We start from the raw sequence: 226,210 nt of genomic DNA, 5'->3' as shown, positions 1-226,210 counted from the left end.
GACCGTGCGAGCGACCCGGTCGCGCAAGGCGAAGATTGCCGCGTTGGCCGGGCTCTTCGGTGCCGCGGGGGCGGACGAGATCGGCATCGTGGTGGCGTGGTTGTCCGGGGAGCTGGTGCAGGGCCGGATCGGGGCAGGGTGGCGCACGGTGGCGGGGCTCGACACCCCGCCGAGCGGCGAAGCGCGGCTCACGGTCGCCACGGTGGACGACGTCTTCACGCAGCTCACCGGACTGAGCGGCAAGGGATCGACCACCGGGCGTCGCGAACTGCTGACCGCGCTGTTCACCGCCGCGACCGCGGCAGAACAGTCCTTCCTGGTCCGCCTGCTCACCGGCGAACTCCGTCAGGGTGCGCTCACCGCGATCGTCGTCGAGGCCCTCGCCCAGTCCACCGGCATCCCCGTCGACGTGGTGCGCCGGGCCCATATGCTCTCGGGCCAACTGCCCGTCACCGCGATCGCCGCGCTCGCCGGGGGCGAAGCGGCACTGTCGGCATTTCGCCTCGAAGTAGGACGTCCGGTGGCGCCGATGCTCGCCTCACCCGGCGGCTCGTTGGACGAGGCACTGGCCGAACTGGGCTCCGACATCAGCGTCGAACACAAACTCGACGGTGCCCGCATCCAAGTTCACCGCGACGGCGACCAGGTGTGGGTCTTCACCAGAACCCTGCGTGACATCACCGCCGGCGTCCCCGAGCTCGTCGACCTCGTCAGATCCCTCGATTGCACCACCGTTGTCCTGGACGGCGAAACCCTCGCACTCACCGACGCGGGCCGCCCACGCCCGTTCCAGGAGACGATGAGTCGCTTCGCCACTATCGGCGACCCGCGCCAACTGCACCCGTACTTCTTCGACTGCCTGCATCTGGACGGCACCGACCTCATCGACGAACCACTGCGGGTCCGCCGCACGGCACTGGAACAGGTCGCGGGTGAACACAGCATCCCCGCGCTCATCGCGCCTACTCCCGAGGCCGCCGCCGACTGCTACGACGACGCGCTGGCCGTCGGCAACGAGGGCGTGATGGTCAAGGCGCTCGACGCCACGTACGCCGCGGGCAGACGTGGAAAAGCCTGGCAGAAGATCAAACCCGCCCACACCCTCGATCTCCTGGTGATCGGCGCCGAATGGGGTTATGGCCGCCGCACCGGTTTCCTGTCGAATCTGCATCTGGCGGCCCGTGATCCGGAGACCGGCGAGCCGGTGATGGTCGGCAAGACCTTCAAAGGCCTCACCGACGAACTGCTCCGTTGGCAGACCGAGGAATTCCCGCGCCACGAAACCGGTCGCGACGGCCAGGCCGTGTACCTGCGCCCGGAACTGGTCGTCGAGATCGCGCTCGACGGCGTGCAGACCAGCACCCGATATCCCGGTGGCGTGGCGTTGCGGTTCGCCAGAGTGGTCCGCTATCGGCCGGACAAGGAACCCGCGCAGGCCGACACGATCGACGCGGTGCGCGCACTCGGCGGAGGTCACTCCGGGTAATCACGACTTACCCGCAACAGTTCGGCAATCGGCCGACGGCATGCGACACACTGTTCGGGTGAGCGCCGAACTACTGGTCCTGTTGATCGTCATCGTCACAGCTCTCGCATTCGACTTCACCAACGGATTCCACGACACGGCCAATGCCATGGCGACCTCGATCGCCACCGGTGCGCTGAAGCCGAAGACAGCGGTGGCGCTCTCGGGTGTGCTGAATCTGATCGGCGCGTTTCTGTCGGTGTCGGTGGCGGCGACGGTGGCCAAGGGCATCGTGCGGTTGAACGAGGTGAGCGGGCAGGACCTGCTCGTCATCGTCTTCGCCGGTTTGGTCGGCGGCATCCTGTGGAACCTGTTCACCTGGCTGCTCGGCCTGCCGTCGAGTTCCTCGCACGCGCTGTTCGGCGGGTTGATCGGCTCGACGATCGCCGCGCTCGGCTGGAACGGCGTGATCTGGGCATCGGGTTCGGACGGCGTGCTGATCAAGATCGTGCTGCCCGCCTTGCTCGCGCCGGTGATCGCGGCCCTCGTGGCGGCCCTCGGCACGTTCCTGGTGTACCGGATCACCCACGGCGTCGACCAGGCGAAGACCGAGGAGGGTTTCCGCTGGGGTCAGATCGGCTCGGCCTCGCTGGTGTCGCTGGCGCACGGCACCAACGACGCGCAGAAGACGATGGGCGTCATCTTCCTCGCGCTGGTCGCCTACGGTTCGCTGGACACCGACGACCACATGCCGCTGTGGGTGATGGCTTCCTGTGCGGTCGCGATCGCCCTCGGTACCTATCTCGGTGGCTGGCGGATCATCCGGACCCTCGGCAAGGGTCTGGTCGAGATCGAGTCGCCGCAGGGTCTGGCCGCCGAATCGACCTCGGCCGCAATCATTCTCACCTCGGCGCACTTCGGGCTGCCGCTCTCGACCACGCAGACCGCGACCGGCTCGATCCTCGGTACCGGCATCGGCAAGGGCGCGGAGGTGCGCTGGCGGGTGATGGGGCGGATGGCCGTCGCCTGGCTGCTGACGCTGCCGATGGCAGGCATCGTCGGCGCGATCTGCTGGGCGCTGGCACATCTCATCGGTGGGCTCGCGGGTGTTCTCGTGGTGTTCGGCGTGCTGATCGCCGGTGCGCTCGGGATCTATCTCCGATCGCGCCGGGACCCGGTCGGCACCCACAATGTGAACGAATGGCCCGACGGCCGGGCGCCCACCTCGGCACAGTCGCCGATCGACCAGAACCACGCCGGGTAGAGGGGAGCGAACAGTGCACACCGTGATCACCAATCTGAGTTCACTGTGGGAAGTGGTGCTCGCCGCGCTGATCTTCGGCGCCGGCGTCCCGGCGGTCTTCGCCTTCGCCGTGCGGTGGTGGGCCGATGCCGAGACCGTCGACGAGCAGGGCCGCGTCCATCGCAACTATTCCGCGCTGGCGGGGGCACTGATCTGCGTGTCCCTCATCGTCGTGGTGGTGATCACCGGAATCCTGTTCACCGCCAAGGCTTTCATCGCCCACCAGTTCGGCATCCACCTGTTCGGCCAATCGTGAATGAGGACGCCATGACCGATCCGAACCCCAGCCCCTCGGTCCGCGGCAACCTGCTCTCGCGGGTGCTCGGCTGGTTGCGCGCCGGGTATCCGCAGGGCATTCCGCAGTCGGACTACGTCGCCTTGTTCGCGGTGCTGCACCGCCACCTCACCGATTACGAAGTGGTCGTGATCGGGGAGCGGCTGGTGGAGGCCAGCCGTCAGGGCGAAACGATCAGCGAGGCCGATATCGCCGCTGCTATCGCCGATTTCGCGAAGCAGCAGCCCGCCCCCGACGATGTCTCGCGCGTCGCTTCGCATCTGGCGGCCGGTGGCTGGCCGTTGGCCGCACCGCTCGACGACGAACCACCTTCCGAACAGTATTGATCGCGCCCGCTTCGACAATTCCGTTGCGCCAGCGCAATTCACCGCGACAATGACGAATCGCCGGGCTGGCAGGCGATCGCGCGCTAGCATGCATCCGTGGTTCGGCGTGCGGATGTAACCGATAGTGGTCGTAGTTACGGTGGATTGTCGCGCCAGCAGCGAGTAGCGCTACGCCGCAACCGGTTGACCGACGCGGCGCTGGAACTATTCGGCACCCAGGGATATTCGTCGACCTCGATCGAGCGACTGTGTTCGACGGCGAATGTGTCGACCCGCAGTTTTTACGAAGACATCGGCAGCCGCGAGGCCTTGTTGATCGCCCTGGTCGACCGGTTGAACGCGGCCGCGTTGCGTCGCCTCGACGAGGCATTGGAACTCACCAGCGAACAGCCGCTGGTGGTGCGCGTCGTCGAGAGTTTCCGCGCGTTTCTCGCGGTGACCTGCCGGGATCGTCGGTCCGCGCGGGTGTTCTATGTCGAGGTCGTCGGGGTGAGCCCGGTGGTGGAGGAATGGCGGCGCGCGCAGCGGCGGTCGATTTCGGCGCTGCTCACCCGGGAAGCGCAACGGGCCGCCGAACGCGGCGAGGCGGAATCGCGGAGCCTGCACCTGTTCGGCCTCGCGGTGATCGGCGCGGTGAATTCGCTGGCCCAGGAGATGGTGCACGCCACCGTTCCCGGTGACGCGATCTCGGTCGACGAGATCTGCGACGAAATCGCCTATTTCATCCGCTCCGGGCTCACGGTGCGCACCGCGATCGCCCCCAGCTAGCTGCCCGCAACGAGAAAAACGGGAGGCATCCGAATCCGGACGCCTCCCGTTTTCAGTGGGAGATCAGATACCCATGCCATCGGCGAGCAGCGGCCACGAGTCGTGCAGCGCCTGCTCCCAGTACGGCCAGTAGTGGGTGCCCATCGGGGTGAACTGGTAGGTCGCCGGGATACCGAGCGAGTCCAGCTTGGTCTTCAGGTTCTGGCTGCAAGCGTTGGTCGCCGCTTCGATGCCGATCCCGAGACCGAGGTTGACCACGCCCATCGGGCCGGGCGAGCCGTTGAGGTAGTACGCCACGTCGGCGTTGGTCGGCATGCCGCTACCGCTGGAGATGTAGAGGTTGGTGCCGCGCAGCTTCTCGGCGTTGACGACCGGATCGTTCTCGACCCAGGCCGGATCGTTGTCCGGGCCGTACATGTTGACGGTCTTGCCGCCCGCCCAGGTCTCCGTCGAGAACTTGACGGCCTGCTTGCCCATCGGGTCGGCGATCTGCGCGCAACCGCTGTAGGCGGCGACGGACTTGAACAGACCCGGCTTGGCCTCGGCCAGCTGCAGCACCGAGGTGCCGGAGGTGGACAGCCCGGCCAGCGCGTTGCGGCCGGTCGAGTTGAGGGCCCCGTCGAGCAGCGGCGGGAGCTCCTGGGTGAAGAAGGTGGTCCACTTGTTCAGACCCAGCTTGGGGTCTTCTTGCTTCCAGTCGGTGTAGTAGCTGCCACGGCCACCGACCGGCTGGATCACATTGACCTGCTTGTCGGCGAGGAAGGCCAGCGACTGGGTCTGTGCGGCCCAGCTCGCGGTGCCCTCACCGCCGTCGAGGCCGTTGAGCATGAAGAAGTTGGGGGCGGGCTTTGACTCGTCGACGGGACGCTGCACGTCGATCGTGATGTCCTTCTTCATCGCGGCCGAGTACACCTTCAGATGCCACACGCGTCCGTCTTTGACGATCGAGGACACGGCCGAGGGCTTCTCGGGTGCGGCGGAGGCGGCGCCACCGGCGACAACGGCCACCGACAATGCGGCGGTCAGAGCCACGGCGGTGGTGCGCAGCGCGGCCACGGTACGTAGTGCAGAGAGCTTCATCGAACAGTCGGTTCCAGTCCACATGCCCTGTCGGGCACGTCATCGCAGTGCTTCCCCTGGTCGGTCGAGAGCTTAGGCGCTCGAGCGTCTCGGGGCTGTCAGATCCTCCGACACTCTATGTCCTCTCACATCGCCGAATCGTTACCGGTTCACATTTATCGTGACCTCGCCCACGATTAACGGGGCCGCAATCTGGGCCCCGATTCGGAAATGCCGCCGCAACCAGCCGCTCTTATGGTGACGAGCATGGGTAAGGAAATCCCCGGTAGCGCGACCACCGGGATCGAGATCAGTGCGTTGAGCAAGACCTTCACGGTGGGCCGTAACACCGTCAACGCGCTGGACTCGGTCGATTTGCAGACGTCGCACGGCGCATTCCTGTCACTGCTCGGGCCGTCGGGCTGCGGCAAATCGACGGTGTTGCGGATTCTGGCAGGCCTGGACGAACCGAGTGCGGGCACCGCGCGGATCAACGGCCTGTCCCCGGAACAATTGCGCGGCGGTCATCAGCTCGGCATCGCGTTCCAGGATTCGGCGTTGCTGCCGTGGCGCAGCGTGGAGTCCAACATCCGGCTGCCGTTGCAGGTGGCCGGGCTGCCCGCCGAACCGGACCGGATCGCCGAGCTGATCGCGCTCGTCGGCCTCGACGGGTTCGAGAAGGCCAAGCCCGCGCAGCTGTCCGGCGGTATGCGCCAACGGGTTTCGATTGCCCGAGCACTGGTCGTGCAGCCGTCGGTACTGTTGCTCGACGAGCCGTTCGGCGCACTCGACGATATGACCCGGCAGCGGTTGAATCTGGAACTGCTGCGCATCTGGACCGAGAAGCCCGCGACCACGTTGATGGTCACCCACGGCATCGGCGAGGCCGTGTTCCTCTCCGATGTGGTGGCGGTGATGAGTCCGCGACCGGGGCGGGTGCTGGAATTGGTCGACATCGATCTGCCGCGTCCGCGCACACCCGAGATGATGCGCACGCCCGAATTCCACAAGCTCTGCGACTACCTGTCGGAGTTGCTGTTCGGGCGGGGTGGGGTGGCGTGAGCGTGCAGCGGGTCGGGGTGGGCCGGATCGCCGGCGCGCTCGGGGTGGTCGGGCTGATCGCGCTGTGGTGGGCGCTGGCCGCCGCGGGCACCGCGGGCGGGACTATTCCCAGCCCTTGGCGGGTGCTGTCGACCATGTGGGCGGACGGGTGGGGGCTCTACGGCCCGAACTTCCAGGTCACCGCGATCGGGGCCCTACAGGGATTCCTGTGGGGGAACGTGCTGGCGATCGGGATCGCGGCGCTGATCATGTTGGTGCCGCGGATCGAACCTCTCGCCACCCAGCTGGCCATCCTGAGCTACTGCACGCCCCTGGTGGCTTTGGGTCCGATCATCCTGGTGGTGTTCGGCGGACGCACGCCCACGGTGTTCCTGGCCGCGATGTACTGCTTCTTCACCACCATGGTCGGTGCGGTGAGCGGCTTGCGTTCGGCCGATCCGGCCAGCCTGGATCTGGTGCGCGCCTACGGCGGTGGCCGATGGCAGCAGCTGTACCGGGTGCAAGCTATCGCCGCGCTACCGAATACGTTCGCCGCCTTGAAGATCGCCGCACCGTCGGCCGTGCTCGGCGCGATCATCGGTGAGTATCTCGGCGGCGTCGACAGCGGCATCGGAGTCGCGCTCACCGCGGCGCAGACCGCCTACAACGTGCCACGGACCTGGGGCATGGCGGTCGCCGCGGCGGCACTGGCCGGGCTGGGTTACCTACTGGTGGCGGGGGCCGCCCGAGTGATCACACCGTGGACGACTGCGGAGGAGGGCCGATGACCAGCACCGTCGTACGCCGGATCGGTCGCTTCCTGCTGCCGCTGGCGACCTCGCTGATCCTGCTGCTCGTCATCTGGACGCTGTTCCTTCGCCTGTTCCCGCAGATCGGGCCGCGCGTTGGCAAGACGCCCGCGGATGTCTGGGCCTACCTGGTGACTTCGGCGGGTGCGCCGACCGCGCGGCAGGCGATCTTCGACGACCTCGCGATCACCCTCGGCGACGCGGCATCGGGCTTCCTCGTGGGGATGTTCGGCGCGCTCGGCGTCGCCGCGCTGTTCGTGCTGTATTCCGCTGTGCGGCAGACATTCATGCCCGTGGCGATGCTGTTGCGTTCGGTGCCGCTGGTGGCACTGAGTCCGATCGTCGTGCTGATCTTCGGCCGCGGCACAGCGGGGGTGACGGTGCTGACGGCGATCGTGGTGTTCTTCCCAGCTTTGGTGATGATCATGACCGGCCTACGTGAAGCACCAAGGCAGGCAATGGAATTGGTCACCGCCTACGGTGGCTCACGCTGGACACGGCTGCGGATGGTCGCGGTGCCCGCCGCACTGCCGTCGGTGTTCGCCGCGGCTAGGGTTTCGGTGCCCGGTGCGTTGATCGGCGCACTGCTGGGTGAATGGCTGGGCAGCGGAACAGGATTGGGTGCCAGCCTCGTGCGGGCCATCCCGATGTTCCAGTACAACCGGCTGTGGGCCTCCATCGTGGTCGTCACGGTGGTGTCGGTGCTGCTGTACGCGATTGTCGGCGTCATCGAAAACCTGGTGCTCGCGCGCTTCGGCCCGAACGCGGGATCGTAGTACGCCAGCCGCCAAATAACCCATCCGCAAAGAGAACGAAACGCATCGAATCTACATTTTGCGTATGAACAGTATCGACCGTCGTTCCTTTCTCCGCTATTCCGCACTGACCGGTGCCGCGCTGGGCGGTGCCGGTCTGCTCGCCGCCTGTGGTGGTAGTTCGGCCACTTCCTCGAACGGTTCGACCGACGACGGCTCGAAATACGGCAAGGTCGCTATCCAGTTGTCGTGGATCAAGAACATCGAATTCGCGGGTGAGTATTTCGCCGATTCGAAGGGCTATTTCAAAGATGCGGGATTCGGTGCGGTAGATCTCGTCGCGGGTGGTGCGGCGTCGACGTCGGTGGAAGCCGGTCTCGATACCGGCAAGGTCTGGCTCGGCCTCTCCGCGCCACAGACCACCGCGCCCGCCGTGCTGGAAGGGCTACCCGCCAAGATCGTCGGCGCCACTTTCCAGAAGAACCCGTTCGCGATCGTCAGTTCGGCGGGCAAGCCGATCAAGTCGCCCGCGGATATGAAGGGCCGCAAGATCGGTGTGCAGGACACCAACCAGCTCATCTTCAGCGCCCTGCTGGCCGCCAACGGCATCAGCCCCGGCGATGTCACCGTGGTGCCCGCGCAGTTCGATCCGACCCCGCTGGCCAACGGTGAGGTCGACGGCTGGGTGAGCTACGTGACCAACGAGCCGATCACCCTGGCGGCCAAGGGCTTCGCCAACGACCACTTCCTGTTCGCCGACTTCGGGCTGCCGCTGGTCGCCGAGACGATGACCGTCAGCCAGCACACCATCGACAACGAGCGCGACAAGCTCAAGGCCTTCCTGACCGCCCAGATCAAGGGCTGGAAAGACGCCGTCGCCAGCCCGGCCGAGTCCGCGCGCCTGGCCGTCGAGGTCTACGGCAAGGACCTCAAGCTGGACCTGGCCGAGCAGACACTGGAAGCCACCGCGCAGAACGACCTGGTCGTGTCCGACTCGACCAGGACCGATGGCCTGTTGACGATGTCGGATGCGCTGATCGCGCAGAACATCGCCGCGCTGAAGACGGCCAAGATCGACATCAGAGCAGACCAGCTCTTCGACATGTCGGTGATGCGTGAGATCTACGCCGAGAACCCGGGCTTGAAGTAGAGCGTGCGCTAGATCGCCATGCCGACGGCGGCTGTGGAGCGGTAGTCGCGCTGCGCGGCCAGGCGCAGGCCCGCGCGGGAAGCGAGGAAGTCGGCGGTGATGAAGACGGCGGTCTCGGCGGGGGTACGCGGGCCCGATTCCAGGCCCGCGGGCACGTGCACGCGGGCCAGGGTCGGCTCGTCGAAGCCGCCCGCGCGCAGGTCGTCGAGGCGACGGGCCTGGTCGGCGGGGGTGCCGAGGGCGGCAAGGTATCCGAGTTGGGGTAGTCGTAACGCGACGGTGAGCAGCGGGATCTCGAAGCGCGGCTCGTTGGCCAGCACCACGATCGCGGTCGTGCTGTCCACCTCGCCGGCGGCGGCGAGGGTGTTGAGGTAGCGATGCGGCCAGTCGACGACCACTTCGGCGCCGGGGAACGAGGCCGGGTCGGCGAACTCGGGGCGCGAGTCGCAGATGCTCACCCGGTAGCCGATCATCCGCGCCTGCGCGACGAGGGTGGCCGCATAGGCGTTGGCGCCGAAGATGATCAGGCGCGGCGGCGGGCTGTACGAGGCGACGAACAGATCCGATTCGGGCAGCGCGACGAGTTCGGTCGCGTGCTTGCGGTCGGTGACCAGATGCTGGCCGATCACATCGGGATCCTGATTCCAGACCACGGTGAACACGGTGACCCGGCGATGGGCTTGGATATCGGCGGCGATGGTGGGGAATTCCGGAAAGTCGCGGCAGGAGAACGGTTCTACGAAAATATCGACGAGCGTGCCGTCGTCGGCGCTCGATTCCAAACCGGTGAGCATGCTGTAGCGGCGCAGTTGCCGAACGCCGGTGCGGCCCGCTTCCAGTGCCGCCTCGTAAACGGTCTCTTCCAGTCGACCGGAGGCGATGGATCCGAAAACGCCACCGTTGGGGGTGACGAGCATCGAGGAGCCGATCGGCAGAGAATTGGAGCCGATGGTACGGACCACGGTGGCGAGGCCGCCCGTACGGCCCGAATGCCACACTCGCAGAAGGTCATCGACGATATCGCGCATATCTCAACTCTCCGATCACCGTGCGGCGACTTCCGGGAAATCGCGATCGGTCCCTGTCGCCAAGTCGTCGCACGTGACGCACACCATATCCTGTCGACCTGCCAAATAGGAACCGGCACCGTTATCGCCTGCGACTACCCCGAAAATGGCTTCCCAGTGCTTGTTCTCGATCACAACTGGGTGTCCAGGTGTGTTGTAAAACACAGCGCGGGCAAGTCCGCTCTGGCTCGCACCTGCCGCGGCGAGCACTCTGGCGACGACATCGGCCCCGATATCGGGGGTGTCGACGGGCAGAAACGCCACATAGCGAGTGCCGGTTTCGTCGGCCGCGCGCAAGCCCGCGCGCACCGTCGCGGAGAGTCCGGTCGCCCAGTCGGCAACCCACCGCCATTCGGTGTGCGCGGGCAGTGCGAGGTCGGTCGGATCGGGTCCGGTCGCGCCGAGCGCGACGATCACCGGATCGCACCCACCGTCGCGCAGCGCGGTGATCGCCGCGCGCAACCAGGCACCGTTTTCGGCGAGTGCCTTGGGTTTGCCGTATCGCGTGCCCGCACCCGCCGCGAGGACGATGCCCGTGCACGAAATGTGCGCGGGCAAGTCGACTGGGGGCATGTTCGCGAAGGTAATGACGCAATGTTGCCGCTCGATTACGGCAGGGGAGCGCAGCGGCGACGACACGCCGACGTGATGGATTGCACATCGGTGGCGACAGGCCGGGGATCGCGCGATGCTGGATCGATGACGAGCGAAGGGTTGAGCCTCGCGGGTTTCAACGATCTACCTGCGGTGACGGCCGAAGAGGCACTGCTGACCTGCTGCTCGGCGCCACGCTGGGCACGGGCGATCACGGCCGCGCGGCCCTATGCCACCACAGACTCGCTGCTGGCGGCGGCCGACGCGGGCTCGGCGGCGCTGGACGACGCCGAAATCGACGAGGCACTGGCCGGTCACCCGCGCATCGGCGACCGCCCGACCTCGGCTGCCTCGGCGCGTGAGCAGTCCGGGGTAGCGGGCGATGCGGTGCGCTCCGCCCTGGCCGAGGGCAACCGCGCCTATGAGGCGAAGTTCGGCCATATCTACCTGGTCTGCGCGGCAGGTCGTAGCGGCGAGGAATTGCTCGCGATCCTGCGGGCCCGGTTGGACAACGATCCGGCTACCGAAAGGCAGGTCATGCGAACAGAATTGGCGAAGATCAACCGGTTGCGCCTGGCAGCGCTGGTGGCGCCATGACGAGCTTGAGTACCCATGTCCTCGATGCCGTGCGCGGGGTACCCGCCTCGGGTGTCGCCGTGTGGCTCGTGCGCGGTGAGCAGCGGCTCACCGAGGCGCTCACCGATGCCGACGGCCGGGTGAAAGAGCTCGCGGCCGGGCTGAATCCGGGTGACTACCGACTGTTCTTCGATACCGGCAGTTACTTCGCGGCACAGGGCACCGAGACCTTCTATCCGGAAGTCTGCGTCGCATTCACGGTGAGTGAGCAGCCGCATCTGCATGTGCCGCTGCTGCTGTCGCCGTTCGCCTATTCCACCTACCGAGGGAGCTGAGATGGCACTGAGTGGTCCGATCGTGCTGACCGATAACCGATATGGCAAATCCGAGAATCGGGTGGTGCGTTTCTACAAGGAGAACGCGCGCCACGAGATTCGCGATGTGAACGTCTCGACCGCCCTGCGCGGCGATTTCGAGGCGGCCTACACCGATGGTGACCAGCGTCACGTCTTGCCCACCGACACCCAGAAGCACATGGCCTTCGTGTATTCGAAGAAGCCGGGCCTCGACACCATCGAGGACTACGCGCTGGCGCTGGCGAAGCACTTCGTCGACGCGGTCGAGCCGGTGTCGAGTGCGCGGATCGACGTCGACTCCTATGGCTGGCAGCGAGTTGCGATCAATGGCGCCGAACACGAGCACACCTGGGTGCGGCAGGGGCCCGAAGTGCGCACGGCCGCCGTGACCGTGACGGGCAAGGGCGCCGAGCAGCAGCGGTGGGTGATCGGCGGGATCAAGGACCTGGTGCTGCTCAAGTCGACCGGCTCGGAGTTCGCCGACTTCCTCACCGACGAGTACACGACCCTCGCGCCGACCCACGACCGGGTGCTTGCCAGTTCGCTGGTGGTGCAGTGGCGGTTCGCCGAGACCAGCGGATTCGACTGGGACGAGGTGTACGCCAGGGTTCGCGCCACGCTGCTCGAGCTGTTCGCGACCACGTACTCCAAGGCATTGCAGCAGACGCTGTACGCGATGGGAACGGCTGCGCTGGAACGCTTTCCGATGCTCGCCGAGATCCGGTTGTCGGCGCCGAACAAACATCACTTCGACTACGACCTGGCGCAGTTCGAGATCGAGAACAAGGGTGAGGTGTTCTTGGCGGCCGACCGACCGTACGGCTCGATCCACGCCACCCTGGCGCGTGCGGATGCTCCTGATGCGGGCATTGCGTGGCAGCCGTGACCGATCTACTGATCTACGGATGCGCGGTGGTGACCGTCGATGCGGCGGGCACCGAGTATCGCGATGGCTGGGTCACTGTGCGTGGCAACAAGATCGATGCCGTCGGTGCGGGTGCGCCGCCGGAGTTCGGTCCCGAGGTGGCGCGGATCGACGGGCGTGGTTGCGTGCTAACCCCCGGTCTGGTCAACACCCACCACCACCTGTACCAGTGGATCACCCGGGGGCTGGCCGCCGACAACACGTTGTTCGAGTGGCTGACCATGCTGTATCCGGTGTGGGCGCGGATCGACGAGAAGTCGGTGCGGACGGCGGCCACCGGTGCGCTGGTTTCGCTGGCCCGCAGCGGGTGCACGACGTCGTCAGATCACCATTACGTGTTCCCGCGTGGTGGCGGCGATCTGCTCGCCGCGGAGATCGGCGCGGCGGCCGAGGTGGGGCTGCGGTTCCATCCGGCGCGTGGGTCGATGGATCTCGGACAGAGCAGCGGCGGGCTGCCGCCGGACTCTGTTGTCGAGTCGATCGACGACATCCTCGCCGCGAGCGCCGCGGCCATCGAGGACTGGCACGACCCGTCCTTCGACGCGATGGTGCGGATCGCGCTCGCCCCCTGCTCGCCGTTCTCGGTGACCGCCGACCTCATGCGCGAGTCCGCGGCACTGGCCCGCTCCGCCGGTGTCCGGCTGCACACCCACCTCGCCGAAACCCTCGATGAGCAGCAGTTCTGTCAGGACAAGTTCGGTTGCACGCCCGCCGAGTACATGGAACAGCTCGGTTGGCTCGGTGACGATGTCTGGTACGCCCACGCCGTGCACCTCGACGATCCGGCGATCGCCGCGATGGCTCGCACCGGGACCGGGATCGCCCACTGCCCGACCTCCAACGGCCGGTTGGGTGCCGGGATCGCGCGGACCGCCGACCTGATCGCCGCCGGTGTGCCCGTCGGTCTCGGGGTCGACGGTGCGGCCAGCAATGAGTCGAGCTCGATGATCGAGGAGCCGCGCAACGCGCTGCTGTACGCGCGGGCGGTCGGTGGGCCGCGGGCGATGACAGTGCGCACGGCGCTGGAGCTGGCGACCATGGGTGGCGCGCGGGTGCTCGGGCGAGCCGAGGAGATCGGGTCGATCGAGCCGGGAAAGCTGGCGGATCTGGCGCTGTGGCGGCTGGATACGGCCGCGCACGCCGGCATCGAGGACCCTGTGGTCGCGTTGGTGCTCGGGTCGGCGCCGCCGTTGGCGGCCTTGTTGGTGAACGGACGCGAGGTTGTTCGCGACGATGTGGTGCTGACGGTGGACGAGGCGTCGGTCGGTGCCGATGTCGCGCAGGCGCAGGCGACGCTGCTCGACGGTGCGTGAGTGCGGGCTCGTCGGCTACGACGGCGTGCTGAACTGCGGTTTTGTCCGGATCGGCGCACACTGGATGGCGTACACCGGGTTAACCGCGGCGCAATCTGGCGCGGGTTTCGTGCAACATCGTGGCAACTCCCGGCCCCTACTGTGGCCGGTGAGGTAAGCGAGGTGAACGTGGATCTGGATACTGTTCGAGAGGTTGTTCTCGCACGTGAGCGCGCCGATCTGGCGCAACTGGGCGCGGGGTGCGGGGTGCTGGCAGGAGGCAGCTTCCTGTTCTCCGAACCGCATGATCACCTCGACCGGCTCATCGACATCACCACCCTCGACTGGGCGCCGCTGACAGCGTCCGCGCAGGGGCTCGAGATCGCCGCGACATGCACCCTGGCGGAGTTCGCCGGTGCCCGTCCCGGCCGCGAACTCGGTACGCCGCTGCTGCGTCCGGAGTGGCCGGGTACGGCGCTGTTCGCCCAGGCCTGCCGTGCGTTGTTGGCCTCGCACAAGATCTGGCGCACCGCGACGGTCGGCGGGAATGTGTGTCTGTCGCTGCCCGCGGGCGCGGTACTCGGCGCGCTCGTCGCCCTGGACGCGACAGCGGTGATCTGGCCGCGTGGTGGCGGCGAACGGCGAATTGCCCTGCGCGACTTCGTCACCGGGCCGGGTGAGAACCTGCTGGCCTCTGGCGCTGTCGTGCGCTCGCTCCTCGTCCCCACCACGAGCCTGCTGGCGCACACCAGCTTTCGCAAGATCGCCTTGGCCCCGCTCGGTCGTTCCGGGTCGGTGGTGATGGGCAGACGCGATGCCGACGATCGATGCGCGATCACCATCACCGCGGCGACCGTGCGCCCAATCGTCCTCGACTTCGGCTACGTCCCTTCGCAATCCGATCTGACAGATGCCCTGGCGGACCTGGACAACGACGTGTGGTTCGACGATCCCCACGGTGCACCCGACTGGCGCGAGCACGTCACCGGACTGCTGGCCGCCGAGGTGGCCGCCGAGCTGTCGGCATTCACCACCACGGAACAAGGAGGTGGTGCATGAGGCTCGATATCGACGGTCGCGCGGTGGAAGTCACCGCGCGACCAGGCCAGTGCCTGCGCACGCTGCTGCGTGAACAGGGTGCGCTGGCGGTCAAGAAGGGCTGCGATTCCGGCGACTGCGGAGCCTGCTCGGTGCTGCTCGACGGCGAACCCGTCCACTCCTGCTTGATTCCGGCCCACCGCGCCGCGGACCGCGCGGTGACGACGGCCGCGGGCCTCGGCGATGCGGACGGCCCGAACCCCCTACAGCGCAGTTTCGTCGAGAACGCCGGGTTCCAATGCGGTTTCTGCACCGCCGGAATGGTGGTCACGGCATCAGGTCTGGCCGCCGCGCGTTCCGACACAGCTGTGGACAACTTGCCCGCTCATGCTGTCACCGACGCCGAACGCGCCGAATTGCTGAAGGGGAACCTGTGCCGCTGCACGGGTTATCGTGCCATCGCCGACGCTTTGTCCACACCCTGTGCTGCACTGTGCACAACTACCGAGGCCGACTCGGAGCGGCGCCGTTCGGACGATTCCAGTGGCGGTGTGGAATTCGCGACCGGGGTGGCCGCCGGTGAGGTCACCACGGTGTCTGCTGAGGAGGGGCCGAGCGTCGGGATGCCCGCGGTGTTGGCGGCGCAGGCGCGGGTCGGTGGGGTGATGCGGCGAAAGTATCGGGCCGGGCAGGTCGGCGACGGCGTGCGTGCGCCTGCGGGGGAGCGGATCGTGCGGGGTGGGGAGCCTTTCACGATGGATGTGGTGCCGGGGGCGGGGGAGCAGATGCCGCCGGTTGCACCGTGGCATCTGGCCGTACTGGCCAGTCCGCACGCGCACGCTCGGATCGTTTCCATCGATGTGTCGGCGGCGCGCGCTGTTCCGGGTGTGCACGCGGTGTTGACGCATGTGGATGATCCGCAGACCGCGTTCTCCACGGCCCGCCACGAACTGCGCGAGGACGATCCCGACGACACCTTCGTGCTCGATCGAACGGTCCGGTTCGTGGGGCAGCGCGTCGCCGCCGTGGTGGGGGAGACCCTCGACGCCGCACGTGCGGGAGTGCGGGCCGTTCGAGTCGAATACGAAGTGCTGGCGGCGGTATTCGAGCCCGAGGCCGCTCTGGCCGATGATGCGCCGAAGCTGCACGCCGACAAGCCGGACTCCGCGCGGATCGCCGATGCGCAGCGCAATCTGATCGCCGAGATCCACGGCGGCGTCGGCGATTTCGACGCGGGTATCGCACAGGCCGCGAAAGTCGTGCGCGGCGTATGGAATTCCCCCCGCGTGCAACATGTGCACTTGGAGACCCACGGCGGGATCGGCTGGCTCGATGACGCGGGCAGACTCGTCGTCCGATCGAGCACCCAGGTGCCGTTCCTGGTGCGTGACGAACTCTGCCACGTATTCGGGCTCGATCGAGATCGAGTGCGGGTGTTCGCGACTCGCGTCGGCGGTGGGTTCGGCGCCAAGCAGGAGATGCTGGCCGAAGACCTGATCGCACTCGCCGTGCTGCGCACCCGGCACCCCGTGCAGTACGAGTTCAGCCGCACGGACGAATTCACCTCGGCCACTTGCCGTCACCCGATGCGCGTCGCGGTCACCGTGGCGGCCGACGCGGCGGGCACCCTGACCGCCCTCACGGTGGACGTCCTCGCCGACGCGGGCGCCCACGGCAACCACAGCGCCGGCGTGATGTTCCATTCCGTCGGCGAATCGGTGGCCGTCTACCGCTGCCCGAACAAGCGAGTCGACGCACAAGCGGTGTACACCAACAACATTCCCTCCGGTGCGTTCCGAGGCTACGGACTCGGTCAGGTGATCTTCGGCGTCGAATCGGCCATCGACGAACTGGCTCGCGAACTCGGCATCGACCCCTTCGAGTTCCGCCGCCGCAATGTGGTGACCCCCGGCGACCAGTTCACCGGCGCCGAAATCGACGAGTCCGACCTGACCTTCGGCAGCTACGGCCTCGACCAGTGCCTCGACACCGCCCAGCGGGCGCTCCGACGCGGCAACGGTGTCGACGCCCCCGGCCAGGACTGGCAGGTGGGCGAGGGAATGGCTGTGGCGATGATCGCGACCGTGCCCCCGCGTGGCCACCACGCCGACGCCACGGCGAGGTTGCTCCCCGACGGATGCTACGAGATCGGCGTCGGCACAGCGGAATTCGGCAACGGCACCACGACGGTCCACGCCCAGCTCGCGGCAACGGCGCTGGCCACTGCCGCCGAACGGATCGTCATCCGTCAATCCGACACCGACGTCGTCGGCCACGACACCGGCGCCTTCGGTTCCACCGGCACCATGGTCGCGGGCAAAGCCTCCTACGCGGCGGCGCTCGAACTGCACGCGATGCTGCTGGCCAGGGCGGCGAAGGTGAGCGGTCACCCCGAACGCGACTGCCTGCTCGAAGCGGGCGGCGTGCGCTGCGGCGCCGAACTGATCACCGCGGCCCAGCTGCTCGCCGACGGCGAGCTCATTGCCCACGGCACCCACGCGGGCACCCCGCGCTCGGTGAGTTTCAATGTCCACGCGTTCCGGGTGGCGGTCCAGCCGTCGACCGGCACGGTGCGGATCCTGCAATCGATCCAGGTCGCCGACGCGGGCACCGTGCTCAACCCGGTGCAGCTGCGTGGTCAGGTGGAGGGCGGGGTCGGGCAAGCGATCGGGACCGCGCTCTACGAGGACATGCGGTCCGACAATGGTGTGGTGACCACCCGGACGCTGCGCCACTATCACGTCCCGCAGTTCGCCGATCTGCCCCGCACCGAGGTCTATTTCGCCGAAACCAGTGACGAACTGGGCCCGCTGGGTGCCAAATCGATGAGTGAGTCCCCGTACAACCCGGTGGCGCCTGCCCTGGCGAACGCGATCCGCGACGCCATCGGTGCCCGCCCGAACCGATTACCGATGACCGCCGATCGTGTGTGGCGTGCCATCCAGGAAGGAACCGCCGGGTGAGTACCCGTATCCCCGAACACATTCGGGCCCGTATCGACGCTGTTCTCGACTCCGTCGACGCCGACTTGCGCGTGCGCTACCCCGGAGCGGGCGACCGGGTGCAACCCGTGCACACCGCCTACGTCCCGGCCGACCGCGCGTCCGCACAGACCCCCGCCGAGTGGGGCGCCGCCGCCTTGGAACTGCTGCATCGGCACGCCGACTTCCTCGTCGGCCTGGACAGCACCGGCGCACTGCCCGCCGTGCGGCGCCGACTCGCCGAACACCCCGTGCAGGACATGCGCATCGACTTCGAAGACGGTTACGGGTTCCGTTCCGACGAGGAAGAGGACGCTGCGGCGAAGACGGCAGGCGAGGCGCTGGCGGCGTGGTCGGGAAAGCCCGGCGCGCCATCCTTGTTCGGAGTTCGTACCAAGGGTCTGGCCGCGAACGAACGCCGCCGCGCCTTACGAACCCTCGAACTCGTGCTCGACGGGGCGGGTGGCGCGCTGCCCGGCTTCGTGTTCACGGTGCCGAAGATCCGCGCTGCCGAACAGGTCTCGGCGATCGTCGACCTGTGCACCGGCCTCGAGCGCGGCCACGGGCTACCCGAACGGTCGCTGCGTTTCGAACTGCAGATCGAAAGCCCGCAGGCGATCATCGCCCCCGACGGCACCGCCCCCATCGCCGAGATGATCCACCTGGCCGACGGCCGTTGCAGCGCACTGCATTTCGGTACCTACGACTACACCGCCGCCTGCGGCATCGCGGCCACCGATCAGGCCCTCGACCACCCCGCGGCCGACTACGCCAAGTCGGTGATGCAGGTCGCCGCCGCGCAGACCGGGGTGTGGATCTGTGACGGCTCGACCCAGATCGTCCCCGATGTCGATCCCGAAGGCGCCATGGCCAACCACCATCGCCTGGTCGACCGGGCGCTGCGGCGCGGCTACTACCAGGGCTGGGACATGCACCCCGGCCACCTGATCACCCGGTGGCTCGCCACCTACGACTTCTTCCGCAGCGCGTCCGAGGTGGCGGTGCCGCGGCTGGTCGCCTATCTGGACCGGCGCGGCGGGGGTGTGATGGACGAGCCTGCGACGGCCGAAGCGTTGGCGAGCACCGTGCTGCGCGGTCTGCGTGCCGGCGCGTTCACCGAGGCCGACCTGCTTGCCGACGCGCCTGGGTTGACCAGCGATGTTCTGCTCGACCTGGTCGCTCGGCGCTCGCGCACGACGTGACATATAGCGGTATACCGGTAATATCGGTGCCCCGCGCGGCTGCGGCCGTCGGCACCCGACTCAGGAGGCACCCGTGAGCCGATCCAACGGCACCGACGATTTCACCCTGCTCCCGGACCTGGCCGTCCGCTCCCTGGGTGGTTCGGTGATCTGGGCGAACGACGAATTCTTCGCGGAGAAGGAGAACCTGGTCAATCCGGGTCCGTCGGAGTACCAGCCGGCGACGTTCGGGCACAAGGGTCAGGTCTACGACGGGTGGGAGACCCGTCGTCACCGCGGCAAGCCCGGTGACGACTCGGCCGTCGTGCGGCTCGGCGTGCCCGGTGTGATCCGTGGTGTCGTGGTGGACACCGCCTGGTTCAAGGGCAACTTTCCGCCCGAGGTCTCGCTGTCGGCGCTGGCCGTCGATGGCTATCCGCCCGCCGAACAGATCGCCGCCCGCACCGACTGGGTGACCCTGCTCGACCGCGTGAAGGTCGGCGGCGACAGTCGCAATCCCTTCGCCATCGACGACGAAAACCGGTGGACCCATGTGAAACTCACCATGCATCCCGATGGTGGCGTCGCTCGCTTGCGCGTGCACGGCGAAGGTCGACCCGACACCGCGCTGCTGGGCCTCGGCCCGCTCGACCTCGCCGCGCTGGAGAACGGTGCCGTCGTGCTCGACTGCTCCAACCGGTTCTACAGCTCACCGAATCAGCTGCTCTATCCCGGTCTGGCCAGGGAAATGGGCGACGGCTGGGAGACCGCGCGCCGCCGCGACGACGGAAACGATTGGGTGCGTATCAAACTCGCCGGACCCGGCGCTGTCCGGCTCGCCGAGATCGACACCTCCTGCTTCCTCGGCAACAGCCCCGGCGCGGCCGCGCTCACCGGATTCACCAGTGACGGAACGGAAGTCGAGATCCTGCCGCGCACCGACCTGCTGCCCGACACCCGCCATCGCTTCCCGCTGACCCCCGTGGCCGCCTCGGTGGAAGAGGTCCGGCTCGATATCTACCCCGACGGCGGCCTCGCCCGCCTGCGGCTCTACGGCGAGCTCTCCGCGTGACCGGGGCACGCGACTTCGTCGGCTACGGGCCGACCCCGCCCGATCCGCAATGGCCCGACGGCGCGCGGATCGCGGTGCAGTTCGTGCTGAATTACGAAGAGGGCGGGGAGAACAACGTCCTCGACGGTTCGCCGCATTCGGAGACCTTCCTCTCCGAGATGACGCCCGCCGAGGCCTTCCCGAACCGGCACATGAGCATGGAATCGCTCTATGAATACGGTTCCCGCGCCGGGTTGTGGCGAGTGCTGCGCGCCTTCGAACGGCGCGGTCTGCCGCTCACCATCTTCGCGGTCGCTCGCGCTATGCAGCGCAATCCCGAAGCGGTGGCGGCTTTTTCGGAACTCGGCTACGAAATCGCCAGCCACGGACTGCAATGGAAGTCCTACCAGTTGGTCGACGAGGACACCGAACGCGCCGACATGGCCGAAGCGGTGCGCATCCTCACCGATCTCACCGGTGCGGCGCCATTGGGCTGGTACACGGGCCGCGACTCACCCCGAACCCGCGAATTGGTCGTAGAACACGGCGGTTTCGTGTACGACTCCGACTCCTACGCCGACGACCTGCCCTACTGGACCGAGGTGCAAGGCCACAACCACCTCGTCGTCCCCTACACCCTCGACACCAACGACATGCGCTACGCCTCCCCAGCAGGCTTCGCCAACGGCGACGAGTTCTACGCCCACCTCCGCGACGCCTTCGACATCCTCTACCGAGAAGGCTCCGAAGGCGCCCCCAAAATGCTCTCCATCGGCCTGCACTGCCGCATAGCAGGCCGCCCCGCTCGCGCCGCCGCCCTGGAACGCTTCCTCGACCACGTCCAATCCCACGACCACGTGTGGACAACCCGCCGCATCGACATCGCCGAACACTGGCGCAAAGTCCACCCGGCCCCACGCTACTTGGAGTAGTGCGGGGCCGTTCTTGGCTTAGGGTCAGGTGAACAGAGTCTTGACGAAGGGCACCGAGTCGACCAGGGAGGCGTTGACGGTTCCGCTGTGGTCGGTGGGGTAGGTGTGGAGGGAGGTGGGTTGGTTGTTGGCTTCGAGGACAGCGAAGTAGCGGAGGGTTTCGGGGGTGACCACGTCGGTGTCGATGAGGCCCTGGGCCAGGAAGAGGGGGCGGTCGTAGCCGGATTCGGGCAGGCCCATGTAGCGGGTGAGGAGGCCGTGGATATCGGGGATGGTGGACAGGGGGCGGGTGAAGAAGCTGCCGATGGCGGGTTTCGCCGCGGACAGTTCGTCGCCGAGGGGGCCGATGCAGGCGGTTTGGGCGCGGGCCAGCCAGGTGCGGCCGGAGTCGGTGAGGAAACTGTCGATGTTCAGGTCGGGGTAGGTGGTGCGCAGGCCGCTGAGGATGTAGAGGACGTAGGCGGTGAGGTTGGAGCTCACGGCGATGGGTGGCATGCCGGGGCCTGCCAGTTGGATGACGTCCTCGATGTAGGCAGGCACACCGGTGCCAACCGCGCCGCGGTAATCGAGTGCGGGGCCGCCGAATTCGGTGGCGTAGCGGGCGGTGAACACCGCGGCGCCCGCGCCCTGGGACTGGCCGACCACGGCCCACTTGTTCGACAGCGACGAGTACTGCTCGGTGGCGGCCTTGACCGCGTCGACCACATTGTGCGCTTCGGCGACGCCGTTCAGGTAGGGGTGTTCGCCGGGTCCGCCGAGGCCCGCGTAGTCGGCGGCGACGATCGCGTAGCCCTGGTTCAGCCAGGCGCCGAGGTAGGCCCAGTCGCGCTCCACAGCGGCGGGTCCGGCCACGCTGTAGGCGCAGTCGTCACCGAGTCCGACGGTGCCGTGCGCCCATGCCATCACCGGCCAACCACCTTCGGGTGCCTCGCCCGCGGGGAAGTACACGGCCGCGCTGGTGGTGGTCGGCCGGTCGCCCGCGGTGGTCGATCGGTAGAGCAGGCGCTCGGCGCGGGCCGCACCGGGCAGGGTCGCCGCGGCGGACAGTGGCTCGACGCCGATGGCGGTGCCCGCCGCCTCGGTCGGTTGCGCGCTCGCCACCGGTGTCAGGCTCAGTGCCGCCGCCAACACGGTCAGCGATGCCGCCGCGATCCTCGAAATCCTCATGGACCCACTCTTTCGTCTGCGTGGACGAACGTCCAGGACGTGAATGTGGGTGCGCCCACTTCCGAGCATCCTGCCGTCTCGGTGAACGAGTGTCCCGCACACCATCCGGTGCACCCACTTTTGGGGGCGATGGGAGCGCTACCCGCGTCGTGACCGAATCGAGTGGCGACACGCACATCATTCGTGTCCGGCGTGGTGTGTGAAACGACTCACAGACTGCAAGGCTCGGCAGTGTCGGGTCGCGTCCACCCGATGATCGCTAACAGTACGAGCGTTATGCTAAAACTCCTGGTCAGCACTACCCGCCGGTAGATCTGGTGCTTGCAATCCACCCGCTAATTTCGCAAAGTTAGCAAACGCACCGGCAAAACTAGCTGAGATTTACACAACCAACAGGTAGACGGCCATTTCTGGGTGTGCCATTGTTTGGAAGTACACCCCCTGGGCCCTAGTAAGTCCTAGCAAGCCTGCAAATTGCGCCAGCAGTACGAGATGTGCAACCGAAAGCGTTCAGCCGCCGGTTGATTCGCACGCCGACTGCGTGGAGCACCGACCACACGAGGAAGTGGAGTCAAGAGATGTCTCTCCCCGGCACCCCGAAGACCGCAGCGGAAATCCAGCAGGATTGGGACACCAACCCGCGTTGGAAGGGCCTGACCCGCAGCTACACCGCTGAGCAGGTTTCCAAGCTGCAGGGCAACGTCGTCGAGGAGCACACCCTCGCCCGTCGTGGTTCGGAGATCCTGTGGGACCTCGTGAACAACGAGGACTACATCAACTCGCTCGGTGCACTCACCGGCAACCAGGCCGTGCAGCAGGTTCGCGCCGGCCTGAAGGCCATCTACCTGTCCGGTTGGCAGGTCGCCGGCGACGCCAACCTGTCCGGCCACACCTACCCGGACCAGTCGCTGTACCCGGCGAACTCGGTCCCGACCGTGGTCCGTCGCATCAACAACGCGCTGCTGCGCGCCGACGAGATCTCCCGCGTCGAGGGTGACGAGTCCGTCAAGAACTGGCTCGCCCCGATCGTCGCCGACGCCGAGGCCGGCTTCGGTGGCGCCCTGAACGCCTACGAGCTGCAGAAGGCCATGATCGCGGCCGGCGCCGCGGGCGTGCACTGGGAAGACCAGCTCGCCTCGGAGAAGAAGTGCGGCCACCTCGGTGGCAAGGTGCTGATTCCCACCCAGCAGCACATCCGCACCCTGACCTCGGCGCGTCTGGCGTCCGACGTCGCCCAGGTGCCTTCGGTGATCATCGCGCGTACCGACGCCGAGGCCGCCACCCTGCTCACCACCGATGTGGACGAGCGCGACCGTGAGTTCCTTGACGGCACCCGTACCGCCGAGGGCTTCTTCGGTGTGAAGAACGGCATCGAGCCCTGCATCGCGCGTGCCAAGGCCTACGCCCCCTACGCCGACCTCATCTGGATGGAGACCGGCGTGCCGGACCTCGAGGTCGCGCGCAAGTTCGCCGAGTCGGTTCGCAGCGAGTTCCCGGACCAGCTGCTGGCCTACAACTGCTCGCCTTCGTTCAACTGGAAGGCGCACCTGGACGACGCGACCATCGCGAAGTTCCAGCGTGAGCTCGGCGCGATGGGCTTCAAGTTCCAGTTCATCACCCTGGCGGGCTTCCACTCGCTCAACTACGGCATGTTCGACCTGGCGCACGGCTACGCTCGCGAGGGCATGACCGCGTTCGTCGACCTGCAGGAGCGCGAGTTCAAGGCCGCTGCCGAGCGTGGCTTCACCGCCATCAAGCACCAGCGTGAGGTCGGTGCCGGCTACTTCGACACCATCGCCACCACCGTGGACCCGAACACCTCGACCGCGGCTCTGAAGGGCTCGACCGAAGAGGGTCAGTTCCACTGATCTCGACCGGAGTTGCTTTGACCAGCAACGCCTTTCCTCTACTCCGGTAGGGGTGTACGCCCTCCCTCGCCGATCAGCCCTCGGCGAGGGAGGGCATCCCTATACTTTGGTCGCTATGACCTCCCCAGCCACCCCACAGCCAGACACACAGCAGGAGCGGGACGTGAGCAGCAGCGAGAAGATTCAGCGCGTTGGCATCATCGGCGCCGGACAGATGGGCGCGGGCATCGCGGAGGTGTGCGCACGCGCGCATGTCGACGTACTCGTCTACGAGACCACCCGTGAACTCGCCGCCGCAGGCCGCGCACGCATCCTGCGTTCGCTGGATCGTGGCGTGAGCAGCGGCAAGATCACCGAGCGGGAGCGTGAGCAGGCGGCCTGGCGGCTGCGGTTCACCTCCGACCTCAGCGACTTCGCCGACCGTCAGCTGGTGGTCGAGGCCGTTGTCGAGAACGAAGACGTCAAGACGGCGATCTTCAGCGAGCTGGACAAGGTCGTCACCGACCCCGACGCCGTGCTCGCCTCCAACACCTCCTCGATCCCGATCATGAAGATCGCCGTCGCCACCGCGAACCCCGAGCGCGTGGTCGGTCTGCACTTCTTCAACCCGGTGCCGGTGCTGCCGCTGGTCGAGCTGGTCACCACCTTGAAGACGAGCGAGCCGGTCGCCAAGCGCGCCGAGCAGTTCGCCGCCGAGATCCTGGGCAAGCAGATCGTGCGCTCGGCGGACCGCTCCGGTTTCGTCGTCAACGCGCTGCTGGTGCCGTACCTGCTCTCGGCCATCCGGATGGTGGAGTCGGGCTTCGCCACCAAGGACGACGTCGACAAGGCGATGGTGCTCGGCTGTGCCCACCCGATGGGCCCGCTGGCGCTGACCGACCTCGTCGGCCTCGACACGGTGAAGTCGATCGCGGACTCGATGTACTCCGAGTTCAAGGAGCCGCTGTACTCGGCCCCGCCGCTGCTGATGCGCATGGTCGAGGCCGGGTTGCTCGGTAAGAAGACCGGCGCCGGTTTTTACCAGTACGGCAAATAGAAGTTTGCTCACCGGAGGCCACCGACATCAGCTGCGACGCGATGTCGGTGGCCTCCGGCCATTTTCGGGGTGTTTGCAGGGGGAACGGCGAAGGGTCGCCCTTGCGGCCTAAGCTGCTGTAGCCGGACGCGCTCGCGCACCCGGTGTTATGTCGAGCGCAGCGTGTGATCGAAAGGGAGTATCGGCGGTCATGGTCAACGTCACCGATGGATTCGGGTCGAGCGTTCTCGGATACCCGAGGATCGGTCCGCACCGGGAGCTCAAGCGTGCGCTCGAGTCGTACTGGCGCGGATCGATGGAGCGCGAGGAACTGCGCGCGGTAGGTCGCGATATCCAGGAGCGTCAGTTCAACGAGCTGGCCGCGACCGGACTCACGCAGGTGCCGGGCAACACGTTCTCCTTCTACGATCACATCCTCGACAACGCGCTGCTGTTCGGTGCGGTGCCCTCGCGTTTCAAGGAGTTCTCCGACGGGCTCGACCCGCTCGACTTCTACTTCCTGATGGCGCGCGGCAACCCGGACACCCCGCCGCTCGAGCTGGTGCGCTTCTTCGGCACCAACTACCACTACCGTCAGCCCGAACTCGACGCCGACACCACGTTCTCGCTGCATCCCGAGGCCCTGCTCGACGAGTGGGACCGGGCGGCCGCACGCGGGATCGAGCTGCGTCCGGTGGTGCTCGGCCCGGTGTCGTTGCTGCTGCTGTCGAAGGCCGGGCATGTGCCGGGCGAGACCGAGTTCGACACGTTGAGCCTGCTCGATCAGCTGCTGCCCTTCTACGAGGAGCTGTTCGAGATCCTCGCCAAGCGCGGGTCGACCTGTGTGCAGCTCGACGAGCCGTGCTTCACCGGTGAGCGCACGCCTGCCGAGCTGGCCGCGTTCGAGAAGGCCTACACCCAGCTGGCGAAGGCGCCGCTGCGGCCGCGCATCCTGGTCACCGGCCAGTACGGCGATTTCGGTGAGGCGCTGCGGATTCTGGCCGCGAGCAATGTCGAGGCGATCGGGCTCGATCTGGCCTCCTACCGGATGCAGCCGGAAGAGCTGGCGGCGATCCCGGGGATCAAGCGCAAGCGGATCTACGCGGGTGTCATCAGCGGCCAGAATGTGTGGCGGGCCGACCGGGTCGTCACGCTCAACTACCTGAACGCGATCGCCGAGGTGTGCCCGGATCTGGTGGTGTCGACCGGCACCACCCTGCTGCACGTGCCCTATGACGTGCTCGCCGAGTACGACATCGAAGGCAATGTCGCCGACCGGCTCGCCTTCGCGAAACAGAAGGTGGGCGAGGTCGTCTCACTCGCCAAGGCGCTCACCGACGGCCCGTCGGAGAACTGGCGTAAGCGGCCGACCGAGGTGCATTTCAAGCAGAAGCACGCGGTGCGCCAGCGGGTGTACGCGGTGACGCCCGAAATGCGCGAACGCGCGCCCTACGACGTGCGCGCGGCGGCGCAGCAGGAGCGGTTGAACCTGCCGCTGGTGCCCGCCACTACTTTGGGCTCGTTCCCGCAGAGCGGCAAGCTCCGGCAGGCTCGGCACGAGGTGGCTTCCGGGCGACTGTCCGACGACGACTACCGCAAGCTGGTCGAGGCCGAGATCGAAGCCACGATCCGGCTCCAGGAAGACATCGGCCTCGACGTGTTCGTGCACGGTGAGCACGAGCGCAACGACATGATCCAGTTCTTCGCCGAGCAGCTCGACGGTTTCGCCACCACCCGTTTCGGCTGGGTGCAGGTGTACGGATCCCGTTGTGTGCGACCGCCGATCGTGTACGGCGATGTGGCACGGCCCGCGCCGATGTCGGTGGAATGGACCGCCTACGCGCAGTCGCTGACCGACAAGCCGGTGAAGGGCATGGTCACCGGGCCGGTCACCATGCTCGCGCGTTCGTTCGTCCGCCAGGATCAGCCGCTCTACGAGACGGCCGACCAAGTGGCACTTGCCATTCGGGACGAAGTGGTGGACCTGGAGAAGGCCGGGATCGCGATCATCCAGGTCGACGAACCCGCCATCCGCGAGCTGCTCCCCGCCCGCCCGCACGGCCGCGAGGAGTACCTGCGCTGGGCGGTCGGCGCGTTCAAGCTGGCCACCTCCGGTGTTCGCTCCGACACCCAGATCCACACCCACATCGGCTATTCCGGTCGCACCGAGGTGGTCGACGCGATCGACCAGCTCGACGCCGACGTCACCGCGATCGTGGCGACCCGCTCGATCGAATGGGTCATCGAAGCCCTCACCGAGGACCTCTCCTCCGGCCACGGCCTCACCCACGGAGTCGGCCCCGGCGTCTACGAGAGCCGCTCGGCCCGTATTCCCGACATCGACGAGTTCGACGAGCTGCTCACCCAGGCCGCGAATGCGGTGACACCGCAACGGTTGTGGGCCAATCCCGACGGCGGCCTCAAGACGCGCCACTACTGGCAGTTGGAGCCTTCCCTGCGGAACATGGTCGCTGCGGCTCGACGGGTGCGCCGGCGGGCATTGGCCGCGGAAGCAGCGGCCGCTACAGCCTCGGAATGATCTGAATGTCGAACGGGCGCACCGAAATCGGTGCGCCCGTTTCGTATATCGCCAGCGAGACGACACGGCCGAGATCGCAGTATTCGGCCCGGTCGGGCCCTACCGTGGGTGAATGGAACAGCGAATCAGCCTGATCACCCTTGGTGTCGCCGATCTGGCCCGAGCCTGCGCCTTCTACGAAGCGCTCGGCTGGTGTGGCCAGGAGATCGAGGAGACGGTCTTCTTTCAGGCGGGCGGGCTGGGCCTGGTGTTGTGGGGACGGGACAAACTCGCCGCGGACTCCGGTCTGCCCGATGACGGCACCGGCTTCGGCGGGATCACCCTGGCGCACAACGTGCGCTCCGACGCCGAGGTCGAGGAACTGCTGGCGGTGGCACAGACAGCCGGCGCCACGATCACCAAACCCGCGGCCACCAACCCCCTCGGCTTCCACTCGGGCGTCTTCCTCGATCCGGACGGCTATCCCTGGGAGGTCGCGCACAACCCGGGTTTCCCCCTGGCCGCGGACGGTTCGATCACCATTCCCGACTTCAGCGCCTGAGCCCAGTGGACACAGCGCTGTCCGGCCGCAGCGGGCTCGTCCCTGCGCGCGCAGGTCGGGCCTTTCTCGTCGGTCTGCCTTTACCCAAGATTGCACGCGATAAACATGAGATTGCCTGAACCTCAGCGGATCTCGGCAGCAGCGACTACAGTTCGCGACGGTACCGTCAGGTCAGGAGGGGGCGCGGTGCTCGATTCGCATCACCATCAGGGGAAGTTCGGGCACGATTACATTCGGGTGCTCGCCTCCGCGGCCGGGCTTGTCTGGTCGACCGATGACCTCGATGTCGACGGGGTCGACCTGACCATCAAGCAACCGGGGCGGACCAAGTACGGGCACTCCCCGCAGATCGAAGTGCAGATCAAGACCGTGTCGCGTCCGAAGTACCGGCAGGGACAGCTGATCTTCGGCGGGCTCAGCCATACCCAGTTCAATCAGCTCGCCGGCATCGACTTCGCCGTTCCACGTTATCTTTTCGCCGTTCACGTGCCTGCCGTCGCTGACCTGTTCACCGACTCGGTCACCGGCGGCCTGATGCTTCGGCACACGGGATACTTTCTCTCACTGCGTGACCGGGCTCGATTCGCTGTCGACAATCCCAAACGCAAGGTCTCGGTATCGATTCCGGTCAGCAATGTGCTCGACGTCGAGGCTCTCGCCACACTCGTCGCCGGATCGCCGCGGTAGCGCCCGATGGTCGCGACGCCCCGGCTAGATGAGGTCATCGAGTATCTGCAGGCACAGGGGTGGACGCCCCAGACGAGGTGGCGCAATGGCCGGGTCTGGTCACACGGGGAGTTCGACGTGCTGGTGCCCGACGGCGAGGTCGTCGACTTCACCGCACGAATGCGGGCGCTGGTGCGGTGTGTCGCGGATTCCGAGCAACGATCCACGGAAATCGTTGTGCGTGACATTGTCTCCGGCGGCGTCGACATCGTCGGATATCGTGCGGGCGACGCCACCACCGAGGTTTCGGTCGAGGCGGGCACAGCTGCGTTGACGGCACTACGGTCCTTGCTCGTCATTTGCGCGGACCAGGTGGCGGGCAGTGAGATCAGGATCGCGACCATGCGTGAGCACGCCGTTTCCGAACTGCTCAACAGCACGGCATTGCTGCCGCGTCGGGATGTCTTCGGGTTCGATCTCGTTCTCGCCGGGCCAGGTTCGAGACTCAGTCGACGTGCGGCGGTCCGGTTGCTCGACGTCGCCGCGACAATGCGGGAGGCCACGGACGGTCTTGGGTTCGGCATGGGCGCCGAGATGTGGTCCGACACCGTCGAGATGTTCAGCGCGCTCGGTTCGGCAGAGCGCGACCCGATGCGGTTCGAGTTGAGTTTCCACTGGTCACGCCAGGTTCCACGGCCAGGTGTCATCATCGAATTCTCCAGCGCCGAGATCGCTCGACTGCCGCGGTTGCTCGACGTGGGCACCATCGCGTCATCGCCACTACCCACCGAATCGCTTCCCGGCGCCGAACAGCCCGCGGTGATCGAAGGGGTGGTGGTCGGGGTGGACAACGACGGCGAACCGAAGGCGACTGTGCGTGGCGTGCTCTTCGTCGACGCGACCAGTACGGGGCGGCAACGACGTGTGACGGTGCTCCTTCGAACGCCCGAGGAGTACGTGAAAGCGCTGGTGGCGCACAGGTCGCGAAGCAGGGTGCGGGCCACCGGAATCTTCGACGGCAGACGTGACCTACAGATTTCCGAAAACGGATTCACCGTCATCGACGGCGACGGATCGTGAGAGAACGGATCGAACATTGTCGGATCAGATGAGTCCACGAGAACTTGCTGTGCTGCTGACGCTGTTGGCAGAGGCACGCGAACTCACCAACGCGGAGTTGTTCGCGGTGGCCGGGGTGACGCTCGATGGCAAACCGCGACTTCGGCTCAACAAGCTGGGCCTGGTCGACAGCGCGAAGGTTGGTCGCGCACTCGTGCACGAGCTCACCGAGCAGGGGGCCGAGTGGTGCACCGAGGAGCTCGCGCGCCCGCGCCCGGAGAAATCCGGGTCCTATGGCGGGGCGCTGTACGCGGTGATGGCCGGGCTGCACCGGCATCTCGAGACCTCAGGACAAATACTCACCGATATCTTCGAGCCCGATGTGGCGGGCCAGATCATCCGGAAGTACGCCGAGCTCACCAAGGGCAAACCAAATCAGGTCCGACTCTCCGACCTGCGTAACAGGTTGGCGCACATCCCGCCCGCCGACTTCTCGGACGCGATGACGCGGCTCGCCGATCGCGACGGCGTGCACGTACGGGCGGAAGCCGACCGCAAGACATTGACCGATGCCGATCACGCGGCGGCGATCGTGCTGGGCGGTACCCCTCGTCATCTGCTGACCGTCGAGGCGGTGCGGTGAACGAGTTGGAATATCGCGCGCTCGCGCGGGTGCAGTTCAGCACCGCACTCGGCCCGGATTCGATTTGGCGGCCGCAGAGCTACCACGTCGAGGAGCTGCATCGCGCGGCGTCGGCGGAGATCGCCAGGGCGATCGGTCTCGCGAAGGATCGGCCCGAGATGTCGCCGACCGGGTTCATTCTCAACGGCGATCCCGGCGTCGGGAAGACCCATTTGCTCGGCTGGATCAGGCAGCACGTCCAGGACCCGGCGGTGGGCGGCTTCTTCTTCATGCCGAAGCTGATCGATGGAAAATCGTTTTGGGACGGGGCCGTCCACGGGGTGATGAACCGGTTGATCGACGCCGACGGTGGGCAGCTGCGCAGATTGTTGGTTTTCCTCGCCGGACGGGCTGGATACGACAGCGAACGCACCGCGCGAATCGCCGGGCCGATGCGGCCGAAGCCGACAGACATCGATCAGTTTCTGACCGACCTGGCTGGTCCGGAACCACAGCTGGCTTATCAATGCCAAGACACGCTGCGGGCACTGGTGCTGTTCCGCGCCGGCGGACCCTTGCGCGACGTGGGCGACAGCTATCTCATTCTGCGCGACCCCCTGGACTCCGAGGTCGCCAAGGAGTGGGGCTTTCGCAATGGAAACCACAATGCGCAGTTGATCTTTCAGGATCTGATCCGATTGTTCGGCGCGGCGGGTCCGGTGGTGATCGCGCTCGACCAGATCGACGCCGTGATGGCGGATTCGGCGAACCGGGGCGGGGCGAAGGCGGCGAACCTTGCGGACAGCTTGATGAAGCTGCGCGAAGAGACGGTGCGCACGATAATCATCGCCGCGTGTATCCCCACCACCTGGGACTACCTGAAGACGCAGGGGCTGGCCTCATCCACGGACCGATTCACCGAGCGATTCTTGGCCACTGCGCTACCCGGCGCCCCGGTGGCGGCAGCCGTTGTCGCGGGTCATCTGGCGGTCCAGTACGACGAGGTCGACTTCACGCCGCCGTACCCGACCTGGCCGATCGCTGCTCGCGCCTTCGAGGCCGCCGAGGTGACCAGCTACACCCCGCGCAGATTGCTGCAACTCGTCGCCGAGCACGTGCGCAACTGCCTGGATCGAGGAGAGATCCGCGAACTCGGCGACTTCGCCGATATCGGCAGTGGTGCTGAGGCGCATGTGCCGGTGCCGCAAGTGGATCTGCGTGGGTTCGACAGCCGATTCGCGACATTGCGCGAGGCGGCGGATTCCACGATGCCGCTGGACCCGGCCAACGAGGACGAGGTCATGGCCGCCCTGCTCAAGGCCGCCCTCCAGTGCTTCGTACTCGAGCAACGTGATCGCGACGACCTGAGCATCGACCCGGCGACCGCCACGGGGCGGGCACTGCACGCACGCCTGCTTCGCACGGTCGACCCGATCGTCGAAGAGCAAGAACACTGGAGTTTCCGGGCGATCGGGCACACCCATCATCTGGCTGTGCAGTCCCGGATGCGTTCTGCGGTTATCGAATCCGGCATCGAAGAGTCCGAGGGCAACCGCCACCTGACCATCCTGCGCAATATCCCGTTCTCGAAGGGTCCTAAAACCGCTGCGATGCTGACTGATCTGGCGACGGCGGAGGGCAGCACGTTGCCCATCTCGCAGGATGATCTCCGAACCTTCACCGCGTTGCAGCAGATGCTGGCCGAGGCGACGCCGGGTTTCGACGGTTGGCTGGTGGAGCGCGCACCTGCTGGAAAGACTCAATTATTTCGCCGGGTGTTCAGTGATCTTCCCGAATCGGTCCCTGCGCACCCAGCTTCGGACGAGACCGACAGCGGCAGTCACTCCGAGATCGGACCAGCAACTCTCGCTGTGGTCGAAGCCGCTGGACCGACGGTCACACTCGGTCGTGGGCTTGCCGACCAGAGCGAATTCGTAATTCCGCTGGAATTGCTGCGGAAGCATCTCGTCTTGTTTGCCAGCAGCGGCTCCGGCAAGACCGTGCTGCTCCGGCGACTGGTGGAAGAAGTTGCGCTGCACGGAGTTTCGGTGATCGTCCTCGATGTCAACAATGATTTGTCCAGGCTCGGCGATGCGTGGCAGGAGGTTCCGTCGGCGTGGCAGCCGGGCGATGCCGAGAAGGCCGAGCGGTACCTGGCCGAGACCGATGTGGTGGTGTGGACCCCACGCCGCCAAGTCGGCCGACCCCTCATCCTGAATCCGCTTCCGGATTTCGGCGCGGTGCTCGACGACCCGGATGAACTGCGGACCGCTGTGGAAGTGGCCGCGAGTGATCTGCTCGCGCGTTCCGGTATCGCACGGACGAAGGCCGCGCAGGCGCGCGCGGTCCTGTTGGAGGCGCTCACTCATTTCGCTCGGTCGGGGGAGACTAAATTGCCAGGGCTGATCGCCCTGCTCGCCGACCTGCCCGACGGCGTGAGTCGCGTGCGTAACGCAGCCCGGATCGCGGCCGAGATGTCGGACGGGCTCACAGTTTCCATGATCAACGACCCGCTGTTCGGTGGCGATGGTGAACCCCTGGATCCCGGCGCATTGCTGACGCCCGCGCCCGGTAAGAAGGCGCGAGTTTCGGTGGTCAGTTGCGTCGGGCTGCCTGATCCTGACCAGCGTGCCACCTTCGTCAGTCAGCTACAGGTGGCCTTGTTCACCTACTTCAAGACAAATCCTGCGGGCGACCAGCCGCTGGGTGCGCTACTCGTGCTCGACGAGGCCCAAATGCTCGCGCCGTCGGGCAAGAGCACTCCGGCTACGGAAAGCACGCTGATGCTCGCGGCGCAGGCACGAAAGTACGGACTGGGAATCGCCTATGCCACGCAGGCGCCGAAAGGGTTGGACAACAGGGTGGTCGGCAACACGGCGATCCAGTTCTTCGGCAAGCTGGGGACGGCGGTCCAGATCCAGGCAGCCAAGAGCATCGCCGCCACGTGGGGTGGAAATGTCGACGACATCGGCCGTTTGAAGACCGGCCAGTTCTACGGCGCTACCGAAGGGCGGGCGTTCCGCAAACTCGCCACCCCGCTGTGCTTGAGCCACCATCCGGCCAGTCCGCCCACAGAGGCCGAAGTACTCGAACGTGCGCGGCGCGGGCAGGATTAATATATTACGGTACGTACTGTACTGTTATGGAATGAACGTGAAGACTTGGCCGGATTCCCTCCGTGTAGCGCAGGTTCGGATCGCGCGGCCGACGGATCGGCTCGACGAGGTGGTGCGCTTCTACGTCGACGGGCTCGGGCTGCGGGAGCTGTACCGGTTCGAGGACCACGCCGGATACGACGGGGTGATGGTCGGGCTGCCCGGCGCGGATTATCACCTCGAATTCACCAGCCATGTCGACGGGAGTCCGGGTGCGGCGCCCAGTGCTGAGAACCTGCTGGTGCTCTATTTCGACGGTGCTGCGCCGATGTTCGACGTGGTGGAGCGGCTCGGTGAGTTCGGTGTGGAACCGGTGGCCGTGGAGAATCCGTACTGGGCGGCCAACGGCGGCATGGCATTTCCCGATCCGGATGGGTGGCTCGTCATGCTCGTGCCGCGGCCGGTGTTCTGATGCCGGGACGTGCGCGCGAGGACCGGATCGACGTCGCGGTGCTGGCCGCGACCCGGCAGGTGCTCGACGACAACGGCTACGCCGAACTGTCGATCGGTGCGGTGGCGACCAAGTCGGGCATCCATCGCCCGGCGATCTACCGGCGCTGGCCGTCCAAACGGCACCTGGTCGTCGCGGTGGTCGCCGATCTGCTCGGTGTTCGGCCGACGGCCGACACCGGCGATCTGCGCGCGGATCTCACCGCGGCGCTGTGCGACCTCGTCGCCGCGCTGCGCGACACCCCACTCGATCGGGTGCTGCCCGCGCTGGTGGCAGACCTGGCGAACGACCCCGAGCTGCGCGCACACTTCCTGTCCACGGTCTTCGAGCCACGTAGGGAAACCACCGCGAACGCCCTGCGTGCGGCGATGACACGCGGCGAAGTGGATCCGGGGATAGATCTCGACTTCGTCCTGGACACGGTGGCCGCGCCGATCTACTTCCGCGCACTCTTCGGCCATCTGCCATTGGACGACGCACTCGTCGATGCCTCGGTCAACGCTGTCCTGGGGCTGGTGCGCCCGGCTCGGTAGCCGAAGGCGGTCGGGAGTTGGCTGCCGACCGGGGCGGTTGGTTGCCGCTACGGTCGCCGGATCATGGCTTGGGCGCCTGCGGTGAGTTCGGCGGCGGTGGGGGCGTTGGCTGGGTCGATCAGCCATTGCAGGAGTAGGCCGCCGATCATCGTTTGCAGGATGGCGCCGACATTGGTGTCGCCGTCGCCGAAGGCGTCGGTCAGGCCGCGGCGGGCTCGTCCCTGCGCGTCGGCGAGCTCGGTGCGCAATTCGGGGGAGTGCAGTGCCTGGTTGAGGCATTCGGCATTGGCGTGCCACAGCGGTGCGTTGTCGACGAACGAGGTGATCAGGCTGTGCCAGAACGCTTCGAGGCGAGCGGTGGGGTCGGCCGGATCGTCGGCGGGTAGGGCGTCGAGGATCTGGGTCACCGCGGACGCGCTGGATTCGAGCATCGCCTGTTGCAGCAGCTTGTCGCGGGTGCCGAAGTGGTAGTTGATGGCCGCGAGGTTGGTGCCGGAGGCGGCGACGATATCGCGCACGGTGGTGCGGGCGTAGCCGCGTTCGGCCAGGCACTGCTTGGCGGCTTCCAGGAGATCTTCGCGCGTTCCCACCTGTGCACGATAGCAATACATCCGTTTGTGACAGCCGTTTCAAACAAACGTCAGTGACATATGTATGAAACGGATGTATGTTTCGAGCATGACCTCTCGGCGACGCATCTCCCCTTTCGAATCCAGCTTCTTCGGCATCGGCACGACCATCGGCAGCGTGCCGACCGGCGGGATGCCCCTGTTCCTCGGCACCACCGTGCACGGCGCGCTCGACCCCGCGATCCTGCGGACGGTGCTCGACGAACTCGCCGCCGCGCATCCGCTGCTGCGCAGTCGAGTGGTGACCGAAGACGGCGTGGGATATTTCGTCCGCGACGACGAGTTCCGGCCTCGGCTCGACATCATCGAAGGTGGGGAAGCCGAATATCTGGCGCTGGTCAACGGGCCACGGGACTGGAGTGACGGGCTGTTTCGCGCGTACCTGCTGCATGCGGGATTGCGGCAGCAGGTCGTGCTGGTCGTCCATCACGGAATCTCCGATGGCAGATCGGGATTCGCGTTGCTGGGCCAGATGTGGCGCCATTACACCGCGCACGCGACGGGTGTCGCTGTGCCGGAGCCGGATTCGGACCAGAGTTTGCCTGCGGCGATGGATACTCTGCTGGCCGAAGTGGTTTCGGCCGCGGAGGCCCAGGCATGGCTGGCCGAGGTCAGGGCGGGCGCGGCGACGATGCGCCCCGAGGACGCGCCACGAACACTGCCCCGCGACGGTGTCGACACCGATCCGCTCGGCCGATTCGCGATGCAGCGCATCGAACTGACCGCCGAGGAGACCGCCGAACTCGTGACAGTGGCGCGCTCCCATGGTCTTTCGGTGAACAGCGTGGTCACCGGTACGGCGCTGGCCGCCCTGCGCACCCGGTTTCCGGAGTCGGGCGTCGTGCCGATGTTCTGTGGGTACGCGGTCGACGTCCGCGGCGAATTCGATCCGCCGGTGCCCGCCGACACGCTCGCCAACTTCGCCTCAGGCGCGGGCACACTGGTCAACGCGACCGGCGAAACCAGCCAGCTCGAGCTTGCCCAGCTGGTCGAAACCGGCCTGCGCACCGCCATGAACCGCCGCGAAGCCGTGATCTTCCCTCTCGCCGCCCAACTGGCGACCGACGAATTCACCGCCGCCCTCCTCGGCGCACCCCCCGCCATCGCCATCTCCAATATCGGCCGCTTACAACCCCATCCGACCCCCGACCACATCGCCTTCGTCCGCGACGACATCTACGCCATGGGCCCCGCGATGCCCCCGAAGATCACCGCCTTCACCCGCGCGGGCCGCCTCACCCTCCAACTCGAATACGACACAGCCCTCTACCGCCGACCCCAGATGGAAAAACTCCGCCTCACCCTTGTCGAACTGCTGCAAACGCTCGAATGACTGTTCTGCGTCGGTGTGCTAGTTGGGGGTTCCCCTGGCCAGTACTACGTCGATGGTTCGGGTGGCGCCGTTCGGGGAAGTGATGTCGAGTCGGATGGGGTCGGCGGGTTCGCGGGTGTTGATCGCTGCGCTCAGTGCTTTGGCGGTGGTGATCGAGACGCCGTCGATCGCGGTGATCACATCCCCGATGGTGATGCCTGCCTCGCGGGCGGGTTGGCCGTAGAAGGCCCAGCTCACCTGGGCGCCTGCCGGTCTGGCATCGATGACCTGCACGCCGAGGGTGGCGGTCGGGCCGATGTGGACGGTGTCGGTCGGCGTCCCCGAACGGATCTGGGCCACGATCCGCATGGCGGTGTCGATCGGCACCGCGTACCCGTTGGGTGCTCTGCCCTCGGCGCGGGAGTTCTCGCCCGATGCCGCCGTGATCACCCCGACGACCGCCCCCGACGCGTCGGCCAGCGCACCACCGGACTGCCCGCCCATCACCGGCGCGGCGATCTCCACCATGCCGTTCAGTGCCTTGCGGGTGAGGTCGGCGGAGTTCATGGCGACGATCGTCGCGTCCAGATCGGTGATCGGACCGGCGACCGAGGTCGGCTCGCCGCCGTCGCCGCCCGCATCGCCGATGGCCAGCACATCCTGGCTGATCCGCAGGTCAGCGGACGTGCCAAGGCGTGCGGTCGGCAGTCCTGTCGCGCCGTCCAGCGACAACAGCGCGATGTCGGCGCCGGAGTCGTAGCCGAGCACGGTGGCGTCGTAGACGAGCCCGTTGGCGATATCGGTGACCCGCAGCGTCTCGGCCCCCTTGATCACATGATGACTGGTCAGAATCTGCCCGTCGGACGTGAGCACGATCCCCGACCCGGCCGCCCCGATGCCGAAACCGGCGGCGTCGACATCGATATTGACCAGCACCGATTCCAGCTGCCCGGCGACCAGCGCCGGATCGAGCGGCACCAGGACGGGTGCCTGTGCTTGCGCCACGAATTCCGGCTCGACCAGCGCGAACTCCCCGCGATACCCGAGCAGGGCGCACACCCCGAGCAACGCCACCACCATCGTCACCAGCACTCGTCCGACACGCTTCACAGCACATGTCCTCTCTCGCGAGCCGACCAATCCATTGTCACCCGTTTTCCGCGTCCGCCGGTCTCGAAATGGACGCGGTCCCCCAGGACCCAGGCTCGACCTGTCCGATCCGGTCCACGACCGGGCGTCGATGCGCGTAGTTGGCAAAAGCACGCATGCGGCTGTAGGCATGTAGCCATGAGCACCGCTGCCGCCTACGCCAAGCCATCCCCCGACGGCGCCTTCGAGAAGGTCACCATCGAACGTCGCGAGGTCGGTCCCGACGATGTGCTGATCGACATCAAATACGCCGGTATCTGCCATTCCGACATCCACACCGCGCGCGACGAGTGGGGTGGCGCGAAGTACCCGTGCGTGCCCGGTCACGAGATCGCTGGCATCGTCGCCGCGGTCGGCTCGTCGGTGCGCAAGTACCAGGTGGGCGACCGGGTCGGCGTCGGCTGTCTGGTGAACTCCTGCGGTAAGTGCGTGCCGTGTTTGGCGGGCGAGGAGCAGTACTGCACCGGCGGCGCCACCTGGACCTACAACTCCCCGGTGCCCGAAACCGCGCAGCCCGGCGGGTACACGATGGGCGGCTACTCCACCCAGATCGTGGTCGACGAGAGTTTCGTGGTCTCGATTCCCGAAGGGATCGGCCTCGATGTCGCCGCGCCGCTGCTGTGCGCGGGCATCACGCTGTATTCACCGCTGAAGCACTGGAACGCGGGACCGGGCAAGAAGGTCGCGATCATCGGGATGGGCGGGCTCGGGCACGTCGGTGTGAAGATCGCGGCGGCGCTTGGCGCGGAGGTCACGGTGCTCAGCCAGTCGCTACGCAAGCGCGACGACGGCCTGCGGATGGGTGCCCATCACTACTACGCGACCAGCGACAAGGAGACTTTCCGTCAGCTGCGCGGCCAGTTCGACCTGATCATCAACACCGTCTCGGCCGACCTGCCCATCGACAACTACCTGCGCCTGCTCGCCCTCGACGGCACGCTCGTCATCCTGGGTCTGCCGGAGCACCCGATGAGCGTCACCGGCCGCCATCTCGCCGGTTTCCGCCGGTCACTGGCCGGTTCGATGATCGGTGGCCTCGCCCAGACCCAGGAGATGCTGAACTTCTGCGCCTCGCACGGGATCGGCGCGGAGATCGAACTGATCTCCGCCGACGAGATCGACTCCGCCTACGACCGGGTGGTCGCCAGCGATGTCCAGTACCGATTCGTGATCGACACCGCCACGGTGTAACCGTCGCGGCGGCGGGCTGCGGGTGCGCGTCCTGGGTACCGTGATATTTGTGGTTGCCGAGGACGAATCCGCTGAACCCGCCGCACAGTCCGCCGATCTGCCTGTCTTCTGGTCGGTGCGAACGCCGCCGCGCTGGCTGCCGCGCGCACTGCTGTACGTGGTGGTCGCGGTAGCCGGCTTGATCGCGGCGTTCTGGGTGCTCGGCAAGATGCAGGGCCTGTTGACCGTGCTGTTGGTGTCGATCTTCCTGGCGTTCGCGATCGAGCCCGCGGTGAATTGGCTTGCGGCGCGCGGTGTTCGACGCGGTGCGGGCACCGGCGCGGTGTTCCTGCTGGTGCTGGTGCTGATCGTCGCGTTCGTGTGGACGCTGGGCGCGTTGCTGGTCAACCAGGTGACCATGCTGGTGAAGAACGCTCCCGACTATGTCCAGGACCTGGTCAACTGGGTCAATTCGACGTTCCACCAGGATATTTCGGGCGACGATCTGACCAAGTACGCCTCGGAGTGGAGTTCCACGATCGAGAAGTATCTGGTCGGTCTGGCCGGAAACGTCTGGGGCATCGGCACTGTCGCGATCGGCGCGCTGTTCCAGCTGCTCGGGGTGCTGTTGTTCACCTTCTACTTCGCCGCCGACGGACCGCGTTTCCGCACCTGGGTGTGTTCGCTGCTGCCGCCCAGAAAGCAGAAACATGTGCTGCGGGCCTGGGACATCGCGGTCGAGAAGACCGGCGGCTACATCTATTCGCGGGCCCTGCTCGCCCTGTGCTCGGCGATCGCGCACTATGTCGCGCTGCGGGTATTCGATGTGCCGTCGGCGTTCGCTCTGGCGTTGTGGGTCGGCGTTGTCTCGCAGTTCATTCCGACTGTCGGTACCTATATGGCCGGTGCGCTCCCCGTGTTGGTGGCGCTGGTGCACGATCCGATCACGGCGCTGTGGATTCTGCTGTTCATCGTCGCCTATCAGCAGTTCGAGAACTATGTCCTGCAACCGCGCATCACCGCGACCACCCTGGATATGCACCCGGCGGTGGCCTTCGGGGCGGTGATCGCGGGCGCCGCGTTACTCGGGCCGACCGGCGCCCTGCTCGCGATCCCGGTCACCGCCACGCTGCAGGGGTTCGCGGGCGCCTATGTGCGTCGCTACGAAGTCACCGAAGAAGCCGACGCGCCACCGCCGAGGAAAAGTAGGCGGAAGAAGACCGAAGCCGCATCCACCGACTCAGCAACATGAGACGCTGCCTGACCGATCACGGCGAGCGGCGGCGGTAGCGTTCGCCGGATGGACACCATGAACTCGGTGATCGTCGACGTCAATGATGCTTTCTGGAACTGGCTGCTGATTCCGCTGGTGCTCGTGGCCGGGCTGTACTTCACCGTGCGCAGTGGCGTGGTGCAGGTGCGGATGTTGCCGGAGATGTTCCGGGTTGTCACGGAGAAGGGGCCGACGGCGTCCGACGGGAAGAAGTCGGTATCGGCGTTCGGGGCGTTCAGTATTTCCGCGGCGGCGCGGGTGGGGACCGGCAATATCGCGGGGGTCGCGACCGCGATCAGTGTCGGCGGGCCGGGGGCAGTGTTCTGGATGTGGGCGATGGCCACCATCGGTGCCGCGTCGGCCTTCGTGGAATCCACGCTCGCTCAGCTCTACAAGCGGCGCGAGAGCGAGCCGGGGACCTTTCGTGGCGGCCCCGCCTACTACATGGAGCACGGGCTGCGGCGTCGTTGGCAGGGGTTGGCGTTCGCGGTGATCATCACGGTGACCTTCGGGTTCGTGTTCAACGCCGTGCAGGCCAACACCATCGTGGCCACCAGCCGGGTCTCGCTGTCGGAGCTCGACGGTGACTGGTACGCCCCGCTGGTCGGGCTCGGTCTGGTCGTCCTGCTCGGGCTGGTGATCTTCGGTGGGGTGCGCCGGATCAGCCGGATCACCGAGGTGCTCGTCCCGGTGATGGCCCTGGTGTACCTGTTGCTCGGTATCGCGGTGGTCGTGTTGAACATCGACGATCTGCCGCGGGTGTTCGCCGATATCGTCGGCGGGGCGTTCGGGCTGCGCGAGGTGGTCGGCGGTGGCATCGGCGTCGCCATCACGCAGGGGATCCGGCGTGGCATGTTCTCCAACGAGGCCGGACTCGGCTCGGCTCCGAACGCCGCTGCGGCCGCGGATGTCTCGCATCCGGTGAAGCAGGGGCTCGTGCAGTCGCTCGGCGTCTACTTCGACACCCTGCTGATCTGCTCGATCACCGCGTTCATCATCCTGACCAGCGACCCCGACCTGTCCGAGCGCCGCACCGCCGACCTCACCCAGAACGCACTGCAGACATCACTTGGCACCTGGTCGGGCCACGTGCTCACAGCGGTGGTGTTCATGCTCGCGTTCAGCTCGATGATCGGCAATTTCTACTACGGCCGCTCCAACATCGAATTCATCACCACTCGTCCCCAGGCGCTCACGGTCTTTCGAATGCTGGTGGTGGTGGCCGTCTTCGGTGGCGCGCTCGGCTCGGTGAGCCTGATCTGGAACCTGGCCGATGTGTTCATGGGCGTGATGGCCCTGGTCAACCTGGCCGCGATCATCCCGCTCGGCGCCATCGCCTTCCGCCTGCTCGCCGACTACCGTGCCCAGCAGAGCGCGGGCAAGGACCCGGTGTACGTGCACAGCGCCGACATCGCCGACCCGGCGGGCGTGCAGTGCTGGCAGGCAACGATTGCGTCGAGCTTGCCCGGTAAACCCACCCACTAGTGGTAGGCATGGGAAATGGCGAAACAATGGACCGAACCGGCTGATATCGCGCTGCGCGCCGACGGTCTGCGCGTCGCTGATCTCGACCCATCGAGCACGCCGGGCTTCGCCGGCGACAAGCGTCTCGGTAAGCAACTGCTCGCCGAACGGGCGACGGTGCTGTCGGTTCTGCAGGAGAAGCTGTTCGCGCACGGTCGCACCGGTGGGCAGCGCAGTGTGCTGCTGATCCTGCAGGGCATGGACACCGCGGGTAAGGGCGGGATCGTGCGTCACGTCATCGGTTCGGTCGACCCGCAGGGTGTCGACCACGCGTCCTTCGGGGTGCCGACCGAGCTGGAGAAACAGCACGATTTCCTGTGGCGCATCCGCAACAAACTGCCCGCGCACGGCCAGCTCGGCGTGTTCGACCGCTCCCAGTACGAGGACGTGCTGGTCGTGCGGGTGCACGATCTCGTGCCGCAGGCGGAGTGGGAGCAGCGCTACGACCAGATCAATGCCTTCGAGAAGGAGATCGCCGACGCGGGCACCATCATCGTGAAGGTGGCCATGTTCGTCTCCCTCGACGAACAGAAACGCAGGCTGCGCGAACGCCTGGAACGTCCGGACAAATACTGGAAGTTCAACCCCTCCGACATCACCGAACGCGCCTACTGGCCCGAATATCAGAAGGCCTACCAGGCCGTTCTCGATCGGACCGATACCGATTACGCGCCCTGGTACGTGCTGCCGTCGGACCACAAGTGGTACGCGCGCCTCGCGGTCACCGAGTTGCTGATCACCGCACTGGCCCAGCTGGAACTCGACTGGCCGCCCGCCGACTTCGATATCGCCGAGCAGTTGCGTCGACTCGACGAGTCCTGACGACGAGCTTTGCGGAAACTCTCAGGTTCGGCCCGCATGATGTCCCAGGTGGGGAGCAAACGAGCGAAAGGCGTGTGACGACGGTGAGCACGGGCAAGAGGCCCTCGGGCAGGAATCCGCTGGCAGCGGCCGAGGCGGCCGACAAGAAGCGCAAGATCGCGATCCAGGTCGGCGTCGCGGCGGTGCTGGTCGCGCTGGTCGCGGCCATCGGCATCGGCATCGCGGTGAACCAGTCCGATTCCGACACCGAGTCGGGGACCAGCTCGGCGGCGCAGTTGCCCGCGACGGGCGGGGCGGTCACCGAGACCGGCACGGTCGTGATCGGCAACCCCGATGCCAAGGTCAAGGTGCGCGTGGTCGCCGACCTGCAGTGCCCGGCCTGCAAGCAGTTCGAGGCCGCCAACGGGGAAGTGCTGGCCAAGGCCGCCGCCGACGGCACCGCCTCGGTCGAGTACCAGATCATCTCGTTCCTCGACAAGGCCTCCACCAACCAGTACTCCTCGCGCGCGGCCAACGCATCGTTCTGCGTGGCGAAGTCGGATACGACCAAGTACCAGTCCTGGTTGCAGACGATGTTCGACAAGCAGCCCGCCGAGGGCGGCGCCGGTCTGAGCAACGACGAGCTCATCGAGATCGCCACCGAAGTCGGGTACACCGATCCCGCCGTGGCGACCTGCATCAACGACAAGCCGTACAACGACTACATCCAGCAGGTCACCCAGACCACGCTGCGCAGTGGCGTGGAGTCGACGCCGTCGGTGTTCATCAACGGCCAGCTGAACAAGTCCGACGCGATCTTCACCGAGAACGGCCTGGCCGCCGTGATCGCTGACGCGGCCAAGTGATCACCGCCCCCGCCCGCTCGGCCTGGCTGCTGCTGATCGCCGGGCTGGCGGGCTGGCTGGCGTCGTGCACGCTCACCGTCGAACGGTTCAAGCTGTTCGTCGACCCGGACTACGTCACCTCGTGCAGCATCAACTCGGTGCTGTCGTGCGGGTCGATCATGAAGACCGACCAGGCCGCGGTCTTCGGTTTCCCCAACCCGCTGATCGGCGTCGTCGGGTTCTCGGTGGTGGTGACCCTCGCCGTGCTGTCGGTGGTCGGTGTCGGGTTCCCGCGCTGGATCTGGGGTGGGCTGTGGATCGGCACCGTGCTCGGCATCGCCGGGCTGTGCTGGCTGATCTTCCAGAGCCTGTACCGGATCAACGCGCTGTGCCCGTACTGCATGGTGGTGTGGGTGGCGGTGCCGGTGCTGTTCGCGGTCACCACCCAGGAACTGTGGGGCCGCTCGCGGGGCGTGCTGGGGATCCTCGCCGAATGGCGTTGGACCCTGGTCGTGGTGTTCTACGCGGTGGTGCTGCTGCTGGTGTTCCTGAAGTTCCAGGACTACTGGCTCAGCTTGGTTTAGTGGCGTCCACGTATTGCATGAAACGGTGGACGCGCTGGTCGATTTCGGTCAGGCCCGCCCTGGCGAACAGCTTCGGGAACGTGTCGCGGTCGAACAGGCGCAGCCCGCTCAGGCTCGCGGCCAGGCTGCTCGCCGAGCCGAAGAGGTTGTCCTCGGCATAGCTGGTGCTGATCGCGATGCGGCCACCAGGGGCGAGGACGCGGATCATCTCGCGGGTGGCGACCAGCGGGTCGGGGATCAGATAGAGCGCGCCGAAACAGCAGACGGCGTCGAAGGTGCCGTCGGCGAAGGGCAGGATGCGGGCGTCGCCTCGGACGTAGCCGACGCGGGGGCTGGCGTTGTCGGTGGCGGCCTTGGCCAGCATCGGCGCCGAGTAGTCCAGGCCGGTGACGAAGCCGCCCTTGGTCAGGTACTCGCTGAGGTAACGGGTGAAATTGCCTGGGCCGCAGGCCAGATCGAGGACCTTCATGGGGCCGCTCAGGCGCAGCTTGTCGACCGCGTCGCGGCGGTCGGTGCCGGTGGTGCGGCCGCTGGCGAGGTAGAACAGCGTGGGTCGCCACGCGTGCTCGTACACCGCCGCCAGCGCTGGGGCGTTCATCGTCCTGCGGGCGAGATTCACCGGCGTGCTACCTCGATGGTCATGCCGGTCTCGCGCAGCCGCTCGGTGAGCGCCTCACCCATCGCGGAAGCGGGCGTGAGCACGCCCGCGCGCTCGGGCAGGGTGTCGAAGGCCAGGCTCAGCCCGCTCTGGCCGAGCAGCACGGCGGTGGCCTGGTAGCCGGGATCGCCGGTGCCGGAGAAGGTGGCCTGGTATTTGGCGCCGGAACTGGTGCGCGCGAAGGTCTTCATGGTGAACCACCCACTGCGGCGGGCCTTCTCGTCGGGGCCGGTGCCGGGCTTGGGCAGGATCCGGTCGAGCAGCTTGCGGCCGAGCGACACCCTCGAAAGGACCGCTCCCGAGGCCATGCCTGCCACGATGCCGCCCGCGATACCCGCGGCGACCAGCGGCGCGGCGGCCGAGGCTCCCGCGTTCATCACCTCGCGGTAGCGGAACTGCTTGCCGTAGGCCCAGCCGAGCAGGCCGTTGGTGCGGCGCACGACCTTGGTGTTGTGCGAGGCCATCACGAACGTGGTGACCCAGCCGCTCAGGCTCGCGTCGATGCTGTCGGCGCGGGCCAGCGCCTGATCGGACTGGCGGCCCACGTCGGGTTCCATGCTGCGGTCCGGGCTCAGCGAATACGGGTGGGCCAGGATCTTGCCGCGCGCGGAATCGGCGGCGACGTCCTCCATCATGGCGCGTCCGGAATCGATGGTGCCGCCGCTCATGCCGCCCTTGAGATAGGCGACCAGGGTGGTGTCCTCGAGTTCGCCGGTGTCGTCGGCGAGGGTGGCGCGGTAGATCTCGTACACGCTCAGATCCGACGGAATCGAGTCGTAGCCACAGGAATTCACGATCTTGGCGCCCGAGTCGACCGCGGTCTGCTCGTAGCGCTCGATGGCGTCGTGGATGAACAGCGGCTCGCCGGTGAGGTCGGCGTAGTGGGTGCCCGCCGCGGCGCACGCGCCCAGCAGCGGCAGGCCGTAGCGCAGGTACGGGCCGACGGTGGTGACCACGACCTTGGTGCGCTCGGCCATCGCCGCCAGCGATGCGGGATCGCTGGAATCGGCGACGACGAGTTCCCACTGCGCGGCGGCCGGGCCCAATTCGTCGCGGGTGGCGGCGAGCTTGCTCGCAGAGCGACCGGCCAGGGCGATCTTGGCATCGGCCGGGGCCGCGGTGAGCAGGTATTCGGCGGTGAGTTTGCCGACGAAACCCGTTGCGCCGAACAGGATCAGGTCGAACTCACGGTGCTGCGGCATGACGCGCCTTTCGCGAAGATGATCAGGGCTTGGTGGCCGGTGTGCTCGCCTTGCGGGCGCGAGTCTTCTTCGCCGGCTTCGGCGGGTGGGAGCTGAGCCAATCACGGTGGGCCAGACCGAGTTCGGTGACCGGCGGATCGCCGTAGAGCCATTCGCGGGCGATCAGATGCCAGTTGTTGGTGCTGTCGAGCTGGCCGAGCATGCCGAAGGTGAGGAAATCGGCGCGGCGCGAGAACAGGTGTTCCGGCGGCAGATTCTGCTGCTTCATGCCGGTGAACTCGCTGGCCCTCGGGTCGACGGCGAGCAGGAACGCGCCGCTGGCCAGTTCGGGGGTGATGGTGAGTTCCTCGTCGACCAGGCACCATTCCGAGGCGGCGAGCACGTATTCGAGGCATTCCTCGGCGCCGATCTCCTCGGGCGAATCGATCACGCCGCGATCGATCATCAACTGCCGCAAATCTTCCGCGCGGTCCTCGGCGGCCGCGCGCAGGCACTGGATTTCGAATCCGACCAGCTTGGGGTCCATCCGGTTGAACAGCCCGAAGTCGAGGAAGGCGACCCGGCCGTCGCGCGCGAGCAGCACATTGCCCGGATGCGGGTCGCCACAGAACTCGTTGAAGCTGAACAGCGAGCCGACATAGAAGCGGTAGATGATCTCGCCGACCCGATCACGCACGGCAGCAGGCATTTTCCGGATCTCGTCGAAGCCGTGGCCGTCGATGAACTCGCTGACCAGCACACGGGTGGTCGACAGCTCGGGAACCGACGACGGCACCACGATGAACGGGTGTTCGCGGTACAGATGCGCGATCTCGGCCTGGGTGGCGGCTTCGGCCTGGTAGTCGAGCTCGCTCTCCATGTTGAGTTTCAGCTCGTCGAGCACCGCGGGGGTGATCCATGGCATCGCCGAGGCCAGCACCCGGCGGAACATGGTGAGGTTCTTCAGGTCCGCGCGCACGGCGGCGTCGACCCCGGGGTACTGGACCTTCACCGCGACGGCGCGACCGTCGGGCAGCGTGGCCCGATACACCTGGCCGATCGAGGCGGCCGCGATCGGCTCGGGATCGAATTCGGCGAAGATCTCCGCCAGCGGGGCACCGAAATCCTGCTCGATCACCGCCCGCATGGACTCGAACGACACCGTCGGCGCCGCATTGCGCAAGACGGCGAGGCGCTGCTGGAACCGCTCGCGATGGTCCTCCGGCACCAGATCCAGATCCAGCACCGACATCATCTGGCCCAGCTTCATCGCCACGCCCTTCATGGTGCCGAGCACCATGACCACCTGTTCGGTGGTGCGGATCATCGACTCCTCGGCCATCCGCGCGCGCACTGCCTCCGAGCGGCCGCGCATCGATAGCCTGGTCTTCTTCGAGCGGATGACCGACCCCGCCGCCACCGCCCCCAGCTTCGTCCCGCGGGCAAGCCGGGAAGTCGGCACGTTCTTCGCCATCGAGGTACCTCCGTTGGTGCCGACGCGCACGGCGGTGACACAAACCACAGCGTCCCGCCCGGGTTCAGCGTAGCCAACCGAGCTGGGTTGTCGAGCCCGGCTCCCGTTAACGGACGAAAGTGCCGGTCAGGACAGCTCCGGGGGGACTTCGGGGAAGAGGTGCGGCTGCGCGGTGAAGTACGACGGTGAGCCACCGGCGCGGACGATGCCCTCGAGCGCGCTCCACGCCATCATCGTCAGGTAGTCGATGACGTCCTGGCGGGGCATGGCCTTGTCGGTGGTCGTCCACCAGTGCGTGGCCAGTTGGATGCCACCCACCAGCACGTAGGACCACAGCATCGCGCCGTCGGTGCGCACGCCCTTGTCGCCCGCCCGCTCGACCAGCACCGTGGTGACCACCTCGGCGAACAGCCGCTCGAACTCCGCGAGCGAGGACTTGTCGCCCGCGGAATTGCTCATGATGAACCGGTAGACCTCTGGGTCGTCGTCGACGGTGCCGACGTACTCGGTCATCGCGGCGCGCACGAGTTGGTATTCGTCGGCGTCGAGGCTGATCGCGCCGTAGACCCGGGGCAGCAGGGTGGTCTCGATGAAGCGCTGCATGGTGGCGTGGACCAGGTCGTTCTTGTCCGCGAAATAGCGGTAGAGGACGGTCTTGGACACGCCGATCTCGGTGGCGATCTCGTCCATGCCCGCCTGGCTGCCGCGCACCCTGATGGCATTGAGGGTGCCGTCGACCAGTTCCTCGCGGCGGTCGATCTTGTGCTGTCGCCACCGACGTTTGCGGCCGTCGGCCGGGCTGCCGCCGCGCACTGCTGCTCGGCTCGACTGCTCGCCGATCTCGACAAGGTCTTCGGTGGACAGGACAGCCCCCTTGTGGTCGATGTTGGCGTCTCTGTCCAACAGCTTAGGCGCGCCGGTGTGGGGTGGCGCTCCTTTGGTGCACGTTGGGGCATTTACCACACTTCGTTGTTTACCCGCGCGTACGACAAACCAGGCGGTTCGCCGTGTCGTCGGCAGCGCCACGCGGGGTTGGCGGCGGCACACTCGCCGCGCGCACAGCAGAATGGGGGCTATGGAGAAATCTCCCGGCAACACGGCGGTTCTCACGCCGCGCACCGAGCCCGCCACGCAGCCCGCCGGCTTCGACGTGCTGACCGACGAGGCGGGCAAGAAACGCGACCTGTTCAAGATGAAGGCGCTGGCGACCAGTTTCCTGCTGGTGGCCAGTGTGATCTATCTGCTGTGCCGGTGGCTCGAATCGCGTGGCGGCGGTGGCGAGTGGGTCGGCTATGTGCGCGCGGCCTCGGAGGCGGGCATGGTCGGCGCACTGGCCGACTGGTTCGCGGTCACCGCGCTGTTCAAGCACCCGCTGGGTCTGCCGATCCCGCACACCGCGATCATCCGCAAGAAGAAGGACCAGCTCGGCGAGAGCCTCGGTGCCTTCGTCGGAACCAACTTCCTCGCCCCCGACGTGGTCTCGACCCGCCTGGAGGCCGCCCAGATCTCGCTGCGAGTCGGCCGGTGGATGGCTGATCCCGGGCACGCGGCCCGGGTGGCGCAGGAGAGCGCGACGATTTTGACCGCGGTCGTGAACACCCTGCGCGACGAGGACGTCGAGGAGATCATCGACAACACCATCGTCAAGCGGATCGCCGAACCGCTGTGGGGGCCGCCGCTGGGCCGGGTGCTCTCGGAGATGATCGCCGACAATCGGCAACGGCCGCTGATCGATCTGCTGGCCGAGCGCGCGCATCAGTGGGCACTGGGTTCGCAGGACACGATCGACCGGATCGTGGTGCGCGACGCGCCGCAGTGGGCGCCGAAATTCGTCAATACGCTGCTTTCCGAGCGAATTTATCGGGAACTCGTCGAGTTCACCTGGAAGGTGCGCTCCGATCCCGATCATGAATTGCGCCGGGCCGCCGATCGCTTTCTGCAGGATTTCGCCGATGACCTGCAGAACGACGACGCGATGATCGCCAAGGCGGAGAAGGTCAAGGCCGAGATCATGGGCCGCGAGCAGATCACCGGAATGGCAGAGGCCACCTGGCGGGCGGCGAAGCGGTTGATCTTGGAATCGGCCGACGATCCGGATTCCACCCTGCGGCGCAAGGTGGCCGAGAATGTGCAGCAGCTCGGTGAGCGTTTCCGCGACGACGCGGCGATGCGTGGCAAAGTGGACGGGTGGATCGATCGCGGTGCTCGCTATCTGGTCGGTAATTACTCCGCGGAGATCACGACGTTGGTGACCGATACGGTCGCGCGCTGGGACGCCGACGAGGCGAGCAGGAAGATCGAATTGCAAGTGGGCCGGGATCTGCAGTTCATCAGGATCAACGGCACGGTCGTTGGCTCGCTCGCGGGCCTGGCCATCTATACGATCTCGCAACTTTTGTTCCACTGAGCCGCTGGTCAGAGGGTCTTTGTGGTGGTTAGCACACCGGGTGCTAACTGGAGTGCTTGCAATAGCTAGCACCCTGTTCTAGTATTGGCCTTACAACGCCAGAAGGTGAGCGATGACAGACCAACCCGAGAGTCGTGTAGCGCACGCGGCTCAAGATATCGGAGGTTTCATCAGGGCACAGCGCGAAGGCGCGCAGGTGTCACTGCGTCAGCTCGCCGCTCTGGCGGGGGTAAGTAATCCGTACCTGAGTCAGATCGAACGCGGATTACGTAATCCCTCCGCCGAAGTACTCGCGCAGATCGCCAAGGCACTGCGGGTTTCCTCGGAGGTGTTGTATGTGCGGGCCGGATTTCTGGAACAGCGTCCGCACAGCCCGGTCCGCGACGCCCTGCTCGCCGATACTTCGGTATCCGAGCGGCAGAAACAGGTGTTGCTGGAAATCTATGAGTCGTTTCGCCGGGAAAACGGGGAAGAAGCCGGCTCAGGGGGGAACGAACGAGACAGTGACGTTTCGTTCACGACAACTGACACTCCGCCACACCAGGAGAATGAAGACTGATGACCGAAAAGACCGCCACTGTGTCCAAGCCGCTGTTCGCCACCGTCGGCGCCGGTGATGCCATCTACGCCGTCGTGAACGACGTTGTCGCCGACGTCCGTGGCCGCGTTGTCGCCACCGATGCCAAGGCCCGCGTCGAAGGGGCCCGCGAGCGCTTCGCGAACGTGCCCGCCGACGTGCAGGCCCAGCTCGACACCCTGCGCGAACGCATCTCCGGCCTGCCGTCGGAACTGCCGGAGGATCTCGCCGAGCTGCGCGAGAAGTTCACCCCGGAAGAGCTGCGCAGGCTGGCCGAGCACTACTACCGCCAGGCGCTCGACATCTACGCCGATCTCGCCGTTCGCGGTGAGGAGACCGTCGACCGGCTGCGCACCAACCAGTCCGTCGACGAGCGGATCGGCCGCGTCGAGACCCTGTACAAGGATGCCTCCGCTCGCGCCGAGGATGCCCTGGTCAAGGTCAACGACCTGCTGGGCCGTGGCAAGGCCGAGGCCGAGGCTGTGGCCGACAAGGTCGAGGCTGTTGTCGAGGCCGAGGTCGTCGCCGTGACCGACGAGACCGTTCCGGCCAAGGCGCCTGCCGCCAGGAAGGCCCCGGCCAAGAAGGCCGCGCCCGCCAAGAAGCCGGCCGCGCCGAAGACCATCTGAGAGCCTTCGCGTATCTCCGCTGACAGCGGCCCCGTACACCCTGTGTGTGCGGGGCCGCTGTTCGTATGATGGGGGCGTGAACATTGTGAATGGGATGACCTCGCTGATTCTGCTGGTCCTGTGGGTCTGTGCCCTCGGTGCGACGGTGTTCGCACTCATTCACGCGGTCCGGCAGCGTTCGGACGCCTTCACCGCGGTCGACAAGATGAGTAAGCCGATCTGGCTGGCCATTCTCGGCGGCGCGCTGGTGTTCCTGCTGCTCGGAGCGGGCGGGCTGGGGTTCATCGCGATCATCGGAATCGTCGCGACCGGTGTCTACCTGGTCGATGTGCGTCCGAAGGTCGACGAGGTGCAGCGCGGCCCGCGCTGGTAAAAGCTCGCGGCAGGGCTCGCGGGTGCGTGGTACGCAGTGTTACTGTATCTAGCAGTAACACGAAGGAGTGTGCCGATGCGTGCAACGTTGCCGACGGCTCTGGTGAACCTGGTCGATCAGGCGTCCACCGTGGTCAAGACCGTGCTGGCGGCCCACCGGGCCGACCTGCGAACCCGTTCGCACGGGATCGCGGCCTTCGATCCGCCGCGAATGCCCTATGACGTGATCCCGGTGGTCACCGCCGATGGGGCCCGCCTTCGGGTGCATGCCTACGGCCCGGTCGATGCGCCCGTCATCGTATTCGCGCACGGCTGGACCTGCTCGCTCGAATACTGGAACGCCCAGATCAACGCCTTCGCCGGCGAGTACCGCGTGGTCGCCTACGACCAGCGCGGCCACGGCGAGAGCACCAACGGGTACGCCCGCCCGAGCACGAACCTGCTCGCCGACGATCTGTGCGACGTACTCGACGCGGTTCTGCTGCCGGGTCAACGCGCGGTGCTCGCCGGACACAGCATGGGCGGGATGACGCTCATCGCCTGGGCGGGCCGCTACCCCGAGCGGGTCGCCGAGCAGGCCGCCGCGGTGATCCTCACCAATACCGGCGCGCACTCGCTGGTCGAGGTGTCGACCATGGTTCCCGGACTCAATGTGCCGCTGCGGATTCTGCGCGGTCGTGCGTTGCCGTCGCCGGATTGGCTCGGCAAGCTCATCCTCGGCACCCCGGTGCTCATGCCGCCGATCAAGCCGGTGCGCTGGATCTTCGCCCGCCAGGTGATGACCCTCGACACCTCGCGCGAGAAGCTGAACTACGCGCTCTCGGTGGTGCGTGGCTGCCCGATGATGACGCGCTCGCGGTACGGGTTCCTGCTCACGGGGCTGCACCTGGGCGATGACGCGAAGAACTTCTCGGTCCCCACCACCGTGCTCGCGGGCGATCGCGACGACATGACCCCGGCGATCCACGCCGAGCGCCTGGCCGCGCTGCTGCAGGAAGCGGGCACCCTGGCCGGCTTCAAGGTGCTGCCGACCGGGCATCTGGGCAACGTCGAACGCTTCGACCTGTTCAACGCCGAGGTGGCCGAGGTGCTCGCCGCCGTTCGCGAGCCCGTGCGCGCCCTGGCCTGATCGCCTGCGAGAATCGGCGGATGAGTTCTACCGCTGTGACCTCGGACGACCATCGGTTCGTGCTGACCCTCGGGTGCCCGGACCGGCCGGGCATCATCGCCAGGATCTCCTCGTTCATCGCTGAGTTCGGCGGCTCGATCTCCGAGGCCGGGTACCACTCCGACGGTGATATCGGCTGGTTCTTCACCCGGCAGGCCGTCAAGGCCTCGACGGTGCCGTTCGCCATCGACGAGCTGCGCGCGCGCTTCGCCGAGGTGGCCGCCGAGTTCGGTCCCGAGACCGACTGGCAGCTCCACGATTCCGGCCTGCCGCGCCGGGTGGTGCTGCTGGTCAGCAAGGACGGGCACTGCCTGCACGACCTGCTCGGCCGCGCGCAGGCCGGTGAACTGCCCGCCACCATCGAGGCGGTGATCGGCAACCATCCCGACCTCGCGGGCATGACCGAGGCGCACGGGGTGAAGTTCCATCACGTGCCGTTCCCGAAGGACCCGGCCGAGCGTGGTCCGGCCTTCGAGCAGGTGCGCGAACTCGTCGACTCCCACGATCCGCACGCGGTGGTGCTCGCCCGTTTCATGCAGGTGCTCCCGGCGCGGCTGTGCGAACACTGGGCAGGGCGCGCGATCAATATCCACCACAGCTTCCTGCCCTCGTTCGTCGGCGCGCGGCCCTATCACCAGGCGTACGCGCGCGGGGTGAAGCTGATCGGGGCGACCTGCCACTATGTCACCGCCGAATTGGACGCGGGACCCATCATCGAGCAGGACGTGATCCGGGTCGATCACGCCGATGACGTGCGCGACATGGTGCGACAGGGACGCGACATCGAGCGGGTCGTGCTCGCGCGCGGGCTGCGCTGGCACCTGGAGGGCCGGGTGCTCGTGCACGGTCGGCGCACGGTCGTCTTCGAGTGATCTATAGGTTGTAAAACGGTGCGGGATAACGGAATTCACCGGTCACGGCGGAGTCGTACGCGGTGAGCGGGCGGACCTGGAAGTACGGTGCCCAGTCGGCCTCGTCGGGCACGATGCCCAGGCGCGGACCGGGGACGAAGCCGAACCGGACGTAGTAGTCGGGGTCGCCGACCAGGCCGACGACCGACTCGTCGAGGGCATCGGCGGCGCCGAGGGCGGCATGGACCAGCGCCGAGCCGACACCGGACTTCTGCCGCTCCGGGTTGACACCGAGCGGGCCGAGCGCCAGCACCGGGAACGGGCCGATACCGGCTCTGGTGAGGCAGATGTGGCCGACGACGGTGTCGTATTCGAGCGCGACCAACGACAACGTCGGCATCCACGCCTCGTCGGTGCGTAGCGTGTCGACGAGAGCGGGTTCGGGTGGTTCGGTGACGGCCGGATCGCCCGCGTAATGCGGGGCGAAGGCGGCGCGGTGGATCGCGGCGATCGCCACGGCGTCCGCTGGGGTCTCGCGACGGATCAGCACAGGCATAAGTGTCCAGGATTCGGGTAGGTGAGCGCAATGATGTGCGGTGCCCGATCTGCCTGAAACGTCGACGCCCGCTGTCCCGGACGCGGCCGTGGGTATGCCATGCTCGGCAAATGACTTCCGCGCCGCTGACCCGGGCCGCCGTGGCCGACATGATCGACCACACCCTGCTCGCCCCGGAAGCGACTCCGGCAGAGGTCGACTCGCTGATCGCCGAGGCGCGCAAGCTCGGGGTGTACGCGATCTGTCTGTCGCCCTCGATGTTGCCGGTGCGCGCGCCCGGTCTGGTGGTGGCGACTGTCGCGGGTTTCCCGTCCGGCAAACATCATTCGCTGGTGAAGGGTGCCGAGGCGCGGCTGGCCGTGGACCAGGGCGCCGCCGAGGTCGACATGGTGATCGACGTTGGTGCCGCGCTGGCCGGTGATTTCAATGCCGTGCTCGCCGACATCATCACCGTGCGCGAGGCGACCGCGGATCGGGCCGTGCTCAAGGTGATCATCGAATCGGCCGCGCTCACCGATGCGGCGATCGTCGGCGCGTGCCGGGCGGCCGAGCGGGCCGGTGCCGATTTCGTGAAGACCTCCACCGGTTTTCATCCCAGCGGCGGTGCGAGTGTGCACGCGGTGCGGTTGATGGCCGAGACCGTCGGCGGGCGGCTCGGGGTGAAGGCCAGTGGTGGGATCCGCACCGCAGAGGACGCCGCCGCGATGATCGAGGCCGGTGCCACGCGGCTCGGGTTGTCGAAATCGGCCGCGGTGCTCGACGGTTTCGCCGAATGAACTGATCAGCAGGTGAACTCGGCCTGCTGACGGGATGGGTCGCGCGCGGCGTCGAGGGTGGTCTTGCCGCCCGAAAGATGCACTGTCACACCGTCATCGGTGACCTTCAGCTCCTGTGCGCGCAGGCCGAGCGGGTAGCTCTGCAAGCTCTGGGTGAAGGTCTCGACGATGCCCTGCACGAGGTCGGTGGGCAGGCCGATGCCGAGCAGCTGCGCCGACTTCGTGTCCACGGTGATATTGCCGTCGCGGATCAGCGGCTGCACTTCCAACTGGGCGAGGCCGCCGAGCACGTCGAGAGTCAGCACGCCGGTGCTCGCCGAGGAGCGCACGCCGCTCACCACGGTGCCGAGCGTCTCGCGGATGCCGTCGTTGTTCCAGGTCACGTCGGCGGTCGAGGAGTCGATGGTGCCGCCGCCGCGTCCGCGGTCGACGAGTTCGATGTCGTTGAATTTCGCGTGCACGACCATGCCGACCGCCGGGCCGAACTTGTTGTCCTCGCTGTCGACGGTGAGCGAGCCGACCTTGCCGTCCACATACGACAGCAACACCGGTCGCAGGCCGAACCCTACGTCGATGCTCGAGCCCATCTGTTGCTCGAACGCACCGCTGATGCATTGTGAGATCTTGTGTCGGGCATAGGCCTCGGTTCCGCCGATGGCCGCGACGAGCAGGATGGCGACCACCGCCAACGCGATCACCAGCGGGCGCCGACCGATTCTGGAGCGTGGGGAGTTCTGCGGGGTGGTCATGACATCGGATTCTTCCCGATCTTTCTGTGTCCGCTCTGAGGAGGGAGTGAAAGCCTGCACAGCAAAATGTGACCTGCCGCACTCGAGCGGGCGTAACCTGGGCGGCATGGCTGGCGAGGGCGCGCGCCGGGTGGCGGGGACACCGGATCATCGGTGGCGAGTGCTGCGCCGGCTCGCCGGACGGCACGCGGGCTTCTTCACCACGCGTCAGGTGTTGCGCACCGGGTGCGAATCGCAGGTCAGGGCGGCATTGGGCGACGGGTCGGTGACCAGGGCCGGGGTCGGGATGATGCGGCTGGGGCAATGGCGGGTGGGACCGCTGGATGAATACGCGATGTGGGCAGCTTGGTTCGACGGGGCGGCGGCGGTGTCGTATCAGAGTGCGGCGGAACTGCACGGGATCGGCAGGTTGGGGCCGCGGTTCCTGCATCTGTCGGTGTCGGCGGGGCGCCCGCCGGTGACACCGCGACTGGTGCTGACCCGACGCAAGCTCGCCGAGGTGGATGTGGAGTCCGCAGGGCCGTTTCTGGTGACCACACCGGTGCGGACCCTGCTGGATCTGGCCGAGACCGAGATCTCGCAGTCGGCGTTGGACGAGGTGGTGGCCGACGCGGTGGCGATCCACCGGTGCGATACCGACGAGATCTGGTGGGGTGGGCAGCAATTGGCGCCGCGGGCGTCGACGCGGGTGCGCCGGGCGTTAAGCCGGGTGTGACGGGGCGACCACGTCCCAGGGGACCGACAGCACACAGTCGCGCATGCGTCGCCGATAACGCTGCAGCGGGAACCCGTTGGCACGCAACATCTCCGCTGCTTCGCGCCAGCGAATGCGCGGGCCGTACGGCGCCATGGCCGCCGATCGCTCCCAGGCTTGGTCGGCGGCGGTGAGGAGGGCGTGGACGCGTTCGCCGGGAATGTTGCGGTGGATCAAGGCTTTCGGCAGACGCTCGGCGATATCGGAGGGTCGGTCCACGGTGAAGGGATCCCAGGCCAGGGTGAGGGAGAGGGGGCGGTGGCGGTCGAGCAGCACCCAGGCGCAGCGGCGGCCGAGTTCGTCACAGGTGCCGTCGACGAGGAGGCCGTCGGGGGCCAGGTTGGACTGGATTCGGGACCAGGCGTCGGGGACCGCGTCCTCGGGGTACTGGCGCAGGACGTTGAACGCGCGGACCAGGGTGGGTCGCAGGCCCGCCAGTTCGAAGCCACCGCGGGCGAAGCGGACGCCGTCGCGGGGGGCGACGACGCGGGCGGGGTCGATTTCGAGGCCGACCACTTCGAGATCGGGGCGGACCGTGCGCAGGCGAGCGGCCAGTTCGACGGTGGTCCACGGGGCGGCGCCGTAGCCGAGGTCGACAACCAGGGGGGAGGTGGATTCGCGCAGTGTCGCGCTGACGAGTTCGTCGTTGACGAGCCAGCGATCGCTGCGGCGTAGGCGGTTGACGCCGGTGGTGCCGCGGGTGATGGTGCCGACCGGGGGGATGGCCTTGCGGCTCGGGGCCACGGGTTGGGGTTGCCGAGGTGCGTCAGACCGACTTGTCGGCGGTCTGACGGTCGAGGTAGCGCAGGGTTTCCTCCTGCTCGGCGCGGAACAGGTCGACCAGGTTCACCAGCATCAACTGCTCCAGGCGCGGGCCGACCATGGGGATGAAGACCTTGGCGACGGGGGAGAAGCGCATGGTGGCGCCGGTTTCGGTGGGGAAAAGGCGGATGGAGCCGGTGAGGCTGCCGGGGCCCGCGGGGATCGAGGCGGAGAACTTGCCCTCGGTCTCGTCGTGAGCGAAGGGGCCCCAGCTCTCCTTGCGGGTGATGACCATGTCTTTGCGCATGACGGTCTGGGCGATCTCGGGCAGCATCTCACGCGGCAGCGTGTGGTGCAGGACCACCTCGATGCCGTCGTCGGTGACGTCGAGGCTCACCACCTCGTTGTTGGGCGCGTACTTGCGCATCTCGGCGACGCGGGCTTCCCAGTAGTCCCTGCTCTGGAGGGCTGTGTACAGCTCTTCGGTGGTGTGCAGCGGGTAGCGGGCGGAGTAGTCCAGTCTGCGTGCCATGGCAGGACACGTTACGGGGTTGAGGTGCGAACGGAGGGAAGAGGTGGGTTGTCTGTGGTCGGTCCTAGAAATCGAGGCCGACGGTTACCGGTTCCGGTTCCAGAGTCACGCCGAAGCGCTCCCACACGCCCGCGCGGACGGTGCGGGCCAGGGCCACGATGTCGGCGGCGGTCGCGGTGCCGCGATTGGTCAGGGCGAGGGTGTGTTTGGTCGAGAGGCGGGCGGCGGCGGTGTCGCCGGGGAAGCCCTTGGCGAACCCGGCGCGTTCGATGAGCCAACCCGCCGAGAGTTTGGTGCCGTCGGGGGCGGGATAGGTGGGCACCTTGACGTCGTCGCCGACGTGCGTGGCGATCGCGGCCAGTACCTGGGGCAGCTGCTCCTCGGTGACGACCGGGTTGGTGAAGAACGAACCGGCACTCCAGGTGTCGTGATCGGCGGGGTCGAGGACCATGCCCTTGCCTGCTCGCAGGCGGAGCACTTCCGCGCGCACCTGTGCGACGGGGCGGGTCTCGCCGTCGGCGGCGCCGAGCACCTTCGCCAGTTCGCCGTAGCGCAGCGGCGCGCTCATCCCGCTCGGATCCAAAGCGAAGTCGACGGCCAGGACCACGGCGTCGTCGCTGTGCTTGAGCACGCTGGTCCGGTAGCCGAAGCCGAGCTCGGCGGGCTCGGCCCAGCGCACGTCGCCGGTCGCTCGATCGAGCAGACGCACCCGGCGCAGCAGCGACGCGACCTCGACCCCGTAGGCGCCGACGTTCTGCACCGGGGTCGCACCGGCCGAACCCGGAATCCCGGACAGGCACTCCAGCCCGCCTAGCCCGGCCGCGACGGTCGCCGCGACGACCTCGTCCCAGTTCGCGCCCGCCTCCGCCACGACACCGTCGGTACCGAGCTCGACGCCGGTGGTGCGGACGCGGACGACCACGCCGTCGAAGCCCGCGTCGTCGATGAGCAGGTTCGACCCACCCGCCACCAGCAGGACCGCGATACCGGCCCCGTCCAGTGCCCGCACCGTGGCAACCAGGGCCTCGGTGGTCGGACACTCGGCGAGCAGCGCGGGCCCACCCACCCGCAAGGTCGTCAATTCGGACAAACGCACCGAATCCCGGACCGTCGCGCCGGTATCGGCAAGCAGGTCACGCAGCTGTTCGGAGGACACCACCCGTGTTGTACGCACGTCCGCAGACGGTACCGTGTCGAGCATGGCTACACCTCTGGCGTTCACTGCCGGCTACACGCATTCCGTTGATGCGGTGCGCGCCGCGTACTCCGACGAGCAGTACTGGAAGGCCCGGATCGCCGAGGTCGGCGGCCCCGGAGCCCGGCTCGACGCCTTCGCCGTCGACGGTGACCAGGTCCGCGTCCAGATGGTGCAAGCCATCCCCGCCGATCAGCTCCCGCCCGCCATCACCGCAGTGCGCCCCGGTGACCTGGTCATTCCGCGCACCGAGACCTACACCGGCACCGGCGGCATCTTCGAAGCCCACGTCGACGGCGCCCCCGCGGTGGTCCGCGGCACCGTCACCATGGCCCCCGACAGCGGCACCGGCTCCACCACCGCCATCAACGGCACCATCGAGGTGAAGATCCCGCTCTTCGGCGGCAAGATCGAGGCGGCCATCTCGGAACGCCTGATCGAACTCCTCGGCAACGAGGCCACCTTCACCGAGGAGTGGTTGAACCGCGGGTAGTCGCGCCTGCGCGAACCCTGACGGCGGGTTTCGGCATCGTCGGTGAGACAGCTGTCACGAGGTAGAGGTCGATAGCTCGGCGTACATTCGATGCGTGAGCAAACATTCGGTAACCGGTATGTTGCGCGCGCGGAGTGCTGCGCGGCGGGGTTCGTCGGCGCAGCGGCGTGCGCTGCACAGTCGGGGCGGACGGTCCGTGGTTGCGGTGATCGTGCTGGCGGTGCTTGTGGTGCTGACCGGGTGTACGGCCGACGGGCCGGGTGAGGCCGCCGAGGCGGCGGCACCGGTCGCACAGGTCACCATCGCGCCCACGCCCGGCGCCGTCGATGTCGATCCGGTCGCGCCCGTTTCGGTGACGGTCGCCCAGGGCACGATCGACCAGATCGCCCTCACCAATGCCGGTGGCAAGCAGATCACCGGCCAGCTCAGCCCGGACCGCACGACCTACAAGGTCTCCGAGCCGCTCGGCTACGGCGCGTCCTACACCTGGTCCGGCACGGCCATCGGCGCCGACGCGAAACCGGTCCCGATCGAGGGCACCTTCACCACGATCAGCCCGCAGTCGACCATTCCGGCCACGATCAATATCGGTGACGGCCAGGAGGTCGGCATCGCGGCGCCGATCATCCTGAAGTTCGCCGGGCCCGTCACGAACAAGGCGGCGGTGGAGAAGGCACTCACCGTCACCACCGACCACGACACCGAAGGGTCGTGGGCCTGGCTGCCCGACGACGGCGGCTCGCGCGTGCACTGGCGTCCGAAGAACTACTGGACGCCGGGCACCACGGTGCACGTCGCCGCGAATCTCTACGGCGTCGACCTCGGCGGCGGCGCCTACGGCGACTCCGATGTCACCTCCGACTTCACCATCGGCCGCAGCCAGATCGTCATCGCGAACGCCCCGAGCCACCGCATGCAGGTGGTCCGTGACGGCGCAACGATCTTCGACTTCGCTGTCTCCTACGGCGAAGGCAACGAGCCGCGCAATGTCACCCGCTCGGGCGTGCACGTGGTCACCGAGAAGTACGAGGACTTCATGATGTCGAACCCGCCGTACTACACCAACGTGCGCGAACGCTGGGCCGTCCGCATCTCCAACAACGGCGAGTTCATCCACGCCAACCCCGAATCCCTTTCCGCCCAGGGCTCTTCGAACGTCACCAACGGCTGCATCAACCTCTCGCCCGGCGACGCCCAGGCCTACTTCCCGACCGCCCGCTACGGCGACCCGGTCGAGGTGACCGGCACTTCCATCGAGCTGTCCCAGGCCGACGGCGACATCTACGACTGGGCCATCGATTGGTCGACTTGGCAGTCGATGTCGGCACTGCCCGCAGGCTCGGGAGTCGCCGCGCCTCGCTAGCCGATCCGTATCCACTCAGGCGTAGGCCAAGGTCTTGGTCGGCCAGCGCGGGTGGTTGGCGTCGATGACGTAGTTGTGGGTGTGCTGGTACCGGTTGGGGCCGATCTCGATGGCGTCGACCAGGATCGCCGGGTCGACCGAGCCGAGTTCGTGGACGTGGGTGATCTCGGTGGGGTCGTGGTGGGGCCAGAAGCGGACCGCGGCGGCCGTGCCGATGGCGGCGATGGCGGCGAGGGTGGCCCAGGTGGTGGTGAAGCCCGCGGTGGTGGCCAGCCAGCCGGTGATCGGGTAGGTGATCAGCCAGGCCAGGTGGGAGAGCGAGAACTGGGCGGCGAAGAGGGCGGGGCGGTCCTGTGCGCGGGCGGAGCGGCGCAGGACGCGGCCGGTGGGGGTGAGGATCAGGGCGGTGCCCGCGCCGATGGTGGCCCAGGTGGTGAGGGCGGCGGGCCAGTGCCAGTCGCCGGTCGGCAGGGTCGAGAGGGTGAGGGCGGCGGTGAGCCCGGTGAGCAGCACCGCCGCTCCGGTGAGCATGACCGGTCGCTCGCCGCGGCGGTCCAGGATCCTGGGCAGGGTGAGGGCGATGAACATCGTGCCGAGGCCGTTCGCCGCGAGCAACAGCGCGACGCCGGACTGGTTGCCGCCCAGCACATCTCGGGCGTAGTTCACGGTGTTGACCATCACCACCGAGCCCGCCGCGGCGACCACCAGGTTCAAGCCGAGCAGCCCACGCAGCCGCGGCGTCGCGGCGAACAGTCGCAGCCCGGCCGCGAGCCGCTCGGTGATCGCGCCGTCGCCGACGACCGCGTTCGGAATGCGCGCGGCCATCACCAGGGCGACCGAGACCGCGAAGCCGAGGCCGGTACCGACGAACAGCCAGTGGAAGCTGATCAGGCTCAGCGCCAGCGCCGCCAGCATCGGGCTGAGCAGTGTTTCCATGGTGGCGGCGAGCTGGGCGGCCGACAGCGCCTTCGTGTAGTCGCGTTCGTCGGGCAGGATGTCGGGCAGAATCGCCTGGTAGGTGGGGGTGTAGGCGGCCGAGGCGATCTGTAGCAACGTGATGAGCACGTAGATCTGCCAGATCTGGTCGACGAAGGGCAGCGCCAGCACGATCGCGCCGCGAACACCGTTGAGCGCCATCAGGAATTGCCTGCGCGGCAGCCTGCCCGCGTAGGCACCCGCGATCGGCGCGATGGTCACGTAGGCGACCATCTTCAGCGTCAGCGCGGTGCTGAGCACGATGGCCGCGTTGCCGCCTGCCAGCTCGTAGGCGAGCAGACCGAGGGCGACGGTGGTGAGTCCGGTGCCGAACAGGGCCGCGACCTGGGCGGTGAACAGCAGTCGGTAGTCGCGGTGGGCGAACAGTGAGGTTCTCATGTGCCGACCCTTTCAAGTCTGCTTATCTGCGTATGAATGCAATAAGCATCATATAGCGGGAAATATTCCCGAACCATCACGAACTCTTCGACTTGACCTCGAGGAAAGTTGAGGTAGGACGGTAGAGCGCAGCGGCGGCCGAAGGGTCGTCACCGACGAACAGGAACGTCATGAGCGCCACGGTTGACCACGTCCGAACCGCCACCGCCCCACTGCGGCTCACGGTCGTCATCGGCAGCACCAGACAGGGGCGCTTCGGCCCGACGATCGCGAGCTGGTTCGTCCGGCAGGCCGCACTGCGCGACACCATCACCGTCGATGTCGTCGACACCGCAGGCATCGAACTGCCGCACGCGTTCGGCGCCGCCACCGACCATCACTCCGTGGCGGAAGCCACCGAAAAGCTGTCGCGCGCCGACGCGTTCGTGGTGGTGACACCCGAGTACAACCACAGCTACCCGGGCTCACTGAAGAATCTGATCGACATCCACCACGCCGAATGGCAGGCCAAGCCGGTCGGTTTCGTCTCCTACGGTGGCATCTCCGGCGGCCTGCGCGCGGTGGAGCACCTACGTCCGGTCTTCGCCGAACTGCACGCGGTCACCGTGCGCGACTCGGTCGCCTTCCCGAATCCGTGGGGTCGATTCGACGCGGCGGGCGAGCTGACCGCCGCCGACGGTGCCGACGATGCCGCCGCGGTCATGCTGGATCAGCTGAGCTGGTGGGGCGAAGCCCTGCGCGCCGCGCGCACTGCTCACCCGTACGGGAAGTGACGGCCATGACAACCATCACGGACTCGGTCACCACCCGCAATCCGATGCGCATCGCCCTGGTGTTGGTGCTCGGCATGATCATGGCGACGCTCGATCAAACCATCGTGAACGTGGCCATCAACAAGCTGTCGATGGAGTTCGATGCGGGTCTGAGCACGATCCAATGGGTCGCCACCGGGTACTCGCTCGCCCTCGGCGCGGTGGTGCCGACATCGGCGTGGCTCGTCGGCCGGTTCGGTGCCAAGCGGCTGTATCTGATTGCGATCACCGCGTTCGTGATCGGCTCGGTGCTGGCCGGGCTGTCGTGGAACATCGAGTCACTCATCGCTTTTCGGCTGATTCAAGGCGCCGGTGGCGGGCTGCTGATGCCCGTCGGCATGACGATCCTGCTGCGCGCGGCCGGACCGGATCGGCTGGGGCAGTTGATGAGCACGCTCGGGTTGGCGATTCTGGTCGGGCCGCTGCTGGGTCCGGTGATCGGCGGTTATCTCATCGACGAGGTGTCGTGGCGGTGGATGTTCTTCATCAATCTGCCACTGGGTGCGCTGGTGCTGGTGCTGGCGGCCAGGGTGGTGCCCGACGACGCGCCGGAACCGCCGCGCGCGCTCGATGTGCGGGGACTACTGCTGATGTCGCCGGGGCTGGCACTGGTGATCTACGGCGTGACCGCGGCGGGCGAGAGCGCCGGGTTCGCCACGCCCGCGGTGCTCGTGCCACTGCTGGTGGGAGCCGGGCTGATCGCCGCGTTCGTGCGGCATTCGCTGACCACACCGGTCCCGCTGCTGGATCTGCGCGTGCTCGGCAACCGGACGACCGGAACCGCCGCGGTGCTACTCGGAGTGTTCGCCGGTGGCTACTTCGGTTCGATGCTGTTGCTGCCGTTGTACTTCCAGGTGGTGCGCGGCGAATCAGCATTGATGGCGGGAGCTTTGGGCATCCCGTTCGCGTTGGCATCGGGTGCGACGATGCAGGTGGCGGGCAGGTTGATCGATCGGATTCCGCCCGGCCGGTACCTGCCCGCGTCGATCACCGTGGCGCTCACCGGTTTCGTGCTGTTCGTGGTCCAGCTCGACGCGGACGCGCCGTACTGGGCGCTCTGCCTCACGATGGTGCTGATGGGGGCCGGCGGTGGCGCAACGATGATGCCGGTGATGACCACGGCGACCAGATCGTTGAGCCGCGCGCAGCAGCCTGTCGGGTCGACGGTGCTGAACATGATCAGCACCACGTCGATGGCGATCGGCACCGCGGTGGCATCGGTGACGCTGGGTGCGCTACTTCCGGTGACGGGTGGGCTCCAGGCGCTGCACGCCATGACATCGGCTCAGCGGGCTGAACTCGCGCCCGCCTTGGCCGAGGCGTTCGCGCACACCTATCTGATCGCGCCCACGATGATCGCGCTGTCTCTGATTCCAGCGTTCTTGCTGCCGCGGCGACGGTGAAACCGGGCCGGGCTACGCCTCGACGGAGGCGCTCGCGCGCTCCTTGCTCAGCTCGACGGTCTGGTCGGTGGTGAGCCCCTGCTGCTTGGCCAGCAGGTCGCGGATCTCGATGAGCAGCTCGGTCTCGGTGGGCTCGGCGTCCTTGGTGGTGCCGAACTTGTTCTTCAGCGACTTCATCGGCAGCAGCAGCACGAAGTACAGGACGATGGCGACCATGAAGAAGTCGATGAACGCGGTGATGATCGGGCCGAGCGCGATGAACGTCGCCGGCTTGCCCGCGACCAACTGGACACCCAGACCCAGTTCATTGGTCGAGCCGAACACCGCGAGCAGCGGATTGATCAGCCCCTTGCTGAACGAGGTGACCACCGCGGTGAACGCGGTACCCATGACGACAGCGACCGCGAGGTCGATGACGTTCCCGCGCATCAGGAAATCTTTGAATCCAGTGAAAACGGACTTGATACCGAGCATCGGTCTTCTACTCCTAGGACTGGCTGACGGCAAGCGGCCATGCTAACGGCGGGCTTCGAGGTATGGCGAATTCTCAGCAACCAGGGTGGCGAGCTTCACGTTTAGCGCCAGCAGTGTCCCAGCGCTGGGGGAAGTGCTCAGGTGCGGCGGGCGAAGGAGCCGGGGCCTGCCTGGTCACGGGGTTTGACGACGATGGTGTCGAGGTTGACGTGGGGAGGGCGGCTGGCGACGAAGCCTACGATCTCGGCGATGTCCTGGGCGTAGAGGGGGTCGATGCCCTCGTAGACCTTGGCGGCGCGGTCGGCGTCGCCGTCGAAGCGGACCAGGGAGAACTCGGTTTCCACGGCGCCGGGGGCGATCTCGGTGAGGCGGACCGGCTGGCCGAGGAGTTCGCCGCGCAGGGTGCGGTGGGCAACAGCCTGCGCGTGCTTGGCGGAGGTATAGCCGGAGCCGTTGTCGTAGGTGTGCATGGCGGCGACGGAGGTGATGGTGACGATCAGGCCGTCGCCGGAGGCGATCAGTTTGGGCAGGAGTGCCTTGGTGACGCGCAGGGTGCCGAGCACGTTGGTCTCCCACATCCAGCGCCAGTCGTCGAGGTCGGCGTCGATGACCGGGGCCAGGCCTTTCGCGCCGCCCGCGTTGTTGATCAGCACGTCGACGTGGTCGATCGCGTCGGTGAACGCGCGCACCGATTCCTCGGAGGTGACGTCGAGTTCGATCGCGGTGCCGCCGATCTCTTCGGCGAGGCGCTGCACTCGATCGAAACGGCGGGCACCCACATAGACGTGATAACCCTGCTTGGCCAGTTCCCGGGCGGTGGCTTCACCGATCCCCGAGCTGGCTCCGGTGACGACAGCGGTGCGGATGCTCATGTTCGCGGATCTTATTCGCCCTGGATCCACGGCCGCCATGGCTCCGATCACGGTGAGTTGGTGAGGTTAGCCTGTCGGTATGGCTATCCGTGATGCAGTCAGTGCCGATGGAACGACGATCGTCTACCGGGTGAGTGGTGCCGGTAGGCCGTTGGTGCTGTTGCACGGGTGGGCGGGGAATCTGCGCTGCTGGGGTGCGGCCGCCGATGAGCTGGCGGAGCGGTATCGGGTGATCGCGGTCGATCTGCGCGGCCACGGCTACTCCGACGATCCGGGCGCCGGTTATGACGATCCCAAGGCGTGGGCGGGCGATGTGGCCGCGGTGCTGGCCGCCGAGGGCATCGATGCCGGGGCGGTGCTGCTCGGCTGGTCCTATGGCGGGATCGTCGCCACCGACTACCTCGCCACCTACGGCACCTCGGCGGTCGCCGGTGTCGTCTACTGCGGTGCGCCCGCCCATATCGGCCGTGATGTGCCCGGTGCGGCTCCCGGACCGTCGATGGCGAAGGCGATTCCGGGCGTGTTCGACGAGGCCGCCGGACGGGCGGTCCGGGCGTTCGCGGTGTTCGGCAATGCCAATACCGGGCCGGGCGAGGACAAGGGCGTCGATGCGCAGCGGCTGTTCGGCGGCAGTCTCGCGACCCCGCCGTCGGTGCGCAAGGCGCTGTTCTACCGCACGATCGACAACACCGAAACCCTGCGCGCCCTTGATGTTCCGGTCCTGGTGCTGCACGGCACCGATGATCCGGTGGTCCCGCCGGCCAACGGTCAGTACATCCTCGACAACGCCCCTGACGCCCGTGGTTCCTTCTGGGAGGGGGCTCAACACGGGCTGTTCATCGAAGATCGCCCGCGCTTCGTTGCCGAGGTCAGCGCGTTTGTCGACGCGCTGGCGTGAGGTCGGCAAGTCCGGTGACCTCGCCGTTTCGGGTCAGGCGAATATTTTCGCAAGTTCGTTGCGTCACTTTTTCGCAATTCATGGCATCGCCTAGGGTGGTCCAGTAGGTCCACAGCTGCCCATTAGGGCGGGTATGGTCGGAGTATCCGTGCAGGTACAGTCATCGGTGTGATCAGTGCGCTGTGCTGACGTGATCAGTCTGTGATTGTCTCCGCGCACCAGATTCAGCCAGGGAAACAGTATTCCGGATAATCTTCTGGGAATCGTCACAGACTTCCGGCGAATTCGTCTGTAGCGTTCAGGAATGTCGTTGAATCGTAGATTCCAGAGGATTCGGCGTCGAGAACGGAGTTCGATGATGTTCGGTCGGGCAGTGGGCGCACGGGTCGCGTTGGCCGTGTTGGGTGTGGTGGCCGGAGTAGTCGTCGGGGTGCCCGCGGGGGCCGATCCCGGCCAGGCGCGGATCGAGGATCAGCGGGTCGAGCCGGATCGCACCATCGATGTGGGCGTGTACTCGCCGGCGATGGATATCGTCACGCGGGTGCGGGTGTTGCGGGCCGCGGATCCAAAAGCGCCCGCGCCGACGCTGTATCTGCTCAACGGGGTCGGCGGCGGCAGCGACGGCAACTGGCTCGACCGCACCGACGTCGTCGAGTTCTTCAAGGACAAACAAGTCAATGTGGTGATCCCGTTCGGCGGGGCAGGCAGCTATTTCGCCGACTGGCGCACCGACGATCCGGTGCTCGGCAAGCAGCGGTGGACCACGTTCCTCACCAAAGAACTACCGCCCGTGATCGACGCGGAGTTCGACGGCACCGGCGCCAATGCCATTGCGGGACTGTCGATGGCGGGCACCTCGGTGTTCCAGCTCGCGCTCGCCGACCCGGGACTGTACCGGGCGATCGGGTCATACAGCGGATGCGTGCGCACGAGTGATCCACGTGGACAAGCGATCGTGCGGACCGTGGTGGGCAGCAGGCTCGGCAACGCGGCCAATATGTGGGGCCCACCCACCGACCCCGAGTGGTCGGCCAACGACCCCTACCTGCACGCGGAATCGTTGCGCGGCACCGACGTCTACATCTCCTCCGGCACCGGCGTTCCCGGCCCGTACGACAACATCTTCGCCCAGGGCGACCCGGTGCAGATGAGCATGCAGTTGCTGTTCGGCGCCGGGCTCGAAGCCGTCACGAATCTGTGCACCCAGCAGCTGCGCGATCGACTGCAAACGCTCGGCATCCCCGCGACGGTGGACATGCGCCCCAACGGCACCCACTCGTGGGGCTACTGGGAGCAGGACATGCACAAATCGTGGCCGGTGTTCGAGGCGGCGCTGCACCGAGCGTGACGGCCGAAATCCGCTCGCGCTCCGCCGTCGAATCGGGCAGGCTCGACCGCGACGAGTACGTGAACTCACACGCGTTCGCGCTGTGACAGCCGTCACCGAACCCGGTAGGGGCAACGGTGGCGGCGTCGCGGCGTGCACACTGGAGGGTGTGAGTCAGCGTCGTCCCGATCTTTTGCCCCATCGCATCGCGGTGCTCTCGGTGCACACCTCGCCGCTGGCGCAGCCCGGCACCGGGGACGCGGGCGGGATGAACGTCTACGTGCTGCAAACCGCGCTCGAGCTGGCCAAACGGGGCACCGAGGTGGAGATCTTCACCCGGGCGACCTCCTCGGAACTGCCGCCGGTCGCCGAAGCCGGACCCGGCGTGATCGTGCGCCACGTGGTCGCGGGCCCGTTCGAGGGACTCGACAAGCACGAGTTGCCCACCCAGCTGTGTCCGTTCACCGCCGAGGTACTGCGCCAGGAGGCACGGCACCTGCCCGGCCACTACGACCTCGTGCACTCGCACTACTGGCTCTCCGGCCAGGTCGGCTGGCTCGCGCGCGACCGCTGGCGGGTGCCGCTGGTGCACACCGCGCACACTCTCGCCGCGGTGAAGAACGCCGCGCTGGCCGAGGGCGATACCCCCGAACCCGAGACCAGGGTGATCGGCGAGAAGCAGGTGATCGCCGAGGCCGACCGGCTCGTGGCCAATACCGATGACGAGGCCCACCAGCTCGTCGACCTCTACGGCGCCTCGCCCGACCGCATCGACGTGGTGCCGCCCGGTGCCGACCTGACCCGCTACCGGCCCGGTGACAAGCTCGCCGCGCGTGCCGAACTCGGGCTGCGCGCCGACGAGCAGATCGTCGCGTTCATCGGTCGGATCCAGCCGCTCAAGGCTCCCGATGTGCTGGTACGCGCCGCGGCCGAGCTGATCGGTCGCGACCCGAACCGCAAGCTGCGCGTGCTGATCGTCGGCGGACCGTCCGGTACCGGACTGGCCAGGCCCGACGCGCTGATCGAACTGGCCGCCGACCTCGGCATCGCCGAGCGGGTCACCTTCCTGCCGCCGCAACCGGCCGACAAGCTCGTCCAGGTGTATCGCGCGGCCGACGTGGTCGCGGTGCCCAGCTACAACGAATCCTTCGGTCTGGTCGCCATCGAGGCACAGGCCAGCGGTACGCCCGTGCTCGCCGCCGACGTCGGCGGTCTCGGCACCGCGGTCCGCAACGGCGAGTCCGGCCTGCTCGTGCCGGGGCACCGCACCCCCGACTGGGCCGACGCGCTGGCCGCCCTGCTCGACGACCCCGACCAGCTGACCCGGATGGGCGCCACCGCGGTGGCGCACGCGAGCATGTTCTCCTGGGCGCACACCGCCGACGGTCTGCTCGACAGCTACGCTGCCGCGATGGCCGGATTCCGCACCGAACGCGGTCCGATCGCCCTGCACGCGGGCGAGACCAGGCAGGTCAGATCGCGGGCGCTGCTGCGGCGCCGGACAGGAGTGCGCAGGTGAGTGCCGTTTCGCAGGTTATCGACGACACGCTGCGTGATCGCGAGATCGAATACACCCGCCACGGGGACGACACGTTCATCGTCGTGCTGCCGGGTGAGCGCAAGCTGAAGACCACGGTGATGCTGACCGTCGGCAAGCACGGTGTCCGCATCGAATCGTTCGTCTGCCGCAAGCCCGACGAGAACTTCGAAGGCGTCTACAAATACCTGTTGCGGCGCAATCGCCGCCTCTACTGTGTGGCCTACACCCTCGACAACGTCGGCGACATCTACCTCGTCGGCCGGATGTCGGCCGAATCGGTCACCGCCGACGAACTCGACCGCATCTTCGGGCAGACCCTCGAAGCCGTCGACAACGATTTCAACATCCTGCTCGAGCTCGGCTTCGCCGAATCCATTCGCAAGGAATGGAAGTGGCGCGTCTCGCGCGGGGAGTCACTGAAGAACCTGCGCGCCTTCGAGCACATCATCGATGAGGCCGACAAGGTCTGAGAAACAAGCGATGCCGGACAGGAGAGTTCCTGTCCGGCATCGTTGTTCTCAGCTCAGCAGTTGGTCGGGACCGGTTCGTTGCGGAAGCGGGACTCGACGTAGTTCCACGCGTCCGGGAAGCCCGCCGCGGCAGCGGTCAGGTGCTCGGAGATCTCGACGGTGGTGAACTGCACCTGCGCACCCGCACCACACCAGTGGGCGACGGACTCGGCGACCGGACCGTACGGGGTCAGGGTGTCGTACTTGCCCTGCCAGATGTAGGTGGGTGCGGTCGGGGTGCCCTGGAAGTGCACGAGGCTGTTCTCGCGCAGCACGCCACGAGCGACCTGGCTGCCGAGCAGTTCCTTGGACGCGGCCATCTGATCGGCGTTGCGCATGGCGCCGTGGAACAGCAGGAAGCGTCGGCACGCGTCCTTGGTGAAATCACGGAACCACAGGCCGTTTTCGTTGAGCTGGTCCGACACCGGCACCTGCTCGGGGTATTCGCGCTCGATGCCCATCGCGGCGGCGAAGGCCAGGCCGAAGCCGGGGTGCGGCGCGAAACCGAGTGCGTCGGCCATCATTTCGAGGTCGGCGGGGATGCCGCCGGACACCACGGCCGAGAGCTTCAGCTCCGGCGCGTAGGTGGGCTGCAGCGCACCGGCCCATGCGGTGGCCATGCCGCCACCGGAGTAGCCGGCGATCGCGACCGGCGAGTTGCCGACGCCGAGTTCGGCGACCTTCTGCACGGCCCGCACGCTGTCGAGGGTGACCATGCCGCTGAGCTTGGCCGCACCGTAGGCCACCGTCGGGCCGAGGTAATCGGGCACCGAGATCGCCCAGCCGCGCGCCAACGGCAGCATGGCGCCGGGCGCGTCCTGCAGCTCGCCGTTGAACAGCGACTGCGACGGGTTGCAGCGGGTACCGATGGAGTTGATCAGCGCCTGGTATGACACCAGCGGCGGGTTCTTCACGCCGACCGGCATGAGCACGGTGGTGATGCCCATGATCGCGTTGCCCGCCGAATTGGTGGAGCGGAACGCGACCTGATGGCCTTCGGTGCCCGGGTACATCCAGGTGTCGATGTGGCGGGTCCGCACGACGTCACCGGGTGCCAGCGCGGCGATGTCGGCCGGTGCGGTGAAGAACGGATCCGGATCTGGCGTCGGATACAGCGGGTTAGCACCCGCGGGTGCGGCGAACAACCCCACAGAGAGCAGACTCAATACCAATACAGCGATTCTCGACACAGCTTTCCTTCATCAACAGTAGTGCTGCCCAACTAGAACGACCCGACCCGTGTCGAAGTATCTAACGAAAACCCGTGATTTGTACCGACCAGTAGTCAAAGTGTCGTGTGCCACATGTTGTGATCGGTCACACCGGGGCCGAACGGGCACGCTCGAGTGCTGGTAGGCGGGGTAGGCAGGAGTGGTGATGGCGGTGCTCGCGCTCGATATCGGGGCGACGAAATTGGCTGCGGGACTTGTGGATCGGCACTACGGGCTGCACGGGGTGCGTCGAGTGGCCGCTGCCGTCGACGATCCGTGGGCGGCCTGCCGTGAATTGCTGCTCGTTGTGGCAGGCGACAACCAGGTGAGCGCGGTCGGGATCGGGTCGGCGGGGCCGGTCGACGTGCCCGCCGGGGTGATCAAGCCGTTGAATCTGGTGGCGTGGCGCGACGGGTTCGCGATCGTCGACCAGGTGCGGGCACTGTTTCCGGATGCGGTGGTGCGGCTGGCCATCGACGGTGCGTGTCTGGTGCTGGCCGAACATCGGGTGGGTGGGTTGCGCGGAGTGGACAACGGGCTGGCGTTGACGGTGTCGTCGGGGGTCGGTGGGGGAATCATCGCCGACGGGCGAGTCGTGGTGGGGCGCACGGGGAATGCCGGTCATCTCGGGCACCTGGTGGTGCCCGGCGATGACACCGCCTGTTCCTGTGGGGGATTCGGCTGTGTGGAGGCGGTGGCGAGCGGGCTGTCGTCGGTGCGATGGGCGCGGGCGCGTGGCTGGGCGGGGGACAGTGGTGTGGAGCTCGCCTCGGCCGCGAACGGGGGTGACCCGATCGCGTTGGCGGCGATGGAACGTGCGGGAACCGCTTTGGGGCAGGGGATCGCGTCGGCCGCCGCGCTGTTGGATGTGGATCGGGTGGTGATCGGCGGGGGATTCGCGCATTCGGGGGAGCCGCTGTGGGGGCCGTTGCGTGCCGCGGTTGCCAGGCATTCGCGGCTCGATTTCATTCGGGAATTGTCGGTGGAGCTGTCGACCCTGAGTGAGGGTGCGACGCTGGTCGGAGCTGGGGTGCTCGCGGTAGAAGCTGGGTGAATCGGCGGTCGGCGCCGTGGGTTGCGGAAAGACTCCCCATGGTGTTCGGCGCGTTCGGGCGGGCGCGGCGTTGCCCGGCGTAGCCTCGACGAGGTGGCTGCCGACTACGTGCCGGGCGATGTCGTCCATATTCCGGAGGGTCCGTTCCAAGGGGTGTGCGCCGTAGTGCGCGAAGTCGACTCGGTGGCGTCGCGATTACAGGTCGACGCACTGGTCAAAGGTGGGCCCTACGAGATCGTCATCGGCTTCGACGAGGTGGAGTGGGCCTGATCCCGGCGCAATGCCAGAATGGCCCCTATGACCTACACCCTCGTGCTGCTGCGCCACGGCGAGAGCGAATGGAATGCCCTCAACCTGTTCACCGGTTGGGTGGACGTCCAACTCACCGACAAGGGCATCGCCGAGGGTAAGCGGGCCGGTGAGCTGCTCAGAGAAGCAGGCATCCTGCCCGACATCGTCTACACCTCGCTGCTGCGCCGCGCGATCAGCACCGCCGACAACGCGCTCGGCACCGCCGACCGGCTGTGGATCCCGGTCGTGCGCGACTGGCGGCTCAACGAGCGGCACTACGGCGACCTGCAGGGCAAGAACAAGGAGCAGGTCCGCGAGCAGTACGGCCAGGAGCAGTTCATGCTGTGGCGTCGCAGCTACGACACCCCGCCGCCGCCGATCCAGCCCGACAACGCCTACAGCCAGGCCGACGACCCGCGCTACGCCGGCATCGAGGTCCCCGAGACCGAGTGCCTGCTCGATGTCGTCAAGCGGATGGTCCCGTACTGGGAGGACACCATCTCCAAGGACCTGCTGACCGGCAAGACCGTGCTGGTCGCCGCGCACGGCAACTCGCTGCGCGCGCTGGTCAAGCACCTCGACGGCATCTCGGATGAGGACATCTCCGGCCTGAACATCCCCACCGGTATCCCGCTGGTCTACGAACTCGACGAGAACATGCGTCCGGTGAAGGCCGCCGAGTACCTCGACCCGGCGGCTGCCGCGGCCGGCGCTGCCGCTGTCGCCAATCAGGGCGGCAAGTAACTCCGCACGCTTCGGCCCCGCACCGTTCACCGGTGTGGGGCCGTTGTGCTGTCCGGGCGCTGTGACACTCGCGGGGGCTGTCTGACGGAGTCAGCAACGTCACAGCGAACTTGTCGTTGGCGCGGGTGGGATCGGTCAGCAGACGCCGACATCGACGGTGCGGCGGATGGCATGGATGAGGCTGGTACGCAGGCACCGGAATGCGGAATCGCCCCCACGAGTCGACGGCGAACTCACCGAAGTGGCTGGGATCTGCTCGTTCCCATTGATGCGCGCCGCGCATGGGTGGCCCGTAACCGCTCCGCGGTGACCACCGACACACCTCGACTGACACGCCCGGCGGAGGCCTGGGTGCCCGCCGGGTGAACGGCAAGAGAACGCCATGCCAAGTGCCTGTGACCTGCGCGAAACTTCGTCGACCCGGCGACGTTATGTCGGTCCGCACTCGTACGATCAATCTTGTGAGTGTTCCGCAGGCGGTGCTGTTGGCAGTCCTCGCGGCTGTCGTCGGACTGGCAGTCGGGGGCCTGCTGATTCCGTTCGTCAATGCCAGGCAAGCCGCCCGCACCCAGGAAGACACCGGGCTGACGATGTCGCAGGTGCTCGACCTGATCGTGCTCGCGTCCGAGTCCGGCATCGCCGTTGTCGACGAATACCGCGATGTGGTGCTGGTGAATCCGCGCGCCGAGGAACTCGGGCTGGTCCGCAACCGGTTGCTCGACGAGCGCGCCTGGGCCGCCGTGGAGAAGGTCCTCGCGACCGGCGAATCCGCGGAGTACGACCTCACCGCCAAGAACCCGCTACCCGGGCGCGGCCGGATCGCCGTGCGTGGGGTGGCCCGCAAACTCTCCCGCGAGGAAACCAGCTTCGTCGTGCTGTTCGCCGACGACGATTCCGAGCAGGCCCGCATGGAAGCGACGCGGCGCGACTTCGTGGCCAACGTCAGCCATGAACTCAAGACCCCCGTCGGCGCGATGAGCCTGCTGGCCGAGGCCATGCTGGAATCGGCCGACGATCCCGAGGCCGTGCGCCACTTCGGCTCCCGGGTACTCGGCGAATCGCGGCGTCTTGGCAAGATGGTGACCGAGCTGATCGCGCTGTCGCGCTTGCAGGGCGCCGAGAAATTGCCCGACCTGGCCGTGGTCGACGTCGACACGGTGGTGCAGCAGGCGGTCGACCGCTCGCGCACCGCCGCCGAGGCCGCGGGCATCACCGTCAGCACCGACCGGCCCAGCGGGCTGGAAGTGCTCGGCGACGAGACGTTGCTGGTTACCGCACTGTCGAATCTGGTGGAGAATGCGATCGCGTATTCACCACAGAGTTCGCACGTGTCGGTGAGCCGGTCGCTGCGCGGCGATCATGTCGCGATGGCGGTCACCGATCGTGGGATCGGGATCGCCAAGGAAGACCAGGAGCGGGTGTTCGAGCGGTTCTTCCGCTCCGACAAGGCCCGTTCCCGCTCGACCGGCGGCACCGGGCTCGGCCTGGCCATCGTGAAACACGTGGCGGCCAACCACAACGGCGAGATCACCCTGTGGAGCAAACTGGGCACCGGCTCGACGTTCACGCTGCGCATCCCCGCCCATCTGGAAACCGATGGGGACGAGGATGCGGAACCGACGCCGGAACTCACCACAAGAGAAACCACCGTCCCGCGCACTATCGCGGGACGAACGAACGGTGTGGAGGCACGCAGATGACGAGTGTGTTGATCGTCGAAGACGAGGATTCGCTGGCCGAGCCGCTGGCGTTCCTGCTTCGCAAGGAAGGCTTCGACGTCACCGTCGTCGGCGACGGCCCGTCCGCGCTGGCCGAATTCGACCGCTCCGGCGCCGATATCGTGCTGCTGGACCTGATGCTGCCCGGCATGAGCGGCACCGACGTGTGCAAGCAGTTGCGTACGCGCAGCGGCGTGCCGGTGATCATGGTGACGGCGCGCGACAGCGAGATCGACAAAGTCGTCGGGCTGGAACTGGGCGCCGACGACTACGTCACCAAGCCGTACTCGGCGCGCGAGCTGATCGCGCGAATCCGGGCCGTGCTGCGCCGTGGCGCCGGTGACGAGCTGGATTCCGGCAGCGAGAACGGTGTGCTCGAGGCCGGGCCGGTGCGGATGGATGTGGATCGCCACACCGTGCACGTCAACGGTGGCCAGGTCACGTTGCCGCTCAAGGAGTTCGACCTGCTCGAATACCTGCTGCGCAACTCCGGCCGCGTACTCACCCGCGGCCAGCTGATCGACCGGGTCTGGGGCGCTGACTACGTGGGCGACACCAAGACCCTCGACGTCCACGTCAAGCGCCTGCGCTCGAAGATCGAGGCAGACCCGGCCAAGCCGGAACACCTGGTCACCGTACGAGGCCTCGGCTACAAACTCGAAGCCTGACCCCACCCCGATAACGAAAGGATCCCGTCGGCGCACCGACGGGATCCTTTTCGTTCATAGACGAAATGCCTGAGGCAGGCGGGCCTGCTTACAGCACGCTCCAGGCGGTGCCGAGGGGGGTTTCGATCTTCTTCAGGGAGACAACTTCCACGCCGTCGAACTGCTTGCAGTCGTAGATCGGCACGTCGGTGCCGTTGCCGCGGCAGCCGATGGGGGAGGAGGTGCCCACCGTGGAGATGATGATGTACTTGCCGTTCTTGGCGGCGTCGATCGCGGCCGGGTCGTTGTAGTTCACGAAGTCGGCCGTGAAGTCCGCGTACGCGGCCGGATCGCCGTTCGGTTCGGCATTGGCCAGGCCGGTCATGGTGAGGGTCGCGCCGATCGCGAGGGTCGCTGCGTAGATCGCTTTCTTGGACATGAACAGCTATCCAACCCGAGTTCGGTGACGGATGCACGACCTACAGGTGAACCGCATGGTCACGAGGCTTTCACTCCGAGTGATCCGATCTGTGAGATTCGGGGTTCATCCGCTCGGCCTCGACCGTGGCCGGATGCACCGCGACCAGGCTCAGACCCTCGCGACGACGGCAATGCCGGGCGAGTTCGTCGTAGGCGGGCGCACCGAGCAGCTCACGCAGTTCCGGGCCGTAGGACTGCCAGACCGGCTTCGCGCCGACGTGGGCATCGGGGGAGCCGGTGCAATACCAATCCAGATCCAGACCGCCGGGCCCCCAGCCGCGCCGGTCGTATTCGGTGACCACGGTGCGCAGGATCTGCACGCCATCGGGGCGCTCCACCCAGTCCTGGGTCCGCCGGATCGGCAGCTGCCAGCACACGTCCGGCTTCACCTCGAGCGGTTCGATGCCCTTGCGGACCGCCATGATGTGCAGCGCGCAGCCGGGGCCCGCCGCGAAACCGGGGCGGTTGAGGAAGATGCAGGCACCGTCGAAGCGGCGGGTGCGCAGGGCAGGTTCGTCCTCGAGTTCGTCGAGTTCGAGGTAACCCTTCTTGACGACTTTTCCGTTCTCGGTGGCTTCGCCGATGTTCTGCCAGTCACCGGGTGTGAGCATCTTCACAGCACCGTTGAGGCGCTTGCGGTCGTCCTTGTCCGCGAGGAAAGCGCCGTGTGAACAGCAGCCGTCATCGGGGCGTTCGGCGATGATGCCTTGGCAGGCAGGGGTGCCGAACACGCACGTCCAGCGCGACAGCAGCCACGTCAGATCGGCGACGATCTGGTGCTCGTCGTTTGCTGGGTCGGTGAACTCGATCCACTCCCGCGGGAAATCGAGCTCAACTTCCGGGGCCGGATCGATCTTATTACCAGGTCGGAGCCCGGTCTCCGCGGTGCCAACTGCGCCTTCGGTCACAACTCGTGACGCTAACAGTTCAGTCGCCTGGCTTGCGGTACCGGATCACCAAGTACCGTATTCGTGTGCGGCTTGGTGTTCTCGATGTCGGAAGCAATACCGTCCACCTGCTCGTGGTGGACGCGCATCGTGGTGGACACCCGATGCCGATGAGCTCGTCGAAGTCGGCCTTGCGGTTGTCGGAGAGCATGGATTCGATGGGCCGGATCACCGAGGAGGGTGAGGCGCGGCTGATCGCGACGATCCTCGAATTCGCTGATCTGGCACGTAATTCCAAGTGCGTCGAGCTGATGCCGTTCGCCACGTCGGCGCTGCGTGAGGCGACCAATTCCGAGGAAGTGCTCGCGCGAGTGCGGGCCCTGACCGGAGTCGAGCTGCAGGTGCTCTCCGGTGACGACGAGGCCAGGCTCACGTTCCTCGCGGTGCGCCGCTGGTTCGGCTGGAGCGCGGGCCGGATCATCAATCTCGACATCGGCGGCGGCTCGCTCGAGCTGTCCAACGGCGGTGACGAGGAACCCGATGTGGCGCTGTCGCTGCAGCTCGGCGCGGGCAGGCTCACCAGGCAGTGGCTGCGCGACGATCCGCCGGGCAAGCGCAAGATCGCGGTTCTGCGCGACTGGCTCGACGCCGAACTGGTCGTCCCGTCAAGGACGATGATCGATGCGGGTAGGCCCGATCTGGCCGTCGGCACCTCGAAGACATTCCGTTCGCTGGCCCGGCTGACCGGCGCCGCGCCCTCGGCCGCGGGCCCACGAGTGCGCCGTACACTGACCAGCTCCGGTCTGCGCCAGCTGATCGCGTTCATCTCTCGGATGACCGCCTCGGATCGCGCGGAACTGGAAGGCGTGAGTTCGGACCGGTCCCAGCAATTGGTGGCAGGCGCACTGGTCGCGGAGGCGACTATGCGGGCGTTATCGCTCGACAGCATCGAAATCTGCCCATGGGCGCTGCGCGAAGGCCTCATCTTGCGCAAACTGGACGCTGAGCCCAATGGCGGCGGACCGGTCGGTGTGCCGCCGGTGACACCGGTCGCGGAAGTGGAGACAGCATGAGCAGCGGCGGTCAGCGCCCGGAGACGGTAGCTTGCTTGACGGTGTCGAAGGCGGTGGCTCGCGTCAGTTCGCGGGGCAGTAGAGCGTGCCGGAGGGACGCAGTATGAGTGGCGAGGATTCCAAGCAGCTATCGGTGGCCGAGCTGCTGGCGCGTAATGCCGCGCAAGGGGCCGCACCCGCTGCCTCCCGTAGCGGCGGTGGACGACGGCGGCGCAGTGGACGTGGTGTCTCGGTCAACGATCTGACCGGTGAGAACGCCGCGGTGAAGCCGAACTCGCATGCCGCGCCCGCGCCGCCCGCGCCGGAGCCCCCGCCCGCCTACGTCCCCGCGCCGACCTACGCGCCGGAGCCCACGCCGACGTACGAACCACCTGCGAGCTACCAGCCCGCGCCCTACCCGCCGCCCGGTCCGGCTGAGCCCGCGTTCTCGCCGATGTCGGGTCCGATCACCCGATTCGACCCCGACGCGGGGTATTCCGCGCCCGATCCGCTCGGTCTCGCCGAGCCGCGACCGTCGTCCGATCCGTTCGGGCCGTTCCGGGCCGAGGCACGCGACACCGCTTCCCGTGGTGCGCCGGGCCGACTCGGCGTTCCCGGTGGTCCCGCGCAGCCGGTCGATCCCGGTATCGCCGAGATGTTCGGTTCCGGTGCGCTGCCCGCTGTCGGTGGGGGCAGGCGGCATCGGCCGGACGAGCCCGAGGTCGCGCCGTATGCCGAGGCGCCGTCGCCGCCGCCGGTGACCGGTGGGCGGGCCGCGCGCAGGCGGGCCGCCGAAGCCGCGGAAGAAGCCGTGGCGCCCAGCCCGGCGCCGAGCCTTCCGGCGTTCGACGCCCCGCTGTACGCGGCGGGCATCGACGCGCCGCAAGCGTTCATGGGTCGTCCGGGGCAGTCGCGTGGATTGGACGATCTTCCCGAGATCGGTCCCGGTTTCGGCAATCAGCCGGGATCGGGCTTCGGCGAACGGTCCTTCGACACTCGGCCCGCGCCGGGCTTCAACGGGCGACCGGGCGAGTCTTTCGACGGCAGGCCCGCACCAGGCTTCAACGGGCGGCCCGGCGACTCTTTCGACGGGCAGCCCGCCGACGGACGACAGGGCCCCGAGTCCGCGCGAGGGTTCAACGGAGCGGGTCGCAATGGCGCGCCAGGGTTCCCCCCGCCGGGTCGTGGCGATGCCGCGCCAGGGTTCCCCCCGCCGGGTCGTGGCGATGCCGCGCCAGGGTTCCCCGCGCCGGGTCGTGGCGATGCCGCGCCAGGGTTCCCCCCGCCGGGTCGTGGCGATGCCGCGCCAGGGTTCCCCGCGCCGGGTCGTGGGGACGCGGCGGCGGGGTTCAACGGCTATCCGCCGAATCCCGATGCCACGCAGGCCTACAATCTCGCGCCCGGCGTGGATGCCCCACCGGCACGCGGTGCGGATCAGCGTCCGTCGCTGGATCGCAGGCGGGGCGAGCCGAAGTCCGGTGGGCTGCCGTCGTGGTCGGCGCGCAGGCACCGTCCTGACAAGGCCGCGCCCGCGCCGGAGAGCGGTGGTTTCCCGACGGCCGCGTGGTCGCCCGTCAGCCAGGAGCAGCCGCTGGTATCCGGGCAATCGGTGGCAGGCGATCTGCTGCGGCAGCGGGCCGATCGCCGGCCCGACGCCGACGCGCTCACCGAGGTGCACCCGCTCGGCGTCAACCGGACCGATGACGACGAGCCGGACACCGACGACTACGCCGAGTCCGACTACGTCGACCGCGACTACGTCGACAACGACTACTCCGAATCCGAGTACGACGACGCGGGTTTCGACGACGACTACGACGACGATTACGAACCGAAGCCGACCAGGGCCGGCAGGCGCGCGGCGACGAAAGCCGCCGCGTCGAAGCTGACCAGTCGGGCCAGGTCGAAGGTGTCACGCCTGGCCGAGCCGAAGACCGCGAGCCCCGCCGAGGCGCGGGCCGCGAGCCGACTGTCGGGCAATCGGGCGGGTGGGTCGGTGGCGAGCCGGGCCGCACGGGTGTCGAGCATGGCGCGCGGCGGCGACGACAACGATATCCGTCGCCAGTGGATGATCCTGGGCGCGCAGAGCTTGGGTGCGGCGGTCGCCGGAATGTTGCTGTTCAAGGGTTTCGAGACATTGTGGGAGTCGATGGCGTTGGTGGCGCTGGCGCTGGCGACGGTCGTGATCCTCGGTCTGGTGGCGCTGGTTCGCATCCTGCGCCGCACCGACGACATCTTCAGCACGGTGATCGCCGTCGTCGTGGGCGTCTTCGTGACGCTGGGACCGCTAGCCTTTCTCCTCAGTACCAGCTGAATACAGGGAGTGGGCTGTGGGGAACGCACGGGCGAACATCGCGATCGGGCTGTCGACGGCCTCGGTGTATCCGGAGAACACGCAGGCGGCGTTCCGCTATGCCGCCGAATTGGGTTACGACGGTGTGGAATTGATGGTCTGGGCCGAACCGGCCAGCCAGAACATCGCGACCGTGCAGTCCTACGCGAAGCGCTACGGCGTGCCCGTGCTGGCCGTGCACGCGCCGTGTCTGCTGATCTCCCAACGTGTTTGGGGTGCCGACCCGGTAGCCAAGCTGGAACGCAGCGTGCGCACCGCGGAGGCGCTCGGCGCCGACACCGTGGTGGTGCACCCGCCGTTTCGCTGGCAACGCCGCTATGCCAGGGGTTTCGCCGAGCAGGTCGGTGAGCTCGAGGCGCATCATCCGGTGAAAGTGGCCGTGGAGAACATGTTCCCGATGCGCGCGGACACCCTGTTCCGCGACGGTGCGGTGCGCAGGTTGGAACGTCGCGCTGGTCCCGGTCGTGCGGTGAGCGCGTTCAGCCCCTCCTACGATCCGACCGACACCGGCTTCGACCACTACACCCTCGACCTCTCGCACACCGCGACCGCGGGCACCGACGCGCTCGAGCTGGCCCGCCGGATGGGCGAGGGTCTGGTCCACCTGCACCTGGCCGACGGTCGCGGCGCCGCGCACGACGAGCACCTCGTACCCGGCGACGGCACCCAGCCCTGCGCGCAACTGTGTGAACACCTGATACACACCGGTTTTCGCGGTCACGCGGTCGCCGAGATCAACACCCAGAACGCGCGAACCACCGCCGAGCGCTCCGCGCAACTGGCACGCACTCTCGAATTCGCCCGCCGTCACCTCACCGGCGCGACGCCGGATCCCCAGCCCCGCCACGCCGACCTGCCGTGATCGCGCGGCGTGGCACTGTCATCGCACATGGCCGTGACCCGCGGACCAGCGCGGAATAGTTCCGGCCCCCGCGTGCTTGTACGCTGTACGAATTGCTGTGCCCCTCGACCAGGAGTGACGATGACGCGAGAACTCGCGACCGACGCGCCGTTCAGCCAGGTTCTCGACCTGACCGAGCTCACCACCACCGATGCCGAGACCGGCCGCTACGCCGGCGTCATCGACCCCACCTGGACCATCGGGCCCAAGGTGCACGGCGGCACCATGGTCGCGGCCACCGCCGCCGCGGCGACCCGCTGGCTCACCGAGGCCGACGACTCGCTGACCGAGATGGCGCCCATCGCGGCCAGCACCGACTTCCTCGGCGCCCCCGACCCCGGCGAGGTCGAATACGCGGTGCACATCCGCAAGAAGGGCCGCCAGATCTGCCTGGCCGACGTCGACCTGATCCAGCACGGCCGCACCCTCGTCCGCACCGCGTTCACCTTCGGCTACCTCGATTCCGCGCAAACCCGCTGGACCGGCCCCGACACCGACATGCAGGCGGAGCCGAGCGACCAGGCCTTCCAGTACACCCCCGATTCGCCGATGGGCAAGATCGTGCACGTCAGCCAGGGTGCCCACATGGTGATCGACCCCACCTGGGGCGAATTCCTGCGCGGCGAGACCGGCCCGCCCCGGCTGCGCCTGTGGATCCGCCCGTTCGACGGCGACGAAGCCGATCCGCGGGCGCGCGCCGCCTTCGCGATGATGGCCGCCGACATCAGCCCGCCGGTGCCGATGAACCTCGGCCACTTCGGCTGGTCGCCGACGGTCCAGATGACCACCTACCTGCGCCGCGTCCCCGCGCCGGGCTGGCTGCGCGTCATCGCGACCGCCCGCGAGGTCGGTGAGCGGATGTTCGATGAGGACCACCTGGTCATCGATGCCACCGGCGCAGTGGTGGCACAGAGTCGCCAACTGGCCTTGATCCCGGCGGCGCGCTGAGCGGGCCCACCCCACTAACCTTGTGCGCATGACGAGAATTGTGGTGGTCGGTGGCGGTCGGATCGGTGAGGCGCTGGTGGCCGGATTGCTGGAATCCGGCCGGGCGAACAAGGATCTGGTCATCGTCGAGCCCCACGCCCCGCGTGCCGCGCAGCTGGCCGAGCGGTTCAAGGTGAGGGTGAGCGGATCTGTCAGCGAAGCGGTGGTCGGTGCCGACATCGTGGTCATCGCGGTCAAGCCCGGTGTGGTCGACTCGGTGCTCACCGACCTGTCCAAGGCCGACCTCGGCACCGATAGCGATCAAGTGCTGGTCTCGCTGGCCGCCGGGGTTTCCACCGCACGGCTCGAGTCGAAACTACCCGCGGGTTTCCCCGTCGTCCGCGTCATGCCGAACACGCCGATGCTGGTCGGGCAGGGTATGTGCGTGCAGGCGCCCGGCCGCTACGCCAAGCCCGAACAGCTGGAACAGGTCGGCGAGATGCTCGAGGCCGTCGGCAAGGTGGTGACGGTGCCCGAATCGCAGATGGACGCGGTCACCGCGGTGTCGGGTTCGGGGCCCGCGTATTTCTTCCTCGTCGTCGAGGCGATGGTCGACGCCGGTGTCGGACTCGGTCTCACCCGGGAGGTGGCAGGCGAACTGGTCGTGCAGACCATGATCGGATCGGCGGCCATGCTCGACGAAACCGGGCAGAGCCCGGCTGATCTGCGGGCCGCGGTCACCTCACCCGGCGGCACCACCGCCGCGGCACTGCGCGAACTCGAACGTGGTGCGCTGCGCTCGACATTCACCGAAGCGCTACACGCGGCGAAGCGGCGGTCCGCCGAACAGGGCGCAACGAACGAGTGACGATCGGGTACCCGGTTTGAAAACCGATTTCTCACACCCGTCGCAGTAATCCCACTGGTCCCGCTAAGCTCGTAGAAGCACGTGCGTGTCTGTTCCGCTGGTGGGGAAGCCGGCGGCGCGGGCGTGCCGGAGGTCAATGGTGCCATGATGTCTGCGAACAGAATGTCAAGTAATCCATCGGCGTCGGGCGGTGGTTCGGGTTCGCCCGGGCCGCGGGTCGGCGCCACCCCGCAAACGGTGATCGGCGGTGGCACGCAGTTTCTCACCGTCGCCGAAGTCGCCGATCTCATGCGGGTGTCGAAAATGACGGTGTACCGGCTCGTGCACTCGGGTGAACTGCCCGCGGTGCGTGTCGGACGCTCGTTCCGAGTGCACGCGAAGGCGGTGCACGACTACCTGGAGACGTCGTACTTCGACGCCGGATGACATAGTCCGGCCAGGTACAAGGGCGGTTTCGTCACTGCTCGGGTGTCCCGGTAGCATGGACAATCGGTTCGTGTCCGCCTGCCGGTGGCACCGTTCGTGGTGTCCGGTTGCCCCGGCGGCGCGGACGCCAGACGACGCACGTGACCAACGCGTGTGTATGCCGAGTAGAGAGAACGCGAGGAAACCCTATGGGTTCTGTGATCAAGAAGCGCCGCAAGCGTATGTCGAAGAAGAAGCACCGCAAGCTGCTTCGCCGCACGCGTGTTCAGCGTCGCAAACTCGGCAAGTAAGCCTGCGTGCCTGCGATGGGCCCGTCACCTTTCGAAGGTGGCGGGCTCTCGCTGTGAAATACCCCGGTTTGTGAATCTCACTATCCACGATCGGGTCGCCAGTGTTAAAAGCTTGTAGATCGTGACGGCGAGTGGCATGAATGCGGCTACTCTGGTACGCGAAACACGATGAGCAGGGGGCTTTGAGTGGGATCAGGTCCGAGTTCCGACACACGGGAACGACACGCGCCGAGAGTTGTGCTGGTCACTGGTGCCAGCCGCTTCTTCGGTGGCAATGTCGCGGCACGTCTGGCTGCCGAACCCGGCGTCGAACGTGTCATCGCGGTCGATACTGTGACCCCGAGCCGTGAGCTCCGCCGAAAAATGGGTAGTGCCGAGTTCGTGCGCGCAGATATCAGAAATCCGCTGATCCGGAAGGTCGTCGAGGGCAACGACGTCGACACCGTCGTGCACGCGGCTGTCCTCACCCAGCCGCCTGCCGGTGGCGGACGCGCGGTGATGAAGGATCTCAATGTCCTCGGCACGATGCAATTGCTCGCCGTGTGTCAGAAAGCGCCGTCCGTGCGGCGTGTGGTCGTGCGGTCCTCGTCGGCGGTATACGGCTCCAGTGCCAAGGATCCGGCGAAATTCACCGAGGAAATGGGCGCGCGCACGCCGCCTTCGGGCTGGTTCGCGCGCGACATGATCGATATCGAGGCGCTGGTGCGTGGAATGGCGCGGCGCAGGCCCGATATTTCCGCGTCGATTCTGCGTTTCGCGCCGATCGTCGGTCCGCGTCTGGCTGATCGGGGCGTGCAATATCTGCGTTCGCCGATCACGCCGACCGTGCTCGGTCGCGAAGCCAGACTGCAATTGCTGCACGAGGAGGACGCGGTCGCGGTGCTCGTGCACGCGGCGCAGCGTGCACACGGTGGCACGGTCAATATCGCCGGTGACGGCGCACTGGCCATGTCACAGGCGATCCGCCGGGCCGGGCGCATCGTTGCCCCGGTTCCTTTTTTCGTCTTTCGCACGGTCGGTCGCTCGCTGATGGGCCCGATCATGCGTGGCTTCAGTGGCGAACAACCCGACTACTTCTACTTCGGCTGCGGGCTCGACACCACCCGTATGCGTACCGAACTCGGTTTCACCCCACGCTGGACCACGGTCCAGGCGTTCGATGACTTCATCGCGGGCGCAGCGTTGCGGCCAGTCTTCGATCCGGCTTGGATCGACGCCGCGGAACACAAACTGCTCGGCCTCATCGGGGCCGGTACAGGAGCGCGTACATGAACGAGGGAGCGAAAGTCATTCGTCTCGACGTGAATGTCGAGACCCGACAGCGACCGCAGACCCGCCGATGGCCGGATCAGCCGACGCAGGCGATGCCGGTCACCGCCCTCAGCGAGCGCAGGCCGGGAATGCCCGCGCTGCCGCCGAAGTCACTCACCGACATCGTGCGCGATGCCGTCGGCGAGCAGATCGAACGGACCGCGGAATTCGCGCGTCGCCGGCTCACCGGGGACTACCAGATCGACGAGTTCGGCTACGACCGGCATCTGCTCGAATCGGTGATCCTGCCCGCGCTGCGGCCGCTGTCGGACTACTGGTTCCGCGTCGAGGTCGCCGGCATCGAGAACATTCCCGCCGTCGGTGGCGCGCTGCTGGTCGCCAATCACGCGGGCACCGTGCCGATCGACGGGCTGATGCTGCAGCTGGCCGTGCACGACAAGCATCCACAGCAGCGGGCGCTGCGACTGCTCGCCGCCGATCTCATCTTCGAGATGCCACTGCTGGGCGCGCTGGCCCGCAAGGCCGGGCACACGATGGCCTGCCATCCCGATGCCGAGCGACTGCTGCGCTCCGGGCACATCGCGGGGGTGTTCCCGGAAGGATTCAAGGGCGTCGGCAAGAACTACGCCGATCGGTACAAGCTGCAGCGATTCGGGCGCGGTGGTTTCGTGTCGGCGGCGGTGCGAGCCGGGGTGCCGATCATTCCGGTGTCGATCGTCGGTTCCGAGGAGATCTACCCGAAGCTCGCCGATATCAAGCCCCTAGCCCGCCTGCTCGGGCTGCCGTACTTCCCGGTGACGCCGCTGTTCCCGCATCTGGGGCTGTTGGGTGCGGTGCCGATGCCGTCGAAGTGGTACATCGAGTTCGGTGAGCCGATCGCGACCACGCCGTTCGAGCCGGAAGAGGCCGATGACCCGATGACCATGTTCGAGGTCACCGACCAGGTCCGCGAGACCATCCAGCAGACCCTGTACAAGCTGCTGGCCAAGCGCCGCAACGTCGTACTCGGCTAGTTCTCGCGGTGGCGGGCCACGACCGCTGCCACCGCACCGCCCGCCGCGCCCAGTGCCAGCGCGGTGGGCACACCGATCTTGGCCGCCTTGCGGCCGGTACGGAAGTCGCGGATTTCCCAGCCTCGGTTCTTCGCGACTTCGCGCAGGTCGGAGTCCGGGTTGATGGCCACGGCCGTGCCGACCAGCGACAGCATGGGAACGTCGTTGTGGCTGTCGGAGTAGGCGGTGCAGCGCTTGAGGTTGAGTCCTTCGCGGATGGCGAGGGTGCGCACCGCGTGCGCTTTGCCGAGGCCGTGCAGGATGTCGCCGACCAGGCGGCCGGTGAATTTGCCGTCGACACTCTCGGCGACGGTGCCGAGTGCGCCGGTCAGGCCGAGACGTTTGGCGATCACATTGGCCAGTTCGACCGGGGTGGCCGTGACCAGCCAGACCTGCTGGCCGGCGTCCAGGTGCATCTGGGCGAGTGCGCGGGTGCCCGGCCAGATCTTGTCGGCGATGATCTCGTCGTAGATCTCCTCGCCGAGCGCGGCGAGTTCGGCGGTGGGGCGGCCCGCGATGAAGCTGAGCGCCTTCTCCCGGCCCGAGACCATGTCGGAGGAGTTCTCCTTGCCGGTGACCCGGAACTTCACCTGCTTCCAGGCGACATCGAAAAGGTCGGAGGTCTTGAAGTACTTGCGCGCGGCCAATCCCCGGGCGAAGTGCACGATCGAGGCACCCTGCACCAGGGTGTTGTCGACGTCGAAGAACGCCGCGGCGGTGAGGTCGCGCGGGACCTCGGGCCCGCCCCCGGTGCCTTGTTCGGCGAGCTCGGCATCGTGCAGCTCGAGCGCGGCGTCGGCGCTGGCCTCACCGGCCAGGTTGGCGCGCAGCTCTTCTTCGCTCGGCCCGAACGGGCTGCGCGGCAGCCGTGCGAACTGTTCCTGTAGCTCCTGACCGAGGCGGCTGGGCTGCCACCGCGCAGGGAACTCCCCGAATCGTCCTGCGACGAATCCGGCCCTAGTCACCTTCGAACGTTCCGGCACCAGTACCCTCCGCTAGTCGCGCGAACCATGTCCACAGTAACCGGCGGCACCGACAACCCGCTGAGGGCTCGGGGATTAAATAGGGCTCATGACTAATCCCACACCGACAGTGACCCTGTTGACGCGCGCTGGTTGCGGTATGTGCGGCGTGGCGCTGACGCAATTGCGGACGATCTGTGGTGATTTCGGTCTCCCGGTCGCCACCGTGGACGTCGACGAAGCCGCGGTCAGTGAGCCGGAACTGCGCGCGGAATACGGTGATCGCCTGCCGGTGGTCCTGTTGAACGGCCGTGAACACAGCTATTTCGACGTCGACGAGCCCCGTTTGCGGGCCGACCTGAGCCGGATCGCTGGTCGCGAAGGAAAATGAGGCCGAATTCACCGACTTTGTGAACGCCTGCACAAGCGGTTACGGTGGTGACACGCAATCCGCACCGCCGCTTCACGCGGCGGCGGTAACCGGGTTTGTACCGCCCCTATGGCACCGGTCGCGCTCTCGTAATTGCAGCGACCCACACCGGTGAACGAAACAGAGGATCCGGACCGCGATCAGGCCCGGAACGAGGAGCCGACGACGTGACAGAGCAGCACGAGACGCCGAGTGGCGCCTCCGGCAAGGCTCTTGTGCGGGACATTCCGCAGGCCACGGTGACTCGTCTCGCTACCTATCTTCGGGTTCTCGCCGGGTTGGCCGACGAGGGTGTAGTCATCGTATCGAGTGAGGAACTCGCTGTCGCGGCGGGTGTCAATTCGGCGAAGCTGCGCAAGGATCTTTCCTTCCTCGGACCCAACGGTGTGCGGGGTGTCGGCTATGACGTAGCCAAGTTGCGCACCAGGATCGAAGATGTGCTCGGACTGTCGCAGGGACATCGGGTAGTGCTGATCGGCGCGGGCAATCTGGGTCGCGCGCTGGTCGGGTACGGCGGATTCGGGGTACGAGGCTTCACCGTGGTCGCGATCTTCGACAACGACCCGTCGGTGATCGGCCAGTCGTACGCCGGTCTCGTCGTGCGCGATGTCGAGCAGCTCACCGCCCAGATTCCGGCGTTGACACCGACGATCGCCGTGGTGGCAGTGCCCGACGAGGCCGCCCAGGACGTGTGTGACCGCCTCGTAGAGGCCGGACTGCCGTCGATTCTGAGCTTCGCGCCGCTGGAGCTTCGCGCGCCCGCCCATGTCCAGGTTCGCCGCGTCGACCTGGCGATGGAGCTGCAGATGCTGTCTTTCGACGCCGCCCGCAACGATGCGCCCGCGCTGCCCGAGATCGCCGAGGTCGGCTCCGGCCGGATCGCGCGGCGGGTACCGCCCCCGAACCATCTCACCCATGCCGCACCGGTCGAACCGGCCCGCGGCAGGTCGACGCGTCGCACCGCGCCGCATTCGGCCACGCCCCACTCGGCAACGGAGCCAAGCACCAAGGGATCGGTGATCACGCCATGAGCGAGCGTCTGCGAGCGAAACAGCGACACGGCGTGCGGACGCGCATGACGCGACCGAGCATCTGCGAGGTGCGGTCATGAGTGTTCTGCTGGTCGGGATTTCGCATCGGAGCGCCCCGGTATCGGTGCTGGAGAAGGTCGCCATCAGTGAGGCCGATCGGCCGAAGCTGGTGGATCGGCTGCTCTCCTCGAGTCATGTGTCCGAGGCGATGATCGTCTCCACCTGTAACCGGGTCGAGGTCTACGCGGTCGTCGACGCCTTCCACGGTGGCCTCGGTGAGGTGAGCGAGCTGCTCACCAAGCACTCCGGACTGCCGCTGGGCGATCTCACCAAGCACGCCTACGTGCGCTACAGCGAGGCCGCGGCCGAGCATCTGTTCGCCGTCGCCAGTGGCCTGGACTCGATGGTCGTCGGCGAGCAGCAGGTGCTCAGCCAGATTCGCAGTGCCTACGCCAGCGCCGACGGTCAGCAGGCGGTCGGACGCACGCTGCACGAGTTGGCCCAGCACGGGTTGCGGGTCGGCAAGCGGGTGCACTCGGAGACCGGGATCGACCGGGCTGGTGCCTCGGTGGTGTCGGTGGCGCTGGACCGGGCGCGCGGTGTCGTCGGCGATCTCGCCGGGCGGACCGCGGTGGTGGTCGGTGCGGGCGCGATGGGCGGGCTGGCCGTCGCGCATCTGTCGCGGGCCGGGATCGGGCGCATCATCGTCGTCAACCGGACCCTCGAACGCGCACAGCGTCTGGCCGAAACCGGGCGCACCATGCACGGTGTCGATGCTCAGGCGGTCGAGATGTCGCGGCTCACCGAGGCCATGGCGGGCACCGATGTCGTGATCACCTGTACGGGCGCGGTCGGGTCCGTGGTGACCCTGGCCGACACCCATCGCGCGCTCGCGGACCGGGCCCGCACCGACGCCGCCGAGCGGCCGCTGGTCTTCTGCGATCTCGGTTTGCCCCGCGATGTGGAGCACGCCGTGGCGGGCCTGCCCGGCGTCGCCGTCATCGACATCGAATCGCTGCAGCGCGATCCGGCCGCGGGCGCCGCGGCCGACGACACCGCCGCCGCGCGCGTCATCGTCGCCGACGAACTCGCCAAATACCTTGCCGGGCAACGCATGGCGGAGGTCACCCCCACGGTGGCCGCCCTGCGTCAGCGTGCCGCCGATGTGGTGGAGGCCGAACTGCTCCGCCTCGATTCGCGGCTGCCCGACCTGGCCGACCCGGCCCGCGACGAGGTGGCGCGCACCGTGCGCCGCGTCGTCGACAAGCTGCTGCACGCGCCGACTGTGCGCGTGAAACAGCTGGCATCCACGCCGGGCGGCGACAGCTACGCCGAGGCGTTGCGTGAGCTGTTCGAACTGAAACCCGGTGCGGTGCAAGCGGTTGCCGCTCCGATGGAGGTCGCCGCGGGCGAGTCCGCGCTGGCCGACGACTTCACCGCAGGCCACCTCGGCGATGGGCCGTCCCGCTTGACCGAGTCAAGACCCGACACAGGCAGCATGCGAAACCACGCAGCGCCGCTCGGGCATGCGCAGGAGGAAACCGCATGACCACGACAGTGCAGGAAGAGGACACCGTGACCGCAGGCAGCGCCAGTGCGCCGTGGCGGATCGGCACGCGCGGCAGCCTGCTCGCGCTGACACAGGCGGGCACCATCCGTGATGCGCTGATCTCGGTGGGGCAGCCCGCCGAACTGGTGGTCATCAAGACGCCGGGCGACCTGTCGTCGGAGCCGGTCCAGCAGATCGGTGTCGGCGTGTTCACCTCCGCGCTGCGCGACGAGCTCGCCGCGGGCGGCATCGACATCGCGGTGCACTCCTATAAAGACCTCCCCACCGCGCAGGACCCGCGCTTCACCATCGCCGCGATCCCGCTTCGCGAGGACCCGCGCGACGCGCTGGTGGCTCGCGACGGCATGGTCCTCGGCGAACTACCCGCCGGTGCCCGCGTCGGTACCTCCGCGCCGCGCCGCGCCGCGCAGTTGCGCGCACTCGGGCTCGGCCTCGACATCCTTCCGCTGCGCGGCAATATCGACTCCCGCCTGCGCAAGGTGAGCGAGGGCGAACTCGATGCCATCGTCATCGCCCGCGCGGGCCTGTGCCGGATCGGGCGCACCGACGCGATCACCGAATCGCTCGAACCGGTGCAGATGCTACCCGCCCCCTCACAGGGTGCGCTCGCGGTCGAATGCCGCAGCGACGACCCGCAATTGATCGAGGTACTCGCCGGTCTGGACGATGCCGCGACCAGAGCCGCGGTGCTCGCCGAGCGTTCGCTGCTCGGTGAGCTCGAGGCAGGCTGCACCGCGCCGATCGGAGCGCTCGCCGAAATCGTCGAGTCGATCGACGAGGACGGCCGGATCTTCGACGAACTCTCGCTGCGTGCCTGTGCCGCCGCGATCGACGGCTCCGACGTCTTGCGCGCCTCGATCGTCGGCGCGCCGAAAGACGCGGCCGAACTCGGTCGCACGCTGGCGCGCGAACTGCTGGACCTGGGTGCTCGCGCATTGCTGAGCGTCACAGACGAACCGGCGCCCACCGACTTCACTAATTCCAGCCCGATGGAGAACAACCGATGAGCAGCAGCCGAGCTACCAAGAAGCAACCAGGGCGGATCCTTTTCGTCGGATCCGGCCCCGGCGACCCGGCCCTGCTGACCGTGCGTGCCCGTGAGGTGCTCGAGCGGGCGAAGCTCGCGTTCACCGACCCCGATGTCGACAAGGGCGTGCTCGCCCTGATCGGCATCGCTCACGAGCTGGGCGATGACGGTGTGCGCCCGGTCGACGTGCGGCCGGCGCTCGGCGAACCCGCCGAGGTGGCCAAGACGCTGATCGCCGAGGCCCGCAACGGTCACGACGTGGTCCGCATCGTCACCGGCGACCCGTTGACCACCGATTCGGTGATCAACGAGGTCAACGCCGTGACCCGTTCGCACATGGTGTTCGAGGTGCTGCCCGGCCTGCCCAACGGCTCGGCCGTGCCCAGTTACGCGGGCATCGCGCTCGGCTCCGGGCACACCGAGGCCGATGTGCGCGGCGAGGTCGACTGGTCGGCGCTGGCCGCCGCGCCCGGTCCGCTGGTGCTGCACGCCACCTCCGGGCACCTGGCCGAGACCGCGAGCGCGCTGGTGGAACACGGCATGGCGCCGCAGACCCCGGTCGCGGTGACCGTGCGTGGCACCACCCGTCAGCAGCGCACCATCGAGGCCACGCTGGCCTCGCTGAACAACGCCGCTTCCGAGCTGGTCGGCCCGCTGGTCGTGACGGTCGGCAAGGAAGTCGACAAGCGCGCCAAGATGTCGTGGTGGGAATCGCGTGCCCTCTACGGCTGGACCGTGCTCGTGCCGCGCACCAAGGATCAAGCAGGCGAGATGAGCGAACGGCTCGTCACCCACGGTGCGATCCCGATCGAGGTGCCGACCATCGCGGTGGAGCCGCCGCGCAGCCCCGCCCAGATGGAACGGGCCGTGAAGGGTCTGGTCGACGGCCGCTACCAGTGGGTGGTGTTCACCTCCACCAACGCCGTGCGCGCGGTGTGGGAGAAGTTCGCCGAGTTCGGTCTGGATGCTCGCGCGTTCTCGGGTGTGAAGATCGCCTGTGTCGGTGAGGCGACCGCGGAGAGGGTGCGTTCCTTCGGCATCAACCCCGAGTTGGTGCCGAGTGGCGACCAGTCCTCCGAGGGTCTGCTCGCCGACTTCCCGCCCTACGACGACGTGTTCGACCCGGTGAACCGGGTGCTGTTGCCGCGTGCCGACATCGCCACCGAGACTCTCGCCGAGGGCCTGCGTGAGCGCGGCTGGGAGATCGACGACGTCACCGCCTACCGCACGGTGCGCGCTTCGCCGCCGCCCGCGGAGACCCGCGAGATGATCAAGACCGGCGGTTTCGACGCGGTCCTGTTCACCTCGTCCTCCACGGTCCGCAACCTGGTTGGTATCGCGGGCAAGCCGCACGCGCGCACCATCGTGGCCTGCATCGGCCCGAAGACCGCCGAGACCGCGATCGAGTTCGGTCTGCGCGTGGACGTGCAGCCCGAGTCGGCGCAGGTGGGTCCGCTGGTGGAGGCACTGGCCGAGCACGCGTCGCGTCTGCGCGCCGAGGGCCTGCTGCCGCCGCCGCGCAAGAAGAGCCGCCGCAGCAGCAGCCGCTAGATTCAGCAGATACCCCGAAAGCCCGCCCGCAACGGCGGGCTTTCGGCGTATCAGGGTCATCGGCTATAGCGCAGCAGCGTGCGCACCAGCCGGCAGGTGGCATCCGAGGGCGGGCGGATGTCGATCTTCTCGGCGGTGCGCCGGATCGTGTCGTTGGTGGCCTGATTGGGTAGGTACACACCGGAATCCAGCAGCGCGATGGTCAACCGCATGGCCTTGAGCCGACGATTGTGCGCCACGTACCAGCGACGCGGCCTGCCCGCGGGCAGGCGCTTCTTCTCCAGCGGTACATACGGCGCGGTGATGACAGTGGTCTTGGCGGCGATGGCATTCATTCGGCGTCCTCCCGTCGTGTGTGGGTTCCGCCCCCGATCGTCGGAACCCTCGAACACGCTTTCGATTATAGCGACGGGTACCGACATTTTTGGGGGCATTCGAGGGCGCACGCACGCGGGTGAACTCCAGTACAGTTCGAGCTGACGAACCGATTCTGGGTGGGGGTCACGAGCTGTGAGCGGGTTCGAGGTCGAGATCAATCAACTGCGAAATACGGCCAAGGCGGCGGGATCTGCCGCGAGCCAGGCCAGGGCGGTGAGCCCGGGTACCGGCTTGGACGCCATCGCGACAGCGCTGCCGGGTGGGGATGCGGCGAAGAACGCGCCCACACTGGCGTCGACGTTCAATGAGCGCGCGAAGGGGTGGGCGGGCGAGATCGGCCAGTGGAGCGAGACGGTCGCGTCGGCCGCGACGGTGTACTCCGAAAATGAGAAGGCCGCGAAAGAGGCCTTCCTGCCATGACTGTCGGCTACGACGACGTCCGCAAATGGGACGCTGATGCGGTGGACAGGGTGGCCACCAACCTGTACGGGCGGCGGGACAAGCTCCTCGGGCTGCAGGACGAGCTCGACGACGCCAGGAAATTGCCCACCTGGTACGGCCCCGCCAGCGAGAAAGCACGCAGTTCGCTGGGGGATACACGGGACAAGGCCGAGATCCTGATCGCGCAGTTGTCCGCCGTCGAATCCGCCTTGAAGAACGCGTCGGACGAGGCGGCCGCACTGAAGACCAGGGTCGCCAACAACGACGCCCTCGCCGACACCTACCAGTTCCGGATCGCCGCCGACGGCGCGATCGTGGACATCAGGCCCGCCGACCCCGCGCCGAGGTCGCGCGTCGAGGCCGAAGAACGCGCCGAGATCCGACGCCACCGCGAAACCATCAGGAAGCAGCTGGTGCTGGAAACCAGGGCGATCCTCACCGCGGCGACCAACATCGACGTCGCCCTCGCTCGAGTGATGCAACTCGCGCAGGACGGCAAGATCAGCGATCACGGAGCGACCACTCTGGCAGGCGCGAGCAAGGGCGGGGAGATCGACGCCAAAGTGGTCGAGATGGAGCAGTCGCTGCGCGACGCCGGGTTGCTCACCGGACCGCCCGTGTCCGGCTACTACCGGCAGTGGCTCGAGAACGCCGTGCGCCGTGGCGTGCCGATCGACACGATCGTGAAGATCGCGTCCGAACACGACATCACGCCGGAGGACTTCAAGGTCCTCGACGGACTGGAAGAGATCCGCGAGGACGAAGACGGCGACGGGACCTTCAAGTCGTACTTCCTGCTGCCGACCGGCATCAGCGGGGACGACGCCGCCAAGGCGGTACGGATGACCTACATCATGAACGCGGGCACCGATTACGGCACCGAGGGCGAAAAGACCGACTTCGCACCCACCCCGTACGGATCCGAGGAACTGCGGCGAATCACCGACCGGCAAAAGGAGAACTCCTGGAGCTACGACGACGATGTGGGTTTCGTGCACAGCAACGGTGGCCGGTTGGTGACCACCCCGAACGGCATGATGATGGGCTTGGGCGGGAACGTCGTCCAGGACCAGTTCAGCCTGAACGGCGGGACGGCCTGGGGCGATACGTTCATGCTGAACATCGACGACCCGAAAGATCCGGCGCAACAGCTCCGAGAGGTGGCGAGGTCAGGCCACGCTTGGTACGAGGGCGATGACGGCCCGTACCGATCCGGTCTCGACCTGGACCGACTGCTGCACCACGAGGAGCGCCACTCCCAACAATGGGCGAGCGAAGGCTACGCGGGCTTCGTCACCTCCTACCTGTGGGAACAGGCCACCGGCGGCAACGAGACCGAGGAAGACGCGGGACTTTCCGATGGCGGATATAACTAGACGGCGCGTTGCCTGTGCTGCCCTACTGGTGGTGGCGGTGATCGCGGCGTGTGACTCCACAGCGCAGTTCGCGCCCTCGCTGCCACCGGCGGCCGGGTTCCGCGTCGATGACGGTGTTCTGAAACTGTGGACGGGCACCCCGTGTGACGGCGTCACCGGCATGACGTTGATCTTCGACTCCGGCACCTCCGAGAGCACCGAGCAGGTGTGGACCGCGCCGCTGCCGGGGGTGCTGGTGGAGCGCATGGATCTGCTGAGGACCGCCGGGGGATCCGCCACGAACACCGGTGGCCCTCTCCAACTCCAGCAACCGCTGCCCGCGGACTACGACTGGACCAAGGCAGACTCGCTCGTCTTCTCCGTCGACGGCCCGAAGGCCAACGGCGCCAGGCTCGATGTCGGCCAGGTGCTACGCGAGTCGGCCCAGCACCCGTCCGAAAGCTACCTGTTCGGCCAGCGCGGCTGGATGAACGCGGCGGACGTCCAACGCGAGAACCAGAAGTCGTTTCTGACCGTCTGCACGCCCGACCCGGAGTGATAGCGACGCACTCGAACCCCGCCATGTTCGCCGATAACTGTCGGACCGCTGTGATCTAGTAGCGCGCAACGCAACCCGAGGAGATGCGATGACGGTGGACGAGATCGACAAACGGCTGAGCACCCACGTCACGGCGGACGAACTACTCGGTCTGGCCTGGCTCGTCGCGACCGGTGACGACGTATCCACCGGCGCCATCGGCCATCTCGACGCCGCACGTCACACATCGGTGCGCACCGACACGATCTTCCGGATCTCCTCGATGACCAAACCGCTTGTCGCGGCAGCGGCCTCGATCCTGATCGATGACGGCGTGCTCGACCCGGCCGAACCGGTCGATCGGTTGCTGCCCGAACTCGCCGGGCTGCGGGTGCTGGCGAACCCCGCCGCCGAAGTCGCCGACACGGTCGCGGCGAAACGCCCGATCACCGTTGACGATCTGCTGACCTTCCGCCTCGGCTGGGGCATGGACTTCACCGACTTCTCACCCAAACCGCTGGACGCCGTATGGAGCGACCTCGGCCTCGGCTGGGGCCCGCCGACGCCCGCGCAGATGTCGCCCCCGGACATCTGGCTGCGACGACTCGGCAGTCTGCCGCTGCAATTTCAGCCCGGCCAACGCTGGCTCTATCACGTCGGCGCACCGATCCTCGGCTTCCTGGTCGCCAGGGCAGCGGGCACGCAGCTCTCGGAATTCCTGGCCGAACGCGTCCTGCTCCCACTCGACATGACAGACACCGGTTTCTCCGTCCCCCCGGACAAGCTGGCCCGATTCGGCCCGCATTACGCGGACACAGACGGTGTCCGCTCGGTCTTCGATCCGGTTGACGGCCAATGGAGCTCTCCACCTGCCTTCGAAGGTGGCGGCGACGGCTTGGTCTCCACCCTCGCCGACTACCACCGTTTCGCCCGCATGTTGCGCGACCGCGGCGTCCTCGACGGCACCCGTGTCCTGTCCGAGCGAGCCGTCACCGCCATGACCACCAACCACCTCACCCGGGAGCAACTTCTCCGCGGCGGCCCGAGCCCCGACGGCAGCGCGGGTTGGGGATACGGCGTCGGCGTCCAGCTCCGCGACGCCCCCGCCGGCCCCCGCGCTGGTGCGTACGGCTGGAGCGGCGGCCTCGGCTCGACCTGGTCCAACGACGGCGCGGTGACAGCGATTCTGCTCACCAACCAGGCTTGGAGTTCGGCCGGTCCGCCCCCGGTCTTCGCTACCTTCGAGCAGATTCTGGGCGAATCGGCTCGTGGATCCGACCCGTTGTAGGCGCTGCGGCGACCAACTGGCGGCAGGCGTATTCTGCGGGCTATGACCGCTTTCGACCGCCCACGGCGGTTGCGTAGGACACCCGCGTTGCGCCGACTCGTCGCCGAAACAACGTTGCAGCCGCGTCAGCTGGTGCTGCCGATGTTCGTGGCCGACGGCCTCGACGAGCCGCGCGAGATCAGCTCGATGCCGGGTGTGTATCAGCACTCCCTGGATTCGCTGCGTAAGGCCGCCGTGGAGTCGGTGGCCGCGGGCGTGGGCGGGCTGATGTTGTTCGGGGTGCCGCTGCCCGAGGACAAGGATCCGACCGGTTCGCAGGCCAGTGATCCGAACGGGATCCTGAACCGTGGTCTGCGTGCGCTGGCCGAAGAAGTCGGGGACGCGACGGTCATCATGGCCGACACCTGCCTCGACGAATTCACCGATCACGGCCACTGCGGGGTGATCGGCACCGACGGCGCGGTCGACAACGACGCCACCCTGCATCGCTATGTGGAGATGGCGCTGTCGCAGGCCGATGCGGGCGCTGACCTGCTCGGGACCAGCGGGATGATGGACGGCCAGGTCGGCGCGATCCGGCGCGGACTCGACGCGGTCGGCCGCACCGACACCGCCATCCTCGCCTACGCGGCCAAGTACGCCTCGGCTTTCTACGGCCCGTTCCGCGAGGCCGTCGGTTCGTCGCTGGACGGCGATCGCCGCACCTACCAGCAGGATCCGGCCAACCGCCGGGAATCGCTGCGCGAACTCGACCTCGATCTCGCCGAGGGCGCCGACATCGTGATGGTGAAGCCCGCGATGTCCTACCTCGACATCCTGCGCGATGTCGCCGACCGCTCGACGGTCCCCGTCGCGGCCTATCAGATCTCCGGCGAGTACGCGATGATCACCGCCGCCGCCGAGCGTGGCTGGATCGACCGCAGGGCCTCCATCCTGGAGTCGCTGATCGGCATCCGGCGGGCGGGCGCGGACATCGTGCTCACCTACTGGGCGACCGAGGCAGCACACTGGCTGTCGTGATCGCTGCGCCGAACAAACCCGAAACCCTTCCCATGCCGGAAGACGTCGGCACCGCCCGTCAATTGTGGTGGGGAATCGCCGGCCTCGGCGTCATCTACGCCTTCGCCAGCGTCGCCACCATGACCGGGGAGCGCGACAAGCTCAGCAAGCAGTTCCTCGACGAGATGCACAAGACCGATCCGGCCTTTCCCGCGTCGACCGTCGACCTGATGGTGCTGGTGGCTTTCGCGCTGACCGCGCTGGTCGGCGTGCTGCTGGCCGGGGTCACCGTGGCCGTCGCGCATCAGCTCGGCCGGGGCAAGTCCTGGGCGCGCACGGTGCTGACGGTGGTCGCGATCTGGCTCGGGCTCGGTGCCTTCGCCACCATGTTCACCTTCGCCGCTGTCGCGAATCCCGCGACGATCGTGGCGGGCGGCACGGCGATCGTGCAGGGCGTGCTGGCTGCCGGTGCTGCGTTCCTCAGCTACCGGCCGGAGTCGACGAAGTACTTTCAGTCCCACCGGAAGTGACCCTGCACAGTGTATGGTGAGGATTATCACACCGTTTGATCGGAGGCAATGATGCGCGTGGTGATCGAGCAACCGCACAGCCTGCGACGCGACCTGTTGGTCATCGGGTTGATGGTCGTTCTCACCCTCGCTGTCATCGCGCTGATTCTGCTCCCGAGCCTCATCGGCTGATTCGATCCCGCTCCTGGCAGGATCGCAGGAATGAAACGCTGGATCGCGCTGTTCGAACTCGGCTTCGCCGCGCTCTTCCTGGCCTGCGCGGTCGTCAGCTGGCGGGCTGCACGGCGCACGGCCGAATTCGCGGGCACCGAAGAACACCCGGGTTTCGTGGCGGTGCGCTACGTGCCGCCGTTGCTGGTGCTCGCCTGCGCGCTGGTGACGGTGGGCGGGTTGCTGGTGATAGATGCCGCCGCCAGGATCTATGCCGGATCTGTAGCGCGGCGCGGTGTCGAACCGATGATCTAGCGAAAGCCGAATTCCGATGTGTGCGTGGGGGTTCGGGACGCGAGCTCGCACCGCGGGCTCCCTCGAGGAGGAATCGATGACCAGACTGACCGCCGGAATCTGTACCGTCGCCGCCGCTGTGGCGACGATCGCCCTGGCCGCGGCACCCGCCCAGGCAGCTCCCGGCCTGCCGCTCACCCCGATGATCGCCGAGCAGGCCGCCGGTGGCGGTTTCGCCCCGGAGACCGGCTCGAGCGCGATCTACAACGGCCTCATGTGCCAGCTGCACACGATCTCCGCTGAAGTTCCTTGCATGTACACCTAAGAAACCCACTGCTGGTAGACGTCGACGACGCGGCCGCCGCGTGTGCCCGGCGCGTTCAGGAAAACGGAGACGGTGCCGTCGGGATGAGCCGCCGCCTCCGTCACCACCTGACGCAGGGTGGCGCGGATGCCGCCGTCGGCGTCGCGGTACAGCGCGGTGTCGGTGTGCAGACCCGCGCCGATCCGCTGAGCGGGCACGAACATCGCGGTGATCGCCGGGATCGGCCCCGACCCGAGCGCCACGGTTTCCTCGTGGCTGAGCTGAGCGCCGATCCGATCGGGTTGGGCCTGTGGTGCGAACGCGGTGGCCGAACCCGCGCCGAACAGCAGTCCCGCCGCGACGAACCCCGTGCCAAGGGCAGTGCTGGTGACGCCGAAACGCATGAAATACCCTCTCGCTGATAGCTGATTTCTCTGCGGCTCAGGTGCTGAGCCGCCCGGAGCGTAGTCGCAGGCCAATGGGCCTAGATTGAATTCTTTCGCCGATCTGGGCGGCGTGTCGGGCGTGTCGTCGGTGGGTCGCTGCGGTCTGGGTCACTGTGCTGCACCCTGTCGTCCGGCGTGCCGAGGCGAACTGAGACACTGGAATCCGTGAGTCTTACGCAGGTACCGGTTTCGGCCCAGCTCTTCGAGCGGGCGGCCGCCGTGATCCCGGGTGGCGTCAATTCCCCGGTTCGTGCGTTCAACTCGGTCGGCGGTACGCCGCGGTTCATCACCTCCGCGAGCGGCTACACCCTCATCGACGCCGACGGCAACGACTATGTGGATCTGGTGTGTTCGTGGGGCCCGATGATCCTCGGTCACGCGCACCCCGCCGTCGTCGAAGCCGTGCAGCGGGCCGCGACGAGCGGACTGTCGTTCGGTGCGCCGACCGAGGCCGAGATCGAGCTCGCCGAGGCCATCGCCGCCCGCGTCGATCCCGTCGAACGGGTCCGCCTGGTGAACTCTGGTACCGAGGCCACCATGAGCGCGGTGCGCCTGGCGCGCGGTTTCACCGGCCGCGCCAAGATCATCAAATTCTCCGGTTGCTACCACGGTCACGTCGACGCGCTGCTGGCCGACGCGGGCTCCGGCGTGGCGACCCTCGGCCTGCCGACCTCGCCCGGTGTCACCGGTGCGCAGGCCGCCGACACCATCGTGGTGCCCTACAACGACCTCGTTGCCGTCGCCGCCGCCTTCGAGGCGCACTCCGGTCAGATCGCGTGCGTCATCACCGAGGCCGCGGCGGGCAACATGGGCGCGGTCGCGCCGCTGCCCGGCTTCAACGAAGGCCTGCGCACTCTCGCCACCGACAACGGCGCACTGCTGATCATGGACGAGGTGATGACCGGATTCCGGGTCAGCGCGTCGGGTTGGTACGGCCGCGAAGGCGTCGCCGGTGACCTCTACACCTTCGGCAAGGTGATGAGCGGTGGCCTGCCCGCCGCCGCGTTCGGCGGTCGCGCCGAGATCATGAACAACCTCGCCCCGCTCGGCCCGGTCTATCAGGCGGGCACGCTGTCCGGTAACCCCGTCGCCGTCGCGGCGGGCCTTGCGACGCTGCGCGCGGCCGACGCGCAGGTGTACGCCGCGCTGGACCGCAACGCCGATCGCCTCGGCTCGCTGTTCGCGAAAGCCCTGACAGAGGCCGGTGTCGAGCATCAAGTCCAGTTCGCAGGCAATATGGTGAGCGTGTTCTTCGCCGAGCGCCCGGTGACCGACTACGCCGGCGCCAAAGCGAGCCAGACCTGGCGTTACCCCGCCTTCTTCCACGCCCTGCTCGACGCGGGCGTGTACGCGCCGCCCAGCGCGTTCGAGGCATGGTTCGTCTCCGCGGCACTCGACGAGGACGCGTTCGACCGTATCGCCGCCGCTCTGCCCGCCGCCGCCCTCGCGGCCGCGGCCGCAACCCCCGAAGGATCCCCAGCGTGAGCTCCGACCAGCCCGACGCACAATTCGCCCCAGTCCCGGCGGATAGCGACGAGGCGCCCCATCCTGTCCCCGTCGCCGTGCCGCCCGTCCTCGACGACGACCCGTCGACCGTCGAAACCATCGTGCATGTGCTGCGCCACGGCGAGGTGCACAACCCGAACGGCATCCTCTACGGCCGACTGCCCGGCTTCGGTCTCTCGGTGGCCGGACAGTCGCAGGCCGGTGCGGTCGCGCGCTCGCTGGCCGATCACGACATCGCGATGGTGATCGCCTCCCCGCTGCAGCGCGCGCAGGAGACCGCGGCGCCGATCGCGGCCGCGCACGACCTCGTCGTGCGCACCGACGAGAACCTGATCGAAGCGGGCAACACCTTCGAGGGCCTGCGCGTCTCCGTCGGTGACGGTGCCCTGCGCAAGCCCCGGCACTGGTGGAAGCTGCGCGACCCGTTCACCCCGTCCTGGGGCGAGCCGTACCTGCAGATCGCCCACCGCATGCTCGCCGCCGTGAACAAGGCCCGCGTCGAGGCCGCCGGTCACGAGGTGGTGCTGGTCTCGCACCAGCTGCCCGTGTGGACGTTGCGCCGATTCCTGCAGGGCCAGCGGTTGTGGCACGACCCGCGCAACCGGCAGTGCTCGCTCGCGTCGCTGACCTCGCTGGTCTACCACGGCGACACGCTCGTCGACATCGTCTATTCCGAGCCCGCAGGCGCATCGGATCCGTCGGTACACGGCGCATGACACGCTTGTCTTCATCGGGATCCGCCCGTGGCCGTCGGTCGCGGGCGTTGACCGCCGTCCTGTCCGCGCTGGCGATTGTCGCCGTCGCGGGATGTTCGACGGGTACCGATGCGGTCGCCACCGGTGGCGGGACCTTCGAATTCGTCTCACCCGGTGGTAAAACGGAGATCTACTACGATCCGCCCGCCACCCGCGGGACGATCGGCACGCTCTCGGGGCCCGATCTGATGAACGAGGGAAAGACCGTTTCGGTCGATGATTTCCCGAACCAGATCGTGGTCGTGAACCTGTGGGGACAGTGGTGTGGCCCGTGCCGCGCCGAGTCGCCCGCGCTCGAAAAAGTCTTCGCGGCGACCAGAGATCAGGGCGTCGCGTTCCTGGGGATCAATGTCCGTGACCATCAGCGCGACAAAGCCCAGGACTTCGTAGTGGACAACAAGATCGAATACCCGTCCATCTACGACCCGTCGATGCGAACCTTGCTCGCCCTCGGCGGAAACTTTCCCACCAGTGTTATCCCGACCACGTTGATCCTGGATCGTCAGCACCGGGTCGCCGCGGTCTTCCTTCGCTCGCTACTGGCCGAAGACCTTCAGCCAGAGATCGAGCGCATCGCCGCCGAGGAGAAGCAGTGAACAGCCGTCGTCGTCCAGGAAATCTGACCGCGTGTCGTCCCCGTCAGGGCGCGCGCCGAATGGGTGCGGGCTGGACGGTCGATGACCGTTGGGCCGGCATCGCGACCGTGCCGCGCAGTGTCGCCGGTGCCGGTCTGTTCGATTTCGGCCCCGCTGAACCGGCCGAGACCGAGCGCACTCTGTCGTTGCCGCGCGACGAGCAGCAGGACGCGGACACCACCGAGTGATGGTGCTCGCCGCAGTCGGGGATTCCTTCCAGCAGACGGCGGCATCGGGTCCGCTTCTGTTGGCGCTGGGTGCCTGCCTGCTCGCGGGCCTGGTGTCGTTCGCTTCACCGTGTGTCGTGCCGCTCGTCCCGGGCTATCTGTCGTATCTGGCCGGGCTGGTCGGTGCCGAGGCGCCGCCTGCCACCAGCACGCAAGCCACGCTCACCGCGCAACGCCGTAGCGCGAAGATGCGGGTGGCGGGTGCCGCCGGACTGTTCGTCGCCGGGTTCACGGTGGTTTTCGTGCTGGCCACGGCCACTGTTTTCGGCGTGATCCAAACCCTCAACGTGAATCGGGAACTGCTGCAGCGCATCGGCGGTGTGGTGACGATCCTGATGGGTCTGGTGTTCATCGGCCTGGTTCCCGCCCTGCAGCGCGACACGCGGATGGAGCCGCGCAGGCTCACCAGCATCCTCGGCGCGCCACTGCTCGGTGGCGTGTTCGCGCTCGGCTGGACGCCGTGCCTCGGGCCGACGCTGTCGGGTGTGATGGCGGTGTCCGCGGGCACCGAGGGCACCACCGCCGCGCGCGGGGTGACGTTGATCGTCGCCTACTGTCTCGGTCTCGGGCTGCCGTTCATTGTGCTGGCCTTCGGGTCGGCCGGTGCGTTGCGCGGGGTCGGCTGGCTGCGGCGCAATTCGCGCACCATTCAGGTAATCGGGGGTGTTCTGCTCGTCGCCGTCGGCGTCGCGCTGGTCACGGGGGCATGGGACCAGTTCGTCGGCTGGGTGCGTGACGGGTTCGTCTCCGAGGTGACCCTTCCGATCTGATGACTGACACACTGACCACTCCGACCACCCCCACCCCGCCCGTCCGGCAATCGCCGCTCGGCCGAGCCTGGGCCCTGGTCCGTAATGCTTGGCGCGGCCTGACCAGCATGCGCACCGCACTGGTGCTGCTGTTCCTGCTCGCACTCGCCGCGATTCCCGGCGCGCTGCTGCCGCAACGCAGCCTGAACGCGCAGAAGGTCGACCAGTACATCGCCGACCGTCCGACGCTCGGCCCGTGGATGGACCGCTTCGAACTGTTCGACGTGTTCGGCAGCTTCTGGTTCACCGCCATCTACGTGCTGCTGTTCATCTCGCTGGTCGGCTGCATCCTGCCGCGCTGCTGGGATCACTACCGGGCGCTGCGCACCCCGCCGGTGCCCGCGCCCCGCAACCTCGGCCGGTTGCCGCACCACTCCAGCGAGACCGACGACCGCACGCCCGACGAGGTGATCGAGGCCGCGAAGGCTTCCTTGCGTGGGTGGCGGACCGAGGTCCGCCCCGGTCAGCGCGACGGTGAGGTGACGCTGTCCGCGGAAAAGGGTTACCTGCGCGAGTTCGGCAACCTGGTGTTCCACCTGTCGCTGGTGGGGCTGCTGGTCGCGATCGCACTCGGCAAGCTGCTCGGCTACGAGGGCAATGTCATCGTGATCGCCAATAACGGTCCCGGCTTCTGCACCACCTCGCCCGCGGTCTTCGACTCGTTCCGCGCGGGCAACACCAACGACGGCACCGGCATGACGCCGCTGTGCGTCAAGGTGAAGGACTTCAAGGCCGACTACCTGCCCACCGGCCAAGCCGAGATGTTCCACTCGAACATCGAATATCAGGCGGGCGCGGACCTCAGCACCGACACCTGGCGCAGCACCGAGCTGCGGGTGAATCATCCGCTTCGCGTCGCCGGCGACCGCGTCTACCTGCAGGGACACGGCTTCGCGCCGACGTTCACCGTCACCTTCCCCAACGGGCAGACCCGCACCGAGACCATCCAGTGGCGGCCCGACGACGCCCAGACCTTCCTGTCCAGCGGTGTGCTACGCATCGACCCGCCCGGTGGCATGTACGCCACCGACGAGGAACGGCGACAGAACCAGATCGCGATCGAAGGGCTGTTCGCGCCGACGGCGTTGTTCCACGGCAGCTTGCTCACCTCGTCGTTCCCGCGGATGGACGACCCGGCGGTCGCGGTCGACATCTATCGCGGCAACACCGGCCTCGATACCGGCCGCTCGCAGTCGCTGTTCTCGCTCGATTCGGAGATGATCAAGCAGGGTCGGCTGTCGAAGGAAGCGCGGGTCAACCTGCGTCCCGGCGAGTCGACCACGCTGCCCAGCGGGGCGAAGGTCACCTTCGACGGTGCTCAGGAGTTCGTGAACCTGCAGGTCTCGCACGACCCCGCCCAGCAGTGGGTGCTGGTGAGCGCGCTGACGATGATGGCCGGTCTGCTGGTGTCGCTGTTGCTGAAACGGCGCCGGATCTGGATCCGGGCGTACCCAGTCGAAGCCGCGGCGGGTACCGTGGGTCAACGACGCGCCGTAGTAGAAATGGGCGGCCTGGCCAGGAGCGATCAAGCTGGTTGGGGTGCCGAATTCGATCGACTGCGGACACGGTTGCTGGGAGCGGAGAAGTAATGCCCTCGCGCGCACTCGACACGGAGACGGAATCCTGATGCAGATCGACGAAACGCTGGCACGGTACAGCGACTTCGCGTTCATGTCGGCCATTGCGGTCTACGCGCTGGCGACTGTCCTGCTGATCGTGCAGTACGCCTCGGCCCGCACCAAGCAGGTCGCGGCGCGTGAACTCGTCGCCGCGGGCGACCCCGGGTTGCCCGGCCGGATCGAGACCCCGGCCGCCAGGCCACTCGGCGAGCGCCTGGGCAACATGGCGTTCTCGGTACTGCTGGTCGGCGTGGCCCTGCACATCGGCTCGATCGTGCTGCGCGGTTTCGCGACCCACCGCTTCCCACTGGGCAACATGTACGAGTTCACCACCATGGCCACCGCGGCCGCCGTGGTGATCGGCCTGATCTTCCTGCGCGACCAGCGCTACCGCGCCATGTGGGCGTTCCTGCTCGTCCCCGTGCTGATCCTGATGTTCCTGGCAGGCACGGTCCTCTACGCCGACGCCGCTCCCGTGGTCCCCGCGCTGCGCTCGTTCTGGTTGCCGATCCACGTCACGATCGTCAGCATCGGCAGCGGCGTCTTCCTGGTCTCCGGCGTAGCCAGCCTGCTGTACCTGTTCCGCATGCGTCAGCCCGCGGGCGAAGAGTCCTCGAACATCTTCGGCACCATCGCCCGCCGCCTCCCCGACGCCCGCACCCTCGACCAACTAGCCTACAAAACCACCATCATCGGCTTCCCCCTTTTCGGCGCAGGCGTCATCCTCGGCGCCATCTGGGCCGAAGCCGCCTGGGGCCGCTTCTGGGGCTGGGACCCCAAGGAAACCTGCTCCTTCATCGCCTGGGTCCTCTACGCCGCCTACCTCCACGCCCGAGCCACCTCCGGCTGGCGAGACACCAAGGCAGCCTGGATCAACATCGCCGGCTTCGTAGCCATGCTGTTCAACCTCTTCATCATCAACATGGTGATCTCGGGTCTGCACAGCTACGCGGGACTGAACTAAACGTCTTCTACCTGCGCGTTCAGGTCGTCTTCGTCGTCGGCAGGGTCCAGCTGATCGGCCTCGGTACGCAGTGAGTACGCAGTGGAACCGGGCCAATCTCTGATCGCGGCCCCGACAGCGGTACGAGTTGTCTCGTCAGCATCAGGCCACAGGTGCGCGTAATACCGCAGAGTCGTGATCGCGCTGCCGTGACGGAGACGTGCCTGGACCGCCTTGATATCGGCACCTCGGCGGATCAGCAGCGAGGCGTAGTAGTGCCGGAAGTCCTGGAAGCTGAATTCTTCGGGTAGGCCGGGAACCTTCGCCTTCGCCGCCCGCAGGTTCCACGCGATCACCCATGGCGACACCGGCTTGCCGAGTTCATCGCAGACCAAACGCTCACCGCGGAACGTCTTCGCCGACACCTCGAGCATCGCGACGAGCTCTGGCGGCACCGGCACCGGCTTAGTACTGGAATCGGTCTTCAGCTCTCGCGCGGGCCACTGCTGGCGAGGGGTCACGACGCCGTTCGCGAAATCGACATCGGTTGTCCGAAGTCCGGCAGCCTCCGAGATCCGCAGACCCACGAACGAGCCAAGCAGCACGGCGACCCGCAAGTGCGGAGGCATCGCGTCATGCAGTGCCCAGATCTGTTCCGAGGTCGCCACGTAGACCTTCTGCTGTCCAGTCTTCGGCGAGGTCCGGCGCGAACACGGGTTGCGAGCCAGCAGGCCGTCATGCATTGCATCACCGAGGATCTGCGCCAATCGAGAGTGCAGGCTGTAGACGTAGCTGTCGGCTAGGCCCTCATCCTTGAGCGCCACCATCCACTTCTTCACCGTGGACGGCCGAACCGCCGAGAGTTGCAGCGATCCCAGCCCGGCATTGATCTTCTTGACGTGCCAGGCCGCCAGCTCGACAGTCGTGTCTCGGTGGTTGGCGTAGCCCTTCAGCCATTCGGTTGTCCACTCTTCTACCGTCTGCTGAGCATTTCGCGGCGCGACGTGGGTGCCCTGCACCAGAGTCGCAACCTGAGTGTTGAGCCACTGTTGCCCGTCCGTCTTTCTGGTGAACCGCTTCGTGTGCTCGTTGCCGGTGTCATCGACGTAGCGAGCGCGCCAGCGCTTGCCCTTGCCGTCGAGCTTGGACGGAACGCGCCGCACCGTGCCGTCTGGCTGGCGTTCGTCCTTGGTCCAGAGGTCTTCGACTCCGGCGCGGCGGTTCCGTCGTGCGGTCATGGTCAGGCGGCCCCGCCGGTCGCGGTGGCCTGCTCCTGCTCGGCGATCCAGGCCAGGATGGCGCTCTCACGCCAGACGCGGCGGCGGCCGAGTTTGAAGCTGCCAGGGCCTGAGCCGATGTGCGCCCAGTAGCGCCAGGTCGCAGCAGGGATTCCGGTCAGGGCTTCGCAGTCCTTGGCCTGAAGGTAGCGATCGTGGGGCTTGGTCTCGGGGGTAGACATGGTGATTTCCTCGTTTCGGTGGGCTCGTGGGGCCGATACGGCCAGTGGCGAATTGGTGGTGGGTGTCCAGTCGGTGATCGGCGTTCCGGCGGGGTCGTCCAGTCCGGCCGGTGCGGCGTCTACTCGCTGTCCAGCGGTGTTGAGCTGCCGTCTACTTGTGTCCAGTTGGCTGGACGCTGGTGTCCAGTCGCGTCTAGTCACAGCGATGCCGCCTTGCCGTGCTCGGCGGTAGCTGCGCCACCGGGGATGACGGTCAAGTCGGGCCGCTGCAAGGCCGGGGAGACCCGACGCGCCAGCACTTCGTCCAGGTCGGCCAACCGCATACGCGGCCCGCCGGTCAGGTCGAGCCCCGCGGCTGCCTCACGAACCGCGCGCTTCACCGCGTCGCCGCGGCAGTAGAAGATCAGGCCATCGCATCCGACAGCCTTGGCGGACAGAAACGCCCGGTACATGGCCGATTTCGTCACTGCCGGGGCCCGGCGGAACTGGTCGACCTGCACAGCCCATAGCTCGCCGGAGGCGTTCGTGTAGCGGCCGTGGTGGACGTGGGGCCGCTTCTGGCCGGGCTTGGTGGGACCGAGCTCGGAATACAGGACGCGTTCCGAGATCCACCGATCGACGTCCAGGCCGGTCAACGCGGTCCGGAGCGCGAACAAAGCGGCGACGTGCGCAGCCCGTCCCGGGGTCGGTGACCAGTGCTGCACCTCGACGCCGAGCAGCGACTCCGCGGCGGTGCGGGTGGGGAACACCCATGCTGGACCGGGGACCGGTCGGACGTTGAGGCCGCTGATCATGTCGGTATCGCGCCAGCGCTGCGCCATCCGGTATGCCGAGCGCATGCTGAGCCCGTGCATAGACGCGACCAGGTCCAGCGGTGCGCCGTACATCTCGGCCAGAATCGTCAAGCTGGTCATGTCGCGGGCGCCGAGAATATGACGTGTCATCGTGGGTTCTCCTCTCGCCGTGAAGCGGTGACGGCGGTCCCACTGTGGTCTGGGTAGACGGCCGGGTGGACGCGCGGAGTCGCGGTGTCCAGCAGTAGACGCCGGGTGTCCAGCCACGAAATGCGGCTGTCTAGGTGGTGTCCGGCGGTCACCCGCCGAGGGGTAGAAGGCATGGGTGTGCTCCCTGAACAGACAGACCGAAACGGCCTGTCGGGTAATGGGGCTGAGCGCCGCGAGGTTCGGCGGCGGGGTTTTGCCGGCATAACCGGCGGGCGGTCGGAGGCTCGTGCCGCGCGGGCATCGGTGGCCGATGCGGCACGAGACTCGTAGTCGGCTGACTACCGGTCGTAGTCGGCTTCGCGGGTGCCCTGCTGGCGGGCCACAGCGTCGGCGAGCGCGTTGCCGGAGCCGCGGTAGTCGGCCAAGGCGGACCGAGGAGCGGGGGCCCAGCTCATGAGTTCACGCATCCGCTCGCGCGGCTCCATGAAGTCGATGGCCCGATACACCCGGCCGTCCGGCGGGGAGCCGCCGATCACTTCGCCCTGTATTTCGGGTCGAACCAGCGAGCGGTTCGCTGCACGATCCGCGGTGAGGTACCGGCTCTGCTGGAAGGTGTCGGGCCAGAGTTCGCGCTCCGGAACGCCGAGCGCGACGGCGATCGAGTGCTGATGCACCGGGTACGGGATCCGGCCTTGGCCGATCCACCGCTGCACGGTCTTCGGGTTGACCTGGACCACTTCGGCCAGCTGATCCGGCGTCAGCCGCGCATCGAACACCGCGTCGCGCAGACGTTCGTTCGCCGTGCTCTGCTGGCGGCCCTTCGGCAGCGCGGCGGTCACCGGTCGTACCCATCTCGCTCGGCCTCGAGGGCAGCGAAGGCGTTGACCGAACGGGCGTGGCGGGCGAGCGCGTTGCCCGAGCCGACGTAGTCAGCCAGGGCACTGGGCTGAGGCTGTGCAGTCGGCATCGTCAACAGGTCGGATTCGGCGAGACCGGCGTGGTAGCCGAACCGGACACGGCCGTTTTCCTGCACGGTGCCGTTCTTGGCGATGTCTTCCAGTTCGGCGCGCTGGGCGGGTTCGATGTCGATGCCATCGGTGGCCATGTACTGACCGTTTTCCAGGAAGTATTCGACCTCCGGCGCCGCGGGGCGATCCTGGCTACGCGCGGCGGAACGCTCGGCGTATGCGGCGGTGCCACGCCCGAACTGCTCTTTCAGCTGCCGGTTCGTCATGGTCCGACGCTCGTGCTCGGTGGTGCGGGCGTCACCACCGAGGCCGGTGCCAAAGTAGCGGGGGTAGCTCCGGCTTGCGCTGGTGGACTGAGCAGATGGATTTACACTGGACATGCTTCGGGCTCCGATCCCAGAAGTGAACTGCTGAAGCAGCGGGAACTGCTTCGGTGACTGGCTCCCCGGCGACTGTGAATCGCTGGGGAGCCTTTATTTGCCAGGGCCACCACCCGGTTGGTTTATGCCCATAAACCAACGTCGCCAACTTTGTCAGTGCTGGTTTATGGGTATAAACCTGATGGTAGGCCGCTATGCCGCGTGGGTCAATACCCCCTAAACTGGCTGTATGTCCGAGTTCGAGGAGTTCGAAGCGGTGCGCCGCGACCCCGACCCGCTGCGGCGCGGTCGGCGGGCGACGGAACTCATCACGCTGTACCAGCAACGCGGAACCGAGCTGGCGCGTCTCCGTCGTGCGGCGATCGAGGATGCCCGTGACACCCTGGGGATGAACTACAGCGACATCGCCGCAGAACTTGGCCTAACGAAGGGCCGCATTGCGCAGATCCGCACCAGTGCGCCCGAGCCGGAGCGAGCGTTCTTCGGCGTCGGGCCGGTGGCGGTTGGAATCCCGAGGCGGATCGGAGTGGAAGACGGTCGGGAGCGCCCCTATTTCGATGCCGTGGACATGGCCACGCGGGGGGACAGCGAAGAGCTACTGAGCCGACTGGCTCTGACCAGTACGCGGTTTGACGTTGATCCCGACCGGGCTGATCTCCCGCCCGGTGACACCCTGCTGATCTGTGGTCCGAAGTCGGCGCCGGTCGCCCGCGAACTGCTCCATGCCGACCCGTACTTGCGTTTCGTCAACGAAGACGGTCAGTGGTGGATTGATGATTCGAGCACTGGCGTCCGGTTCGACTCGCCGTATCGCAGGACCCCGCCGACCTCAGGCGATGTCGGCTACTTCGCTCGACACCTGGTTGATGGGCGGGTTGTGGTTCATGTCGCAGGTATCACGAGCATCGGGTCGCGAGGTGTCGTGGACTGGCTGAATGCCAACCTTGCAAGCCTGTTCCGCCGGGCGGAGGATTCGTCGTGCAGCGGAGTTGTCGCATGCGAGTTCGACGCTGACCTGAGGATCACGGGAAGCACTCTGGTGAGCGGCCCTCACCAGTGGTAACCATCGAGTCGGTGGCGTCGGCTCAGTTGGCCGGCCGAACTCTGAATGACGACCGGCTGATCGCCACGAGGTCGGGGATAGCTGTCCTGGATGGCGCTTCGTCGCATGTCGAGGATGAGCAAATTTCGGGTGGCGAGTACGCCGAATTTCTCGGTGCTGCGATCGGCCGGCGGCTTGACGAGCAGCTGCCGATAGCGGTGCTCCTTGAGGAGTCCATTGCCGAGGCGGCCGAGGTCCTCGAGCTGGGTTCAATCTCGGCGCCGCCATCGAGCACGGTGGTGATTGTCCGCGCCGATCCACGGGGCGAAGCCGCGGTCGAACTGCTGGCGCTCGGCGACAGCGTGATCGTGGTTGGGTACGCAGACGGACTGCAACGCGTCATTTGCGACGAGCGCCTTGGAGCGTTGGGGCTCCCCGAGTCGGATAGGTACCGGTCGCGGCTACGGGCAGGGACCGGGTTCGACCGGACCCACAAGGGGCTCCTTGCGGATCTGCAACTCGGTGAGCGGCGCGCCAGGAATCGGGATGGCGGGTACTGGATCGCGTCAGAAGATCCGGCTGCTGCCCGTCATGCGCTGACCGCGCGGGTCCCGCTCGCTGACGTCGAGTGGGTGCTACTCGCAAGCGATGGCGTGGCCGAACCAGTGGGGGAGCTAGGTCCAGCGTGGAACGACATCGCGCAACTCGACTCATCCGGGCTAGCCGCACTGCTCGAACGGCTCAATGCCTGGGAAGCCGAAGTCGACCCCGATGGACGTCTCATGCCTCGATCGAAGCGGCACGACGATAAGACGATTGCCGTCGTGCGGTTCTGCGTCGACGGCACCGCATAGATCGGCACGCACACCACCAGGAGCCCTGGCCCGTGATCGTGTCGGGGCTTCGTCGTGTTCCAGCCTGCCCGGCTTGGGAGGTACTGCCGCACGAGCTTCGCTCGCTTGCCTCCAAGGATCTGCCTACCGCAGTTCGGTCGGTCGGCAGTCTTGGGACTGCTACGGCCTGCTGCTTGCCCAACCGTTCTTCTGGCCCTTCCTCCGAAGGCAAAATTAGCTCGGATGCTGGGCCGGTCAAGGGTGGCCGTAGGCCATCGCCGGAGGCGACGCGTAGCGCCCTTGAGGGGACCGGGAGCCGGGCGCACCCTAGATGCCGAGGAAGGGCCTCCCTCGTGGTTTCGGCTGGGCGGCAGCCGGTTTGGCGGTGGCACGAACTAGCGAAAAGTGCGCGAAAAGCCCGCACCAACTTGTGACGCCGCCGCGACACGGAATCACGGCCTGGATATGTGGTGTGAGCTGGGCTTTAAGGCGGGATTTCTGCTCACTCCCTCCCCTCCCCAGTTCCACATCTCATCTCCCACTACGTGAACAGAAGATGAGATGTGGAACTGGGGAGGGGAGGGAGCAATCAGAAATCAAAGATCAAATAAGAGATGGGTGGGGTGGTGGTTGAGAGAAAGAGAAGTGGTGCAGTGAGGTGGTATCGGTGGGTTTGCGAGGTGGTTGTGTTGTGAGTCAGTGGCGGTGGTGTAGTCAGGTGTGTGGCTGCGGTCTAGTGCCGCGGCTGTTGTGGTTGGTATGGGTGCGGTGGCGCGTGTGTCGAGTGCGTGGTGGCGCGGTTCGCGACCAGGAGCGGGTGCAGTGACGCGGTCGTTTGCTAGCGGAGCACGCGTTCGCGGGTTCAAGCGTCAGTTGTGTACTGGCAGTTGGAGATCGTCTATTAAGGTCACCGTATGCGGGTGGGTGTCTACATCGACGGGTTCAATCTCTACTACGGTGCACGTGGCCAGTGCGGGCGCAGCACGGCTGGCTGGCGATGGCTGGATCTACGCCAACTCGCGGAGAATGTCGTAGCTGCACAATCCGGATGGTCCGGACCAGTCATTGAGCAGGTTGTCTACTGCACCGCGCCGATCAGCGGAAAAGACAATCCTGCAGGTCAGCTTGAGCAGGACACCTACCTACGTGCCCTTCAGCATGCGAAATCGATCGATTTTCTGTCAAAGGGTAACTACGTGTATCGCGTGGCCACGGCACCGCTCGCTATCGAAGGCAAGAACCATGCACCCGTGCTGAGCAATCCAGCATGGCCGGTGATGGTGAAGGACGGCAGCGGGAAAGAGGACTCCCAGGCGACGTTCTTCGTGAAGGTCGCCCGCCGTGAGGAGAAGGGGTCCGACGTCAACGTCGCTTCGCATCTGCTGATTGATGTGTTGGAGAAGAAGGTAGACGCGGCCGTGGTCGTCAGCAACGACAGTGACCTGGCCTATCCAGTGTCAGAGGCACGGTTGCGCGTACCCGTCGGAACAATCAACCCCGGGAAGGGCTGGCCAGCGAAGAAGCTGGCAGGAGCTCCTTCCGACGGTGTGGGTGGACATTGGTGGTACCAATTCACTGCTGCCGACTACAAGGCTGCCCAACTTCCGGATCCAGTCGGTCACCTCACGAAGCCGTTGCCGTGGTGAGCGAACATGGCTGCTAGCACATCGAGCATGTTGCACATGGTTGGTTTGTTGCACATGGTTGGTTTGTATTGCACTGTTGCTGTCTTCATGGCATCATTGGTGCATACCACGCGCTCCCTCTGGGGGCGGGTTTAATCTCACTAGGAGAGGCTCCGTCATTGGCGGGGCCTCTTCTAGCGTTTGAGGACCTTGTAGCCAAGAGTCATGGCGTGATGGGCTGGTATCGCGAGCTGCGCTCGCGCCTGCGTTCCGCTGAGACTGGCCTGGTGGTTTCCCTCTCCGACCGGCCTGGTCTGAGGGCTATCACCTCGCCCGCCCTCCATCAAAACGCCTTCGGCGCCGCGACGCGGTGGCTGCGCCATTCTGCCTCCGGTCGACCGAGGTGATCGAGACGCCCTCAGGCCGATCGGAGAGGGAAACCACCAGGCCAGCCCCGGGCTCCACTCCTGAAGAGCTTCGCGGCCGGAGCCCGCGCGCGGGGGCTCTGCCCACCGGACCCCCCGCTCTCGGCGAGGCCAGGCGTCCCAGAGAGGAAAGGTGCAACGGTGGCGGCTTCGTCGGTCTACCGGAGCCTCCAGATATCGAGTTGGCGCGTGCCGGGCGAAAGCCCGCCACGCAGAATGATCAAACATGCAGTTCAAGGGCCATTTTTGGGTGAACTGCGCTCGAACTGTCGTGACATGGCCGCAGAGTCTTCAAAAGTACCGATTTAGTGTCGTCTTGAGGGGCGCGCCGAACCGGGGATTGACATACTTGTAGGGCATCCACTAGGCTCGCATTTTTCCATGACTACGAGGCGCGAGCCTAGTGGATGCGGGTGCAGCCGCCGGTATCCTTCCTGCTCAGGCCCTATTCTGTCGACGCGATTCGACATCGTCTTTCGTCGCGCTTGACCGTGCCCGGCGCGCAGCTGGCGTTCGGACAGACGGGGAGTTGGTACGCAGTCAGTACGCAGCGTCATTCGTTGGAGCAAACGCCGCCAACGCCACACTCGGCTAAATCCCTGGTAGATCGAGTCACCAACGCTGGCTATCAATAGCAAACACCGAGAAAGGTGTTCATCATCAACATGGTGATCAGCGGTCTGCACAGCTACGCAGGCCTGAACTAGTCGTTCTGTCGCACCTGATACCGGACATACGTAAGGCCCAGCGGCTCGGAAGAGCTTCTGGGCCTTTGGTGTTCGTATCCGCGGATCAGCAGTAGTAGCAGATCTTGTTGGCCGGGAGCTCCACGTGGCAGTTGAGGCAGACCGGTTTGCGGACCGGTTCGGGCTTGGGGATGGCGACGGTGGTGCGGGGGGCTCTGGGGCGTTTGACGGCTGCCTCGGCTGCTTCGGCGGTGGCCAGGTCCTTGGAGGTGGACTGGCGGATGGCGGCGACCTTCGGGGGGAGGGTGGGCAGGCCGCCGTCGGCGGGGAGGTCGGTGGCGAAATGCTGGTAGCACTGCCAGCGGGCCGCGGCGGCGTGCATTTCGAGATCGTCGGGGATGGGCAGACCCGCGAGTTCGAGGATGTAGCGATAGCCGGTGCCGACCGTCTGGTTCTTGCGTACGCAGAGGGCGCTCAGCGGTGGCTCGTTGTTCTGGTGACAGTGCTCGGCGACCTTGTCCAGGACAACGGGTAGCCAGTGCTGCCACTTCACCGCGGTGTGGATGCCGGATTCTTCCTGCACCAGCTCGGCCAGCTCGGTGTTGACGATGAAGTTGTTGAAGCGGGTGGCGGTGTCGGCCAGCACTTCATGTGCCGCACGAGTCCACTCCGACCGTGCCTCGGTGAACGTCACGGCGCTGCCGTCGGCCGCGCGCCAGGTGGTCGGGACAGAACCCTGCTGCACATCGATCATCGGAATACGTTATCTACCCAGCTCTTTCGCCGCACAACGGGGGTATGTGCGTCAGCTCACGGCGACACACTTCGCGAGGCTACTCGGTGGGGCCGGAGTCGTCGCGGGGTTGTTTGCCGAGGCGCCACAGGAATTCCGGGTCGTCGTCAGGGCCGAGAATCGGTCTGCGCGGGGGCGGGCCGGAATTCGGTCGGGGCAATTCGGGGCCGAACGCCTTCCAGCACAGCACCGCGATGGCCACGATCGCGATGAGTGCCAACAGGTACGTCACGTCGCTCACCTCCTGCTATCGAGGGTAGCCGTGTCCGCGCCGTGTGCACATCCGCAACGGGAGGGAAATATTCGGCGAACGCGAGCCCGTGGGGGCTCGCGTCTGCCGGCGAGTCAGCGGGGTGCTGCCTCGGTGGTGAGCGATCTGAGCAACTGCAAAACCTCGGACTCGCGGAAACGGCGATGTCCGCCCGGTGTGCGCAGGGAGCCGAGCCTGCCGGCATGAGCCCACCTGGTGACGGTCTTGGGGTCTACGTGGAACATGGCGGCCACTTGGCCTGGTGTCAGCAGAGTGTCCTGAAGGCCGACGGTGATCGCAGTCATAGCTAACCTCTCCGTTTCGACAGTTCCCTCATCAGTGGCGTCATCGTCGCACTGCGACCCCTACGTAGTCGAACCACCTACAGTTGGTAAAGGGGAAGTAATAGACAAAAGCCACGAACGAGGCCGCCGGCCGTGCGCAGCTGGTGAACGCTGACGCGTCGGCGCCTATTAGGCTGTAGTCGTGAGTGAAGCAACAGGTCAGCAGGGTTCCGGCGCCGGGAAGCGACTGGTACGCAATCTCGCGCTCTACACACTGGCCAGGCTCGGGCTGGTCGTCGTGATCGCCGCGCTGATCGTCGGCGTCGCCAAACTGATCGGTGTCGAGGTGCCGGTGATCGTCGCGGCGCTGTTCGCGTTGATCGTCGCGATGCCGCTCTCGCTGACATTGTTCAAGAAGCTACGGGTGAAGGTGAACGAGGACATCGCCGTCGTCGACGCGCGCCGCCGCCAGGACAAGGCGCAGCTGCGGGCCCGCTTGCGGGGTGACGACGACAGCACGTCGGCATGAAATACCTCGACCGCAGCGCCCCGCGTGACTGGGTCGACAATGCCGTCCGGCTGATCGACGCCGACACCCAGCGGTCCGCCGACACCCACCTGCTGCGGTACCCGCTGCCCGCCGACTGGCCGGTGCAGCTCTACCTCAAGGACGAATCGACTCATATCACCGGCAGCCTCAAGCACCGGCTGGCGCGGTCGCTGTTCCTGTACTCGATCTGCAACGGCTGGGTGGGCGAGGGTACGACCGTGGTCGAGGCGTCGTCGGGTTCGACGGCGGTGAGCGAGGCCTACTTCGCCAAGCTGCTCGGCCTGGATTTCGTCGCGGTGATGCCGGCGAGCACCTCGCCGCAGAAGGTCGCTCTCATCGAAGCACAGGGCGGCCGTTGTCATTTCGTCGATCGACCGCCGGACATGTACACCGAGGCCAAGCGCCTCGCCGCGGAATCCGGCGGGCATTTCATGGATCAGTTCACCCACGCAGAGCGGGCCACCGACTGGCGTGGCAACAACAACATCGCCGAATCCATCTTCGAGCAGCTGGCGCTGGAGAACCATCCGGTGCCGGAGTGGATCGTGGTCGGCGCCGGCACCGGCGGTACCAGTGCGACGATCGGGCGCTACATCCGTTATCGCAGGCACGCGACGCGCTTGGCCGTGGTCGACCCGGAACACTCGGCGTTCTACGGCGGCTACGAGACCGGCGACCCGGGCTACGAAACCGGAATGCCTTCGCGCATCGAGGGAATCGGCCGCCCGCGCGTGGAACCGTCGTTCGTCGGTCAGGTGGTCGACCGCATGATCGTGGTGCCCGACGCGGCGTCGATCGCCACCGCCCGCCACGCGAGTACCGCGCTCGGTCGCCGCGTGGGCGGCTCGACCGGCACGAACCTGTGGGGTGCCTTCCATCTCGTCGCCGAGCTCGTCGCGGCGGGTCGTAGCGGGAGTGTGGTCACGCTGCTGTGCGACGGCGGCGACCGGTACGCGGGCACCTACTTCAACGACGACTGGGTGGCCGCCCAGAACATGGATCTGACCGGCCCGACCGAGATCCTCACCGAATTCGCCACCACCGGCCGCTGGAACGGCTGACAACTTCTCCGCCCCTTCCGTCCGGGGCGTTCGCGCTCAGCGATGTCAATTTTTGTTGACAAACCACGCAGGCGTCAATCAAAATTGACGTCATGACCGATGCAACAACTCTCGCCTCAGCGGCAGGCAGTCCTGACCCCGCGGTCGGGCTACGCGCTGTGCTCGCACTGCGCAGATTGGCCGACCGCCTCGAAACGATCCAGGTGGCCAACGCCAGAGCCAATGGATGGTCGTGGCAGGCCATCGCCGAGGCGCTCGAGGTGAGCAAGCAAGCGGTCCATCAGAAACACAATCGGAAAGGTGGAACCCGCTGATGTTCGAGAAATTCAGTCGCGAGGCCAAGCTGGCAGTGGTGAGCGCGCAAGCCGATGCCAAGGAACTGGGCGCGCGGCAGATCGGACCGGAGCATGTGCTGCTCGGCGCCGTGTCCAACGCCGATCCCGACCTCCGGGCAGTGCTCGCCGCTCGCGGCATCACCACCGACGGCATCCGCGCTGGTCTCACCGCCCGCGGTGACGAGCCGCCGCTGGGCGCCGATGACGCGCAGGCCCTGCGCTCGATCGGCATCGACCTGGACGCGGTGCAGGCCAGCATCGCCGAGAACTTCGGACCACATGCCTGGGAGCAGGCGGAACCGGAGGCCAAACGCGGCATGGTCGCCCGACTGCTCGGCGCCGGGCACATCCCGTTCACCGGCACGGCCAAGAAGACGCTCGAACTCGCCCTTCGTGAGGCGATCCACCGCAAGGATCGCGAGATCACCTCGGCCTACCTGCTACTCGGAATCCTGCGCGGAGCCGACCCGGCCACCACCGACCTGCTCGGCGGTGGGGACGCGGTGTCGGGTCTGCGCACCGATCTCTACGCGATGCTCGACCGCGCCGCATGAATTCGACTGCGTCAGAGCCCCGCAATGTCCATTTCCGGGCCTAGCATTGCCTGTATGCAACTAGCAATCCGGTTGGTCATCAACGCCATAGCCATCTGGGCCGCGGCCGCGTGGATCGACAAGATCGATGTCATCGTGCCGGCCGAGTGGCAATCGGAGTGGGGCAACTGGGGCAAAGCCCTGGTCCTGCTCATCGTCGCGCTCGTGTTCACGGCGGTCAACGCCGTGATCAAGCCGATCGTGCAACTCCTGTCGCTGCCGTTCGTGATCCTCACGCTCGGCCTGTTCCTCTTCGTGGTCAACGCGGGGATGCTGTGGCTCACCGCCAAGATCACCGAGATCACCGACTACGGCCTTCGCGTCGACGGCTTCTGGGCGGCGTTGTGGGGTGGCTTGATCATCACGCTGGTCAACTGGGTGCTCGGCATTCTGGTCCCCGACGGCGACTAGCCGACGAGCCCGACGGCCAGCGCGCTCAGCGCTGACCACGCCAGCAACGCCAGCCCGGAATCGCGTAGGGCGGGAATCAGTTCCAGCCCGCCCTTGCCGGTGCGCACGGGGGCGTTGGCCCGGATCGCCAGCGGCAACGCGAGCAACCCGGCCAGCGCCCACGGCGTACTCGCGATCAGCGCGAGGCTGATCACGAACGGCGCCGCGAGCAGCACCACGTGCAGGGTGCGGGTGCGCGCGTCGCCGAGTTTCACCGCGAGAGTGACCTTGCCCGACTCGGTGTCGGTCGGGATATCACGCAGATTGTTGGCCACCAGCACCGCGCTGGAGAACGCGCCGACACCGATCGCGAGCAGCAGGCCGACCCAGTCGACCCGCAGCGCCTGCACATACTGGGTGCCGAGTACCGCGATCAACCCGAAGAACACGAACACCGCGATCTCGCCGAAACCGCTGTAGCCGTAGGGCTTGCTACCTCCGGTGTAGAACCAGGCACCCGCCAGGCACACCGCGCCGATCAGCACCAGCCACCACGCCGTGGTCACGGCAAGCACCAGGCCCGCGACCGCGCCGATCGCCAGGCTGAGCACCGCGGCGGTGCGAACAGCCTTGGGGGAGGCCAGCTTCGAGCCGACCAGCCGCAGCGGACCAACCCGCTCGTCGTCGGTGCCGCGAATACCGTCGGAGTAGTCGTTGGCGTAGTTCACCCCGACGATCAGTGCCAGCGAAACCAGCAGTGCCAGTGCCGCTTTCCACCACACGGCCCCGTCGAGCGATGCGGCCGCGCCGGTGCCCGCGAGTACCGGCGCGATCGCGTTGGGCAGCGTCCGCGGCCGGGCGCCCTCGATCCATTCCGCTGCTGTAGCCATGGTTGGAAGCCTAATCCGACCCGGGGACCGCGCGCGCCTCAGTCCCTCGCCGCCGACCGCTGCGAAGGGACGGCTGAACCGGACACGGTGGCTGGGACCAGGTGCTGCGGCGTCAGGCCGGGGCGGATTCGGCGATCGTCTTGAGTTTGGCCAGGCCCTTGTCGAAGTCCTTGCCGATGAGGTTGTCGATCGGGAACACCTTGCCGAGCACGCCCATCAGACCGGAATGAGTGCCCGTCATCTTCCAGGTCACCTCGGTGCCACCGGCGACCGGGTCGAGGGTGAACGTGACGGAATTGGTGGCTTTGAACGGCTTCTCGAAGTCGAGTTCGACACCGATCTCACGTGCGGCGTCGGCTTTGATCTCCATCACGCCCGCACCGGCTTTGCGGTTGCCACGCCAGGCATAACGGGCGCCGACGCCGGATTCCGGGCCGGTGTAGGTGCGCGCGAGTTGCGGGTCGGCGTCTTCCCATGGCGACCACAGTCGCCACTGGTGGAAGTCGGCGATCAGTGCGTGGATTCGTGCCGGTTCGGCGGCGATGGTGGTGCGCCGCGACACCTCGAAGTTGCCCATGTGGGTGAGCCTAAAGCGAGGTGGGGACAAATTCGCGGGACACATCGACCGTGGTGTCACAGTGTGCGCGGACCGGGAACCCGGCACAGTGCTCGCCTACGATGACATCCGGCATGTCTGTACAGCACCGCGGCCCCGAGGGGTCGCCCTCCGAGGCACTTTCCCGCGTTGTCGTGGGGGTACTCGGCGTGATCGCGATCCGCCGCGACGACGCCATGATCGCGTTACCCGGCGCCCGCGCCAGATTGCTGCTCGCTGCCCTCGCGGTGCACCCCGGCCGGGCGCGCAGCGCACCATCGCTGATCGATGAGGTCTGGGGCGATCGACCGCCTCGCGCACCGATGAACGCCCTGCACACCCAGGTCTCGCGACTGCGCGCGCTGCTGCCAGAGGGCGCGCTGGAGATCGGACCCGCGGGCTACCGGCTGACCTTGCCCGCCGACAGCGTCGACCTCACCGCGCTCGCCGCGCTCACCCGCCGAGCCGACGAGTACCTGGCCGCGGGAAACACCGCGGACAGCCTCGCCACGATCGCACTGGCGCGCACCCTGTGGCGCGGCGAACCGGGTGCCGACCTCCCCGATTCCGCCCCCGCCGACGACCTACGCGCGGCCGCCGACGACCTGCGCCGCCACCTCGATCACGTCGAACTCACCGCGCACACCACCGAGCGCGACTTCACCGCCGCCATCCCGCTGGCCCGTGCCGCCACCGCGGCCGACCCGGTGGACGAAGCCGCCCACACCACCCTGATCCGCCTCCTCGCCACCGCGGGCCGAACCAACGAAGCACTCGAAGTCTTCGCCACCTACCGCCTGCGACTGATCGAAGAACTCGGCGCAGACCCGGGTCCGGCTCTGCTCGCCCTCAACACCGCCGTCCTGCGTGGCGAGCCGATCGAAGCTGAGCTCGGGCGCACGAGCAATGGCGATTCGCCTGCCAGGTTGGCGTCGAGCCACACCCCGACACCGCGTACAGCGGCCGGCCTGCGCGCAGCGCCGAATGAATTGCTCGGTCGCACAGCGGATCTCGATGCCATCGCCGACCTGACACAGCGCTCCAGGGTGACGACCGTCCTGGGGCCGGGCGGCACCGGCAAGACCAGGGTCGCCAACGCGGTGGGTGAACGGCTGTCCCGTTCGGTGCCGGTGGTGCTCGTCGAATTGGCCTCGGTGCAGGCCGAATCGGAGGCAGGCGCCGAATCGCGCACCGGCATCGAGGTCGCGATCGGGCAGGTGATGGGCCTGGGTGAGGTGCGCGAGTCGGGCGCTATCCGGGCGGGCAGGCACATCGACCCCAGCACCCGCCTGCGTGCGGCGCTCGCGGCGCGGCCGATGGTGTTGATTCTGGACAATTGCGAGCACGTGATCGAGGCCGCGGCCGAGGTGGTCGCCGATCTCGTGGGCAGTTGTGCCCAGCTGACCGTGCTCACCACCAGCCGCTCACCGCTGGCGATCACCGCCGAATCCGTCTATCCCCTCGCCCCTCTGCGAATCGACGCGGCTGGTTCACCTGCCACGGAACTGTTCTCGGCCCGGGCGCGGGCGGTACGCCCGGACGTGCGTCTGGACCCCGACACGGTGGCCCGGCTGTGCCGGACCCTCGACGGCCTCCCCCTGGCGATAGAACTGGCCGCCGCGCGGGTTCGCACGATGAGCGTCGCCGAGATCGAGACCAGGCTCGAGCATCGTTTCGCCCTGTTGCGCAGCGGTGATCGGTCCGCGCCACACCGGCATCGCACGTTGCACGCGGTGATCGCCTGGAGCTGGAACCTCCTCGACCCCGAGCAGCAGGTGACGCTGCGCAGACTGAGCCGTTTCCCGGCCGGGTTCTCCCTGTCCGCGGCCGAGATCGTCGCCGCGGGACCGGATGTGGCCGCCGCGGTCGACGGGCTGGTGGGTCAATCCCTGCTCACGGTCCTCGACGACCCCGACGGCGCGGGCATCCGCTACCGCATGCTCGAAACGGTCCGCGAGTTCGGCGCCGAACAGGTCACCGCCGCCGACGCGGTGACCGACGGCGCGGAATCAGCGCTCGTTGTCGACAGAATGTTCTGCTGGGCAAGCGAATTCGCGCTGTCATCGTTTCGCGGTTACCGCGGTGGCGATCAGGTGACGTCGGTTCTCGCGATAACCGCCGACCTGGACAACCTGGTCGCCGTGCTGCGCACCGCTGTCGATCACGCCGATTCACACACCGCCTACTCGGTCTTTCCGGTCGTGGCCATGGTCTGGGTGATGCGCGGCGCACATCTGGAATTCACCGGGTGGGCACTGCGATTGGTTGCCCTCGTGCCGCCGCCACCGTCCTCGGGTGAGGCCGCCGACCTGCAGATGATCGCGCATCTGCTGACCTGCCTGCACATGCTGTTCCTCAAGGACGGTGGCGTCCGCGCGACGGCGATCGTGCGCATCCGCGCGCGTCGGCTGCTGACGAACCCCGATCTTGATCCGGGCCTGGCCTTCCTCGGTGCGGTGATCACCGTGCGGCTCGCGGCCTTCCGCTTGGGCAGGCTGTTCGCGCGCCGTACGCGCTCACCTCATCAGCAGGTCCGGGTCGCCGCGCTGGTGGCGCGCGCCAACTTCTGGGAGAACGCGGGCAACGGCGCAGGCTCGACGCGCGACTCCTTACGCGCACTCCACGACATGGACCCGGCCGAGGTGTGGGGCATGGCGACGGTGTGTCAGCACCTGGCCCAGCTGTCCGGCCAGTCCGCGCACTATGGCGACGCCGTCCACTACTACCGGCGCGCGCTCGAGCTGATGGGCAAACTCCGGGTGCACGACGAGATCATGGAGAGTCGCTGCTACCTGGCCGCTTCGCTGGTCGGCAGCGGCCAACTCGAGCAGGCACGCGCCGAACTCGATTTCATTGTGCGATTGGATGATTCCGGCGTCAGCCCGGTCGACGACCCCACCGTCCGCCGCAACCACCGGCTGGCCAACGCTGCCACCGCCCTCGCCGAACTCGAGCTCGCCGAGGGCGATATCGACGCAGGGCTCCGCCACTACCGCCGCGGTCTGGAGCTGATCGGGTGGCCCGAGTTCGAACCGACGCCAGGCCCCGGTTCGCTGGTGACAGCGGCGGCCACCGTGAGCGCCCATGTGCTGCACGGCCGGGCGGCCGTTGTCGCCGGCCTGGTGACCGAGATGATCGAGACCGCCGATCAACGGTTGGCACAGTACGTAGACCTGCCACAGATAGGTGTGGTCGCGTGCGCATACGGTTCCTACCTGCTCGCCACCGAGCCCGGGAACCCCGACGGACTCGAACTGCTCACGCTGGCAAGGACATCGATGGCCAGGCAGGACGGCCCATCGACGGCACTGGCCGCGCACTTCGCCCTGCATCGCAGTGCGGTGGGCGATGCCGCGATGGATGCCGCGCTGCATCGCGCGGCGAGTACCCGCCGGCTCGACGCCGCCATGCGGATCATGGAGATCATCGCCCGACCGCGCTGACCCGACAACGGCACCCGACCCAGTGGATCGGATGCCGTTGTGGGAGTTCAGGCCCGGCGCATGTAGGCACGCACCGCCAGTGGCGCGAACACCGCGATCACCACGAGCGAACCGACCAGTGACCAGACGAGATCGGTGCCGTAACTGTTGGAGTTCATCAGTTCCCGGCAGGTGTTGACCATGTAGTACACCGGGTTGGCGTGGTTGAGCGCCTGCATCCAGCCGGGCATGGTGCTCACCGGGGCGAAGGCGCCGGACATGAATGTCAGCGGGAACATCACCATCATCGAGATGCCCTGCACCGACGCGGCGCTCTTGCCGGTGACACCGACCAGCGCCCAGATCCAGCTCACCGCGAACGAGCACACCACCACCATCAGGCAGGCCGCGACCACACCGACCGGCCCCCCGCCGGGCCGGTAGCCGAGGGCCAGCCCGACCAGCACGGTCAGCGTCGAGGCGATGGCGTAGCGCACCATATCGGCCAGCAGAGCGCCGGCCAGCGCCGAAACCCGGGCGATGGGCAGGGATTTGAAGCGGTCGAACACGCCCTTGTCCATGTCCTCGCGCAGTTGCGTACCGGTGACCACGGAGGTCAGCACCACGGTTTGCACGAGGATGCCAGGGATGAGCACCGGCAGGTAACCGGACACGCTGCCCGAGATCGCGCCGCCGAAGATGTAGGTGAACAGCGCGGTGAACAGGATCGGCTGCACCGTCACGTCGAAGAGCTGTTCCGGATTGTGTTTGATCTTGAGCAGGCCGCGATAGGCCATGGTGAACGAGGTGGAGACCGTGTCGCGCAGGCCGATTCGGTCGCTGGCCTCGGGCAGATCGTCGGTCTGTGCGGGAGCGGTGAGAACAGCGGTCATGCCGCGCTCCGTTCGGTGTCGTCGGATTCGTCGGCCGGGTGGCCGGTGATGGTGAGAAAGACTTCGTCGAGCGTCGGCTTGCTGACAGCGATCTCGGCGACCCCGATCTCCAAGTCGCGCAACCGGATCAGCAGGTCGGCGGTGAGATTCGGGTCGGGCAGCGGCGCGGTGAGCCTGCCCGCTTCGGGGCTGATCTGCGCGCTCACACCGAGGAAGTCGCCGACGATGCGGCGGGCTTCGTCGAGCTGTTCGGGATCGACCAGCGTCAGGTGCACAGACGAGCCGCCGACGGAGGCTTTCAGTTCGTCGGCGGTGCCGTCGGCGATCACCTTGCCGCGGTCGATCACCGCGATCCGGTCGGCCAACTGGTCGGCTTCGTCGAGGTACTGGGTGGTGAGCAGGACCGTCGCGCCCTCGCGGACCAACCTGCGGATGGTCTCCCACATCTGCGCGCGGGTGCGCGGATCGAGGCCGGTCGTCGGTTCGTCGAGGAACAGCAGTGGCGGGGTGGAAATGAGACTGGCGGCGAGGTCGAGGCGCCTGCGCATGCCGCCGGAGAAGTTCTGCAGCGGTTTGTTCGCGGCCTCGGTGAGGTCGAACTCCGCGAGCAGTTCGACAGCCTTGCGACGGGCATCGGGCCTGCTCAGTCCTAGCAGCCGACCGAAGATGATGAGGTTCTCGGTGGCGCTGAGCATCTCGTCGACCGAGGCGTACTGGCCGGTGACACCGATCAGTGAGCGCACCGCGTTCGGCTGGGCCACCACGTCGCGGCCGAAGATCCGGGCGCTACCGCCGTCGGGCCGGAGCAGGGTCGCCAGCATCTTGATGGTCGTGGTCTTGCCCGCGCCGTTCGGCCCGAGCACGCCATAAACAGCACCGCGCGGCACCGTCAGGCTCACTCCGTCGACCGCTCGCTGCTCGCCGAACACCTTGACCAGCCCGTCCGCCTCGACGGCGGGGGATGAAGTGGGTGTGTAAGTCATGAGCACACCGTGCCCACCCCGACTTGCACGCCCCTTGCACGGCACTGACAGCGTCTTGCACCAGGAGGTCTTCACCCTCCGGGCCGAGAACACGCGCGCGTCGGCGCGCCGACTACTTCTCCAAAAGAAGCTTGCGCAGTGCTGTGCGGTCTGGTTTGCCGGGGCCGCGCAGCGGGATCTCGGACAGGACCGCGAGCTCACGCGGTGCGGCGATCGAGTCGAGTTCGGCCACCACATGCGCACGCACTTCGTCCAGCGTGGGCGCGGCACCCGGCGCGGGCACGATCGCGACCGCGACCCGCTGACCGAGCCGTTCGTCGGGCAGACCGAGCACGATGCATTCGCGGATACCGGGATGGTTGGCCAGCACCGCCTCCACCACCTGCGGAATCACCAGCAGCCCGCCGGTCATGATCGCCTCGTCGAGCCGCCCCGAGATCGACAGCACACCGTCATCGAACGAACCCGCGTCCTCTGTCCGGAACCAGCCGGGCTCGGCGAAGGCCGGATGATCGGGCAGATTGCGGTAGCCGCGCGCGATCATCGCACCGCCGAGGATGACGCGACCGTCCTCGATCCGTATCTCGGTGCCATCGAGCGGCACGCCGTCGTAGACGCACCCACCGCAGGTCTCACTCATCCCGTACGTGCGCACCACGGTGATACCCGCGTCCTGCGCCCGCTCCAGGACCGGCGCGGGCGTGGCGGCACCGCCGACGAGTACCCCGTCGAGTTCGGCCAGTGCCTTCGACGCCACCGGCGAATCCAGGGACTTGATCAGCTGGGTCGGCACCAGCGCGGTATAGCGACGCGGTCCACGCATCGCGCCGACCGCCCCGGCCAGCGCCTCGGGCAGGAACCCGCCCGACACGTCGAGCACGGTCGGTTCGGTCCCGGCGAGAATGCTGCGCAGCAACACCTGGATACCGGCGATGTGATGGGTCGGCAGGGCCAGCAGCCAGCTGCCAGGGCCGCCGAGGCGCTCGTGGGTGGCATTGCCGCTGGCACGCAGGGCCTCGGCGCCCAGCAGCGCACCCTTGGGGATACCGGTGGTACCCGAGGTCGTCACGACCAGTGCGACATCGTCATCGATCGGATCGCCCGGTCTGAGCGCGTCGGAGAGCCTGCGCGCCTCACGACGGTCGGTGGTCGGGATCGGCAACCAGGCCGGACCGCTGGCGTCGAGGGCTTGCCGCAGGTGGGGCATCACTTCGCTCACCCCGGAACCGGTGGGCATCTGCAGCGTCCGCAGGGTTCTACTCACCCCACACCTCCGGATACAGCTTGCCGCGCGCCCTCACGGCTTCGATCGTGTCATGCGACCGACAAGACCCAGCCAACGGGTCGGTTTGTCGGGAAAAGGGTCGGGAAAGCCAGACATAGCCACTGCGATTCAGTAGATGGACACCACTCGCACTGCGGTCCGGACGACGTCGGTCGGGCGCTTGCTCGCAGTCATCGTGCGCGGCCGAGCCCCCATCGGCAACTCGGCTCGGCCGCGGACACCGGCCTCTCACTCCGCCGACCAGCGCGCATCCCGCCGGATCGGATGCTCGGCGGGAACCTGTACCAGCACGATCGCGACCCCGTCCGGGTCGCGCACCCACATCTCCCACAGACCCCACGGTTCGAGCACGGGCGCGCGCTCGATCGGAATCCCGTTCAGCGCCAACTCCGCCGCCGCGTCGTCGACATCACGCACCTGCAACCAGATCGCGCCGTTGAAGCTGCCCGGCTGCTCGCTGCCACCGTGTGCGGCCACCTCGATCAGCGACTGCCCGGCGTAGAACACCGTGCCGCCCGGGTATTCCCGGGCGATCGCCAACCCGAGGCTGTCGCGGTAGAAAGCCAGCGTGCGCCCATAATCGCTGGGCCGCACGATGATCCGGCTGTTGAGAATCTCCATGGGGTGTCCGTTCTCAGAAGTACCAGGGGTAGGGCGTCCAATCGGGCTTGCGCTTCTCCAGGAACGAGTCCCGGCCCTCGACCGCTTCGTCGGTCATGTACGCCAGGCGAGTCGCCTCACCCGCGAACAGTTGCTGACCGACCAGACCATCGTCGAGCAGGTTGAACGCGTACTTCAGCATGCGCTGGGCCTGCGGCGATTTGCCGTTGATGTCGGCGGTCCACTCGAGCGCGACGTTCTCCAGCTCGGCATGGTCGACGACCTTGTTCACCGCGCCCATCTGGTGCATTTCCTCGGCGGTGTAGGGCCTGCCGAGGAAGAAGATCTCGCGGGCGAACTTCTGGCCGACCATCTTCGCCAGGTACGCGCTGCCGTAACCACCGTCGAACGAGCCCACATCGGCGTCGGTCTGCTTGAACCGCGCGTGCTCACGCGAGGCCAGCGTCAGGTCGCAGACCACGTGCAGGCTGTGCCCACCACCGGCGGCCCAGCCGTTGACCAGCGCGATCACCACCTTGGGCATGAAGCGGATCAGCCGCTGCACCTCCAGGATATGTAGTCGGCCTGCGCGCGCCGCGTCGACCGTGTCGGCGGTCTCACCGTCGGCGTACTGGTAGCCGTTGCGACCGCGAATGCGCTGGTCGCCGCCGGAGCAGAACGCCCAGCCGCCGTCCTTCTCGCTCGGACCGTTGCCGGTGAGCAGCACCGCGCCCACGTCGGGGCTCATCCGCGCGTGATCGAGCGCTCGGTACAGCTCGTCGACGGTGTGCGGGCGGAACGCGTTGCGCACCTCCGGTCGGTCGAACGCCACCCGCACCGTGCCCTGCTCGAGGTGCCGGTGATAGGTGATGTCGGTCAGGTCCTCGAACCCCGGGACGGTCTGCCACAGCTTCGGATCGAAAGTCACGGACACGATTATCGCCCCATGGTCCGACAGCGCGGTACGAGGTCGTAACACCGCAGCTAGAGCGGTCGCCGCATACTGTGTTCACCTGATGCGTATAGTTGCGCCTGCTCGTACATCGAACCGATCCGGAGGAACCTGAAAGTGGTTGCAGCACTGTCTGAATCCCTGCTCGACGACGCCAAGCGTCCGGCTTTCCTTGCTGACGCCGTCGAGGTGCTCGACGCCGAGGTCTCGGACAAAGGTGGTGCGTCCGGCCTGGCCGTGAAGGGTGGCTACGCGGCGGTCAAGAAGATCAGCCCGACCATCGTTCCCGACGGCCTCGCGTCGCTGGCGCCGAAACTGCTCGATCAGCTCCAGCCGTACTGGGCCGAATTCACCACCACCGGCACCGGCACCTTCGCCGATCTGCTGGCGGCGAAGTCCGATCAGGTCGCCGAGTCGCTGCTGGCCGTCACCGACGCCCGCGCCGAGTCGTCCACCCGGCCTGCGCTGAAGAAGGTGTACTCGTCGATGCGTGGTTCGGCCAAGAAGCACGTCATCGAGGCGCTGCCGCGCGTGGGCGATCTGGTCCAGAAGCACGCGGGCTGAGCATGGCGGGGTAGCCCCCGCAGCGATCGTGGTATCGAGGCCGGTGCGAGTTCGGGTCAACCGAACTCGCACCGGCCTTTCGCGTCCGTGGGGTGAGCACCCTCACGTCACCGGGGTGTGTAGTGGCCGCGAACACACTGATTCCCGGTCGGCGGTAAATTCCGAGATGGCCTGTGTGACAAATATTACCGCTCCGGTGAACGGCAGGATAATTGCGGGTTGCCGCGAATTCGGCAAACGCGCACCGGGGAAATGCGCGATTGACAACCACCCTGCCTTATCGGTTACGTTGCCAATCAAGCAATTCGGAACGTGAATTGCTTCGAATGCATTGCACAGGTCGAAAGGAAGTTTGCTCACATGATCTCTCGCAAGACCCTCGCCGCCACCGGTGCTGCCGCTGCCGCCACTGTCATGTTCTTCGGTCCCGCCGTCGCGAGCGCCGATACGGGTTCCGCCGAGGCCTCCTCGGGCTCGGCTGACGTGCTGACCGGCTCGTCCGCTGGTTCGGGCGTGCTCGAGTCGGGCAGCGCCGCGGTCGACAGCGCGACCTCCGCCGTCCTCAACATCATCGAATCCATCACGGGCATCACCGATCTCACCGCCCCTGCCGAGTAGCTGAGTATTTGTTCGACCAGCCGTTCATGGGTTGGTAGAAATCCGGCGGCGGGCCAGTGGCTCGTCGCCGGATTTATTTCTCCAGATCTTCTCTTTTCGATTCGGTAAATATCTATCGCGCGGTTGAATAGTTTATTTTTCGTCGCCGCGCTCGGGCTCTTCGGTACATAGTTATTTCGTGTGCTGTCCGACTCGGTGACGCAGGCAACGCGGGCCAGGGGCAGACGGGTGCGCGCTGGTCTGACAGGCTGTGATTGTGAATCCGTCTACTGCGCAGGCACGAGTGGTCGTCGACGAGCTCGTCCGCGGCGGCGTCCGCGAGGTGGTGCTGTGCCCCGGATCGCGCAACGCCCCACTGGCCTTCGCACTGCAGGCGGCGGACGTGGCCGGGCAGCTGCGGCTGCACATGCGCGTCGACGAACGCACCGCGGGATTCCTCGCGATCGGCCTGGCGGTGTCTTCGGGGCGGCCGGTTCCGGTCGTGATGACCTCGGGCACCGCGGTGGCGAACCTGGGTCCGGCCGTGCTGGAGGCCAACTACGCGCGGGTGCCGGTGATCGTCATCAGCGCGAATCGGCCCTACGAGATGCTGGGCACCGGCGCCAACCAGACGGTGGAACAGCTCGGGCTGTTCGGCTCGCAGGTGCGTGCCACGATCAGCCTCGGGCTGGCCGAATCCGAAGTGGGGGAGTCGGCCTACCCGCGACAGAACAGTGTGTGGCGCTCGACGGTGTGCCGGGTGCTCGCCGCCGCGCGCGGAACCCGTTCCGGCAACGCGGGACCCGTGCAGTTCGACATCCCGCTGCGTGAACCGCTGGTCCCCGAGCTCTCCGACGATCCGCTGCCCGTCGGTCGCGAGGGGGAACGGCCGTGGACCGCAACCCAATACGCCACTCTCGACGTGCCGCTCGACATCGACCTGACCCCCGACACCGTCGTCATCTCCGGCCACGGCGCACGGCTGCTGCCCGAACTCGCCGCGCTGCCGACGGTGGCTGAGCCGACCGCGCCGATGCACGGGCCCGCCCTGCATCCGCTCGCGCTGTCGCTGCTGAAGCCGACCCAGGCGATCATCACCGGCCGCCCGACCCTGCACCGGCAGGTCTCGCGGGTACTCGCCGACCCGAACGTCACCGTGTTCGCGCTCACCACCGGTCCGCGCTGGCCCGACGTCTCCGGCAATGTCGTCGGCACCGGCACCCGCGCGGTGACCACCGGCGCACCGAGCCCTGCCTGGCTTGCGCGCTGCTCCGAACTGAACCGGCAGGCCGAATCGGTGGTCCGCGCCGAACTGGCCGCGCATCCGAAGGCGACCGGCCTGCATGTGGCGGCCGTGGTGATGGACGCGTTGCGCGAAGGTGACCAGCTGTTGCTCGGCGCGTCGAACCCCGTGCGCGATGCCGCGCTGGTCTCCCATCCCCGGCCGGGCATCCGGGTGCTGTCCAACCGCGGTGTGGCCGGGATCGACGGCACGGTCTCCGGTGCCGTCGGTGCCGCCCTCGCGCACCCGGGCCGCACCGTGGCACTGATGGGCGACCTGACCTTTCTGCACGATGCGGCAGGCCTGCTGATCGGGCGCGGCGAACCACGGCCGGACAACCTCACGATCGTCGTCGCCAATGACGACGGCGGTGGCATCTTCGAGCTGCTCGAACAGGGCGATCCGCAGTACGCGGGGGTGTTCGAGCGGGTTTTCGGCACCCCGCACGGCATGGATCTGGCCGCACTGTGCGCCGCCTACCGCATCCCGCACCGCCAGGTCGATCCGGCCGAACTAGCCGTAGAACTGGCCACCGGCGTGCCCGGGCTGCGGGTGCTCGAGGTCGCGACCGAGCGGTCCAGCCTGCGTGAACTGCACGCGGGCCTGCGGGCGAAGATCGCCGGTTAGGCGTACCTCCGCCTCCGCCTCCGCCTTCGCTCCGGCCGTCCTACCTTCTACCTCAGGGTTCCTCGGCGACGGTGAATCCCTCGCCGCCGCCGTCATCCAGGGGGACGGGGATGGTTTGTTCGATCACGTCCGCTGGATTCGCGGTGTCGGCGTCGCGGGCGATGTTGGCCGCCATCTCATCGGTGTAGTCGGCGTCTACGTAGGTCGGATCGTCGGGGTCGTCGTCACGGAAGGCGGACTGTTCCTGTTCGATGCGATCTGCCTCGGGGACCTCGTCGAGTGCGGGTTCGTAGTCGATCATCGGGTCTCCTCTTCGTCGTCGTTGCCTCGGACGTTGATTGCCTCGGACGTGATGTGTCGCTGATCGGGCCCTGCGCTGTCCAGGGTGCGCCGATCCGGAGCGCACGGCAACCCCGCACCGATTATTTTCGGGGCGCGGGGTCGTCATCATGAGTGCAGCCGTCTGTCCGTCGACGAGGAGTCGCTCATGGAACCGCAATTCGATTTCGAACCCGCCGCTCGGTCGCTTGTCGCGGTGGTCGACGGCATCTCCGACGACCAGCTCACCGACCCCACACCTTCCGGTGAGTCCACCGTGCGCGATCTGCTCGCCCACGTCGTGGGGCTGACCGAGGCTTTCCGGCAGGCCGCGACGAAGGAAGCGGTGGGAAACTCGGCGCCCCCACCCGACGGCGCCGACCTGACGTTGCCCGCCGAGTGGCGCACAGTCATCGCCGCGCAGGTCGAAAAGTTGACGGCCGCATGGCGGGTGGCGCAGGCCTGGGACGGCGATACCGAAGCCGGTGGCGTGGAGATGCCCGCCGCTGTCATGGCGATCGTCGCGCTCGACGAGATCGTCATCCACGGTTGGGATCTCGCCGTCGCCACCGGTCAGCAGCTGACGGTGGATCCCACCGACCTGGCGATCCTGCACGAATTCCTGCGCGACACCGATCCCGCGGGCACACCCGGCCTGTTCGGTCCGATCGTCGAGGTCCCGGCCGATGCACCGGCTTTCGACCGGTTGCTCGGCCTCACCGGTCGCAACCCCGCCTGGCGTTCAGCGGCTGTCGCCTGATACCCACGAGGCGCGCGGCTACCACCTGTCTCTCGCCTCTCCTCAGCCGCCGTCGGCAGCTATGACGAAGATCCCTGCGGCGGCTGCGAGGGTGGCGGCTTCGGCTGATCGGTCGGCGATGCCCTGATCGATCGGGTCGCCGCTGGCCAGTAATCGGTAGTAGAGCGGCGCGGAGACGGCAGAGAGAACGGCGCGCGGGTCTGTGCCGATGGGCGCCTCCCCCCGGATAACGGCCTGCTCGACGCACGGCGCCCATTCGTTGAGTCGAATGTCGTAGAAGGTGTGCAGTGCGGCGGCGGTGGCGTCGTCGCAGGTGGCGGCGGCGATGACGGCGCGGAAAAGATTGCTCTGGCGACCGTCGGCGAGCGTCTTCGCGACCAAGCGCGCGTTGGCTGTCAGGTCGTCGAGCAGCGAGCCGGTGTCGGCACGGGGCAGCGACTGTTCGGCCATGTCGACGAGCAGGTCGGCGACCAGGCCCGCGGGGGTCCGCCAACGGCGGTAGACGGTGGTTTTGCCGACACCGGCCCCGGTGGCGACCTCGGCCAGGTCGAGGTGCGCGAATCCGCGGTCCGCGAGGAGATCACCGGCCACTTCCAGGACGGACTCGCGTACCCGCGCGGTGCGTCCGCCAGGGCGAACGGACCCCGGCCAGGCGATATCGTGATCCATAACGGAACTCCTGTTTCATTTAGCGCGGATCGGGTGTACCGTCGGTCGTGTTAACGAAACTATAGACCCTTTTAGGAGCTCTCATGGAATATCGGCGGCTCGGCGCATCTGGTCTTCTCGTTCCGGCACTCGGCTTCGGCGCGGGCACCTTCGGTGGCCGCGGTGCGCTGTTCAGCGCATGGGGCGATACCGATGCCGCGCAGGCAAGGCGCTTGATCGACATCAGCCTTGAGGCTGGTGTCACCCTGTTCGACACGGCCGACGTCTATTCCGACGGCGCGTCGGAGGAGGTGCTCGGCGCGGCCATCAAGGGCAGGCGCGACCAGGTACTGCTGTCGACCAAATCGGCACTGCCCACCGGCCCCGGCCCGCAGGAAGCGGGATCGGGCCGCGCCAGGCTGATCCGTGCCGTCGACGCGTCACTGCGCCGTCTCGGCACCGACTACCTCGACCTGTTCCAGCTGCACGCCTTCGATGCGGGCACCCCACTGGCGGAAACCTTGACGGCCCTCGACGATCTCGTGCGGGCGGGCAAGATCCGCTACCTCGGCGTCTCCAACTTCGCCGGCTGGGAGTTGATGAAAACGCTCGCCACCGCCGAGGCTCTCGGCCTGGAAAAGCCGGTGGCGCATCAGGTCTACTACTCGTTGGTGGGTCGCGACTACGAATGGGAACTGATGCCGCTCGGCGCCGATCAGGGCGTCGGCTCCATCATCTGGAGCCCGCTCGGCTGGGGCAGGCTCACCGGCAAGATCCGTCGCGGACAACCCCTTCCAGCAGGCAGCCGCCTGCACGAAACGGCCCAGGCAGGCCCACCGGTCGACGATGAACGCCTCTACGACATCGTCGACGTGCTGGATCGGATCGCCGCCGAAACCGGCCGCAGCGTCCCACAGATCTCCTTGAACTGGTTGCTCACCCGGCCCACCGTCGCCACGGTGTTGATCGGCGCCCGCAACGAGGAGCAGTTACGTCAGAACCTCGGTGCCGTCAGCTGGCAGCTCGACCCCGAGCATCTGGCCGCCCTCGACGCCGCGAGCGCGACCACGCCCCCGTACCCCTACTACCCGTACCACCGGCTGGCCGACTTCGCCCGGCTCAACCCGCCGGCAGTCCGCGCGGCGTGATCCGACAGTTCAGTACACGTCGCGCACATACCGCTTTTCGGCAACGAGTTGCTTCTTGAAGGCCAGTGCGCCCGCCTCGTCCAGTTTTCCGTGGATCTGGGCGATCCGCAGCAGGGTGTCGTCGACATCCTTGGCCATGCGGGCGGCGTCACCGCAGACGTAGAAGTGGCCGCCGTCGCGCAGCCACGACCACAGCTCGGCGCCGTGCTCGATCATCCGGTGCTGGACATAGACCCGCTCGCGTTGATCGCGGGAGAAGGCCAGGTCGAGTCGGGTGAGGAAGCCGGAGCGGAACATGTCCTCCAGCTCGGTGCGGTAGTAGAAGTTCTGGGCGGCGTGCTGGTCGCCGAAGAACAACCAGTTGCGACCGGTCGCGCCGATGGCCCGCCGCTCGTGCAGGAAACCGCGGAAAGGAGCGATACCGGTGCCCGGCCCCACCATGATCATCGGGGCATTCGGGTCGAGCGGCGGACGGAAATGCGGTGCCCGCTGCAGAAAGATCGGCACCTCGGTCGTGCCCCGGTCGGCCAGGAATGTCGAACACACCCCGCCGCGACGGGCGGAAGTGCCCACCGGGTCGCCGTAGCGGACGACACCGACCGTCAGCTGTACCTCGTCGGGTGTGGTCAGCGGGCTGGAGGAGATCGAATACTGGCGGGGCTGCAGCTTTTTCAGTGCACCCAGCCAGTCGACGAGATCGGTGCGCACCGGGAAGTCGCGCAGCACATCGACGGCCTGGCGATCCCACAGGTAGGAGGCGAGCTCATTGCGGTTGTCGCGCCGCAGCAGCTTGGCCAGCTGCGGGTGCGGGTTGCGTTCGCCGATGAAGCCGAGCAGATCCTGGCTCACCTTGGTGATGTCGTAGTGCGTGCGCAGGGCATCGGCGAGTGTGAGTTCATGGTCGTCGACTTCGATCATGCGCCGCCCGTCCAGGCCGGTGCAGACAAGCCATTCGTCGACCAGGTCGGGACAGTTGGCGGGGAGCACGCCCAGCGAATCGCCCACCTCGTAGCCGGCATCGAGATCGTGGAGGTCGAAACCGAAGCGCCGCACCTCTTTCGGCGAACCCGGCGCGCTCAGGATCTCGTTGCGCATCAGCGTGGCGCGGACCGGGGATTGGCGGGTGAACGGTGCGGCGGTGGCGCGCTGTGTGAGGGAGGGCGTCGGCGCGAGTCGGCGGTCGAGCACGGTGGCACCACCGCGGCCGACGGGCGACGGCATCGGGCGAGCCGAATGCGTGTGCGGGGCAACACCATCAGGACCACCAGGGAGGGAGCTGTTCGAGATGCCGACCAGTGAAGCACCCGTCGGCGCCCTGTCTCGACCGCGTCGAGCACCGTCCGGTGAAGCGGTGCGGCCCAGCGGGGCGCCACCCGCCGAGCCATTGCGACCCTGTGCGCCGATTGGGGAGGTGCCGTCATCGGGTGATCCGCTGGTGATCGCGATCAGGACGTCATCGAGCCACTGGTCGGCGCCGTCGGCGAAGTCGGGTTCGCTGTCCACCCGCGGCAGCAGTCGCTTCGCCCCACGCTCGGCGAACAGGGTGTCGAGCTTGCGGCCGTGACCACAGAAATCGTCGTAGGAGGAGTCACCGAGCGCGAACACCGCGTAGCGAACACCGTTGAGGCGGATGATGCTGTCTTCGAGCCTGGTCCAGAAGTCGGCGCCGTTGTCCGGCGGGCCGCCGTCACCAAAGGTGCTCGTCACGATGAGGACGTCACCAGTGATCGAGGTCAGCTCGCACGAATCCATATCGAGCAGTGTGGGCGTGAGGCCCGCTTCCGCGAGCCGGGCGGCGACGGTGGCGGCCAGTTCCTCCGCGTTACCCGTCTGGGAGGCCCACAGGACGGTGATCGGCTGCGGGGCGGGGCTGTCGGTGGCTTCGGCGTCGGCATTGCGGGAATACATGCCGGCCAGCAGACCGTCGACCCACAGTCGTGACTGTGACGACAACGGTGCGCTCACCGGCAGCACCGGCTGTCCGGTCACCGGCAGTGATTGCAGTGCGGCGAGATAGCCGCCGAGGTAGATGCGTTCGGTCTCGCTGAGCGTGGGTGAGGTACCGGCGTCCAGGCCGAGGATCCCGGCCAGTGGATGCGCGGCGGGTTGCGCGGGCAGCTGTGCGGGTTTCGGAGGCGCCTGTTCGGTGGTGGGGGCCGGGCCGACCCGGCGCAGCGCCACCGCGCACGCCTTGAACTCCGGCTGTAGCGAGGCAGGATCCACCGCGTCATTGGTGACCGCGTTGATCGTCAGATATTCGCCCTGTTCGTCATTCCAGTGGAAAGGAGCAAAACAATCACCAGGTCGCACCCGGTCGCTGATCAGCACCGGCAGCACAGCACGGCCCCGGCGCGACGCGATCTCGAGCTGGTCGCCCGGCCGCAGGCCGAGTCGTTCGGCGTCGGTGGGATGCACCTCGACGAACGGCGCACCGTTCAGTTTGGTCAGCTTGGCGACCTTGCCCGTCTTGGTCATCGTGTGCCACTGATGTTGCAGCCGACCGGTATTGAGCAGGAACGGGTAGTCGTCGTCGGGCAGTTCGGCGGCTGGCAGATGTGGTCGGGGGAAGAACATCGCCCGCCTGCTCGGGGTGGCGAACGCGAGCCGCGGGGTGGTGCCGTCGGCCGCCACGTGCAGCGGCTGATGGGTGCCGTCGTTGAGGTAGCGGATCGGGTTGCGCGGTGTGCCGGGGTCGTTGCACGGCCACTGCATCGGGCCTTGCGCCAGCCGCTCGTAGCTCATACCGCTCAGGTCGTAGCCGGTGGCCGGATTGGTGAACTGCTGCAATTCGGCGAAAACCTCAGCGCTGGACGCGAAATCGAAGCCGGAGAAGCCCATGGCCGTGGCGACCTGGGCGATCAGCAGCCAGTCCGGCCGCGCGTCGCCGAGCGGGTCGACCGACTGCCGCAGCAGGGTGACGTTGCGCTCCGAATTCACCATCACCGCATCGGCTTCGGCCCACAACGCGGCGGGCAGCAGCAGATCGGCGTAGGCATTGGTCGCGGTCTCGGCGTAGGCGTCCTGCACGACGACGAACTCGGCCGCCTCGAGGCCCGCGATCACGGTCTTGCGATTGGCAACGGTGGCAACGGGATTGGTGCAGATGATCCACGCGGCCTTGATCTCGCCGTCGGCCAGCCCGCGGAACATGTCGATGGTGCCGGGGCCCGCCTCGGTGCGCAGGGTGCCGTCGGGCAGGTCCCAGGCGGTTTCGACGAAGGTGCGGTCGGCGGGGGAGAGCAGGCTGCGCTGGCCGGGCAGACCGGGGCCCATGTAGCCCATCTCGCGTCCACCCATGGCGTTGGGCTGGCCGGTGAGCGAGAAGGGCCCACTGCCGGGCCTGCAGATCGTGCCGGTCGCCAGGTGCAGGTTCACCAGGGCATTGGTGTTCCAGGTGCCGTGCGTGGATTGGTTGAGCCCCATCGTCCACAGCGACATCCACTCGCCCGCCTCGGCGATCATCGTGGCCGCGGTGCGAATGTCTGCCTCGGCCAGGCCGGTCAACTCGGCAACCCGGGCCGGGGGATAGTCGGCGAGGAACTCCGGCATCGCGTCCCAGCCCTCGGTGTGCTCGGCGATGAACGCGGTGTCGATCGCACCACCGGCGACCAGCAGGTGCAGCAGCCCGTTGAGCAGGGCGAGGTCGGTACCCGGCGCGATCTGCAGGAACAGGTCGGCGCGGGCCGCGGTATCGGTGCGGCGTGGGTCGACCACGATCAGCTTGGCGCCTGCCTTGAGCCGCTCGGCCATGCGCAGGTACAGGATCGGGTGACAGTCCGCCATGTTCGCGCCGCTGACGAGGAACAGGTCGGCGTGCTCGAAATCGTCGTAGGAGCCGGGCGGCCCGTCGGCGCCGAGCGATTGTTTGTAGCCGGTGCCCGCACTGGCCATGCACAGGCGCGAGTTGGCTTCGATGTGCTTGGTTCGCAGGTAGCCCTTGGCCAGTTTGGTGGCCAGGTACTGGGCTTCCAGCGACATCTGGCCGGAGACGTAGAGGGCGATGGTGTCGGGGCCGTGTTCGTCGAGGATCGCGCGCAGGCGGGTGGCGGTTTCGTGCACGGCCTCGTCGACCGGCAGCGGGACCGGGACCTGGCCGCGTTCGGGGCGCCGGTAGGCGGTGTCCATCCGGCCCGGTGCGGCCATCATCTCCGCGTGGGTGGCGCCCTTGGTGCACAGCCTGCCCGCGTTCGCCGGATGCAGCTTGTCGCCGCTGACCTTCGCGATCAACCGCGCACCAGACTGATCAGTCTTTGTCTGGGCGCTTATGCCGCAGCCGACGCCACAGTACGAGCACTGTGTACGCACAGTGTCCGTGCCGCGGCCGTCCGCTTCCCCTGTCATGACTCGATCATCCGCATTGGTCGTTGCGCCGGATTTACCGAACGTTATGTCCAGGTGACAATCGACCTCACAAGTCAAAATCTCGACGGTGAGGATTCCGCCCGAATATCACCCCTGATCAGGGCGCATTCCGGGCCGTCGGCACGCAAACACGCGCGAGCCGGGGTGACCGGACTCACGCCGGCCACCGACAGTGTTTCAGCCCAATTTGTAGCCACGGTGCAGTGCCACCACGCCACCGGTGAGATCACGCCACTGCACCGAGTCCCAGCCGGCGTCCGCGATCCGGCGGGCCAGCCTGCGCTGGTTGGGCCACGCACGGATCGACTCGGCCAGGTACACGTACGCGTCCGGGTTCGAGCTCACCGCCTGCGCTACCCGCGGCAGCGCCTTCATCAGGTACTCCATGTACACGGTGCGGAACGGCCCGAACACCGGTGTGGAGAACTCGCACACCACCACCCGTCCGCCCGGCTTGGTCACCCGCAGCATCTCGCGCAGCGCCACATCGATATCGGCGACATTGCGCAGCCCGAACGAGATGGTCACCGCGTCGAACGAATCGTCGGCGAACGGCAACGCCATCGCATCGCCCGCCACCATCGGCACCTGTCGGAATCGGCCCGCCGCCAGCATCCCCTGGGAGAAGTCGGCCGCCACACACCAGGCGCCGGACTTGCCGAGTTCGACGGTCGAGACGCCGGTACCCGCGGCCAGGTCGAGGACCCGTTCGCCGGGACGCAGCCCGAGAGCGCGTCGCGTCGCCCACCGCCAATACCGATCCTGGCCACCGGAGATGACCGTATTGGTGAGGTCGTAGCGCTTTGCCACACCGTCGAACATCGACGCGACCTCGTGGGGTTGCTTGTCCAGCGAAGCCCGAATCGGTTCTCGCTGCTCTGTTGTCGCCACGAACCGAGCTTAGAGTTTTATCGCCGCGATAGCGCGAGTGGGTTTCACCACTCAGGCGGTGCGCGGCAATCGCTCGCGCGTCCCGGTGACGTCGGCGTAGTGGCCCATCAGCTCGGTGCAGACCGCGGGCCAGGTGCGGTGCAGGACCGACTTGCGCGCGGCCGCCGCGAACAGGCCGCGCTGACCCGCGTCACGCAGGGCCGACACCGCGCTCGGCAGCAACTCCGCGAACCGGTCGACCGGCAGCAGGTACCCGTTGCGGCAGGGGGAGATCAGGTCCCGTGGCCCGCCTGCGTCGGGCCCGATCACCGGTACCCCCGAGGACAGTGCCTCCTGCACGCCCTGGCAGAACGTCTCGTGCTCGCCGGGATGCACCATCACGTCCAGGCTGGCGTAATGCGTGGCCAGCTCGCTGCCACCCAGTTCGCCGGTGAACACCGCGTCCGGCATCAACTTGCGCAGCCGGGCCCGCTCCGGTCCGTCGCCAACCACGACGAGCTGGATCGACGGGTCACCGGCCAGCGCGGCCAGCCGCTCCACGTGCTTTTCCGGCGCGAGCCTGCCCACGAACCCCACGACGAGCCGATCATTCGATCCCAGCCAGCTCGCCCGCAATTCGTCACTGCGCGCCGCCGGGTTGAACCGGGCGATATCCACGCCCCTGCCCCAGCGATGCACCCGGGGAATCCCGTGCTCGGCGAGGTCGTGCGCGGCCGCCGACGACGGCGCCAGCGTGCGGGTGGCGCCCTCGTGAATTCGGCGCGTCCACGCCCACGCGGCCCGTGCGGCCAACCCGAGCCCATAGCTCTTCGCGAACCCCGCCACATCGGTCTGATACACCGCGACGGTAGGCAGATCCAGCCGCGTCGCCGCCGCGAGCCCGCCGGCGCCGAGCAGGAACGGCGAGGCCAGATGCACCACATCGGGATCGAAAGCGGCGATGGCGGCGGTGATTCCCGGTTGCGGCAGTCCCACCGGCAGCGAACTCACCTTCGGCACCATCATCGCGGGCACGCGGTGCACCGGGAAGCGGCCGTGAAAGCGAGGTGCCGGTGGGACGCCGCGCAGGGTATCGGGCGCCACGATCATCGCCTCGTGGCCGTGCTGGTCCAGGTGCTCCAACACCCGCAGCACGGAGTTGACGACGCCGTTCATGTTCGGCAGGAAAGACTCCGAGACGATGGCTACGCGCACACTTTCAGGGTGACCGCTACACCGCGCGATACCCCCACACCGACATGAAGCCGGGACGAACAGCAAACGAAGTTACGCCTCGCGCTGCTTGCGTCGCACTATCCACAGCACCGGCATGGCCAGCGCCCAGGCCACGAAGATCACCGAGGCCGCCGGAACGATCGCCACCCGCGCATCGCGTCCCGCCACCCGGACCAGGTCGGGATCACGCGTGCTGTACTCCACATTGATCCGCTGACCAGCGGTCAGATTCGTCGGATACAGGATGCCGACCTTGGGATTGTGGGTCACGCTGTCGGGCGTCACGTAGATCACCGCCGAGCGCAACCGGCCCGCGGACAGCACCTCACCGGAGGTCACGCCACGATGGCGCTCGATCTCGAAATCGTTGCGCCAGGCCGCGAGTACCAGCAACACCATCAGCACGCTGACCACGGTCGCCGCCCCGACCACCCACATCCGAACCCGCCGCAGGCGCTTGGTCCGCCGTTCCGACAGGCTGGTCTCCGACACCCGCCACACCCTACCGGCTGTATCTTCGGCGGCTGGTGCCTGCCGGAGCCGGGGTTGACGAATCCGCTTACCATTCCCGTCATGTCCCGCAAATTCAGCTTCACCGTGCCCTATGCAGTCCCGGTCGAAGAGCTTCACCGGGCACTTGTCGACGATGCCGTCTGGCAGGCGCGATTCGCCGCCGCCGAGACCGCGACCATCGAACTCTCCCATCCCGACGGCCCCAGCTCGATAACCATCCATATGACCGAAACCCCAGGTAAAGACAAGGTGCCCGCCCTGGTGCGCAAGGTGCTCAAGAGCGATCTCGTCCTGGTTCGCACCGACAACTGGCAGCCGCTGGACGGCGAGATCGCCAAGGGCAGCTTCACCGGCAACACCAGCGGCATCACCATCGAGATGTCGGGCACCTACGAACTGCGCCCCACCGCCGAGGGCAGTGAAATCGAGGTCGTCGGCACCGTCAAGGTGAAGGTTCCGCTGGTCGGCGGTGCCATCGAGCCATTGGCAGAACAGCTGCTCCAGCGCGTCCTCAACAGCGAACGCAAATTCATCGAGAGCTGGTTCGCCAAGCTCTGAGCCGTCGGCGACGGGTGCCGCTTCACCGAGCGGCACCCTCGCGCACCGGGCGACGCGATGCCTCGCTCACGACTGCTCCGCTCGCCCGCGCTCGGTCATCAGCTGAAGGGCGGGAGTTCGTCGGCGCGCAGAGATGCTCGCCCGGCCGCACGCCATGCGCGCGCGGTGAGGTCGAGGTCCTCATCGGTCACCAGGTTGCCCATCACACGAACCGCCGTGCGCTGCAGGTACTTCGAGCGCATCACCGGCGGCCCACCGAGGGGGACCATCCTCGGCTGGGTGGCCAGGCCGGCGAGTCTGCGCGCCACCGAGAAGGTGCGGCCGTAGCGGTCGCGCAGTAGTTGCGGCCACACCGCGGTCAGGTCGGGCTCGTCGAGCAGACCCGCGAGCAGGTGTCCGCCTTCCAGGCCGTAGTCGATGCCTTCGCCGTTCAGTGGGTTCACGCAGCCCGCGGCGTCACCGACCAGCACCCAGTTCCGGCCCGCCACATTCGAGACCGCGCCGCCCATCGGCAGCAGTGCCGAGGCCACCGCGCGCAGTTCGCCCTGGAGTTCCCATTCCTCACGGCGCAGCCGGGTGTAGTGCTCGAGCAGCGGCTTGAGCGCGACATGGGAGGGCCGCGCCTCGGTGGCCAGCGAGCCGACGCCGATGTTCACCTCACCGTTGCCGAGCGGGAAGATCCAGCCGTAGCCGGGGACCAGTTCGTCGGCGGCGTTGCGCAGTTCCAGATGCGAGGAGATCCACTGGTCGTCACTGCGGCCGGACTTGATGTAAGCGCGGGCGGCCGTGCCGTAGGCGTAGCGGCGATGCCAGGTGCGGCCCAACTGTTTTCCGATGGGGGAGCGCACGCCGTCGGCCACCACAAGTACCCGGCAGCGCACCGTGTGGGTGTTCTCGCCGATGCGCACCGTCACCCCGGTGACCCGCTCGCCCTCGCGCAGCACCTCGGTGACCTTCGCGCCGTCGACCATCCGCGCACCGGACTTGATCGCGGTCTCGCGCAGCTTGTCGTCGAGTTCGGTTCGGGGGACGGCACTTCCGTACGTCGGGAACGACCCGCCCGGCCACGGCAGCAGCGCCTCCTTGCCGAAGCCTGCCATCCGCAGGCCGTGGTTCACCGTGTGCGCGCGCAACCATTCGCCGAGACCCAGGTGTTCCAGTTCGGCGGTGGCGCGCGGTGTCAGCCCGTCTCCGCAGGTCTTGTCGCGCGGGAAAACCGCCGAATCGAGCAGCAGTACATCGCGTCCGGCGCGCGCGGCCCACGCCGCCGACGCGGAACCGGCTGGCCCTGCTCCGACCACCAGTACCTCGACGGCGGCAGGCAGTGGAGCACGGTCGGCAGGGGTGAGATCCGGTGAACCCATGGCTCAATACTGGCACTGTCGGCCGCTGTGCGAGAGTGTCGGGTACACCGGGAATAGTCACTGTGTGACGGGGTTCATCGGCCATAGTGCCGGAACACGCTAGGTTGCTACCCGTCGGGGTCGGACACATCGCTGGGAGAAGATAATGAGCACATCGGCTGTGAGCGACGAAAGCACCGTGGTCGCCGGGGTGGATCTCGTCGATCCCGAACTCGCCGTCATCGTGCGCGACGGACTGGCAGCGGTCGAGAAGCTGCTCGTCGACGAACTCTCCGACGGCGCGGACTTCCTCCAGGAGGCTGCCCTGCACCTGGCCAGGGCGGGCGGTAAGCGGTTCCGGCCGCTGTTCACCGTGCTCACCGGCCAGCTCGGCCCCAATCCCACCGACCCGGCGCTGGTCACCGCGGGCACGGTCGTGGAACTGGTGCACCTGGCGACGCTCTATCACGACGATGTCATGGACGAGGCGACCCAGCGTCGCGGTGCGGAGAGCGTCAACTCGCGCTGGGGCAACAACATCGCGATCCTGGCGGGCGACTACCTGTTCGCCCACGCCTCGCGCCTGACCTCCACCCTCGGCCCCGATGCGGTCCGCATCATCGCCGAGACCTTCGCCGAGCTGGTCACCGGCCAGATGCGGGAAACCATGGGCGCCAAGCAGACTCAGGATCCCGTCGAGCACTACCTGCGCGTGGTGTGGGAGAAGACCGGCTCGCTCATCGCCGCCGCGGGCCGCTTCGGTGGCACCTTCTCCGGCGCGGGCCTCGAGCATGTCGAACGCCTGGCCCGTCTCGGTGACGCGGTCGGCACCGCCTTCCAGATCTCCGACGACATCATCGACATCTCGTCCTCGGCCGAGCAGTCCGGCAAGACGCCGGGCACCGACCTGCGCGAAGGCGTGCACACCCTGCCGGTGCTCTACGCCCTGCGCGAGTCCGGCGCCGACGGCGACCGCCTGCGCACCCTGCTGGCCCGCCCGCTGGAGACCGACGCCGAGGTCGACGAGGCGCTGGAGCTGCTGCGCCGCTCACCCGGCATGGCGCTGGCCAAGGAAAAGCTGGCCGAATACGCCGACCTCGCCGACACCGAACTCGCGGCCCTGCCCGCGGGCCCGGCCAACGACGCCCTCACCCGCCTCGTCCGCTACACCATCGAGCGGGTCGGCTGACGAGGAACTTTCGGGGCGGGATTCGCGTTTCTCCTTCATGCCCAATGGGATCAAGACCTTCGGCTTGATGGTTGGGATGTCGGCGCTGATCGTCGCCATCGGGGCGATGTTTCGCAGCCCGACGATCCTGATCATCTCGATCGTGCTGGCTGTCGGCATGAACGCCTACGCCTACTTCAACAGCGACAAGCTGGCGTTGAAGGCGATGCACGCGCAACCGGTGAGCGAACTGGAAGCGCCGGTCATGTATCGGATCGTGCGCGAGCTCGCGACCACGGCGCGCCAGCCGATGCCGCGGCTCTACATCAGTCCGACCAGCGCCCCGAACGCGTTCGCGACCGGCCGCAATCCGCGCCACGCCGCGGTCTGCTGTACCAGTGGCATCCTGCAACTGCTCGATGAACGCGAACTGCGCGCGGTGCTCGGCCACGAGCTGTCCCACGTCTACAACCGCGACATCCTGATCTCGTCGGTGGCGGGCGCGATGGCCTCGATCATCACCGGCCTGGCGAACATGGCGTTCTTCGCGAGCTCGTTCGGCAACAGAGACGGCAACGGCCCGAACATCGTCGGTGTGCTGCTGGTCTCACTGCTCGGCCCGATCGCCGCGGGCCTGATCAGGATGGCGGTCTCGCGATCGCGGGAGTTCCAGGCCGATCAGTCCGGCGCCGAACTCACCGGCGACCCCCTCTCCCTGGCCTCGGCCCTGCGCAAGATCGAACGCGGCGTCCAGGTGGCACCGCTTCCGCCGGATCCCAAGATCACCAGCGAATCGCACCTGATGATCGCCAACCCGTTCCGCACGGGCGACCGCGTGGCCCGCTGGTATTCCACCCACCCCCCGATGGACGAACGAATCAAGCGCTTGGAAGAGATGGCGGGCGGTAGTCACCCGTACTGACCACCACGGGTTTCGGCCGCCTCGAATCCGAGGCACAAGGGGCCGAAAACCCCGCGGCGCCAGCCGCCGAATTACCTGTAGTTGACGAACTGCAGGGCGATGCCGAAATCCTCGCCCTTGAGCAGCGAGATCACTTCCTGCAGGTCATCCCGCTTCTTGCTGCTGACCCGCAGCTCCTCGCCCTGGATCTGAGCCTTCACGCCCTTGGGGCCCTCGTCGCGGATCTTCTTGGAGATCTTCTTCGCCTTCTCGGTGTCGATGCCCTGCACCAGCGTGCCGGTGATCTTGAACACCTTCCCCGACGGCTGCGCCTCGCCGGCGTCGAACGCCTTGAGCGAGATATCGCGACGGATCAGCTTCTCCTTGAAGACGTCGAGCGCCGCCTGCACCCGCTCCTCGGCATTGGCGGTCAGCACGATGGCTTCCTCGCCCGACCACGCGATCGACGCATCGGTGCCCTTGAAGTCATAGCGCGAGTTCAGCTCTTTCTCCGCCTGATGCAGAGCGTTGTCGACCTCCTGACGATCGACCTTGCTCACGACGTCGAATGACGAATCAGCCACACTGCGCTCCTGTCCTGTGAAGGTCCGGCGAATTCCGGCCGGGGTTCTACCGGCCACCGAGACAGTTGTACCCGCATCGGGGGCCGACGTGTGCTCGCAGGGGGTCTGTGCAGGCGTTTTGATAGTCCGGGTGGGTACGTTGTAAGCTGCTCAGCGCACCGGAAACGGCGCACACGGCAGATTGCCCGAGCGGCCAATGGGAGCGGACTGTAAATCCGTCGGCTTATGCCTACGTAGGTTCGAATCCTACATCTGCCACATCGAACCCCGTCGATCATGAGATCGGCGGGGTTCCTTGGTTTCTGAGGTACGGTCGGTAGGTAGCTATGCCGAATCGGGCCCGTTCCCGGGGCCGCGGACGGGCAAAAACATGTCCTGACCACGCGATTTGGTGGTGCATGGTGTAGGTGTGTAATCTCGTTCAAGACGCCGGAGCACGGGGTCACGCTGATCGGCTTGCCGATACGGACTCTGTGCCACGTTGTCATGCCCCCTTAGCTCAGTCGGTAGAGCGTTTCCATGGTAAGGAAAAGGTCAACGGTTCGATTCCGTTAGGGGGCTCGCCGGATTGCCGGTGGTGAGCGGCTTACCGCGGCATCATCGGGATATTAGTCCGCCGTGGCGGTGTAGCTCAGTTGGTAGAGCAAACGACTCATAATCGTTGTGTCGCCGGTTCAAGTCCGGCCATCGCTACCAATTTCAACTCAGCCCAGACCGGAAAGAAGGCAAATCGTGGCCGCGAAGTCCACCGATGTCCGGCCAAAGATCACCTTGGCCTGCGACGAGTGCAAGCACCGCAATTACATCACCAAGAAGAACCGGCGTAACGACCCGGATCGCCTCGAGCTGAAGAAGTTCTGCCCGAACTGCGGAACTCACCGGGCGCACCGCGAGTCGCGCTAGTTTTCAAGAACATCTGCCAAAGGCCGGACGAGAGTCCGGCCTTTGTGCTTTTCGCGGTAAGTTCACGCGAAGTTCGGGGCTGATACAGCACAGGGACGAGTCACGTTCAACACCGGTCGACTTCGGTGCTGTCCAACAAGTGAGTAAGGTCCACGTTGTGACAGTGAACACCGGAACTCACGAAGCGGTCTCTTCCGCAGCCGCCGAATCCTTCGATCCCGCCGCTCACGCGGCGTCGATGGTCGGCCACCACTACCGCGTCGACGACTACTACGAGGTCGGCCGCGAGAAGGTGCGCGAATACGCCCGTGCCGTGCAGGACTACCACCCGGTGCACTGGGAAGAGGACATCGCCCGTGAGTACGGCCATCAGGGTCTGCTCGCCCCGCTCACCTTCATTTCCCTGGTCGGCATCCTCGCCCAGCGCAAGCTGTTCGAACAGATCGTGACCGGGTACGACCTGAGTCAGATCATGCAGACCGATCAGATCCTGGAATTCCACCGCCCGATCCGGGTCGGCGACCAGTTGACCTGCGATGTGTATCTGCATTCTTTCCGGCAGGCCTTCGGTGGCGACATCATCGTGACCAAGAACATCGTCACCGCCCAGGACGACGAATTGGTGCTCACCACCTACACCACCCTGATCGGCCGCAGTGGTGGCGACATCGATCCACGGATGTCGGTCGCGGTGCGCAATGTACTCATGCACGGACTCGGCGAGGAAGAGCCCGCCCATCACGCGCCGTCCGAGCTTTCCGTCGGGATCGTCCCCGATCCGATCACCAAGCAGCCCGTACCGACGGTCAGCGTGCACGCCCTGTCCTTCGACAGCGTGGCGGCAGGTGACGAGCTGCCCCCGCGCTCGGTGCGACTCACCCGCGGCGACCTGGTCAACTACGCGGGTGTGTCCGGCGACGCGAACCCGATCCACTGGAGCGACGAGGTCGTGAAGCTGGTCGGCCTGGACGACGTGGTCGCGCACGGCATGCTCACGATGGGTCTCGGCGGCGGTTTCGTCACCTCGTGGCTGGGCGATCCAGGCGCGGTGAAGGAATACAACGTCCGTTTCACCAGCCCGGTCTATGTCGGTTCCGAGGTCCCGGCCGAGGTCGAATACACCGGCAAGGTGAAGTCGGTCGATCCGCGGACACGGACCGCCGTGGTCGCCATCACGGCCAAGTCGGCGGGCAAAAAGATCTTCGGCCGCGCCACGGCAACCGTCCAGTTGTCCTGACCTGGTCGAGTGTCGGCGATTGGCGATAACCGCGCGCGGTGACGTATAGTCGGGACTCTGGGGTCACGAGATGCTGCGCGCTGATCTTCCCGAGGGGCTAGCTCCTCATGGAAGCGGCGCGCGTGTTGTGTGGCGCTAGGAACAACCGAATATCGAATGTGGTTGGGCATTACAGCTCAGGCTGGTCCAACCGAAGGGGCGTAGCTCAATTGGCAGAGCAGCGGTCTCCAAAACCGCAGGTTGCAGGTTCAAGTCCTGTCGCCCCTGCCCTGAATGCCAGCGACGAGAGAGGATCGACGTGAGCGACGAGCGGGATACTCGCGAAGACGGCGAGGACACCGCCGCTGCCACTCGACCGAGTGGCAAGCGGTCTGCTCGTCGTGTGCGCGCGTCGGATGCTCCGGCAGACAACGGATCGGTGGCCACGCTCGATCGGCCATCGGCCTCGCGCAAGGCGGACAAGACTGCCGGCAAGGCCAAGACGGGCAACCCGTTCAAACGGGTGCTCAAGTTCCTGCGAGAGGTCATCGCGGAACTGCGCAAGGTGATCTGGCCCAACCGGAAGCAGATGGTCACCTATACGGCCGTCGTTCTGGTGTTCGTGGTCTTCATGGTCGCGTTCATCGCCGGGATCGACGTAGCGTTCGTCAAGGGTGTCGACTGGCTGTTCGGCTGATCGCCGACACCCACGCCGGTAGCCGATCGCGGGCCGGAACGACGGAGTGTGCCTCCGCGCACCCGACCTGGCCCAGAGGATGTACGTGACGACACAGGAAGCGAGTGCCTCAGTGAGCACCCCGGAGAACGACACCAACGACGAGTTCCCGGTTGACGACACTGTCGTGGCGGAAACCGCCACCGACGAGGTCGAGGCCGCCGAGCTCGCCGATGCCGATGTGGCCGATGACGACGCCGCTGCCGAAGAGGTCGTCGACGAAGCCGTGATCGACGAGGTCGCCACCGAGGAAGACCCCGAGGCCGACCCGATCGAGTCGATGAAGATCAAGCTGCGCCGCGTGCCCGGCGACTGGTACGTCGTGCACTCTTACGCCGGTTACGAGAACAAGGTCAAGACCAACCTCGAGACCCGCGTGCAGAACCTGGGCCTCGAGGACTACATCTTCCAGGTCGAGGTGCCGACCGAAGAGGTCACCGAGATCAAGAACGGCCAGAAGAAGAACGTCAACCGCAAGGTGCTGCCGGGCTACATCCTGGTCCGGATGGAACTGAACAACGAGTCGTGGGGCGCGGTCCGCAACACCCCCGGCGTCACCGGTTTCGTCGGTATGACCGGCGGTGGCCCCGGCGCCAAGCCGACCCCGCTGACCATCAACGAGGTTGTGAAGTTCCTGGTCCCGGCCGGTGCGCAGGCGCAGAAGAAGGCCGCCGCGGCCGCCGCCGGTGGTTCGGATGCCGGTAGCTCGGCTTCGGGCAAGCCCACCATCGAGGTCGACTTCGAGGTCGGCGAGTCGGTCACCGTCATGGACGGCCCGTTCGCCACGCTGCCCGCGTCGATCTCCGAGGTCAACGCCGAGCAGCAGAAGCTCAAGGTGCTCGTGTCGATCTTCGGTCGCGAGACCCCGGTCGAGCTGAATTTCACCCAGGTCTCCAAGATCTAGGATTTTCCACACTCACGTCAACGGCACCGCTCACCGGCGGTGCCGTTGGTGTTTGTGCTGGTCGCCCCCGATTGCTGGGGCGTGTGGCCGGTCGAGTAGAGTGTGATGGTTCGTGTTCTGACTTCCCCGCAGTACTTGTCGGGGCATAGTCGTGCGCGGATACGAGGCTTACGGCAACCGTAAGGAACCGAACCCCAGAAAGCCAAGGAAGAAAGATGCCCCCCAAGAAGAAGAAGCTCGCCGGGATCATCAAGCTGCAGATCCAGGCCGGCGCAGCCAACCCGGCACCGCCGGTCGGCCCCGCGCTCGGTCAGCACGGCGTCAACATCATGGAGTTCTGCAAGGCGTACAACGCCGCGACCGAGTCGCAGCGTGGCAACGTCATTCCGGTCGAGATCTCGGTGTACGAGGACCGGTCGTTCGACTTCAAGCTGAAGACCCCGCCTGCCGCTCGTCTGCTGCTCAAGGCCGCCGGTGTGCAGAAGGGCTCCGCTGAGCCGCACAAGACCAAGGTCGCCAAGGTCACGATGGACCAGGTCCGCGAGATCGCCAAGACCAAGGCCGAGGATCTCAACGCCACTGACATCGATCAGGCCGCGAAGATCATCGCCGGTACCGCGCGTTCGATGGGTATCACCGTCGAAGGCTGAGCGAATCTCGCTCCATGTGGGAGGGCCGGCCAGGCCCGACAACCACATCTGAACTCGAAACTTTAAGGACAGAAAATCATGGCAAAACGAAGCAAGGCGTACCTCGCCGCTGCTGAGAAGGTCGATCGCGACGCCCTGTACACCCCGCTGGCCGCCGCGCGCCTGGCGAAGGAGACCGCGACCACCAAGACCGACGCGACCGTCGAGGTCGCCGTCCGTCTCGGCGTGGATCCCCGCAAGGCCGACCAGATGGTCCGTGGCACCGTCAACCTGCCGCACGGCACCGGTAAGACCGCCCGCGTCATCGTGTTCGCCGCGGGCGAGAAGGCTTCCGAGGCCGAGGCCGCGGGCGCCGACGCCGTGGGCGCCGAGGACCTGATCGAGCGGATCCAGGGCGGCTGGCTCGACTTCGACGCCGCGATCGCCACCCCGGATCAGATGGCCAAGGTCGGCCGCATCGCGCGTGTCCTCGGCCCGCGTGGTCTGATGCCGAACCCGAAGACGGGCACCGTCACCAACGATGTGACCAAGGCCGTCAACGAGATCAAGGGCGGCAAGATCAACTTCCGCGTCGACAAGCAGGCCAACCTGCACTTCGTCATCGGCAAGGCGTCCTTCGACGATGCCAAGCTGGTGGAGAACTACGGTGCCGCGCTGGACGAGATCCTGCGTGTGAAGCCGTCGACCGCCAAGGGTCGCTACGTCAAGAAGATCACGGTTTCGACGAACACCGGACCGGGCATCCCGGTGGACCCGAACCGCACCCGCAACCTCCTCGACGAGGATGCGTGAGCTTCGGCTGACAGCTAGCTCCTGGAGCAACCACGAGGGTGGGAACGCACTGCGTTCCCACCCTCGTGGCGTTTGCCGGCTCAGTCGTTGTGCGGTTCGGATTCCTTGTCCCGCCAGCCGAGCAGCACCGATTCACCGCTCTGCGGCTTCCACGGCAGGAAGACGGCCACGATCACCGCGCACACCAGCACCGCGCCGGTGGCGACCAGCGAGGCGGCGTGGGCACCTTGCAGCGTCGCCGACTTCATGGCGACGATCAGGTTCTCGCGCTGGGTTTCGAGGAACGGCGTGAGCTCGCGTTTACGCAGCTCGAGCACGCTGAGCGGACTGGCCTTGACCAGGCTCTTCTCGTTGTCGTTCATGATGCCCGTCGGGATCGCGTCGACGCGTGCGCCGATCCGGCTGGTGTAGTACGAGGCCACGATCGAGCCGAGTATCGCGACGCCGAGGGTGCCGCCGATCTCGCGGGTCGTGTCGTTGACGGCCGAGCCCGCACCCGCCTCGTCCAGCGGTAGCGAGGACATGATCGATTCGGTGGCCGGTCCCTGCACGATGCCAAGACCCAATGCCATCAACACCATCGAGGGCAACACGCCGATCACGTAGCTGCTGTCAATGGTGACCTGCCCGCCGAGATAGAGGCCTGCGCCGATGAGCACCAGGCCGATCACCAGCACCGCGGTGGTGCCGACCCGTTGCGCCAGCAGCGTCGCGACCGGTGCGCCGATCGCGACCGAGATGGCGAACGGTAGGGACGCGATACCGAATTCGAGCGGGGTGTATTCGCGCACGCCCTGGAAGTACTGGGTGATCAGGAAAAGGAAACCGAACATCGAGAAGTAGCCGATGGCGATCGCCAGCGCGGGCAACGAGAATCGACGGTTGCGGAACAGTCGCATATTGAGAATCGGTGCGGCAGTGCGCAATTCCCAGGTGACGAAGCCCGCGAGCAGCACGGCACCGAGCGTCGCGGTGCACAGCGTGGTGAGCGAGAGCCAACCATTGTGCGGCGCTTCGATGATCGACCACACCAGCAGCGTGATGCCCGCGATCGAGAGCGCGATACCGACGAGATCGAGCTTGCCGATCTGCTCGGCGCGCGATTCGGGCACCCAGATCAGTGTCGCGACCAGCGCGACCAGCGCCACCGGCACGTTGATCCAGAACACCGAGTGCCAGCTGAAATGTTCGAGCAGCCAGCCACCCGAGATCGGGCCGATGGCGATCGCGAAACCGGCCATCGCGGTCCAGGCGGCGATGGCAAGGGCTCGTTCGCGCCGGTCGGTGAAGATATTGATGATCAGGGCGAGGGTGGCGGGGAAGACCGCCGCGGCGAACACGCCCATCGCGGCCCTGGCGACGATGACCTGCGTCATCGTCTCGGCCAGCGCGCCGCCGACCGACATCGCCGCGATGCCGACGAGGCCGATGGTCATGATCCGGCGGCGGCCGTAGCGGTCGCCGAGATTGCCTGCCGCCAGCAGCAGGCCTGCGAAGGTGAGGGTGTAGGCGTCGACGACCCACTGCAGGCCGGAGACGCCGGTCCGTAGTTGGACGCCGATCGAGGGGAGGGCGACGTTGACGATGGTGTTGTCGAGCACCACCAGCAATTCGGCCAGACAGATGACGACGAGCGCGAGGAACCGCTGCGAGCGCCGGTCCAGCAGCATTGGTGGAGCGACTATGGAGGTTGCCATAGCAATGGAGTGAACCAGATTACTGTCACTGCGCGTAACACCTTCTTTGTGGGATTGCTGCCACATCGCTGGCCATAAGTGGCCTGCATCACAACGAATCCGGCCGAATCGGACCGCGCGGCACCCGTTTTGGCAGATGGGGGTCGGTGCAGGTACAGTGGTCAACGGTCATGCGGGATGTGTATGCATCCGGTGAAGACCACACCCATTCGTTCTACCGAAGACCGTTGGTCGTTGATGCCGAATTTCTCGGTGTCGATCGAAGGTCCGGCGACATTGCCGGCGACCCACGCAGGGAGAGCTGAGGCCGAAGATATTTTGCGCCCCGGTACGCCTTGCGTCCGGGGCGTTCGTTTTGTCGCCGGCCCCTGATTCGGTAGTGCATCAACGAAACCGACATCAGAGAGGAGGCGAAGTATGGCGAAACCTGAAAAGGTCACCGCTGTCGCGGAGATCGCGGAGCAGTTCAAGAACTCCACGGCCACTGTTGTCACGGAATACCGTGGCCTGTCGGTCGGCAAGCTCACCGAGCTGCGTCGTGCGCTCGGCGCCGACGCCACGTACTCCGTCGCCAAGAACACCCTGGTCAAGATCGCGGCCGCGGAAGCGGGCGTCGAGGGCCTGGACGACTTGTTCGTCGGACCGACCGCCATCACTTTCATTTCGGGTGAGCCCGTCCTGGCCGCGAAGGCCCTCAAGACCTTCGCCAAGGACAACAAGGCACTCGTCATCAAGGGTGGCTACATGGACGGCGCTGCGCTGTCCGTGGACGAGGTCGAGAAGATCGCCGACCTGGAAACCCGCGAGGTCCTGCTGGCCAAGCTGGCAGGCGCGATGAAGGGCAACCTGTCCAAGGCTGCCGGTCTGTTCAACGCTCCCGCGGGTCAGGTGGCCCGTCTGGCCGCCGCGCTGCAGGAGAAGAAGCAGGCTGCCGAAGGCGCTGCCGAGTAATACCCCCGCTCGGGTATTACGCCCGCGCGCACAGACATTCACCACCGAAAGGAACAAATCATGGCCAAGCTGTCCACTGAAGAGCTGCTCGACGTTTTCTCCGAGATGACCCTGCTGGAGCTGTCCTCCTTCGTGAAGGCGTTCGAGGACAAGTTCGAGGTCACCGCCGCTGCCCCCGTCGCCGTTGCCGCCGCTGGTGGCGCTGCCCCGGCCGAGGTCGCTGAGGAGCAGGACGAGTTCGACGTCATCCTCGAGGGTGCCGGCGACAAGAAGATCCAGGTCATCAAGGTGGTCCGTGAGATCGTCTCGGGCCTGGGCCTGAAGGAAGCCAAGGACCTGGTCGAGGGCGCCCCGAAGCCGATCCTGGAGAAGGTCGCCAAGGATGCCGCCGAGGCCGCCAAGGCGAAGCTCGAAGAGGCCGGCGCCAAGGTTTCCGTCAAGTAATTCGGAACCTGTGCTGTTGTGAACGGGCGGTCCTTTATGGGCCGCCCGTTTGCTATTTGTCCCGGACATGCGAAAGTGTTCCGGGTCGTGGGAACCGTCGCAGGTTACTCTTCAGTCATGTAAGGGTGTGCCCCGTCTCACTGATGGGTTACAGTGACCGGACCCACACCAGTCGTAGCGCACCGCCGTGATGTGAGCGCGCGGGAACGCGGGTGGGGTGCTCGCAGGGATCAATGGAGGTAGCAGTGGGCGTCGAGGTCAGGACCGAGGGTGTAACAAAATCCTTCGGTTCACAGCGAATTTGGCAGGACGTGTCGATCACGCTCCCTTCGGGTGAGGTCAGTGCGTTGCTCGGGCCTTCGGGTACGGGTAAGTCGGTGTTCCTGAAGTCGCTCATCGGTCTGCTGCGGCCCGAGCGCGGGTCCATCTTCATCGATGGCACCGACATCATGACCTGCTCCAACAAGGAGCTCTACGAGATCCGCAAACTGTTCGGCGTCCTTTTCCAGGACGGCGCGCTGTTCGGCTCGATGAACCTGTACGACAACATCGCCTTCCCGCTTCGTGAGCACACGAAGAAGACGGAATCCGAGATCCGTCGCGTGGTCATGGAGAAGCTCGAGCTGACCGGTCTGCTCGGCGCCGAGGGCAAGCTGCCCGGCGAGATCTCCGGCGGTATGCGCAAGCGCGCCGGTCTGGCCCGCGCGCTGGTCCTCGACCCGCAGATCATCCTCGTCGATGAGCCCGACTCGGGCCTCGACCCGGTGCGTACCTCGTACCTGGCGCAGCTGCTGCTCAACATCAACGCGCAGATCGACGCCACGATCCTGATCGTCACGCACAACATCAACCTGGCCCGTACCGTGCCGGACAACATCGGCATGCTCTTCCGCCGTCAGCTGGTGATGTTCGGTCCCCGTGAGGTGCTGCTCACCAGCGAGGAGCCGGTGGTCAAGCAGTTCCTCAACGGCCGCATGATCGGCCCGATCGGTATGTCGGAGGAGAAGGACGAGGCGCAGATGGCGCGCGAGCAGGCGCTCGTCGACGCCGGTCACCACCACGGTGGCGCCGAGGAGATCGACGGCATCATCCCGCAGATGAAGGCCGAGCCCGGCATGCCTGCCCGTCAGGCGGTGTTCCGTCGCCAGGCGCGCGTGCGCGAGATCATCCACACGCTGCCGCACGCGGCGCAGGTGGCGATCCGCGAGTCGCTCGACGCCTCCGACGACACCCACGTGATGGCGAACTACGGTGGCAGCGATCAGCCCACCGAAACCTTCAAGACCGTTCCGCACGGCCAGATCAAAGGCTGAGCGACTTTCGCAGCCTCGATGAGCCCCGGCCCACGGCCGGGGTTCATTTGCGTTAAGGGCCGGAAAACAACCGCTGACCGGCCGCCTCATCAGTTGGCGCGCACGGCGTGTCGCGGGTAAAATGACCGCGGTTCGAGACCGGGGATGTCCAGCGGCCCAGGCGATCTCACTTCGCGAACAGACCACCCCGCGGCACTTGACGAGGCGCGCGCGAACCGTCACCCTATTCACAGCGGCGTGAGCTGTTAAGGGGCACCAGCGGCCGACAACTGGTCGGCCGAAGCGGCAGCGAAAAGTTGTCGCGGCGCCGAAGGAACCCGACGTAGCCAGCGTCCACGGGCTTCGGCGCGTTATCCGTGCGGGCGGTCACACGGATGGTATGTTGACACTCCCTTGTCTAGGGGTGTAAGTTTGGACGTTGCGCTGGCTGCCTCCTGTCCACACCTTGATTCGCACTCGAAAGTTCCACCCTTCCGGTGTTACTTCCGCTGCTGCTTGTTCTGGTTTCGTTCGGGCTGTAACCAGCGGAACTCGTAGCAGACAAGCGACGGTCGCGGACCACCACGCGACGCGCGTGAGGTGCTGGAAGGACGCATCTTGGCAGTCTCCACCCAGACCAAGGCTGGTATCCCCGGAGCCCCGTTGAGGGTTTCGTTCGCGAAGATCCGAGAGCCCTTGGAGGTGCCCGGACTTCTCGACCTACAAACGGACTCGTTCGCCTGGTTGGTCGGTACACCCGACTGGCGCGAGAAGGCAGCCGCTCGCGGCGACGTCGGTCTCGCAGGCGGCCTCGAGGAGGTGCTCGAAGAGCTCTCTCCGATCGAGGACTTCTCCGGTTCCATGTCCCTGTCGTTCTCTGATCCGCGCTTCGAAGAGGTCAAGGCCTCCATCGACGAGTGCAAAGAGAAGGACATGACCTACGCGGCGCCGTTGTTCGTCACCGCGGAGTTCATCAACAACAACACCGGCGAGATCAAGAGCCAGACGGTGTTTATGGGCGATTTCCCCATGATGACCGACAAGGGCACCTTCATCATCAACGGCACCGAGCGTGTCGTCGTCTCTCAGCTGGTCCGTTCCCCGGGCGTCTACTTCGATCACAACATCGACAAGACCACCGAGAAGGACCTGCACAGCGTGCGCGTGATTCCGTCGCGCGGCGCGTGGCTGGAGTTCGACGTCGACAAGCGCGACACCGTCGGTGTCCGTATCGACCGCAAGCGTCGGCAGCCGGTCACCGTGCTGCTCAAGGCGCTGGGTTGGACGACCGAGGAGATCGTCGAGCGTTTCGGCTTCTCCGAGATCATGATGTCCACCCTGGAGAAGGACAGCACGCCCGGCCAGGACGAGGCGCTGCTCGATATCTACCGCAAGCTGCGTCCGGGCGAGCCGCCGACCAAGGAGTCCGCGCAGACTCTGCTGGAGAACCTGTTCTTCAAGGAGAAGCGCTACGACCTGGCCCGCGTCGGTCGTTACAAGATCAACAAGAAGCTCGGCATCCACGTGCACGAGCCGGTGACCTCCTCGGTTCTCACCAAGGAAGACATCGTCGACACCATCGAGTACCTGGTGCGCCTGCACGCCGGTGACCGCACGATGACCGCCCCCGGCGGTGAAGAGGTCCCCGTCGAGATCGACGACATCGACCACTTCGGTAACCGTCGTCTGCGCACCGTCGGTGAGCTCATCCAGAACCAGATCCGCGTGGGCCTGTCCCGCATGGAGCGTGTCGTTCGTGAGCGGATGACGACTCAGGACGTCGAGGCGATCACGCCGCAGACCCTGATCAACATCCGCCCGGTTGTCGCGGCGATCAAGGAGTTCTTCGGAACTTCGCAGCTGTCGCAGTTCATGGACCAGAACAACCCGCTGTCGGGTCTGACCCACAAGCGCCGCCTGTCGGCGCTTGGCCCGGGTGGTCTGTCCCGTGAGCGTGCCGGTCTGGAAGTTCGTGACGTCCACCCGTCGCACTACGGCCGCATGTGCCCGATCGAGACCCCGGAAGGCCCGAACATCGGCCTGATCGGTTCGCTGTCGGTGTACGCGCGGGTCAACCCGTTCGGCTTCATCGAGACGCCGTACCAGAAGGTTGTCGACGGCAAGGTCACCGACGTGGTCAAGTACCTGACCGCCGACGAGGAAGACCGCTACGTTCGCGCGCAGGCCAACTCCCCGGTCGACGCCGAAGGTCGCTTCCTCGAGGAGAAGGTCCTCGTCCGCCGTCAGGGCGAAGAGGTCGAGTTCGTGTCGCCGGCGCAGGTCGACTACATGGACATCTCGCCGCGCCAGATGGTGTCGGTCGCGACGGCCATGATCCCGTTCCTCGAGCACGACGATGCCAACCGTGCCCTCATGGGTGCGAACATGCAGCGTCAGGCCGTTCCGCTGATCCGTTCCGAGTCCCCGATCGTGGGCACCGGTATGGAGCTGCGCGCAGCCGTGGACGCTGGTGACGTTGTCATCAACGAGAAGCCCGGTGTGGTCGAAGAGGTCTCGGCCGATTACGTCACCGTGATGGCCGACGACGGCAGCCGCAAGTCCTACCGGATGCGCAAGTTCAACCGGTCGAACCAGGGCACCTGCTCGAACCAGCGTCCGATCGTGGACGAGGGCGATCGGGTGGAGAAGGGGCAGGTCCTCGCGGACGGCCCCTGCACCGAGAACGGTGAGATGGCGCTGGGCAAGAACTTGCTCGTCGCGATCATGCCGTGGGAAGGCCACAACTACGAGGACGCGATCATCCTGTCGCAGCGCCTCGTGGAAGAGGACGTTCTCACCTCGATCCACATCGAAGAGCACGAGATCGATGCCCGCGACACCAAGCTCGGTGCCGAGGAGATCACTCGGGACATCCCGAACGTCTCCGACGAGGTCCTCGCCGACCTCGACGAGCGTGGCATCATCCGCATCGGTGCCGAGGTGCGCGACGGCGACATCCTGGTCGGCAAGGTCACGCCCAAGGGCGAGACCGAGCTCACCCCGGAAGAGCGTCTGCTGCGTGCCATCTTCGGTGAGAAGGCTCGCGAAGTTCGCGACACCTCGCTCAAGGTGCCCCACGGTGAGTCCGGCAAGGTCATCGGCATTCGCGTGTTCTCGCGTGAAGACGACGACGATCTGCCTCCCGGTGTGAACGAGCTGGTCCGCGTCTACGTGGCCCAGAAGCGCAAGATCCAGGACGGCGACAAGCTCGCCGGTCGCCACGGCAACAAGGGCGTCATCGGCAAGATCCTGCCCATCGAGGACATGCCGTTCATGCCCGACGGCACGCCGGTCGACATCATCCTGAACACCCACGGTGTGCCCCGTCGTATGAACATCGGCCAGATCCTGGAAACCCATCTCGGGTGGATCGGTAAGGCCGGCTGGAACATCGACGTGGCCGCGGACGGCACGCGTCCCGATTGGGCGGCCACGCTGCCCGAGGAGATGCTGGCCGCGCCCGCCGACTCGAACATCGCCACGCCCGTCTTCGACGGTGCCAAGGATGACGAGTTGACCGGTCTGCTGGCATCGACCCTGCCCAACCGTGACGGTGAGCGCATGGTCGACGAGAACGGTAAGTCGACGCTGTTCGACGGTCGCTCCGGCGAGCCGTTCCCGTACCCGGTCGCGGTCGGTTACATGTACATCCTGAAGCTGCACCACCTGGTCGACGACAAGATCCACGCCCGTTCGACCGGTCCGTACTCGATGATCACGCAGCAGCCGCTGGGTGGTAAGGCGCAGTTCGGTGGTCAGCGATTCGGTGAGATGGAGTGCTGGGCCATGCAGGCCTACGGCGCGGCGTACACGCTGCAGGAACTCCTGACCATCAAGTCCGACGACGTGGTCGGCCGCGTGAAGGTCTACGAGGCCATCGTCAAGGGCGAGAACATTCCGGAGCCGGGCATTCCGGAGTCGTTCAAGGTGCTCCTCAAGGAACTCCAGTCGCTGTGCCTCAACGTCGAGGTGCTGTCTTCGGACGGCGCCGCGATCGAGATGGGTGGCGGCGAGGACGAGGATCTGGAGCGCGCTGCGGCGAACCTGGGCATCAACCTGTCCAGGAACGAAGCAGCAACCATCGACGATCTGGCGAACTAGGTGGTAAGCGCGGTGCGGGTGTCCTCTGGAAGGGATGCCCGTACCGCGCACCGCGATCGACCGAACTAGTGAACTTTTGCTCGAATTCGACCCGAATAGGGGAAAGGAAGTTACGTGCTAGACGTCAACTTCTTCGATGAACTCCGGATCGGCCTTGCCTCCGCCGATGACATCCGCCAGTGGTCTTTCGGCGAGGTGAAGAAGCCGGAGACCATCAACTACCGCACGCTCAAGCCGGAGAAGGACGGGCTCTTCTGCGAGAAGATCTTCGGTCCCACCCGGGACTGGGAGTGCTACTGCGGCAAGTACAAGCGTGTCCGCTTCAAGGGCATCATCTGTGAGCGCTGTGGCGTCGAGGTAACTCGCGCCAAGGTGCGTCGTGAGCGGATGGGCCACATCGAGCTGGCTGCTCCCGTTACTCATATCTGGTACTTCAAGGGCGTTCCGTCGCGCTTGGGTTACCTGCTCGACCTGGCGCCGAAGGATCTCGAGAAGATCATCTACTTCGCCGCCTACGTCATCGTCGGTGTCGACGAGGAGCTGCGTCACAACGAGCTCTCCACGCTCGAAGCCGAGATGGAGGTCGAGAAGAAGGCTGTCGCCGATCAGCGCGACGCCGACCTCGAGGCCCGCGCGCAGAAGCTCGAAGCCGACCTGGCCGAGCTGGAAGCCGAGGGCGCCAAGTCCGACGTGCGTCGCAAGGTCAAGGACGGCGGCGAGCGCGAAATGCGTCAGCTGCGCGACCGCTCGCAGCGTGAGCTGGACCGTCTCGACGAGATCTGGACCACCTTCACCAAGCTGTCGGTTCAGCAGCTCATCGTCGACGAGGTGCTCTACCGCGAGCTGGTCGACCGCTACGGCGAGTACTTCACCGGTGCCATGGGCGCGGAGTCCATCCAGAAGCTGATGGAGAACTTCGACATCCACGCCGAGGCCGAGAAGCTGCGCGAGACCATTCGCTCGGGCAAGGGCCAGAAGAAGCTGCGTGCGCTCAAGCGTCTGAAGGTCGTCGCGGCCTTCCAGACCAACGGCAACTCGCCCATGGGCATGGTGCTCGACGCTGTCCCGGTGATCCCGCCGGAGCTGCGTCCGATGGTGCAGCTCGACGGTGGCCGTTTCGCCACCTCCGACCTGAACGATCTGTACCGCCGCGTGATCAACCGCAACAACCGCCTCAAGCGACTGATCGATCTCGGCGCCCCCGAGATCATCGTCAACAACGAGAAGCGGATGCTGCAGGAGTCGGTCGACGCACTGTTCGACAACGGCCGTCGTGGCCGTCCGGTCACCGGACCGGGTAACCGCCCGCTGAAGTCGCTGAGCGATCTGCTCAAGGGCAAGCAGGGTCGTTTCCGTCAGAACCTGCTCGGCAAGCGCGTCGACTACTCGGGCCGTTCGGTCATCGTCGTCGGTCCTCAGCTGAAGCTGCACCAGTGTGGTCTGCCGAAGCTGATGGCGCTCGAGCTGTTCAAGCCGTTCGTGATGAAGCGTCTGGTGGATCTCAACCACGCGCAGAACATCAAGTCCGCCAAGCGGATGGTCGAGCGTCAGCGTGCCCAGGTGTGGGATGTCCTCGAAGAGGTCATCGCCGAGCACCCGGTGATGCTGAACCGCGCGCCCACCCTGCACCGCCTCGGCATCCAGGCCTTCGAGCCCCAGCTGGTCGAAGGCAAGGCCATCCAGCTGCACCCGCTCGTGTGTGAGGCGTTCAACGCCGACTTCGACGGTGACCAGATGGCCGTGCACCTGCCGCTGTCCGCGGAGGCGCAGGCCGAGGCACGCATCCTGATGCTGTCGTCGAACAACATCTTGTCCCCGGCGTCGGGTCGCCCGCTGGCGATGCCGCGTCTGGACATGGTGACGGGCCTGTTCTACCTGACTCGTCTCGACGAGGACGGTGCGGGCACCTACCGGGCCGCCGCCAAGGATGTGCCGGAGTACGGCGTGTACTCCTCGCCCGCCGAGGCACAGATGGCCGTCGATCGTGGCGAGCTGACCGTGCGGTCCACCATCAAGGTGCGACTGACCGAGCAGCGCCCGCCGCGCGATATCGAGAACGAACAGTTCCCGGACGGCTGGAAGCGCGGCGAGGCCTGGCTGGCCGAGACCACGCTGGGTCGCGTGATCTTCAACGAGCTGCTCCCGGCGGACTACGCGTTCATCAACGAGCCGATGCCGAAGAAGCGTCAGGCCACGATCATCAATGATCTGGCTGAGCGCTACCCGATGATCGTCGTCGCGCAGACCGTCGACAAGCTCAAGGACGCCGGCTTCTACTGGGCCACGCGTTCGGGTGTCACCGTCTCCATGTCGGACGTGCTCGTTCCGCCGGAGAAGCCCGAGATCATGGAACGCTATGAGGCCATGGCGGACCTGATCGAGAAGAAGTACCAGCGTGGTGCGCTCGATCACGCCGAGCGCAACAACGCTCTGGTCAAGATCTGGCAGGAAGCCACCGAGGAAGTGGGTGCCGCGCTGCGGACCCACTACCCGCCGGACAACCCGATCATCACGATCGTCGACTCCGGCGCCACGGGTAACTTCACCCAGACCCGTACCCTCGCGGGTATGAAGGGCCTGGTGACGAACCCGAAGGGTGAGTTCATCCCGCGCCCGATCAAGTCCTCGTTCCGTGAGGGCCTGACCGTGCTCGAGTACTTCATCAACACCCACGGTGCTCGTAAGGGTCTTGCCGACACCGCGCTGCGTACCGCCGACTCGGGTTACCTGACCCGTCGTCTGGTGGACGTGTCGCAGGACGTCATCGTCCGCGAAGAGGACTGTGGCACCGAGCGCGGCATCGTGGTGCCGATCGCTGAGAAGCTGGCCGACGGCACGATCATTCGTGACGCGCACGTCGAGACCTCGACCTTCGCTCGGACCCTGGCGTCCGACGCGGTCGACGCCAAGGGCAACGTCATCGTGACGAAGGGCGCCGACCTCGGCGATCCCGCGCTGGAGGCGCTGCTCGAGGCCGGTATCACCGAGGTGAAGGTCCGCTCCGTGCTGACCTGCACCACCGGCACCGGCGTCTGCGCCACCTGCTACGGCCGTTCGATGGCCACCGGCAAGCTGGTCGATATCGGCGAGGCCGTCGGCATCGTCGCGGCCCAGTCCATCGGTGAGCCCGGTACCCAGCTGACCATGCGTACCTTCCACCAGGGTGGCGTCGCGGGCGACGACATCACCGGTGGTCTGCCGCGTGTTCAGGAGCTCTTCGAGGCCCGTGTCCCCAAGGGCAAGGCGCCGATCGCGGAGGTCTCGGGTCGGGTGCGTCTCGAGGACGACGACCGCTTCTACAAGATCACGATCATCCCTGATGACGGGTCTGAGGAAGTCGTCTACGACAAGCTCTCGAAGCGTCAACGTCTGCGTGTGTTCAAGCACGACGACGGCTCCGAGCGTCTGCTGGCCGACGGTGACCACGTGGAGGTGGGTCAGCAGCTGCTCGAGGGCGCTGCCGATCCGCACGAGGTGCTGCGCGTGATGGGTCCCCGTCAGGTGCAGGTCCACCTGGTCCACGAGGTCCAGGAGGTCTACCGCTCGCAGGGTGTGTCGATCCACGACAAGCACATCGAGGTCATCGTTCGCCAGATGCTGCGTCGTGTGACGATCATCGATTCGGGCGCGACCGAGTTCCTGCCCGGTTCGCTCACCGAGCGCGCCGAGTTCGAGAACTCGAACCGTCGCGTGGTGGCCGAAGGCCGCGAGCCGGCTTCGGGCCGTCCCGTGCTGATGGGTATCACCAAGGCGTCGCTGGCCACCGATTCGTGGCTGTCGGCGGCTTCCTTCCAGGAGACCACCCGAGTGCTGACGGACGCGGCGATCAACTGCCGCTCCGACAAGCTGATCGGCCTGAAGGAGAACGTGATCATCGGTAAGCTGATCCCGGCCGGTACCGGTATCAACCGTTACCGCAACATCACGGTGCAGCCGACCGAAGAAGCCCGTGCCGCGGCGTACGCGGTGCCGTCCTACGACGACACCTACTACTCCCCGGACAGCTTCGGCTCCTCCACCGGCGCAGCAGTGCCGCTGGACGACTACGGCTTCAGCGACTACCGCTAAGCAGTAACCCGAACGCCCCGTTCCCTTTTGGAACGGGGCGTTCGTCGTCTTTGGGTCAGCGGACTCGCTGGCAGGCTTTACCCGCGATGTGACAGCGTTCCTCGAAGCCGCGAGGTAACCAGGAACCGCTGATCAGTTGCGGGTGATGGGGAAATCTCGCCTGGCTGGCGATGAGGAACGCCGGCGCCGCCCACGGTGTCGCCAATTCGAGGTAGTGCGATGTGGTGGCTTCGGTGAATCGGATTCGGAGCCGGTCGGGTTGGGTCAACTCGATGTGCTCCAACGCCGCGAGCGGGATCGGGGACGAGCGATGTTGGTTGGCGAGGTGGATTCGACGATTCGTGAGGGTGATGCGGCCGCTCGGCTCCGGTATCCAGCGTGGCAGCGTCGCCTGTTCGTGAGCCGCTGCTGCTGCTGCGTTTGCCACGCGTGCAGACTCGGCCGCCGCTTGAACCATCTGAACCGCCATACGCTCGCTTCGTTGTCTTGCGTTGAAGGCTGCGGCATTGGCTGCCGTGCGTGCTCGTTGGATATCGCGGCGCGAGCTGCCGCGTGGTGCAACAAAGGCTGGAGTTGACGGCGAGACGGCCGCGATCACCGCTGGGGCAATTGTTGCCGGCGGTGGCGGCGGCAGCTCAGGGCTACGGAACACCGCCCACACGCCCTGGCCTTCACCGAGGCAGGTCTCCTGCTCCTCCATCACGATCGACGTCGGGTACGGCTCGAGCGCCGCAATGCCGCCCGCCCGCAGCCGCGACAGCATCTCGCAGGCGTACAGCAGGTGGTCGTCGACCCAATTCCAGCCGACCTGCGCAGCCAACGCCCGTTCGACATCTGCCATCGGATCGTGCACCTTCACCGCCTGGGTTGTTGCTGCATAGGAGGTCATCCAGACTAGCGGCCTCGTCCGCATCGTAGAACCGCTCGCGCATGGTTACCTGTCTCGGGACTCATGACCGCCGCCTTGACCGCTACCCGCTGGACGACTACGGCTTCAGTGACTACCGCTAGTCCGTAGGTAGGCAACAGATTTCGGCCCCCGCTCTTTCGAGAGCGGGGGCCGTTTTCGTCGGGCCGTCAGGCCTGCGTATCGGCAGGCTCGGGACGTTGGCGGGACGGGGCGGTGCGGGCGTGGGTGGCGTAGAGGGTGAGGCCTACGAAGGTGAGGCCGCCGACGAGATTGCCGATGACGGTGGGGATTTCGTTCCAGATGAGGTAATCGGCGATCGAGAAGTCGCCGCCGAGGAGTAGGCCGGAGGGGAACAGGAACATGTTGACGATGGAGTGTTCGAAGCCCATGTAGAAGAACAGCATGATCGGCATCCACATCGCGATCACCTTGCCCGACACCGAGGTCGACATCATCGCGGCGACGACGCCGGTGGAGACCATCCAGTTGCACAGCACGGCGCGGATGAACAGGGTGAGCATGCCCGCGGCGCCGTGTTCGGCGTAGCCGAGGGTTCTGGATTCGCCGATCTCGCCGAGCTTTTCGCCGACGACGCTGGGGTCGACGGAGAAGCCCATGGTGAGGATGATCGCCATCATCACGGCCACGGTGAACGCGCCGGCGAAGTTGCCGACGAACACCAGCCCCCAGTTCCGCAACATCGAGCGCACCGTGACGCCGCGGCGCTTGTCGATCAAAGCCAGGGGAACCAGCGTGAAGACGCCGGTGAGCAAGTCGAATCCGAGTAGGTAGAGCATGCAGAAGCCGACGGGGAAGAGCACGGCTCCGAGCAGTGGTTCGCCGGTGTTCACAGTGATGGTCACCGCGAAGGCGGCGGCGAGGGCCAGGATCGCGCCCGCCATATAGGCGCGGATCACGGTGTCGCGGGTGGACATGAACGCTTTGGCTTCGCCCGCGTCGATCATCTTCTCGACGAAGTCCGCCGGTTTGAGATAGGACATGGAAACCCCTTCGTAGTGGTTCTAGCGCAGGAGTTTTCGCTGTCGAGATTGCCTTTCGGTCACCGGGGGTTGCCCCCGCGTAAATAGTGGTATGCCACTATGGCGAGAGGTGCTGCCGAATGGCAGGCTGGCGGCGACCCCCGATCTAGGAGCCCGCATGCAACCGATCCTGAGCAAGTCCGCCGCCGCCGACCTCGTTGTCGCCGCCCGCATCCGCAAGAGCCTGACCTGGGCAGGCATCGCGGAATCGCTGGGCGCACCGCTGGTCTGGACGACAGCGGCCCTGCTCGGCCAGCACCCGATGACCGCCGAACAAGCCGCCGCCGTCTGTGCCCTGCTCGATCTCGACGACACCGTCGCCGAAAGCCTGTGCCTACAGCCCTCCCGCGGCGCCGACCCGGCAAAGCTGGCCGACCCCACCATCTACCGCCTGGTCGAAGCCGTCTCCGTCTACGGCCCCGCCCTCAAAGAACTCATCCACGAGGAATTCGGCGACGGCATCATGAGCGCGATCAACTTCAACATCGACATCGCCCGCCGCCCCCACCCCGACGGCGACCGCGTCGTCATCACCCTGGACGGCAAATTCCTCGACTACCGCTGGTGAACCGCACGATGTCGGCGGTCAGGATCCTTGCTCGGACCGAGCCGCGGGGATCCCCGTCTGGGTGTCTGCCGGTGTCTCGGGGTCGCCGAGGGCGGCGGTCGAGGGTTCGCCGAGGCGGACGGTGACGACGCCGATGAGAATCAGAGCGCCGCCGAGTAGTTGGATCGGCCGGGGTGCTTCGCCCAGGAGGGCCCAGGCGAAGATCAGGGCGGCCAGGACTTCGGTGAGGGCTACGAAGGAGGCCAGGCGGGAACCGAGGCGGCGGGTGGCGGCGATGCCGGTGACGTAGGCGATGGCGGCGGTGACTATTCCGATGAGCAGGATCGGAATCCACCAGGGGGTGGTGAATTCGGCGAACACGGCGGGGTTCGTGGTGGCGCGTAAGGGGACGATCCCGACCACGCCCGCGAGGACCAGCATCAGGCCGCCGATCAGCAGACCGCCCGCGGCGAGCACGGTGCCGGGGAGTTCGCCGCCCTCGGCCGACAGCAGGAAGTACGCGGCGGCGCCGACCATCGACCCCAGCGCCCACGCGATGCCGATCGGATCGGTGGACACCCCGGACAACACGTCGAGGACCAGCATCAGGCCGGTGATGCCGAGGGCGGCGCCCGCGATGGTGGCCGCGCCGGGCCGTTGACTATGACGCGCCCACAGCCAGCCGACGATGGCGATCGGGGCGGCGAACTCGATCAGCAGCGCGGTGCCGACCTCCATGCGTGCGACCGCGTTGAAGTACGCGAGCTGGGTGCCCGCCACGGCGACCAAGCCGTAGACGGCGATGAGCCTCGCGTTGGCGCGCACGAGTTGCCAGTTGCCCTTCGAGTGGTGAATTGCCAAGGGCAGCAGCACGACCCCGGCGAGCAGCACGCGTGCGGCGACCACCGCGGCCGCACTCCATCCCGCGTCCATGAGCCCGCGCGCGAGCGGCCCCGACATGCCGAACGAGGTCGCGGAGGCGAGGGCGAAGAGCAATCCGGTCCGGATCCGACTCGCTGCGCCGTCATGAGTCAAGGTCACCATGACTAATGACGGTAAAGAGCTTGCGGTAATATGTCAACGTGGTTTTTGCTCATGACACCGAGGCGGCGCTCCTGGCGGCGGTCGAGCTGGTCAACTCCGCGGAAGACCCCGACACGCTCACCGAGACCGCCCAGCTCGCCGAGTTCTTACACCGGCATGTCTATACGGGCGCGCACTCCGGTGACCCCGCCGAACTGGTCGCCGTCCGGGCATTGCGCGGGCCGCTGCGCGTGCTGCTCACCAGCGACCGCGATGCGGCCGTCGTGCTCGTGAACGAGACCCTCGCCGAGCACCGCGCCCTGCCGCAATTGGTCCGCCACGGCGACGTCGACTACCACGTGCACGCCGTCCCGCCGCAGGCCCCGCTCCCGGTCCGCATCGCGGTCGAAACCGCGATGGCGATGATCGACCTGATCCGCGCCGACGACCTGAGTCGCCTGTCGATCTGCGCCGACTCGGATTGTGCGGGACTGGTGCTCGACCTGTCCCGCAACCGCTCCCGCCGCTACTGCAGCACCGCATGCGGCAATCGCAACGCCGTCGCGGCCTATCGCGCGCGTCAACGCTGAGGGATACGCGGCTGCTCGGCCGTGCATCAGCCCAGCGTGCGCACCTTCGGGCACTTCTTGCCCGCCAGATGACACTTGTCCTCGAAACCGGCGGGCAGCCAAGTCCCGTTCTTCAACAGCGGATGGTGCGGAAAATATTGCAAGGCCGCGGTGACGAAAAGGAGTGCTGCCCAAGGAGTCTGGACCTGTATCTGCTGGAGTGTGCCGTCACGGTCGGGGAACCGGCAGCCGACCCGATCCGGCGCCGTGAGGTCGATGGATTCGAGCGCGGACCAGTGCAGCGAAAACGAGCGATCGGGATTGGTGAGGTGCAGGCGCCGGTTCGAGATCATCACCGACCCGGGGCGTTCGGCCACCCAGCGCGGTTGCGCGGCGGCCGCCGCCTGTGTGCGCCGGGTCCGGTTCACGACGGCATTGCCCAGCTGCGCGGCCGCGACGATCGGGTTCGGGCCGACAGCGGTGGTACGGCTGCGAGTCCAGCTGCCGTCGCCGGTCGCCCGCCACGTGTACCAGTTGACCGACCCCTCGGCCAGCCCGACCTCACCGGGCTCGATCCGCACCCGCGTCGCCGTGTGTGGGATCAGCGCGATCTCACCGCGCGCCAGCAGATCGGCCACCCCGCACGTGTACAGCAGGTAGTCGTCGAACCACGTCCACCCGGCCTGTTCGGCCAGGGCGCGTTCGATATCGGCCAGCGGGTCGAACACCACTCTCATCACCACCCACCCGTGCGGACTTACTGCTTCAACGGTAGCGGAGACCAGTGACAACGCACTGCCCGTCACCCCGCGAAAGTCGGTGTCGCTGTCCACGAGAGGATCAAAGGAGGCGACGCACGGCCTCGACGATCGCGCGGCGGTGATCATCGGTGGTCTCAGTCGCGGTCTCGGACGAGCAGGCGGGCACGCTGGCGACATTGGTCGGGTTCCATGCGAGAGCCATGCTCAGGACGAGCGTCAGCAGCGTCGCGGGGGAGAACTCGGAGCCGATGCCGTCCTTCTGCTGTGCCGCGGCAAGCGCGTCCAGTTTGGCGTCGCGGGCAGGCGCCGCGCCGACCAGATCCCGGTTGCCACGCTCGAGGCGGTGCCAGGTGGCCAGCCGGATGACGTCGGGATGCCGACGGCAGTAGTCGAACAGCTGCCCCGCGTACTCGGGGAGGTTGTCGGGGGTGAACGGGACCGAATTCAGGCCGTGGGTGACGTGGGCGTCGATGACCGCGTCGAAGAGTTGATCCTTGCTACCGAAGTAGACGTAGATGAGGTTCTTGTTCGCCCTCGCCGTTTTGGCGATCCGGTCCACACGGGCGCCGGCGATACCGTACGTGGCGAACTCATCCGTGGCGGCCTGGAGAATGCGGGCCTTGGTGGCGTCGGCTCGGGACATCGCCTGCGTCATCCGATTCCGAAGACGGCGAAGGCCGCGTCCGATGCGACGAGCAGCACCGTGCACCACAGGGCGACTCCGGTCATCAGCCAGCGGATCAGCCGCCAGTTGGGTATGCCGAGCGCCGCACCGAGTAGGGCCGAGCCCCAGGTGCCGAAGAGCGCAGGGCCTACGATCCCGAAGCCCGCCACGCCGTAGCGGTCGAGGACTCGGCGGGCCCGCCGTCCCGCCGCGCCGGAGAGTCGGTCGCCTTCCTCAGGCGCTGCGCTGGTGACAACGATGGTGGACGCACCGTCGACTTCCGTTGCCGAATCGGCCCGTGCGGCGGCGGATTTCCGGCGGACGCGCCAGGACTGCCAGCGCAGCCGGGCGCGCTCCATCGCGAATACCGCGAAGACCACACAGCAAGCCGCGCCCAGCAACGCCGCGAACAGCGCGACCGGGCCGGGCAGGGATAGCGAGAGGCCGACAGGGACCGCAGGGGTGCCCAGCACAAAACCCGCGAGCACGGTCCCAACGAATCGCACCATGCAGATTCCTTTCAGCCGCGTCGTGCGGTTCGCTGGGCTGCTCCAACGACCACGAAAGTAACTAACTGGTTAGTATTGTGTCATGAAAGACACCAACGCTGTGCTGAACGAGCTGGCGGCCGGCAAGTATCTGCTGCTCACCACGTTCCGACGCGATGGCACCGCGGTCCCCACGCCGGTCTGGGTGATGCGCGACGGGGAAACGCTGGCGGTGTGGAGCGCGGCGGACGCGGGCAAGGTGAAGCGGGTCCGTAACGGGGGTCGGGTGGCGCTCGCCCCCTGTGACTGGCGCGGAAAGTCGCTCGGCTCCGCGGTTCCCGGCTTCGCCGAGGTGCTGGCGCCGGATGCGAGTGCGCACTTCACCGCTTTGATGAAACGCAAGTACGGGCTGGTCGCCCGGATCGGGCTACTGGGCAGCAGGTTGCGCGGAGGCTCCGAACGGATGGTGGGCCTTCGGGTCCGGCTGGACGGTTGAGCGTCTCGTCGAGGCACCCGGAAATCGGGCTGATCGCAACGTGACAGGCGATCAGCGTGCCGCGTTCGCGGGTCCGACGCCGGTTCGTGGACGTCGCGCGAACTCCGGTGCGTGCTCGGGGCGCAGGCCGATGCCGCCGAGGTAGGCGGTGATGCCGGCGAGTGCGGGCACGGCGTCGACGACGCGCAGGGGCAGGGGCGCGGTGTGCAGGGTTCCCCGCAACGCGGGCGCGATGAGCATGTCGTGCTCGCCGCGCTGGGATCGTTGGGTGAAGCTCGCGGGCAGCATCCGTCGGCGCTGGACCTTTTCCAGGTCGGCGGTCCGCACGGTGCCGTCGAGCAGCGGCTGCGCCAGGGTGCGCGCGGCCGCCACGGCGTCCTGCACCGCGAGGTTGACCCCGACCCCGCCGACCGGTGACATCGTGTGCGCGGCGTCGCCGATGCACAGCAGGCCGGGCACATACCACCGGTCGAGCATGCCCACCGTGACCTCGAGCAGTTTGACGTCGTCCCAGGTCCGTATCGCGGCGGTCGACTCGGTGGACCAGCCGAAGAGTTCGGTGACGCGATCACGTAGCCACTGCACGTCGTGCGCGGCGCGAAGCTCTGCGTCGCAGCCCTTTTCGATGATGTAGCCGGTCTGGTAGTAGTCACCGCGGTCGATGGCCACCGCGGAATTGCCGTTGGTGAAGCGGGCTTGCACGGCCCCGCCGTCGATGTCGTCCACCGCTTTCGGGATGCGGAAGAACCACATGTCCATCGGAACGTCCTCCATCCGCTGACGCAGGCCCGCGGCTTCGCGCGCCACGGAATCGCGTCCGTCGCAGGCGATCACGAGATCGGCGCGCAGTGCGTGTTCGATGCCGTCGGCATCGAGGTAGCGCACACCCGCCACCGCACCCGCGTCGTCGATCAGTCCGGTCGCGGTCGAGCTCATGCGCAAGGTGAAGGTCGGTTCTTCGGCCGCGGCGCCCGCGAGCAGGTCGAGGAAATCCCATTGCGGCACCATGGCGATGTGCCGGTATCTACCGGGAATTCGGGTGAGATCGGCGGCGACCACCATGCGGTCGCCCGCGTACATGCACATCCGGGTCAGTTCGGATCGTGGCAACCGTGCGAACTCGGTTCCCAATCCGAGTTCGTCGATCAATCGCACCGTGGACGGATGCACGGTGTCGCCGCGAAAATCTCGGATGAAGTCGGCATGTTTTTCCAGGACGGTGACGTCTACACCGGCTCGTGCCAACAGCAGCGCGGCCATCATTCCCGCGGGGCCACCGCCGACGATGCAGCATGTGGTCTTGTCCATGAGTGGTTCCCCTCGATGATTCCCGCCAAAGTTCTACGACAAAGCGTAGTAGTCAATTCCGGGCGCCGTCCAGGGTTTGACGAAAGGGCTTGACCGAATGGCCGCGCCGCGCAATACTGAACTAGATGGTTCAGTATGACTTCCTAGACGCCTCGTTCGGGGCGCTCGCGGACCCCACACGCCGGGGCATCCTCGAGCAACTCGGGCGTGGGCCCGCGAGTATCAGCGAGTTGGCCGAGCGGTTCGAGATGACGTTGACCGGCATCAAGAAACACATCGGGTTGCTCGAGGACGCGGGCATGGTGGTCACCGAGAAGCGTGGGCGGGTGCGGTACTGCCGGATCTCCGAACGCGTCTTCGATCGTGAGGTGGCCTGGATGCAGGGTTATCGGCAGATGCTCGAGGCCCGGATGGACCGTCTCGGAGAATTCCTGCAACGAACGGAGCCAGACCGATGAGCACAACCACCAACTCCACCGACAATGCCGTCATCACCTCCACCTCGGACCGCGAAGTCCACATCGAACGCGATTTCGACGCGCCGCTGGACCGGGTGTGGGACGCCTTCAGCCGCATCGAGCAGCTCTCGCGCTGGTGGGCCCGCGGCCACATGGTCGACATCGAGCGCTGGGAGTTCCGCAAGGGCGGGCACTGGCGTTTCGTCGAACACGACGGCGGCGAGTCCTACGGTTTCGAAGGCCGCTTCCGCGAGATCACCCCGAAGGAGCGCATCGTGCAGTCCTTCGAATGGGACGGCATGCCCGCCCACATCTCCATCGACGCCACCACCTTCGTCGACCTCGGCGACGGCCGGACCAGGGTCGTCACCGACAGCGTCTTCCACACGGCCGAGGAATGCGCGGGCATGCTGGCCACGGGCATGGAGGGCGGCCTCAACGACAGCTACCGCGCCCTCGACGCCCTGCTCGCCGAGGGCCGTCAGAGGTGAGTGCAGCCGGTCGCTCGTTTACGTGGCTTCAAGCGCAGCGGCGGTAGTGGCGGGGCAGGTATCCGCTCGTCGGGGCTGTGCCCGACGACCAACGGAAAGCGACTGGTGTCGCGGGCTTCCCACGCCTCACGAGCGGCGACGATCTCCTCGTGACCGCGGGCGACGAAGTTCCACCACATCACCAGCTCCTCGGCGAAGGGTTCGCCGCCGACCAGCGCGAAATGTGCGCCGTCGGTGCTGGTGAGGCGCAGCTCGGCGCGGTCGGTGCCCAGGTACAGCAGCGGTCCGGGTTCGAGTTCGGTGCCCTCGACCGTCACCGTGCCCGCGATCACCAGCACCGCGTGCTCGAACCCGGGCTCCAACGGCAGCCGCACGTCGGTGCCGGGTTCGAGCACGATGTCGGCACCGACGATCGGCGTGTACGCCTTCGCCGGTGAGGTGAGGCCGCCCAGCGCGCCGATCAGCACGGTGGCGCGCAGCCCTGGCGCCGCGTAGACCGGCAGTTCACGATGTTGTTCGAAATGTGGATCGATGTCGGTCGCGGTGCCGGGCAACGCGATCCACAGCTGCAGGCCGTGGCCCGCCTCGGCGCCGGGCACGCCGAACTCCGAGTGCGCGATACCGCGACCGGAGGTCATCAGGTTCAGCTGCCCGGGTGCGATCTCGACGTCGGAGCCCACCGAGTCGCGATGCCGGATGCGCCCGTCGAGCGGCCAGGTCACCGTCTGCAAGCCGATGTGCGGATGCGGCAGGATGTCGGGGGAGGCGCCCGCCTCGGTCGCGGCGGCCGAACCGAACCGGTCGAGAAAACACCACGCGCCGACGGTCGGTAGATCGCGTTGCGGCAGTGTGCGTTCCACATACACCCCGCGTACACCGCCCAGCGGCACCTCCCTGGCCGGGTACAGCTCGGTGATCGGACCCGGACGCGGCGACGGCTCACACAGCGCCTCGTCCGGGGCGATCTCCATGTCGCTCATTCCGCGATGCCCTTTCCGACCACGTGCGCGTCGTACTCGGGGTGCTTGTCCAGCCAAGCGCGGATGAACGGGCAGTGTGCGGTGATGGTGCGTCCGCGCGCGATCACGTCCTCGATGGCCTGACGGGCGAGCACCCCGCCGAGCCCCTTGCCCGCGAACGCGTCGTCGATCTCGGTGTGGATGAAATCGGTGTCGTTGTCGCGTTCGATGTACTCGGTGAAACCGGCGAGCTCATCGTCGAAGAACACGTCGTAGCGGTTCTTCTCCGCATTGCGCACGACGCGGCGCTGCGGCTCGGCGGTGTTGGCTTCGGCCATGTGCTGACGCTCCTTCCGCACCGCTTCCGGTGCGCTGAGGATCGGTACGTGAACGCGCCGACCGGTGTCGGCGACCCGGACGATCACCGACAAGTGTGCCTCGAAGAACCGTTCGTCTGTGGCTGCCTATTCCGCGTGGCACCCGCCGCTCGAATGCTATTCGCGCCCGGCCGAGGTGGACGTCATATCCGCGTACCGGCTGCCTGCCACCTGCCCGGCGATCGGTTCCAGCGTCGCCAGGTCCTCGGCCGACAGACGCACCGACGCCGCCGCGACATTGTCGGCCAGCCTGGTCCGTTTGCGGGTACCGGGGATCGGCACCACCGACAGGTTGTGCACACCCGCTCTCGCGTGCACCCATGCGAGGGCGACCTGTGCCTTGGTGATGCCGTGCGCTGTGGCGATCGCGGCCAGCGGCGCGAGCAATTCGGCGTTGTGCTGGGCGTTGTCGCCGGTGAAGCGGGGCTGGAATCGACGGAAGTCCTTGTCGCTCAGCTCTTTCGCCGAGGTGAACGCACCGGTGAGGAATCCCCGGCCCAGCGGCGAATACGGCACGAACGCCACTCCCAGCTCGGCCGCGGCGGGCACCGCGCTGCGTTCCACATCGCGGGAGAACAGCGACCACTCCGACTGCAGTGCCGCGATCGGGTGCACCGCGTGCGCGGCGCGCAGTTCGTCGCCGGTCACCTCGGAGAGCCCGAGCGCGCGCACCTTGCCCGCCGCGACGAGTTCGGCCATCGTGGCGACGGTCTCCTCGATCGGCACAGCTGGATCGCGCCGGTGCATGTAGTACAGGTCGATGGTGTCGACACCGAGCCTGCGCAGACTGGCGTCGACGGCGGCGCGGATGTAGGCGGGGGAGTTGTCGAACCCGCGGAAGGACGGGTCGTCGGCCTTGCGCACGATCCCGAATTTCGTGGCGATCAACAGGTTTTCGCGGTTGGCGCGCACGAAGTCGGCCAGGAATTCCTCGTTGTGGCCGGAGCCGTACACATCGGCGGTGTCGAACAGGGTGACACCGAGTTCGAGTGCGTGGTCGAGGGTGGCCCGCGATTCGGCCGCGTCGGTGTCGCCGTAGAACTCGCTGATGCCCATGCAGCCGAGACCCTGGGTGCCGATCAGCGGTCCGTCGGCGCCGAGGGTGGTGGTCGGCAGTGTCGCGGTGGTGCTCATATGTCGCTTCCTTCGCTCGTGTGCACGGTGATCGTGGCGGGACGGCCCACCGGGGATCGGCCTTCGTAGACGGCGATCTTGTAGTCGAGCACGGCCACGGTCTGTTGCAGCTCCGCGATCTTGTCGAGCACGTCGGATCTGGTCTGCCGGAACATCTCCAGCCGCTGCGGGTAGGTCTGCTCACCGGCCCGCACCAGTTCGGCATAGCGGATCATGTCGGCCACCGGCATGCCGGTGAGCCGCAGCCGTCCGATCAGCGCCAGCCACTCCAGGTCGCGGTCGCTGAACCGGCGGTTGCCGGTGTGATCGCGACCGATGTAGCCCATCAGCCCGATCCGCTCGTACCAGCGCAGCGTGTCGCGGCTCAGGCCCGATCGATCGGCAGCCTGACCGATCGAGTACTTCGGGCGCTCGTGCTCATGATCTGCGCTGTCGGTGCGCAGGGCGGCGTCCTGATCCATCGTGCTCGTCCCTTCCCGTGGAACTTCCTCGACGCTATCCACCTGGAGTGCACTCCAAGCAAGCTTAGATTTTCCACGGGCAAGCGACGTCAGCTGTAGTTCGGCAGTTCCTGGATGGCCCACTTGTTGCCGTCGGGGTCGGTGAAGAAGGTGAACCGGCCCCAACCCAGGTCCTCGACGGGGGAGGCCGCCACCCCGGCGGCGATCAGCTGTTCATAGGCCTTGTCGGCGCTGGCCACGACCATCTGCATCCCCTCGACGCTGCCCGGCGCCGCGCTGGTGAGGCCACGTCCGATGCAGATCGAACACCCCGAACCCGGCGGGGTGAGCTGCACGAACCGGATATCCGGGCTCGGTGTGTGGTCGTGATCGGCGTTGAAGCCGATGCTGGTGTAGAAATCCTTGGCCCGGTCGACATCGGTGACCGGGATGGCAACGAGTTCGATTTTCCAATCCATGTGGTCAAGCATGACACCGTGGTCCGACAGAAACGTAGTGTGGATCACATGGCTGGTAAGGACATCGACCGCGTCAGGGCCCGCTCGGCTTGGGAAACGGTCAAGGAGAGCCCGGTGATCACCGCGATCGCGGTGGCGCCGGTGGTACTCGTGCTCGGCGTGGTGTGGGCGCTGACGAACGGATTCGTCGCGCTCCTGCTCCTGGTGCTACTCGGCGTCGGGGTCGTCGTCGGAGGCAAGTTGCTGAAGTGAACCCGACACCTCAGCGAGGCACATGAAACGACGTGAGTTCGCCGGTGCCGGGGCCCAGTTGTGCCCACGGTCGGTCGAATTCGAGCACCGCGAGCGCCGAGGTGGGGAATTTGCGGCTCAGTTCGGTCGCCTGATCGGATTCGCGGTTGCCCGCCAGTTCCCATGCGGTCCAGGGGATTCCTGGCACATGGCCGACGAGCAGCAGCGTCGAGACGGAGTCGTCGGTGAGTCCGATCAGCTCCAGCAGGGTGTGCGGGTTCGCGTCGTAGATGTCATCGGTGTACTCGACCGGCGCGGTGATGCCGGTGCGCGCCAGTGTCTGCCTCGTCCGTTCGGCGGTCGAGCAGCGCACAGCGTCGATCGGCGGCTGGGTGGCCCGCAGCCAGTCACCGGCCAGTGCCGCTTCGCGTTCGCCACGCGGTGCGAGCGGGCGGGCGTGGTCGTCGACATTGTCGGGGTAGGCCGATTTTCCGTGCCGCATCAAGATCAGGGTCGCCACCATGAGACCACCGTAATCCTGGGCAGCGGTGAGGTGACAGTCACACTCGAGGCACACTGAAAGCTGCGTCACCAACGATACGTTCGCGGCACACCCCGTCGCGAGCCGTCGTGGGGGCGTCTCGAGCCACCGACCACACATTTCGAGGATCTGCACCTATGGCCTACGTCATCACGCAGCGTTGTTGCAACGACGCCAGCTGCGTCACCGAATGCCCGGTCGACTGCATCCGCCCGACTCCGGATCAACCGGAGTTCGCCACGGCGGAGATGCTGTACATCGACCCGGACACCTGCATCGACTGCGGTGCCTGCGTCGACGCGTGTCCGGTGGACGCGATCTTCTCCGAGGATGACCTGCTGGCCTCGCTGTCCAGGTACCGCGAGATCAACGCGGCCTACTTCCAGCGTCACCCGCTCGAGTCGAACTTCGACCCGTTGAGCACGCCGGTTCGTCCGCCCAAGAGCTTGGGTACGTTGCGCGTCGCGATCGTCGGCGCGGGACCAGCGGCCTGCTATGCCGCCGACGAGCTGTTACGGCGTAGTGATGTCGAGGTCGAGATGTTCGACCGGCTCCCGACACCGTGGGGTCTGGTGCGTGCGGGCGTCGCCCCCGATCACGCGGGCACCAAGAACGTCGCCGAGATGTTCGAGTCGGCCTTCCGCCGCGACACCCTGCAGTACTACCTCAATGTCGAGGTCGGCGAGCATATCGATCATCAGGAGCTCCTCGACCACCACCACGCGGTGATCTACGCCGTCGGCGCATCGAGCGACCGCGCGCTCGACATCCCCGGCGAGGATCTGCCCGGCAGCCACTCGGCCACCGAGTTCGTGGCCTGGTACAACGGCCACCCCGACTTCGCCGAGCGCGAATTCGACCTGTCCGGCGAGCGCGCGGTGATCGTCGGCAACGGCAATGTCGCCCTCGATGTGGCGCGCGTGCTCACCGCCGACCCGGACGAGCTCGCCAAGACCGATATCGCCGACCACGCGCTGGACGCGCTGCGTCGCAGCAATATTCGCGAGGTCGTCGTCCTTGGCAGGCGCGGCCCGCTGCAAGCCGCGTACAGCTCGCCGGAGTTCCTCGCGCTCACGCATCGCAACAACGTCGATGTGATCGTCGACCCCGCCGATATCGAGCTCGATCCGCACAGTCGCGCTCTGCTCGACGATCCGAACATCGAACCCTCCCTGCGTCTGAAGTACGAACTCGCGCAGGAGTATTCGACGGCGAAGCCGGATCTGTCGAACAAGCGGATCGTCTTCCGCTACCTCGCCACGCCGACCGCCGTGCACGGCACCGACGCGGTCACCGCGCTCGAGTTCGTGCGCAACGAATTGACCGAGGAGAACGGGCAATTGGTGGCCACCGCCACCGACCGCACCGAAACCATCGACGCCGGACTGGTGCTGCGCTCCATCGGCTACCGGGGCGAACCCGTCGCGGGCCTGCCCTTCGACGAGCGTCGCGGCACCGTGCCCAGCGAGCACGGCCGGGTCATCGAGGCTACCGAGCCCGTCCCCGGCGTCTATGTCTCCGGCTGGATCAAGCGGGGCCCGCGCGGCGTGATCGGCTCCAACCGGGTCGACGCCGAGGAAACCGTCGAAGCGGTGATCGCCGACTTCATCGCGGGCAAACTCACCGCACCGACCGGCGATCGGGCCGCTCTGCGCGCACTGCTCGCGCAGCGCCAGCCCGACCTGGTCGACCGCAAGGGCTGGAAGACCATCGACCAGGCCGAGAAGACCGCGGGCAAGGCGGCAGGCAGGCCACGGGTCAAGTTCACCAACCGCGCCGACCTCCTCAAAGCAGCCAAGGGTTAGCCGATGGCCCCGGTCCCCACGTGGGTCCGGGGCTATTGGGGGAGGGGCATGATTCTGACGACGGTCGTGGTGACGCCGCCGACCACGAACCACAGGCGCAGGACCATCTGACCGGTGTTGTCGCCCGGTTCGTGACGGGCGCGCACGGTGATGTGCTCGCGGGCCAGCACCGGCGCCACGTACTCGATCACGGCGCGGTGCGGCCCGGCGACCAGCTTCGGGAAGTCGACGAGGAACTGCTCGACGGCCTGCCAGTAGCAGGCGTTGTTGACGTGGTTGTACTGGTCGATATCGGTCGCGCGCACCGGGAACGGCAGGTCGGTGTCGGACTCGCGCGGCGCCGGATCGGTGAGATAGGGCCGCCAGCGCAGGCGGTGCTCGTCGGTGGATCGGGCCAGGTAGGCCAGGCCGTCGTCGCTGATCCGGGCGGGCAGATTGCTCGATTCGCTGAGGTTGATCCAGAATCCCTCGGTCTCGATCAGCCCGCCGCGTTCGCTGGTGATCCGCGTGCGCATGTTCGTCCACCGGGTGGACATCGACGAACACCAGCGCTCGAGGTGCACGTTGTCGGGCCACACGACCGGGCGGATCACGTCGATGACGGTGCGGCGCACGATCCAGGTGGGGTCGGTGAGGTGCAGGGCCGTCTGATTCAGCTCGTCCCAGGCGATATCGGACAGATAGCGCGCCACAGCATCCAGGCGCAGCCGTTGATAAGGATCCACGTCGCCGGCCCGGACGGGCCACGCCGTGGCGAAACCCGTGCCCTCCTGGGGAAGCGGGGCCAGTGGCTGATCGAGTGACACGTGTGCTCCTTGCACGGCACACCAGGTGTGCCGCGACTTCTTGCGTAGTTCTGTACACGACTTTACGGGTCGCGGATCACACCCTCACGCCGAGTCGGGACTAGCGGTACCAGGTGCCGGTCACCACGGCGGTACCGGCGCGATTGTCTTACATGACAGAGGCGTCCGTGCCCAGGTAGCCTGCTGTAATGGCCGGCGGAGCAATGGCGGGCTCGATGTTCGGGCGCTATGAGATTCGCAGACTTCTCGGAGTCGGCGGTATGGGGGAGGTCTACGAGGCCTACGACACCTCCAAGAATCGTGTTGTCGCCCTCAAGATGCTCAACCGCGATCTCGCTGTCGACCCCACCTTCGTACAGCGCTTCCGTCGCGAATCGCAGGCCATGGCGAGCGTGCAGGAACCGCACGTCATCCCGGTGCACGACTGGGGCGAGGTCGACGGCGTTCTCTACATCGACATGCGCCTGGTCAAGGGCGTGGATCTCAAGGAACGGCTGCTGCAGTACGGCAGGCTCACGCCCGTCGAGGCGGTGCAGGTGGTCGAGCAGATTGCGTTCGCGCTCGACGCCGCGCACGAGGTGGGCCTGGTCCACCGCGACGTGAAACCGGGCAACATCCTGCTCACCGGCAACCTGTTCGCCTACCTGGTCGACTTCGGCATCGCCCATACCGCCACCGACCCGCAACTCACCAGCGCGGGCAGCGCGGTCGGCTCGATGGCGTACATGGCGCCGGAGCGGTTCGACAGCGTGCCGATGTCGCCGGCGGTGGACACCTACGCGCTCACCTGTGTGCTCTACGAATCCCTGGTTGGCCGGGTGCCGTTCCCGGTGAACAGCCTCGCGGGCGCGATCGGCTCGCATCAGATGGCCCCCGCCCCGCGCCCCAGCGCCGCCGACCCCACCCTGGCCACCTTCGACCCGGTCATCGAACGAGGCATGGCCAAGCGTCCCGACCAGCGCTACGCCTCGCCCATCGACCTGGCCCGCGCGGCCAGAGCCGCCCTGATCCAAGCCGAGCGCTCCACTCCCGCAACAGTATCCGGCCCTCGAATCGAGATCACCGGCCCGCAAACGCCATCGCCCAGCGCCGAGGGACCGCCGTCCCCGCCGACGACCCGTGGCTCCGCTGTCGTCCCAGCCGACTCGCAACTCCCTCCGGCTCGGGACCCGGCGGCCATTTCGCGTGATTCGCAGGCGCCCCCGACTCGGGACTCCGCGGCCTTGTCCCGCGACTCGCACTCGCCCCCGACAACCCGTGGTCCGGTTGTCGCGGACTCACGCACCCCGCCGACTCGAAACTCCGCGGCGCTGTCCGCCGAGTCGTCGCCGCCGACCCGTGGTTCGGCAGCCCTGTCAGCCGGATCCCTGTCCGCGCCGATGACTCGAGGGCTTCCGCAGGCCCGCCCGGTGACCGGCGACAGGCCCGTCGGTCCGACGCAACGGGTCACGGGTCCGCCAGCCGCCGAACCGAATTCGACCCGTCGCGTGACCGGACCCCAATCCGCGGGCGCGTATCGGGCGGCCGAGCACGATCCCACCCTCCTGCGGGCGTCGCCCGGCCTCGACCAGAGGAGTGGCTATACCCATCCGTCGGCGCCGATACTCCTTCCCCCGCAACGCAATTCGGCGACACCGATCCTGGCCGGTGCGCTGGGTTCGCTGATCGTGTTGGCGGCGATCGGTATCGGGGTGTGGTTCATGATGAGCCTCGATGACCGTCGCGAGGTAGCCGGCCCGCCCGCGTCCGGGGTCGTCGAACCCTCCGTGATCGACACCGTGAGCCAGTCGGTCCCCACCACCGCGCCGTCGCCGACCGGAACCACCGTCCCCCCGTTGCAATCGGGCGTCTACGGCGCCGACGGCCAGGGCTTCCTATCGGTGGGCCCGCGCTGCAACGACAACGATGCCGCGATGTCCATCGCCCGCACCACCAAGTCGCGCGTCGTCATCTGCCACACCGGTGACCAGCGGTACTACTACAAGGGTGTGCGAGCCAGCGACGGCGCGGGAATCGAACTCGACGACCCGGTACCCCTCGGCGGTGGCGCGTACACCGCGACCAATCCGACAGACGGCACCCAGTACCAGCTCAACGCGTACAGGTTGACGATCACCAAGGCCGGTTCGGTGCTCGCCGATGAACCGGTGACCGAGTTCGCCCATCGCTGATCCCGCGGCCGGGTTATGTTCGCGGGGGAATGTCATCAAGAGAGGTGTCGAAAATGCGCGCAGCCCAGGTCGGCAAGTTGGACGGTCCGTCGGCGATCGAGATCGTCGACCTGCCCGAGCCGGTGGCTTATCCGGGCGGTGTCCTCATCGACGTGCACGCCGCGGGCATCGCCTTCCCCGACGTACTGATGACGCGCGGTCTCTATCAGATGAAGCCGGGCCTGCCCTTCGTCGTCGGTGGTGAGGTGGCGGGCGTCGTGCGCGAGGCACCGGAGGGTTCCGCGCTGCGCCCCGGCGACCGGGTCGCCGCGCTGACCATGCTGGGCAACGGTGTCGCCGAGGTGGCGGTCGCGCCCGAACATGCCGTGTTCGGGCTGCCCGACAACGTCTCTCTCGAAGCAGGTGCGGGCGTCCTGTTCAATGACCTCACCGTCCATTTCTGCCTGACCAATCGCGGCAGGCTGGCCGAGGGCGAGACCGTTCTGGTGCACGGCGCGGCAGGCGGCGTCGGCACCTCCACCCTGCGGATGGCCAAGGCGCTGGGCGCGGGCCGGGTGATCGCGGTGGTCAGCACCGACGCGAAAGCCCAGGTGGCCAAGGCCAATGGCGCCACCGATGTGGTGCTGACCGAAGGCTGGCTCGCCGCGGTGAAGGAGCTGACTGGCGGCCGCGGCGTCGACATCGTCCTCGACCCGGTCGGTGGTGACCGCTTCACCGACAGCGTCCGCTCGCTGGCGGGTGGCGGGCGACTGCTGGTCGTCGGCTTCACCGCGGGCGAGATCCCGACCGTGAAGGTGAACCGCTTGCTGCTCAAGAACGTCGAGGTCGTCGGCGCGGCCTGGGGCGAATGGGTGATGACCCACCCCACCTACCTCGCCGAACAGTGGGCCGAGATCGCGCCGCTGCTGGCCTCCGGTGCGATTCCCGCTCCCGATCCGGTGCTCTACCCGCTCGACAGGACCGCTGAAGCCGTTGCGGCACTGGACAACCGAACCGCTACCGGCAAAGTGGTCGTGCAGCTGCGCTGAGCTGTCGTCGGGTCGTCGAAGGAGTGGGATGCAGCTGTCGAACCGGGTGCTGAATCGGACGCTGCTCGCCCGGCAGCACTTGCTGGAGCGCTCGACGCTGACCACCGCCGAGATGTGCGATCACCTGGTCGGTCTGCAAGCCCAGGATGTTCCGCCACCGTTCGTCGGGTTATGGAGTCGGATAGTCGATTTCGATCCGGCGACGGTGACGAACGGCCTCGATGACCGGTCCCTCGTCCGGATCACCCTGATGCGCGGCACGATTCACCTCGTCACGCCGCCGGACGCGCTACGCATCGCACCCCACATCCAGCCGGTCCTGGAAAACGCACCGTTCCGTAAGGGTTTCAACTTCGGCGCGATGGTCGGCCTCGACCCCGACGAGGTGCGGGCGCACGGTGAGGCGGCGCTCGGCGACGAACCGATGTCGACGGCGGACCTGCGCGCCGCCGCCGCCCGCTGCTACCCCGACCGCGACCCCGGTGCCGTCGTGCAGACCTGGCTGTACCAACTGCCCGTCCTGCAAACACCCCCGCGTGGCCGCTGGCGCGACAACAGCCGCCCGGTCTGGTCGCGAATCCAGCCCTGGCTGGGCGCACCACTCGAACCGAGCTACCCGGCATCGGAACTGATCCTGCGCTACCTGCGCGCGTTCGGTCCCGCCAGCACGATGGACATGCAGGCCTGGTCACGGCTGCCTGCCATGAAGAAGGCCGTCACCGAACTCGGCGACCGGGTCCGCACCTACACCGACGACCGCGGCCGCACCCTCTACGACGCCGCCGACCTCGAACTCGCCGACCCCGACCTGCCCGCCCCCGTCCGGCTGCTCGGTTGGTTCGACAACGCCCTGCTCTCGCACAAGGACCGCGCCCGCATCGTCGGCGACACCTCCGCACCGCCCCTGCGCACCTTCACGACCAATGTCTCGCCGATCCTGATCGACGGTTTCCTTGCCGGGATGTACAAGATCTTCGTCAACGGCGGCACCGCCCGACTGTGCATCAGCCCGAATCGTGACTGGACGAAAGCCGAAGCGGCGCAGGTGGAACCCGAGGCGGCAGCGCTGCTGGCCTTCCAAGAACCCGAATCCGAGCAGGTCGTCGAGATCCTGGCACCGGGTGCGGACCTACGCCTGTGACATCGCTTTAACGTCGGGGCAACAACCACTTCCTAGGGTCGTCCCCACGACGTTCATGGCTGCAACGGACGACGTGCTCCGCTGAATCCGGCGAGCGAACCAGCCGCATCCCGAAAGAGGTGCGCGCATGGAATCTGTTGCGTCCGTCGTCATTACCGATGTCACCGTCTACACCGAGCAGGGCTGGGCGCCCGGCGAGGTGGTGGTGCGCGACGGTGTCGTCATCGGCTTGCGGGCCGGTCCCGAACACGCCGACCTGCCCCGTTTCGACGGCGGCGGTGGCCACCTGCTCCCCGGCTTCGTCAACACCCATACCCATCTGCAACAGGCGGTACTGCGCGGGATCGGGGAGGGTCTGCCGCTGCTGGAATGGCTGCGCTGCGTCGGCGAACGCACCGTCGCCGCCACCCCCGAACAGACCTACCTCTCGGCGTTGGCCGGTGGTCTGGAACTGCTGCGCAGCGGCGTCACCACGGTCGTCGAACACCTGTGGCCCAGCCCGTCCGACGAGGTCCATCAGGCCATGATCCGCGCGCTGCGGGAACTCGGCATCCGCGTGGTCCTCGGGCGCGGCATCGCCGACCGCGCCGACATCACCCGCAAGTGGGGCCTTGACCCGCGCCTCATGCAACCACTCGACGAGGCATTCGCCCACGTCGACGAACTCGACAAGCAGTTGCTCGGGACCCGCATCACCACCGCTCTCGCCGTCCCCAATCCGCGCTGTCTCACGCCCGACGGCATGGTGGCCGCGCGCGAGTACGCGCAGGCCACCGGCAAAACGGTGTCGATACATGTACTGGAGACCACCACCGATGACGACATGTGTCGATTGCATGCAGGCGCCTCGGCCGTCGACTACCTCGACGCGAGCGGTTTCCTCTGGGACCGCACCCTGGCCGTGCACTGCGTCAACCTCGACGACCACGGTCGCAAGGTCTTCGCCGACCGCGGCGTCACCGTTTCCTACAACCCGGTCTCCAACATGCGTCTCGGCAGCGGCGTCGCCCCGGTCCCGGAGATGCTCGCCGCGGGTATCGACGTCACCCTCGGCGTCGACGGTGCCGCGAGCAATGACACCCAGGACATGTTGCTAGCCCTCCGGATCGGCGCATACCTGCAGCGTGCGGCCCACAAACAAGCCGATCTGCTCGGCTTCGAACACATGCTGCGAATGGCGACCGGTGCGGCGGGCCGGGTCCTCGGCCGCCCGTCACATACCGGCATCGCCCTCGGTGACCGCGCCGACCTCACCCTCGTGCGCTTCGACCGCGACTTCGCCTGCCTGCCGGTACTCGACCCAAGCGCCACGTTGCTCACCGCCGCGTCGCCGCGCGTGATCGACACCGTGTGGGTCGACGGTGAGCCCGTGATCCGCGATGGCCTCAGCACCCGCATAGACCACCAGGACCTCGCGCAGCGTCTGATTCGCATGCGATGACTGTTAATGCAACGGAAACGAACAACACATTGCATGTAATTCAGCTAGCCAATACTGAACGCACCCCAAAGTTGCACGCAACACCGATATACCGCAGGAGAAGGTGATCACGGTGACGCTCTACGACACGGTGAACGACGCCGACGCGAGGACGCTGCTGTCCGGCATGGAGGTTTCCTTCGCCGGCGTGAGCAAGCGCTTCGGTGGCGAAGAGGGCACGCTCGCCCTGACCGATATCGACCTCGACCTCCGCGAAGGCGAATTCGTCGCGGTGGTCGGCCCGTCCGGCTGTGGCAAGTCCACGCTGCTGCGCCTGGCGGCCGGCCTCGAGCAGGTGAGCTCGGGAGCCGTTGCGGTGCGCACGAATTCGATCGGCTTCATCTTCCAGGAAGCCACGCTGCTGCCGTGGCGCAAGGTGCGCCGCAATGTCGAACTCTCGGCCGAACTGGCCGGTGTCGACCGCAAGACGCGCCGTGAACGGGTCGAGCGGGCGATCGAAGCCGTCGGCCTGGCCGACTTCGCGAACAAGCTGCCCAGTCAGCTCTCCGGCGGCATGCGCATGCGCGTCTCCCTGGCCAGGGCGCTGTCGCTGGAACCACGCCTGATGCTGCTGGACGAACCGTTCGGCGCCCTCGACGAGATGACCAGGCTGAACATGCAGGAAGAGCTACTTCGCCTCTACCGCGACAATGCCTTCACCGCCCTGTTCATCACCCACTCGGTCTCCGAGGCCGTGTTCCTGGCTTCGCGCGTGGTGGTGATGTCGGCCAGGCCCGGCCGCGTCCACGAGGTGATCGACGTCGACCTGCCCTACCCGCGGGACCGTGAACTCCGGTTCGAACCCGCCTTCACCGAACTCGTTTCGCGCATCTCGCGCTCGTTGAAAGAGGCTGCCTGATGGTGAGTGTCGCGGCCCGTGTTCCCGCCGCCACGAAGGTGCAGCTGCCCACCGCGCAACTGCGCAAGTTCGGCAGTGCCCTGGTGGCGCCGACGGTGTCGATCACCTTGGCGCTGGCCGCCTGGTACGCGGTGTCGATGCTGATCCTCAGCGAAGGCCGCCGCTTCCTGTTGCCGCCACCGCATGTGGTGTTCGGTGAATCGCTCGCCGATCCGAAGAAGCTCGAGGTGATGCTCGAGGCGCTGGCCGTCACCGCCAGGGTCGCGATCACCGGCCTGCTGATCTCGGCGGTGCTCGGGGTGGCGATCGCGGTGCTGATGAGCCAGGCCAAGCCGATCGAAAACGTGGTCTACCCGTATGCGGTTGTCCTGCAGGCGATCCCGGTGCTGGCGGTGGTACCGCTGATCGGCTTGTGGCTGGGTTACGGCTTCGCCGCCCGCACCACCGTGTGTGTGCTGATCGCGATCCACCCGATCATCGCGATGACCCTGTTCGGCATCAAATCGGTCGACGGCAATCTCCAGGAACTGTTCACCCTCGGCCGTGCGAGCCGCCTGCGCCGCCTCTGGTCGCTGCAACTGCCCGCCGCGCTGCCCTCGACCCTGACCGGATTACGCACCGCCGCGGGACTTTCGGTGACCGGCGCGATCATCGGCGACATGTTCTTCGCGCAGGGCAAACCCGGCATCGGCACCCTGCTCGACACCTACCGCGCCCGCCTGCAATCCGAGGACCTGATCGGTGCGCTGTTGCTGGCTGCCCTGTTCGGCGTGCTCGTGTTCACGGTGTTCACCGTCATCCAGAAGGTCAGTGTCGGCCGCTGGCACAACTCCGCCAACTAAGGATCATCATGAAGACACTTCCCCTGCGTCGTATCGGTATTGCCGCGCTGGCTGTGCTGCTGGCAGGCACCGCGTCCGCCTGTTCCGACGACACCACCGACGCACCCGCTGTCGCGCTCGAACCGGCCCCGGCCGAACAGCAGCTCGCGGGCGCCTGCCCGGCCACCGTGGTCGTCCAGCTCCAGTGGGCGCCCGAAACCGACTCCGGCCCGATCTTCGGCCTGCTCGGCCCCGGCTACCGGGTCGACGCCGACAACAACAAGATCACCGGCCCGCTCGTCGCAGGCGGCAAGGACACCGGTGTGCAGCTGGAGATCCGCGCGGGCGGCCCGGCCATCGGGTTCCAGACCGTGCCCTCGCAGATGTATGTCGACCAGAGCATCACCCTCGGGCTCGCGCACTCCGAGCACGCCGTCGCCGCCGCGGGTCAGCAGCCGATCGTCGCCGTCACCACCCTGCTGCGCAACAGCCCGCAGATGCTGATGTGGGACCCGAAGACCAACCCGGACTGGCAGGGCATCGCCGATATCGGCAAGTCCGGCAAGCCGGTGGTGGTCTCCAAAGGCCAGCTGTACCCGGACTGGCTGGTCGCGCGCGGGCTGGTGAAGAAGGAGCAGGTCGACGCGTCCTACGACAACTCGCCGTCGCGCTTCGTCACCGATCCGTCCTTCGCCCAGCAGGGCTTCGCCAATGCCGAACCCTTCACCTACGAGCACGAAGTGCGGGCCTGGAACAAGCCGGTCGGCTACCAGCTGCTCAAGGACGTCGGCTACGAGGGTTACGCCCGCACCGTGAACGTGCGCGCCGACAAGCTCGCCGAGCTGCGCCCGTGCCTGCGGAAGCTGGTGCCGATGATCCAGCAGGCCACCGCCTCGTTCAAGGCCGATCCCGGTCCCGTCAACGACGTCGTCGTCGACGTGGTCGAGCAGAACCCCAAGCTCAACCCCTACAGCGCCGAACTGGCCGAATTCGGCTCCAGGGCCCTCATCGACGGCGGCCTGATCGGCAACGACACCGACGGCGTCCTCGGCAGTTTCGACGAGGCCCGCGTCCAGCGCATCATCGACGAATTCGGACCCATCCTGCGAGCGGGCGGCGCCGACGTGCCGAACGGCCTGACCGCGAAGGACCTGGTCACCAAGGAATTCCTCGACCCCGCCATTTCCGTCACCGGATAAGGAGACACCCCATGACCACCAACTATGACATGTCCGAGGTTTCGCGCGAGAAGCAGATGGGCGGGCTCGGCAAGGAGACCACCGACCGCGAGATCCGCGTCATCGACCTCACCGACTTCGAGAATCGGCGCGCCGAGATCACCGAGGAACTGTGGGCCGCCGCCACCGAGATCGGCTTCTTCCAGCTCTCCGGCCACGGCATCGCGCAGCACCTGATCGACGAAATGTTCGGCACCACAGCCGATTTCTTCGCGCTGCCCGAAGAGATCAAGGGCAAGTACCCCCTCGTCAAGAAGAACAACGCGGGCTGGGAGAGTCTGAGTCAGGTGCGCCCGTCCATCGGCGTGCCCGATCAGAAGGAGTCCTATCAGATCACCCGGCCGCACATGGACGAGCTGTGGCCCAGTGAGACCGAACTGGCTGGATTCCGTTCCCGTGTGCTCGATTTCGAGCACCGCGCCTGGGCAGTGGCGATGCGGGTGCTGTCCTGCTTCGCCGACCGCCTCGGCTTCGAACGCGAACACTTCACCGCCGCACACGATCCCGGCTCCGAGAACTACCAGAGCGCCCTGCGTCTGCTGCACTACTTCGCCGTTCCCGAAGAACTGCGCGGTGTTCCCGGCCGTTGGCGGGCCGGTGCGCACACCGACTTCGACTGCCTCACACTGCTTTTCCAGCGTGACGGGCAGGGCGGACTACAGGTGTGCCCTGGCAAGGAGATGGAAGAACAGGAGTGGACCTCCATCACTCCCTCGTCGAGCCTGATCACCTGCAATATCGGTGACATGCTCACCCGCTGGAGCGACGACCTGCTGCCGTCGAACTTCCACCGCGTCCGTAGCCCCGGCGAGGGTGAGTACCAGGGCGAGCGCTACAGCATCGCCTACTTCGCCCAGGCCGACCGCGACGCCGTCATCCAGGGGCCTGCGGGCAAATACCCGCCCGTCACGGCGGCCGACTTCCTGACTCAGCGGGTCCAGGCGAACTACCGGCCCCAGGGATGACCGAAGCCTCGCTGCTCGGCCAGTCCGTCCATCGGCAGATCAGGCAGATGGTCCTCTCCGGCGAGCTGACCCCGGGCCAATCGCTCAGCGTGCCCGCGCTGGCGACCAAGCTCGGGGTCAGCCGCAGCCCCGTCCGCGAAGCGGTGCAGCAGCTGATCTACGAGGGTCTCGCCGTCAGCGCGCCGCACGCCGGGGCGAAGGTAGCCGCCGTCGACGACGATCGCATCCGCGACGTCCTCGCGGTCCGGGCCGCCCTCGACGGCCTCGCCGCCGCCGCGGCCGCCACCCGACTCACCGAAGCCGACCTGGACAAGCTCACCGGCATCATCAGCGCCCAGGAAGCGCACCTCGACGATCCGACCGACGCCACCCGTGACGCCCAGCTCGACCTGGAGTTCCACACCTTCATCCGCGACGCCTCCGGCAACGTCTGCGTCGTCGACGAACTGGCTCGCCTCGAAGCCCAGGCCCACCTCTACCGCGGCGACCTGTGGTGCTCGGCCCGCAACCGCCGCGTCGCCCTGCGCGAGCACCGCCGCATCGTCGAAGCCCTCGAATCCGGCCATCCCGAGTCGGCCCGCGCGGCCGCGGAAGCCCACGTGCACGGCCTGCTGACCCGCCTATCCAGGAAGTGATCCGCCCTCAGCGATGGTCGCGGTAGGCAGGCGCCTTCGCGGTCCCCGCCGGGGTCAACGTGCGCAGCAGCGGCATCGTCCGATGCGCGACCACCGTCGACAACACGACCACGCTGTGCGACCGCACCACCGAGCCCGTCCGATCGATGCTCAACAACACCGCCTGCAACCCCGCATGCGAATCGGCTCCGATTCGGCACAGCACATCCCCGGAGCCGGTCGTCGCATACGCCTCGAGCACCCCCGCGATCGCCGCCAGTTCGGCACTCACGGTGTCCAGCGCGCCCTGCGCGATCTCCAACGTCACGAACGCCTGCACATCGAAACCCGCTGCGGTGACATCGATCTGCGGATTGTAGGAGGCGATCACCCCGGATTCCTCCATCCGGTTGATCCGCGCCTGCACCGTCGCCCGCGCGACCTTCGTCCGTCGCGACAGCTCGAGAATTCCGGCCTTCTGGAACTCGTGCATCGCGGTGAGGATCGCCAGGTCGAGTTCGTCCAATTTCGCGGGCGTACGCATGCGAGGACCTCCATGTCCGGTTGCTATTCAAATTGTCCACCATTTATGCGCATCTGGTGGCTTCTCGAGCCAGCCTGTTCAGACGAAAATGGAGTAGTTGCCCACCTGCCGCGCGACGCGATTTCCTAGGTCATGACCATTGAGCAGCAGCTCGTCGGGCTGATCGAGCACGACGACAGTGTCGATCCGTTTCCGGTGATCGGGTGGGACGCCCTCGTCTGGGTCGTCGGCAACGCGACGCAGAGCGCGCACTTCCTGCAATCGGCCTTCGGGATGCGACTGGAGGCCTACTCGGGCCCCGAAACCGGCAACCGCGACCACAAGGCGTTCGTGCTGCGCAGCGGGGGAGCGCGGTTCGTGATCACCGGCGCGGTCGATCCCGACAGCCCACTCGTGCAACACCACGACCGCCATGGCGACGGCATCGTCGACATCGCACTCGAGGTCCCCGACGTGGACCGCTGCATCGCCTGGGCCCGCGAGCACGGCGCCACGATCCTCGTCGAACCCCATGACGAAACCGACGAATTCGGCACTGTGCGCTCGGCCGCGCTCGCCACCTACGGCGACACCAGGCACACCCTCGTCGACCGCTCCGGCTACGCGGGCCCCTATCTCCCCGGCTATATCGCGCGCACCTCCACCCGCGAACCGGGCAAGCGCGTCTTCCAGGCGATCGACCACGTAGTCGGCAATGTCGAACTCGGCATGATGGATCGCTGGGTCGACTTCTACCGCGGTGTCATGGGATTCACGAACATGGCCGAGTTCGTCGGCGACGACATCGCCACCGAGTACTCCGCGCTGATGAGCAAGGTCGTCGCCAACGGCAACCACCGGGTGAAGTTCCCGCTCAACGAACCAGCGTTGGGCCGCAAGCGTTCTCAGATCGACGAGTACCTCGAGTTCTACCGCGGTCCCGGCGTCCAGCACATCGCCCTGGCCACCGGCGACATCCTCGCCACCGTCGACGCCCTGCGCGCCGAGGGCGTCGAATTCCTCGCCACGCCCGATACCTATTACGAGGACGCCGAATTGCGCGCTCGGATCGGTGCCGTGCGCGTTCCGGTCGACGAACTACAACGCCGGGGCATCCTGGTCGACCGCGACGAAGACGGCTATCTCCTGCAGATCTTCACCCGCCCCCTCACCGACCGCCCCACCGTCTTCTTCGAACTCATCGAGCGACACGGCTCACTCGGTTTCGGAAAGGGCAACTTCAAGGCGCTTTTTCAAGCCATCGAACGCGAACAGCAGGCCCGCGGCAATCTGTGAGCGGGTCCGCGGAGCCGTTAGAGTTCATGGCATGCGGATCCCCTCGGCGATCATCACCGGCGTGACCTTGGTCGTCATGCTGACGTCGTGCGGATCGGGGGGCGACTCCGATGCGCCGACAGGGCCCAACCGACCACCACCGAAGGTCGCCTCGCTCGGCCCGTTCGTCGGGGAGTGCGGCCACGTCACCGACGACGAAGTGCGCGATCTGGCCGGCCTCGGCCAGATCGCGCGGGTCAACAAGAACGCGACCGGCTGCAACTGGCAGTCGGCCGGATTGTCTTCGCCCAGCGTCACTTTCGCCTCGTACCGGGGCAGTCCGATCGAACGCGAGAAGGCGTGGGTTTCCAGCGTCGGCCGCGAACCGGAGACCATCGATGTGGGCGGGCGTTCCGGGTTCATGGCACTCGACCCGCAGGGCACCGTCTGCGACCTCGCCGTGCAACTCGACGACGACTTCTTCGAATGGTCGATGACCACCGGCCTCTTCGCCACCGGCGGCAACCCGTGCGACCGGACCAGGAAACTGGCCGAGCTGACCGTGGGACGGCTGCGATGAGGGCGGGCAAGATCGCCGCGGCCGCGGTGCTCACCCTCGCGCTGGCAGGCTGCGGTCAGCAGATCGAGGGCAGCGCCCAGCCACTGGGTCAGGGTGGCGGTGGCGAGACGATCAATACCGACTTCGACAAGCTGCTGCGCGAGTGCGAGGTGGTGGCCGCCGACAAGATCGGCGAGATCATCGGCAACGCCCAACAGGTGAACGCCTCGTTCAGCGGCGCCGTCTGCATGTGGGATATCGAGGACGCCCCTGGTGGGGGAGCCATGGTCAGCCTCAACTGGTACGAGATGGGTACGCTGAACAACGAGAAGACGACCAACGACAAGTTGGGCTACCTCTCCGGCGACATCACCGTGCAGGGCCGAAGGGCGCTGCAGGTGCGCCGACCGGGCGACAACGACTCCTGCGGCGTCACCGCTCCGGCCGCCGATGTCGGCGTCGTCGGGTGGTGGATCAACTACCGGCCCGGCTCGGCGCACCCCGATCCGTGCGCGGGCGCCCAGAAACTGGTCGAGCTCACTCTGGATCTGGCCCGGTAGAAGCCATAACGGAGCCCCCCGCTTTGACCCCGAAACGGGCACGCGGGTATCGTAGATCCCTGTGCCCGGATTGCTACGGGCAAGTTCGTGTGTGAACGTAGGCCAGCGAAAGCGGCCGATACGTTCCAGCGTGCCTTGAAAAGGGCACTGAGCGCCACAGCGACACGCCCGACCACGGGTTAACGGAAACGTGGTCTGACGTGCGAGTGAAAGCTCGATGAACTGCAAGACACTGCACACCAAGCGCAATTACCAATAAGGAAAGCCGGTCTATGCCAACCATCAACCAGCTGGTCCGCAAGGGTCGCCGCGACAAGGTCACCAAGACCAAGACTGCGGCCCTGAAGGGGAGCCCGCAGCGTCGTGGCGTGTGCACTCGCGTGTACACCACCACCCCCAAGAAGCCGAACTCCGCGCTCCGTAAGGTCGCGCGTGTTCGCCTGACCAGCGCGATCGAGGTCACGGCGTACATCCCCGGTGAGGGTCACAACCTGCAGGAGCACTCGATGGTGCTCGTTCGCGGCGGTCGTGTGAAGGACCTTCCCGGTGTCCGTTACAAGATCATCCGTGGCTCGCTCGACACCCAGGGCGTGAAGAACCGCAAGCAGGCGCGCAGCCGCTACGGCGCCAAGAAGGAGAAGAGCTGATATGCCACGCAAGGGCCCCGCACCCAAGCGTCCGCTGATCAACGACCCGGTCTACGGGTCCCCGCTGGTCACTCAGCTGGTCAACAAGATCCTGATGGACGGCAAGAAGTCCACCGCCGAGCGCATCGTCTACGGCGCACTCGAGCAGGCGCGTGAGAAGACCGGCACCGATCCGGTCGTCACCCTCAAGCGCGCGCTGGACAACGTCAAGCCCGCCCTCGAGGTGAAGCCCCGTCGTGTCGGTGGCGCCACCTACCAGGTGCCGGTCGAGGTCCGCCCGGGCCGCGCCAACACCCTCGCGCTGCGCTGGCTGGTCAGCTACTCCCGCGCCCGTCGCGAGAAGACCATGGTCGAGCGTCTCGCCAACGAGCTCCTCGATGCCAGCAACGGCCTCGGTGCCGCTGTGAAGCGTCGCGAGGACACCCACAAGATGGCCGAGTCCAACCGGGCCTTCGCGCACTACCGCTGGTGATTGCCGTAGCCCGGCCCGTCACTTAAAAGGGAGAATTTCGTGGCACAGGACGTGCTCACCGACCTGAACAAGGTCCGCAACATCGGCATCATGGCCCACATTGATGCGGGCAAGACCACCACGACCGAACGCATCCTGTTCTACACCGGTATCACGTACAAGATCGGTGAAGTTCACGATGGCGCGGCCACGATGGACTGGATGGAGCAGGAGCAGGAGCGTGGTATCACCATCACCTCCGCGGCTACCACCTGCTTCTGGAAAGACAACCAGATCAACATCATCGACACCCCCGGGCACGTCGACTTCACGGTCGAGGTGGAGCGTTCGCTCCGCGTGCTCGACGGTGCGGTCGCGGTGTTCGACGGCAAAGAGGGTGTCGAGCCCCAGTCCGAGCAGGTGTGGCGTCAGGCCGACAAGTACGACGTGCCGCGTATCTGCTTCGTGAACAAGATGGACAAGCTCGGTGCGGATTTCTACTTCACCGTGCAGACCATCAAGGACCGTCTCGGCGCTCGTCCGCTCGTGATCCAGCTGCCGATCGGCGCTGAGAACGACTTCGAGGGCATCGTCGACCTGGTCGAGAACAACGCCAAGGTCTGGAAGGGCGAGACCAAGCTCGGCGAAGAGTACGAAGTCGTCGAGATCCCGGCCGACCTCAAGGAGAAGGCCGAGCAGTACCGTCAGGAACTGCTCGAGACCGTCGCCGAGTCCGACGAGGCGCTGCTCGAGAAGTTCTTCGGTGGCGACGAGCTCACCATCGAGGAGATCAAGGGCGCCATCCGCAAGATGACGGTCAACTCCGAGCTGTACCCGGTGCTGTGTGGTTCCGCGTTCAAGAACAAGGGCGTTCAGCCCATGCTCGACGCGGTCATCGATTACCTCCCTTCCCCGCTGGACGTCGAGGCCACCACCGGCCACGTGCCCAACAAGGAAGAAGAGCTGATCACCCGCAAGCCCAACGTCGACGAGCCGTTCGCGGCCCTGGCGTTCAAGATCGCGGTGCACCCGTTCTTCGGTGAGCTCACCTACATCCGGGTGTACTCGGGTCAGGTTGCCTCCGGCGCCCAGGTCGTGAACTCGACCAAGGGCAAGAAGGAGCGTCTGGGCAAGCTGTTCCAGATGCACTCCAACAAGGAGATGCCGGTCGCGACGGCTTCGGCAGGCCACATCTACGCGGTCATCGGCCTGAAGGACACCACCACCGGTGACACCCTGTCCGACGCGCAGAACCAGGTCGTGCTCGAGTCGATGACCTTCCCGGATCCGGTCATCGAGGTCTCGATCGAGCCCAAGACCAAGTCCGACCAGGAGAAGCTCGGCACCGCGATCCAGAAGCTGGCGCGCGAAGACCCGACGTTCTCGGTGAAGCTCGACCAGGAGACCGGCCAGACCGTCATCGGCGGCATGGGCGAGCTCCACCTCGACATCCTCGTCGACCGTATGCGTCGCGAGTTCAAGGTTGAGGCCAACGTCGGCAAGCCGCAGGTGGCCTACCGCGAGACCATCACCAAGAAGGTCGAAAAGCACGAGTTCACCCACAAGAAGCAGACGGGTGGCTCCGGCCAGTTCGCGAAGGTCATCATCGCTGTCGAGCCGTTCGTCGGCGAAGACGGCGCGACCTACGAGTTCGAGAACAAGGTCTCCGGCGGTCGCGTGCCCCGTGAGTACATCCCGTCGGTCGACGCGGGCGCCCAGGATGCCATGCAGTACGGCGTGCTCGCCGGCTACCCGCTGGTGAACCTGAAGGTCAGCCTGCTCGACGGCGCGTACCACGACGTCGACTCCTCGGAAATGGCGTTCAAGATCGCGGGTTCGCAGGCCCTCAAGGAAGCGGCCCGTAAGGCCGGTCCGGTGATCCTCGAGCCGCTCATGGCGGTCGAGGTCATCACGCCCGAGGAATACATGGGCGACGTGATCGGCGACCTCAACTCCCGCCGTGGCCAGATCCAGGCCATGGAGGAACGCAGTGGTGCCCGTGTCGTCAAGGCGCTGGTTCCGCTCTCGGAGATGTTCGGTTACATCGGTGACCTGCGGTCCAAGACCCAGGGTCGCGCGAACTACTCCATGGTGTTCGCCCAGTACGCGGAGGTTCCGGCCAACGTGTCCAAGGAGATCATCGCTAAGGCGACCGGCGAATAAAACCCTCTTGCGGTCCAGTGACACACTGGACCACAAGTGCTGGACGTCAAGAAAAAACCCGATCCCCACCCCCAGTGGGGATGACACACGCACTGCTGCAAATGCACGCACCAACAAGTCCAGGAGGACCCACAGTGGCGAAGGCGAAGTTCGAGCGGACGAAGCCGCACGTCAACATCGGCACCATCGGTCACGTCGACCACGGCAAGACCACGCTGACTGCAGCGATCACCAAGGTGCTGGCTGACAAGTTCCCGACCCTGAACGACGCGTTTGCGTTCGATCAGATCGACAAGGCGCCGGAGGAGAAGGCTCGTGGTATCACGATCAACATCTCCCACGTCGAGTACCAGACGGAGAAGCGCCACTACGCGCACGTCGACGCCCCGGGCCACGCTGACTACATCAAGAACATGATCACCGGCGCGGCGCAGATGGACGGCGCCATCCTCGTGGTCGCGGCCACCGATGGCCCGATGCCCCAGACTCGCGAGCACGTGCTGCTCGCCCGTCAGGTCGGCGTGCCTTACATCCTGGTCGCGCTGAACAAGTCGGACATGGTCGACGACGAGGAAATCCTCGAGCTCGTCGAGATGGAGGTCCGCGAACTGCTGGCTTCGCAGGAATTCGACGAGGACGCGCCGGTCGTGCGTGTCTCCGGTCTGAAGGCCCTCGAAGGCGACGAGAAGTGGGCTGAGTCCATCGTCGAGCTCATGCAGGCCGTCGACGACTCGATCCCGGAGCCGGTCCGCGAGACCGAACTCCCGTTCCTGATGCCGGTCGAGGACGTCTTCACGATCACCGGTCGTGGCACCGTCGTCACCGGTCGTATCGAGCGCGGCATCGTCAACGTGAACGAGGAGGTGGAAATCGTCGGCATCAAGGAGAAGTCGACCAAGACCACCGTCACGGGCATCGAGATGTTCCGCAAGCTGCTCGACCAGGGCCAGGCGGGCGACAACGTCGGCCTGCTGGTTCGTGGCATCAAGCGCGAAGATGTCGAGCGTGGCCAGGTTGTCGTCAAGCCGGGCACCACGACTCCCCACACGGAGTTCGAGGGCCAGGCCTACATCCTGTCGAAGGACGAGGGCGGCCGCCACACCCCGTTCTTCAACAACTACCGCCCGCAGTTCTACTTCCGTACCACGGACGTGACCGGCGTCGTTACCCTCCCCGAGGGCACCGAGATGGTCATGCCCGGCGACAACACCGAGATGACTGTCAAGCTCATCCAGCCGGTCGCCATGGACGAAGGCCTGCGCTTCGCGATCCGCGAAGGTGGCCGCACCGTCGGTGCCGGTCGCGTCACGAAGATCATCAAGTGAGTCTGTAAGACCCACTGCACAACCTGAACGGCGTCGCTCCCCCGGGAGCGACGCCGTTCGGCGTTTCCGGGAGAGGGTCAGTCGACAGTGTCGAGCCGCACGCGGACAGTGACCCGGCCCCGGGGATCCCGATGGGCGACCGCATGGCCGACGTGGTCGACGCCGTCGATGCGGAGGGTGACAGGGCCACCCTCATCGAGAAAGTTGCGCCACCACTTCTTCTTGTCGGGCATCGCGGCGCCGATGACGTACTCGTCGCCGGAACGCCGATAGTTGACCGGCGTGGTGAAGGTCCGCCCGGAACGCCGGCCCACATAGCTGATCTGCGCGAACGACTTACCCAGGACCTTCCCGATGACGGGGGCCTCTGTCAATGCGACCACCCCGGCATTCATCCCCCGCAATCCCCGACGCAACAACGATTCCTGAATCAACGGCTTCTCCTGCCTGATGAAGGACGAATGTGCTGTTCCCCAAGCTACCGAGGATCCTTGGCAATGGGCTGAGAGTCGTTAATAGGCAACTGGTTCGGTGCTTCCGCTGGCTTGCGATGACCTCGCAGGTCATCGTGGTTGTCGGTAGGGCTCGGTAGCGTTCGGGGCACTATCGCATTCGAGAGGATTGGAGGCGTCGTGGGTAGGGCTGCGCTCGAACGGGAATTGGATGTCAGCGAGGGGGTGCTCGAGCACGGGATGCCTTATCTGGCGTTCGGGTCGGGGCGGCCGCTGGTGTTCTTGCGGTGGTTCATGCCCGACCATGTGAATCCGAGCGGGTGGCTGCGGTCGAGCGAGATCAAGACGATGGCGCCGTTGGCTCGGAACTTTCGGGTGTATGCGGTCAATCGTGCGCCGGGGATGGCGGCCGGTACCTCGATGGCCGATATCGCGCGGGAGCACGCGGAAGCTCTGCACAGCGAATTCGATGCTCCGGTAGATGTTCTCGGCATTTCCTCGGGTGGTTCGGTAGCGCTGCAGCTCGCCGCAGACCACCCGTCAGCTGTGCGCCGACTGGTGATCGCATCCTCGGCCTACCGACTCGACCAGGCCGCGCGCACGTCGCAGATGAACTACGGCGAGGCCGCCGCCGCGGGCAAACGCTCCCTGCATCACCTGGCAACCCAAGGCATCGAATCGCCATGGAAGGCCCGACTCATCGGCGCCGCGGCCTGGCTGGCGGACCCGCTGTTGCGCCCGAAGAACCCCGCCGACACTCTCGCCTTCGTGCACGCCGAAGACGGCTTCGACCTGACCGACCGCCTCGCCGACATCACCACGCCCACCTTGGTCGTCGCCGGCGAGCGCGACGAGTTCTACGACCAATCCTCCTTCCGCTACACCGCCGAAGGCATCCCCGATTCCCGTCTGATCATTTACCCGAACACAAGCCACCTGGGAGCGATCAAACACGCCCGGTTCGCGCCCGATGTCACCGAGTTCCTCTCTGTAACAAGCTGACTCAGCGAATCGTGGCCCCGTAGACGTGCTCGACGGACAACGCCATGAGCACGCGCCGGTCCGAGACCATGACCTCGCGGTATTCGTTCCAGTCGGGGTGCTCGCCTGCCGCTGCCCGGTAGTAGCCGACCAGTGCCTCGACCTCCGGGCCGTTCGGATCGGTTCCGGGGCCGGTCAACGTGGCGGTGCCTTCGGCGGTGGCCCATGACCATCCGTCGGCGCTGGTGACCTCCAGCGCGGCGCGCGGATCGCGACGGAGGTTGACCGTCTTGGCGCGGCCTTCGGTCATGGAGACGTAGATGATGCCCGCGGCGCGGTCGTAGTAAGGGGTGACGGGGGACAGCTGGGGGCGGCCGTCGGATTTGATGGTGGCGAGGATGCCGATGCGGGAGTCGGCGATGAGAGCGTGCAGGTCGAGGGGAGTTTCGGGCATCGTTGGCTCCTAGGGCGGTGGGCTGCTTGTTGTGACGAACCGTGCCGGTTGCGCGTTTATGCCCGGGCGACGGAAAACCCGTCGACAGCGTGTGACCTCCTCGCGTAGAACTGGTCGCATGGTTACAGCACTTCCGCAGCCGCGGTTCTAGTTCGCATCGGGTCATGAAGGCGCCGGTGCGGCGCCGCGTGATCCGACGCCGTGCCGTCCCCGGAACGCCAGACAGGCGAGCGTCGATTCATCGACAAGAACCAGCCTGGGGGATTCCATGACCAGAATCGATCTCGCCCGAATTCGCAATATCGGCGTGGAACGAGCACCAGTGCGGCGCCACCGGTTCGGCGGCCTAGGCGCGGGTTGCGTCCGGCGTGTCGGTGTCGACCATCGTCGGTGCTCGTCGAGTCCCGGCGGTCAGCAGCCGTAGCGCGTCAGCCGAACCCGCGTCGCGCGCGGTGTAGACCTCGAGCCGGTGATCGGGGCTGTCGGGCTGCAACCACACCTGATAGTCGACATCGACGCGACCCACCGTCGGATGGTGCAGATCCATCGGTCCGACAGTGCAGTCGGCGACCTCCGCCGCAGCCCACAGGGTGGCGAAAGTGGTACTGCGCATGGCGAGTTCGCCGATCAGTTCGGCCAGGCGCGCGTCGGTGGGGTGCCGTCCGGCGGTCAGCCGCAGGTAGCCGACGTGGATGCGGGCGAGCTCGTCCCAGTTGCGGTACAGGTCCCTGGCGTGCGGATCGAGGAAGAACTGGCGCGGAATCGACGGTCGCCGCTCGGGATCGCCGGGTGCGGTGAAGTCGAGGTGTTCGCCGACGAGCGCGTGCCCGGCGCGATTCCAGGCGAGCACATCGCCGCGGCGGCCGAGGACCACGGCGGGCATGGTGTCACCGAGTGAGGTGAGCAGCGTGAGGACCCGAGGGTGGGGTTGCTCCGGTTCGCTTCTGATCAGGCGGGGGACTGATGGTTGGCCCGCGAGGTTGTGTAGGTGGGTCGTTTCGGCGGGGTCGAGTTGGAGCACCCGGGCGAGAGCGTCGATGACCTGCGCGGAGACGGTTCCCGCCTGGTCCTGTTCGAGACGGGTGTAATAGCCGGCACTGACGCCGGCGAGCTGAGCGAGTTCCTCGCGACGCAAGCCGGGAACGCGGCGGGTGACGCCGAAGGTGCGCAGGCCGATCCGCTCGGGGGTGGTTCGGTCGCGGCGGGACTTGAGGAATGTTCCGAGGCTTTCCAACTCCATCGTTCCGATCGTAGGCACCGGACGGTGGGTGTGCCTACCCCTGCCGGGTGTACCCATGTCAGGAGTCTGGTTGTCACCCGCGACCGATCGCAGGGTGGTGGTATGAATCGAATCCGAAATGCCGAGCTGCGGGCCTGGCTCGGCCTGCTGGTAGTCCTCGGGCCCGTGCTGCTCGTCGCGATGGACGGCTCCGTGCTGTTCCTGGCGATGCCCGCCGTCACCGACGCACTGTCACCCTCGGCCGACCAATCCCTCTGGATCCTGGACAGCTACGGCTTCGCGGTCGGCGCACTGCTGATCGCGTTCGGCACCATCGGCGATCGCTACGGCCGCAAGCGGCTGCTGATGATCGGCGCGGCGATGTTCGGCCTCGGCTCGGTGGGCGCGGCCTTCGCCACCAGCCCCGAACTGCTGATCGCCTTCCGTGTCCTGATGGGGGTGGCCGGTGCGACGCTGTTGCCGTCGGCACTCGCCGTGCTCGGCACCCTGTTCACCGATCCCCGCCGACGCGCACAGGCCATCGGTATCTTCGCCGCCACCTTCGCCGCCGGTTTCGCGATCGGCCCGATCGTCGCCGGTCAGCTGCTGAGCCATTTCTGGTGGGGTTCGGTGCTGCTGATCAATGTGCCCGTGGTGCTGGTGTTCCTGGCGTCGGCGCCGATTCTGCTCGGTGAGGTGCGCGCGAGCGGTGGTGTGAGCGTCGATGTCGCCAGCGTGCTCACCTCGGCATCCGGACTGCTGCTGAGTATGTACGCCGTGAAGTATGTTGCCGCGGAGGGTATTTCGACCGGATCGCTGGTTCTCGGCTCGGTCGGTGTGGTGCTGCTCGCGGCGTTCGGACACAGGCAGCGACGGATCGACAACCCGCTCGTCGACTTCACCCTGTTCGGCAATCCCGTCTTCACCATCGCGATCATCACCGGGTTCCTGCCACTGGCGGCCTGGTCGGCGACGGCGTACCTGGCGGCGACCTACCTGCAATCCGTGCTCGATATGTCCATCGCCGACGCCGCGCTCCTCGCGGTCCCCGGCGCCCTCGTCCTCACCGTCGCCGCCGTTGTCACCCCGGCGGTGGTGGCCCGCGTCGGCTACTCGGCAGCCCTGGTCACCGCCCACTTCACCATCGCGGCAGGCCTGTTGCTGCTGTTGCCGACCGGCACCGGCGCCGGTATCGGCTGGTACATCGCCGCGACCGCGGTCGCGGGTATCGGCTACGGCATCTCGTTCAGCGTGGTCGCCGACATCGCCGTCGCGGCGGTCCCCGCCGAACGCGCGGGCTCCGCCGCCGCCCTGGCCGAAACCGGCAACGAACTCGGCAACGCACTCGGCATCGCCCTGTTCGGTTCCCTGGCCGCCGCCCTGTTCCGCGTCAACGGCCCCGACCTAGCCCCCACCCTCACCGAAACCCTGCACCTGCCGGGTCTCCCCGCCGCCGTCCTCGACGACGCCCGCAGCGCCTTCGTCAGCGGATTGCACATCGTCGCGGCAACTGCGGCCATCCTGCACGGCATCCTCGGCTCGGTGGCCATCCGCATTCTCCGTAGCGCGGGGAAATCGGATTCGCAGCCGACCGGGTCGCCATCTCGCCGACGACGCCCGGCGGACATCCGAAGCTGACGGCTCGAGGCCGCCCTCAGCCGAGTTGGGTCATCCCCGCCGCGACCACCTGGGCGACGTTCGTCAGGTCGTCGGCCGTGGGAACGGGGAGGCCGTCCAGGGCGTGGAGGCGGTCGGTACTGGCGATGGCGAACATGGCCGACACCCAGGCGGCAGCGCAGGCGTGCAGGGTGCCGGGCCGCACGGGCACCGGGGTGCTGGCCTGCAGGACACGGGCGGTGACGTCGAGGAGCTGGTCGCGCAGGGTGCGCAGTTTGCGCCGGACGTCGGGGTGGGTGTCGGCCTCGCGCCACATGATCACCCGCAGGACCGAGGAGTGGTGGTCGCGCAGGTTGATCGCGGTGTCGAGATTGATCAGGCTGGCGGCCGGATCGCCGAGGGTGACCACGGCGGCCAGGTCGTCGATCGGGTGTTCGGGGACGCGTTCGCGCATGAGCGCGGACAGGATCGCGTTCTTGGTGGGGAAGTAGTAGAAGACCAGCCCTTTCGGCACACCGGCGGCCGCGGCGAGGGCGGCCGTGGGAGTGGCATCGAATCCCTGTGCGGCGAACAGGTTTTCGGCGGCGTCCAGGATGAGTTGCCGGGCGTCGCCATCGCGTTTCGCGTTGCGGCGCCCGACTCGTCGGCCCGGCATCAGTGATGTGGAGCCATGTTGTGCAGGCGCTGGTTCATCGCGGGCAGCGCGGCGACCGCCACCACCGCCGTCACCACGCCGACCACCCATGCGGTCCAGGATGCGCCGCGGAACGCGGTGAAGTCCATGGCCCACGGCGAGATGAACAGCAGCACGCCGAACACGCCCATCGCGTAGTCCGCGACGGACAGGTCGTCCCTTGCCATCTGGATCAGACCGGTCGCGGCGATGAGGGCGCCGAGCACGATGAGGGTCCAGCGAGCGTTCTCGTTGGTGTCGAGCCACAGGGGCGACAGTGCGGTGAATGCGCCGAGCACAACGGCCAGAAGATCTTGTGCGCGACTGTTGGTGAACATGGGGATATGCCTCCTCGTTGAGACGAAAATACCTCTGACCTCGGTCTACTCCTGATTGACCGCCCGGTCGATACCGGAACCGGCACGGTTGGGTTGCGACGTGGGTGTCACAGGTGACCCGGTGCACTGGTACAAACATCTGGGGACCGTAGTGGTCCGCGGCACAGCGGAAACATGGCATGCGCGGTCAGTGGCCGAGCAGGTCGAGAGGACACAACATGAGCGCGCCCATCGTGATCGTCGGAGCGGGTCTGGCAGGCTTGCGCACGGCCGAGGAACTGCGTCGGGCCGGGTACGAGGGCGGTGTGCTGCTGCTCGGCGACGAGACGCGCCCGCCCTATGACCGTCCGCCGCTGTCCAAGCAGTTCGTGCGCGGTGAGACCGACGACACCACCCTTCGTCCGCCGGAGTTCTTCGCGGACAAGAACATCGAGCTGCGCCTCGGGACGGCGGTGACCGGCGTCGACACTGCCGCGCGCACCATCGCCCTCGCGGACGGCAGCACTCTCGGCTACGACCAGCTGATCATCGCGACCGGTCTGCGCCCCCGCAGACTCCCCGGCCTGCCCGCCGTCGCGGGCGTGCACGTGCTGCGCGCCCATGAGGACGCGCAAACCCTGCGCGCCGAACTCGACGGTGCGAACCGCGCCCTGATCATCGGCGCCGGTTTCATCGGCTGCGAACTCGCCGCCAGCTTCCGCGCCGCCGGCGTCGAGGTCACCCTCGTCGAACCGCAGCCGACCCCGCTGGCCTCGGTCCTCGGCGAGCAGATCGGCGGCCTGGTGGCGCGATTGCACCGCGACGAAGGCGTCGACCTGCGTTGCGGCGTCGGCGTCGACACCCTGCGTGCCGACGATTCCGGCCGGGTGTCTGGTGCGATCTGCACCGACGGCACCGAGATCGACGCCGACCTGGTCGTGGTCGGCGTCGGCTCGGTCCCCGTCACCGACTGGCTGGCCGATTCCGGCATCGAACTGGCCGACCGGTCCGCAGGCGGTGGCGTGCTCGCCGACGAGGTCGGCCGCACCTCCGCCGACGCCGTCTGGGCCGTGGGCGACGTCGCCGCCTGGCAGCACGACACCGGCGTCCGCAAGCGCGTAGAACACTGGACCAGCGCGGGCGAGCAGGCAAAACTGCTGGTCACCGCCCTTCTCGGCGGCGCACCCCCCACCATGGCCCGCGTACCGTACTTCTGGAGCGATCAGTACGACATCAAGATCCAGGCCCTCGGCACCCCATCGCCCGACGACGACGTCACCGTGGTCAGCGACGACGGCCGCAAATTCCTCGCCTACTACTCTCGCGACGGCATCCTCACCGCAGTCCTCGGTGCTGGCCTGACCGCCCAGGTGATGAAACTGCGCGCGAAGCTGGCCACGCCCACCCCGGTAGCCGACCTCCTCACCGTCACCAGTTGATGGTCAAGTGATCACCAGGCCGCCAGGGAGGCATCGCCCGAGAGCGAAAATCCCTCATGGCCTGGTGATCGTCTGACCGAGTGCGCTAATGGTGGTCGCTTCGTGGCGTTGTAATACGGTGGACACCGTGATCGTCGCGCTCATCGATTCCGGCCTCGGCCTCCTGCCGACGGCTTCGTGGTTGCGCAAGCTGCGGCCCGATGTCGACCTGTTGCTGCTGCTCGACCCCGATGGTGCGCCGTGGGGGCCCAAGCCGGAGCAGTGGGTGGTCGAGCGGGTTGTCGGTACGGCGCGGCAGGCGGTCGAGGCGGGGGCCGAGGTGATCGTGCTGCCGTGCAATACCGCCAGTGTCACCGCGTTGGAGCATGTGCGGGCCGAGGTCGGGGAATCGGTGCCGGTGATCGGGACGGTTCCTGCCATCAAACCCGCTGCCGCGCAATGTAATTCGGTGGCAGTCTGGGCGACGGCCGCCACCACCGCCAGCCGGTATCAAGCCGACCTGATCGCCAGATTCGGCGGTGACGCGAAGGTCGTGGGAGTCGCCTGCCACGGGCTGGCCGACGCGATCGACCGCGGTGACATCGCGGCCATCCGCGAGTCGATCGCCGATTCCGCCGCCCGCACTCCGGCCGACGTCGAGGGCGTGGTCCTCGGCTGCACCCACTACCCGCTGGTCATCGACGCCATCGTCGCCGCCCTGCCCGACGGCGTCCGCCTTTTCGACAGCGCCCAAGCCGTCGCCGCCCAAACCGTCCGCAAGATGGACGAACTCGGCCGCCCCACCACCGGCAATGGCACCGTCACCGTCCGCACCAGCGGTCGGCCGGGCGAATTACCCTCCGGTGCGGCAACATTCGAGTCGGGTCGACTGCTCGGTGCGCTTCCCGCCTGATCTATCGACCGGAGGTGCATGTGTCCGAACTCCCTACCGCTGCCCAAGTACGCAGGGTCCTCGCAGACCTGGCGAACCCCACTGACGCGCATCACCTGCAGCGCTTCTTCAAATCCGGCCCTGGCGAATACGGCGAGGGCGACATCTTTCTCGGCATCCGAGTACCCGTCACCAGAAAGGTGGCGAAACAGTTCGACACGCTTGCGCTTTCGCAGATCGACGAACTCCTGGACAGCCCCCTCCACGAGGAACGCCTGGCCGCCCTGCTCATCCTCAACGCCCGCTTCGCCGCCGCCTCGAAACCACGCACCCGCGACGACAAGGCCCGCGCGGAAATGGTCGAGCTCTACCTCGCCGCGGTCAGACGAGGGCGAGTCAACAACTGGGATCTGGTCGACGCCTCCGCCGAACACATCATCGGCCCCTGGCTGCTCGACAGGGATCGCACCCTGCTTTTCGAGCTGGCCCAACAGGATTCACTCTGGGAGCGAAGAGTAGCCCTGCTATCCACCTTTGCCTTCATCAAGGCGGGCGACCCGAGCACCACCCTCGAACTCGCCGACATCCTCAAAGCGGACCGCCGAGATCTCATCCAAAAGGCTCTCGGCTGGATGTTGCGCGAGATCGGTAAACGCGTCGACCCGACCGCGCTCACCGACTTCCTCAATGCCAACGCGCCCGAATTGGGCCGTACCGCGCTGAGCTACGCGACCGAACATCTCGATCCGGAGCAGCGCGCCGCCTACCGCGCGATGCGTTAGAACTGAATCCGCAGGTGGTCGGTCACCGGCCGCGCCTGGCAGCCGAGGATGTACCCGTTCTCGATGTCCTCGGGATCCAGGATCTCCGCATTGGCCATCTCCACTTTGCCTTCCAGCACCGTGCAGGCACACGACCCGCACTCGCCCTCTTGGCAGGAGTAGGGCACGTCGAGGCCCTTGTCGAGCATGATGTCGACCAGCGTCTGCTTGCGCGGCCACGACATCTTGTGCACCTCACCGTCGAGCTCCACCTCGACGGTCGCCGCGTCGGCTGCCTCGGCCTCGGAGACCTCGGCCGGTGCGTGATCGGCGAACGGGTCACCGGCGAGGGAGTTGAACACCTCGGCATGGGTCCGGTTGCGCGGTACCCCGAGCGAGCCGAGCGCGTCGTGCACCAGATCCATGAACGGCTTCGGCCCACACATGAACGCTTCGTAGGCGAGGTAGGGCCGGACCAGCGTGCCGAGCATGTCGGCGGTGGGCAGGCCGAGCAGCGGTTCGAGCCAGTGGATGACGGTGAGTCGCTGGGGATGCTTGCCGACGAGATCGCGGAGTTCGTCCGCGAAGATCACCGAGTTCGCGTCGCGGTTGGCGTAGACCAGCACGACCTTGCCCGAACCCTGTGACAGCGCCGACTTCAGAATCGACATCACCGGCGTGATCCCGCTACCGGCGCCGAACAGCAGCATGTCCTCGTCGAGGTTCTTTGGCGTGAACACCCCCGACGGCGGCAGCACCTCGACCTGGTCACCGGCGGCGATGTTGTCGCAGAGCCAGTTCGAGCCGTACCCACCCTCGGTGCGCTTGACGGTCACCTTCGGCAGGTCGTCGGTGAACGGCGAACTGGCCAGCGAATAGCAGCGCGCGACCGAACCGGTCTGCTCGCTCGGGATGCGCAGCGTCAGGAACTGGCCGGGGGAGTAGGCGAAGCGCTCGCGCAGTTCGGCGGGCACGTCGAAGACCACGGAGTGGGTGTCGGCCGTTTCGGCGATCACCGCGGCGACCCGCAGCACTACCGAGCGTGAGCCGTGCGGAACCTCGACTGTGGTCATGTCGTCCTCTCGGGCAAAACTAGAACGTGTTTCAGTTTCATGCTAGGCCGGGACGCGCCTGCAGGGCAAGCTGTGCCTCGAGTCCGGCGACCAGTACCTCCATCCCGAAGTCGTAGGAGTACTTGCCGCGTAGGTCGGACATGTACTTCGTGGCTCGGGCCACGGCCTCGGGTAGCAGCACGTCCGCGGGCGCGGAACGGTCGCGCGGGTTCACTCTGCTGCGGCCGAACAGGTAGGTGTGGATGGTCGCGTAGGCGGCCAGCACGTTGCGGTCGTTGAAGCCCGCGTCGAACAGGATCTCCATCACGGCGTCTATCAGGTCGAGCTGCTTGCCGAGCATCTGCTCGAGCAGGATGTCGCCCAGGCCGGGATGCGTGCGCAGCTTATCGTCTATCTGATCGATCAGATCGCGCAGGCGCTGCTGCCACGGACCGGACTCGCGCGGCGGCTTGCGCACCCCGACCAGTGCGGCGCTGGCGACCAGATCCAGCAGCTCACGCTTGTCGGCCACGTAGTAGTACGGCGCCATCGGCGAGACTCCGAGCTCGCGCGAAAGCCGTCGCATGGACAGCTTCTCGACCCCGTCCTCCCGCACCACCTTGAGTGCCGCGTCAACGATCTCGGCCTCGGACAGTGTTGAATTCGCGCCACTCCCCGCCCCTCCGTGGTTACGCAAGCTTCCTCCTCCGGGGCTGAAACTCGCGGCGCACCGTCGAATTCGCGCCCGCCCCACCATGGTTACGCAAGCTTCTGCCTCACCTGTAGCTGTCACCGGGCCATCGGCCCTTTTCTCATTCGTGCCCCCGGAAGTCTAGAGGGGTTCGTACCCGGCGGGGCGGGGTGTGCGCAGAGAAAGATTTTCCGATTCCGCCCTTTATGGCAGTCACTGACGTTAAGGTCCGTGGTGACCGGCAACACAATGGAGGTAGTCATGCCTGAGAACACCACGCCTGCGACCGTCGAATCCGACGAGGACCTGGTCACCGAGACGCTGATCGAAGAGGTCAGCATCGACGGCATGTGCGGCGTGTACTGACCATGCTCGATCTCGACACCCGTTGGACGCTGCACCCGCGGGTGTCGTTGCGTCCGGAGTCCTTCGGCGCGCTGCTGTACCACTTCGGCACCCGCAAGCTCTCGTTCCTCAAGAGCCGCGATCTGGTCGACGTGGTCCGGTCGCTGCCCGCGCACTCTTCCGTGCGCGACGCACTGCGTGCCAAGGGCATCGACGCCTCCGACGCGCACGTCAAGGCGCTCGCGCAGCTGGCAGACACCGACATGATCGTGCCGACACCGGGTCCGGTCACCGCCGCGCCGACAGCCTTGGCCGCGGGTGACGGAACCCAGGGCGGCAGGCTGATCGACCGTTTCGAATCAGGTCTGGCCGCACCGATCTGTCTCACCTGGGAACTCACCTACGCCTGCAACCTGTCGTGCGTGCACTGCCTGTCGTCCTCGGGCCGCCGCGACCCGAACGAACTGAACACCGAACAGTGCAAAGCGCTGATCGACGAGTTCGAGCGCATGCAGATCTTCTACGTCAACATCGGCGGCGGTGAACCGACCGTGCGCCCGGACTTCTGGGAACTGGTCGACTACGCCACCGCGCACAATGTGGGGGTCAAGTTCTCCACCAACGGTGTTCGCATCAACGAAGAGGTCGCCGCGCGCTTGGCCGCCAGCGACTACGTCGATGTGCAGATCTCCCTCGACGGGGCCGACGCCGCGGTCAACGATGCCGTGCGCGGCCCCGGTTCCTACGACACCGCGATCAAGGCACTGTCGAACCTGGCCGCGGCGGGTTTCCAGGACGCGAAGCTCTCGGTCGTGGCCACCCGCCACAACATCTCCCAGCTCGACGAGTTCAAGGCCATCGCCGACAAGTACGGCGCCACCTTGCGACTCACCCGCCTTCGCCCCTCGGGTCGTGGCGCCGATGTGTGGGACGAACTGCACCCGCTGCCCGAACAGCAACGTGAGCTCTACGACTGGCTCGTCCGCAACGGCGAAGGTGTCCTCACCGGCGACTCGTTCTTCCACCTGTCCGCATTCGGCTCGGCCCTCCCGGGTTTGAACATGTGTGGCGCGGGCCGGGTGGTCTGCCTGGTCGACCCGGTCGGTGACGTCTACGCCTGCCCGTTCGCCATCCATGACCGCTTCAAGGCCGGAAACATCGTCGCCGACGGCGGTTTCGACGCGGTATGGACCGACTCGGAGCTCTTCGCCGAACTGCGCGAACCCGTCGACGGTGGCGCGTGCACGAAATGCTCGCACTACGACGCCTGCCGTGGCGGCTGCATGGCCGCGAAATTCTTCACCGGCCTGCCCGCCAACGGACCCGATCCGGAATGCGTGCAGGGCTACGGTGAAGCGGCCTTGACGGCACCGGGGCGCACCATTCCGCGCCCCGCCGTCGACCACTCGCGTCCGGTGCGCAGCCGCCCCAGAGTGTCGCTGCCGTTGACCGTGAAGCGCCCACCGGCCAAGGCGTGCAACGAGAGTCCGCTCGGTTGACGAAACCGGTTGCCGGAAGTGCGCTACCGATCTTGTTGACGCTTCCGGCAACCGGTCGCAGCGGCATTTCGGACAGACTTTCGTCCTTTTTTGTGGGGTGATGATGTCTGCGGGCCCAACTGCGAATAGCATGCGAGGAATGCGCCATGATCGTCTGCCCGACGGCTTCGGGGTACGGATCGATCCACGGGTACGCGCATTTTCCGGGGGTCGGATCCTGATCGGAGGATCGCCCGCACGGATGCTGCGCTTGGCCCCGGAGGCCGCCGAGTTGATCGGCGACGGATACCTGGAGGTGACCGACACCAAGTCCGCGATCGTCGCACGCCGACTGCTCGATTCCGGCGTGGCCAACCCGCGCCCGCGGCTGGAACCGTCTCTCGACGACGTCACCGTCGTCATTCCGCTCTACAACAATGCCGACGGACTCTTACGTCTGTTGGCGGTGCTGCGCGGACACAATGTGATCGTCGTCGACGACGGTTCCGACGAGCCGGTCCGCATCCCGCCGCGACCGGGCCGCGGTCAGGTGACGGTGCTGCGGCACGAGAGCCCGCTCGGCCCCGCGGCTGCCCGTAATGCCGGATTACAGGCGGCGACAACGGGCTTTGTCGCGTTTCTCGACTCCGATGTGGTCCCGCGCAGCGGGTGGCTCGAGGTCATGCTCGGACATTTCAGCGATCCGCAGGTCGCGCTGGTCGCGCCGCGCATCGTCGCCCTCGACTCCGAGTCCAACGCGCTCGCCCGCTACGAACACACCCGCTCCTCCCTCGATCTCGGCCGTCGCGAGTCGGCGGTGCACGCGCGCGGCATCGTGTCGTATGTGCCGAGCGCGGCGCTGCTCGCCAGGCGCGCGGCACTGCTCGGCGAGGGTGGATTCGACGAATCGATGCAGGTGGCCGAGGATGTCGACCTGTGCTGGCGGCTCGAACGCGCCGGCTGGCGATTGCGCTATGAGCCCGCCGCGCATGTCGCCCACGATCACCGGGTGGCCTTCCGTGCCTGGTTCGGGCGAAAGCTGTTCTACGGCACCGGTGCCGCACCGCTCGGGAAACGGCACTCGGGCCTGGTCTCACCGCTGTCGGTGCCGACCTGGACCGTGCTGGCCAGTCTGCTGTTCGCGACCCTGTCCAAATGGGGTCTGCTCGGTGGGCTCGTCACCCTCGCCACGGCTCTCGTTCGCCTGCGCCGGGTCTTCACCGAACTCGACAACCCGACCAGAATCGCGGCGGTCTACCTGGCGCGCGGCTACTTCGCAGGCATGTGGCGACTGGCTTCGGCGATGTGCCGCGACTACTGGCCGGTGACGCTACTGGCGGTCATCGCGTCGAGCCGCATCCGCAGGATCGCCATCACGATGGCACTCGCCGACGGCCTGGCCGACTGGTTCACCCATCGCGATGCGGGCGGCCTCGACCCGCTGCGCTATGTGGCCTACAAGCGCCTCGACGACGTGGCGTACGGCACCGGCCTGTGGCTCGGCGTCATCCGGGCGCGCAGTTTCGAAGCGCTCAAACCGAGCATCCCACCCCGCTGAATTCCACCGCGTGACGAGCACTCTCATCGTCGGAGCCGGGTCGGCGGGCTGCGTCCTCGCCGCCCGGCTCAGTGCGGATCCGGCGCGTTCGGTGCGCGTGTTCGAAGCCGGACCGGCCTATCCGACGAGGGGGGAGCTGCCGCACGAACTGCTCGACCCCGGTCACCTACCTGTCGGTCCCGAATCCGGGGTCGTGTGGCGATACCGGGGAAACCTGGTGCGCGGCAAGCTGATCGGTGGCTCCGGTGCGATCAACGGCAGCTACTTCATCCGCCCACCCGCCACCGACTTCGCGGCATGGAGTGCGGTGGCAGGCCCTGCATGGTCATTCGAATCGGTCCTGCCCGTGTTCTGCGACCTGGAAGATGACGCGGATTTCGGCTGGGCCCCCGGCCACGGCGTCGGCGGCCCGATCCCGATCGAGCGAACCAGGGACTTCACCGAGTTCAGCGCCGAGTTCGCGCAACGCTGCGCGGCAGCGGGATTCACCGAGATCCCTGACCTCAACCTCGCGCGGTCGGGTGCCGACCACACGAATGGTTTCGGCCGAGTGCCGTTGACGGTGTCGCACGGTCTCAGATCGGGACCGGCCATCACTCATCTTTATCCAGCGATGGAGCGACCCAATCTCTCGGTCGCCGGCGACACCATGGTGACTCGGTTACTTCTGCGCGGGACCCGGGTGATCGGGGTGGAGTGGTCGCGTGGTCGCGAGCGGGGGCGAACCTATGCCGATCAGACGGTGTTGTGCGCGGGTGCGGTGGAGTCGGCAGCGCTGCTGATCCGATCCGGGATCGGCCCCGAACCACTGCTGCGCTCGCTCGGTGTGCCGATCGTGGCGCCCGCTCCGGTCGGCGCGTGGTGCACCGATCACCCCGAGGTCGGCGTCGAATTCCCCGACGACGAGCCCGACGAACCCGCTGTCCCGCTCGAATACGTCCTCGCGAGCGACGATCTCGAACTACGCCCGTACACCCAGAGGTTCACGCCGGGTCATCGCCGAATCGGGGTCGCGCTGATGCATCCCGAGTCGGCCGGCGAGCTGACACTGGTCTCGGCTGATCCGGCCGTCCCCGCCCGCGTCGACCAGCGCTATCTCCGCGGTGAACGAGACCGTGCCCGTCTTCGTGACGGCGTAGCGCTCACCGCCGATCTCCTCGGTCGACGAATCGGGCCCGTCGACGACCCCTGGCTGCGCGCCAACCTCGGCACTTCCCAACATCTTTCCGGTACCTGCCGCATGGGCCCGGCCCACGACGAGCGAGCGGTGGTCGACGAACACGGCCGCGTCCATGGCATCGAGGCGCTGGCGGTCGCCGATCTGTCGATCGTCCCGGTCCCGCTGCGCCGCGGCCCGCAGGCCACCACCGTGATGCTCGCCGCAGCCATAGCGGACCATATGGTCGTGTGACGAAGTGTCGTTCGATACCACGATGTGACCTGCGGGACAAACCCTGACTTCTGTCGTTTTGCCTGATATCTGCCCGGTACAGTTTGTAGCGGGAAAGAAAGGCAAATGGTCAGCAATCTTACAGGTGGGAGGCCCCCACGGCAGGCATCGGAGTCGGGCGCACAGCTCGGTGCTCTGGAAGCCTATGCCGCACAGGCCCATGGATTTCTCAGTGCCGGTGGTGAACAGCTGACCCAGCTGGCCGGCTTACTACGTCCGCTCGTCCTCGAATCATGGCTGCGCAGTGTGCGCGGCGGAGTCGACCCGACGGACGTCATCGACGGTCGCGGGTTGCGCGGTGCCGATCTGGAGCGTTATCGCGATGCCCATCCGATCGCCGCGCTCATGCCACTGATCGACAAACTGCTGGTCCAGGACGCGTCGCAGGCGGGATTGATCGTGACCGTGGCCGACCAGTTCGGGCGCGTGCTCTCGGTGCACGGCCATCCCGAACAGGTCGCCGCCGCCGCCGAGATCGGCGTGCGCGAGGGCGACGATCTCAGCGAACGTCGCATCGGCACCAACGCCGTCGGCCTTGTGGTGCGCACCGGCCGCGCCACCTGGATCCACGGACCCGAACATTTCCTGCATCGGATGCACCAGATCACCGGCGCCGCGGCCCCCGTACACGAGCCGGACGGCCGCCTGATCGGCGTCTTGATGATTGCCGGCGGGATGCGGGTGGCCAAGCCGGAGATCCTCGCTCTGGTCAAAGCCGCCGCGACCGCCGCCGAAATGGACCTGGTACTACGGGCGATGCGTGCGAGTCACGGCATCGCGGCGCCTGCTCCGGTGAACCGCGACGACACCGAACAGGCCACGCTCGGGCTCGATGTTCTTGGGCTGGGGCAACCTCAGCTGAGCATCGCGGGGGAGCGGGTGTCGCTTTCGCAACGGCATGCCGAGATCCTGCTCTTGCTCACCGAACATCCCGAAGGCCTCGGCGCCGACCATTTGGCTCTACTGCTCGACGACACCGATCTGGACAACGGCACGATCCGCGCGGCGATGTCGCGGCTGCGGTCGGTGATCGGCGCCTCGGTGGTCGGTTCGCGTCCATACCGTCTCCGTGTGCATGTCGCAACCGATGTGGAAGAGCTCCGGGCCGCGCTCGACTCCGGTGATACCGCATCCGCATTGCGCTTGTATGCGGGCCCGGTGCTGCCGCGCTCCTCCGCTCCCGGCATCTGCGACATCCGCGACGAGCTCCGCGTTCGATTGCGGACCGCCGTGCTCGCCGCCCCCGACGCGGCCGTGCTGCGCCGCTGGACCTCCTGCCCGGAAGGGCGTGACGATGCCGCGGCGTGGGCCGCCTACCGCGCCACCGTCGACCGTGATTCGCCGCTGTATGCGCAGATAGAAGCCAAGATTCGGGTGCTCGACCGGCGCATCGGCGCTGATGCAACGCAGATGCAACGTTTCGGCTCATAGTGTCCCGGTCTGAAGGTGTGGTGGCTCACATTCGAACGTCTGAAGTGTTGGAGCCCGCACTCAGGTCCAGGTCATGCCTACCGGCCGGTACAGACTGGACGTTCGACCGATTTTTTTAGCGGAAAAAGGTTCTTTTTATAAATTGAGCGCCTACTGTCGGCACTGCATGGACAGGTACCCATGTGACGTAACTGACAAAGTCGTTGGAGGAATGATCAACAGCTAGGCACCCGCGACGGACGCATCGTCCGTTGCCCGGCGACCCTACGGTCGCCCTATCTCGTCCACATGATCTGTCGGGGATCTTGCGCGAGTGTGGCTGCACGCCCACCGCGTTCACAGCGAATCTTTCGGCTCGAGGTGTATTCGTGCTGCCCGAAACAGGTTCGATCTGCTGTTCTTTCGCGATACGAGGAGGCTCTGGTGCACGGTACGGAGTTGGGTGGGTACAGCGCACGACCACAGGAAGCGCGGGTCGATGGACTGCCGTTTCCGCTGACCCCGGCCCAACTCGGTGTCTGGTACGCACAGCTGCTCGACCCCGACGTCCCGATCACCATCGCCCAGTATGTCGACATCCACGGTGAGCTGGATCCTGCTGTGCTGCAGCAGGTTACGGCCGAAGCCGCACACGCCTACGGTTCGCCGCTGGTGCGTATCGGCGAGTCCGACGGCGTCCCGCACCAGTACGTCGACCACACCATCGCGGTCGAGCGAGAACTGCCGCTGATCGATCTGCGCCACCACGACGACCCCGTCGCCGCCGCGCGGGATTGGATGCGCGCGGAGTTCGGCGCCCCCATCGATCTGCTCACCGACCGCCTGGTGGCGGGCGCGGTGCTGCGCGTCGGCGAAACGCGCTGGTTCTGGTATCTGCGCGGCCATCACATCGTGCTCGACGGGTACGGCGCGTTCACCAACTCCCAGCGCATCGCCGAGCTCTACACCGCGCGGATGCTCGGCACCCCGGCGCGCGAGGTGGTGCCGGGCGAGCTGTCCACGCTGGTCGAGGGTGAACAGCGGTATCGCGAGAGCACCCGTTTCGTCGGCGATCGCGAGCACTGGGCCCAGCGCATCGCGGGCCTCGACAGCCCCACCGCGCTCGATTCCCGCACCGCCCCGCGTTCGGCGATCAACCTGGTGACCGGCGGGCGGCTGTCGGAAAAACTGGTCGACCGGCTGGAAACCATTGCCGCCAGCGATGATTCGACGATCTCCGCCGTTCTCCTCGCCGCTTTCGCCGCCTACCTCGGCCGTCTCACCGACCGCCCGGACGCGGTACTGAGCCTGCCCGTCACCGCCCGCACCACCGCCGTGATGCGGCGCTCGGCGGGCATGCTGTCCAATATCGTGCCGCTGCGACTGCCAACGGGCGCGGCGGGTTCGGCCGCTACCTGGGGTGAACTGCTGCGCGCGGCGCGGGTCGAGGTGGCGGGCGCGCTGCGTCATCAGCGCTACCGCGCCGAGGACATCCGCCGCGACGCCGAGGACGACGGCCGCCCGGCCCGGCGCTCGCTGTTCGGCCCGCTCGCCAACTTCATGCTCTTCCGCAGCGACCTCACCCTCGGCACCACCACCGGTCGCTACCGGGTGCTGTCCACCGGCCCGATCGAGGACCTGAGTCTCAACGTCTACTACGGCGACCGCGACCGCGTGCACGTCGACTTCGAGGCCAACCCGCACCTCTACGACGCCGACACGCTGGCCAGGCACCACGCCCGCTTCCTCGGTTTCCTCGAGCGCCTCGCCGCCGCGGACCTGGACACCGCGCTGAGCGCGATCGAGGTGGCGACCGAGCTGGAACTCCAGGTCAGTACGCGAATCTGGAATTCCACGCGGTTCGATGTGGATGTCGCGCTGGCCGAGCGTTCGGTGCCGGCGGCGACCCTGCCCGCGATGTTCGAGGCTCAGGTAGCGCGGACCCCGGACGAAGTGGCTGTGCGTATGGCGTCGTCATGGAGTGACGCGGATCGCGCCCATTCCGATGACCTGACGCTGACCTATCGTGAGCTGGCTCAGCGCGTGAATCGCCTGGCCCGGCGCCTGCGAGCGGACGGTATCGGTCCGGAATCGCTGGTGGCACTGAGTATTCGGCGGTCACCGGAGCTCGTGGTCGCGATGTACGCGGTGCTGGCGGCGGGCGCGGCCTATGTGCCGATCGACCCGGATCACCCGGTCGACCGCATCGCGCACATCCTCGCCACCGCCGCCCCGGCCGCCGTGCTCACCACCACCCGCGACGGTGTGCCCGTCGACGGCCTGCCGGTACTGGCCGTGGACACCCTGGATCTGAGCGGCTACGACGACACCCCGCTGACCGACGCCGACCGCACCGCGCCGCTGCGCCCCGGACACCGGGCCTACGTCATCTTCACCTCCGGCTCCACGGGGCTGCCCAAGGGTGTCGCGGTGGAGCACGCCGCGATCGTGAACCGACTCGTCTGGATGCAGCACACCTACCGGCTGCACGGAAGCGATGTGGTGCTGCAGAAGACCCCGATGACTTTCGATGTCTCGGTGTGGGAGTTCTTCTGGCCCTTGCAGATCGGTGCCACCCTGTTGCTCGCCGAGCCGGACGGTCACCGCGACCCCACGTATCTGCGTCGGGTGATCGCCGAATACGGCGTCACCGTGGCACATTTCGTGCCGTCCATGCTCGAAGTCTATCTCGCCCAGCAGGAAATCGCCGAACGCACCTCGCTGCGGCTGGTCTTCGCGTCCGGCGAGGCACTGCCCGCCGCACCGGCTCAGCGACTGCGGCTGCTGACGGGTGCGCGGCTGCACAATCTCTACGGCCCGACCGAGGCCGCCGTCGATGTCACCTTCCACGAGGTCAACGACGGCGACCGGGTCACGGTGCCGATCGGCGCGCCGGTGTTCAACACCCGGCTCCATGTTCTCGACTCGCGGCTCCGGCCGGCACCGGTCGGGGCTCCGGGTGAGCTGTATCTGTCGGGGGTACAGCTCGCCCGGGGCTATGTGGGACGTGCCGAACTCACCGCAGGGCGTTTCGTCGCCGCGCCGGGTAGTTCGAGCCCGGTGCCCGGCGAGCGGATGTACCGCACCGGTGACCTGGTTCGCTGGACCACCAACGGCGAACTGGAATACTTGGGGCGCACCGACTTTCAGGTGAAGCTGCGCGGTCAGCGGATCGAGCTCGGCGAGATCGAGGCAGTGATGGAGAGCGTCGACTCGGCGGCCCGCGCGGTGGTCGTGGTCCGCGACGACGCGGGTGTCGGTGAGCAGTTGGTCGCCTACGTGGTGGAAGCCGAGCCGGGCTCGGTGACGGTCGATGAACTGCGCGAGACCGCATTGCGCGCGCTGCCCGCGTACATGGTGCCCGCCGCCTTCGTGCTGCTCGACGCCCTGCCGGTGAACGCCTCGGGCAAGCTGGATCGCGCGGCGCTGCCCGCCCCCACCCGCACCGTCGTCAGCTACGCCGAGCCCGTCGGCCGGGTGGAGCGCACGGTGGCGAAGGTATTCGGCGAGGTGCTCGGCCTCGACCGCGTCGGGCGCGACGACGACTTCTTCGCCCTCGGCGGCAACAGCCTGGTCGCCACCCGGGTAGCGGCCCGCCTCGGCGCCGACCTGGGCTGTCGCCTCGGTGTGCGCGACCTGTTCGGCGCGACCACCGTCGCCCGCCTCGCCACCGTCATCAACGAGCGCGACGACACCGGCGTCGCTGACCGACTCCCGGTGCTCACCGCCCGTCCCCGCCCCGCGCTGATCCCGCTTTCCCCCGCGCAGCAACGCATCTGGTTCCTCAACCGCTTCGACCCCTCGACGCCGGGCTACAACATGCCGTTCGTCATCCGCATGCGCGGCACCGCCGACCTCCCCGCCTTGGTCGCCGCTCTCGATGCGGTGGTCGACCGCCACGAAGCCCTGCGCACCGTGTTCCCCGCGGTCGAGATCCCCGGCGGTGAGGTAGCCGAGCAGGTCATCCGCGATGCCGGGCTTGTCCGCATCGGCGAGCCCACCGAGGTATCGGCCACCGATCTCGACGCCGAACTGACCCGATTCGCCTGTGCTGGTTTCGATCTCGAGCACGAGGCACCTTTCCGTGCGCGCATCTTTGTCGTTCCGAACACCGGCGACAACGTTGTGGATAACTCCGCGTCGCAGGGATCCGGCCGAGTCGCCGCGGAGCCCCTCGGTCGTGACGGTGTGGCGCCGGGGGAGTGCGTGCTCGCTGTAGTGCTGCATCACATCGCGGCAGACGGAGTTTCGTTGCAGGTGTTGGTGCGCGACGTGCTCACCGCCTACCGTGCCGCCACTGACGGTGTCGAGCCCGGTTGGTCGCCGCTGAGCGTGCACTACGCCGACTACGCCATGTGGCAGCGCGAACTCCTCGGTGCCGAAACCGATCCGCAGTCACTGGCTTCGCGCGAAATCGCTTTCTGGGAAAGGACTCTCGGTGGTCTGCCGGACCAGCTGGCGCTGCCCGCCGCCCGTCAGCGTCCGATCGAGCCGACCATGCGTGGCGCACGTACCGCGTTCACCATCGACGCCGACCTGCACCGCCGGCTCGCCGACCTGGCCGAGCAGGCAGGCGCCTCGCTGTTCATGGTTGTGCACACCGCGCTGGCGGTGCTCCTCGCGCGCCTGTCCGGCACCACCGATATCGCCATCGGCACCGGTGTCGCCGGCCGAGGTGACCGTGCCATCGACGACCTGATCGGCATGTTCGTCAACACCCTGGTCCTGCGCACCGAGGTCGACCCCGCCGCGAGCTTCACCGCGACCCTCGAGCACACCCGCGAGACCGATCTGGCCGCCTTCGCGCACGCCACCGTGCCCTTCGATCGCCTGGTCGACGTCGTCAACCCAGCCCGCTCGCAGGCCCGGCACCCGCTGTTCCAGGTGGCGCTCAACTTCCAGGCAGTCCTCGACACCACCTTCGAACTGGCGGGCTCGCCGGTGACGGTGCGCGAGATCGAACTCGACATCACCAAGTTCGACCTGCAGATCACCCTCGCCGAACGGCGCGGTGCCGCAGGCGAACCAGCGGGCATCGACGCCGTCACCCTCTACGCCACTGACCTGTTCGACGAGCCCGAGATGATCGCGCTCGGTGCGCGTTTCGTGCGACTACTGTCCGCCGCGGCAACGTCTCCCGATTCCGCTGTCGGCGACCTACCGCTACTCTCGCCCGCCGAACACTCCCATCTCACCAACATGCGCGGCGTACCGGTCACCGCCACCGGCCTGCTGCCCGACCTGCTGGCGGACGCCGTCGCGGCGGGCCCGGATCGCGAAGCGGTCACCGATGGCGACCGCATCCTCACCTACCGTGAACTCGACCGGACGTCGTCACGCCTGGCCAGGGTCCTCATCGACATCGGCGTCGGCCCCGACGACGTGATCGCCGTCGGCATCCCCCGCTCCATCGACTCGGTCCTCGCGGTGTGGGCTGTCGCCAAGTCCGGTGCCGCCTGGCTGCCCGTCGACCCGAGCTACCCACGCGATCGGATCACCCATATGGTGACCGATTCCGGTGCGCGACTGGGTCTTACAGTGTCCGAGTCGCAGTCCGCTCTCCCCGGCCCGATCGACTGGCTGGTCCTGGACGAACTGAAGCTGATGGCCGAATGCGCCGGGCGTTCCAGCGATCCCGTCACCGACCTCGACCGCGCCCGCCCCCTGCGCGCCCAGCACCTCGCCTACGTCATCTACACCTCCGGCTCCACCGGCTTGCCCAAGGGCGTGTTGGTCACCCAGGCGGGCATCGCCGGTTTCGCCGCCGAGGAAACCGCACGCATGTTCGGCACCGCCGACGCCCGGGTCCTGCAGGTCGGCTCCCCGTCCTTCGACATCTCGGTGATGGAATTGCTGCTCGCCGTGCACTCCGCCGCGACCCTGGTGATCGCCCCGCCCGGTCGGCACGTGGGAGCCGAACTGGCCCAACTGCTTTCGGAGCAGCGCGTCACACACGCCCTGATGACTCCGTCCGGCCTTGCCGTGCTCGACCCAGCCCCACTCGACACCCTTCGCATGGTGATGGTCGGCGGCGAAGCCTGCCCGCCCGACCTGATCGCCCGCTGGACCGCGGGCCCCGTTCCGCGCGCATTCGTGAACGCCTACGGCCCCTCCGAGACCACGGTCGCCACCAACATCAGCGCCCCACTCACCGCCGACTCCCGACTGACCCTCGGCACGCCACTACGGGGAATCACCCAGTGGGTACTCGACGCGCGGTTGCGGCCGGTTCCCGTCGGTGTCGCGGGCGAGCTGTACGTCGCGGGAGCCCAGGTAGCGCGCGGCTACCGCTCCCGCGCGGCCCTCACCTCGACCCGTTTCGTCGCCTGCCCGTGGGCGCCGTCCGAGCGCATGTACCGCACCGGCGACCTGGTCCGCTGGACCACCGAAGGCGCCCTCGACTACGTGGGTCGCAATGACGACCAGGTCAAACTCCGGGGTTTCCGGATCGAACTCGGCGAGGTCGAATCCGCCCTGCTCGCCCAGCCGTCGATCCGCCGAGCCGTCGTGCTCGTCCGCGCCGACGCACACCGCGGCGACCAACTCGTCGCTTACCTCGTGCCCGCCGCCATCGAAGAAGTGCATGTCGACGAGATCGCCGCTGCCCTGCGCGGCGCGCTCGCCGCGCACATGGTGCCGTCCGCGTTCGTCGTGCTCGATGCGCTGCCGCTCACGCCGAACGGCAAGCTCGACCGTCGGGCGCTGCCGGAGCCGGTATTCGCCGCGCGTTCCTTCCGCGCACCCGCCACCGGCACCGAGTCCGTGGTGGCCGGGGTGTTCGGCGAAGTGCTCGGGGTCGAGCGGATCGGTGCCGACGACGACTTCTTCGCGCTCGGCGGCAATTCCCTCGTCGCGACCCAGGTGGTGTCGCGGCTCGGTACCGCGCTCGGGCGCACGGTGTCGCTGAAGGCGCTGTTCGAAGCGTCGACCGTCACCGCGCTCGCCGCCCTGCTCGGCTCCGCGGAAGCGGTGGCGCCCCGACCCGCCCTGGTGGCAGGCGAACGGCCGCGACAGATTCCACTGTCCTACGCCCAGCAGCGCATGTGGTTCCTGAACCAGTTCGACGCCGAATCGGTCGCCGACAACATCGCCGCCGCCATCCGCCTGACCGGCGCCATCGACTACGCCGCCATGAATGCGGCCGTGGCCGTGGTCTTCGCCAGGCACGAGGCGCTTCGCACCCGCTATCCCGCCGTCGACGGCGTCCCGTTCCAGCAGGTGCTCGCCACCGACCAGCTGACGATCACCCTCGAACCGCGCGCGATCGCCCCGGCCGACCTAGACAACCGGATCCGCGCCATGGCCGCCGTCCCGTTCGCGGTCGATCAGGAACCACCGGTCCGCCTACACCTGCTGCACACCGCCACTGACGAGCACGTCCTCGTCCTCGTGCTGCACCACATCGCCGCCGACGGCTGGTCGGTCGCCCCGCTGACCCGCGATGTGATGGTCGCCTACGCCGCCCACCTGGCGGGCACCGCTCCCGAGTGGCCACCACTGCCGGTGCAGTACGCCGACTTCGCGCTCTGGCAGCGCGCCGCGCTCGGCGACGAGGGTGATGCCGATTCGGCGCTGTCTCAACAGATCGACTTCTGGGCAACGGAACTCGCGGATCTACCCGACCTGCTCACGCTGCCGAGTGACCGGCCCCGGCCGGCTGTCGCCTCGGGGCATGGTGCGCGCCACGCTTTCACGGTCCCCGTCGAGATCACCGAACGGCTGCGCGGTATCGGCGCGGAGACCAACGCATCGCTGTTCATGGTGCTGCACGCCGCATTCGCCGCGACGCTCACCAAACTGTCCGGCCAACAAGATATCTCGATCGGAACCCCCGTCGCGGGTCGCGGCGACCAGGTGCTCGACGACCTGGTCGGCATGTTCGTCAACACCCTCGTGCTGCGCACCCGGATCCACCCCGGCGCCACCTTCGCCGAATTCCTCGGCACCGTCCGCGACAGCGACCTGCGCGCCCTCGCCAACACCGACGTCACCTTCGACCGGCTCGTCGAGGTGCTCAACCCCGACCGCTCGACCGCCCGGCACCCGCTGTTCCAGGTGATGCTCGACTTCCAGAACAACTCCAGAACCGAACTCGAACTCGCGGGCCTGACCGCCACGGAGATCGAAATCGACACCCGGACAGCCAAATTCGACCTGCACCTGACTCTGCGTGAGACCACCGACGGTCTGCTCGCTCGCTTCGAGTACGCGACCGACCTGTTCGACGCGCAGACCATCACAGATTTCAGCACCCGCTTGCTGCGGATGCTGGACGCGGTGACCGCCGATCCCAGCGTCGTGATCGGCGACATCGACCTCCTCGACACCGCGGAGCGCACCCGCCTGCTCGATACCTGGAACGACACCGCGTACCCGGTCGACGAGCGCATGACACTGGCTTCGCTGTTCACCGCACAGGCCGAGCGCACCCCGGACGCGACCGCGCTGTCCTTCGACGGTGAATCGCCGCACGCCCTCACTTACGCCGAGTTCGCACACGAAGTGAATCGCCTTGCTCACCTGCTGATCTCGATCGGTGTCGGCCCCGAGCGCACCGTAGCCCTCGGCATGCGTCGCTCGACCGACCTGGTCGTCGCCATGTACGCGGTCCTCGCCGCCGGTGGCGCCTACGTGCCGCTGGATCCGGAGCACCCGGCTGAGCGCATCGCCGGGGTCCTCGCCGCCGCCGACCCGGTCTGCGTACTGACCCGCGCGATCGACGACATCGACTTCTCCGCCGTGGACTCCGCCACTCGCCCGGCGATTCTCGACGTCGAACAACTCGACACCACGGACTATTCGCCCGATCCGATCACCGACGCCGATCGCCTCGCGATCCTCACCCCCGACAACGCCGCCTACCTGATCTTCACCTCCGGCTCCACCGGGCGGCCCAAGGGCGTCGTCGTCTCCCACGCCGCCATCGTCAACCGCCTGGTCTGGATGCAGGACGCCTACCGCCTCACCCCCGACGACAGCGTCTTGCAGAAGACCCCCGCCACCTTCGACGTGTCGGTCTGGGAGTTCTTCTGGCCCTTGCAGATCGGCGCCCGCCTCGTCCTGGCCCGCCCCGACGGTCATCGCGACCCCGCCTACCTCACCCAGTTGATCGATACCGAACAGATCACCGTCGCCCACTTCGTCCCCTCGATGCTCGCGGTCTTCGTCGCCGCGCTCGACGATGCGAAGCGCTGCGCATCGCTGCGCATGGTGTTCGCCTCCGGCGAGGCGCTGCCACCCGCGCCCGCCCAACTGCTGCGTCAGCTCACCGGTACGGCTGTGCACAACCTGTACGGCCCCACCGAGGCCGCGGTCGACGTGACCTTCCACGAGGTGATCGACGCCGATACCGTCTCGGTTCCGATCGGCGCACCTGTGCACAACACCCAGGTGTACGTCCTCGACAGCCGACTCCACCCGGTCCCCGTCGGCGTCCCGGGTGAGTTGTACCTGGCGGGCGCGCAACTCGCGCGTGGCTATGCAGGCCGCGTCGATCTGACGGCGGACCGCTTCGTCGCCAACCCTTTCGCTGGAAGTGCGGGCGGCCGGCGGATGTACCGGACCGGCGACCTGGTCGCCTGGACGGCAACCGGCGAACTGGAGTACTTGGGCCGCACCGACTTCCAGGTCAAACTGCGCGGTCTGCGGATCGAACTGGGCGAGATCGAAGCCGCGTTGTCCGCGCTGCCCGAGATCACCCAGGCCGCTGCTATCGTCCGCGACGACGTCCTGGTCGCGTATCTCGTCGCAGCACAGCACGTCGACGTAGCTGAGGTGAAGTCCACGCTCTCGCGCACCCTTCCCGCCTACATGGTCCCCGCGACCTTCGTCGGCCTCGACGAGTTCCCGCTCAACACCGCGGGCAAGCTCGACCGGAAGTCGCTCCCCGCACCGAGTTTCGAAGCGGCTGTCTTCCGTGCGCCGTCCACTGAAGTAGCGCGAGTCGTCGCAGCCACCTTCGCCGCGGTGCTCGGCTTCCCCGCCGATCGCGAAGTCGGTCTCGACGACGACTTCTTCGCCCTCGGCGGCAACTCCCTCAACGCCACCCAGGTCGCGGCCCGCCTCGGCGCCGCCCTCGATACCCAGATCCCGGTCCGCCTGCTGTTCGACGCACCGATCGTGGCCGACCTGGCGCACCGGTGCACCGCCCTGCGCGGCACCGGTGGACGCCTCGAACTCACCACTCGTGAACGACCCGAACAGATTCCGTTGTCAGCGGCTCAGCGGCGGATGTGGTTCATGAACCGCTACCTCGCCGACGTCGATGGCATCGGCGACGCCGTCGACAACATCCCCGTCGCGCTGCGCTTGACCGGCGACCTCGATGTCGCCGCCCTGGAAGCGGCAATCGCCGACGTGATCGGCAGGCACGAGACTCTGCGTACGAGTTACCCCGAAGTCGCCGAGGGCGCACAGCACGCTGAGCGCACGCCGATCCAGCCAGCGGTGCGAAACTCGCCCGCTGAGCCGAAGAAGATCGGCAAGGAGTGGGCGACCCCGATCCAGCTGATCGCCGACTCGGTCACCATCAGCCTGCAGGCCGAAGATATCTCCGAAGCCGAGTTGCCCGCGCGTCTGCTGGCCTGCGCCGCAGTCCGTTTCGACCTCACCGCCGAAATCCCGGTTCGCGCGAACTTGTTCGCGGTCAACGGCGATCATGTGCTCGTCCTCGTCGTCCATCACATCGCCACCGACGGCTTCTCCCTCGGCCCCCTCGCGGCCGACCTGATGACCGCCTACACCGCCCGCCGCGACGGCACCGACCCCAGCTGGTCCCCGCTGCCGATCCAGTACGCCGACTACACCCTCTGGCAACACGAAAACCTCGGCGATGCAATCGATCCCACGTCTCGCGCGCACACGCAACTGTCCTTCTGGCGCCACCGCCTCGCCGGTCTGCCCGAGCAGCTCGACCTGCCGACCGACCGCGCCCGGCCCGCCGAATCCACCTACCGGGGCGCCGTCCACCGCTTCCAGATCGACTCCGATCTGCACAGCGAACTGCGCGAACTGGCCCGCAAGCACGAGGCCACCCTGTTCAGCACCGTGCACGCGGCACTCGCTGTTCTCCTGGCCAGGCTGTCCGGCGGCAGCGATATCGCGATCGGCACCCCGGTCGCGGGCCGCGGTGAGGCCGCCCTCGACGGCCTGATCGGCATGTTCGTCAACACCCTGGTCCTGCGCACCCAGATCGACCCGCGCGCCGAGTTCGAAACCACGCTCGACGCCGTCCGCGCGGCCGACCTCGACGCCCTCTCGCACGCCGACATCCCGTTCGAGCAGATCGTCGATGCCGTCGATCCGGCGCGAGCCCGCAACCGCCACCCCCTGTTCCAGGTGGCACTGGTGCTGCAGAACTTCACCGTCCCCGCGCTCGAGGCGGCAGGACTGCGTGTGGAGCCTGTCGATTTCGACGCCGCCGTGGCGAAGTTCGATCTCCAGTTCACCGTCGCGGAGTCCGACGACATCGACGGACGCGCGAACGGAATGTCCATCGAAATCGCCTACGCCACAGATTTGTTCGCGCAGGACAGCGTCGCGGTGCTGGCCCGGCGATTCACCCAGGTGCTGGCCGCCGTCGTCGCCGACCCGACCGTCGTGATCGGCGACATCCAATTGCTCAGCGCCGAAGAACAGCAGCGCACCCTGCACGATTGGTCGTCCACCGGCGCCTCGGTGGCGGCCACCGACACGATGGTGGACCGGTTCGCCCGTGCCGCCGCCCTCGACCCGAACGCTGTCGCCGTGAAAGCGGGCGATACCACCCTGACCTACGACGAGCTCGATGCCTGGTCCAACCGTCTTGCCCGTCGGCTCGTCGCCGCGGGTGTCGGGCCGGAGTCGCTGGTGGCGGTCGCGCTCGCACGCTCGGTGGAGTTGCCCGTCGCTTTGCTCGCGGTGCTGAAGGCGGGGGCCGCCTACCTGCCGATCGACCCGAACTACCCCGCTGATCGCATCGAATACGTCCTCGACGACGCCCGGCCGCACTGTGCCATCACCAACGACGACACGGGTCTGGCGCACGGCTGGTTCGGTGGCCCGGTCATCGACCCCGCCGCGGGCAACCTGACCGATTTCGCCGCCGAACCCATGACCGACGCGGACCGGCACACGCCACTGGCCCCCGCCAACGCCGCCTACGTCATCTACACCTCCGGCTCGACCGGCCGCCCCAAGGGCGTTGTCGTTCCGCACGCGAATGTTGTCGCCCTGCTGGACAACACCGCGAGCCGCTTCGACTTCGGTCCCTCGGATGTGTGGACGATGTTCCACTCCTACGCCTTCGACTTCTCAGTGTGGGAGCTGTGGGGCGCCCTGCTCCACGGCGGTTCGGTGATCCTGGTCGACTACTTCACCTCGCGCTCGCCCGAACAGTTCCGCGAACTGCTCCGCACCGAACGCGTCACCGTCCTCAACCAGACTCCGTCCGCGTTCTACCAGCTCATCGCCGCGGACCTGGCCGACCCGGTGCCGACCGAATATGCCTTGCGCACAGTGATCTTCGGTGGTGAGGCGCTCGAACCCCAACGACTCGCCGGCTGGTTCGCCCGCTACCCGGACTCGACCCGCATGGTGAACATGTACGGCATCACCGAGACCACCGTCCACGCCTCTTACCGTGAGATTGCCCCGAACAGCGGTTCCGCCAGCGTGATCGGCGGTGCCATCACGGGACTCACGCTGCGCGTGCTGGATTCGCGCCTTCGTCCCGTGCCGCTCGGTGTCCCCGGCGAAATCTACGTATCCGGGCCGCAATTGGCTCGCGGCTACCTGGGCCGGCCCGACCTGACCGCCGGCCGTTTCGTCGCCGACCCCTACGGCCCTGCCGGCTCTCTCGCCTACCGTTCGGGCGACCTCGCTCGCTGGACAGTGATGCCCGACGACGCCGCCGAGGTGTCCGCGTCGGCGCGCCCTGGTTCGGAATCGACCGGCCGTACAGTGCTCGGATCGCCCGACGCTCGCGCGGCCCGCGTCGATCTCGAATATCTGGGTCGCGCCGACCAGCAGGTCAACCTCCGTGGGTTCCGCGTAGAACTCGGTGAGATCGAGGCTGCGCTGTTGCGCAGCTCGCTCGCCCCGCGCGAGGTCG

At 67.0% G+C, this 226,210-nt stretch carries 217 protein-coding genes and 4 tRNA genes (2 of these 221 only partly in view); 151 read left to right on the top strand and 70 right to left on the bottom strand.

Features of this window, described 5'->3' with window-relative positions:
- The 5 genes from ACLJPD_RS07455 to ACLJPD_RS07435 all read left to right on the top strand — a co-directional run.
- Positions 1–1,486, top strand: the 3' portion of a protein-coding gene (locus tag ACLJPD_RS07455) for an ATP-dependent DNA ligase (RefSeq protein ID WP_410871018.1). It extends 32 nt beyond the left edge of the window; the window shows 1,486 of its 1,518 coding nt (coding positions 33–1,518); the start codon falls outside the window, past its left edge; it ends in the stop codon at positions 1,484–1,486.
- A gap of 58 nt (positions 1,487–1,544) precedes the next feature.
- Entirely contained in the window at positions 1,545–2,729 is a 1,185-nt protein-coding gene (locus ACLJPD_RS07450; RefSeq protein WP_410871016.1) for an anion permease, read from the top strand.
- Positions 2,730–2,751: 22 nt separating this feature from the next.
- Positions 2,752–3,024, top strand: a complete 273-nt coding sequence (locus ACLJPD_RS07445) for a hypothetical protein (protein ID WP_410871014.1) — start codon at positions 2,752–2,754, stop codon at positions 3,022–3,024.
- Between the two features lie 11 nt (positions 3,025–3,035).
- Complete coding sequence (locus tag ACLJPD_RS07440) at positions 3,036–3,389, top strand: DUF3349 domain-containing protein (protein ID WP_410871013.1); 354 nt, start codon at positions 3,036–3,038, stop codon at positions 3,387–3,389.
- 144 nt (positions 3,390–3,533) lie between these two features.
- On the top strand, positions 3,534–4,157 hold the full coding sequence (locus tag ACLJPD_RS07435) for a TetR/AcrR family transcriptional regulator (protein ID WP_410871011.1): 624 nt from the start codon (positions 3,534–3,536) through the stop codon (positions 4,155–4,157).
- 63 nt (positions 4,158–4,220) lie between these two features.
- On the opposite strand, the gene ACLJPD_RS07430 is transcribed toward ACLJPD_RS07435, so the two are convergent.
- Complete coding sequence (locus ACLJPD_RS07430) at positions 4,221–5,237, bottom strand: alpha/beta hydrolase (protein WP_410871010.1); 1,017 nt, start codon at positions 5,235–5,237, stop codon at positions 4,221–4,223.
- A 246-nt stretch (positions 5,238–5,483) separates the two neighbouring features.
- Between ACLJPD_RS07430 and ACLJPD_RS07425 the strand changes: the two genes are divergently transcribed.
- The 4 genes from ACLJPD_RS07425 (at position 5,484) to ACLJPD_RS07410 (ending at position 8,971) form a co-directional block, all read left to right on the top strand.
- The gene (locus ACLJPD_RS07425; RefSeq protein WP_410871009.1) at positions 5,484–6,278 is read left to right on the top strand and encodes an ABC transporter ATP-binding protein; all 795 of its coding nucleotides are present in this window, start codon (positions 5,484–5,486) and stop codon (positions 6,276–6,278) included.
- A gap of 2 nt (positions 6,279–6,280) precedes the next feature.
- Positions 6,281–7,045: an ABC transporter permease gene (locus ACLJPD_RS07420; protein ID WP_410871960.1), complete on the top strand. Its 765-nt coding sequence runs from the start codon at positions 6,281–6,283 to the stop codon at positions 7,043–7,045.
- Entirely contained in the window at positions 7,042–7,842 is an 801-nt protein-coding gene (locus tag ACLJPD_RS07415) for an ABC transporter permease (protein ID WP_410871007.1), read from the top strand. Before ACLJPD_RS07420 ends, ACLJPD_RS07415 begins: the two co-directional genes overlap by 4 nt.
- Before the next feature lie 64 nt (positions 7,843–7,906).
- Positions 7,907–8,971: an ABC transporter substrate-binding protein gene (locus ACLJPD_RS07410; RefSeq protein WP_410871006.1), complete on the top strand. Its 1,065-nt coding sequence runs from the start codon at positions 7,907–7,909 to the stop codon at positions 8,969–8,971.
- Positions 8,972–8,979: 8 nt separating this feature from the next.
- On the opposite strand, the gene ACLJPD_RS07405 is transcribed toward ACLJPD_RS07410, so the two are convergent.
- Both ACLJPD_RS07405 and ACLJPD_RS07400 read right to left on the bottom strand, forming a co-directional pair.
- Positions 8,980–9,999 (bottom strand): XdhC family protein, encoded by a 1,020-nt coding sequence (locus tag ACLJPD_RS07405; RefSeq protein WP_410871005.1) that lies wholly within the window; start codon positions 9,997–9,999, stop codon positions 8,980–8,982.
- A gap of 15 nt (positions 10,000–10,014) precedes the next feature.
- A complete protein-coding gene (locus tag ACLJPD_RS07400; protein ID WP_410871004.1) occupies positions 10,015–10,611 on the bottom strand; it encodes an NTP transferase domain-containing protein in 597 nt (198 codons plus the stop codon).
- 126 nt (positions 10,612–10,737) lie between these two features.
- Between ACLJPD_RS07400 and uraD the strand changes: the two genes are divergently transcribed.
- From uraD to puuE, 9 genes are all read left to right on the top strand, one after another.
- Complete coding sequence (gene uraD / locus ACLJPD_RS07395) at positions 10,738–11,229, top strand: 2-oxo-4-hydroxy-4-carboxy-5-ureidoimidazoline decarboxylase (RefSeq protein WP_410871003.1); 492 nt, start codon at positions 10,738–10,740, stop codon at positions 11,227–11,229.
- The gene (uraH, locus tag ACLJPD_RS07390; RefSeq protein ID WP_410871001.1) at positions 11,226–11,543 is read left to right on the top strand and encodes a hydroxyisourate hydrolase; all 318 of its coding nucleotides are present in this window, start codon (positions 11,226–11,228) and stop codon (positions 11,541–11,543) included. The genes uraD and uraH overlap by 4 nt, the downstream gene beginning before the upstream one ends.
- Before the next feature lies 1 nt (position 11,544).
- Positions 11,545–12,450 carry a factor-independent urate hydroxylase gene (gene pucL, locus ACLJPD_RS07385; RefSeq protein WP_410871000.1) on the top strand — a complete coding sequence of 302 codons (906 nt, stop codon included), beginning with the start codon at positions 11,545–11,547 and terminating at the stop codon, positions 12,448–12,450.
- Positions 12,438–13,802: an 8-oxoguanine deaminase gene (locus ACLJPD_RS07380; protein ID WP_410870999.1), complete on the top strand. Its 1,365-nt coding sequence runs from the start codon at positions 12,438–12,440 to the stop codon at positions 13,800–13,802. Before pucL ends, ACLJPD_RS07380 begins: the two co-directional genes overlap by 13 nt.
- 168 nt (positions 13,803–13,970) lie before the next feature.
- On the top strand, positions 13,971–14,840 hold the full coding sequence (locus tag ACLJPD_RS07375) for an FAD binding domain-containing protein (RefSeq protein ID WP_410871959.1): 870 nt from the start codon (positions 13,971–13,973) through the stop codon (positions 14,838–14,840).
- Positions 14,837–17,782 carry a molybdopterin-dependent oxidoreductase gene (locus tag ACLJPD_RS07370; protein ID WP_410870998.1) on the top strand — a complete coding sequence of 982 codons (2,946 nt, stop codon included), beginning with the start codon at positions 14,837–14,839 and terminating at the stop codon, positions 17,780–17,782. The genes ACLJPD_RS07375 and ACLJPD_RS07370 overlap by 4 nt, the downstream gene beginning before the upstream one ends.
- A complete protein-coding gene (locus tag ACLJPD_RS07365; RefSeq protein ID WP_410870997.1) occupies positions 17,779–19,002 on the top strand; it encodes a DUF6986 family protein in 1,224 nt (407 codons plus the stop codon). The genes ACLJPD_RS07370 and ACLJPD_RS07365 overlap by 4 nt, the downstream gene beginning before the upstream one ends.
- Positions 19,003–19,075: 73 nt before the next feature.
- Positions 19,076–20,053, top strand: coding sequence for an allantoicase (gene alc, locus ACLJPD_RS07360; RefSeq protein WP_410870996.1), 978 nt, complete (start codon positions 19,076–19,078; stop codon positions 20,051–20,053).
- Entirely contained in the window at positions 20,050–20,964 is a 915-nt protein-coding gene (puuE, locus tag ACLJPD_RS07355; protein ID WP_410870995.1) for an allantoinase PuuE, read from the top strand. Before alc ends, puuE begins: the two co-directional genes overlap by 4 nt.
- A 24-nt stretch (positions 20,965–20,988) precedes the next feature.
- Here puuE and ACLJPD_RS07350 read toward each other — a convergent pair whose 3' ends face one another.
- Entirely contained in the window at positions 20,989–22,131 is a 1,143-nt protein-coding gene (locus ACLJPD_RS07350; RefSeq protein ID WP_410870994.1) for a lipase family protein, read from the bottom strand.
- Positions 22,132–22,709: 578 nt separating this feature from the next.
- Here ACLJPD_RS07350 and aceA point away from each other — a divergent pair.
- The 10 genes from aceA to ACLJPD_RS07300 all read left to right on the top strand — a co-directional run bounded on the left by aceA (position 22,710) and on the right by ACLJPD_RS07300 (position 34,580).
- Positions 22,710–23,999, top strand: a complete 1,290-nt coding sequence (gene aceA / locus ACLJPD_RS07345; RefSeq protein ID WP_410870993.1) for an isocitrate lyase — start codon at positions 22,710–22,712, stop codon at positions 23,997–23,999.
- 163 nt (positions 24,000–24,162) lie between these two features.
- Positions 24,163–25,035: a 3-hydroxybutyryl-CoA dehydrogenase gene (locus tag ACLJPD_RS07340; RefSeq protein WP_255284083.1), complete on the top strand. Its 873-nt coding sequence runs from the start codon at positions 24,163–24,165 to the stop codon at positions 25,033–25,035.
- A 190-nt stretch (positions 25,036–25,225) separates the two neighbouring features.
- Positions 25,226–27,553, top strand: a complete 2,328-nt coding sequence (gene metE / locus ACLJPD_RS07335) for a 5-methyltetrahydropteroyltriglutamate--homocysteine S-methyltransferase (protein ID WP_410870992.1) — start codon at positions 25,226–25,228, stop codon at positions 27,551–27,553.
- A gap of 112 nt (positions 27,554–27,665) precedes the next feature.
- Positions 27,666–28,094 (top strand): VOC family protein, encoded by a 429-nt coding sequence (locus ACLJPD_RS07330; protein WP_410870991.1) that lies wholly within the window; start codon positions 27,666–27,668, stop codon positions 28,092–28,094.
- Between the two features lie 186 nt (positions 28,095–28,280).
- Positions 28,281–28,781, top strand: coding sequence for a DUF4365 domain-containing protein (locus ACLJPD_RS07325; protein WP_410870989.1), 501 nt, complete (start codon positions 28,281–28,283; stop codon positions 28,779–28,781).
- Positions 28,782–28,787: 6 nt separating this feature from the next.
- Positions 28,788–29,840 (top strand): hypothetical protein, encoded by a 1,053-nt coding sequence (locus ACLJPD_RS07320; RefSeq protein WP_410870987.1) that lies wholly within the window; start codon positions 28,788–28,790, stop codon positions 29,838–29,840.
- Between the two features lie 28 nt (positions 29,841–29,868).
- Positions 29,869–30,462, top strand: coding sequence for a hypothetical protein (locus ACLJPD_RS07315; protein WP_410870985.1), 594 nt, complete (start codon positions 29,869–29,871; stop codon positions 30,460–30,462).
- Positions 30,459–33,557 carry an ATP-binding protein gene (locus ACLJPD_RS07310; protein ID WP_410870983.1) on the top strand — a complete coding sequence of 1,033 codons (3,099 nt, stop codon included), beginning with the start codon at positions 30,459–30,461 and terminating at the stop codon, positions 33,555–33,557. The genes ACLJPD_RS07315 and ACLJPD_RS07310 overlap by 4 nt, the downstream gene beginning before the upstream one ends.
- Positions 33,558–33,588: 31 nt before the next feature.
- Entirely contained in the window at positions 33,589–34,008 is a 420-nt protein-coding gene (locus ACLJPD_RS07305) for a VOC family protein (RefSeq protein ID WP_410870981.1), read from the top strand.
- Complete coding sequence (locus tag ACLJPD_RS07300; RefSeq protein ID WP_410870979.1) at positions 34,008–34,580, top strand: TetR/AcrR family transcriptional regulator; 573 nt, start codon at positions 34,008–34,010, stop codon at positions 34,578–34,580. Before ACLJPD_RS07305 ends, ACLJPD_RS07300 begins: the two co-directional genes overlap by 1 nt.
- A 47-nt stretch (positions 34,581–34,627) precedes the next feature.
- Here ACLJPD_RS07300 and ACLJPD_RS07295 read toward each other — a convergent pair whose 3' ends face one another.
- On the bottom strand, positions 34,628–35,170 hold the full coding sequence (locus ACLJPD_RS07295) for a TetR/AcrR family transcriptional regulator (RefSeq protein ID WP_410870977.1): 543 nt from the start codon (positions 35,168–35,170) through the stop codon (positions 34,628–34,630).
- 88 nt (positions 35,171–35,258) lie between these two features.
- Here ACLJPD_RS07295 and ACLJPD_RS07290 point away from each other — a divergent pair, with 88 nt between their 5' ends.
- Positions 35,259–36,542: a phthiocerol/phthiodiolone dimycocerosyl transferase family protein gene (locus tag ACLJPD_RS07290; RefSeq protein WP_410870976.1), complete on the top strand. Its 1,284-nt coding sequence runs from the start codon at positions 35,259–35,261 to the stop codon at positions 36,540–36,542.
- 18 nt (positions 36,543–36,560) lie between these two features.
- Here the strand turns inward: ACLJPD_RS07290 and ACLJPD_RS07285 are convergent, their stop codons facing one another.
- The gene (locus ACLJPD_RS07285; protein ID WP_410870974.1) at positions 36,561–37,631 is read right to left on the bottom strand and encodes a S1C family serine protease; all 1,071 of its coding nucleotides are present in this window, start codon (positions 37,629–37,631) and stop codon (positions 36,561–36,563) included.
- A 177-nt stretch (positions 37,632–37,808) separates the two neighbouring features.
- On the opposite strand from ACLJPD_RS07285, the gene ACLJPD_RS07280 reads away from it, so the two are divergent.
- The 6 genes from ACLJPD_RS07280 to ACLJPD_RS07255 all read left to right on the top strand — a co-directional run bounded on the left by ACLJPD_RS07280 (position 37,809) and on the right by ACLJPD_RS07255 (position 43,867).
- Positions 37,809–38,861 (top strand): NAD(P)-dependent alcohol dehydrogenase, encoded by a 1,053-nt coding sequence (locus ACLJPD_RS07280; RefSeq protein WP_410870972.1) that lies wholly within the window; start codon positions 37,809–37,811, stop codon positions 38,859–38,861.
- Between the two features lie 49 nt (positions 38,862–38,910).
- Positions 38,911–40,092: an AI-2E family transporter gene (locus tag ACLJPD_RS07275; RefSeq protein WP_410870971.1), complete on the top strand. Its 1,182-nt coding sequence runs from the start codon at positions 38,911–38,913 to the stop codon at positions 40,090–40,092.
- Between the two features lie 48 nt (positions 40,093–40,140).
- Complete coding sequence (locus tag ACLJPD_RS07270) at positions 40,141–41,598, top strand: alanine/glycine:cation symporter family protein (protein WP_410870969.1); 1,458 nt, start codon at positions 40,141–40,143, stop codon at positions 41,596–41,598.
- A gap of 15 nt (positions 41,599–41,613) precedes the next feature.
- Complete coding sequence (locus ACLJPD_RS07265; RefSeq protein WP_410870968.1) at positions 41,614–42,459, top strand: PPK2 family polyphosphate kinase; 846 nt, start codon at positions 41,614–41,616, stop codon at positions 42,457–42,459.
- An 83-nt stretch (positions 42,460–42,542) separates the two neighbouring features.
- Entirely contained in the window at positions 42,543–43,304 is a 762-nt protein-coding gene (locus ACLJPD_RS07260) for a DsbA family protein (protein WP_410870967.1), read from the top strand.
- The gene (locus ACLJPD_RS07255; RefSeq protein WP_410870966.1) at positions 43,301–43,867 is read left to right on the top strand and encodes a vitamin K epoxide reductase family protein; all 567 of its coding nucleotides are present in this window, start codon (positions 43,301–43,303) and stop codon (positions 43,865–43,867) included. The genes ACLJPD_RS07260 and ACLJPD_RS07255 overlap by 4 nt, the downstream gene beginning before the upstream one ends.
- Here the strand turns inward: ACLJPD_RS07255 and ACLJPD_RS07250 are convergent.
- From ACLJPD_RS07250 to ACLJPD_RS07235, 4 genes are all read right to left on the bottom strand, one after another.
- Positions 43,854–44,486: a methyltransferase domain-containing protein gene (locus tag ACLJPD_RS07250; protein WP_410870965.1), complete on the bottom strand. Its 633-nt coding sequence runs from the start codon at positions 44,484–44,486 to the stop codon at positions 43,854–43,856. The two genes, ACLJPD_RS07255 and ACLJPD_RS07250, sit on opposite strands and share 14 nt — an antisense overlap.
- Entirely contained in the window at positions 44,483–45,727 is a 1,245-nt protein-coding gene (locus ACLJPD_RS07245) for a saccharopine dehydrogenase family protein (protein ID WP_410870964.1), read from the bottom strand. The genes ACLJPD_RS07250 and ACLJPD_RS07245 overlap by 4 nt, the downstream gene beginning before the upstream one ends.
- A 22-nt stretch (positions 45,728–45,749) precedes the next feature.
- Positions 45,750–47,180, bottom strand: a complete 1,431-nt coding sequence (locus tag ACLJPD_RS07240) for an ABC1 kinase family protein (protein ID WP_410870963.1) — start codon at positions 47,178–47,180, stop codon at positions 45,750–45,752.
- A gap of 126 nt (positions 47,181–47,306) precedes the next feature.
- Positions 47,307–47,993 carry a TetR/AcrR family transcriptional regulator gene (locus tag ACLJPD_RS07235; RefSeq protein WP_410871958.1) on the bottom strand — a complete coding sequence of 229 codons (687 nt, stop codon included), beginning with the start codon at positions 47,991–47,993 and terminating at the stop codon, positions 47,307–47,309.
- 262 nt (positions 47,994–48,255) lie between these two features.
- On the opposite strand from ACLJPD_RS07235, the gene ACLJPD_RS07230 reads away from it, so the two are divergent.
- The 6 genes from ACLJPD_RS07230 to purU all read left to right on the top strand — a co-directional run bounded on the left by ACLJPD_RS07230 (position 48,256) and on the right by purU (position 53,205).
- On the top strand, positions 48,256–49,587 hold the full coding sequence (locus ACLJPD_RS07230; protein WP_410870961.1) for a DUF445 domain-containing protein: 1,332 nt from the start codon (positions 48,256–48,258) through the stop codon (positions 49,585–49,587).
- A 112-nt stretch (positions 49,588–49,699) separates the two neighbouring features.
- Positions 49,700–50,146 carry a helix-turn-helix domain-containing protein gene (locus ACLJPD_RS07225; protein WP_410870959.1) on the top strand — a complete coding sequence of 149 codons (447 nt, stop codon included), beginning with the start codon at positions 49,700–49,702 and terminating at the stop codon, positions 50,144–50,146.
- Entirely contained in the window at positions 50,146–50,793 is a 648-nt protein-coding gene (locus tag ACLJPD_RS07220) for a heparin-binding hemagglutinin (RefSeq protein ID WP_410870958.1), read from the top strand. The genes ACLJPD_RS07225 and ACLJPD_RS07220 overlap by 1 nt, the downstream gene beginning before the upstream one ends.
- Positions 50,794–50,887: 94 nt before the next feature.
- The gene (locus tag ACLJPD_RS07215) at positions 50,888–51,166 is read left to right on the top strand and encodes a DUF2516 family protein (RefSeq protein ID WP_410871957.1); all 279 of its coding nucleotides are present in this window, start codon (positions 50,888–50,890) and stop codon (positions 51,164–51,166) included.
- Between the two features lie 75 nt (positions 51,167–51,241).
- The gene (locus ACLJPD_RS07210) at positions 51,242–52,294 is read left to right on the top strand and encodes an alpha/beta fold hydrolase (protein ID WP_410870957.1); all 1,053 of its coding nucleotides are present in this window, start codon (positions 51,242–51,244) and stop codon (positions 52,292–52,294) included.
- A gap of 20 nt (positions 52,295–52,314) precedes the next feature.
- Positions 52,315–53,205 (top strand): formyltetrahydrofolate deformylase, encoded by an 891-nt coding sequence (gene purU, locus ACLJPD_RS07205; RefSeq protein ID WP_410870956.1) that lies wholly within the window; start codon positions 52,315–52,317, stop codon positions 53,203–53,205.
- 1 nt (position 53,206) lies between these two features.
- On the opposite strand, the gene ACLJPD_RS07200 is transcribed toward purU, so the two are convergent.
- Positions 53,207–53,734, bottom strand: coding sequence for a GNAT family N-acetyltransferase (locus tag ACLJPD_RS07200; RefSeq protein ID WP_410871956.1), 528 nt, complete (start codon positions 53,732–53,734; stop codon positions 53,207–53,209).
- 116 nt (positions 53,735–53,850) lie between these two features.
- Between ACLJPD_RS07200 and deoC the strand changes: the two genes are divergently transcribed.
- Positions 53,851–54,516, top strand: coding sequence for a deoxyribose-phosphate aldolase (gene deoC / locus ACLJPD_RS07195; RefSeq protein WP_410870955.1), 666 nt, complete (start codon positions 53,851–53,853; stop codon positions 54,514–54,516).
- A gap of 5 nt (positions 54,517–54,521) precedes the next feature.
- Here deoC and ACLJPD_RS07190 read toward each other — a convergent pair whose 3' ends face one another.
- Positions 54,522–55,265: a DUF2993 domain-containing protein gene (locus tag ACLJPD_RS07190; protein WP_410870954.1), complete on the bottom strand. Its 744-nt coding sequence runs from the start codon at positions 55,263–55,265 to the stop codon at positions 54,522–54,524.
- Between the two features lie 106 nt (positions 55,266–55,371).
- Here ACLJPD_RS07190 and ACLJPD_RS07185 point away from each other — a divergent pair, with 106 nt between their 5' ends.
- Positions 55,372–55,980, top strand: coding sequence for a hypothetical protein (locus ACLJPD_RS07185; protein WP_410870953.1), 609 nt, complete (start codon positions 55,372–55,374; stop codon positions 55,978–55,980).
- On the opposite strand, the gene ACLJPD_RS07180 is transcribed toward ACLJPD_RS07185, so the two are convergent.
- The 3 genes from ACLJPD_RS07180 to ACLJPD_RS07170 all read right to left on the bottom strand — a co-directional run bounded on the left by ACLJPD_RS07180 (position 55,966) and on the right by ACLJPD_RS07170 (position 58,472).
- The gene (locus ACLJPD_RS07180) at positions 55,966–56,763 is read right to left on the bottom strand and encodes a class I SAM-dependent methyltransferase (protein WP_410870952.1); all 798 of its coding nucleotides are present in this window, start codon (positions 56,761–56,763) and stop codon (positions 55,966–55,968) included. The genes ACLJPD_RS07185 and ACLJPD_RS07180 overlap by 15 nt on opposite strands.
- A gap of 22 nt (positions 56,764–56,785) precedes the next feature.
- Complete coding sequence (locus ACLJPD_RS07175) at positions 56,786–57,313, bottom strand: DUF2505 domain-containing protein (RefSeq protein WP_410870951.1); 528 nt, start codon at positions 57,311–57,313, stop codon at positions 56,786–56,788.
- Between the two features lie 64 nt (positions 57,314–57,377).
- Positions 57,378–58,472, bottom strand: coding sequence for a UDP-N-acetylmuramate dehydrogenase (locus ACLJPD_RS07170; protein WP_410871955.1), 1,095 nt, complete (start codon positions 58,470–58,472; stop codon positions 57,378–57,380).
- 40 nt (positions 58,473–58,512) lie between these two features.
- On the opposite strand from ACLJPD_RS07170, the gene ACLJPD_RS07165 reads away from it, so the two are divergent.
- The gene (locus ACLJPD_RS07165) at positions 58,513–59,001 is read left to right on the top strand and encodes a DUF2505 domain-containing protein (RefSeq protein ID WP_410870950.1); all 489 of its coding nucleotides are present in this window, start codon (positions 58,513–58,515) and stop codon (positions 58,999–59,001) included.
- Positions 59,002–59,119: 118 nt separating this feature from the next.
- Positions 59,120–60,364: a L,D-transpeptidase gene (locus ACLJPD_RS07160; RefSeq protein ID WP_410871954.1), complete on the top strand. Its 1,245-nt coding sequence runs from the start codon at positions 59,120–59,122 to the stop codon at positions 60,362–60,364.
- Between the two features lie 15 nt (positions 60,365–60,379).
- Here ACLJPD_RS07160 and ACLJPD_RS07155 read toward each other — a convergent pair whose 3' ends face one another.
- A complete protein-coding gene (locus tag ACLJPD_RS07155) occupies positions 60,380–61,738 on the bottom strand; it encodes an MFS transporter (RefSeq protein WP_410870948.1) in 1,359 nt (452 codons plus the stop codon).
- A gap of 170 nt (positions 61,739–61,908) precedes the next feature.
- Between ACLJPD_RS07155 and ACLJPD_RS07150 the strand changes: the two genes are divergently transcribed.
- Both ACLJPD_RS07150 and ACLJPD_RS07145 read left to right on the top strand, forming a co-directional pair.
- Complete coding sequence (locus tag ACLJPD_RS07150) at positions 61,909–62,511, top strand: NADPH-dependent FMN reductase (protein WP_410870946.1); 603 nt, start codon at positions 61,909–61,911, stop codon at positions 62,509–62,511.
- 5 nt (positions 62,512–62,516) lie between these two features.
- The gene (locus ACLJPD_RS07145) at positions 62,517–63,953 is read left to right on the top strand and encodes a DHA2 family efflux MFS transporter permease subunit (protein ID WP_410870944.1); all 1,437 of its coding nucleotides are present in this window, start codon (positions 62,517–62,519) and stop codon (positions 63,951–63,953) included.
- Positions 63,954–63,965: 12 nt separating this feature from the next.
- On the opposite strand, the gene ACLJPD_RS07140 is transcribed toward ACLJPD_RS07145, so the two are convergent.
- Together ACLJPD_RS07140 and ACLJPD_RS07135 are read right to left on the bottom strand one after the other, a co-directional pair.
- Positions 63,966–64,382 carry an MscL family protein gene (locus ACLJPD_RS07140; protein ID WP_410870943.1) on the bottom strand — a complete coding sequence of 139 codons (417 nt, stop codon included), beginning with the start codon at positions 64,380–64,382 and terminating at the stop codon, positions 63,966–63,968.
- A gap of 182 nt (positions 64,383–64,564) precedes the next feature.
- On the bottom strand, positions 64,565–65,299 hold the full coding sequence (locus ACLJPD_RS07135) for an SDR family NAD(P)-dependent oxidoreductase (RefSeq protein ID WP_410870941.1): 735 nt from the start codon (positions 65,297–65,299) through the stop codon (positions 64,565–64,567).
- A gap of 79 nt (positions 65,300–65,378) precedes the next feature.
- On the opposite strand from ACLJPD_RS07135, the gene ACLJPD_RS07130 reads away from it, so the two are divergent.
- The 4 genes from ACLJPD_RS07130 to ACLJPD_RS07115 all read left to right on the top strand — a co-directional run bounded on the left by ACLJPD_RS07130 (position 65,379) and on the right by ACLJPD_RS07115 (position 69,534).
- The gene (locus ACLJPD_RS07130; protein ID WP_410870940.1) at positions 65,379–66,197 is read left to right on the top strand and encodes an alpha/beta fold hydrolase; all 819 of its coding nucleotides are present in this window, start codon (positions 65,379–65,381) and stop codon (positions 66,195–66,197) included.
- Positions 66,198–66,555: 358 nt separating this feature from the next.
- Entirely contained in the window at positions 66,556–67,545 is a 990-nt protein-coding gene (locus ACLJPD_RS07125) for an alpha/beta hydrolase (protein ID WP_410870939.1), read from the top strand.
- Between the two features lie 139 nt (positions 67,546–67,684).
- A complete protein-coding gene (mshA, locus tag ACLJPD_RS07120; protein WP_410871953.1) occupies positions 67,685–69,043 on the top strand; it encodes a D-inositol-3-phosphate glycosyltransferase in 1,359 nt (452 codons plus the stop codon).
- Positions 69,040–69,534, top strand: a complete 495-nt coding sequence (locus ACLJPD_RS07115) for a YbjN domain-containing protein (protein ID WP_410870938.1) — start codon at positions 69,040–69,042, stop codon at positions 69,532–69,534. The genes mshA and ACLJPD_RS07115 overlap by 4 nt, the downstream gene beginning before the upstream one ends.
- A 53-nt stretch (positions 69,535–69,587) precedes the next feature.
- Here ACLJPD_RS07115 and ACLJPD_RS07110 read toward each other — a convergent pair whose 3' ends face one another.
- The gene (locus ACLJPD_RS07110; RefSeq protein WP_410870936.1) at positions 69,588–70,763 is read right to left on the bottom strand and encodes a lipase family protein; all 1,176 of its coding nucleotides are present in this window, start codon (positions 70,761–70,763) and stop codon (positions 69,588–69,590) included.
- Between the two features lie 187 nt (positions 70,764–70,950).
- Between ACLJPD_RS07110 and ACLJPD_RS07105 the strand changes: the two genes are divergently transcribed.
- The 5 genes from ACLJPD_RS07105 to ACLJPD_RS07085 all read left to right on the top strand — a co-directional run bounded on the left by ACLJPD_RS07105 (position 70,951) and on the right by ACLJPD_RS07085 (position 75,259).
- Complete coding sequence (locus ACLJPD_RS07105) at positions 70,951–71,838, top strand: ROK family protein (RefSeq protein WP_410870935.1); 888 nt, start codon at positions 70,951–70,953, stop codon at positions 71,836–71,838.
- Positions 71,839–71,931: 93 nt separating this feature from the next.
- Positions 71,932–72,108, top strand: coding sequence for a hypothetical protein (locus ACLJPD_RS07100; RefSeq protein WP_170112119.1), 177 nt, complete (start codon positions 71,932–71,934; stop codon positions 72,106–72,108).
- Between the two features lie 27 nt (positions 72,109–72,135).
- Entirely contained in the window at positions 72,136–72,873 is a 738-nt protein-coding gene (locus ACLJPD_RS07095; protein ID WP_410870934.1) for a phosphoglyceromutase, read from the top strand.
- Between the two features lie 461 nt (positions 72,874–73,334).
- On the top strand, positions 73,335–74,573 hold the full coding sequence (locus ACLJPD_RS07090; RefSeq protein WP_410870932.1) for a sensor histidine kinase: 1,239 nt from the start codon (positions 73,335–73,337) through the stop codon (positions 74,571–74,573).
- Positions 74,570–75,259, top strand: coding sequence for a response regulator transcription factor (locus tag ACLJPD_RS07085; protein ID WP_056814516.1), 690 nt, complete (start codon positions 74,570–74,572; stop codon positions 75,257–75,259). The genes ACLJPD_RS07090 and ACLJPD_RS07085 overlap by 4 nt, the downstream gene beginning before the upstream one ends.
- A gap of 88 nt (positions 75,260–75,347) precedes the next feature.
- Here the strand turns inward: ACLJPD_RS07085 and ACLJPD_RS07080 are convergent, their stop codons facing one another.
- Both ACLJPD_RS07080 and ACLJPD_RS07075 read right to left on the bottom strand, forming a co-directional pair.
- A complete protein-coding gene (locus ACLJPD_RS07080) occupies positions 75,348–75,677 on the bottom strand; it encodes a hypothetical protein (RefSeq protein WP_410870931.1) in 330 nt (109 codons plus the stop codon).
- Between the two features lie 70 nt (positions 75,678–75,747).
- On the bottom strand, positions 75,748–76,572 hold the full coding sequence (locus ACLJPD_RS07075) for a hypothetical protein (protein WP_410871952.1): 825 nt from the start codon (positions 76,570–76,572) through the stop codon (positions 75,748–75,750).
- A gap of 119 nt (positions 76,573–76,691) precedes the next feature.
- Between ACLJPD_RS07075 and ACLJPD_RS07070 the strand changes: the two genes are divergently transcribed.
- From ACLJPD_RS07070 to ACLJPD_RS07030, 9 genes are all read left to right on the top strand, one after another.
- A complete protein-coding gene (locus ACLJPD_RS07070) occupies positions 76,692–77,678 on the top strand; it encodes a hypothetical protein (protein ID WP_410870930.1) in 987 nt (328 codons plus the stop codon).
- A 103-nt stretch (positions 77,679–77,781) separates the two neighbouring features.
- Entirely contained in the window at positions 77,782–79,971 is a 2,190-nt protein-coding gene (locus ACLJPD_RS07065) for a hypothetical protein (protein WP_410870929.1), read from the top strand.
- A 16-nt stretch (positions 79,972–79,987) separates the two neighbouring features.
- Positions 79,988–80,872: a sugar phosphate isomerase/epimerase family protein gene (locus tag ACLJPD_RS07060; protein WP_410870928.1), complete on the top strand. Its 885-nt coding sequence runs from the start codon at positions 79,988–79,990 to the stop codon at positions 80,870–80,872.
- Between the two features lie 120 nt (positions 80,873–80,992).
- The gene (locus ACLJPD_RS07055) at positions 80,993–81,859 is read left to right on the top strand and encodes a thioesterase family protein (RefSeq protein ID WP_410870926.1); all 867 of its coding nucleotides are present in this window, start codon (positions 80,993–80,995) and stop codon (positions 81,857–81,859) included.
- A 28-nt stretch (positions 81,860–81,887) separates the two neighbouring features.
- Positions 81,888–82,706, top strand: coding sequence for a pyrroline-5-carboxylate reductase (gene proC, locus ACLJPD_RS07050; protein WP_410870925.1), 819 nt, complete (start codon positions 81,888–81,890; stop codon positions 82,704–82,706).
- 144 nt (positions 82,707–82,850) lie between these two features.
- The gene (locus ACLJPD_RS07045; RefSeq protein ID WP_378902047.1) at positions 82,851–83,132 is read left to right on the top strand and encodes a helix-turn-helix domain-containing protein; all 282 of its coding nucleotides are present in this window, start codon (positions 82,851–82,853) and stop codon (positions 83,130–83,132) included.
- A 188-nt stretch (positions 83,133–83,320) separates the two neighbouring features.
- On the top strand, positions 83,321–83,422 hold the full coding sequence (locus ACLJPD_RS07040; protein WP_003402602.1) for a 30S ribosomal protein bS22: 102 nt from the start codon (positions 83,321–83,323) through the stop codon (positions 83,420–83,422).
- 237 nt (positions 83,423–83,659) lie between these two features.
- On the top strand, positions 83,660–84,694 hold the full coding sequence (locus ACLJPD_RS07035; protein ID WP_410870908.1) for an NAD-dependent epimerase/dehydratase family protein: 1,035 nt from the start codon (positions 83,660–83,662) through the stop codon (positions 84,692–84,694).
- A complete protein-coding gene (locus tag ACLJPD_RS07030) occupies positions 84,691–85,707 on the top strand; it encodes a lysophospholipid acyltransferase family protein (protein WP_410870907.1) in 1,017 nt (338 codons plus the stop codon). The genes ACLJPD_RS07035 and ACLJPD_RS07030 overlap by 4 nt, the downstream gene beginning before the upstream one ends.
- On the opposite strand, the gene ACLJPD_RS07025 is transcribed toward ACLJPD_RS07030, so the two are convergent.
- Positions 85,704–86,729 (bottom strand): HAD family hydrolase, encoded by a 1,026-nt coding sequence (locus ACLJPD_RS07025; RefSeq protein ID WP_410870906.1) that lies wholly within the window; start codon positions 86,727–86,729, stop codon positions 85,704–85,706. The two genes, ACLJPD_RS07030 and ACLJPD_RS07025, sit on opposite strands and share 4 nt — an antisense overlap.
- Before the next feature lie 88 nt (positions 86,730–86,817).
- Between ACLJPD_RS07025 and ACLJPD_RS07020 the strand changes: the two genes are divergently transcribed.
- The 5 genes from ACLJPD_RS07020 (at position 86,818) to ACLJPD_RS07000 (ending at position 92,317) form a co-directional block, all read left to right on the top strand.
- Positions 86,818–87,099 carry a glutaredoxin family protein gene (locus ACLJPD_RS07020; protein WP_410870905.1) on the top strand — a complete coding sequence of 94 codons (282 nt, stop codon included), beginning with the start codon at positions 86,818–86,820 and terminating at the stop codon, positions 87,097–87,099.
- Positions 87,100–87,305: 206 nt separating this feature from the next.
- Positions 87,306–88,169 carry a redox-sensing transcriptional repressor Rex gene (locus ACLJPD_RS07015; RefSeq protein WP_410870904.1) on the top strand — a complete coding sequence of 288 codons (864 nt, stop codon included), beginning with the start codon at positions 87,306–87,308 and terminating at the stop codon, positions 88,167–88,169.
- A gap of 76 nt (positions 88,170–88,245) precedes the next feature.
- Positions 88,246–89,718, top strand: a complete 1,473-nt coding sequence (locus tag ACLJPD_RS07010; protein ID WP_410870903.1) for a glutamyl-tRNA reductase — start codon at positions 88,246–88,248, stop codon at positions 89,716–89,718.
- Entirely contained in the window at positions 89,715–90,746 is a 1,032-nt protein-coding gene (hemC, locus tag ACLJPD_RS07005) for a hydroxymethylbilane synthase (protein ID WP_410870902.1), read from the top strand. Before ACLJPD_RS07010 ends, hemC begins: the two co-directional genes overlap by 4 nt.
- Complete coding sequence (locus ACLJPD_RS07000) at positions 90,743–92,317, top strand: uroporphyrinogen-III synthase (protein ID WP_410870901.1); 1,575 nt, start codon at positions 90,743–90,745, stop codon at positions 92,315–92,317. The genes hemC and ACLJPD_RS07000 overlap by 4 nt, the downstream gene beginning before the upstream one ends.
- A gap of 56 nt (positions 92,318–92,373) precedes the next feature.
- On the opposite strand, the gene ACLJPD_RS06995 is transcribed toward ACLJPD_RS07000, so the two are convergent.
- Entirely contained in the window at positions 92,374–92,652 is a 279-nt protein-coding gene (locus ACLJPD_RS06995; protein ID WP_410870900.1) for a hypothetical protein, read from the bottom strand.
- A 175-nt stretch (positions 92,653–92,827) separates the two neighbouring features.
- Between ACLJPD_RS06995 and ACLJPD_RS06990 the strand changes: the two genes are divergently transcribed.
- The 8 genes from ACLJPD_RS06990 (at position 92,828) to ACLJPD_RS06955 (ending at position 98,615) form a co-directional block, all read left to right on the top strand.
- The gene (locus ACLJPD_RS06990) at positions 92,828–93,115 is read left to right on the top strand and encodes a hypothetical protein (RefSeq protein ID WP_410870899.1); all 288 of its coding nucleotides are present in this window, start codon (positions 92,828–92,830) and stop codon (positions 93,113–93,115) included.
- Positions 93,112–94,512 carry a hypothetical protein gene (locus ACLJPD_RS06985; protein WP_410870898.1) on the top strand — a complete coding sequence of 467 codons (1,401 nt, stop codon included), beginning with the start codon at positions 93,112–93,114 and terminating at the stop codon, positions 94,510–94,512. The genes ACLJPD_RS06990 and ACLJPD_RS06985 overlap by 4 nt, the downstream gene beginning before the upstream one ends.
- Entirely contained in the window at positions 94,496–95,050 is a 555-nt protein-coding gene (locus tag ACLJPD_RS06980; RefSeq protein WP_410870897.1) for a hypothetical protein, read from the top strand. The genes ACLJPD_RS06985 and ACLJPD_RS06980 overlap by 17 nt, the downstream gene beginning before the upstream one ends.
- 88 nt (positions 95,051–95,138) lie before the next feature.
- The gene (locus ACLJPD_RS06975; RefSeq protein WP_410870896.1) at positions 95,139–96,317 is read left to right on the top strand and encodes a serine hydrolase domain-containing protein; all 1,179 of its coding nucleotides are present in this window, start codon (positions 95,139–95,141) and stop codon (positions 96,315–96,317) included.
- A gap of 42 nt (positions 96,318–96,359) precedes the next feature.
- The gene (gene hemB / locus ACLJPD_RS06970; protein ID WP_410870895.1) at positions 96,360–97,337 is read left to right on the top strand and encodes a porphobilinogen synthase; all 978 of its coding nucleotides are present in this window, start codon (positions 96,360–96,362) and stop codon (positions 97,335–97,337) included.
- Positions 97,334–97,846 carry a hypothetical protein gene (locus tag ACLJPD_RS06965; protein WP_410870894.1) on the top strand — a complete coding sequence of 171 codons (513 nt, stop codon included), beginning with the start codon at positions 97,334–97,336 and terminating at the stop codon, positions 97,844–97,846. Before hemB ends, ACLJPD_RS06965 begins: the two co-directional genes overlap by 4 nt.
- A gap of 201 nt (positions 97,847–98,047) precedes the next feature.
- Positions 98,048–98,311 (top strand): hypothetical protein, encoded by a 264-nt coding sequence (locus ACLJPD_RS06960; protein ID WP_410870893.1) that lies wholly within the window; start codon positions 98,048–98,050, stop codon positions 98,309–98,311.
- A 76-nt stretch (positions 98,312–98,387) separates the two neighbouring features.
- Positions 98,388–98,615: a hypothetical protein gene (locus ACLJPD_RS06955; RefSeq protein ID WP_410870892.1), complete on the top strand. Its 228-nt coding sequence runs from the start codon at positions 98,388–98,390 to the stop codon at positions 98,613–98,615.
- Here ACLJPD_RS06955 and ACLJPD_RS06950 read toward each other — a convergent pair.
- Positions 98,612–98,998, bottom strand: a complete 387-nt coding sequence (locus tag ACLJPD_RS06950) for a hypothetical protein (RefSeq protein ID WP_410870891.1) — start codon at positions 98,996–98,998, stop codon at positions 98,612–98,614. The genes ACLJPD_RS06955 and ACLJPD_RS06950 overlap by 4 nt on opposite strands.
- A 198-nt stretch (positions 98,999–99,196) precedes the next feature.
- Here ACLJPD_RS06950 and hemL point away from each other — a divergent pair, with 198 nt between their 5' ends.
- The 7 genes from hemL to ccsB all read left to right on the top strand — a co-directional run bounded on the left by hemL (position 99,197) and on the right by ccsB (position 105,555).
- Entirely contained in the window at positions 99,197–100,525 is a 1,329-nt protein-coding gene (gene hemL / locus ACLJPD_RS06945; protein ID WP_410871951.1) for a glutamate-1-semialdehyde 2,1-aminomutase, read from the top strand.
- A gap of 77 nt (positions 100,526–100,602) precedes the next feature.
- Entirely contained in the window at positions 100,603–101,262 is a 660-nt protein-coding gene (locus ACLJPD_RS06940) for a histidine phosphatase family protein (RefSeq protein ID WP_378765107.1), read from the top strand.
- A complete protein-coding gene (locus ACLJPD_RS06935; protein WP_410870890.1) occupies positions 101,259–101,897 on the top strand; it encodes a TlpA disulfide reductase family protein in 639 nt (212 codons plus the stop codon). Before ACLJPD_RS06940 ends, ACLJPD_RS06935 begins: the two co-directional genes overlap by 4 nt.
- The gene (locus tag ACLJPD_RS06930; RefSeq protein ID WP_410870889.1) at positions 101,894–102,124 is read left to right on the top strand and encodes a hypothetical protein; all 231 of its coding nucleotides are present in this window, start codon (positions 101,894–101,896) and stop codon (positions 102,122–102,124) included. Before ACLJPD_RS06935 ends, ACLJPD_RS06930 begins: the two co-directional genes overlap by 4 nt.
- A complete protein-coding gene (locus ACLJPD_RS06925; protein WP_410870888.1) occupies positions 102,124–102,933 on the top strand; it encodes a cytochrome c biogenesis CcdA family protein in 810 nt (269 codons plus the stop codon). Before ACLJPD_RS06930 ends, ACLJPD_RS06925 begins: the two co-directional genes overlap by 1 nt.
- Complete coding sequence (locus tag ACLJPD_RS06920; protein ID WP_410870887.1) at positions 102,933–104,561, top strand: cytochrome c biogenesis protein ResB; 1,629 nt, start codon at positions 102,933–102,935, stop codon at positions 104,559–104,561. The genes ACLJPD_RS06925 and ACLJPD_RS06920 overlap by 1 nt, the downstream gene beginning before the upstream one ends.
- Before the next feature lie 37 nt (positions 104,562–104,598).
- Positions 104,599–105,555: a c-type cytochrome biogenesis protein CcsB gene (gene ccsB / locus ACLJPD_RS06915; RefSeq protein WP_410870886.1), complete on the top strand. Its 957-nt coding sequence runs from the start codon at positions 104,599–104,601 to the stop codon at positions 105,553–105,555.
- Here ccsB and ACLJPD_RS06910 read toward each other — a convergent pair.
- The 5 genes from ACLJPD_RS06910 to ACLJPD_RS06890 form a co-directional block, all read right to left on the bottom strand.
- Positions 105,552–106,772 (bottom strand): tyrosine-type recombinase/integrase, encoded by a 1,221-nt coding sequence (locus tag ACLJPD_RS06910; RefSeq protein WP_410870885.1) that lies wholly within the window; start codon positions 106,770–106,772, stop codon positions 105,552–105,554. The genes ccsB and ACLJPD_RS06910 overlap by 4 nt on opposite strands.
- A 2-nt stretch (positions 106,773–106,774) precedes the next feature.
- Complete coding sequence (locus ACLJPD_RS06905) at positions 106,775–106,993, bottom strand: helix-turn-helix transcriptional regulator (RefSeq protein WP_410870884.1); 219 nt, start codon at positions 106,991–106,993, stop codon at positions 106,775–106,777.
- A 197-nt stretch (positions 106,994–107,190) separates the two neighbouring features.
- Complete coding sequence (locus tag ACLJPD_RS06900) at positions 107,191–107,937, bottom strand: hypothetical protein (RefSeq protein ID WP_410870883.1); 747 nt, start codon at positions 107,935–107,937, stop codon at positions 107,191–107,193.
- A 338-nt stretch (positions 107,938–108,275) separates the two neighbouring features.
- On the bottom strand, positions 108,276–108,776 hold the full coding sequence (locus ACLJPD_RS06895) for a helix-turn-helix domain-containing protein (protein ID WP_410870882.1): 501 nt from the start codon (positions 108,774–108,776) through the stop codon (positions 108,276–108,278).
- On the bottom strand, positions 108,773–109,171 hold the full coding sequence (locus ACLJPD_RS06890) for a hypothetical protein (protein ID WP_410870881.1): 399 nt from the start codon (positions 109,169–109,171) through the stop codon (positions 108,773–108,775). The genes ACLJPD_RS06895 and ACLJPD_RS06890 overlap by 4 nt, the downstream gene beginning before the upstream one ends.
- A 343-nt stretch (positions 109,172–109,514) precedes the next feature.
- Between ACLJPD_RS06890 and ACLJPD_RS06885 the strand changes: the two genes are divergently transcribed.
- The 3 genes from ACLJPD_RS06885 (at position 109,515) to ACLJPD_RS06875 (ending at position 112,806) form a co-directional block, all read left to right on the top strand.
- Positions 109,515–110,348 (top strand): sigma-70 family RNA polymerase sigma factor, encoded by an 834-nt coding sequence (locus tag ACLJPD_RS06885; RefSeq protein ID WP_410870880.1) that lies wholly within the window; start codon positions 109,515–109,517, stop codon positions 110,346–110,348.
- An 11-nt stretch (positions 110,349–110,359) separates the two neighbouring features.
- Positions 110,360–111,181, top strand: coding sequence for a hypothetical protein (locus ACLJPD_RS06880; protein WP_410870879.1), 822 nt, complete (start codon positions 110,360–110,362; stop codon positions 111,179–111,181).
- An 893-nt stretch (positions 111,182–112,074) separates the two neighbouring features.
- A complete protein-coding gene (locus ACLJPD_RS06875; protein WP_410870878.1) occupies positions 112,075–112,806 on the top strand; it encodes an NYN domain-containing protein in 732 nt (243 codons plus the stop codon).
- 1,196 nt (positions 112,807–114,002) lie between these two features.
- Here ACLJPD_RS06875 and ACLJPD_RS06870 read toward each other — a convergent pair.
- The 3 genes from ACLJPD_RS06870 to ACLJPD_RS06860 form a co-directional block, all read right to left on the bottom strand.
- Positions 114,003–114,650: a hypothetical protein gene (locus tag ACLJPD_RS06870; protein ID WP_410870877.1), complete on the bottom strand. Its 648-nt coding sequence runs from the start codon at positions 114,648–114,650 to the stop codon at positions 114,003–114,005.
- Between the two features lie 79 nt (positions 114,651–114,729).
- On the bottom strand, positions 114,730–114,921 hold the full coding sequence (locus ACLJPD_RS06865) for a hypothetical protein (protein ID WP_410870876.1): 192 nt from the start codon (positions 114,919–114,921) through the stop codon (positions 114,730–114,732).
- 113 nt (positions 114,922–115,034) lie between these two features.
- A complete protein-coding gene (locus tag ACLJPD_RS06860) occupies positions 115,035–115,244 on the bottom strand; it encodes a BldC family transcriptional regulator (RefSeq protein WP_056814442.1) in 210 nt (69 codons plus the stop codon).
- 181 nt (positions 115,245–115,425) lie between these two features.
- Between ACLJPD_RS06860 and ACLJPD_RS06855 the strand changes: the two genes are divergently transcribed.
- The 5 genes from ACLJPD_RS06855 (at position 115,426) to ACLJPD_RS06835 (ending at position 118,173) form a co-directional block, all read left to right on the top strand.
- The gene (locus ACLJPD_RS06855; RefSeq protein WP_410870875.1) at positions 115,426–115,752 is read left to right on the top strand and encodes a DUF4229 domain-containing protein; all 327 of its coding nucleotides are present in this window, start codon (positions 115,426–115,428) and stop codon (positions 115,750–115,752) included.
- Positions 115,749–116,834, top strand: a complete 1,086-nt coding sequence (locus tag ACLJPD_RS06850; protein WP_410870874.1) for a PLP-dependent cysteine synthase family protein — start codon at positions 115,749–115,751, stop codon at positions 116,832–116,834. Before ACLJPD_RS06855 ends, ACLJPD_RS06850 begins: the two co-directional genes overlap by 4 nt.
- A 92-nt stretch (positions 116,835–116,926) precedes the next feature.
- On the top strand, positions 116,927–117,148 hold the full coding sequence (locus tag ACLJPD_RS06845; RefSeq protein WP_410870873.1) for a helix-turn-helix domain-containing protein: 222 nt from the start codon (positions 116,927–116,929) through the stop codon (positions 117,146–117,148).
- A complete protein-coding gene (locus tag ACLJPD_RS06840) occupies positions 117,148–117,723 on the top strand; it encodes a Clp protease N-terminal domain-containing protein (protein WP_410870872.1) in 576 nt (191 codons plus the stop codon). Before ACLJPD_RS06845 ends, ACLJPD_RS06840 begins: the two co-directional genes overlap by 1 nt.
- Positions 117,724–117,777: 54 nt before the next feature.
- Entirely contained in the window at positions 117,778–118,173 is a 396-nt protein-coding gene (locus ACLJPD_RS06835) for a phage holin family protein (RefSeq protein ID WP_410870871.1), read from the top strand.
- Here the strand turns inward: ACLJPD_RS06835 and ACLJPD_RS06830 are convergent.
- On the bottom strand, positions 118,170–119,042 hold the full coding sequence (locus ACLJPD_RS06830) for a 1,4-dihydroxy-2-naphthoate polyprenyltransferase (protein ID WP_410870870.1): 873 nt from the start codon (positions 119,040–119,042) through the stop codon (positions 118,170–118,172). The two genes, ACLJPD_RS06835 and ACLJPD_RS06830, sit on opposite strands and share 4 nt — an antisense overlap.
- 112 nt (positions 119,043–119,154) lie before the next feature.
- On the bottom strand, positions 119,155–119,619 hold the full coding sequence (locus tag ACLJPD_RS06825) for an SRPBCC family protein (protein WP_410870869.1): 465 nt from the start codon (positions 119,617–119,619) through the stop codon (positions 119,155–119,157).
- 113 nt (positions 119,620–119,732) lie between these two features.
- On the opposite strand from ACLJPD_RS06825, the gene ACLJPD_RS06820 reads away from it, so the two are divergent.
- A complete protein-coding gene (locus ACLJPD_RS06820; RefSeq protein WP_410870868.1) occupies positions 119,733–123,080 on the top strand; it encodes an AfsR/SARP family transcriptional regulator in 3,348 nt (1,115 codons plus the stop codon).
- A gap of 47 nt (positions 123,081–123,127) precedes the next feature.
- On the opposite strand, the gene ACLJPD_RS06815 is transcribed toward ACLJPD_RS06820, so the two are convergent.
- From ACLJPD_RS06815 to ACLJPD_RS06795, 5 genes are all read right to left on the bottom strand, one after another.
- A complete protein-coding gene (locus tag ACLJPD_RS06815) occupies positions 123,128–123,952 on the bottom strand; it encodes an ABC transporter permease (protein ID WP_410870867.1) in 825 nt (274 codons plus the stop codon).
- Complete coding sequence (locus tag ACLJPD_RS06810; protein WP_410870866.1) at positions 123,949–124,935, bottom strand: ATP-binding cassette domain-containing protein; 987 nt, start codon at positions 124,933–124,935, stop codon at positions 123,949–123,951. Before ACLJPD_RS06810 ends, ACLJPD_RS06815 begins: the two co-directional genes overlap by 4 nt.
- Before the next feature lie 112 nt (positions 124,936–125,047).
- Positions 125,048–126,172, bottom strand: coding sequence for an o-succinylbenzoate--CoA ligase (menE, locus tag ACLJPD_RS06805; protein ID WP_410871950.1), 1,125 nt, complete (start codon positions 126,170–126,172; stop codon positions 125,048–125,050).
- A 276-nt stretch (positions 126,173–126,448) separates the two neighbouring features.
- A complete protein-coding gene (locus tag ACLJPD_RS06800; RefSeq protein WP_410870865.1) occupies positions 126,449–126,841 on the bottom strand; it encodes a VOC family protein in 393 nt (130 codons plus the stop codon).
- Between the two features lie 13 nt (positions 126,842–126,854).
- Positions 126,855–127,748, bottom strand: coding sequence for a 1,4-dihydroxy-2-naphthoyl-CoA synthase (locus tag ACLJPD_RS06795; RefSeq protein WP_410870864.1), 894 nt, complete (start codon positions 127,746–127,748; stop codon positions 126,855–126,857).
- A 141-nt stretch (positions 127,749–127,889) separates the two neighbouring features.
- Here ACLJPD_RS06795 and ACLJPD_RS06790 point away from each other — a divergent pair, with 141 nt between their 5' ends.
- The 3 genes from ACLJPD_RS06790 to menD all read left to right on the top strand — a co-directional run bounded on the left by ACLJPD_RS06790 (position 127,890) and on the right by menD (position 130,842).
- Complete coding sequence (locus tag ACLJPD_RS06790; RefSeq protein WP_194826847.1) at positions 127,890–128,336, top strand: DUF6918 family protein; 447 nt, start codon at positions 127,890–127,892, stop codon at positions 128,334–128,336.
- A 360-nt stretch (positions 128,337–128,696) separates the two neighbouring features.
- Positions 128,697–128,954: a hypothetical protein gene (locus ACLJPD_RS06785; protein ID WP_410870863.1), complete on the top strand. Its 258-nt coding sequence runs from the start codon at positions 128,697–128,699 to the stop codon at positions 128,952–128,954.
- Between the two features lie 256 nt (positions 128,955–129,210).
- On the top strand, positions 129,211–130,842 hold the full coding sequence (gene menD, locus ACLJPD_RS06780) for a 2-succinyl-5-enolpyruvyl-6-hydroxy-3-cyclohexene-1-carboxylic-acid synthase (RefSeq protein ID WP_410870862.1): 1,632 nt from the start codon (positions 129,211–129,213) through the stop codon (positions 130,840–130,842).
- Between the two features lie 52 nt (positions 130,843–130,894).
- Here the strand turns inward: menD and ACLJPD_RS06775 are convergent, their stop codons facing one another.
- Positions 130,895–131,143, bottom strand: coding sequence for a hypothetical protein (locus ACLJPD_RS06775; protein WP_410870861.1), 249 nt, complete (start codon positions 131,141–131,143; stop codon positions 130,895–130,897).
- Positions 131,144–131,329: 186 nt separating this feature from the next.
- Between ACLJPD_RS06775 and ACLJPD_RS06770 the strand changes: the two genes are divergently transcribed.
- Entirely contained in the window at positions 131,330–131,920 is a 591-nt protein-coding gene (locus ACLJPD_RS06770; RefSeq protein WP_410870860.1) for a TIGR03086 family metal-binding protein, read from the top strand.
- A 42-nt stretch (positions 131,921–131,962) separates the two neighbouring features.
- Here ACLJPD_RS06770 and ACLJPD_RS06765 read toward each other — a convergent pair whose 3' ends face one another.
- Positions 131,963–132,589, bottom strand: a complete 627-nt coding sequence (locus tag ACLJPD_RS06765) for a TetR/AcrR family transcriptional regulator (protein ID WP_410870859.1) — start codon at positions 132,587–132,589, stop codon at positions 131,963–131,965.
- An 83-nt stretch (positions 132,590–132,672) separates the two neighbouring features.
- On the opposite strand from ACLJPD_RS06765, the gene ACLJPD_RS06760 reads away from it, so the two are divergent.
- Positions 132,673–133,716 (top strand): aldo/keto reductase, encoded by a 1,044-nt coding sequence (locus ACLJPD_RS06760; RefSeq protein WP_410870858.1) that lies wholly within the window; start codon positions 132,673–132,675, stop codon positions 133,714–133,716.
- A 9-nt stretch (positions 133,717–133,725) separates the two neighbouring features.
- Here ACLJPD_RS06760 and ACLJPD_RS06755 read toward each other — a convergent pair whose 3' ends face one another.
- The 4 genes from ACLJPD_RS06755 to ACLJPD_RS06740 form a co-directional block, all read right to left on the bottom strand.
- A complete protein-coding gene (locus ACLJPD_RS06755; protein WP_410870857.1) occupies positions 133,726–138,057 on the bottom strand; it encodes a molybdopterin-dependent oxidoreductase in 4,332 nt (1,443 codons plus the stop codon).
- 198 nt (positions 138,058–138,255) lie between these two features.
- Positions 138,256–138,969, bottom strand: coding sequence for a demethylmenaquinone methyltransferase (locus ACLJPD_RS06750; protein WP_266293685.1), 714 nt, complete (start codon positions 138,967–138,969; stop codon positions 138,256–138,258).
- A gap of 51 nt (positions 138,970–139,020) precedes the next feature.
- Complete coding sequence (locus ACLJPD_RS06745) at positions 139,021–140,163, bottom strand: glycosyltransferase family 4 protein (RefSeq protein WP_410870856.1); 1,143 nt, start codon at positions 140,161–140,163, stop codon at positions 139,021–139,023.
- Positions 140,164–140,235: 72 nt separating this feature from the next.
- Entirely contained in the window at positions 140,236–140,622 is a 387-nt protein-coding gene (locus ACLJPD_RS06740) for a DUF3592 domain-containing protein (protein WP_410871949.1), read from the bottom strand.
- Between the two features lie 135 nt (positions 140,623–140,757).
- On the opposite strand from ACLJPD_RS06740, the gene ACLJPD_RS06735 reads away from it, so the two are divergent.
- Entirely contained in the window at positions 140,758–141,255 is a 498-nt protein-coding gene (locus ACLJPD_RS06735; protein ID WP_410870855.1) for a DUF2505 domain-containing protein, read from the top strand.
- Between the two features lie 98 nt (positions 141,256–141,353).
- Here ACLJPD_RS06735 and ACLJPD_RS06730 read toward each other — a convergent pair whose 3' ends face one another.
- Positions 141,354–142,619, bottom strand: a complete 1,266-nt coding sequence (locus ACLJPD_RS06730) for a geranylgeranyl reductase family protein (RefSeq protein ID WP_410870854.1) — start codon at positions 142,617–142,619, stop codon at positions 141,354–141,356.
- 145 nt (positions 142,620–142,764) lie between these two features.
- On the opposite strand from ACLJPD_RS06730, the gene ACLJPD_RS06725 reads away from it, so the two are divergent.
- A complete protein-coding gene (locus ACLJPD_RS06725; protein ID WP_410870853.1) occupies positions 142,765–143,787 on the top strand; it encodes a polyprenyl synthetase family protein in 1,023 nt (340 codons plus the stop codon).
- Between the two features lie 37 nt (positions 143,788–143,824).
- Positions 143,825–144,688, top strand: coding sequence for a zinc metalloprotease HtpX (htpX, locus tag ACLJPD_RS06720; RefSeq protein ID WP_410870852.1), 864 nt, complete (start codon positions 143,825–143,827; stop codon positions 144,686–144,688).
- 71 nt (positions 144,689–144,759) lie between these two features.
- Here the strand turns inward: htpX and ACLJPD_RS06715 are convergent, their stop codons facing one another.
- On the bottom strand, positions 144,760–145,251 hold the full coding sequence (locus tag ACLJPD_RS06715; protein WP_056814350.1) for a YajQ family cyclic di-GMP-binding protein: 492 nt from the start codon (positions 145,249–145,251) through the stop codon (positions 144,760–144,762).
- Positions 145,252–145,426: 175 nt separating this feature from the next.
- Between ACLJPD_RS06715 and ACLJPD_RS06710 the strand changes: the two genes are divergently transcribed.
- The 10 genes from ACLJPD_RS06710 (at position 145,427) to rplA (ending at position 150,452) form a co-directional block, all read left to right on the top strand.
- Positions 145,427–145,509: transfer RNA gene (locus ACLJPD_RS06710), tRNA-Tyr, on the top strand.
- Positions 145,510–145,739: 230 nt separating this feature from the next.
- Positions 145,740–145,812: transfer RNA gene (locus ACLJPD_RS06705), tRNA-Thr, on the top strand.
- 59 nt (positions 145,813–145,871) lie between these two features.
- Positions 145,872–145,947, top strand: a tRNA-Met gene (locus ACLJPD_RS06700).
- A gap of 36 nt (positions 145,948–145,983) precedes the next feature.
- Positions 145,984–146,154, top strand: coding sequence for a 50S ribosomal protein L33 (gene rpmG, locus ACLJPD_RS06695; protein ID WP_056814348.1), 171 nt, complete (start codon positions 145,984–145,986; stop codon positions 146,152–146,154).
- A 163-nt stretch (positions 146,155–146,317) separates the two neighbouring features.
- Positions 146,318–147,391, top strand: a complete 1,074-nt coding sequence (locus tag ACLJPD_RS06690; protein ID WP_410871948.1) for a fused (3R)-hydroxyacyl-ACP dehydratase subunits HadA/HadB — start codon at positions 146,318–146,320, stop codon at positions 147,389–147,391.
- Between the two features lie 194 nt (positions 147,392–147,585).
- Positions 147,586–147,658: transfer RNA gene (locus tag ACLJPD_RS06685), tRNA-Trp, on the top strand.
- A 31-nt stretch (positions 147,659–147,689) separates the two neighbouring features.
- Entirely contained in the window at positions 147,690–148,067 is a 378-nt protein-coding gene (gene secE, locus ACLJPD_RS06680) for a preprotein translocase subunit SecE (protein WP_410870851.1), read from the top strand.
- Positions 148,068–148,179: 112 nt separating this feature from the next.
- Positions 148,180–149,010, top strand: coding sequence for a transcription termination/antitermination protein NusG (nusG, locus tag ACLJPD_RS06675; protein WP_410871947.1), 831 nt, complete (start codon positions 148,180–148,182; stop codon positions 149,008–149,010).
- A gap of 215 nt (positions 149,011–149,225) precedes the next feature.
- On the top strand, positions 149,226–149,660 hold the full coding sequence (rplK, locus tag ACLJPD_RS06670; protein ID WP_056814343.1) for a 50S ribosomal protein L11: 435 nt from the start codon (positions 149,226–149,228) through the stop codon (positions 149,658–149,660).
- Between the two features lie 78 nt (positions 149,661–149,738).
- Positions 149,739–150,452 carry a 50S ribosomal protein L1 gene (gene rplA / locus ACLJPD_RS06665; RefSeq protein ID WP_410870850.1) on the top strand — a complete coding sequence of 238 codons (714 nt, stop codon included), beginning with the start codon at positions 149,739–149,741 and terminating at the stop codon, positions 150,450–150,452.
- Between the two features lie 80 nt (positions 150,453–150,532).
- Here the strand turns inward: rplA and ACLJPD_RS06660 are convergent, their stop codons facing one another.
- Positions 150,533–152,149, bottom strand: a complete 1,617-nt coding sequence (locus tag ACLJPD_RS06660; RefSeq protein ID WP_410870849.1) for an MFS transporter — start codon at positions 152,147–152,149, stop codon at positions 150,533–150,535.
- 417 nt (positions 152,150–152,566) lie between these two features.
- Here ACLJPD_RS06660 and rplJ point away from each other — a divergent pair, with 417 nt between their 5' ends.
- The 5 genes from rplJ (at position 152,567) to ACLJPD_RS06635 (ending at position 163,005) form a co-directional block, all read left to right on the top strand.
- A complete protein-coding gene (gene rplJ / locus ACLJPD_RS06655) occupies positions 152,567–153,100 on the top strand; it encodes a 50S ribosomal protein L10 (protein ID WP_410870848.1) in 534 nt (177 codons plus the stop codon).
- Between the two features lie 60 nt (positions 153,101–153,160).
- Positions 153,161–153,544: a 50S ribosomal protein L7/L12 gene (gene rplL, locus ACLJPD_RS06650; protein WP_410870847.1), complete on the top strand. Its 384-nt coding sequence runs from the start codon at positions 153,161–153,163 to the stop codon at positions 153,542–153,544.
- 233 nt (positions 153,545–153,777) lie between these two features.
- On the top strand, positions 153,778–154,857 hold the full coding sequence (locus ACLJPD_RS06645) for an ABC transporter ATP-binding protein (protein ID WP_410870846.1): 1,080 nt from the start codon (positions 153,778–153,780) through the stop codon (positions 154,855–154,857).
- 579 nt (positions 154,858–155,436) lie between these two features.
- Positions 155,437–158,937: a DNA-directed RNA polymerase subunit beta gene (locus ACLJPD_RS06640; RefSeq protein WP_410870845.1), complete on the top strand. Its 3,501-nt coding sequence runs from the start codon at positions 155,437–155,439 to the stop codon at positions 158,935–158,937.
- A 114-nt stretch (positions 158,938–159,051) separates the two neighbouring features.
- Positions 159,052–163,005: a DNA-directed RNA polymerase subunit beta' gene (locus tag ACLJPD_RS06635; protein ID WP_410870844.1), complete on the top strand. Its 3,954-nt coding sequence runs from the start codon at positions 159,052–159,054 to the stop codon at positions 163,003–163,005.
- Positions 163,006–163,060: 55 nt separating this feature from the next.
- Here ACLJPD_RS06635 and ACLJPD_RS06630 read toward each other — a convergent pair whose 3' ends face one another.
- Positions 163,061–163,894, bottom strand: a complete 834-nt coding sequence (locus tag ACLJPD_RS06630; protein WP_410870843.1) for a hypothetical protein — start codon at positions 163,892–163,894, stop codon at positions 163,061–163,063.
- A gap of 188 nt (positions 163,895–164,082) precedes the next feature.
- Entirely contained in the window at positions 164,083–164,916 is an 834-nt protein-coding gene (locus tag ACLJPD_RS06625; protein WP_410870842.1) for a formate/nitrite transporter family protein, read from the bottom strand.
- A gap of 157 nt (positions 164,917–165,073) precedes the next feature.
- Here ACLJPD_RS06625 and cynS point away from each other — a divergent pair, with 157 nt between their 5' ends.
- A complete protein-coding gene (cynS, locus tag ACLJPD_RS06620; protein WP_410870841.1) occupies positions 165,074–165,523 on the top strand; it encodes a cyanase in 450 nt (149 codons plus the stop codon).
- An 18-nt stretch (positions 165,524–165,541) separates the two neighbouring features.
- Here the strand turns inward: cynS and ACLJPD_RS06615 are convergent, their stop codons facing one another.
- Positions 165,542–166,546 carry an EamA family transporter gene (locus ACLJPD_RS06615; RefSeq protein ID WP_410870840.1) on the bottom strand — a complete coding sequence of 335 codons (1,005 nt, stop codon included), beginning with the start codon at positions 166,544–166,546 and terminating at the stop codon, positions 165,542–165,544.
- A 38-nt stretch (positions 166,547–166,584) separates the two neighbouring features.
- Here ACLJPD_RS06615 and ACLJPD_RS06610 point away from each other — a divergent pair, with 38 nt between their 5' ends.
- Entirely contained in the window at positions 166,585–167,115 is a 531-nt protein-coding gene (locus ACLJPD_RS06610; protein ID WP_410870839.1) for a CGNR zinc finger domain-containing protein, read from the top strand.
- Positions 167,116–167,141: 26 nt separating this feature from the next.
- Here the strand turns inward: ACLJPD_RS06610 and ACLJPD_RS06605 are convergent, their stop codons facing one another.
- From ACLJPD_RS06605 to ACLJPD_RS06595, 3 genes are read right to left on the bottom strand one after another with little or no spacing between them, the layout of a single operon-like run.
- Complete coding sequence (locus ACLJPD_RS06605) at positions 167,142–167,927, bottom strand: hypothetical protein (RefSeq protein ID WP_410870838.1); 786 nt, start codon at positions 167,925–167,927, stop codon at positions 167,142–167,144.
- A 7-nt stretch (positions 167,928–167,934) separates the two neighbouring features.
- Positions 167,935–168,510, bottom strand: coding sequence for a TetR/AcrR family transcriptional regulator (locus ACLJPD_RS06600; protein ID WP_410870837.1), 576 nt, complete (start codon positions 168,508–168,510; stop codon positions 167,935–167,937).
- Positions 168,507–169,028: a hypothetical protein gene (locus tag ACLJPD_RS06595; protein ID WP_410870836.1), complete on the bottom strand. Its 522-nt coding sequence runs from the start codon at positions 169,026–169,028 to the stop codon at positions 168,507–168,509. Before ACLJPD_RS06595 ends, ACLJPD_RS06600 begins: the two co-directional genes overlap by 4 nt.
- 82 nt (positions 169,029–169,110) lie before the next feature.
- Here ACLJPD_RS06595 and ACLJPD_RS06590 point away from each other — a divergent pair, with 82 nt between their 5' ends.
- Complete coding sequence (locus ACLJPD_RS06590; RefSeq protein ID WP_410870835.1) at positions 169,111–169,503, top strand: PPOX class F420-dependent oxidoreductase; 393 nt, start codon at positions 169,111–169,113, stop codon at positions 169,501–169,503.
- Positions 169,504–169,554: 51 nt separating this feature from the next.
- Here the strand turns inward: ACLJPD_RS06590 and ACLJPD_RS06585 are convergent, their stop codons facing one another.
- Positions 169,555–170,811 carry an FAD-dependent oxidoreductase gene (locus ACLJPD_RS06585; RefSeq protein WP_410870834.1) on the bottom strand — a complete coding sequence of 419 codons (1,257 nt, stop codon included), beginning with the start codon at positions 170,809–170,811 and terminating at the stop codon, positions 169,555–169,557.
- Positions 170,812–170,936: 125 nt separating this feature from the next.
- On the opposite strand from ACLJPD_RS06585, the gene ACLJPD_RS06580 reads away from it, so the two are divergent.
- Both ACLJPD_RS06580 and ACLJPD_RS06575 read left to right on the top strand, forming a co-directional pair.
- Positions 170,937–171,269 carry an ArsR/SmtB family transcription factor gene (locus ACLJPD_RS06580; RefSeq protein WP_410870833.1) on the top strand — a complete coding sequence of 111 codons (333 nt, stop codon included), beginning with the start codon at positions 170,937–170,939 and terminating at the stop codon, positions 171,267–171,269.
- Positions 171,266–171,760: an SRPBCC family protein gene (locus ACLJPD_RS06575; RefSeq protein ID WP_410870832.1), complete on the top strand. Its 495-nt coding sequence runs from the start codon at positions 171,266–171,268 to the stop codon at positions 171,758–171,760. The genes ACLJPD_RS06580 and ACLJPD_RS06575 overlap by 4 nt, the downstream gene beginning before the upstream one ends.
- Here ACLJPD_RS06575 and ACLJPD_RS06570 read toward each other — a convergent pair.
- The 5 genes from ACLJPD_RS06570 to ACLJPD_RS06550 all read right to left on the bottom strand — a co-directional run bounded on the left by ACLJPD_RS06570 (position 171,751) and on the right by ACLJPD_RS06550 (position 175,149).
- On the bottom strand, positions 171,751–172,740 hold the full coding sequence (locus ACLJPD_RS06570; protein WP_410870831.1) for a pirin family protein: 990 nt from the start codon (positions 172,738–172,740) through the stop codon (positions 171,751–171,753). The genes ACLJPD_RS06575 and ACLJPD_RS06570 overlap by 10 nt on opposite strands.
- Entirely contained in the window at positions 172,737–173,057 is a 321-nt protein-coding gene (locus ACLJPD_RS06565; protein ID WP_410870830.1) for a GNAT family N-acetyltransferase, read from the bottom strand. The genes ACLJPD_RS06570 and ACLJPD_RS06565 overlap by 4 nt, the downstream gene beginning before the upstream one ends.
- A gap of 156 nt (positions 173,058–173,213) precedes the next feature.
- Complete coding sequence (locus ACLJPD_RS06560; protein WP_410870829.1) at positions 173,214–174,230, bottom strand: aldo/keto reductase; 1,017 nt, start codon at positions 174,228–174,230, stop codon at positions 173,214–173,216.
- On the bottom strand, positions 174,227–174,691 hold the full coding sequence (locus tag ACLJPD_RS06555; protein WP_410870828.1) for a MerR family transcriptional regulator: 465 nt from the start codon (positions 174,689–174,691) through the stop codon (positions 174,227–174,229). The genes ACLJPD_RS06560 and ACLJPD_RS06555 overlap by 4 nt, the downstream gene beginning before the upstream one ends.
- Positions 174,692–174,780: 89 nt before the next feature.
- Positions 174,781–175,149, bottom strand: a complete 369-nt coding sequence (locus tag ACLJPD_RS06550; RefSeq protein WP_410870827.1) for a VOC family protein — start codon at positions 175,147–175,149, stop codon at positions 174,781–174,783.
- 48 nt (positions 175,150–175,197) lie between these two features.
- Here ACLJPD_RS06550 and ACLJPD_RS06545 point away from each other — a divergent pair, with 48 nt between their 5' ends.
- Positions 175,198–175,401, top strand: a complete 204-nt coding sequence (locus tag ACLJPD_RS06545) for a hypothetical protein (RefSeq protein ID WP_379233126.1) — start codon at positions 175,198–175,200, stop codon at positions 175,399–175,401.
- Positions 175,402–175,411: 10 nt separating this feature from the next.
- Here ACLJPD_RS06545 and ACLJPD_RS06540 read toward each other — a convergent pair whose 3' ends face one another.
- Positions 175,412–175,903 (bottom strand): SixA phosphatase family protein, encoded by a 492-nt coding sequence (locus ACLJPD_RS06540; protein ID WP_410870826.1) that lies wholly within the window; start codon positions 175,901–175,903, stop codon positions 175,412–175,414.
- Between the two features lie 155 nt (positions 175,904–176,058).
- Here ACLJPD_RS06540 and ACLJPD_RS06535 point away from each other — a divergent pair, with 155 nt between their 5' ends.
- On the top strand, positions 176,059–177,726 hold the full coding sequence (locus ACLJPD_RS06535; protein ID WP_410870825.1) for an FAD-dependent oxidoreductase: 1,668 nt from the start codon (positions 176,059–176,061) through the stop codon (positions 177,724–177,726).
- A gap of 32 nt (positions 177,727–177,758) precedes the next feature.
- Here ACLJPD_RS06535 and ACLJPD_RS06530 read toward each other — a convergent pair whose 3' ends face one another.
- Entirely contained in the window at positions 177,759–178,532 is a 774-nt protein-coding gene (locus ACLJPD_RS06530) for an acyl-[acyl-carrier-protein] thioesterase (protein WP_410870824.1), read from the bottom strand.
- Positions 178,533–178,720: 188 nt separating this feature from the next.
- On the opposite strand from ACLJPD_RS06530, the gene ACLJPD_RS06525 reads away from it, so the two are divergent.
- The 9 genes from ACLJPD_RS06525 to ACLJPD_RS06485 all read left to right on the top strand — a co-directional run bounded on the left by ACLJPD_RS06525 (position 178,721) and on the right by ACLJPD_RS06485 (position 188,870).
- The gene (locus ACLJPD_RS06525) at positions 178,721–180,703 is read left to right on the top strand and encodes a protein kinase domain-containing protein (RefSeq protein ID WP_410870823.1); all 1,983 of its coding nucleotides are present in this window, start codon (positions 178,721–178,723) and stop codon (positions 180,701–180,703) included.
- 53 nt (positions 180,704–180,756) lie between these two features.
- Positions 180,757–181,731, top strand: coding sequence for an NADPH:quinone oxidoreductase family protein (locus ACLJPD_RS06520; RefSeq protein ID WP_410870822.1), 975 nt, complete (start codon positions 180,757–180,759; stop codon positions 181,729–181,731).
- A gap of 28 nt (positions 181,732–181,759) precedes the next feature.
- Positions 181,760–182,872, top strand: a complete 1,113-nt coding sequence (locus tag ACLJPD_RS06515) for a winged helix DNA-binding domain-containing protein (protein ID WP_410870821.1) — start codon at positions 181,760–181,762, stop codon at positions 182,870–182,872.
- Positions 182,873–182,999: 127 nt separating this feature from the next.
- Entirely contained in the window at positions 183,000–184,313 is a 1,314-nt protein-coding gene (locus tag ACLJPD_RS06510) for an amidohydrolase family protein (RefSeq protein ID WP_410870819.1), read from the top strand.
- A gap of 112 nt (positions 184,314–184,425) precedes the next feature.
- Positions 184,426–185,211, top strand: a complete 786-nt coding sequence (locus ACLJPD_RS06505) for an ABC transporter ATP-binding protein (protein ID WP_410870817.1) — start codon at positions 184,426–184,428, stop codon at positions 185,209–185,211.
- Positions 185,211–186,053 carry an ABC transporter permease gene (locus ACLJPD_RS06500; protein WP_410870815.1) on the top strand — a complete coding sequence of 281 codons (843 nt, stop codon included), beginning with the start codon at positions 185,211–185,213 and terminating at the stop codon, positions 186,051–186,053. The genes ACLJPD_RS06505 and ACLJPD_RS06500 overlap by 1 nt, the downstream gene beginning before the upstream one ends.
- 8 nt (positions 186,054–186,061) lie before the next feature.
- Positions 186,062–187,231: an ABC transporter substrate-binding protein gene (locus ACLJPD_RS06495; RefSeq protein WP_410870813.1), complete on the top strand. Its 1,170-nt coding sequence runs from the start codon at positions 186,062–186,064 to the stop codon at positions 187,229–187,231.
- 11 nt (positions 187,232–187,242) lie between these two features.
- Positions 187,243–188,235 carry an isopenicillin N synthase family dioxygenase gene (locus tag ACLJPD_RS06490; protein ID WP_410870812.1) on the top strand — a complete coding sequence of 331 codons (993 nt, stop codon included), beginning with the start codon at positions 187,243–187,245 and terminating at the stop codon, positions 188,233–188,235.
- Entirely contained in the window at positions 188,232–188,870 is a 639-nt protein-coding gene (locus ACLJPD_RS06485) for a GntR family transcriptional regulator (RefSeq protein WP_410870810.1), read from the top strand. The genes ACLJPD_RS06490 and ACLJPD_RS06485 overlap by 4 nt, the downstream gene beginning before the upstream one ends.
- Before the next feature lie 7 nt (positions 188,871–188,877).
- Here ACLJPD_RS06485 and ACLJPD_RS06480 read toward each other — a convergent pair whose 3' ends face one another.
- Positions 188,878–189,393, bottom strand: a complete 516-nt coding sequence (locus ACLJPD_RS06480) for an Lrp/AsnC family transcriptional regulator (protein WP_410870808.1) — start codon at positions 189,391–189,393, stop codon at positions 188,878–188,880.
- Positions 189,394–189,525: 132 nt separating this feature from the next.
- Here ACLJPD_RS06480 and hppD point away from each other — a divergent pair, with 132 nt between their 5' ends.
- The 7 genes from hppD to tuf all read left to right on the top strand — a co-directional run bounded on the left by hppD (position 189,526) and on the right by tuf (position 196,352).
- Positions 189,526–190,668: a 4-hydroxyphenylpyruvate dioxygenase gene (hppD, locus tag ACLJPD_RS06475; RefSeq protein WP_410870807.1), complete on the top strand. Its 1,143-nt coding sequence runs from the start codon at positions 189,526–189,528 to the stop codon at positions 190,666–190,668.
- 31 nt (positions 190,669–190,699) lie between these two features.
- The gene (locus ACLJPD_RS06470; protein ID WP_410870806.1) at positions 190,700–191,227 is read left to right on the top strand and encodes a DUF3558 domain-containing protein; all 528 of its coding nucleotides are present in this window, start codon (positions 190,700–190,702) and stop codon (positions 191,225–191,227) included.
- Positions 191,224–191,766 (top strand): DUF3558 domain-containing protein, encoded by a 543-nt coding sequence (locus ACLJPD_RS06465; RefSeq protein WP_410870805.1) that lies wholly within the window; start codon positions 191,224–191,226, stop codon positions 191,764–191,766. The genes ACLJPD_RS06470 and ACLJPD_RS06465 overlap by 4 nt, the downstream gene beginning before the upstream one ends.
- A gap of 272 nt (positions 191,767–192,038) precedes the next feature.
- A complete protein-coding gene (rpsL, locus tag ACLJPD_RS06460; protein WP_056814220.1) occupies positions 192,039–192,413 on the top strand; it encodes a 30S ribosomal protein S12 in 375 nt (124 codons plus the stop codon).
- 1 nt (position 192,414) lies between these two features.
- Complete coding sequence (gene rpsG / locus ACLJPD_RS06455; protein ID WP_056814216.1) at positions 192,415–192,885, top strand: 30S ribosomal protein S7; 471 nt, start codon at positions 192,415–192,417, stop codon at positions 192,883–192,885.
- Positions 192,886–192,924: 39 nt separating this feature from the next.
- A complete protein-coding gene (fusA, locus tag ACLJPD_RS06450) occupies positions 192,925–195,027 on the top strand; it encodes an elongation factor G (RefSeq protein ID WP_410870803.1) in 2,103 nt (700 codons plus the stop codon).
- Positions 195,028–195,161: 134 nt separating this feature from the next.
- Positions 195,162–196,352 carry an elongation factor Tu gene (gene tuf, locus ACLJPD_RS06445; protein ID WP_410870802.1) on the top strand — a complete coding sequence of 397 codons (1,191 nt, stop codon included), beginning with the start codon at positions 195,162–195,164 and terminating at the stop codon, positions 196,350–196,352.
- Between the two features lie 77 nt (positions 196,353–196,429).
- Here the strand turns inward: tuf and ACLJPD_RS06440 are convergent, their stop codons facing one another.
- Positions 196,430–196,786: a nitroreductase/quinone reductase family protein gene (locus ACLJPD_RS06440; RefSeq protein ID WP_410870801.1), complete on the bottom strand. Its 357-nt coding sequence runs from the start codon at positions 196,784–196,786 to the stop codon at positions 196,430–196,432.
- Between the two features lie 198 nt (positions 196,787–196,984).
- On the opposite strand from ACLJPD_RS06440, the gene ACLJPD_RS06435 reads away from it, so the two are divergent.
- Entirely contained in the window at positions 196,985–197,806 is an 822-nt protein-coding gene (locus tag ACLJPD_RS06435; protein ID WP_410870800.1) for an alpha/beta fold hydrolase, read from the top strand.
- Between the two features lies 1 nt (position 197,807).
- On the opposite strand, the gene ACLJPD_RS06430 is transcribed toward ACLJPD_RS06435, so the two are convergent.
- Together ACLJPD_RS06430 and ACLJPD_RS06425 are read right to left on the bottom strand one after the other, a co-directional pair.
- Complete coding sequence (locus ACLJPD_RS06430) at positions 197,808–198,239, bottom strand: PPOX class F420-dependent oxidoreductase (protein WP_410870799.1); 432 nt, start codon at positions 198,237–198,239, stop codon at positions 197,808–197,810.
- Positions 198,240–198,585: 346 nt separating this feature from the next.
- Positions 198,586–199,479, bottom strand: a complete 894-nt coding sequence (locus ACLJPD_RS06425; protein ID WP_410870798.1) for a helix-turn-helix transcriptional regulator — start codon at positions 199,477–199,479, stop codon at positions 198,586–198,588.
- 102 nt (positions 199,480–199,581) lie between these two features.
- Between ACLJPD_RS06425 and ACLJPD_RS06420 the strand changes: the two genes are divergently transcribed.
- Positions 199,582–201,096, top strand: a complete 1,515-nt coding sequence (locus ACLJPD_RS06420) for an MFS transporter (RefSeq protein WP_410870797.1) — start codon at positions 199,582–199,584, stop codon at positions 201,094–201,096.
- 16 nt (positions 201,097–201,112) lie between these two features.
- On the opposite strand, the gene ACLJPD_RS06415 is transcribed toward ACLJPD_RS06420, so the two are convergent.
- Together ACLJPD_RS06415 and ACLJPD_RS06410 are read right to left on the bottom strand one after the other, a co-directional pair.
- On the bottom strand, positions 201,113–201,730 hold the full coding sequence (locus tag ACLJPD_RS06415; RefSeq protein WP_410870796.1) for a TetR/AcrR family transcriptional regulator: 618 nt from the start codon (positions 201,728–201,730) through the stop codon (positions 201,113–201,115).
- On the bottom strand, positions 201,730–202,086 hold the full coding sequence (locus tag ACLJPD_RS06410) for an SPW repeat protein (protein WP_410870795.1): 357 nt from the start codon (positions 202,084–202,086) through the stop codon (positions 201,730–201,732). The genes ACLJPD_RS06415 and ACLJPD_RS06410 overlap by 1 nt, the downstream gene beginning before the upstream one ends.
- Positions 202,087–202,304: 218 nt before the next feature.
- Here ACLJPD_RS06410 and ACLJPD_RS06405 point away from each other — a divergent pair, with 218 nt between their 5' ends.
- The 3 genes from ACLJPD_RS06405 to ACLJPD_RS06395 all read left to right on the top strand — a co-directional run bounded on the left by ACLJPD_RS06405 (position 202,305) and on the right by ACLJPD_RS06395 (position 205,157).
- A complete protein-coding gene (locus ACLJPD_RS06405) occupies positions 202,305–203,504 on the top strand; it encodes an NAD(P)/FAD-dependent oxidoreductase (RefSeq protein ID WP_410870794.1) in 1,200 nt (399 codons plus the stop codon).
- Between the two features lie 127 nt (positions 203,505–203,631).
- Positions 203,632–204,396, top strand: a complete 765-nt coding sequence (locus ACLJPD_RS06400; protein WP_410870793.1) for a glutamate racemase — start codon at positions 203,632–203,634, stop codon at positions 204,394–204,396.
- Between the two features lie 20 nt (positions 204,397–204,416).
- Positions 204,417–205,157, top strand: a complete 741-nt coding sequence (locus tag ACLJPD_RS06395; RefSeq protein ID WP_410870792.1) for a DNA alkylation repair protein — start codon at positions 204,417–204,419, stop codon at positions 205,155–205,157.
- Here the strand turns inward: ACLJPD_RS06395 and ACLJPD_RS06390 are convergent.
- Together ACLJPD_RS06390 and mftR2 are read right to left on the bottom strand one after the other, a co-directional pair.
- Entirely contained in the window at positions 205,154–206,209 is a 1,056-nt protein-coding gene (locus ACLJPD_RS06390) for a 2Fe-2S iron-sulfur cluster-binding protein (protein WP_410870791.1), read from the bottom strand. The two genes, ACLJPD_RS06395 and ACLJPD_RS06390, sit on opposite strands and share 4 nt — an antisense overlap.
- A gap of 37 nt (positions 206,210–206,246) precedes the next feature.
- The gene (mftR2, locus tag ACLJPD_RS06385) at positions 206,247–206,885 is read right to left on the bottom strand and encodes a mycofactocin system transcriptional regulator MftR2 (RefSeq protein WP_410870790.1); all 639 of its coding nucleotides are present in this window, start codon (positions 206,883–206,885) and stop codon (positions 206,247–206,249) included.
- Positions 206,886–207,140: 255 nt separating this feature from the next.
- Here mftR2 and mftA point away from each other — a divergent pair, with 255 nt between their 5' ends.
- From mftA to ACLJPD_RS06355, 6 genes are all read left to right on the top strand, one after another.
- Complete coding sequence (mftA, locus tag ACLJPD_RS06380) at positions 207,141–207,245, top strand: mycofactocin precursor MftA (protein ID WP_101468422.1); 105 nt, start codon at positions 207,141–207,143, stop codon at positions 207,243–207,245.
- Between the two features lie 2 nt (positions 207,246–207,247).
- On the top strand, positions 207,248–208,723 hold the full coding sequence (gene mftC, locus ACLJPD_RS06375; RefSeq protein WP_410871946.1) for a mycofactocin radical SAM maturase: 1,476 nt from the start codon (positions 207,248–207,250) through the stop codon (positions 208,721–208,723).
- A gap of 139 nt (positions 208,724–208,862) precedes the next feature.
- Positions 208,863–210,260, top strand: coding sequence for a mycofactocin biosynthesis glycosyltransferase MftF (mftF, locus tag ACLJPD_RS06370; protein WP_410870789.1), 1,398 nt, complete (start codon positions 208,863–208,865; stop codon positions 210,258–210,260).
- Between the two features lie 10 nt (positions 210,261–210,270).
- The gene (gene mftG, locus ACLJPD_RS06365) at positions 210,271–211,671 is read left to right on the top strand and encodes a mycofactocin system GMC family oxidoreductase MftG (protein ID WP_410870788.1); all 1,401 of its coding nucleotides are present in this window, start codon (positions 210,271–210,273) and stop codon (positions 211,669–211,671) included.
- 105 nt (positions 211,672–211,776) lie between these two features.
- On the top strand, positions 211,777–213,141 hold the full coding sequence (locus tag ACLJPD_RS06360; RefSeq protein ID WP_410870787.1) for a GAF domain-containing protein: 1,365 nt from the start codon (positions 211,777–211,779) through the stop codon (positions 213,139–213,141).
- Between the two features lie 423 nt (positions 213,142–213,564).
- Positions 213,565–226,210 carry the 5' portion of a non-ribosomal peptide synthase/polyketide synthase gene (locus tag ACLJPD_RS06355; RefSeq protein WP_410870786.1) on the top strand. It continues 5,393 nt past the right edge of the window, so 12,646 of the gene's 18,039 nt are visible here — the first part of the coding sequence; its start codon is at positions 213,565–213,567; its stop codon lies off the right edge, out of view.

The organism is Nocardia sp. A7, assembly GCF_046549215.1.
Lineage (GTDB): Bacteria > Actinomycetota > Actinomycetes > Mycobacteriales > Mycobacteriaceae > Nocardia.
Note: the sequence above shows the minus strand (reverse complement) of the source record. Positions and strands in the feature narration are given on the sequence as shown.

What these genes read in the sequence shown, in the direction of transcription:
- ACLJPD_RS07440 (WP_410871013.1), top strand. Translation starts at nt 3,036, where the DNA reads ATGACCGATCCGAACCCCAGCCCCTCGGTCCGCGGCAACCTGCTCTCG.
- ACLJPD_RS07430 (WP_410871010.1), bottom strand. Translation starts at nt 5,237, where the DNA reads ATGAAGCTCTCTGCACTACGTACCGTGGCCGCGCTGCGCACCACCGCC.
- ACLJPD_RS07425 (WP_410871009.1), top strand. Translation starts at nt 5,484, where the DNA reads ATGGGTAAGGAAATCCCCGGTAGCGCGACCACCGGGATCGAGATCAGT.
- ACLJPD_RS07415 (WP_410871007.1), top strand. Translation starts at nt 7,042, where the DNA reads ATGACCAGCACCGTCGTACGCCGGATCGGTCGCTTCCTGCTGCCGCTG.
- ACLJPD_RS07410 (WP_410871006.1), top strand. Translation starts at nt 7,907, where the DNA reads ATGAACAGTATCGACCGTCGTTCCTTTCTCCGCTATTCCGCACTGACC.
- ACLJPD_RS07405 (WP_410871005.1), bottom strand. Translation starts at nt 9,999, where the DNA reads ATGCGCGATATCGTCGATGACCTTCTGCGAGTGTGGCATTCGGGCCGT.
- ACLJPD_RS07400 (WP_410871004.1), bottom strand. Translation starts at nt 10,611, where the DNA reads ATGCCCCCAGTCGACTTGCCCGCGCACATTTCGTGCACGGGCATCGTC.
- uraD (WP_410871003.1), top strand. Translation starts at nt 10,738, where the DNA reads ATGACGAGCGAAGGGTTGAGCCTCGCGGGTTTCAACGATCTACCTGCG.
- uraH (WP_410871001.1), top strand. Translation starts at nt 11,226, where the DNA reads ATGACGAGCTTGAGTACCCATGTCCTCGATGCCGTGCGCGGGGTACCC.
- pucL (WP_410871000.1), top strand. Translation starts at nt 11,545, where the DNA reads ATGGCACTGAGTGGTCCGATCGTGCTGACCGATAACCGATATGGCAAA.
- ACLJPD_RS07370 (WP_410870998.1), top strand. Translation starts at nt 14,837, where the DNA reads ATGAGGCTCGATATCGACGGTCGCGCGGTGGAAGTCACCGCGCGACCA.
- ACLJPD_RS07350 (WP_410870994.1), bottom strand. Translation starts at nt 22,131, where the DNA reads ATGAGGATTTCGAGGATCGCGGCGGCATCGCTGACCGTGTTGGCGGCG.
- aceA (WP_410870993.1), top strand. Translation starts at nt 22,710, where the DNA reads ATGTCTCTCCCCGGCACCCCGAAGACCGCAGCGGAAATCCAGCAGGAT.
- metE (WP_410870992.1), top strand. Translation starts at nt 25,226, where the DNA reads ATGGTCAACGTCACCGATGGATTCGGGTCGAGCGTTCTCGGATACCCG.
- ACLJPD_RS07330 (WP_410870991.1), top strand. Translation starts at nt 27,666, where the DNA reads ATGGAACAGCGAATCAGCCTGATCACCCTTGGTGTCGCCGATCTGGCC.
- ACLJPD_RS07320 (WP_410870987.1), top strand. Translation starts at nt 28,788, where the DNA reads ATGGTCGCGACGCCCCGGCTAGATGAGGTCATCGAGTATCTGCAGGCA.
- ACLJPD_RS07315 (WP_410870985.1), top strand. Translation starts at nt 29,869, where the DNA reads ATGAGTCCACGAGAACTTGCTGTGCTGCTGACGCTGTTGGCAGAGGCA.
- ACLJPD_RS07305 (WP_410870981.1), top strand. Translation starts at nt 33,589, where the DNA reads ATGAACGTGAAGACTTGGCCGGATTCCCTCCGTGTAGCGCAGGTTCGG.
- ACLJPD_RS07300 (WP_410870979.1), top strand. Translation starts at nt 34,008, where the DNA reads ATGCCGGGACGTGCGCGCGAGGACCGGATCGACGTCGCGGTGCTGGCC.
- ACLJPD_RS07290 (WP_410870976.1), top strand. Translation starts at nt 35,259, where the DNA reads ATGACCTCTCGGCGACGCATCTCCCCTTTCGAATCCAGCTTCTTCGGC.
- ACLJPD_RS07280 (WP_410870972.1), top strand. Translation starts at nt 37,809, where the DNA reads ATGAGCACCGCTGCCGCCTACGCCAAGCCATCCCCCGACGGCGCCTTC.
- ACLJPD_RS07270 (WP_410870969.1), top strand. Translation starts at nt 40,141, where the DNA reads ATGGACACCATGAACTCGGTGATCGTCGACGTCAATGATGCTTTCTGG.
- ACLJPD_RS07265 (WP_410870968.1), top strand. Translation starts at nt 41,614, where the DNA reads ATGGCGAAACAATGGACCGAACCGGCTGATATCGCGCTGCGCGCCGAC.
- ACLJPD_RS07245 (WP_410870964.1), bottom strand. Translation starts at nt 45,727, where the DNA reads ATGCCGCAGCACCGTGAGTTCGACCTGATCCTGTTCGGCGCAACGGGT.
- ACLJPD_RS07240 (WP_410870963.1), bottom strand. Translation starts at nt 47,180, where the DNA reads ATGGCGAAGAACGTGCCGACTTCCCGGCTTGCCCGCGGGACGAAGCTG.
- ACLJPD_RS07230 (WP_410870961.1), top strand. Translation starts at nt 48,256, where the DNA reads ATGGAGAAATCTCCCGGCAACACGGCGGTTCTCACGCCGCGCACCGAG.
- ACLJPD_RS07225 (WP_410870959.1), top strand. Translation starts at nt 49,700, where the DNA reads ATGACAGACCAACCCGAGAGTCGTGTAGCGCACGCGGCTCAAGATATC.
- ACLJPD_RS07220 (WP_410870958.1), top strand. Translation starts at nt 50,146, where the DNA reads ATGACCGAAAAGACCGCCACTGTGTCCAAGCCGCTGTTCGCCACCGTC.
- ACLJPD_RS07215 (WP_410871957.1), top strand. Translation starts at nt 50,888, where the DNA reads ATGACCTCGCTGATTCTGCTGGTCCTGTGGGTCTGTGCCCTCGGTGCG.
- ACLJPD_RS07210 (WP_410870957.1), top strand. Translation starts at nt 51,242, where the DNA reads ATGCGTGCAACGTTGCCGACGGCTCTGGTGAACCTGGTCGATCAGGCG.
- purU (WP_410870956.1), top strand. Translation starts at nt 52,315, where the DNA reads ATGAGTTCTACCGCTGTGACCTCGGACGACCATCGGTTCGTGCTGACC.
- deoC (WP_410870955.1), top strand. Translation starts at nt 53,851, where the DNA reads ATGACTTCCGCGCCGCTGACCCGGGCCGCCGTGGCCGACATGATCGAC.
- ACLJPD_RS07190 (WP_410870954.1), bottom strand. Translation starts at nt 55,265, where the DNA reads ATGACCACCCCGCAGAACTCCCCACGCTCCAGAATCGGTCGGCGCCCG.
- ACLJPD_RS07185 (WP_410870953.1), top strand. Translation starts at nt 55,372, where the DNA reads ATGGCTGGCGAGGGCGCGCGCCGGGTGGCGGGGACACCGGATCATCGG.
- ACLJPD_RS07175 (WP_410870951.1), bottom strand. Translation starts at nt 57,313, where the DNA reads ATGGCACGCAGACTGGACTACTCCGCCCGCTACCCGCTGCACACCACC.
- ACLJPD_RS07165 (WP_410870950.1), top strand. Translation starts at nt 58,513, where the DNA reads ATGGCTACACCTCTGGCGTTCACTGCCGGCTACACGCATTCCGTTGAT.
- ACLJPD_RS07160 (WP_410871954.1), top strand. Translation starts at nt 59,120, where the DNA reads ATGTTGCGCGCGCGGAGTGCTGCGCGGCGGGGTTCGTCGGCGCAGCGG.
- ACLJPD_RS07155 (WP_410870948.1), bottom strand. Translation starts at nt 61,738, where the DNA reads ATGAGAACCTCACTGTTCGCCCACCGCGACTACCGACTGCTGTTCACC.
- ACLJPD_RS07150 (WP_410870946.1), top strand. Translation starts at nt 61,909, where the DNA reads ATGAGCGCCACGGTTGACCACGTCCGAACCGCCACCGCCCCACTGCGG.
- ACLJPD_RS07145 (WP_410870944.1), top strand. Translation starts at nt 62,517, where the DNA reads ATGACAACCATCACGGACTCGGTCACCACCCGCAATCCGATGCGCATC.
- ACLJPD_RS07140 (WP_410870943.1), bottom strand. Translation starts at nt 64,382, where the DNA reads ATGCGCGGGAACGTCATCGACCTCGCGGTCGCTGTCGTCATGGGTACC.
- ACLJPD_RS07135 (WP_410870941.1), bottom strand. Translation starts at nt 65,299, where the DNA reads ATGAGCATCCGCACCGCTGTCGTCACCGGAGCCAGCTCGGGGATCGGT.
- ACLJPD_RS07130 (WP_410870940.1), top strand. Translation starts at nt 65,379, where the DNA reads ATGGCTATCCGTGATGCAGTCAGTGCCGATGGAACGACGATCGTCTAC.
- ACLJPD_RS07125 (WP_410870939.1), top strand. Translation starts at nt 66,556, where the DNA reads ATGTTCGGTCGGGCAGTGGGCGCACGGGTCGCGTTGGCCGTGTTGGGT.
- ACLJPD_RS07105 (WP_410870935.1), top strand. Translation starts at nt 70,951, where the DNA reads ATGGCGGTGCTCGCGCTCGATATCGGGGCGACGAAATTGGCTGCGGGA.
- ACLJPD_RS07095 (WP_410870934.1), top strand. Translation starts at nt 72,136, where the DNA reads ATGACCTACACCCTCGTGCTGCTGCGCCACGGCGAGAGCGAATGGAAT.
- ACLJPD_RS07085 (WP_056814516.1), top strand. Translation starts at nt 74,570, where the DNA reads ATGACGAGTGTGTTGATCGTCGAAGACGAGGATTCGCTGGCCGAGCCG.
- ACLJPD_RS07080 (WP_410870931.1), bottom strand. Translation starts at nt 75,677, where the DNA reads ATGTCCAAGAAAGCGATCTACGCAGCGACCCTCGCGATCGGCGCGACC.
- ACLJPD_RS07065 (WP_410870929.1), top strand. Translation starts at nt 77,782, where the DNA reads ATGAGTGGCGAGGATTCCAAGCAGCTATCGGTGGCCGAGCTGCTGGCG.
- ACLJPD_RS07055 (WP_410870926.1), top strand. Translation starts at nt 80,993, where the DNA reads ATGACGCGAGAACTCGCGACCGACGCGCCGTTCAGCCAGGTTCTCGAC.
- proC (WP_410870925.1), top strand. Translation starts at nt 81,888, where the DNA reads ATGACGAGAATTGTGGTGGTCGGTGGCGGTCGGATCGGTGAGGCGCTG.
- ACLJPD_RS07045 (WP_378902047.1), top strand. Translation starts at nt 82,851, where the DNA reads ATGATGTCTGCGAACAGAATGTCAAGTAATCCATCGGCGTCGGGCGGT.
- ACLJPD_RS07040 (WP_003402602.1), top strand. Translation starts at nt 83,321, where the DNA reads ATGGGTTCTGTGATCAAGAAGCGCCGCAAGCGTATGTCGAAGAAGAAG.
- ACLJPD_RS07030 (WP_410870907.1), top strand. Translation starts at nt 84,691, where the DNA reads ATGAACGAGGGAGCGAAAGTCATTCGTCTCGACGTGAATGTCGAGACC.
- ACLJPD_RS07020 (WP_410870905.1), top strand. Translation starts at nt 86,818, where the DNA reads ATGACTAATCCCACACCGACAGTGACCCTGTTGACGCGCGCTGGTTGC.
- ACLJPD_RS07010 (WP_410870903.1), top strand. Translation starts at nt 88,246, where the DNA reads ATGAGTGTTCTGCTGGTCGGGATTTCGCATCGGAGCGCCCCGGTATCG.
- hemC (WP_410870902.1), top strand. Translation starts at nt 89,715, where the DNA reads ATGACCACGACAGTGCAGGAAGAGGACACCGTGACCGCAGGCAGCGCC.
- ACLJPD_RS07000 (WP_410870901.1), top strand. Translation starts at nt 90,743, where the DNA reads ATGAGCAGCAGCCGAGCTACCAAGAAGCAACCAGGGCGGATCCTTTTC.
- ACLJPD_RS06995 (WP_410870900.1), bottom strand. Translation starts at nt 92,652, where the DNA reads ATGAATGCCATCGCCGCCAAGACCACTGTCATCACCGCGCCGTATGTA.
- ACLJPD_RS06985 (WP_410870898.1), top strand. Translation starts at nt 93,112, where the DNA reads ATGACTGTCGGCTACGACGACGTCCGCAAATGGGACGCTGATGCGGTG.
- ACLJPD_RS06980 (WP_410870897.1), top strand. Translation starts at nt 94,496, where the DNA reads ATGGCGGATATAACTAGACGGCGCGTTGCCTGTGCTGCCCTACTGGTG.
- ACLJPD_RS06975 (WP_410870896.1), top strand. Translation starts at nt 95,139, where the DNA reads ATGACGGTGGACGAGATCGACAAACGGCTGAGCACCCACGTCACGGCG.
- hemB (WP_410870895.1), top strand. Translation starts at nt 96,360, where the DNA reads ATGACCGCTTTCGACCGCCCACGGCGGTTGCGTAGGACACCCGCGTTG.
- ACLJPD_RS06960 (WP_410870893.1), top strand. Translation starts at nt 98,048, where the DNA reads ATGAAACGCTGGATCGCGCTGTTCGAACTCGGCTTCGCCGCGCTCTTC.
- ACLJPD_RS06955 (WP_410870892.1), top strand. Translation starts at nt 98,388, where the DNA reads ATGACCAGACTGACCGCCGGAATCTGTACCGTCGCCGCCGCTGTGGCG.
- ACLJPD_RS06950 (WP_410870891.1), bottom strand. Translation starts at nt 98,998, where the DNA reads ATGCGTTTCGGCGTCACCAGCACTGCCCTTGGCACGGGGTTCGTCGCG.
- ACLJPD_RS06935 (WP_410870890.1), top strand. Translation starts at nt 101,259, where the DNA reads ATGACACGCTTGTCTTCATCGGGATCCGCCCGTGGCCGTCGGTCGCGG.
- ACLJPD_RS06925 (WP_410870888.1), top strand. Translation starts at nt 102,124, where the DNA reads ATGGTGCTCGCCGCAGTCGGGGATTCCTTCCAGCAGACGGCGGCATCG.
- ACLJPD_RS06920 (WP_410870887.1), top strand. Translation starts at nt 102,933, where the DNA reads ATGACTGACACACTGACCACTCCGACCACCCCCACCCCGCCCGTCCGG.
- ccsB (WP_410870886.1), top strand. Translation starts at nt 104,599, where the DNA reads ATGCAGATCGACGAAACGCTGGCACGGTACAGCGACTTCGCGTTCATG.
- ACLJPD_RS06910 (WP_410870885.1), bottom strand. Translation starts at nt 106,772, where the DNA reads ATGACCGCACGACGGAACCGCCGCGCCGGAGTCGAAGACCTCTGGACC.
- ACLJPD_RS06905 (WP_410870884.1), bottom strand. Translation starts at nt 106,993, where the DNA reads ATGTCTACCCCCGAGACCAAGCCCCACGATCGCTACCTTCAGGCCAAG.
- ACLJPD_RS06900 (WP_410870883.1), bottom strand. Translation starts at nt 107,937, where the DNA reads ATGACACGTCATATTCTCGGCGCCCGCGACATGACCAGCTTGACGATT.
- ACLJPD_RS06890 (WP_410870881.1), bottom strand. Translation starts at nt 109,171, where the DNA reads ATGACGAACCGGCAGCTGAAAGAGCAGTTCGGGCGTGGCACCGCCGCA.
- ACLJPD_RS06885 (WP_410870880.1), top strand. Translation starts at nt 109,515, where the DNA reads ATGTCCGAGTTCGAGGAGTTCGAAGCGGTGCGCCGCGACCCCGACCCG.
- ACLJPD_RS06875 (WP_410870878.1), top strand. Translation starts at nt 112,075, where the DNA reads ATGCGGGTGGGTGTCTACATCGACGGGTTCAATCTCTACTACGGTGCA.
- ACLJPD_RS06870 (WP_410870877.1), bottom strand. Translation starts at nt 114,650, where the DNA reads ATGATCGATGTGCAGCAGGGTTCTGTCCCGACCACCTGGCGCGCGGCC.
- ACLJPD_RS06860 (WP_056814442.1), bottom strand. Translation starts at nt 115,244, where the DNA reads ATGACTGCGATCACCGTCGGCCTTCAGGACACTCTGCTGACACCAGGC.
- ACLJPD_RS06850 (WP_410870874.1), top strand. Translation starts at nt 115,749, where the DNA reads ATGAAATACCTCGACCGCAGCGCCCCGCGTGACTGGGTCGACAATGCC.
- ACLJPD_RS06845 (WP_410870873.1), top strand. Translation starts at nt 116,927, where the DNA reads ATGACCGATGCAACAACTCTCGCCTCAGCGGCAGGCAGTCCTGACCCC.
- ACLJPD_RS06840 (WP_410870872.1), top strand. Translation starts at nt 117,148, where the DNA reads ATGTTCGAGAAATTCAGTCGCGAGGCCAAGCTGGCAGTGGTGAGCGCG.
- ACLJPD_RS06835 (WP_410870871.1), top strand. Translation starts at nt 117,778, where the DNA reads ATGCAACTAGCAATCCGGTTGGTCATCAACGCCATAGCCATCTGGGCC.
- ACLJPD_RS06830 (WP_410870870.1), bottom strand. Translation starts at nt 119,042, where the DNA reads ATGGCTACAGCAGCGGAATGGATCGAGGGCGCCCGGCCGCGGACGCTG.
- ACLJPD_RS06825 (WP_410870869.1), bottom strand. Translation starts at nt 119,619, where the DNA reads ATGGGCAACTTCGAGGTGTCGCGGCGCACCACCATCGCCGCCGAACCG.
- ACLJPD_RS06820 (WP_410870868.1), top strand. Translation starts at nt 119,733, where the DNA reads ATGTCTGTACAGCACCGCGGCCCCGAGGGGTCGCCCTCCGAGGCACTT.
- ACLJPD_RS06815 (WP_410870867.1), bottom strand. Translation starts at nt 123,952, where the DNA reads ATGACCGCTGTTCTCACCGCTCCCGCACAGACCGACGATCTGCCCGAG.
- ACLJPD_RS06810 (WP_410870866.1), bottom strand. Translation starts at nt 124,935, where the DNA reads ATGACTTACACACCCACTTCATCCCCCGCCGTCGAGGCGGACGGGCTG.
- menE (WP_410871950.1), bottom strand. Translation starts at nt 126,172, where the DNA reads ATGCCCACCGGTTCCGGGGTGAGCGAAGTGATGCCCCACCTGCGGCAA.
- ACLJPD_RS06800 (WP_410870865.1), bottom strand. Translation starts at nt 126,841, where the DNA reads ATGGAGATTCTCAACAGCCGGATCATCGTGCGGCCCAGCGATTATGGG.
- ACLJPD_RS06785 (WP_410870863.1), top strand. Translation starts at nt 128,697, where the DNA reads ATGATCTCTCGCAAGACCCTCGCCGCCACCGGTGCTGCCGCTGCCGCC.
- ACLJPD_RS06775 (WP_410870861.1), bottom strand. Translation starts at nt 131,143, where the DNA reads ATGATCGACTACGAACCCGCACTCGACGAGGTCCCCGAGGCAGATCGC.
- ACLJPD_RS06770 (WP_410870860.1), top strand. Translation starts at nt 131,330, where the DNA reads ATGGAACCGCAATTCGATTTCGAACCCGCCGCTCGGTCGCTTGTCGCG.
- ACLJPD_RS06765 (WP_410870859.1), bottom strand. Translation starts at nt 132,589, where the DNA reads ATGGATCACGATATCGCCTGGCCGGGGTCCGTTCGCCCTGGCGGACGC.
- ACLJPD_RS06760 (WP_410870858.1), top strand. Translation starts at nt 132,673, where the DNA reads ATGGAATATCGGCGGCTCGGCGCATCTGGTCTTCTCGTTCCGGCACTC.
- ACLJPD_RS06755 (WP_410870857.1), bottom strand. Translation starts at nt 138,057, where the DNA reads ATGACAGGGGAAGCGGACGGCCGCGGCACGGACACTGTGCGTACACAG.
- ACLJPD_RS06740 (WP_410871949.1), bottom strand. Translation starts at nt 140,622, where the DNA reads ATGTGGGTGGTCGGGGCGGCGACCGTGGTCAGCGTGCTGATGGTGTTG.
- ACLJPD_RS06735 (WP_410870855.1), top strand. Translation starts at nt 140,758, where the DNA reads ATGTCCCGCAAATTCAGCTTCACCGTGCCCTATGCAGTCCCGGTCGAA.
- ACLJPD_RS06730 (WP_410870854.1), bottom strand. Translation starts at nt 142,619, where the DNA reads ATGGGTTCACCGGATCTCACCCCTGCCGACCGTGCTCCACTGCCTGCC.
- ACLJPD_RS06725 (WP_410870853.1), top strand. Translation starts at nt 142,765, where the DNA reads ATGAGCACATCGGCTGTGAGCGACGAAAGCACCGTGGTCGCCGGGGTG.
- htpX (WP_410870852.1), top strand. Translation starts at nt 143,825, where the DNA reads ATGCCCAATGGGATCAAGACCTTCGGCTTGATGGTTGGGATGTCGGCG.
- rplK (WP_056814343.1), top strand. Translation starts at nt 149,226, where the DNA reads ATGCCCCCCAAGAAGAAGAAGCTCGCCGGGATCATCAAGCTGCAGATC.
- rplA (WP_410870850.1), top strand. Translation starts at nt 149,739, where the DNA reads ATGGCAAAACGAAGCAAGGCGTACCTCGCCGCTGCTGAGAAGGTCGAT.
- ACLJPD_RS06660 (WP_410870849.1), bottom strand. Translation starts at nt 152,149, where the DNA reads ATGGCAACCTCCATAGTCGCTCCACCAATGCTGCTGGACCGGCGCTCG.
- rplJ (WP_410870848.1), top strand. Translation starts at nt 152,567, where the DNA reads ATGGCGAAACCTGAAAAGGTCACCGCTGTCGCGGAGATCGCGGAGCAG.
- rplL (WP_410870847.1), top strand. Translation starts at nt 153,161, where the DNA reads ATGGCCAAGCTGTCCACTGAAGAGCTGCTCGACGTTTTCTCCGAGATG.
- ACLJPD_RS06645 (WP_410870846.1), top strand. Translation starts at nt 153,778, where the DNA reads ATGGAGGTAGCAGTGGGCGTCGAGGTCAGGACCGAGGGTGTAACAAAA.
- ACLJPD_RS06630 (WP_410870843.1), bottom strand. Translation starts at nt 163,894, where the DNA reads ATGACCTCCTATGCAGCAACAACCCAGGCGGTGAAGGTGCACGATCCG.
- ACLJPD_RS06625 (WP_410870842.1), bottom strand. Translation starts at nt 164,916, where the DNA reads ATGTCCTATCTCAAACCGGCGGACTTCGTCGAGAAGATGATCGACGCG.
- cynS (WP_410870841.1), top strand. Translation starts at nt 165,074, where the DNA reads ATGCAACCGATCCTGAGCAAGTCCGCCGCCGCCGACCTCGTTGTCGCC.
- ACLJPD_RS06615 (WP_410870840.1), bottom strand. Translation starts at nt 166,546, where the DNA reads ATGGTGACCTTGACTCATGACGGCGCAGCGAGTCGGATCCGGACCGGA.
- ACLJPD_RS06600 (WP_410870837.1), bottom strand. Translation starts at nt 168,510, where the DNA reads ATGACGCAGGCGATGTCCCGAGCCGACGCCACCAAGGCCCGCATTCTC.
- ACLJPD_RS06595 (WP_410870836.1), bottom strand. Translation starts at nt 169,028, where the DNA reads ATGGTGCGATTCGTTGGGACCGTGCTCGCGGGTTTTGTGCTGGGCACC.
- ACLJPD_RS06590 (WP_410870835.1), top strand. Translation starts at nt 169,111, where the DNA reads ATGAAAGACACCAACGCTGTGCTGAACGAGCTGGCGGCCGGCAAGTAT.
- ACLJPD_RS06585 (WP_410870834.1), bottom strand. Translation starts at nt 170,811, where the DNA reads ATGGACAAGACCACATGCTGCATCGTCGGCGGTGGCCCCGCGGGAATG.
- ACLJPD_RS06580 (WP_410870833.1), top strand. Translation starts at nt 170,937, where the DNA reads ATGGTTCAGTATGACTTCCTAGACGCCTCGTTCGGGGCGCTCGCGGAC.
- ACLJPD_RS06575 (WP_410870832.1), top strand. Translation starts at nt 171,266, where the DNA reads ATGAGCACAACCACCAACTCCACCGACAATGCCGTCATCACCTCCACC.
- ACLJPD_RS06570 (WP_410870831.1), bottom strand. Translation starts at nt 172,740, where the DNA reads ATGAGCGACATGGAGATCGCCCCGGACGAGGCGCTGTGTGAGCCGTCG.
- ACLJPD_RS06565 (WP_410870830.1), bottom strand. Translation starts at nt 173,057, where the DNA reads ATGGCCGAAGCCAACACCGCCGAGCCGCAGCGCCGCGTCGTGCGCAAT.
- ACLJPD_RS06560 (WP_410870829.1), bottom strand. Translation starts at nt 174,230, where the DNA reads ATGAGCACCACCGCGACACTGCCGACCACCACCCTCGGCGCCGACGGA.
- ACLJPD_RS06555 (WP_410870828.1), bottom strand. Translation starts at nt 174,691, where the DNA reads ATGGATCAGGACGCCGCCCTGCGCACCGACAGCGCAGATCATGAGCAC.
- ACLJPD_RS06550 (WP_410870827.1), bottom strand. Translation starts at nt 175,149, where the DNA reads ATGGATTGGAAAATCGAACTCGTTGCCATCCCGGTCACCGATGTCGAC.
- ACLJPD_RS06545 (WP_379233126.1), top strand. Translation starts at nt 175,198, where the DNA reads ATGGCTGGTAAGGACATCGACCGCGTCAGGGCCCGCTCGGCTTGGGAA.
- ACLJPD_RS06540 (WP_410870826.1), bottom strand. Translation starts at nt 175,903, where the DNA reads ATGGTGGCGACCCTGATCTTGATGCGGCACGGAAAATCGGCCTACCCC.
- ACLJPD_RS06535 (WP_410870825.1), top strand. Translation starts at nt 176,059, where the DNA reads ATGGCCTACGTCATCACGCAGCGTTGTTGCAACGACGCCAGCTGCGTC.
- ACLJPD_RS06525 (WP_410870823.1), top strand. Translation starts at nt 178,721, where the DNA reads ATGGCCGGCGGAGCAATGGCGGGCTCGATGTTCGGGCGCTATGAGATT.
- ACLJPD_RS06520 (WP_410870822.1), top strand. Translation starts at nt 180,757, where the DNA reads ATGCGCGCAGCCCAGGTCGGCAAGTTGGACGGTCCGTCGGCGATCGAG.
- ACLJPD_RS06515 (WP_410870821.1), top strand. Translation starts at nt 181,760, where the DNA reads ATGCAGCTGTCGAACCGGGTGCTGAATCGGACGCTGCTCGCCCGGCAG.
- ACLJPD_RS06510 (WP_410870819.1), top strand. Translation starts at nt 183,000, where the DNA reads ATGGAATCTGTTGCGTCCGTCGTCATTACCGATGTCACCGTCTACACC.
- ACLJPD_RS06500 (WP_410870815.1), top strand. Translation starts at nt 185,211, where the DNA reads ATGGTGAGTGTCGCGGCCCGTGTTCCCGCCGCCACGAAGGTGCAGCTG.
- ACLJPD_RS06495 (WP_410870813.1), top strand. Translation starts at nt 186,062, where the DNA reads ATGAAGACACTTCCCCTGCGTCGTATCGGTATTGCCGCGCTGGCTGTG.
- ACLJPD_RS06490 (WP_410870812.1), top strand. Translation starts at nt 187,243, where the DNA reads ATGACCACCAACTATGACATGTCCGAGGTTTCGCGCGAGAAGCAGATG.
- ACLJPD_RS06485 (WP_410870810.1), top strand. Translation starts at nt 188,232, where the DNA reads ATGACCGAAGCCTCGCTGCTCGGCCAGTCCGTCCATCGGCAGATCAGG.
- ACLJPD_RS06480 (WP_410870808.1), bottom strand. Translation starts at nt 189,393, where the DNA reads ATGCGTACGCCCGCGAAATTGGACGAACTCGACCTGGCGATCCTCACC.
- hppD (WP_410870807.1), top strand. Translation starts at nt 189,526, where the DNA reads ATGACCATTGAGCAGCAGCTCGTCGGGCTGATCGAGCACGACGACAGT.
- ACLJPD_RS06470 (WP_410870806.1), top strand. Translation starts at nt 190,700, where the DNA reads ATGCGGATCCCCTCGGCGATCATCACCGGCGTGACCTTGGTCGTCATG.
- ACLJPD_RS06465 (WP_410870805.1), top strand. Translation starts at nt 191,224, where the DNA reads ATGAGGGCGGGCAAGATCGCCGCGGCCGCGGTGCTCACCCTCGCGCTG.
- rpsL (WP_056814220.1), top strand. Translation starts at nt 192,039, where the DNA reads ATGCCAACCATCAACCAGCTGGTCCGCAAGGGTCGCCGCGACAAGGTC.
- rpsG (WP_056814216.1), top strand. Translation starts at nt 192,415, where the DNA reads ATGCCACGCAAGGGCCCCGCACCCAAGCGTCCGCTGATCAACGACCCG.
- ACLJPD_RS06430 (WP_410870799.1), bottom strand. Translation starts at nt 198,239, where the DNA reads ATGCCCGAAACTCCCCTCGACCTGCACGCTCTCATCGCCGACTCCCGC.
- ACLJPD_RS06425 (WP_410870798.1), bottom strand. Translation starts at nt 199,479, where the DNA reads ATGGAGTTGGAAAGCCTCGGAACATTCCTCAAGTCCCGCCGCGACCGA.
- ACLJPD_RS06420 (WP_410870797.1), top strand. Translation starts at nt 199,582, where the DNA reads ATGAATCGAATCCGAAATGCCGAGCTGCGGGCCTGGCTCGGCCTGCTG.
- ACLJPD_RS06415 (WP_410870796.1), bottom strand. Translation starts at nt 201,730, where the DNA reads ATGCCGGGCCGACGAGTCGGGCGCCGCAACGCGAAACGCGATGGCGAC.
- ACLJPD_RS06410 (WP_410870795.1), bottom strand. Translation starts at nt 202,086, where the DNA reads ATGTTCACCAACAGTCGCGCACAAGATCTTCTGGCCGTTGTGCTCGGC.
- ACLJPD_RS06405 (WP_410870794.1), top strand. Translation starts at nt 202,305, where the DNA reads ATGAGCGCGCCCATCGTGATCGTCGGAGCGGGTCTGGCAGGCTTGCGC.
- ACLJPD_RS06390 (WP_410870791.1), bottom strand. Translation starts at nt 206,209, where the DNA reads ATGACCACAGTCGAGGTTCCGCACGGCTCACGCTCGGTAGTGCTGCGG.
- mftA (WP_101468422.1), top strand. Translation starts at nt 207,141, where the DNA reads ATGCCTGAGAACACCACGCCTGCGACCGTCGAATCCGACGAGGACCTG.
- mftC (WP_410871946.1), top strand. Translation starts at nt 207,248, where the DNA reads ATGCTCGATCTCGACACCCGTTGGACGCTGCACCCGCGGGTGTCGTTG.
- mftF (WP_410870789.1), top strand. Translation starts at nt 208,863, where the DNA reads ATGCGCCATGATCGTCTGCCCGACGGCTTCGGGGTACGGATCGATCCA.
- ACLJPD_RS06360 (WP_410870787.1), top strand. Translation starts at nt 211,777, where the DNA reads ATGGTCAGCAATCTTACAGGTGGGAGGCCCCCACGGCAGGCATCGGAG.